General features: G+C 46.7%; 204 protein-coding genes, 4 pseudogenes and 2 riboswitches (1 of these 210 running past the window's edge). Of the genes and pseudogenes, 55 read left to right on the top strand and 153 right to left on the bottom strand.

What is annotated here, in order from left to right; genetic code table 11:
- Positions 1-62: 62 nt before the first annotated feature.
- From JNUCC22_RS04175 to JNUCC22_RS04085, 19 genes are all read right to left on the bottom strand, one after another.
- Positions 63-920 (bottom strand): catechol 2,3-dioxygenase, encoded by an 858-nt coding sequence (locus JNUCC22_RS04175; protein WP_150941078.1) that lies wholly within the window; start codon positions 918-920, stop codon positions 63-65.
- A gap of 16 nt (positions 921-936) precedes the next feature.
- A complete protein-coding gene (locus JNUCC22_RS04170) occupies positions 937-1,341 on the bottom strand; it encodes a DoxX family oxidoreductase CatD (RefSeq protein WP_012117101.1) in 405 nt (134 codons plus the stop codon).
- 167 nt (positions 1,342-1,508) lie between these two features.
- Positions 1,509-3,326, bottom strand: a complete 1,818-nt coding sequence (locus JNUCC22_RS04165) for an ABC transporter ATP-binding protein (RefSeq protein ID WP_063095979.1) — start codon at positions 3,324-3,326, stop codon at positions 1,509-1,511.
- Positions 3,307-5,040 carry an ABC transporter ATP-binding protein gene (locus tag JNUCC22_RS04160; RefSeq protein WP_108654885.1) on the bottom strand — a complete coding sequence of 578 codons (1,734 nt, stop codon included), beginning with the start codon at positions 5,038-5,040 and terminating at the stop codon, positions 3,307-3,309. The genes JNUCC22_RS04165 and JNUCC22_RS04160 overlap by 20 nt, the downstream gene beginning before the upstream one ends.
- A gap of 295 nt (positions 5,041-5,335) precedes the next feature.
- On the bottom strand, positions 5,336-7,663 hold the full coding sequence (locus tag JNUCC22_RS04155; RefSeq protein ID WP_012117098.1) for a peptidase G2 autoproteolytic cleavage domain-containing protein: 2,328 nt from the start codon (positions 7,661-7,663) through the stop codon (positions 5,336-5,338).
- 187 nt (positions 7,664-7,850) lie between these two features.
- A complete protein-coding gene (locus JNUCC22_RS04150; protein WP_108654886.1) occupies positions 7,851-9,437 on the bottom strand; it encodes an alpha-glucoside-specific PTS transporter subunit IIBC in 1,587 nt (528 codons plus the stop codon).
- Positions 9,438-9,453: 16 nt separating this feature from the next.
- Positions 9,454-10,215: a MurR/RpiR family transcriptional regulator gene (locus JNUCC22_RS04145; RefSeq protein ID WP_007408530.1), complete on the bottom strand. Its 762-nt coding sequence runs from the start codon at positions 10,213-10,215 to the stop codon at positions 9,454-9,456.
- Between the two features lie 68 nt (positions 10,216-10,283).
- A complete protein-coding gene (glvA, locus tag JNUCC22_RS04140) occupies positions 10,284-11,633 on the bottom strand; it encodes a maltose-6'-phosphate glucosidase (protein ID WP_007610111.1) in 1,350 nt (449 codons plus the stop codon).
- Between the two features lie 170 nt (positions 11,634-11,803).
- A complete protein-coding gene (locus tag JNUCC22_RS04135; RefSeq protein ID WP_003155535.1) occupies positions 11,804-11,986 on the bottom strand; it encodes an H-type small acid-soluble spore protein in 183 nt (60 codons plus the stop codon).
- Positions 11,987-12,051: 65 nt separating this feature from the next.
- Positions 12,052-13,860 carry a sigma-54-dependent Fis family transcriptional regulator gene (locus JNUCC22_RS04130; RefSeq protein WP_216062152.1) on the bottom strand — a complete coding sequence of 603 codons (1,809 nt, stop codon included), beginning with the start codon at positions 13,858-13,860 and terminating at the stop codon, positions 12,052-12,054.
- A 106-nt stretch (positions 13,861-13,966) separates the two neighbouring features.
- On the bottom strand, positions 13,967-15,346 hold the full coding sequence (lpdA, locus tag JNUCC22_RS04125; RefSeq protein ID WP_136396208.1) for a dihydrolipoyl dehydrogenase: 1,380 nt from the start codon (positions 15,344-15,346) through the stop codon (positions 13,967-13,969).
- Between the two features lie 14 nt (positions 15,347-15,360).
- A complete protein-coding gene (locus tag JNUCC22_RS04120) occupies positions 15,361-16,554 on the bottom strand; it encodes a dihydrolipoamide acetyltransferase family protein (protein ID WP_025284431.1) in 1,194 nt (397 codons plus the stop codon).
- Between the two features lie 14 nt (positions 16,555-16,568).
- Complete coding sequence (gene acoB / locus JNUCC22_RS04115) at positions 16,569-17,597, bottom strand: acetoin:2,6-dichlorophenolindophenol oxidoreductase subunit beta (RefSeq protein ID WP_039252314.1); 1,029 nt, start codon at positions 17,595-17,597, stop codon at positions 16,569-16,571.
- 1 nt (position 17,598) lies between these two features.
- Entirely contained in the window at positions 17,599-18,600 is a 1,002-nt protein-coding gene (gene acoA, locus JNUCC22_RS04110) for an acetoin:2,6-dichlorophenolindophenol oxidoreductase subunit alpha (RefSeq protein ID WP_063095969.1), read from the bottom strand.
- A gap of 275 nt (positions 18,601-18,875) precedes the next feature.
- Positions 18,876-19,355, bottom strand: a complete 480-nt coding sequence (locus JNUCC22_RS04105; protein ID WP_216062151.1) for a DUF6884 domain-containing protein — start codon at positions 19,353-19,355, stop codon at positions 18,876-18,878.
- Between the two features lie 158 nt (positions 19,356-19,513).
- On the bottom strand, positions 19,514-20,497 hold the full coding sequence (locus JNUCC22_RS04100) for a tRNA dihydrouridine synthase (protein WP_216062318.1): 984 nt from the start codon (positions 20,495-20,497) through the stop codon (positions 19,514-19,516).
- Positions 20,498-21,468: 971 nt separating this feature from the next.
- The gene (locus JNUCC22_RS04095) at positions 21,469-21,768 is read right to left on the bottom strand and encodes a YfzA family protein (protein WP_216062150.1); all 300 of its coding nucleotides are present in this window, start codon (positions 21,766-21,768) and stop codon (positions 21,469-21,471) included.
- A 697-nt stretch (positions 21,769-22,465) separates the two neighbouring features.
- Complete coding sequence (gene rlmD, locus JNUCC22_RS04090; protein WP_021493862.1) at positions 22,466-23,866, bottom strand: 23S rRNA (uracil(1939)-C(5))-methyltransferase RlmD; 1,401 nt, start codon at positions 23,864-23,866, stop codon at positions 22,466-22,468.
- Positions 23,867-23,999: 133 nt separating this feature from the next.
- The gene (locus JNUCC22_RS04085) at positions 24,000-24,863 is read right to left on the bottom strand and encodes a DNA-3-methyladenine glycosylase family protein (RefSeq protein WP_015239403.1); all 864 of its coding nucleotides are present in this window, start codon (positions 24,861-24,863) and stop codon (positions 24,000-24,002) included.
- Positions 24,864-24,969: 106 nt separating this feature from the next.
- On the opposite strand from JNUCC22_RS04085, the gene corA reads away from it, so the two are divergent.
- The 3 genes from corA (at position 24,970) to JNUCC22_RS04070 (ending at position 27,551) form a co-directional block, all read left to right on the top strand.
- On the top strand, positions 24,970-25,929 hold the full coding sequence (gene corA, locus JNUCC22_RS04080) for a magnesium/cobalt transporter CorA (protein ID WP_007408518.1): 960 nt from the start codon (positions 24,970-24,972) through the stop codon (positions 25,927-25,929).
- A 63-nt stretch (positions 25,930-25,992) separates the two neighbouring features.
- Positions 25,993-26,640 (top strand): hypothetical protein, encoded by a 648-nt coding sequence (locus tag JNUCC22_RS04075; protein WP_015239402.1) that lies wholly within the window; start codon positions 25,993-25,995, stop codon positions 26,638-26,640.
- 50 nt (positions 26,641-26,690) lie between these two features.
- Positions 26,691-27,551 (top strand): NAD(P)-dependent oxidoreductase, encoded by an 861-nt coding sequence (locus JNUCC22_RS04070; protein ID WP_216062149.1) that lies wholly within the window; start codon positions 26,691-26,693, stop codon positions 27,549-27,551.
- Between the two features lie 34 nt (positions 27,552-27,585).
- Here the strand turns inward: JNUCC22_RS04070 and pdaA are convergent, their stop codons facing one another.
- Together pdaA and JNUCC22_RS04060 are read right to left on the bottom strand one after the other, a co-directional pair.
- A complete protein-coding gene (gene pdaA / locus JNUCC22_RS04065) occupies positions 27,586-28,377 on the bottom strand; it encodes a delta-lactam-biosynthetic de-N-acetylase (protein WP_003155556.1) in 792 nt (263 codons plus the stop codon).
- A 100-nt stretch (positions 28,378-28,477) separates the two neighbouring features.
- Entirely contained in the window at positions 28,478-28,663 is a 186-nt protein-coding gene (locus JNUCC22_RS04060; RefSeq protein ID WP_003155558.1) for an SE1561 family protein, read from the bottom strand.
- Positions 28,664-28,809: 146 nt separating this feature from the next.
- On the opposite strand from JNUCC22_RS04060, the gene yfkAB reads away from it, so the two are divergent.
- Positions 28,810-29,931, top strand: coding sequence for a radical SAM/CxCxxxxC motif protein YfkAB (gene yfkAB, locus JNUCC22_RS04055; RefSeq protein WP_014417201.1), 1,122 nt, complete (start codon positions 28,810-28,812; stop codon positions 29,929-29,931).
- Between the two features lie 6 nt (positions 29,932-29,937).
- Positions 29,938-30,771, top strand: a complete 834-nt coding sequence (locus tag JNUCC22_RS04050) for a mechanosensitive ion channel family protein (RefSeq protein ID WP_007408513.1) — start codon at positions 29,938-29,940, stop codon at positions 30,769-30,771.
- 29 nt (positions 30,772-30,800) lie between these two features.
- On the opposite strand, the gene JNUCC22_RS04045 is transcribed toward JNUCC22_RS04050, so the two are convergent.
- Entirely contained in the window at positions 30,801-31,595 is a 795-nt protein-coding gene (locus JNUCC22_RS04045; RefSeq protein WP_094031586.1) for a YfkD famly protein, read from the bottom strand.
- Positions 31,596-31,665: 70 nt separating this feature from the next.
- Entirely contained in the window at positions 31,666-32,721 is a 1,056-nt protein-coding gene (gene cax / locus JNUCC22_RS04040; protein WP_007408511.1) for a calcium/proton exchanger, read from the bottom strand.
- A gap of 158 nt (positions 32,722-32,879) precedes the next feature.
- Between cax and JNUCC22_RS04035 the strand changes: the two genes are divergently transcribed.
- A complete protein-coding gene (locus JNUCC22_RS04035) occupies positions 32,880-34,058 on the top strand; it encodes an MFS transporter (protein WP_025284425.1) in 1,179 nt (392 codons plus the stop codon).
- Positions 34,059-34,093: 35 nt separating this feature from the next.
- Here the strand turns inward: JNUCC22_RS04035 and JNUCC22_RS04030 are convergent, their stop codons facing one another.
- Genes JNUCC22_RS04030 through JNUCC22_RS04015 form a run of 4 tightly spaced genes read right to left on the bottom strand, consistent with a single transcriptional unit; the run spans position 34,094 to position 35,910 of the window.
- Complete coding sequence (locus JNUCC22_RS04030; protein WP_017419116.1) at positions 34,094-34,237, bottom strand: hypothetical protein; 144 nt, start codon at positions 34,235-34,237, stop codon at positions 34,094-34,096.
- Positions 34,238-34,245: 8 nt separating this feature from the next.
- Positions 34,246-35,085 (bottom strand): YihY family inner membrane protein, encoded by an 840-nt coding sequence (locus JNUCC22_RS04025; protein WP_007408509.1) that lies wholly within the window; start codon positions 35,083-35,085, stop codon positions 34,246-34,248.
- Positions 35,086-35,096: 11 nt separating this feature from the next.
- A complete protein-coding gene (locus JNUCC22_RS04020; protein ID WP_216062148.1) occupies positions 35,097-35,423 on the bottom strand; it encodes a hypothetical protein in 327 nt (108 codons plus the stop codon).
- A 13-nt stretch (positions 35,424-35,436) separates the two neighbouring features.
- Positions 35,437-35,910 carry a low molecular weight protein-tyrosine-phosphatase gene (locus JNUCC22_RS04015; RefSeq protein ID WP_012117078.1) on the bottom strand — a complete coding sequence of 158 codons (474 nt, stop codon included), beginning with the start codon at positions 35,908-35,910 and terminating at the stop codon, positions 35,437-35,439.
- A gap of 155 nt (positions 35,911-36,065) precedes the next feature.
- On the opposite strand from JNUCC22_RS04015, the gene JNUCC22_RS04010 reads away from it, so the two are divergent.
- The 5 genes from JNUCC22_RS04010 (at position 36,066) to JNUCC22_RS03990 (ending at position 40,716) form a co-directional block, all read left to right on the top strand.
- On the top strand, positions 36,066-36,281 hold the full coding sequence (locus JNUCC22_RS04010; protein WP_003155571.1) for a DUF1128 domain-containing protein: 216 nt from the start codon (positions 36,066-36,068) through the stop codon (positions 36,279-36,281).
- 336 nt (positions 36,282-36,617) lie between these two features.
- Entirely contained in the window at positions 36,618-37,811 is a 1,194-nt protein-coding gene (locus tag JNUCC22_RS04005; RefSeq protein WP_216062147.1) for an MFS transporter, read from the top strand.
- A gap of 26 nt (positions 37,812-37,837) precedes the next feature.
- Positions 37,838-38,599: a type I 3-dehydroquinate dehydratase gene (gene aroD, locus JNUCC22_RS04000; protein WP_039062774.1), complete on the top strand. Its 762-nt coding sequence runs from the start codon at positions 37,838-37,840 to the stop codon at positions 38,597-38,599.
- A 65-nt stretch (positions 38,600-38,664) separates the two neighbouring features.
- Complete coding sequence (locus tag JNUCC22_RS03995) at positions 38,665-39,549, top strand: shikimate dehydrogenase (protein ID WP_007408504.1); 885 nt, start codon at positions 38,665-38,667, stop codon at positions 39,547-39,549.
- A gap of 135 nt (positions 39,550-39,684) precedes the next feature.
- The gene (locus JNUCC22_RS03990; protein ID WP_039062773.1) at positions 39,685-40,716 is read left to right on the top strand and encodes a LacI family DNA-binding transcriptional regulator; all 1,032 of its coding nucleotides are present in this window, start codon (positions 39,685-39,687) and stop codon (positions 40,714-40,716) included.
- Between the two features lie 20 nt (positions 40,717-40,736).
- Here the strand turns inward: JNUCC22_RS03990 and JNUCC22_RS03985 are convergent, their stop codons facing one another.
- Complete coding sequence (locus tag JNUCC22_RS03985) at positions 40,737-41,252, bottom strand: type 1 glutamine amidotransferase domain-containing protein (RefSeq protein WP_003155578.1); 516 nt, start codon at positions 41,250-41,252, stop codon at positions 40,737-40,739.
- A 220-nt stretch (positions 41,253-41,472) separates the two neighbouring features.
- On the opposite strand from JNUCC22_RS03985, the gene JNUCC22_RS03980 reads away from it, so the two are divergent.
- From JNUCC22_RS03980 to JNUCC22_RS03970, 3 genes are all read left to right on the top strand, one after another.
- On the top strand, positions 41,473-45,765 hold the full coding sequence (locus JNUCC22_RS03980) for a multifunctional 2',3'-cyclic-nucleotide 2'-phosphodiesterase/3'-nucleotidase/5'-nucleotidase (RefSeq protein ID WP_099686867.1): 4,293 nt from the start codon (positions 41,473-41,475) through the stop codon (positions 45,763-45,765).
- A 208-nt stretch (positions 45,766-45,973) separates the two neighbouring features.
- Positions 45,974-47,113: a YibE/F family protein gene (locus JNUCC22_RS03975; protein ID WP_032867787.1), complete on the top strand. Its 1,140-nt coding sequence runs from the start codon at positions 45,974-45,976 to the stop codon at positions 47,111-47,113.
- Positions 47,110-47,871, top strand: a complete 762-nt coding sequence (locus JNUCC22_RS03970; protein WP_150941069.1) for a YibE/F family protein — start codon at positions 47,110-47,112, stop codon at positions 47,869-47,871. Before JNUCC22_RS03975 ends, JNUCC22_RS03970 begins: the two co-directional genes overlap by 4 nt.
- 35 nt (positions 47,872-47,906) lie before the next feature.
- Here the strand turns inward: JNUCC22_RS03970 and JNUCC22_RS03965 are convergent, their stop codons facing one another.
- From JNUCC22_RS03965 to treP, 4 genes are all read right to left on the bottom strand, one after another.
- Positions 47,907-48,572, bottom strand: coding sequence for an NAD(P)H-dependent oxidoreductase (locus JNUCC22_RS03965; RefSeq protein ID WP_003155588.1), 666 nt, complete (start codon positions 48,570-48,572; stop codon positions 47,907-47,909).
- A gap of 132 nt (positions 48,573-48,704) precedes the next feature.
- Positions 48,705-49,421: a trehalose operon repressor gene (gene treR / locus JNUCC22_RS03960; RefSeq protein WP_052827177.1), complete on the bottom strand. Its 717-nt coding sequence runs from the start codon at positions 49,419-49,421 to the stop codon at positions 48,705-48,707.
- 21 nt (positions 49,422-49,442) lie between these two features.
- Complete coding sequence (gene treC / locus JNUCC22_RS03955; protein ID WP_216062146.1) at positions 49,443-51,128, bottom strand: alpha,alpha-phosphotrehalase; 1,686 nt, start codon at positions 51,126-51,128, stop codon at positions 49,443-49,445.
- 75 nt (positions 51,129-51,203) lie between these two features.
- A complete protein-coding gene (gene treP, locus JNUCC22_RS03950; RefSeq protein ID WP_106080362.1) occupies positions 51,204-52,619 on the bottom strand; it encodes a PTS system trehalose-specific EIIBC component in 1,416 nt (471 codons plus the stop codon).
- 269 nt (positions 52,620-52,888) lie between these two features.
- Here treP and JNUCC22_RS03945 point away from each other — a divergent pair, with 269 nt between their 5' ends.
- Genes JNUCC22_RS03945 through JNUCC22_RS03935 form a run of 3 tightly spaced genes read left to right on the top strand, consistent with a single transcriptional unit; the run spans position 52,889 to position 53,853 of the window.
- Complete coding sequence (locus JNUCC22_RS03945) at positions 52,889-53,149, top strand: spore germination protein (RefSeq protein ID WP_007408496.1); 261 nt, start codon at positions 52,889-52,891, stop codon at positions 53,147-53,149.
- 14 nt (positions 53,150-53,163) lie between these two features.
- Positions 53,164-53,406 carry a spore germination protein gene (locus tag JNUCC22_RS03940; RefSeq protein WP_003155595.1) on the top strand — a complete coding sequence of 81 codons (243 nt, stop codon included), beginning with the start codon at positions 53,164-53,166 and terminating at the stop codon, positions 53,404-53,406.
- Positions 53,407-53,421: 15 nt separating this feature from the next.
- The gene (locus JNUCC22_RS03935) at positions 53,422-53,853 is read left to right on the top strand and encodes an Hsp20/alpha crystallin family protein (protein ID WP_003155596.1); all 432 of its coding nucleotides are present in this window, start codon (positions 53,422-53,424) and stop codon (positions 53,851-53,853) included.
- 9 nt (positions 53,854-53,862) lie between these two features.
- Here the strand turns inward: JNUCC22_RS03935 and JNUCC22_RS03930 are convergent, their stop codons facing one another.
- The gene (locus JNUCC22_RS03930; RefSeq protein WP_007610033.1) at positions 53,863-54,240 is read right to left on the bottom strand and encodes a DnaJ family domain-containing protein; all 378 of its coding nucleotides are present in this window, start codon (positions 54,238-54,240) and stop codon (positions 53,863-53,865) included.
- 245 nt (positions 54,241-54,485) lie between these two features.
- Between JNUCC22_RS03930 and JNUCC22_RS03925 the strand changes: the two genes are divergently transcribed.
- Positions 54,486-56,423 carry a lipoteichoic acid synthase gene (locus JNUCC22_RS03925; protein WP_216062145.1) on the top strand — a complete coding sequence of 646 codons (1,938 nt, stop codon included), beginning with the start codon at positions 54,486-54,488 and terminating at the stop codon, positions 56,421-56,423.
- A gap of 40 nt (positions 56,424-56,463) precedes the next feature.
- Here JNUCC22_RS03925 and JNUCC22_RS03920 read toward each other — a convergent pair whose 3' ends face one another.
- Positions 56,464-56,907, bottom strand: coding sequence for a YfmQ family protein (locus tag JNUCC22_RS03920; RefSeq protein ID WP_174738241.1), 444 nt, complete (start codon positions 56,905-56,907; stop codon positions 56,464-56,466).
- 126 nt (positions 56,908-57,033) lie between these two features.
- Entirely contained in the window at positions 57,034-58,416 is a 1,383-nt protein-coding gene (nagE, locus tag JNUCC22_RS03915; protein ID WP_012117066.1) for an N-acetylglucosamine-specific PTS transporter subunit IIBC, read from the bottom strand.
- 164 nt (positions 58,417-58,580) lie between these two features.
- Between nagE and map the strand changes: the two genes are divergently transcribed.
- The 4 genes from map (at position 58,581) to JNUCC22_RS03895 (ending at position 60,249) form a co-directional block, all read left to right on the top strand.
- Positions 58,581-59,330 carry a type I methionyl aminopeptidase gene (gene map / locus JNUCC22_RS03910; protein WP_007408490.1) on the top strand — a complete coding sequence of 250 codons (750 nt, stop codon included), beginning with the start codon at positions 58,581-58,583 and terminating at the stop codon, positions 59,328-59,330.
- 56 nt (positions 59,331-59,386) lie between these two features.
- Entirely contained in the window at positions 59,387-59,698 is a 312-nt protein-coding gene (locus JNUCC22_RS03905) for a DUF3243 domain-containing protein (RefSeq protein ID WP_003155607.1), read from the top strand.
- An 82-nt stretch (positions 59,699-59,780) separates the two neighbouring features.
- Positions 59,781-59,936: a hypothetical protein gene (locus tag JNUCC22_RS03900; protein ID WP_007610027.1), complete on the top strand. Its 156-nt coding sequence runs from the start codon at positions 59,781-59,783 to the stop codon at positions 59,934-59,936.
- Positions 59,937-60,114: 178 nt separating this feature from the next.
- Positions 60,115-60,249 carry a YflJ family protein gene (locus JNUCC22_RS03895; RefSeq protein WP_003155609.1) on the top strand — a complete coding sequence of 45 codons (135 nt, stop codon included), beginning with the start codon at positions 60,115-60,117 and terminating at the stop codon, positions 60,247-60,249.
- A 40-nt stretch (positions 60,250-60,289) separates the two neighbouring features.
- Here the strand turns inward: JNUCC22_RS03895 and JNUCC22_RS03890 are convergent, their stop codons facing one another.
- A complete protein-coding gene (locus JNUCC22_RS03890) occupies positions 60,290-60,949 on the bottom strand; it encodes an MOSC domain-containing protein (protein ID WP_015239385.1) in 660 nt (219 codons plus the stop codon).
- 67 nt (positions 60,950-61,016) lie between these two features.
- Here JNUCC22_RS03890 and JNUCC22_RS03885 point away from each other — a divergent pair, with 67 nt between their 5' ends.
- Positions 61,017-61,289, top strand: coding sequence for an acylphosphatase (locus JNUCC22_RS03885; RefSeq protein ID WP_025284412.1), 273 nt, complete (start codon positions 61,017-61,019; stop codon positions 61,287-61,289).
- Here the strand turns inward: JNUCC22_RS03885 and nosA are convergent.
- From nosA to JNUCC22_RS03850, 7 genes are all read right to left on the bottom strand, one after another.
- A complete protein-coding gene (gene nosA, locus JNUCC22_RS03880) occupies positions 61,283-62,374 on the bottom strand; it encodes a nitric oxide synthase (RefSeq protein ID WP_216062144.1) in 1,092 nt (363 codons plus the stop codon). The genes JNUCC22_RS03885 and nosA overlap by 7 nt on opposite strands.
- 123 nt (positions 62,375-62,497) lie before the next feature.
- Positions 62,498-63,292 carry an MBL fold metallo-hydrolase gene (locus JNUCC22_RS03875; protein WP_032867806.1) on the bottom strand — a complete coding sequence of 265 codons (795 nt, stop codon included), beginning with the start codon at positions 63,290-63,292 and terminating at the stop codon, positions 62,498-62,500.
- Between the two features lie 51 nt (positions 63,293-63,343).
- A complete protein-coding gene (locus JNUCC22_RS03870; RefSeq protein WP_150941060.1) occupies positions 63,344-64,642 on the bottom strand; it encodes an Mg(2+)/citrate complex secondary transporter CitM in 1,299 nt (432 codons plus the stop codon).
- Between the two features lie 192 nt (positions 64,643-64,834).
- Positions 64,835-65,797 (bottom strand): tripartite tricarboxylate transporter substrate binding protein, encoded by a 963-nt coding sequence (locus tag JNUCC22_RS03865; protein WP_076425491.1) that lies wholly within the window; start codon positions 65,795-65,797, stop codon positions 64,835-64,837.
- 12 nt (positions 65,798-65,809) lie between these two features.
- Complete coding sequence (locus JNUCC22_RS03860) at positions 65,810-66,490, bottom strand: response regulator (RefSeq protein ID WP_012117060.1); 681 nt, start codon at positions 66,488-66,490, stop codon at positions 65,810-65,812.
- Positions 66,487-68,091: a sensor histidine kinase gene (locus JNUCC22_RS03855; protein WP_216062143.1), complete on the bottom strand. Its 1,605-nt coding sequence runs from the start codon at positions 68,089-68,091 to the stop codon at positions 66,487-66,489. The genes JNUCC22_RS03860 and JNUCC22_RS03855 overlap by 4 nt, the downstream gene beginning before the upstream one ends.
- A 184-nt stretch (positions 68,092-68,275) precedes the next feature.
- Positions 68,276-70,645 (bottom strand): exosporium glycoprotein BclB-related protein, encoded by a 2,370-nt coding sequence (locus tag JNUCC22_RS03850; protein ID WP_252729723.1) that lies wholly within the window; start codon positions 70,643-70,645, stop codon positions 68,276-68,278.
- A 544-nt stretch (positions 70,646-71,189) separates the two neighbouring features.
- On the opposite strand from JNUCC22_RS03850, the gene JNUCC22_RS19480 reads away from it, so the two are divergent.
- A complete protein-coding gene (locus JNUCC22_RS19480; protein WP_252729757.1) occupies positions 71,190-77,951 on the top strand; it encodes a DUF4573 domain-containing protein in 6,762 nt (2,253 codons plus the stop codon).
- Here the strand turns inward: JNUCC22_RS19480 and JNUCC22_RS19475 are convergent.
- From JNUCC22_RS19475 to JNUCC22_RS03825, 5 genes and pseudogenes are all read right to left on the bottom strand, one after another.
- Positions 77,909-78,289: pseudogene (locus JNUCC22_RS19475) on the bottom strand (NTTRR-F1 domain); the annotation flags it as partial. The gene JNUCC22_RS19480 and the pseudogene JNUCC22_RS19475 sit on opposite strands and share 43 nt — an antisense overlap.
- 114 nt (positions 78,290-78,403) lie before the next feature.
- Complete coding sequence (locus JNUCC22_RS03840; protein ID WP_025284405.1) at positions 78,404-79,102, bottom strand: hypothetical protein; 699 nt, start codon at positions 79,100-79,102, stop codon at positions 78,404-78,406.
- A 106-nt stretch (positions 79,103-79,208) separates the two neighbouring features.
- A complete protein-coding gene (locus JNUCC22_RS03835; RefSeq protein WP_007408966.1) occupies positions 79,209-80,645 on the bottom strand; it encodes an anion permease in 1,437 nt (478 codons plus the stop codon).
- A gap of 124 nt (positions 80,646-80,769) precedes the next feature.
- Positions 80,770-82,035 (bottom strand): pectate lyase, encoded by a 1,266-nt coding sequence (locus JNUCC22_RS03830; protein ID WP_216062141.1) that lies wholly within the window; start codon positions 82,033-82,035, stop codon positions 80,770-80,772.
- A gap of 163 nt (positions 82,036-82,198) precedes the next feature.
- Positions 82,199-82,546 carry a YflT domain-containing protein gene (locus JNUCC22_RS03825; protein ID WP_003155650.1) on the bottom strand — a complete coding sequence of 116 codons (348 nt, stop codon included), beginning with the start codon at positions 82,544-82,546 and terminating at the stop codon, positions 82,199-82,201.
- A gap of 190 nt (positions 82,547-82,736) precedes the next feature.
- Between JNUCC22_RS03825 and JNUCC22_RS03820 the strand changes: the two genes are divergently transcribed.
- Positions 82,737-83,087 carry a DUF3212 family protein gene (locus tag JNUCC22_RS03820; protein ID WP_050551736.1) on the top strand — a complete coding sequence of 117 codons (351 nt, stop codon included), beginning with the start codon at positions 82,737-82,739 and terminating at the stop codon, positions 83,085-83,087.
- Between the two features lie 127 nt (positions 83,088-83,214).
- On the top strand, positions 83,215-84,234 hold the full coding sequence (locus tag JNUCC22_RS03815; RefSeq protein ID WP_007408963.1) for an NADP-dependent oxidoreductase: 1,020 nt from the start codon (positions 83,215-83,217) through the stop codon (positions 84,232-84,234).
- Between the two features lie 54 nt (positions 84,235-84,288).
- Here the strand turns inward: JNUCC22_RS03815 and JNUCC22_RS03810 are convergent.
- Both JNUCC22_RS03810 and JNUCC22_RS03805 read right to left on the bottom strand, forming a co-directional pair.
- Positions 84,289-84,734, bottom strand: a pseudogene (locus JNUCC22_RS03810) (N-acetyltransferase family protein).
- Between the two features lie 74 nt (positions 84,735-84,808).
- On the bottom strand, positions 84,809-85,939 hold the full coding sequence (locus JNUCC22_RS03805; RefSeq protein ID WP_072588885.1) for a DEAD/DEAH box helicase: 1,131 nt from the start codon (positions 85,937-85,939) through the stop codon (positions 84,809-84,811).
- 171 nt (positions 85,940-86,110) lie between these two features.
- On the opposite strand from JNUCC22_RS03805, the gene JNUCC22_RS03800 reads away from it, so the two are divergent.
- Positions 86,111-87,667, top strand: coding sequence for an ABC-F family ATP-binding cassette domain-containing protein (locus JNUCC22_RS03800; RefSeq protein ID WP_015239364.1), 1,557 nt, complete (start codon positions 86,111-86,113; stop codon positions 87,665-87,667).
- Between the two features lie 43 nt (positions 87,668-87,710).
- Here JNUCC22_RS03800 and JNUCC22_RS03795 read toward each other — a convergent pair whose 3' ends face one another.
- The 3 genes from JNUCC22_RS03795 to JNUCC22_RS03785 form a co-directional block, all read right to left on the bottom strand.
- A complete protein-coding gene (locus tag JNUCC22_RS03795; protein ID WP_007408959.1) occupies positions 87,711-88,895 on the bottom strand; it encodes an MFS transporter in 1,185 nt (394 codons plus the stop codon).
- A gap of 63 nt (positions 88,896-88,958) precedes the next feature.
- Complete coding sequence (locus JNUCC22_RS03790; RefSeq protein WP_003155658.1) at positions 88,959-89,381, bottom strand: MerR family transcriptional regulator; 423 nt, start codon at positions 89,379-89,381, stop codon at positions 88,959-88,961.
- 189 nt (positions 89,382-89,570) lie between these two features.
- On the bottom strand, positions 89,571-91,460 hold the full coding sequence (locus tag JNUCC22_RS03785; protein ID WP_039062759.1) for an ABC-F family ATP-binding cassette domain-containing protein: 1,890 nt from the start codon (positions 91,458-91,460) through the stop codon (positions 89,571-89,573).
- A gap of 158 nt (positions 91,461-91,618) precedes the next feature.
- On the opposite strand from JNUCC22_RS03785, the gene JNUCC22_RS03780 reads away from it, so the two are divergent.
- Positions 91,619-92,686, top strand: a complete 1,068-nt coding sequence (locus tag JNUCC22_RS03780) for a tetratricopeptide repeat-containing glycosyltransferase family 2 protein (protein WP_216062140.1) — start codon at positions 91,619-91,621, stop codon at positions 92,684-92,686.
- A 46-nt stretch (positions 92,687-92,732) separates the two neighbouring features.
- Here the strand turns inward: JNUCC22_RS03780 and JNUCC22_RS03775 are convergent, their stop codons facing one another.
- From JNUCC22_RS03775 to JNUCC22_RS03765, 3 genes are all read right to left on the bottom strand, one after another.
- Positions 92,733-93,632, bottom strand: a complete 900-nt coding sequence (locus tag JNUCC22_RS03775) for an SDR family oxidoreductase (RefSeq protein WP_020955480.1) — start codon at positions 93,630-93,632, stop codon at positions 92,733-92,735.
- Positions 93,633-93,761: 129 nt separating this feature from the next.
- The gene (locus tag JNUCC22_RS03770) at positions 93,762-94,616 is read right to left on the bottom strand and encodes a methyl-accepting chemotaxis protein (RefSeq protein ID WP_007408955.1); all 855 of its coding nucleotides are present in this window, start codon (positions 94,614-94,616) and stop codon (positions 93,762-93,764) included.
- Between the two features lie 15 nt (positions 94,617-94,631).
- A complete protein-coding gene (locus tag JNUCC22_RS03765) occupies positions 94,632-96,089 on the bottom strand; it encodes a benzaldehyde dehydrogenase (protein WP_007408954.1) in 1,458 nt (485 codons plus the stop codon).
- 245 nt (positions 96,090-96,334) lie between these two features.
- On the opposite strand from JNUCC22_RS03765, the gene JNUCC22_RS03760 reads away from it, so the two are divergent.
- Both JNUCC22_RS03760 and JNUCC22_RS03755 read left to right on the top strand, forming a co-directional pair.
- A complete protein-coding gene (locus JNUCC22_RS03760; RefSeq protein WP_042634952.1) occupies positions 96,335-97,720 on the top strand; it encodes a branched-chain amino acid transporter BcaP in 1,386 nt (461 codons plus the stop codon).
- Positions 97,721-97,837: 117 nt separating this feature from the next.
- Positions 97,838-99,067, top strand: a complete 1,230-nt coding sequence (locus JNUCC22_RS03755; RefSeq protein WP_072588881.1) for an MFS transporter — start codon at positions 97,838-97,840, stop codon at positions 99,065-99,067.
- A 29-nt stretch (positions 99,068-99,096) separates the two neighbouring features.
- On the opposite strand, the gene JNUCC22_RS03750 is transcribed toward JNUCC22_RS03755, so the two are convergent.
- The 12 genes from JNUCC22_RS03750 to JNUCC22_RS03695 all read right to left on the bottom strand — a co-directional run bounded on the left by JNUCC22_RS03750 (position 99,097) and on the right by JNUCC22_RS03695 (position 111,919).
- Complete coding sequence (locus JNUCC22_RS03750; RefSeq protein ID WP_007408951.1) at positions 99,097-100,035, bottom strand: putative nucleotide-diphospho-sugar transferase; 939 nt, start codon at positions 100,033-100,035, stop codon at positions 99,097-99,099.
- A 15-nt stretch (positions 100,036-100,050) separates the two neighbouring features.
- Positions 100,051-101,211 carry a glycosyltransferase family 2 protein gene (locus JNUCC22_RS03745; RefSeq protein WP_007408950.1) on the bottom strand — a complete coding sequence of 387 codons (1,161 nt, stop codon included), beginning with the start codon at positions 101,209-101,211 and terminating at the stop codon, positions 100,051-100,053.
- 28 nt (positions 101,212-101,239) lie between these two features.
- The gene (locus JNUCC22_RS03740) at positions 101,240-102,151 is read right to left on the bottom strand and encodes a putative nucleotide-diphospho-sugar transferase (protein ID WP_039062754.1); all 912 of its coding nucleotides are present in this window, start codon (positions 102,149-102,151) and stop codon (positions 101,240-101,242) included.
- Between the two features lie 24 nt (positions 102,152-102,175).
- Positions 102,176-103,144, bottom strand: coding sequence for a GDP-mannose 4,6-dehydratase (locus JNUCC22_RS03735; RefSeq protein ID WP_012117042.1), 969 nt, complete (start codon positions 103,142-103,144; stop codon positions 102,176-102,178).
- Positions 103,145-103,150: 6 nt separating this feature from the next.
- Positions 103,151-103,915 carry a glucose-1-phosphate cytidylyltransferase gene (locus JNUCC22_RS03730; RefSeq protein WP_216062139.1) on the bottom strand — a complete coding sequence of 255 codons (765 nt, stop codon included), beginning with the start codon at positions 103,913-103,915 and terminating at the stop codon, positions 103,151-103,153.
- A gap of 215 nt (positions 103,916-104,130) precedes the next feature.
- Positions 104,131-106,059, bottom strand: coding sequence for a lipoteichoic acid synthase (locus tag JNUCC22_RS03725; protein ID WP_003155677.1), 1,929 nt, complete (start codon positions 106,057-106,059; stop codon positions 104,131-104,133).
- Between the two features lie 460 nt (positions 106,060-106,519).
- On the bottom strand, positions 106,520-107,326 hold the full coding sequence (locus tag JNUCC22_RS03720) for a class I SAM-dependent methyltransferase (protein WP_108725116.1): 807 nt from the start codon (positions 107,324-107,326) through the stop codon (positions 106,520-106,522).
- 24 nt (positions 107,327-107,350) lie between these two features.
- A complete protein-coding gene (locus tag JNUCC22_RS03715) occupies positions 107,351-108,025 on the bottom strand; it encodes a CPBP family glutamic-type intramembrane protease (RefSeq protein ID WP_237436811.1) in 675 nt (224 codons plus the stop codon).
- The gene (locus JNUCC22_RS03710) at positions 108,025-108,834 is read right to left on the bottom strand and encodes a SagB/ThcOx family dehydrogenase (RefSeq protein ID WP_108725118.1); all 810 of its coding nucleotides are present in this window, start codon (positions 108,832-108,834) and stop codon (positions 108,025-108,027) included. The genes JNUCC22_RS03715 and JNUCC22_RS03710 overlap by 1 nt, the downstream gene beginning before the upstream one ends.
- 26 nt (positions 108,835-108,860) lie before the next feature.
- Positions 108,861-110,207, bottom strand: a complete 1,347-nt coding sequence (locus tag JNUCC22_RS03705; RefSeq protein ID WP_108725119.1) for a YcaO-like family protein — start codon at positions 110,205-110,207, stop codon at positions 108,861-108,863.
- Positions 110,208-110,209: 2 nt separating this feature from the next.
- Positions 110,210-111,202: a TOMM precursor leader peptide-binding protein gene (locus JNUCC22_RS03700; protein WP_144464611.1), complete on the bottom strand. Its 993-nt coding sequence runs from the start codon at positions 111,200-111,202 to the stop codon at positions 110,210-110,212.
- 12 nt (positions 111,203-111,214) lie between these two features.
- Positions 111,215-111,919, bottom strand: coding sequence for a Rossmann-fold NAD(P)-binding domain-containing protein (locus JNUCC22_RS03695; RefSeq protein WP_012117035.1), 705 nt, complete (start codon positions 111,917-111,919; stop codon positions 111,215-111,217).
- Positions 111,920-112,895: 976 nt separating this feature from the next.
- Here JNUCC22_RS03695 and pznA point away from each other — a divergent pair.
- Positions 112,896-113,021: a TOMM peptide plantazolicin gene (pznA, locus tag JNUCC22_RS03690; RefSeq protein ID WP_157662605.1), complete on the top strand. Its 126-nt coding sequence runs from the start codon at positions 112,896-112,898 to the stop codon at positions 113,019-113,021.
- 61 nt (positions 113,022-113,082) lie between these two features.
- Here the strand turns inward: pznA and JNUCC22_RS03685 are convergent, their stop codons facing one another.
- The 6 genes from JNUCC22_RS03685 to JNUCC22_RS03660 all read right to left on the bottom strand — a co-directional run bounded on the left by JNUCC22_RS03685 (position 113,083) and on the right by JNUCC22_RS03660 (position 119,878).
- Positions 113,083-113,805: a pentapeptide repeat-containing protein gene (locus JNUCC22_RS03685; RefSeq protein ID WP_216062138.1), complete on the bottom strand. Its 723-nt coding sequence runs from the start codon at positions 113,803-113,805 to the stop codon at positions 113,083-113,085.
- A 54-nt stretch (positions 113,806-113,859) separates the two neighbouring features.
- On the bottom strand, positions 113,860-114,600 hold the full coding sequence (locus tag JNUCC22_RS03680) for an ABC transporter permease (protein WP_007609959.1): 741 nt from the start codon (positions 114,598-114,600) through the stop codon (positions 113,860-113,862).
- Between the two features lie 14 nt (positions 114,601-114,614).
- Positions 114,615-115,505: an ABC transporter ATP-binding protein gene (locus tag JNUCC22_RS03675; RefSeq protein WP_015239351.1), complete on the bottom strand. Its 891-nt coding sequence runs from the start codon at positions 115,503-115,505 to the stop codon at positions 114,615-114,617.
- Positions 115,506-115,817, bottom strand: coding sequence for a winged helix-turn-helix domain-containing protein (locus JNUCC22_RS03670; RefSeq protein WP_033574963.1), 312 nt, complete (start codon positions 115,815-115,817; stop codon positions 115,506-115,508).
- Positions 115,810-116,403, bottom strand: a complete 594-nt coding sequence (locus JNUCC22_RS03665) for a hypothetical protein (protein ID WP_015416999.1) — start codon at positions 116,401-116,403, stop codon at positions 115,810-115,812. Before JNUCC22_RS03665 ends, JNUCC22_RS03670 begins: the two co-directional genes overlap by 8 nt.
- Before the next feature lie 292 nt (positions 116,404-116,695).
- Entirely contained in the window at positions 116,696-119,878 is a 3,183-nt protein-coding gene (locus JNUCC22_RS03660; protein WP_039062753.1) for a bifunctional cytochrome P450/NADPH--P450 reductase, read from the bottom strand.
- A gap of 164 nt (positions 119,879-120,042) precedes the next feature.
- Here JNUCC22_RS03660 and JNUCC22_RS03655 point away from each other — a divergent pair, with 164 nt between their 5' ends.
- Positions 120,043-121,104 (top strand): DUF3900 domain-containing protein, encoded by a 1,062-nt coding sequence (locus JNUCC22_RS03655; RefSeq protein WP_172614522.1) that lies wholly within the window; start codon positions 120,043-120,045, stop codon positions 121,102-121,104.
- Between the two features lie 68 nt (positions 121,105-121,172).
- Here JNUCC22_RS03655 and JNUCC22_RS03650 read toward each other — a convergent pair whose 3' ends face one another.
- Both JNUCC22_RS03650 and JNUCC22_RS03645 read right to left on the bottom strand, forming a co-directional pair.
- The gene (locus tag JNUCC22_RS03650; RefSeq protein ID WP_216062137.1) at positions 121,173-122,750 is read right to left on the bottom strand and encodes a DUF262 domain-containing protein; all 1,578 of its coding nucleotides are present in this window, start codon (positions 122,748-122,750) and stop codon (positions 121,173-121,175) included.
- Between the two features lie 220 nt (positions 122,751-122,970).
- Positions 122,971-124,092, bottom strand: coding sequence for an FAD-dependent oxidoreductase (locus JNUCC22_RS03645; protein ID WP_043021006.1), 1,122 nt, complete (start codon positions 124,090-124,092; stop codon positions 122,971-122,973).
- Positions 124,093-124,242: 150 nt separating this feature from the next.
- On the opposite strand from JNUCC22_RS03645, the gene JNUCC22_RS03640 reads away from it, so the two are divergent.
- Positions 124,243-124,755 carry a MarR family winged helix-turn-helix transcriptional regulator gene (locus JNUCC22_RS03640; protein ID WP_007408942.1) on the top strand — a complete coding sequence of 171 codons (513 nt, stop codon included), beginning with the start codon at positions 124,243-124,245 and terminating at the stop codon, positions 124,753-124,755.
- Between the two features lie 38 nt (positions 124,756-124,793).
- Here the strand turns inward: JNUCC22_RS03640 and JNUCC22_RS03635 are convergent, their stop codons facing one another.
- The 4 genes from JNUCC22_RS03635 to JNUCC22_RS03620 all read right to left on the bottom strand — a co-directional run bounded on the left by JNUCC22_RS03635 (position 124,794) and on the right by JNUCC22_RS03620 (position 127,215).
- Complete coding sequence (locus JNUCC22_RS03635) at positions 124,794-125,438, bottom strand: Bax inhibitor-1/YccA family protein (protein ID WP_012117028.1); 645 nt, start codon at positions 125,436-125,438, stop codon at positions 124,794-124,796.
- 90 nt (positions 125,439-125,528) lie between these two features.
- Complete coding sequence (locus JNUCC22_RS03630) at positions 125,529-125,831, bottom strand: FMN riboswitch-binding regulator RibR (RefSeq protein ID WP_007408940.1); 303 nt, start codon at positions 125,829-125,831, stop codon at positions 125,529-125,531.
- Between the two features lie 29 nt (positions 125,832-125,860).
- Positions 125,861-126,034, bottom strand: coding sequence for a YezD family protein (locus JNUCC22_RS03625; protein WP_003155693.1), 174 nt, complete (start codon positions 126,032-126,034; stop codon positions 125,861-125,863).
- A 314-nt stretch (positions 126,035-126,348) separates the two neighbouring features.
- Complete coding sequence (locus JNUCC22_RS03620; RefSeq protein ID WP_007408939.1) at positions 126,349-127,215, bottom strand: STAS domain-containing protein; 867 nt, start codon at positions 127,213-127,215, stop codon at positions 126,349-126,351.
- A gap of 161 nt (positions 127,216-127,376) precedes the next feature.
- Between JNUCC22_RS03620 and JNUCC22_RS03615 the strand changes: the two genes are divergently transcribed.
- Both JNUCC22_RS03615 and hmoA read left to right on the top strand, forming a co-directional pair.
- Positions 127,377-127,739, top strand: a complete 363-nt coding sequence (locus JNUCC22_RS03615) for a VOC family protein (protein ID WP_007408938.1) — start codon at positions 127,377-127,379, stop codon at positions 127,737-127,739.
- A gap of 84 nt (positions 127,740-127,823) precedes the next feature.
- Positions 127,824-128,150 carry a heme-degrading oxygenase HmoA gene (gene hmoA / locus JNUCC22_RS03610; protein WP_003155696.1) on the top strand — a complete coding sequence of 109 codons (327 nt, stop codon included), beginning with the start codon at positions 127,824-127,826 and terminating at the stop codon, positions 128,148-128,150.
- 32 nt (positions 128,151-128,182) lie between these two features.
- Here hmoA and JNUCC22_RS03605 read toward each other — a convergent pair whose 3' ends face one another.
- The 8 genes and pseudogenes from JNUCC22_RS03605 to JNUCC22_RS03570 form a co-directional block, all read right to left on the bottom strand.
- On the bottom strand, positions 128,183-128,872 hold the full coding sequence (locus tag JNUCC22_RS03605; RefSeq protein WP_020953931.1) for a YetF domain-containing protein: 690 nt from the start codon (positions 128,870-128,872) through the stop codon (positions 128,183-128,185).
- A gap of 113 nt (positions 128,873-128,985) precedes the next feature.
- Positions 128,986-129,249 (bottom strand): YesK family protein, encoded by a 264-nt coding sequence (locus JNUCC22_RS03600; RefSeq protein WP_039062746.1) that lies wholly within the window; start codon positions 129,247-129,249, stop codon positions 128,986-128,988.
- Positions 129,250-129,293: 44 nt separating this feature from the next.
- Positions 129,294-129,827, bottom strand: coding sequence for a GNAT family N-acetyltransferase (locus JNUCC22_RS03595; RefSeq protein ID WP_007408935.1), 534 nt, complete (start codon positions 129,825-129,827; stop codon positions 129,294-129,296).
- Positions 129,828-129,915: 88 nt separating this feature from the next.
- The gene (gene cotJC, locus JNUCC22_RS03590) at positions 129,916-130,485 is read right to left on the bottom strand and encodes a spore coat protein CotJC (protein WP_003155700.1); all 570 of its coding nucleotides are present in this window, start codon (positions 130,483-130,485) and stop codon (positions 129,916-129,918) included.
- A 14-nt stretch (positions 130,486-130,499) separates the two neighbouring features.
- Positions 130,500-130,763, bottom strand: a complete 264-nt coding sequence (gene cotJB / locus JNUCC22_RS03585; protein WP_007408934.1) for a spore coat protein CotJB — start codon at positions 130,761-130,763, stop codon at positions 130,500-130,502.
- Entirely contained in the window at positions 130,747-130,995 is a 249-nt protein-coding gene (gene cotJA / locus JNUCC22_RS03580; RefSeq protein WP_007408933.1) for a spore coat-associated protein CotJA, read from the bottom strand. Before cotJA ends, cotJB begins: the two co-directional genes overlap by 17 nt.
- Before the next feature lie 284 nt (positions 130,996-131,279).
- Positions 131,280-131,390: pseudogene (locus JNUCC22_RS19470) on the bottom strand (hypothetical protein); the annotation flags it as partial.
- Between the two features lie 179 nt (positions 131,391-131,569).
- Positions 131,570-132,289, bottom strand: a complete 720-nt coding sequence (locus JNUCC22_RS03570; protein WP_003155709.1) for a YebC/PmpR family DNA-binding transcriptional regulator — start codon at positions 132,287-132,289, stop codon at positions 131,570-131,572.
- A gap of 298 nt (positions 132,290-132,587) precedes the next feature.
- On the opposite strand from JNUCC22_RS03570, the gene JNUCC22_RS03565 reads away from it, so the two are divergent.
- The 4 genes and pseudogenes from JNUCC22_RS03565 (at position 132,588) to JNUCC22_RS03550 (ending at position 136,115) form a co-directional block, all read left to right on the top strand.
- On the top strand, positions 132,588-134,591 hold the full coding sequence (locus JNUCC22_RS03565) for a T7SS effector LXG polymorphic toxin (RefSeq protein ID WP_216062136.1): 2,004 nt from the start codon (positions 132,588-132,590) through the stop codon (positions 134,589-134,591).
- Positions 134,592-134,596: 5 nt separating this feature from the next.
- A complete protein-coding gene (locus tag JNUCC22_RS03560; protein WP_216062135.1) occupies positions 134,597-135,067 on the top strand; it encodes an antitoxin YezG family protein in 471 nt (156 codons plus the stop codon).
- Between the two features lie 90 nt (positions 135,068-135,157).
- Positions 135,158-135,603: pseudogene (locus JNUCC22_RS03555) on the top strand (TIGR01741 family protein).
- Between the two features lie 35 nt (positions 135,604-135,638).
- Positions 135,639-136,115: an antitoxin YezG family protein gene (locus JNUCC22_RS03550; protein ID WP_216062134.1), complete on the top strand. Its 477-nt coding sequence runs from the start codon at positions 135,639-135,641 to the stop codon at positions 136,113-136,115.
- A gap of 650 nt (positions 136,116-136,765) precedes the next feature.
- On the opposite strand, the gene JNUCC22_RS03545 is transcribed toward JNUCC22_RS03550, so the two are convergent.
- From JNUCC22_RS03545 to JNUCC22_RS03510, 8 genes are all read right to left on the bottom strand, one after another.
- Positions 136,766-137,932 (bottom strand): MrcB family domain-containing protein, encoded by a 1,167-nt coding sequence (locus tag JNUCC22_RS03545; RefSeq protein WP_216062133.1) that lies wholly within the window; start codon positions 137,930-137,932, stop codon positions 136,766-136,768.
- A gap of 190 nt (positions 137,933-138,122) precedes the next feature.
- Positions 138,123-139,142 carry a hypothetical protein gene (locus tag JNUCC22_RS03540; RefSeq protein WP_216062132.1) on the bottom strand — a complete coding sequence of 340 codons (1,020 nt, stop codon included), beginning with the start codon at positions 139,140-139,142 and terminating at the stop codon, positions 138,123-138,125.
- 145 nt (positions 139,143-139,287) lie between these two features.
- Positions 139,288-142,440 carry a type I restriction endonuclease subunit R gene (locus tag JNUCC22_RS03535; RefSeq protein WP_216062131.1) on the bottom strand — a complete coding sequence of 1,051 codons (3,153 nt, stop codon included), beginning with the start codon at positions 142,438-142,440 and terminating at the stop codon, positions 139,288-139,290.
- A complete protein-coding gene (locus tag JNUCC22_RS03530; RefSeq protein ID WP_216062130.1) occupies positions 142,427-143,653 on the bottom strand; it encodes a restriction endonuclease subunit S in 1,227 nt (408 codons plus the stop codon). The genes JNUCC22_RS03535 and JNUCC22_RS03530 overlap by 14 nt, the downstream gene beginning before the upstream one ends.
- Positions 143,637-145,208: a type I restriction-modification system subunit M gene (locus JNUCC22_RS03525; protein WP_182069644.1), complete on the bottom strand. Its 1,572-nt coding sequence runs from the start codon at positions 145,206-145,208 to the stop codon at positions 143,637-143,639. Before JNUCC22_RS03525 ends, JNUCC22_RS03530 begins: the two co-directional genes overlap by 17 nt.
- 492 nt (positions 145,209-145,700) lie before the next feature.
- Positions 145,701-147,095, bottom strand: a complete 1,395-nt coding sequence (rlmD, locus tag JNUCC22_RS03520; protein ID WP_216062129.1) for a 23S rRNA (uracil(1939)-C(5))-methyltransferase RlmD — start codon at positions 147,093-147,095, stop codon at positions 145,701-145,703.
- Between the two features lie 147 nt (positions 147,096-147,242).
- Positions 147,243-148,154 carry a diacylglycerol kinase gene (locus JNUCC22_RS03515; RefSeq protein ID WP_020955460.1) on the bottom strand — a complete coding sequence of 304 codons (912 nt, stop codon included), beginning with the start codon at positions 148,152-148,154 and terminating at the stop codon, positions 147,243-147,245.
- A gap of 152 nt (positions 148,155-148,306) precedes the next feature.
- Positions 148,307-151,450, bottom strand: coding sequence for an efflux RND transporter permease subunit (locus JNUCC22_RS03510; RefSeq protein ID WP_216062128.1), 3,144 nt, complete (start codon positions 151,448-151,450; stop codon positions 148,307-148,309).
- A gap of 128 nt (positions 151,451-151,578) precedes the next feature.
- Here JNUCC22_RS03510 and JNUCC22_RS03505 point away from each other — a divergent pair, with 128 nt between their 5' ends.
- A complete protein-coding gene (locus JNUCC22_RS03505) occupies positions 151,579-152,427 on the top strand; it encodes a TetR/AcrR family transcriptional regulator (protein ID WP_015239325.1) in 849 nt (282 codons plus the stop codon).
- Between the two features lie 64 nt (positions 152,428-152,491).
- Here the strand turns inward: JNUCC22_RS03505 and gatB are convergent, their stop codons facing one another.
- From gatB to gatC, 3 genes are read right to left on the bottom strand one after another with little or no spacing between them, the layout of a single operon-like run.
- On the bottom strand, positions 152,492-153,922 hold the full coding sequence (gatB, locus tag JNUCC22_RS03500; RefSeq protein ID WP_003155730.1) for an Asp-tRNA(Asn)/Glu-tRNA(Gln) amidotransferase subunit GatB: 1,431 nt from the start codon (positions 153,920-153,922) through the stop codon (positions 152,492-152,494).
- A gap of 13 nt (positions 153,923-153,935) precedes the next feature.
- Positions 153,936-155,393 carry an Asp-tRNA(Asn)/Glu-tRNA(Gln) amidotransferase subunit GatA gene (gene gatA / locus JNUCC22_RS03495; RefSeq protein WP_072588869.1) on the bottom strand — a complete coding sequence of 486 codons (1,458 nt, stop codon included), beginning with the start codon at positions 155,391-155,393 and terminating at the stop codon, positions 153,936-153,938.
- 14 nt (positions 155,394-155,407) lie between these two features.
- Positions 155,408-155,698: an Asp-tRNA(Asn)/Glu-tRNA(Gln) amidotransferase subunit GatC gene (gene gatC, locus JNUCC22_RS03490; protein ID WP_003155732.1), complete on the bottom strand. Its 291-nt coding sequence runs from the start codon at positions 155,696-155,698 to the stop codon at positions 155,408-155,410.
- A 421-nt stretch (positions 155,699-156,119) separates the two neighbouring features.
- Here gatC and putP point away from each other — a divergent pair, with 421 nt between their 5' ends.
- Both putP and JNUCC22_RS03480 read left to right on the top strand, forming a co-directional pair.
- Positions 156,120-157,598, top strand: coding sequence for a sodium/proline symporter PutP (putP, locus tag JNUCC22_RS03485; RefSeq protein WP_072588868.1), 1,479 nt, complete (start codon positions 156,120-156,122; stop codon positions 157,596-157,598).
- A 120-nt stretch (positions 157,599-157,718) separates the two neighbouring features.
- The gene (locus JNUCC22_RS03480) at positions 157,719-158,411 is read left to right on the top strand and encodes an MgtC/SapB family protein (protein ID WP_003155735.1); all 693 of its coding nucleotides are present in this window, start codon (positions 157,719-157,721) and stop codon (positions 158,409-158,411) included.
- Positions 158,412-158,448: 37 nt separating this feature from the next.
- On the opposite strand, the gene JNUCC22_RS03475 is transcribed toward JNUCC22_RS03480, so the two are convergent.
- From JNUCC22_RS03475 to JNUCC22_RS03455, 5 genes are all read right to left on the bottom strand, one after another.
- The gene (locus tag JNUCC22_RS03475) at positions 158,449-159,444 is read right to left on the bottom strand and encodes a phosphotransferase enzyme family protein (RefSeq protein ID WP_072588867.1); all 996 of its coding nucleotides are present in this window, start codon (positions 159,442-159,444) and stop codon (positions 158,449-158,451) included.
- Positions 159,445-159,681: 237 nt separating this feature from the next.
- The gene (locus JNUCC22_RS03470; RefSeq protein WP_015416980.1) at positions 159,682-160,878 is read right to left on the bottom strand and encodes a CamS family sex pheromone protein; all 1,197 of its coding nucleotides are present in this window, start codon (positions 160,876-160,878) and stop codon (positions 159,682-159,684) included.
- A 15-nt stretch (positions 160,879-160,893) separates the two neighbouring features.
- Positions 160,894-162,900 (bottom strand): NAD-dependent DNA ligase LigA, encoded by a 2,007-nt coding sequence (ligA, locus tag JNUCC22_RS03465; protein WP_015239322.1) that lies wholly within the window; start codon positions 162,898-162,900, stop codon positions 160,894-160,896.
- 24 nt (positions 162,901-162,924) lie between these two features.
- Positions 162,925-165,144 (bottom strand): DNA helicase PcrA, encoded by a 2,220-nt coding sequence (gene pcrA, locus JNUCC22_RS03460; protein ID WP_032867578.1) that lies wholly within the window; start codon positions 165,142-165,144, stop codon positions 162,925-162,927.
- 57 nt (positions 165,145-165,201) lie between these two features.
- Positions 165,202-165,891 carry a heptaprenylglyceryl phosphate synthase gene (locus JNUCC22_RS03455; protein ID WP_025284376.1) on the bottom strand — a complete coding sequence of 230 codons (690 nt, stop codon included), beginning with the start codon at positions 165,889-165,891 and terminating at the stop codon, positions 165,202-165,204.
- Between the two features lie 195 nt (positions 165,892-166,086).
- Between JNUCC22_RS03455 and JNUCC22_RS03450 the strand changes: the two genes are divergently transcribed.
- Entirely contained in the window at positions 166,087-167,661 is a 1,575-nt protein-coding gene (locus JNUCC22_RS03450) for an FMN-binding glutamate synthase family protein (RefSeq protein WP_061046490.1), read from the top strand.
- 35 nt (positions 167,662-167,696) lie between these two features.
- Here JNUCC22_RS03450 and JNUCC22_RS03445 read toward each other — a convergent pair whose 3' ends face one another.
- The 3 genes from JNUCC22_RS03445 to JNUCC22_RS03435 are packed head-to-tail and all read right to left on the bottom strand — an operon-like array spanning position 167,697 to position 170,773.
- Positions 167,697-168,008, bottom strand: a complete 312-nt coding sequence (locus tag JNUCC22_RS03445; protein ID WP_003155745.1) for a YerC/YecD family TrpR-related protein — start codon at positions 168,006-168,008, stop codon at positions 167,697-167,699.
- A gap of 2 nt (positions 168,009-168,010) precedes the next feature.
- Positions 168,011-169,006, bottom strand: coding sequence for a DUF3048 domain-containing protein (locus JNUCC22_RS03440; protein ID WP_017419031.1), 996 nt, complete (start codon positions 169,004-169,006; stop codon positions 168,011-168,013).
- Positions 169,007-169,030: 24 nt separating this feature from the next.
- Entirely contained in the window at positions 169,031-170,773 is a 1,743-nt protein-coding gene (locus JNUCC22_RS03435; protein ID WP_032871754.1) for an adenine deaminase, read from the bottom strand.
- Between the two features lie 121 nt (positions 170,774-170,894).
- Between JNUCC22_RS03435 and JNUCC22_RS03430 the strand changes: the two genes are divergently transcribed.
- Positions 170,895-171,125, top strand: coding sequence for a YgaP family membrane protein (locus tag JNUCC22_RS03430; protein WP_039062734.1), 231 nt, complete (start codon positions 170,895-170,897; stop codon positions 171,123-171,125).
- A 174-nt stretch (positions 171,126-171,299) separates the two neighbouring features.
- Here the strand turns inward: JNUCC22_RS03430 and purD are convergent, their stop codons facing one another.
- The 24 genes from purD to JNUCC22_RS03310 all read right to left on the bottom strand — a co-directional run bounded on the left by purD (position 171,300) and on the right by JNUCC22_RS03310 (position 197,399).
- Positions 171,300-172,568, bottom strand: coding sequence for a phosphoribosylamine--glycine ligase (gene purD / locus JNUCC22_RS03425; RefSeq protein WP_216062127.1), 1,269 nt, complete (start codon positions 172,566-172,568; stop codon positions 171,300-171,302).
- A gap of 15 nt (positions 172,569-172,583) precedes the next feature.
- Entirely contained in the window at positions 172,584-174,122 is a 1,539-nt protein-coding gene (purH, locus tag JNUCC22_RS03420; protein WP_124934884.1) for a bifunctional phosphoribosylaminoimidazolecarboxamide formyltransferase/IMP cyclohydrolase, read from the bottom strand.
- Positions 174,119-174,706 (bottom strand): phosphoribosylglycinamide formyltransferase, encoded by a 588-nt coding sequence (gene purN, locus JNUCC22_RS03415; RefSeq protein WP_012116999.1) that lies wholly within the window; start codon positions 174,704-174,706, stop codon positions 174,119-174,121. The genes purH and purN overlap by 4 nt, the downstream gene beginning before the upstream one ends.
- The gene (gene purM / locus JNUCC22_RS03410; RefSeq protein ID WP_216062126.1) at positions 174,703-175,743 is read right to left on the bottom strand and encodes a phosphoribosylformylglycinamidine cyclo-ligase; all 1,041 of its coding nucleotides are present in this window, start codon (positions 175,741-175,743) and stop codon (positions 174,703-174,705) included. The genes purN and purM overlap by 4 nt, the downstream gene beginning before the upstream one ends.
- 91 nt (positions 175,744-175,834) lie before the next feature.
- Positions 175,835-177,265 (bottom strand): amidophosphoribosyltransferase, encoded by a 1,431-nt coding sequence (gene purF / locus JNUCC22_RS03405; RefSeq protein ID WP_007609856.1) that lies wholly within the window; start codon positions 177,263-177,265, stop codon positions 175,835-175,837.
- Entirely contained in the window at positions 177,241-179,469 is a 2,229-nt protein-coding gene (purL, locus tag JNUCC22_RS03400) for a phosphoribosylformylglycinamidine synthase subunit PurL (RefSeq protein ID WP_216062125.1), read from the bottom strand. The genes purF and purL overlap by 25 nt, the downstream gene beginning before the upstream one ends.
- Positions 179,453-180,136, bottom strand: coding sequence for a phosphoribosylformylglycinamidine synthase subunit PurQ (gene purQ / locus JNUCC22_RS03395; protein WP_007408898.1), 684 nt, complete (start codon positions 180,134-180,136; stop codon positions 179,453-179,455). The genes purL and purQ overlap by 17 nt, the downstream gene beginning before the upstream one ends.
- Positions 180,133-180,387 (bottom strand): phosphoribosylformylglycinamidine synthase subunit PurS, encoded by a 255-nt coding sequence (purS, locus tag JNUCC22_RS03390; protein ID WP_003155758.1) that lies wholly within the window; start codon positions 180,385-180,387, stop codon positions 180,133-180,135. Before purS ends, purQ begins: the two co-directional genes overlap by 4 nt.
- Complete coding sequence (gene purC / locus JNUCC22_RS03385; protein ID WP_043021036.1) at positions 180,387-181,106, bottom strand: phosphoribosylaminoimidazolesuccinocarboxamide synthase; 720 nt, start codon at positions 181,104-181,106, stop codon at positions 180,387-180,389. The genes purS and purC overlap by 1 nt, the downstream gene beginning before the upstream one ends.
- 75 nt (positions 181,107-181,181) lie before the next feature.
- Entirely contained in the window at positions 181,182-182,474 is a 1,293-nt protein-coding gene (gene purB / locus JNUCC22_RS03380; protein WP_007408896.1) for an adenylosuccinate lyase, read from the bottom strand.
- Positions 182,474-183,655: a 5-(carboxyamino)imidazole ribonucleotide synthase gene (gene purK, locus JNUCC22_RS03375; protein ID WP_216062124.1), complete on the bottom strand. Its 1,182-nt coding sequence runs from the start codon at positions 183,653-183,655 to the stop codon at positions 182,474-182,476. Before purK ends, purB begins: the two co-directional genes overlap by 1 nt.
- Complete coding sequence (purE, locus tag JNUCC22_RS03370) at positions 183,609-184,097, bottom strand: 5-(carboxyamino)imidazole ribonucleotide mutase (protein WP_007408894.1); 489 nt, start codon at positions 184,095-184,097, stop codon at positions 183,609-183,611. The genes purK and purE overlap by 47 nt, the downstream gene beginning before the upstream one ends.
- A 132-nt stretch (positions 184,098-184,229) precedes the next feature.
- A riboswitch (purine riboswitch) is annotated at positions 184,230-184,331 on the bottom strand.
- Between the two features lie 78 nt (positions 184,332-184,409).
- Positions 184,410-184,607 carry an NETI motif-containing protein gene (locus JNUCC22_RS03365; RefSeq protein ID WP_007609843.1) on the bottom strand — a complete coding sequence of 66 codons (198 nt, stop codon included), beginning with the start codon at positions 184,605-184,607 and terminating at the stop codon, positions 184,410-184,412.
- Complete coding sequence (locus JNUCC22_RS03360) at positions 184,604-185,158, bottom strand: DUF2179 domain-containing protein (RefSeq protein ID WP_014469850.1); 555 nt, start codon at positions 185,156-185,158, stop codon at positions 184,604-184,606. Before JNUCC22_RS03360 ends, JNUCC22_RS03365 begins: the two co-directional genes overlap by 4 nt.
- A gap of 121 nt (positions 185,159-185,279) precedes the next feature.
- Positions 185,280-185,453, bottom strand: coding sequence for a Fur-regulated basic protein FbpA (locus JNUCC22_RS03355; protein ID WP_012116994.1), 174 nt, complete (start codon positions 185,451-185,453; stop codon positions 185,280-185,282).
- A 138-nt stretch (positions 185,454-185,591) separates the two neighbouring features.
- The gene (locus JNUCC22_RS03350) at positions 185,592-186,374 is read right to left on the bottom strand and encodes a hypothetical protein (protein WP_144464641.1); all 783 of its coding nucleotides are present in this window, start codon (positions 186,372-186,374) and stop codon (positions 185,592-185,594) included.
- 197 nt (positions 186,375-186,571) lie between these two features.
- Positions 186,572-187,894: an NCS2 family permease gene (locus tag JNUCC22_RS03345; RefSeq protein WP_061046486.1), complete on the bottom strand. Its 1,323-nt coding sequence runs from the start codon at positions 187,892-187,894 to the stop codon at positions 186,572-186,574.
- A gap of 131 nt (positions 187,895-188,025) precedes the next feature.
- Positions 188,026-188,127: riboswitch (purine riboswitch) on the bottom strand.
- Between the two features lie 123 nt (positions 188,128-188,250).
- Positions 188,251-189,693: a DUF4179 domain-containing protein gene (locus JNUCC22_RS03340; protein ID WP_061046485.1), complete on the bottom strand. Its 1,443-nt coding sequence runs from the start codon at positions 189,691-189,693 to the stop codon at positions 188,251-188,253.
- Complete coding sequence (locus JNUCC22_RS03335; RefSeq protein ID WP_033574951.1) at positions 189,675-190,208, bottom strand: sigma-70 family RNA polymerase sigma factor; 534 nt, start codon at positions 190,206-190,208, stop codon at positions 189,675-189,677. The genes JNUCC22_RS03340 and JNUCC22_RS03335 overlap by 19 nt, the downstream gene beginning before the upstream one ends.
- Before the next feature lie 103 nt (positions 190,209-190,311).
- Positions 190,312-191,853 carry a glutamine-hydrolyzing GMP synthase gene (guaA, locus tag JNUCC22_RS03330; RefSeq protein ID WP_007408887.1) on the bottom strand — a complete coding sequence of 514 codons (1,542 nt, stop codon included), beginning with the start codon at positions 191,851-191,853 and terminating at the stop codon, positions 190,312-190,314.
- A 163-nt stretch (positions 191,854-192,016) separates the two neighbouring features.
- The gene (locus JNUCC22_RS03325) at positions 192,017-194,224 is read right to left on the bottom strand and encodes a DUF4129 domain-containing transglutaminase family protein (RefSeq protein ID WP_216062123.1); all 2,208 of its coding nucleotides are present in this window, start codon (positions 194,222-194,224) and stop codon (positions 192,017-192,019) included.
- An 18-nt stretch (positions 194,225-194,242) separates the two neighbouring features.
- Complete coding sequence (locus JNUCC22_RS03320) at positions 194,243-195,427, bottom strand: DUF58 domain-containing protein (protein WP_088461578.1); 1,185 nt, start codon at positions 195,425-195,427, stop codon at positions 194,243-194,245.
- A complete protein-coding gene (locus JNUCC22_RS03315) occupies positions 195,427-196,389 on the bottom strand; it encodes an AAA family ATPase (protein ID WP_072588860.1) in 963 nt (320 codons plus the stop codon). The genes JNUCC22_RS03320 and JNUCC22_RS03315 overlap by 1 nt, the downstream gene beginning before the upstream one ends.
- Positions 196,390-196,526: 137 nt before the next feature.
- A complete protein-coding gene (locus tag JNUCC22_RS03310) occupies positions 196,527-197,399 on the bottom strand; it encodes a cation diffusion facilitator family transporter (protein ID WP_007609821.1) in 873 nt (290 codons plus the stop codon).
- Positions 197,400-197,784: 385 nt separating this feature from the next.
- On the opposite strand from JNUCC22_RS03310, the gene gabP reads away from it, so the two are divergent.
- The 3 genes from gabP (at position 197,785) to JNUCC22_RS03295 (ending at position 201,233) form a co-directional block, all read left to right on the top strand.
- A complete protein-coding gene (gene gabP, locus JNUCC22_RS03305; RefSeq protein WP_072588859.1) occupies positions 197,785-199,170 on the top strand; it encodes a GABA permease in 1,386 nt (461 codons plus the stop codon).
- A 110-nt stretch (positions 199,171-199,280) separates the two neighbouring features.
- On the top strand, positions 199,281-200,819 hold the full coding sequence (gene cotA, locus JNUCC22_RS03300) for an outer spore coat copper-dependent laccase CotA (protein ID WP_072588858.1): 1,539 nt from the start codon (positions 199,281-199,283) through the stop codon (positions 200,817-200,819).
- A gap of 204 nt (positions 200,820-201,023) precedes the next feature.
- Positions 201,024-201,233: a cold-shock protein gene (locus tag JNUCC22_RS03295; RefSeq protein ID WP_007408879.1), complete on the top strand. Its 210-nt coding sequence runs from the start codon at positions 201,024-201,026 to the stop codon at positions 201,231-201,233.
- Between the two features lie 286 nt (positions 201,234-201,519).
- Here JNUCC22_RS03295 and JNUCC22_RS03290 read toward each other — a convergent pair whose 3' ends face one another.
- On the bottom strand, positions 201,520-202,566 hold the full coding sequence (locus JNUCC22_RS03290) for a TolB family protein (protein WP_072588857.1): 1,047 nt from the start codon (positions 202,564-202,566) through the stop codon (positions 201,520-201,522).
- A gap of 65 nt (positions 202,567-202,631) precedes the next feature.
- Positions 202,632-203,000: a septal ring lytic transglycosylase RlpA family protein gene (locus JNUCC22_RS03285; RefSeq protein ID WP_029326162.1), complete on the bottom strand. Its 369-nt coding sequence runs from the start codon at positions 202,998-203,000 to the stop codon at positions 202,632-202,634.
- 363 nt (positions 203,001-203,363) lie between these two features.
- Between JNUCC22_RS03285 and JNUCC22_RS03280 the strand changes: the two genes are divergently transcribed.
- From JNUCC22_RS03280 to JNUCC22_RS03265, 4 genes are all read left to right on the top strand, one after another.
- A complete protein-coding gene (locus tag JNUCC22_RS03280) occupies positions 203,364-204,404 on the top strand; it encodes a 2,3-butanediol dehydrogenase (RefSeq protein WP_007408876.1) in 1,041 nt (346 codons plus the stop codon).
- Positions 204,405-204,592: 188 nt separating this feature from the next.
- Positions 204,593-205,090 carry an RNA polymerase sigma factor SigV gene (locus JNUCC22_RS03275; RefSeq protein ID WP_003155802.1) on the top strand — a complete coding sequence of 166 codons (498 nt, stop codon included), beginning with the start codon at positions 204,593-204,595 and terminating at the stop codon, positions 205,088-205,090.
- Complete coding sequence (gene rsiV, locus JNUCC22_RS03270; protein ID WP_007609813.1) at positions 205,090-205,950, top strand: anti-sigma-V factor RsiV; 861 nt, start codon at positions 205,090-205,092, stop codon at positions 205,948-205,950. Before JNUCC22_RS03275 ends, rsiV begins: the two co-directional genes overlap by 1 nt.
- Positions 205,951-206,221: 271 nt before the next feature.
- A complete protein-coding gene (locus tag JNUCC22_RS03265) occupies positions 206,222-208,153 on the top strand; it encodes an acyltransferase family protein (RefSeq protein WP_216062122.1) in 1,932 nt (643 codons plus the stop codon).
- A gap of 42 nt (positions 208,154-208,195) precedes the next feature.
- Here the strand turns inward: JNUCC22_RS03265 and JNUCC22_RS03260 are convergent, their stop codons facing one another.
- The 8 genes from JNUCC22_RS03260 to gutB form a co-directional block, all read right to left on the bottom strand.
- Positions 208,196-209,200 carry an SPFH domain-containing protein gene (locus JNUCC22_RS03260; RefSeq protein WP_072588856.1) on the bottom strand — a complete coding sequence of 335 codons (1,005 nt, stop codon included), beginning with the start codon at positions 209,198-209,200 and terminating at the stop codon, positions 208,196-208,198.
- Between the two features lie 26 nt (positions 209,201-209,226).
- Positions 209,227-209,988: a TPM domain-containing protein gene (locus JNUCC22_RS03255; RefSeq protein WP_072588855.1), complete on the bottom strand. Its 762-nt coding sequence runs from the start codon at positions 209,986-209,988 to the stop codon at positions 209,227-209,229.
- Positions 209,988-211,013, bottom strand: coding sequence for a TFIIB-type zinc ribbon-containing protein (locus tag JNUCC22_RS03250; RefSeq protein ID WP_047935395.1), 1,026 nt, complete (start codon positions 211,011-211,013; stop codon positions 209,988-209,990). The genes JNUCC22_RS03255 and JNUCC22_RS03250 overlap by 1 nt, the downstream gene beginning before the upstream one ends.
- Positions 211,014-211,063: 50 nt before the next feature.
- Positions 211,064-211,750, bottom strand: a complete 687-nt coding sequence (locus JNUCC22_RS03245; protein WP_072588854.1) for a PspA/IM30 family protein — start codon at positions 211,748-211,750, stop codon at positions 211,064-211,066.
- Between the two features lie 113 nt (positions 211,751-211,863).
- On the bottom strand, positions 211,864-212,181 hold the full coding sequence (locus JNUCC22_RS03240) for a YjdJ family protein (protein ID WP_012116976.1): 318 nt from the start codon (positions 212,179-212,181) through the stop codon (positions 211,864-211,866).
- A gap of 233 nt (positions 212,182-212,414) precedes the next feature.
- Positions 212,415-213,377, bottom strand: a complete 963-nt coding sequence (locus JNUCC22_RS03235; protein ID WP_072588853.1) for a carbohydrate kinase family protein — start codon at positions 213,375-213,377, stop codon at positions 212,415-212,417.
- A gap of 101 nt (positions 213,378-213,478) precedes the next feature.
- Complete coding sequence (locus JNUCC22_RS03230; protein ID WP_216062121.1) at positions 213,479-214,855, bottom strand: MFS transporter; 1,377 nt, start codon at positions 214,853-214,855, stop codon at positions 213,479-213,481.
- A 73-nt stretch (positions 214,856-214,928) separates the two neighbouring features.
- A complete protein-coding gene (gene gutB, locus JNUCC22_RS03225; protein ID WP_216062120.1) occupies positions 214,929-215,990 on the bottom strand; it encodes a sorbitol dehydrogenase in 1,062 nt (353 codons plus the stop codon).
- Between the two features lie 200 nt (positions 215,991-216,190).
- On the opposite strand from gutB, the gene JNUCC22_RS03220 reads away from it, so the two are divergent.
- Positions 216,191-218,680 (top strand): tetratricopeptide repeat protein, encoded by a 2,490-nt coding sequence (locus JNUCC22_RS03220; RefSeq protein ID WP_216062119.1) that lies wholly within the window; start codon positions 216,191-216,193, stop codon positions 218,678-218,680.
- A gap of 99 nt (positions 218,681-218,779) precedes the next feature.
- Here the strand turns inward: JNUCC22_RS03220 and JNUCC22_RS03215 are convergent, their stop codons facing one another.
- From JNUCC22_RS03215 to groES, 3 genes are all read right to left on the bottom strand, one after another.
- Positions 218,780-219,775, bottom strand: coding sequence for an alpha/beta hydrolase (locus JNUCC22_RS03215; protein WP_216062118.1), 996 nt, complete (start codon positions 219,773-219,775; stop codon positions 218,780-218,782).
- 642 nt (positions 219,776-220,417) lie between these two features.
- Entirely contained in the window at positions 220,418-222,052 is a 1,635-nt protein-coding gene (groL, locus tag JNUCC22_RS03210) for a chaperonin GroEL (protein WP_003155941.1), read from the bottom strand.
- A gap of 41 nt (positions 222,053-222,093) precedes the next feature.
- A complete protein-coding gene (groES, locus tag JNUCC22_RS03205) occupies positions 222,094-222,378 on the bottom strand; it encodes a co-chaperone GroES (RefSeq protein WP_003155970.1) in 285 nt (94 codons plus the stop codon).
- A 236-nt stretch (positions 222,379-222,614) separates the two neighbouring features.
- On the opposite strand from groES, the gene JNUCC22_RS03200 reads away from it, so the two are divergent.
- Both JNUCC22_RS03200 and JNUCC22_RS03195 read left to right on the top strand, forming a co-directional pair.
- Complete coding sequence (locus JNUCC22_RS03200; protein WP_003155972.1) at positions 222,615-223,349, top strand: CPBP family intramembrane glutamic endopeptidase; 735 nt, start codon at positions 222,615-222,617, stop codon at positions 223,347-223,349.
- A complete protein-coding gene (locus tag JNUCC22_RS03195; RefSeq protein ID WP_003155975.1) occupies positions 223,346-223,537 on the top strand; it encodes a YdiK family protein in 192 nt (63 codons plus the stop codon). The genes JNUCC22_RS03200 and JNUCC22_RS03195 overlap by 4 nt, the downstream gene beginning before the upstream one ends.
- A 37-nt stretch (positions 223,538-223,574) precedes the next feature.
- On the opposite strand, the gene tatC is transcribed toward JNUCC22_RS03195, so the two are convergent.
- The 4 genes from tatC to moaC are packed head-to-tail and all read right to left on the bottom strand — an operon-like array spanning position 223,575 to position 225,685.
- A complete protein-coding gene (gene tatC, locus JNUCC22_RS03190) occupies positions 223,575-224,333 on the bottom strand; it encodes a twin-arginine translocase subunit TatC (RefSeq protein WP_007609791.1) in 759 nt (252 codons plus the stop codon).
- A gap of 6 nt (positions 224,334-224,339) precedes the next feature.
- Positions 224,340-224,510 (bottom strand): twin-arginine translocase TatA/TatE family subunit, encoded by a 171-nt coding sequence (locus tag JNUCC22_RS03185; protein WP_003155981.1) that lies wholly within the window; start codon positions 224,508-224,510, stop codon positions 224,340-224,342.
- An 18-nt stretch (positions 224,511-224,528) separates the two neighbouring features.
- Positions 224,529-225,176, bottom strand: a complete 648-nt coding sequence (locus JNUCC22_RS03180; RefSeq protein WP_003155984.1) for a redox-sensing transcriptional repressor Rex — start codon at positions 225,174-225,176, stop codon at positions 224,529-224,531.
- Positions 225,173-225,685 carry a cyclic pyranopterin monophosphate synthase MoaC gene (moaC, locus tag JNUCC22_RS03175; protein WP_039062718.1) on the bottom strand — a complete coding sequence of 171 codons (513 nt, stop codon included), beginning with the start codon at positions 225,683-225,685 and terminating at the stop codon, positions 225,173-225,175. The genes JNUCC22_RS03180 and moaC overlap by 4 nt, the downstream gene beginning before the upstream one ends.
- 139 nt (positions 225,686-225,824) lie before the next feature.
- Between moaC and JNUCC22_RS03170 the strand changes: the two genes are divergently transcribed.
- Positions 225,825-227,753 (top strand): ABC-F family ATP-binding cassette domain-containing protein, encoded by a 1,929-nt coding sequence (locus JNUCC22_RS03170; protein WP_108654902.1) that lies wholly within the window; start codon positions 225,825-225,827, stop codon positions 227,751-227,753.
- Positions 227,754-227,976: 223 nt separating this feature from the next.
- Here JNUCC22_RS03170 and tsaD read toward each other — a convergent pair whose 3' ends face one another.
- The 5 genes in view from tsaD to thiL are tightly spaced (at most 15 nt apart) and all read right to left on the bottom strand, a layout consistent with a single transcriptional unit that may run on beyond the window.
- Complete coding sequence (gene tsaD, locus JNUCC22_RS03165) at positions 227,977-229,017, bottom strand: tRNA (adenosine(37)-N6)-threonylcarbamoyltransferase complex transferase subunit TsaD (RefSeq protein ID WP_007408855.1); 1,041 nt, start codon at positions 229,015-229,017, stop codon at positions 227,977-227,979.
- A complete protein-coding gene (gene rimI, locus JNUCC22_RS03160; protein WP_003155993.1) occupies positions 229,010-229,465 on the bottom strand; it encodes a ribosomal protein S18-alanine N-acetyltransferase in 456 nt (151 codons plus the stop codon). Before rimI ends, tsaD begins: the two co-directional genes overlap by 8 nt.
- A 10-nt stretch (positions 229,466-229,475) precedes the next feature.
- A complete protein-coding gene (tsaB, locus tag JNUCC22_RS03155) occupies positions 229,476-230,165 on the bottom strand; it encodes a tRNA (adenosine(37)-N6)-threonylcarbamoyltransferase complex dimerization subunit type 1 TsaB (RefSeq protein WP_108654903.1) in 690 nt (229 codons plus the stop codon).
- Positions 230,146-230,622 carry a tRNA (adenosine(37)-N6)-threonylcarbamoyltransferase complex ATPase subunit type 1 TsaE gene (gene tsaE / locus JNUCC22_RS03150; RefSeq protein WP_025284346.1) on the bottom strand — a complete coding sequence of 159 codons (477 nt, stop codon included), beginning with the start codon at positions 230,620-230,622 and terminating at the stop codon, positions 230,146-230,148. Before tsaE ends, tsaB begins: the two co-directional genes overlap by 20 nt.
- A gap of 15 nt (positions 230,623-230,637) precedes the next feature.
- Positions 230,638-230,686, bottom strand: the end of a protein-coding gene (thiL, locus tag JNUCC22_RS03145) for a thiamine-phosphate kinase (protein WP_108654904.1). 929 nt of this gene lie beyond the right edge of the window; only the last 49 of its 978 coding nucleotides appear in the window; the start codon falls outside the window, past its right edge — the gene reads right to left on this strand; the stop codon is at positions 230,638-230,640.

The raw sequence follows: 230,686 nt of genomic DNA, 5'->3' as shown, positions 1-230,686 counted from the left end.
CCTTCCCAAGAAAACTTCAGAAAAATAAAAAACCTTGCCGGTTAGACGGCAAGGTTTGTTTCTTACAGTGTAAATGCGATATCCGCCCCTGATACAGGGTCTTTGACGAATACGCCCTCTTCTTTTTCTTCGATCTCAAAGCCGGCATCGGTCAGCGCTTTTGTCACACGTGACAGCTCTTCTTGATGCGGCAGCGCGATGGTGTAATAATCCAGCCCGCTTGCGTTTCCCGGTTTCGGCGGCGCATGTTTTCCGGCCCATATATTCAGACCGATGTGATGGTGATACCCTCCCGCCGAAACAAACAGAGCGGACATGCCCGCGTAATTGCCGACAATGTCAAAACCGAGGATATCGGTGTAAAACGCTTTGGCTTCCTGTAAATCCGTCACATGAAGATGGATGTGACCGATTACGGTTCCTTCTGGGAGACGGCTTTTCCGTTCAGCTCCGGCTTCTTCCAAAAGCCCGTCCACATCGACGGGCGCCGTTTGCATGACATATTTGCCCTCTGCATCCCGGCGCCACGTGCTGCGGGGACGATCGGCGTATATTTCAATACCGTTGCCGTCCGGATCAGACAGGTAAAGAGCCTCACTGACCGCGTGATCCCCCTGACCGAGCGCGATGCCGTTTTCAATCAGCCTGGCCAATGCGATGCCGAGTTCTTTCCGGTCAGGCAGAAGTATCGCGAAATGGTAAAGGCCGGTGACAGACCGCTCCGGCAGAACGACGGCGCTTGGGTTTTCTTCAAGCACCAGCAGGACGCGTTTTCCGTCTGCTGACAGTCTTGCTGAACGATCTGTCTGCGAGATGACTTGAAGGCCGATTACATTCCGGTAAAAGCCGAGCGAGCGTTCCATATTTTTAATGGTCAATTTGACATAACCGATTGCCGTATCTTGATGAATGCCGGTCATTTGAACGCCTTCTTTCTTATGCTGAAAAAGTTTCTCCCTTTTTTGATTTGAAAAGGAGCTGATCCAATGAAAGCAGACGGCTTCCTGAAAGCGCTAAGTGAATTGACGCAACCAGTAAGATGAAATCAAATTCCGATCCGCCCATAAATGGTGAGGAAAGCTTCGCCGTGAAGATGGCGCCGACTAATGTGACGGCAAACAGAACGCCGATAATGCGCGTTGCCAAACCGAAAAAGATCAGAACCCCGCCGACAAGCTCAATCGTCGCGATGACATAGACCATAAAGGCCGGAATCCCGATGCTCTGGAAAAATTGCGCAGTTCCTTCCAACCCTTGAAACTTGGATAAACCGTGAACAAAAAAGATAATACCTGTTACAACCCTTAAAAGCAGTGTTCCTGTTTCGAATGATTTATTCATAAAATCCTCCTTGAAAATTATTATCACTTACTTTATGTAAGCTAGTATATATACATAACTTATTTACGTCAAGTAATTTTGTTACATTTAACGAAAATAACTTAAAAGTACTATTTGCCTTCGCGAAAAAAAGACCTCCGCACTCTGTCGGAGGTCTTTTTCCCTATCTATGATTCCCGGAACTGGCTTTCATATAATTCCCGGTAAAACCCGTTCTGGCTGAGAAGTTCGGCATGGGTTCCTTTTTCAGCCATTTCGCCGTCTTTCAGCACAAGAATCTGATCGGCTTTTTGAATCGTGTTCAGCCTGTGAGCGATGATGACGCTTGTTCTGCCCGTCATTAAACGGCCGAGCGCTTCTTGTATTTTCACTTCGGTCACTGTATCAATGTTGCTCGTCGCTTCATCCAAAATGAGCAGCACCGGGTCCGCCAGCACAGCTCTCGCGATGGAAATGAGCTGTTTTTGTCCTTGGCTGATGCCCGCGCCGTTTTGGGTAAGGACGGTATCGTAGCCTTTCGGGAGCCGTTCGATGAATCCGTGGGCATTGGCGGCTTTTGCGGCTGCCTCCACCTCTTTGTCAGAAGCATCCAGACGGCCGTAACGAATATTTTCCCTGATGGTGCCCTGAAAGAGAAAGGAATCCTGCAGGACAAACCCCATGTTTTTTCTCAGACTGGATCTCGTCAGTTTTTTGATATCCGTTCCGTCAATGAGGATTTTTCCGTTATTCGGCTCGTAAAAACGGGCGATCAGGCTCGTAACGGTTGTTTTACCCGCTCCGGTCGGTCCGACGAAGGCGATTGACTGTCCTTTCGGAACGCTGAAGGACAGGTGTTTTAAGATCAGGCTGTCTTCCTGATAGCCGAAGGAGACATCTCGGAATTCAATCTCTCCCGTTTTGATCGGCTGGTACAGCGCATGCTCTTCATCTTCCCGCTCCTCTTTTTCATCAAGCACGTCAAACACCCGTTCAGCCCCGGCGATGGCCGATAACATCGTATTGAACTGATTAGCTAAATCATTTAAAGGGCGCGTGAACTGCCGCGAATATTCGGCGAATACGACGATGGAACCGATCGAGATCCACCCCTTCAGCGCAAACAGCCCGCCGACCGCCGCTATAATCGTAAAGCTTAAATTGTTTAAAGAGTTCATTACTTTCGGAATGAATCCCGAAATCGTCTGCGCCCAAAACCCCGATGATTGTAACGCCGCGTTTTTTTCTAAAAATTGTTCCATGACGCGGTCTTCCCTCGAATAGGCTTTAATGACCTTCGCCCCTGATATCGACTCTTCAATAAAACCGTTCAGCTCGCCGAGGTTTTTCTGCTGCTGCTTAAACAGCAACCCCGTCCGGTTGGTGATCCATTTAATGCTCAAAAGCATGATCGGAATAATCAAAAGCGTGATCAATGTTAAAAGCGGACTCATGTACAGCATGACGGAGATTGTGCCGACGAATGTAATGACGCTCGACAGCACTTGAATGACGGATGTATTTAAAGTGGAGCTGACATTTTCGATATCATTGGTGACCCGGCTCATTAAGTCCCCGAGCCGCTGTTTATCAAAAAACGGAATCGGCAGCTCATGCAGATGGGTAAACAGCTCGCTCCGCATTTTAAACACGGTGCTTTGCGAGATATTGATCATCCAATAGTTTTGAAACCATAAGGACAATGATTGCACGAGGTAAATCCCAAACAGGATGAACAGCACCCCCGCCAATCCGTCTGTCGTCTGTCCGACGATAAAATGATCAATCGCTTTCCCGATGACGAACGGTCCGAGCAGGCCGAATATGGCGCTTATGACTACCATGATGATCACAAGGGTTAAAAGCCCTTTTTTCTCGGCTACATAAGACCAGATTCTGCGCAGCGTGCCTTTTGTATCTTTTGCTTTCGCGCGTTTTCTGCCGCCTTCATTCGATTTGAGCGGTATTTTCGGATATCGGAAAGGTTTACGAATGTCTTTTTGCATTGTCAGCTCCCTCCTTTCCGAATTGTGATTCATAAATCTGCCGGTACAGATGAGACTGTGCCATCAGCTCTTTGTGCGTGCCTTTGGCCAGCAGTTCGCCGTCTTCAAGCAATAAGATGGTGTCAGCCTTCATCGCAGTCGTTATTTTCTGCGTAATAATCAGTGTCGTGCATTCATAGGATCTGATCGCTTGTAAAAGCTTCGCTTCCGTTTGAAGATCAAGCGCGCTCGTACTGTCATCTAACAGCAGGAGGGACGGCTTTCTGATAAAAGCGCGCGCGATGGAAATCCGCTGCTTCTGCCCGCCTGACAAATTGACGCCCCGCTGTCCCAGCACCGTGTCGTATCCGTTTGACAGCTTCATAATCGTGTCATGGATTTGCGCGTCTTTGGCCGCTTCCATTACTTCATCTAGTGAAGCATCCTCCCGCCCCCAGGCGATATTTTCACGGATGGTGCCCGAAAACAGAAGCACTTCCTGCGGAACATAGCCGATTTCCCTGCGCAGCCCGCAAGCGGAGAATTCACCGATCGGTTTGCCATCTATGAAAATACTGCCCGAATCAGCCGTGTACAGGCGCGGAATCAGCTGAAAAAGCGTTGATTTTCCTGAACCTGTCGCGCCCATAATGGCAACCGTTTCTTTCGGGCTGGCTGAAAAGGACACGTGATGCAGTGCGTCTTTTTCCATGCCCGGATAGCGGAAGGACACTTCGCGAAACTCAATCCCGCCTGCAAGCGCCCGTGCCGGGTCCTGCCCCGTTCCCTCGCCGCCTTCTGTTTCCAGCACCTCGCCGATTCTTTCTCCGGAAGCCTTCGCCCGGGAAAATACCATGATGAGAAAAGGAAGGACGGACAGCGCGCCTGTAATCCGCGTCGCATAGTTAATGACGGAAACGACATCGCCGACCTGCACTCCGCCCTGAGCAATGCTTTTGGCGCCGAACCATAAGATAAACAAAATGCAAATGTTCATCAGCAGCATTAAAATCGGCATCGCCGCTTCCACGAGACGAAACGCGGAGACCGTTTTTTCCATCAGCTTCGTATTCGATTTCAAAAAACGTTTCACTTCGTGGTTTGCACGGAGGAGCGCTTTAATCAGTTTGATCGCCGTCAGGTTTTCCTGCATGATCGTGTTGACCTGATCAAGCCGCTTTTGCACGGACCGAAACAGCGCGCCGCCTCTTTTCAGCACCCACAGCAAAAACAAAAGCAAAATCGGGACCGTGATCAGCAGAAAAAATCCGAGTTTCGCATTGACGGTCAGCGAGAGAATAATGCCGCCCGCGATCATTAACGGCGCACGAAGCATAAACCGGAGACTCATGAAAAGCATATTTTGGACCTGTGTCACATCGTTTGTCAGCCGTGTGATAAACGATGTAGATGAGAATTGCGCAAACGTCGAATAAGAGAAGGATTGAATTTTTTGAAAAAGCCCTTTTCGCGTATCATACGCATAGCTCTGGCTGATGTGGGCGGAGTAGAATGAATTTAAAATTCCCGATGCGAATGAAACAGCGGTCAGTCCGATCATCACGCCGCCCCACAGCCAAACCGTTCCGAGATCCTGCTTTAAAATTCCTTCGTCAATGATTTTCCCGATCAGCAGGGGCTGTAGCAGCTCTACCGCAAGCTCGATGAGCATGAAAAACAGAGCGATTCCCGCCAAAAGAGAATACGGTTTTACATATGATAAAGCCTTTGACATGTGTAAGCCTCCAAATCCTTTGTTCAATATGTATGTATATTTATTTTATTTGTTTGTCTTAAATGAATAAAGGATTAACCCTTGAACCTGCACTTTTATTATGTACTTTGTGTAAAAAAAACGGAAATATCATTGAGGATAAAAATTGTGGGAATGAGGCGTGCAGATATATGGAGACTGTCTTATCTTTTCTTTTTACCAGCTCCTGAACCGGAGCCTTTTATTTTAAAATGACTAGCGGAGCCTTTAAAAGACGTCCGCTAGTCAGATGATCATTCATACCGTGTCATTTCATTTAACGAATAAAAACGAGAGCGACCCCGAATCCTTTATCAGCATCAAACTCATTGATCACTTTCATGACCTGCCAGCGCTGGTTTGGAGCATCAGATTTTGTTGCAATCCCATTATGAGCGTGAATAAAATCTCCCGCTTTCACAGTCTCATCGCATCTGACATATACCTGGCCGATGAGTCCGACAATGTTCCACTCGTCTCTCTCTTCTCTTGAAGCGTAGTCTTCTTCAGGCCGAAAGTCCGGATTTTCCTTTGGCGCCATGACCGTATGGCCATTCGCATCTTTCTGTTCTTCATAAACATAGCCGCCAAATTCATTCTTTACGTATCGTCCCGACCAGTGAAAACTCGACTCACCAAGAATCACTCCGGCGGTCTCGGAAATGACCCCAAGCATGAGGTCACCTTTTTCAGCCGGTCTGATCTTATCACCTTCAAGTGTGACAAGTGTTCCCGTCGGAATCTTTTCCCCTCTCAGGCTTTCAAAATACTCGGCGTAGTCAGAGAATGTCGAGGAACCTGTTACGCCTCCCGTAGCCTTAATTGTTCCTTCTTTTGCGTGAAGCTCAATCTTTCTGTTGGCTGATGACGGAGTGCTGCCGGCACCCCAGCCAAGTGCTACAGAATCTGAATTCGGATTAATTGTATTGTACGAAGAAAGCACTGAAGATTGAGCCGCTCCGGTTGCTCTTCCCCGAACAGAACCAGCCACAAAATTATTATTGCCTGTAGCGTGAGATTCACGGGAGCCAATGACCCCGCTTCCTTTATGTTTGAATAAGAAATAAGGAGTGACTGCTCCTCCAATGTTAAAGTCAGTTTCATAACCTGAAAAATCACAATTGGATACATTAAGATCTGGATCTGAGGAATAAATTCCAACTGTCCCGCTATTATTTTTTGGAGATCTCTGTCCCCAAACATTACTAACAACAGACTCGTACATTCCGCTGCCAAATGCAACTCCTTTTTTTCCGGAGTCAATCAAGGTGACACCATCCACCATTACTTTTCCTACTGAGTTATCCCCGCCGACAATATATAAATCATTGTCTGCAGTCTTAAATCCGCGAATGGTTATATTCTTTAAGCTAATTAAGCGTCCTTTATAAAATACGCTGACTACCGAATTACCCTTATAATCAATTGAACTATCATCACAAACAGCATGGAAATTCACAACACTCACACCATCATATCCGGAGATTTGCAACGCGTTTGGACCCGCCCCTTTGTAAAGATCATTCGGCTTAGGGTTATATGCGATACAATTCGCAAGCTGCACATCATGGGCTGTCGCTGACTGAGGATCGCTTGCTGTGTGGTGACCGATATGGCGAATGCTATATCCAATGGCATTTTCGTATGCGCGACAGTTAACAAGCTGTACTCTCTTCGCAGCCGGTGCATAACCGTGTGCCTTAATCTCAAAGCCTCGGACTCCTCCAATTGAGATACAACTATCAATCATTACGTCTTGAGAGCCGTCATCAATTTCAAAACAGTTCGTGTTAGAAGTTCCATCGTTTAGCCCCATTGGATGATAAGAGAGGCAATGACTGAAAGTCGTGTGTTTCCCAAAGTGACAAGTAAAGTTATCATCCCCGGACCCTGTTGCTTCACAATGTGAAAACGTTACAAAGTTACAGCCGTTGGGCTGATAATAAGTTGGATCATCTTTTTCTCCATGTCTGTTATAGTTCGGGCTTGTAGAATCAAAGCCGTGCAGGCCGGCGTTCTTCGCAAACACATGCTCGACAAAAGAATAGTCAACATTCGCAAAAAGCAAACAGCTTGAAGTGGGGCCTTTCGGAATCTTCCAGCCGGAAGGACGCGTATCCTTGTTCCAATCCAAAGTGAGATGGCCGACGTAAATATTTTCATTACCGTTCGTATAATCACTGTTGGTCAGAACAGAATGGCCGACCGGTGTTTCGTCTAATAATTTAATGACCGTTCTTTTCTTGCCTGCTCCGACAAGCATTGTATTTGACGGAACAAACAATCCCGATGTTCTGAATACACCCGCGGGAACTGTTACGACATAACCTCCGTCGGCCATGGCATCATGAAATGCCTGCGTATCATCCGTTACGCCGTCTCCTTTAGCTCCAAAATCCATAACGTTCCGCTCTGTCACATGTTCAAATCTGTTTTCATACATGTTAAGTCTTTCGTTTAAATTTTCATAAGTTGACGTGCCATTGCTAAGCGCAGCACCGATTTTGCTGTCAATCGCTTCAAAGTTTTGAGCAATGCTTTCAACTTCAATCCCTTCGGCTTTATCGGGTTTGTAAAGTCCTAAGAAAGTCGTATAGTTTGTCATTGCCTTGCCTCCTATTTGTTAATTGCTATTTAAAATACCGCAGAAGTCATTTCGTTTTTTGCACCCCCTCATTTTCACTCCTGCATGTACAGGTGGCAAAGGTATGACAAATTCATACATTTTTTCAAAACATAAAAAGAGCGCCGGATTAACAAGCGCTCTGCACATAGTCTGCTGCTGCAGTATTTTAACCGTTCAATATTTTCTCGACACGCTCCCGCATTTGCGGAACGCCTAATCCGACAATGACCTGAAGCGCCCTGCCTTTTCTGACGACGCCGTGGGCTCCCAGCTCTCTGAAATCGGCGTCACTTTTGACCTTTGATTCATCAGCGACAGTGACGCGGAGACGGGTGGCGCAGTTGGTGACCTCCGTAATATTGTCCTTTCCGCCCAGCGCTTCAATATACAAAGCGGCTGTATCCCGCTGTGTTTCGTCTGCCGCCGCTGTTTCTTTTGAAGCCTGCTTCCGTTCTCTGTACTCCTTTTTCGAATAGAGCTTTGTTTCCTGCCCTTCCTCTTTTTCTCTGCCCGGTGTGGCGATGTTGAATTTGAGAATGAGGAAACGGAAGACGAAAAAGTAAACAGCGGTAAAACACAACCCGATAATGATCTGGTATACATACGTCAAGCCGTGGCTTGACGCCAGCGGGATCCAGTTCAAGGTCGCAGCTTCGATCAAACCGCCTCCCATATTTCCGACGACGCCGGCCATATACATGACGGTTGCCATGGAAGCGGCAAGCAAAGCATGAACCGCAAATAAAAACGGCGAGATAAAAAGGAATGTAAATTCAATCGGCTCTGTAATTCCCGCTACAATGGACGTCAAGGTGACCGGGATCAAAAGGCCGGCGACGATTTTTTTCTTTTCCTTTGAAGCCGTGGCGTAAAAAGCGAGCGCGATTCCCGGAATGCCGAAGATTTTCGAGTTGCCGTGAAGCGCGAAGCCCCCCTGCGGGAACAATTCTTTCAGCGGTTTGACGCTTTGAGAGTATTCCCCGAGATGCTGGGCCCAATAGGTGACGATACCGCCTTCAGCCACAGCCGGACCGTAAACAAACGGCGAGTAAATAAAATGATGCAGGCCGGTCGGAATTAAAATCCGCTCCAGGAACGTGTAAATCCACACGCCGATCGCCCCGGAAGAAACGAGAAAACTTTGCAGCGAGCCGATTCCGGACTGAACCATCGGCCATACGTATGCCACCGCAAGTGAAATCGGTATCATTATGAAGAAAGAAATGATAACGATGTATGAAGATCCTTGAAAAATCCCCAGAAAATCCGGCAGTTTTTTATCAAAATAACGATTGTGCAAATACACGACAATAGATGAAATAAAGATGGCGCCGATAATATTCGTATCAAGCGTTTTGATGCCGGCGATCATCGTCAGCCCGCTCGTTCCGCCGGCTTCCTGATTCATATCGACGTGAAAAGCCCCGCCCCAAACCGTCAGAATCGCATTGATAAAGTAATTGAATGTCAGATAAACTGTAAGCGCTTCCAAACAGGCCCGCGCCTGCGCTTTTTTCGCTAAGGCGACAGGTATGCCGATCGCAAACAGGAGCGGCATTTGATTAAAGACGGTCCAGCCGCCTTGTTCAATGACGTACCAGCATTGATACCAAAGCCCGTCAGGATCAGCCAGCGGCCCCATCAGCGTTTTATTTTTAAACAGCGTGCTCAGACCGACAATAATACCGGAAAATGCAAATAATAAAACAGGCACAAACATCGCGCTGCCGAAGCGCTGGACTTTTTGCATCATTTCACGTGACCTCCCGCTATTTATCAAAATTTTCGAGCTCTTTATAATCAACATATGCACGGAATAACGCTTCGCCCACCAGAAAAAACGGGGCAAATGCGACGATTTCCGTTTTATCGCTTAACGTCACCGGCTTGCTGGTCGCATAAAGATTATACGGCGTCGTTTGCGCCAGTACGTTGTTTTTCAGATTGGTGATTGAAATAAACGGAACTCCCTTTGCGGACAGGGTCCTTACCTGCGGAATTAATTCGGGTGTTTCGCCTGATAAAGAAATAATGATGAATACGTCATCAACCTTAAAATCATCACACATGATATCAAACTCTGTGATGTCCTGAATTAAAATCAAATACTTCCGCCGGGATACAAACATCCGCTGCAGCTCACGGGCGCACACCCTCTGAGCCGTCCCCGATCCGTAAACGAAAATCCGTTTTGCTTCATCTATCAGCCGGCACATCTCCGTCATATCTTTTGACTTCACATATTTTACATTGGCTTCAATATCATCCAGCAGCTTTTCAAACGTCATATTCTCGCCCTCTTCAGGCTGATCCTCCCATTTCAGAAAAACCCGGAATTCACTGTAGCCGCTGAAGCCCAGCTTTTGGGCGAGCCGCAGGATGGAAGACCGAGAGACATTGCAGGCTTTCGCCATATCATTGATACCGAGATGGTAGCACGTATGTTTATGATTCAATATATATTTTAAAATATAAAAATCGTTGTCATTTAATTTCGCGTAATGCTGATTAACCAGTTCTTCAAGACTCATCCCAAAAATCCCCCCGTTTTCTTTCTATTATATAGAATAACAGATAAAGAAAACGGGGAAGATTGTCATCAGGAAATAGGAGACGGACTCACATCAAGCTCAGGCCAGTAGTCCTTATTAGCCTCCATCAGATCTTCAAGAATCAGTCTTGCCACACGGGCATTCGGCACTGTTTTTGACAGGATCAGCGCCTGCCACAGCTTTTGAAATGACCGCTCTTCCCACGCTTCAGCCGTCAGTTTTTCGACAGACACCTGCTGTTCCATCAGGCCTTTTTGAAATTGCGGTATGTTCCCGACTGAGAGCGGTTCCGGTCCGTTTGAGCCTACGAGACAAGGAATCTCAACCATGGCTGATGGATCAAAGTTTGCGATCGCGCCGTTATTTTCAACGATTAACAGCATTCTCTCCCCTGTGTTGTAAGCGATGGCCCGGGCAAGGTCGACGATATAGGAAGCATGATCATCAATTTTAATTTCACTGTTCTCCGACGATTGTTCGCGCGTAATCATATCGCATTGGCTGAAAATGAAAGCTTCCCGCCCTTCCATGACTTCGTTGGCTCTCGTATGGTTCGGGTTTGATTTTTTCACCATATCATCCGGGAATAAGTAATATTGCAGATATGTGTTCGGAAGCGTATCCGGATCAGCCGCCTGTACGTCGCGCGCTTTTTTGAATGTGTCATTCCAGCTTGCTTCAGTCTGTTCGGCCTCCGTCTTCGGAACGTAGCCATATTCACGGACATGCTCTTTCAGCTTCGGCATTAAATCATTGCCATGCCGGTCTGTGATGGACGTCCACCAGCCAAAGTGGTTCAAGCCGTAGTAACGGACGTTCATTTCTTTCCGTGAAGATAATCCGAGGATGTTCGCCATGCGATCCTCAATTCCGACCGGCATGTCGCAGATGTTCAATATTTTTGAATTCGGTCTGAGGCGCCGTGTAGCTTCGGCCACAATCGCCGCCGGATTGGAGTAATTCAGCATCCATGCGTCGGGCGAGTACGTTTCCATATAATCAAGAATCTCCAGAACACCGCCGATAGAGCGCATGCCGTATGCAATTCCGCCCGGCCCGCATGTTTCCTGGCCGACCACGCCGTACTTCAGCGGGATTTGTTCATCGAGCGCGCGCATCGCATATTTTCCGACGCGGATATGCGCCATGACGAAGTCAACATCCGTAAAAGCCGTCTCTGGGTCATCAGTCGCCAGAAATTCAATGTCCGGCGCTTTTTCTTTTATAAATACCTCACACGCACCCGCAATCCGCTCCTGCCTTTCTTTATCATTGTCATAAAGTTTCAGCTTTCTGATCGGAAACTCTTCCAGGTGATTCAAAAGCATTAATACAATTCCGGGGGTAAATGTGCTGCCGCCGCCTGCAATAACGATTGAGAATGATTTGTCTGTCATGTGAAGCCCTCCTCTGATAACGTTTACATTTTATTTATATCATGAGAAGGTCCGATCTGTACCGGGTTTGGAGGAGTTAGATCATTTAATCATTTTTAGTTATTTTTCTCAAAAAGCGGGAAAGTTCCCACAGGTACGAAAAAGGCCTGCTGTCATCAGCAGACCCATTCTCAAAAATGCTCTTGTAAATCAGAAAGCAGCACTTCCTGCTCAAATTGCGGATTTCCGATCGGAAAAATTCTGGCTGTTTCCTTGTCTTCGTTGACATGCTGAATATAAATCGGAACTCCTTCGTACGTCACATACGCCATGGCGGCGGATTCTGAAATGTCTTTCGCACGCTGTGTATTCACGTCTCAAACCTCCTTTAGGCCTCACACATAACGTGTCCGGCAGCCAAGAGAAGTATGCTTGTTTCTTACAATTGTCCGGCGGTGAGTTTGAATTTTTTGAGACGTTTGTAAAACGTGCTCCGCGGGATTCCGGCCATTTTGGCGGCCAGCGTGACATTCCCCTTCGCCGATTCAAGCGCGTTTACGATGATGTTTTTCTGAATGTGCTCCCGGATGGAGACAGGGGGCGCTTCTTCCTGTTCATAAGACTCGGCCGCCTCTTTAAGACCTGACGCTTCAAGCAGGGCTGCGATGGGGCGTTCTGACAGCCGTCCGTCCGGGAACATGACGGAAAGACGTTCAAATACATTAAACAATTCCCTGATATTCCCCGGCCATTTCCGGCTCTTTAATAGGTCTAAAAAGTCATCAGGAAGCTCCCCGCGCCAGCCGCGATTTCGCTGAAATTCAAGGAAGAGGCCGGGAATGTCTTCGGTGCGTTCTCTTAATGGAGGGAGATGGATCGGACAGACGTGAAGCCGGTAAAATAAATCTTCTCTCAGCTTTTTGCATTCGACAAGCTGTCTCAGATCAGCGTGGGTTGCAGTGATGATTCTGATGTCAACGGGAATCTCTTTTGTCCCGCCGACCGGGGTGACTTTCCGTTCCTGCAGCACCCGTAACAGAGCGACCTGCATGGAGTGTGATATTTCTCCGATTTCATCGAGGAAAAGCGTGCCTTTATCGGCTTTTTGCAAAGCGCCGTTATGTCCTTTCCGTTTGGCCCCGGTGAAGGCGCCTTCCGAGTAGCCGAACAGTTCGCTTTCAATCAGCTTTTCGGGGACCGCTCCGCAATTGACGGCGATAAACGGGCCGTTTTTCCTGGAGCTGTTGTTATGAATCGCCCGGGCGGCAACCTCCTTTCCCGTCCCGGTTTCTCCCGTAAGACAAACGGTTGCGTCCGTTCGGGCGACAAGCTCCAGCTGCTGAAGCATATGTCGGGATGACGGGCTTTTGCCTGCCGCACCATGGAATATAAAAGACGGCTTTTCTTCTCGTTTGGATAAATAAACGCATGTGTAGCCGTTCTCCTCCCGCTTCGCCTGCTTGATGTGATAGCCCTGTTCCTCAAGCTCGCGCAGCGTATGTCCGGTAAAATGCTGAACGGGACGGCTTGCGGCGATAACCCGGCTCATGTCATTGCAAAGCACGATCGGATCGTGAGACCGGGTCAGCCCGGCGAACTTGCTGATCATGTCAAGTTCTGTCATTTTGATCTTTAGGGCAAGCTCCCGTTCCGCCGTATAAGCGATGGAGGAGGCAATTCCGAGCATAAACGGCTGAGCGCGGGCGGCGGGGCAGGAAATATCAATGACACCCGCCAGCCGCCCGTCTTCATAACGGATCGGCGCGGCGGAACAGCTCCATTGATGAGAAGCGAGCGAATAATGTTCAGAGCCGTGTATCATGACCGGCTCATTTGTATAAAGAGCCGTCCCGATCGCATTCGTGCCGACGGCCGTTTCCGTCCAGCGGGCGCCTTTTAAGAAATTGATGCGGTTCGCTTCATGAATGGTGCGCGGGTGGCCGTCAACTGAATGGACAACGCCGTCTGAATCAATCAGGAGAACCATCATTTCCATTTCCCGCATCGCCGTTTTCATTCTTTCTGCATACGGCGTTGAGGCCGCTAAAAATAACGCATGCTTTTCGGCCTGTCTTTCTAAATGATCTGCCGGCATTACATTCGGCCCCTTTTCGAGATAAGGGTTAACGTCGGCTTTTTTGCAGCGGTGCCATGAGGCGGCCACCCGCTTCTGAATACGGGATTCATCAAGCACGCCTTCTTTCACAAAACGCTTCCAGGTTTTAAAATCATTCCGAATGACATTCATTGTATTCGCTCCCCCCTGTTCAGACCATCTTTTCATATATTGTAGGGGAAAAATAAAGCGCTTTCAACGAAAAATACCCCTTCTCATCTGAGAAAGGGTATTCCGGTTATACGGAATGCACCGCAAGTCCGGTGACATTCAGCAGGGCTTCCTGAAGCGTTTCTGACAGAGTCGGATGCGCCGCGATAAAGTGCTCCGACATATCAGCCGTCATTTCACCGTTCATCATCATGACCGCCTGACCGATCAATTCCGTCACGTCCGGCCCGATCATTGACACGCCGACGATTTCTCCGAATTCCGGTTCGGCAATGATTTTCATTTTGCCGCCATGCTGATGTTTAATTAACGCTTTTCCGTTAGCAGAAAATGAGCATTCTCCGATTTTCACATCTCCGTATGCCTCTCTCGCCTGTGTTTCCGTCAGCCCGACAGCGGCCATTTCCGGCGATGTATAAATACAGCGGGGCACCGCCCGCATATTGACTTTGCTGTCCTTTCCCGAGGCATGCGCGGCGGCTGTGATTCCTTCATGAATGGCGGCATGCGCGAGCTGCATTCCTCCGGCCGCATCGCCGCACGCATATATATGAGGCACATTGGTCTGCATATGGTCATTGACTTCAATGCCGCGCGGAGAATACCGGATGCCGGCCTGCTCCAGATTCAAGCCATGCAAACGCGGCTTTCTCCCGATTGCAACCAAAACGTGATCAGCCTGAGCCTCAATTTCTTTGCCGTCTTTTGTCCACACGGCTGTTTTCCTTTCTTTGTCAATCCGCTGAAGGGCGGCTTTCATCTGAATATCAGCCCCGCTGTCTCTTAAAGAGTCTTCGAAAACGGCGGCGATTTCCCCGTCTTCTGCCGGGAGCAGCCGCTCAGCCGATTCAATCACCGTCACTTTCGTTTTAAACCGGCTGAATAAAGAGGCAAATTCACAGCCGATCACACCTCCCCCGACAATAAGCAGAGAAGAAGGAATTTGCTGTAAAGAAAGCGCGTCTTTGCTGTCGATCACCCAATCGCCGTCAAATGGGGCAAACGGCAGCTCCGCCGGTTCAGATCCGGATGCAATCAATATCCGATCCGCTTCCAGAATGTCTTTTGCGCCTCCTTCTCCTTCAACAAGCAATGTCTGCTCTGTGAGAAATGAGGCTGTCCCGCTGATGACTTTAATCTGATTTGCTTTCATTAAGTATTGAATTCCCTGCACGAGCTGGCTGACGATTTGCCGTTTGCGCCCCTGCATGCGGGCCCAATTGAGTGTAATGTTTTGCGGCAGTTCGATGCCGAATGTATCTGCGTGCCTGATTTTATCGAGCACATTCGCGCTTTCCAAAAGCGACTTTGTCGGGATGCACCCCTCATTGAGACAAGTGCCTCCGAGCGGCCCTTTGTCGATCAGAACGACTTCTTCTCCCCTCCGCGCGGCAGTCACGGCAGCTGCATATCCGGCAGGCCCGCCGCCGATAATGGCTAGTGTCAATCTCTTCACCCTCTCTATAAAATCAATCCGGCCGGCTCTTCAAGCAGCGCTTTGACCGTTTTCAGGAAGTCCGCAGCCGGTGCGCCGTCACATACTCTGTGATCAAAGGTAAGGCTCAGCGGCAGCATGATGCTTTTGACAAGCTCATCTCCTTTAAACGCAGGCGTTTCATAGCTTGCGCCCACTCCGAGAATACCGGCTTCAGGCGGATTAAGAATCGGGGTGAAATGCTCAATTCCGTAACCCCCGAGATTTGTAATAGAAAATGTCGATCCGTGCAGATCATCTCCGGAAGCATTGCCTTCCCGCGCCCGGCGTGCCGATGTGCTGATGTGATCCGCAAGCTCAAGGAATGAAAGCTTTTCCGCATCCCGAATCACCGGCACGACGAGACCGTTTTCAAGAGAAACCGCCATCCCGAGGTGGACATATGGATAGGTGATGATCCGCTCCTCTTGATAAGAGCTGTTCAGCTCAGGATGCTGTTTCAGCGCAAGCACTGCGGCCCGGGATACGAAATGTGTGACCGTCAGTTTAACACCGCTCCGCTTTTTCACGCTGTCGGCGAGCTGCTGCTGCCATTTCACAAGCTCCGTAATGTCCGCTTTCATCGTCAGCGTCAGCTGGGCGCTGTTTTGCAGGCTTTTGTGCATTCGGTCTGCAATTACTTTTCTCATCGCTGAAGCCGGTTTTTCCTCCGGCTGTGCCGTCTGAACCGAAGACTGCGGTTCAGATTCCGTCTTCATGGCCTTGATGACGTCAGCTTTTACGATTCTGCCTCCGGGCCCCGTCCCGTTCAGCGTATCAACTTTCAACCCGGCTTTCTCCGCCATTTTTCGGGCAACGGGAGATATTTTCACGCGGTGTTTACGCTTTTGCACGGCTTTGGGAGCGGGAATATGTTCAGGTTCAGATTGCGGTTTCCCTGCATTTTCAGGAGCCGGCGCCTCCTTCTCCCGCACTTCTTCGCCGTTTTCCCCGATATAACAGATGGGCGTTCCCGGCGGGACTCCTTCTCCCTCTTTGACTTTAATATGGAGAAGCGTGCCGCTTTCAGGCGCTTCTATTTCCATTTCTATTTTTTCCGAGTTGATGCTGGCGATGCTTTCTCCCTTTTCAACCGGGTCGCCGACTTTTTTATTCCAGACGGATACTTCACCTTTCTTCATCGCCATTCCCAGCTTCGGCATTACTACTTTTACAGCCATTCTATATCCCTCCTTTAATTCATTGCCGGCTCGCCAAGCAATTCAAGCGTGACGCTGACAATTTGGTCTGGTGTCGGCAAATATTGATCTTCAAGCACCGGCGAAAACGGCACTGGTGTATGCGGCGCTGTAATCCGTTTAATCGGCGCATCAAGCAAATCAAAGCCCTTATCGGCGACAATCGCAGCAATATCCGTGGCGATGCTGCAGCGCGGATTGGCTTCGTCAATGATGATCAGCCGGTTTGTTTTTTCTAACGATGTGAAAATCGCTTCCTCATCTAAAGGAGACAGACTCCGGGGATCAAGCACCTCGGCGTCGATGCCTTTCTCAGAAAGCTGCGCAGCCGCTTCAAGCGCAGTATTGACCTGCTTGCCGACCGCAAACAGTGTGATGTCGCTGCCTTCGCGTTTGATATCCGCTTTTCCGAGCGGAATTGTATAATAATCTTCCGGCACCTCGCCCTTCATGTTGTAGGACGTTTTATCTTCAAAAAAGAATACCGGATCATTGTCTTCTATTGCCGAAAGCAGCAAACCTTTGGCGTCATATGGATTGGACGGCACAACCGTCTTCAGACCCGGGATGCTGGTGAACAGGCCATACAGCGCCTGCGAATGCTGAGCGGCTGCCCGGAACCCGGCTCCGTATGTGGTGCGGACGGTGATCGGCACTTGCGCTTTACCGCCGAACATATAGCGGAATTTCGCCCCTTGGTTGATCACTTGGTCAAAGCACGTTCCGATAAAATCGTTAAACATCAGTTCCGCAATCGGTCTCAGCCCCGTGGATGCCGCAGCCATGGCCGCACCCATGTAGCCCGCCTCAGAAATTGGTGTGTCCAGCACCCTGCTTCTGCCGAATTCCTGTACGAGCCCCTTTGTGACCCCCAGTACACCGCCCCATGCTTCATCATCTTGCAAGTGATCGACCGCCGCTCCCCCGGCGACATCTTCACCGATTACAAGCACATTTTCGTCTTTTCTCATCGCAAGCTTCATTGCTTCATTGAGCGCGTCCGACATGCTTATGACTCTCGCCATCTCACATTCCCCCTTTTTCATATGACACGTAGACGTCTGTCAACAGCTCAGACTCTTTCGGATATGGACTCTTTTCGCTGAACGAGACGGCTTTTTCAATCGATTCGCTGACACGCTGTTCGATGTCTGACAGTTTATTTGTATCTGTTTCTTTTAAAAGATAGTTTTTAAAGCCTTGGATGGCATCCTTTTCTTCAAGATGCTCAGTCTTTTCATCCTTTGTTTTATAAGTTTGGGCATCCCCTTCGAAATGGCCGTAGTTTCTGTAAGTCATACATTCAATCAAAGACGGGCCTCCGCCGTTTCTTGCTCTTTCTATCGCTTCCCCGGCTGCCTGATAAACTGCTAAAATATCTTTTCCGTCCACCGTGACCCCCGGCATATTGTAGGCAGCCGCCCGATCGGCGATTGAATCACAGGCTGACGCGTACTCAAATGTCGTGGCTTCGCCGTAGCCGTTGTTTTCGGCGATGAACACGACAGGAAGGTTCCATACTGCCGCTAAGTTCAGCCCTTCATGGAAGGTCCCTTGGTTATTGGCTCCGTCTCCAAAGAAGCAAACGCTTACATTTTTAGTTTGTTTATATTTAGCCGTGAGCGCTGATCCGCATGCGAGCGTAAAGCCGCCCCCGACGATTCCATTTGCGCCTAACATGCCTTTATCAAGATCCGCAATGTGCATAGAACCGCCTTTTCCTTTACACAGTCCGGTCGCTTTTCCGAATATTTCCGCCATCATGCCGTCCAGATCACAACCTTTGGCGATACAATGGCCATGTCCCCTGTGCGTGCTTGTAATGCTGTCGCCATCATCTAAATGAGCGCACACCCCCGCAGCTACCGCTTCTTCACCGGCATACAAATGGACGAATCCGGGAAGCACTCCTTGCGCGAACAGTTCATGCACTTTGTCTTCAAAGCCCCTGATTTCCAGCATCTTTTGGTACATCCACAGCGCTTTCTCCTCAGTTAATGACAAGCCTTCTCGTTTTAACAATTCCATTTTGTGCGCCTCCTTCTATTTAGGGTTCACACTTATAAATGCAAGAAGCATGCCAGCCTTTGAAGCCCGTAAAATGAATGTTTTTATTTTTACAATGGAGACAGTTTGAGACAGGTGTCTCATTTTGTCTCGATCTGTTCCCTTTGTCTCGTTTTAAGGCATACAAAAAAGACCGGGCATCACCCTGTCTTTGACAATGATCGACGTATTTATTTCCTCGGAAATCTTTTATTGCTTCATTCTTCTGCATACAGTCTATCGTGGCGATTGAGTGGTTACACTCTTTTTTTCATATCCACGTGCTTGAGTTCATGCTTTTCTTCAACAGCTCGATTCAGTGCTTGAAGCATGTAGCCAATGCCTTTATACGATGACAAAGGCCAGGTGATATGCTGATGCTCTCCGATGACGGCGTTTAGGACGCTTCGGTATTTTTTCCCGCCAAGCATGACAAGCTCTTCGATGTCGGAAAAGCCTTTTTCATGAAATTGACGGCGCAGCTCGTCCGCTGCCATGATCTCCGGATGACCGGTTCCAAAAGTGACATCGTAATTTCCGGGAACCATATCGTCCGGACGAAGGAATCCGTGCTTCGCCGACAAAATCACCCACTCATCGAAAAATGCTTTCGCATATCGCTCGCACGCCTGATGAAACGGGCTGAGATAAGCGTCTTCCGCCCTTACCGGACCTGTATCTGAATGGACATCCCAAATTTTTTTCTTGCCGCAGGGGATGATGCACAGTCGTTTCATTTTTCTCTCCCCTTTATGATGTATGTCCTATCAATGTACCATGATTCGTTTATTTCTGCATGACGAAACTGGCCATGGATCTGTCTGGGTAAAAACTGCACACAAAAAAAGACCCGGAATTCAAACCGAAATCCGGGCCGGATGAAGAGTTGTTTAGGTCACTCTTGCTCCATCTTATCAAGATACTTTCTCTCAAAGTCATCGAGCAATGCACGCACTTCATCTGTTGACTTTGTATTCATGCATTGATTTCTTAATTCACTTGCTCCACGGAATCCGCGGAGATATATCTTGAAAAAGCGGGGGAGCGGTTTATATGCTCGAGCTTCTGCTTTTGAATATTCATCATGAAGATCCAGATGCAATCTCAAAAGATCAAGCAATTCCTTACTGCTATGCTCTCTCGGCTCCTTTTCAAAGGCAAATGGATTAGTAAAAATGCCTCGTCCAATCATAATCCCGTCAACACCGTATTGTTCAGCGAGTTTCAAGCCGGTTTCCCGGTCAGGAATATCTCCATTGATCGTCAAAAGGGTCTCTGGCGCTATCTCGTCACGAAGTTTCTTAATGGCCGGGATGAGCTCCCAATGCGCATCTACTTTACTCATTTCCGCTCTTGTACGCAGATGAATGGAAAGATTCGCAATGTCTTGTTTCAGTATGTGTGTCAGCCAGCCGCGCCATTCTTCTATATCCGTGTAGCCAAGTCTGGTCTTCACACTTACCGGCAGACCTCCTGCTTTCGCCGCCTGTATTAATTCGGCTGCAACTTCAGGACGGCAAATCAGGCCGCTTCCCTTTCCATTCCCCGCCACATTAGGTACAGGACAGCCCATATTGATATCCAGGCCCTTAAACCCTAATTCCGCCATCCCAATACTCATTTGGCGAAAGTTTTCAGGCTTATCTCCCCATATGTGGGCAACCATCGGCTGTTCATCCTCCGTGAAAGTCAAACGGCCGCGCACACTATCCTTCCCATCCGGGTGACAATAGCTTTCTGAGTTTGTAAACTCTGTGAAAAACACATCAGGTCTGCCTGCTTCACTCACAACATGGCGAAAAACGACATCCGTCACATCTTCCATTGGTGCCAGTACAAAAAATGGCCGCGGTAATTCACGCCAGAAATTATCTGTCATAACAAATCCAAATCCTTTCATGATGGGATACAGCCAAACCTTTATCCCAAAATTAAAAACTGACCATGCTTCTTTTACACTTATAGCATGTGTCAGCACTTCTTATCAAACGATAGTAAATTTTGAACATTTCACTTTTTACACGTTAAAAAGTGAAAAAGCAAACTGAAGTAGAATAGATATGATAGAACACCTTACAACTCCTTAACCATATAATCGGTTCGAAAGAGAAAAAAGTGTGATGAGTATCTACACCTATTTTTTTATTTATATTGTGGTTTATTAATAGTAGCGCTGACCTTCATCTTTCTTAGCGGCCTTACTTTTGCTCTTTTTGGACAAAAAGGATTCCAACCTAAATAGAATATCATATGAGTTCTCCCTATTACCAATGCAAAATAATTGTCCTGTTATCGAAGATAAAATATTTAACGCTGCACCATATCCGTATCTCAATATCATTTACGAAAAAATAATTTGATTAAGCAAATGGGGTTGGGGGTGGTATATCTGGGTACTCAAGAGAATGTAAAAAGTTAACTTGCCGCTTGTGAATCACATGGAGTAAAGAGGATGGGATGGGATGGGAAGAGAAAATAAACTCTTACTTAAAAATTCAATAACTTCAATCTGGACCATTTGAGATTTGCTCATGGTTTAAAATTAACCGACGCAGCAAGTGGCAACCTGACAAAGGTTGCTTTTTCTTTCTGGCTAAAATCAACTGTTCCAATACGTATATGTGCTAAGGGTCGATTGGCTTTCAAGACCCCATATGCTAATCAATTTTTAGTTTTAAAGTTATTACATATAAACACAATATCTGTATAAAAATAAATACACTCAGTAATTTATATAAGGGACCCGTCGGTAATTCTGATCCAGAACCAATAAAATAGACTGCTGACTAAGTGCCGCAGTCTTCATTCATAAGATTAATAAGAAAGTTTCTTTCATCATTAAATAAGGCATCAGAAGTTATTGCTTTTATTTCGAATATCCTTTGTTATACCTGTGATTATTTGTATAACAGTGAAAACCCCCAAGAAAACAGTGACAATATTAAACCATGGATTATCATAGAATGAAAGATATGTTTGAAAGAAATCCAGTTCAACTATGTTTGCTGGGAATCCATTCATTTCTCTATAATTAGGACCCCATCCCGTTAATTCTACAAAATTAAAATAAAGCTGTGAAACTAAAAATGCCAACAACGTTTGAAACCAACTTCTTTTAAATAACGGTCGTTTTTTGTTTACTTTATCCATTTCATTATCCGTTTCCTTTTCTGCAATACTTTTTAGCCAGGTGTCAATCTAACATCATTATATGATGAAGCATGATTGTCGCGATAATTACTTATTAAGGATATAACCATCGCAGGTATTACTGTAATAGTTGTTATCACTTGCGTTTCCGCCTCGGATTTATTTCTTTTTTGTAATAAGGAAAGTAATCGGGGGCCTTTTTTCCTATTTAAGCTTTCATATCATGTATAACAACGAAACATGCTTTTTTAGTGTGTTTGATCTTTTATTCACAGTTGTTGAGGTTCCAATATCTCTCATTCGGTTTCACCTCCTTTTTATCATTTATTACAACTATCGCCAATAGTAGATGTGCCGATGAGTGTCGGGGACTTTATTCTTTAAGAAAGAAGTTTACAAAATATTAACTGAAATTACAAGTATTCACGGAACTTGAACGACTTGTTATTGCTTCTGGTTCACAACAAGATCTTCATATTTTGTCTGTAATGCCGTTTCCAAACGAAAAAAAGAAAGTGTTAATAGAAAGCAGCCTACTTGGCTGTTTTTCACTTGCTTTTCCATACGTTTTTTTCAACTCTTTTTATCAGTTAAATAAAGACAAAAGACAGATAGGACAAGGGCAAAACATGAAAAAACCCGGAAATCGGAATTGTTTAATTTACCGAAATCCAGGTCTGATTACGAATTGTTTATTTTAGTTAGACGATTTTAATACAAGCTTCGCCACGGCTTCCACATGAGCCGTCTGCGGAAACATATCAACAGGCTGAATATATTCGACGCGATAGTCCTTCGACAGCGTCTGCAAGTCTTTCGCCAGTGTGGAAGGATTGCAGGATACGTAGACGAAGCGTTTCGGTTTTACTTTTTTGATGGTATCTAAAAATGTTCTGTCACAGCCGGTTCTCGGCGGGTCGACGATGACCACGTCAGGGCGGAAGCCTTCTTTCGTCCATTTCGGGAGCCAGTGTTCGGCTGTTCCTGTGACATATGCCGCGTTTTTGATGCCGTGTTTTTTGGCGTTTTTCTTCGCATCGTCAATTGATTCTTTAATGACGTCCATGCCGCGGATCTCTTTTGCGCCGTTTGAAACCCACATGCCGATCGTACCGACGCCGCAATACGCGTCTACGACTTTTTCTTTTCCTGTCAGCTGAGCCGCTTGTTTCACTTCGTCATACAGCTTGACCGTCTGCTCAGGGTTGAGCTGGAAGAAGGCGCGGGCGCTCAGTTCAAATGACACGTCGCCGAGCACTTCTTGAATGGCATGGCTTCCGGCCAGCGCTTTTGTTTTGTCACCGAAAATGACGGATGTGCGCGCGCCGTTGACGTTTTGAATAATCGATTTCACTTCCGGCAGACGGTTCTGAATGGCTTTGACGATCTCGTCTTTATTCGGCAGTGTCTCTTTCGCGGTGACAAGCACGACCTGCACTTCGCCTGTTTCAAAACCGACTCTCGTCACGATGGTGCGGACATCGCCTTTTTTGGTCCGTTCGTTATAAACGGATACGTTGTGTTTTTCCAAGATACGGCGGACGATACCCGTTGTTTTGTTTGTCGCCGGATGCTGGACAATGCATTCCTTAATCGGAACGATTTTATGGGAATCAAGTCCGTATAAGCCGGCAATGATGCTGCCGCTTTGCGAGCGTCCGACTTGGAACTGGCTTTTGTTCCGGTAATTCCAAGGGTTGTCCATTCCGATCGTATCTTTAATGTTCATTTCTTCGACATTGAATCTCGTATGACGTTCCAGAGACTGAATGACGATGTCGCGTTTTTCGCGAAGCTGCTGGGTGTATGCCAGATGCTGAAGCTGACAGCCGCCGCACTGGTCATAGACCGGGCATGGCGGCGTGACGCGGTGTTCAGACGGCTTGCGGATTTTTTTGACGCGTGCTTCTGAAAATTTCGGCTGCACATTTGTCGCTTCGGCAACGACTTCTTCACCGGGCAGAGCGCCGGGAACGAAGACAACTTTTTTCTTAAAATAGCCGACGCCCTCTCCGTTAATGCCGAGACGTTTGATGGTCAGCGGAAATGTCTGTCCGATTTTCAATTCGGCAGGCGCCTTTTTTTGATGTTGATTCACGTTTTTTTCTCTCCGTTTCTATATAAAGCCTTCCTCCTGGGAAAACGGCTGATTTGAAATATCACATCTTTTCAGTATAACATGCAGCCGGCGGTTCCTTCATGTTTTTCACTGGAAGTTTCCAAAAATCTCATCATTCAATACTTCTCCACAAATATAAGGACGCATAGCTTAAATACGGCGCCCATTCGCTGCTTACCTGGAGCATCACGTCTTTTGACGGTTTATCCTCAAGGGCGAAGCGGCGTTTGACGGCGTTTTGCAGGCCGATGTCCGCCAAAGGAAACAGATTCGGGCGGCCGAGGCCGAACATGAGGACGTTTTGGACGGTCCACGGGCCGATGCCTCTGATGGTGATCAGCTTTTTCATAATGTCTTCATCCGACAAATGGGTAAGTTCCGCCAGATTGAGCGCTCCTTCTGCAATCATCCGTGAAATGTCAATCGCATATTCCGCTTTTCTCATGCTGAACTGGAGCTCCCGCAAGTCCTGATACTCAAGCCCCGCGATCGTTTTCGGCTCGGGATAGCACCAGACGCCGTCTTTTTGTTCACCGAAGGCATGGACGAACCGTTCCGTTAAAGTAAAAGCGAAGGACAGGTTGAGCTGCTGGTGGATGATGCATTTCATGAGACAGTTGTAGACGTCATATTCCAAGACGAGCGGGGTTCCCGCATGCTCCTCAAAAAGCGCCGACAGATTTGTTTTTGAGAAATGATCAAGCACAGGCTGAAGCGGCTGCTCCCACTGAAAAATGTGTTTGATCCGTTCAATCATCTCCTCGCGGTCCGTTTCTCCGCTGACGAGGAAGACCGGGTCTGCGGCGGTGCCTTCCGCTTGAACCGTGATGACGGACAGTTTGCCGTCCCGTGTTCTGAGCGGCACTTTGATTGATCTTGCATGAAGATCGACCGCATTCAGCGGATCGAGCGACAGCCTTTCAAGGACTTTATCAAAATGATACGGCGGTGTGACCGAAACCGTTTCCTTCCACATATGCTCCACCCCTTTTTGTCCAAGTATATCATGAAGCGGCCGGGCGGCAATTCGTATACTTTTCTTCATAACGCCGCATGATATAATGGCAGGCGGAGGGTTGTTTATGATACATATAACCGCAATCACAACACATAATGAGATATTAGATAATATCCCCCTATCACGTACAGAACAACCGGACATCGCATGGTACTGGATTGATTTTTTCGGCGCTGAGATGCATGAAACCGAGCTGCTGCGTGATTATTTTCACTTTCATCCGCTTGCGATCGAGGATTGCTTTCAGCATATGCAGCGGCCGAAAATCGACCATTATGACGGCTACCGTTTTTATGTGCTCCACGCCTTGAACCCGGACACACTGGAAATGGAAGAGGTGGACATTTTTCAGTCCGACCGTTTCATCGTCAGCTTCCATTTGCACGAATCGCCCGGCGTCTCAAAGGTGAGAGAACGGTTTTTCGCTTCTCCGGGATTAGCCAAAAAAGGGCCCGGGCACATCACTTATATGATTATGGATCAGCTTGTCGATGAATATTTCCCCGTGCTGTACAAAATTGAAGACCGGCTGAATGAAATTGAAGACAGCAGAACACATAAATCTTACGGCACTTTAATGAATGAAGTGTTTGAATTGCGGACTGATCTTTTGAACCTGAGGCGGACGATCATTCCGATGCGCGATTTAATGTACCGGATTTTGAGCCTTGACCATGTAAAAGAAAGCCGTGAAACGAAAGCGTATTTCAGCGATATTTATGACCACCTGTTAAAACTGGCTGAGCTGATCGAGTCAAACCGTGATATGACGTCAGATTTGCGGGACAGCTATGTGACGCTGAATTCAAACCGGATGAACGCCATTATGATGACATTAACCATCGTCTCGACCATTTTTATCCCGCTGACGTTCATCGCGGGGGTTTACGGCATGAATTTCGATAACATGCCTGAGCTTCATTGGAAATACGGGTATTTTATCGTTTTGGGCGTAATGGCCGTTCTTGTGGCCGCCATGCTGTTTTGGTTCGCCCGCAAAGGCTGGTTTAATATTTTCAAGTAAGAACGGCTGCCGGCTGTTCTTTTTTTTGAGAAAACATGATAGTCTGGAAAAAAACGCAAAGAGGTGTGCGCCGTTACCATCCTTTCTCACAAAATCATTTCTTCTGTCCTCCTGGCTTTCAGTGTCATGTCCATTGCCCCGCTGTATAACGGCCGTACGGTGTCTGATTACATCTTTGAGTTACTCGGCTTTTCCTCTTGGCCGGAAGATGGAGCCCATATCTCCGTCATTCCCGGGGTCGTGCTTTACTTTGCGGCGTTAATCTGGTGTGCCGCCGCGTTCAGGCGGACGCTTCCCGCGGCGGGGCTGTTTCTGATCTTTCTCAGTATGGGGGCCGCTTCCGGTATCAGTCCTGCCACCGAATATGCCGTTTTTTCCTTAAAACAGTTCGCGCCCGAAAAAGAGGCTGTCGAGTATTTGAAGCACCGCAGCGAATGCAGTCATCTGGTTGAGCGAAAAAGAGCGGGCATGAGCTGCACGCTTTATATCAATCATTACGGAAAAGGGGAACAAACCATTTCTGTCACCCCGGATTTATCAGAAAACATAAAGGACGTCACATTCAAATCAAAAACGTTCACTGTAAAACCCCGTTCAAAAACAATCATCAAAACCCGATTTACCGGATTTTATAAGGGGAAAGCCGCCTCAGACTCCGGATGGTCTTCAGAACCTGAACTGAAAGTGGCAATCCTGTACACAGCAGATTAACCATTTTGCATGTATAATGGTGGAAAACTTTTCATTGGAGGGACTGTGAAATGAAGATCGCCATCGTCAGACTCGGCAATATGGGCCGCCCCATCGCCGAAAATATCATGAAAGCCGGATACAGTCTGACTGTATATAACCGGACGAAAGAAAAAGCGGCTGACCTGCTGGATAAAGGGGCCGGATATGCCGAAACGCCCCGACAGGCAGCTGAACATGCCGACATCGTGCTGTCCATGCTGTCAGACGATGACGCCGTAACAGACGTAACGTTCGGAGCTTGCGGCATTATTGCAGGGTTATCTGAAAACGGCATTCATATTTCAATGAGCACGATCAGTACGGCGCTGTCAGAACAGCTTTCCGCCGCACATTCGGGCAGAGGGCAGTCCTTTATTGCCGCTCCCGTCCTCGGCCGCCCCGATGCCGCCGAGAAGGCCGAGCTTCGCATCATCACAGCCGGACCGGCGGAAGCGAAGAAAAAGGCCGAACCGCTGCTTAACATCCTGAGTCAGCAAGTATTTGACACTGGTGAAGAAACAAAAACGGCCAATGCCGCGAAAATCAGCGTCAATTTCTTGCTGGTGTCCATGCTTGAGGCGTTATCTGAATCGTTCTTAATGATGGAGAAGTACGGGTTAGAGCAAAAACAATTTTTAGAAATCGCCGGCGCGCTCTTTGGCTCTCCCGTCTATCAAAATTACGGCACGATTATGGCTGAGGAGAAATTTGAGCCGGCCGGTTTCAAAATGTCTTTAGGGCTGAAGGATACCAATCTGGCGCTCGCCGCCGCAGAACAGGTTTCTGCAAAACTCCCTCTTGCCGAACTGGCCAAGAGCCATTTTGAAAGCGGGATCGCACAAGGCTTCGGGGATCTGGATTGGGCCGCTTTGATTAAATGCCTGAAATAACAAAACACCTCTCCATTACCAGGAGAGGTGTTTTCTACAGGCGCGGCAGCTTCATTTCTTTCTCAAACATCAGGTCATCAATGCTTTTAAACGTGTAGCCTTCTTTTTTCAAATCGGTAATGGCATCGTCCAGAGCTTCTGAATTGTCCTTTGAAACGGTGTGGAGAAGGTAGATCGCGCCGGGATGAGCCTGCTTTATCATGTGATCATAGGCGTATTGTTTCCCTTTTTGCTCGTTAACCTTCCAGTCGACAAATGCGACGGACCAGAAAACGGTTTGGTAGCCGAGGCGCTTCGTTTCTTTCAGGACATATTCGCTGAATACGCCGCGCGGCGGACGGAGATACAGGTTGTCCCGCTTTCCGGTAATGTTGTACACAGCTTCCGTGACGGAATCGAGTTCGTCTTGAATCTGATCGCCCGTTTTTGTCGTCAGATCAGGATGATGAAAAGAATGATTGCCGATGATATGGCCTTCCTTTGACATCCGTTTAATCAAATCAGGCTGCTCTTTCACAAAATGACCCGTGACAAAAAAAGTGCCCGTGACGTGATGTTTTTTTAACACATCAAGCACTTTCGGGGTGTACCCATTTTCATATCCGTTATCAAATGTTAAATAGATGGTCTTTTCTTTCGTATTGCCCAAATAAAAGGCATCATATTTTTTGACCAGATTGTCCAGCTGTCTGCCGGCATCCGGCGGCTGATGATTGACGCTGCGTTTAAATCCCCAGTTTATCCGTTCATTCGGCACGGCTTCTGCACTGTTGATGCCTCCCGCAAGTAAAACGGCCATGCAGCAAATTGAACAAAACCATTTCATGACCAGCACTCCTTCTGCATTTTTCCTTATTTTGCAGTAGGCTCTGCTCTTTTATACAGCCGCATTATGGAAAAAGAAAAACCCCGGCATCCGCCGGGGTTTATTCCCAATCCTTTTTAAAGCGTTCGTATTTTGCTTCCAGATCATCAAGCATGCCGATGAGCCGGTCTATATCTTCAACATCCGTTGATTCAGGGTCTAAGGAATCAATGACATTCATAAACATATCGAGTCTGTTCTTCAGGTAATCGAGCTGCTGATCTTTGCTGTTTACTGCATTCCCCATACTTCCACTCCATTCATTTTTTATAATGGTAGCGTATTTTTTGCCGTTTTTCAATGGTTCCGCTACTTGCGATCTTGGCAGATCAGGTCTAAAATTAACAGTTGGCAGACGTTAGTATGCCCCATTTATAAAGGAGTTAGATAGTCATGACACAAAACACAACACTGCGTCCGATCACACCGGAGTACGATCCTTGGGAAGCGTACATGGATGTCGACCAGTATGGAGATATGAAACTGACGAACGTTGAATTCACAACGACGACTTTGTGCAATATGAGATGCGAGCACTGCGCCGTCGGGTACACGCTCCAGCCGAAAGACCCGAATGCGCTGCCGATCGACCTTTTATTAAAGCGGCTTGATGAAATTCCTCTGTTACGCTCTATCAGCATTACGGGCGGCGAACCGATGCTTTCGCTGAAATCGGTAAAGGAATACGTCGTCCCGCTTTTGAAATATGCCCATGAACGCGGCGTGCGCACACAGATCAATTCAAACCTGACGCTTGATATCGGGCGCTACGAACGGATTATTCCTTATTTGGACGTCCTTCACATTTCTCACAACTGGGGAACGGTCGAGGACTTTGCCGACATCGGATTTGCGATGATGGAGAAGAAACCGACATTTGAACAGCGGGCGCGCTATTTTGACAAAATGATTGAAAACAGCCGCACGCTGGTCGAAGCAGGCGTAATGGTTTCAGCGGAAACGATGCTGAACAAACGGACGCTGCCGCATATTGAACATATTCATCGGCAAATTACCGAAGAAATGAAATGCCAGCGGCACGAAGTCCATCCGATGTATCCGAGTGATTTCGCCAGCGCGCTTGAATCACTCAGTCTGAAGGACATGAGACAGGCCATTCATCATCTGCTCGACATTCGCGATGAAGAGACATGGATGCTGTTCGGTACGCTCCCGTTTTACGCATGCAGCCCTGATGAAGAAGACCAGAAGCTCCTCCGCCGCCTGCGGGAAGCGAAAAACGTTACGGTGCGAAACGACCCTGACGGCCGCTCCCGCCTGAATGTCAACATTTTTGACGGAAATATCATTGTCACGGATTTCGGCGATACACCGCCGCTCGGCAATATTAAAACAGACAGCCTTCCCGAAGCATATGACAAGTGGAGACAGACGAAGCTGAGCAAAGAGCTGAACTGCCGCTGCACAAACGTCCGGTGCCTCGGCCCGAACGTCCTTGTCAAAAACAGTTATTATCAGGACACAGATTTTTCATTACGAAAAGCCAGAGGTTAACAAAAGATGGAAACGACAATTACGGACATTTTGAAAAGCAAAGTGGTTGAGATCATCATCGTCGCTCTCGTGCTTTACGCCGGTGTTTTTCTGATCAACCGCTTTGTCCAGGTGTTATTTAAACGCACGGATTTCTTGGAGGAACGGAAAGGGAAAACGATTGAAAGCCTCGTCCGATCCATCACCCAGTATACGGCGACGATCGGTTTTATCTTTTACGTCATTTCTTTATTCGTTCATGATTTCGGCCGAATTTTAGCCGGGGCGGGTGTTGCCGGTATCGTCATCGGTTTCGGCGCCCAGTCGTTAATCAAGGACATATTGGCCGGTGTCTTTTTAATATACGAACGCCAGCTTCATAAAGGTGATTACGTGACGATTAACAATCTGTTCAACGGCACAGTCGAAGAAATCGGACTCCGTTCCCTCCAGATCCGTGAGTGGACCGGCAAGCTGCTTACCATATCTAACGGTGAGGTCAGACAGCTTCAAAACTATAACATTGATTTTATGCGGATTACCGAGTCCGTCGTGATCAGTTACAAGGAAGATCCCGAGCGGGTATATGCCGTGTTAGAAAAAGCCTGCGACATGCTCAATGATGAGCTTCGCGATTCACTGAAGCGGGATGAATTTCTCAATGCGACGGAGCCGTTTCAAGTGCATGGAATCATGAGTCTGAACAAATTGACAAGAGGCATAGAATTTACTGTCAAAGGCATGGTTCAAGACACAGAATACTTCTCGGCGAGCCTTGCGGTGAGACGCGTTCTTGCCCGGGAGCTGTACAACAACAATGTGCAATTGCTTGAGGAAATGTATCACACACAAAAAAGCTGATTCCCGAACCGGAATCAGCTTTTTTTTATTTATCTCGGCTGCGCTGTCATTTGAAAACCGAATGTGACGTGATCCTGCACCGGAATCCAAGCCCCGATTCCTTGCGAAGTCACATTTTTGACGACAAGTTTCCGCTTGCTGCCTTTCAGCACCAAATACACTTCACCGTATGTTACTTTTCCTTTTTCATTAACGGCCGGAGCGTAGGCGTGCAGGTAGCCGAGCCGCTGCGGAGAAATTTTGTAGGTTTGATCGCGTTTTGTGCCTGCGCCGATAACCGTTTCAAACGCGAGCGGCAGTTTTGTTTTCTTCATCGCTTTTTGCATCATCATGCTTTTTACGTCTTCTGCGTTCGGCACCTTCGCTGTAAGCCCGCCTTTGATTTTGTATTGCTGTTCTTGGGCATATGAGATAACCGCGGTTTGCTGCCCGCCCCGGTTATCCGCTCTGTTCGTATTAATTTTTTTATATTCCCAGTTGGCGACCGTTTCGTTCGATTGATAGCCGAGCGCCCATTTCCCGAGAAATATTGTCGCCCGGTATCCGATGGCAAGCGGTGAACCGGAAACCGAGGATTCATTCAGCATCTTTATCAGATGAGGATTTTCGATGTTGATCTCGGATGTATCTAACAATTCCTTCGCCAGTTTGCTCGGCTGAAGCATCGGCTGATCCTGTGAAGCATTCGGATACGTATTTTCCTTTGAAATGCTTACGACAGAGTTGGGAACTTTAAACGGTTTTTTTGCACCGGCAGACGGCGTTGCGAAAAAACTAAAGGATAACAGCAGAATCAGTGTGGCATGAAACAGCTTTCTCATCATATCACTCTTTCTATAGCATTTTCCTTTAGTCTTTTCCTCCGCAATCGTTGTTATCCGCATTTTTTACAGGTTAAAGCAGGAAAAAACCGATCGCCATAATGACATAAGCGGCAAGGAGCGTAGCCCCTTCAAACCAGTTCGAATCACCGTCATTTGAAATCATCGTCATCAAAAGGACGGATGAGATCATCGCGACAAGCTCGGGCAATGTGAATACAAGCGGCATATTGACCGGAAAAAAGATGGAACAGATCACAAGAACCGGAGCCACAAACATGGCGATCTGCAAAGTCGAGCCTACCGCGATTTCAACGGCGACATCCATCTTGTCTTTGTACGCCATAATAATCGCCGACGCATGCTCTGCGGCATTTCCGACGATTGCGACGATAATCACCCCGATAAACAGCTCGCTCCAGCCGAACTGTTCAGCCACCGCATGAAACGTATGGACAAGATTTTCAGATATGTAGGCGACGATAATGGTTGAAATAAATAAGACGGCTGTCGCTCTTTTCCCCGACCACTCAGGCTGCTCCTCTTCTTCCTTTGCCTCCGGCTGATTCGGCTGATAAACACCGCGGTGGGTGACGAGCTTGAAATAAAGAGCTGCCACGTACAAAAGGATCATGATGATGCTGATGCCGACACTCAAATCAAGCTTGTTTTTTTCCCCCATATCCATGGAAAACACTTCGGGAATGACAAAAGCAACGATAATGGCAAAAATCAGCAGGCCTGAATTATGCCGGGCATCATGAATATTGAATTCCTGCCGCTTGTATTTCAAACCGCCGATAAAAAACGACAGTCCCGCGACGAGCAGAAGATTGCCGAGCACCGAACCGGTCAGTGAAGCAAGCACGATGCCCGTCAGCCCTTCTTTTAAGGCGAAAAGCGATATTATCAGCTCTACCGCATTGCCGAACGTGGCATTCAGCAGACCGCCGATCCGCGGTCCCGCGATAATGGCAAGAGATTCAGTCGCTCTCCCCATATAACTTGCAAGCGCAATAATCGTCAAGCAATAAATAATAAACAAAACCGCTGACGGCCAGTGCATCAGGCCACCGATGACTGAAAGCGGCACTCCCGCCGCAGCCGTAAAGAAAAAAATCCGATTCATATCTGCCTGGCTCCTTTTTTCGAATGAGTCTTCTTATATCCTTCTCAAAAACTCCCTCAATTACACTTCCGCGGCAGCCCGAATTGGCATTTTCAGGTTGCCGGACGCAGCAAATCCGTGTACGATCAAGAAAGATACTGAAGAAGGAGAAATACGCGATGTCACGACTGTACTTCTTTATTTTGGTTCTGCTTGTTTCCATCTCCGGATTTTCCCAAGGCATGCTTCTGCCGGTGATCTCCGTCATTTTTGAAACGAACGGGGAATCAGCCGCTATAAACGGACTTCACGCAACCGGCCTTTATATCGGCGTGCTTCTGGCGTCGCCGTTTATGGAGGCCCCGCTGCGCAAGCTCGGATTCAAACCTCTGATGGTCATGGGCGGATTTCTTGTTATCATCAGCTTATTCAGTTTTATTTGGCTTCAATCCATATGGTTATGGTTTTTTCTTCGGCTGCTTATCGGAATCGGGGATCATATGCTGCATTTTTCAACCCAAACGTGGGTGACGTCAAAGTCAACGCCCCGAAACAGAGGAAGAAACATTTCGCTGTACGGACTGTCCTTCGGGCTCGGATTCGCTGTCGGCCCGTTCATGGTCCCTCTTGTGAAAACAAGTCCGTCCCTTCCGTTTATCGTATCCGGCTGTATCAGTCTTGCCGCCTGGCTGTTTGTATTTGTCTTACGTAACGAGTACCCGGCGCAAGGTCCGGATGAAACATCCGGGGACAACAGCGCAAAACGTTTTTACCGCGCCCTTCTTTTCGGCTGGGTCGCTTTTCTCCCGGCTTTCGGGTACGGTTTTTTAGAAACGGCGCTGAACGGAAGCTTTCCCGTGTACGCCCTGCGCTTAGGCATATCCGTCGATGCCGTCGCGCTGATATTGCCCGCTTTTGCCATCGGAAGTATTGTATTCCAGTTCCCTCTCGGTTTATTAAGCGATCGATTCGGGAGAAAACGTGTCCTGCTCGTCATCTTATTAACGGGTGCCCTTTGCTTTTTGACGGCCGGACTGTTTCCGTCGCCTTCTGTCATCGGCTGCTGCTTTTTCACGGCGGGAATGGCGGTCGGCAGTATGTTTTCCCTCGGCATCAGCTATATGAGCGACCTGCTGCCCTCCCATCTGCTGCCGGCGGGCAATCTGCTCTGCGGCATTTCCTTCAGCCTCGGCAGCATGATCGGCCCGGTGGCTGGCGGCTGGTATATGCAGCGGTTTGAAAGCGCCAATTTGTTTTACTTTATTACGGTGATTCTGGTCTGTATTTGGCTTGCGCTCGTCTTCGGGAAAACAAAGCACAGTCCCGCATCCGAATCCCATTCTTTTCCGGCCTCATAAAAAAAGCCGCCTGATCTAAGTCAGGCGGCTTCTTTCTAGTGGTATCCGTTCTGCCCGTTAGCGCTTCCGCTTGTTTTATTCTTCGGGCCGTTTTTGGAGTTTTGTTTATTATGGCTTCCGCCTTTTTTCGTATGCTTGGTCATAATCGATTCCCCTCCGTTTTTCAGCTTGAACGTCATCCGTTCCTCTATAGCTTGCTCCCGCGGTACGGATTTTCATCAGGAAGCTTTTTACGTTTATGTAAAAGCGCGTTGATTTCTCCTCCTAAAATCAGCAGTGTTCCCGTAAGGTAAAACCAGATCATAAGGACGATAATTCCCCCGATGCTCCCGTATGTGGCGCTGTAGTTGGCAAAGGTGCCGACGTAAAATGAGAACAGCATACTGACGATAATCCAGCCGGCTGCCGCAAATACGGCTCCCGGCAGCACAAAACGGAGGGAAAGCCTTTTATTCGGCGCGAAAATGTAAAGCGCGGTAAACACGATTAAAAGGATAAGCGGACTGATACCCCAGCGGACAACCGACCACACCTGCAAAAACAGGCCGGAGGCGCCGATGAAATCTGCGGCAAGCATTCCGATTTCTCTGCCGAACACCGGCAGAAGCAGTGCGATTAAAATCGTAACCACCATCGCGATGGTTAAAAAAATTGAGGTCAGGCGAATGATGATAAATGAGCGGTTTTCCTCGACTTCGTAGGCATGGTTAAATGCTCTGACAATCGCGTTCATACCATTCGAAGCCGACCAGATGACGGCGATAATCCCGAATGACAAAAGTCCGCCGCTGCGCTTGTTCAGCGTTTGCTCCGTTATGGATTTCACCATGGACATGGCGCTGTCGGGCGCGTATTGATCGACCGCCCCGAGCACGTCTTCTGCCGATATGGGAAGATAGGCGGTGAGCGTCAGCATGAAAATCATCAACGGAAACAATGACAGCAGGAAAAAATACGCCAGCTCCGCCGATTTACTTTGTCCTTCATGGAGAGAAAACCTTGCAAACAGCTCCTTTATAAAACTCATGACATCCCACCTCAATGATCGTTTTTCGAAAAATGCTCCTTCGTTTCTTTTAACAGGTCAATGACCTGCGGCGTCGTCTGCTTCAGCTTAGTGATCTGGCCGTTTAAAAAACTCAGATCATCCGATACGGTATTGGCGATGGTCTTCACTTGATCAAGTTTTGCAGATGCCTGCTGTTTCAGCACTTCAGGATGTTTCCGGTAAAATGCCGCACGCTGCCTGCACGCGTCCATGTTCCGGAAACATGCCTCTCTTGTCGGCTTATGTAATAAGGACAGTGCTACGCCGGCGGCAGCGCCGATCAGAATCGCTTTTGCCATGATGCGTGTCTGCTTCATCGGTCAATCCCCCTTATAAATGATGATCTTTCTTTATTGTCTCCAGCAAATGACGGCACCCGGACTCGACCAAAGCGTACACCTCGCTGAAATTCCCGGTATAATACGGATCGGGCACGTCCGCAAGGTCCGACTCCGGTACATAATCAAGCAGCCTTGCAATACGCGGCGCCGCTTTTTTATAACCGGCCATGCTGCGCAGATGTCCGATATTTTCTGCATCCATCGCAATGACGTAATCAAAATCGGTCAGATCAGACTCACGCACCTGCCTCGCCGTGATGCCGCTTGCGCTGATCCCTTTCTTCTTCAGGATCTCCTTTGTCCCTTCATGCGGCGGATTTCCCGCATGCCAGGCGCCGATTCCCGCTGAATCAATGTTAATCTGCCCGTTCAGCCCGTTTTTCTTCACCATATCAGAAAATACCGCCTCTGCCATAGGCGACCGGCAAATATTTCCCAGACAGACAAACAGCACATGTATCATATCGATATCCTCCCTATTCTTTCCCCGCATTTTGAGGATCAAAAACCTTATCATCATCTTAGCAACTTTTCTGCGGCTGTGGAAATAAGCTTTTATTCTAAATGAATTCTGTTAGAATAAAGGGGACGAAAACGGTCATGAAAGGATGCATGAATTTGCCGAGCCAACAAACAGAAACGTTAAACAAAATGATTGAAGACATTTCGCAAAAGCTCAACATGCTCAATGTCGGCGTCATCAGAGCGGAAGATTTCAGTGATGAAAAAATAGAAGATCTTACATACCTTCATCAAATGGTCATGAAAAAAGCATCATTCAGCCCGAGTGAAATGCAGGCCATTGCCGAGGAGCTCGCCTCTCTCAGAAAATAAACCCATGTCAGACCTGCCGAAAAACGGCGGGTCTTTTTTTCATTTAAAAAAGTGAAAAATAAAAGTTCATCGGTTTGACACATATAAAAAGAAGGAGTATAGTAACTGTGAACTTGGTAGAACGATATACTAAAAGAGCGGGCCGCTTATCTTTTTTTATTTAGTAGAACGATATACTAGTTGTGATATCAGCGTTATTCAAGTTTGTCTCTGCAACCGTTTTATCAAACCAGTTTTCAAAGAAAGGCAGTGGTTCAATAAAGGGGAATGGTGCTGTGCTTTTGTTAATTTAAAAATTAATTTAATTCTTTATTAACCGCATTAGGGGATGTCATCATGAAAAACATATACACCAAAATGGCAGCGGGTCTTTATATTAATTATTTCCTGCTGGGCATGATCAATATTATTATCGCATCCAATATGGAGGCATTATCAAAACAGCTTCATACATCCGCAGCCGGGGTCAGCTATTTGGTCTCCGCCATCGGGATCGGGAAGCTGATTTCACTTCTGTTTGCCGGGAAGCTTTCGGATACATTCGGGAGACGGCCGTTTATCGTGTCGGGCGCCTTTCTGTATCTGATTTTCCTAATCGGAATTCCGCTTTCGACAAACTATACGGCCGCGTTTATCTTCGCCATTTTCGCCGGGATCGCCAATTCCTTTTTGGATTCCGGGACATATCCGGCGCTTATTGAAGGATTTCCGAAAAACGCAAGCTCTGCAACCGTGTTAATCAAAGCGTTTGTATCCATCGGCGCGACGGTGCTTCCGTTTTTTATCGCGTTTATTGCGGACAGGCATTTGTTTTACGGCTGGACGTTTTTCGTACCGGGCATTATTTTCTTCCTGAACGGCTTTTTCCTGTTGAAAGTTCCGTTTCCGAATCATAAGCAAAAAGAAGACGGCGGCCGGACGGAAGCCTCTCCGTCTGATGACGCGTTCACATCACAGCCGTCGATATGGCGCGAAGGCCTTGCAATCATTCTGTTAGGCTTTTCATCAACGGCGCTGTTTATGCTCGTTCAAGTATGGCTTCCTAAGTTCGGGCAATCCGTTTTGGGCATGCCTGAGGTGCAGGCCGTCAAATTGTTGAGCTATTACAGCATCGGTGCGCTTGTGTCCGTATTATTGCTGGCCGTGCTGTTAAACAGAGTGATTCAGCCGATTACGGTAATGGTGCTGTACCCTGTGATCGCGGCAATCGCGCTGCTTGCTCTGATTTTCATTCATCAGCCAACCGTATCGGTCATCAGCTCCTTTGTCATCGGACTTTCAACTGCGGGCATTCTGCAATTGGCGATGACGGTTATGGCTGTTTTATTCCCTAAAAATAAAGGTACGATCACATCTTTTGTTAATATAGCATCAAGCTTATCTTTTATTGTCATTCCGCTTGTAACGGGAGCGATCTCCAAAGCGGCCGGCCTGACGCCTGTTTTTCTGCTTGATATCGGAATTGCGGCCGTCAGCGCCCTTCTCGCATTGTTTATCGGAATCCGCTTTAAGCAAGTGATGAAAGCCTGACTATTTTTTAAGGGAGAGGATTTATCATGCAATCTATCACGATCAGAAACACGGTCATCGGCGAAGGGCTTCCGAAGATCATTGTGCCGCTGATGGCGCCCGGAGAGAAAGAACTGCTCGAAGAAATTGAAGCCGTCAACAGGCTTCGCCCGGATATCATTGAGTGGCGGGCGGATGTGTACGAGCACGTTGACAGCCTGGACGCCGTAAAAGGCATGCTTGAAAAGCTGCGGAAAGCCGCAGGCGCAACACCGCTGCTTTTCACATTCAGAACTCATAAAGAAGGCGGAAATAAAGTTATTGATGACCGCTTTTACATTGAATTGCTTAAAACAGCCATCGAAACACAACACATTGACCTTGCAGACGTTGAGTTGTTTACGGGAGAAGCGGAAGTCAAATCAATTGTGAAAACCGCTGAAGACAACGGCGTATATGTCGTCATGTCCAATCATGATTTTCATCAGACACCGAAAAAAGAAGAAATCATTTCCCGGCTGCGGAACATGCAGGCGTACGGCGCGCACATTCCGAAAATCGCGGTGATGCCGCAAAGCACTGAAGATGTTTTCGTCTTATTGGATGCCACTCACACGATGAAAACACAATACGCAGACCGGCCGATCATCACGATGTCAATGGCGGGAACAGGTCTGATCAGCCGCCTGGCCGGCGAAGTCTTCGGCTCAGCGTGCACGTTCGGAGCGGGCAAAGAAGCATCAGCGCCCGGACAAATTCCCGTTGAAGAATTGCGCAGCGTACTCAGCATTTTAAATAAACATATGTAATCAGCGTTTTTCTGCCCTTAAAGCGGGATGAAAAACAAATGAATGGACTAACGGAGGAATACATCATGAAGAAAGATTTAGGACGGATTAACGGAAAAACTCAGCTTATCGGATTATTCGCGACACCGATCGGACACTCTTTATCTCCGGCGATGCACAACCTGGCGTTTAAAAAATTAGGATTGAACTACGCGTACCTCGCGTTTGAAGTCGGCAATGAACAGCTGGAAGATGTGGTAACGGGAATGCGCGCCTTAAACGTCAGAGGCTTCAATGTCTCGATGCCGAACAAGATGAACATTCTCCCTTACCTCGATGAACTCGCGGATTCAGCGAAATTCACCGGCGCGGTGAATACAGTCGTTAATGAAAACGGCAGACTGATCGGACACTCCACTGACGGTATGGGATACGTCCGCAACTTAAAAGAACACGGCATCGATATCACAGGCAAAAAAATGACGCTGGTCGGTTCCGGCGGGGCCGCCACTCCGATAGCGATTCAATCCGCATTGGAAGGCCTCGGAGAAATCTCTATTTTCGCCCGCAATGACGCGTTTTTCGAAAAAGCGGAAGAAAATGTCCGCATCATCAATGAAGAAATGAAGGGATCTTCTTGCAAAGCGAAAGTCTTCCCGCTCGAAGATCAAGATGCGCTGCGTGCTGAAATCGCTTCAAGCGATATTTTCACGAACGGAACGGGTGTCGGCATGAAACCGCTTGAAGGCTTGAGCGTCATTGAAGATACATCCATGCTCCGTCCGGATTTGATTGTGACAGACGTCGTTTACAACCCCGTTACGTCGAAATTGCTTGAACAAGCTCAAGCGGCCGGCTGCAACACCATTAACGGCCTCGGCATGATGCTTTGGCAGGGCGCCATGGCGTTTGAATATTGGACAGGCCGTGAAATGCCTGTTCAGTATATTAAAGAGCAAATGTTTGAATAACCTATTGTGACAGAAGCGCCGAAGGACAATCCGTCTTCCGGCGCTTTGTCATTTTCTCCCCTCTCTCTTTCTTCTCATGCGCCAAAACGCTTATAATGGATGTAACGAATAAAAACCAAGTGAGGAATGCGACGTATGAAACAGCAAAAAAAACGCCGGGTGACATTGCAGCAGGTCGCTGAACATGCCGGCGTCTCAACATCCACCGCTTCATTAATCGTCCGCAATAATCCGCGAATTTCCGAAGCGACCCGTGAGAAAGTGCTGCAATCCATGCGGGAGCTGGGGTACGTATATGATCGGGTCGCCGCGAATTTGCGATCACAGACGTCCACAACGGTCGGATTGATTATTACTGACATTTCCAATACGTTTTTCTCAGAGTTTCTGATCGGCGTTCAGAATACGCTTGAGGAAGTCGGATTAACGGTGCTGTTAGGCACGACATTTGATTCCGTCGCCAAGCAGGAGCAGCTGATCTCGACCATGCTGGAGCACAGGGTCGGCGGATTGATTTTGTGTCCGGTTTCAGGTACGGCTGAGGAAACCCTTTCCCGCCTTGAGCAGCTTGACATTCCGGTCGTGCTCGCCGTCAGGGAGATTGCCGAGGCCGACTGTGATTTTGTCGGAGCCGATTATGAGGAAGGCACCTATAAGGCAGTGCGTCATTTCATTGAGAAAGGCCATCAGGAGATTGCGTTTCTGGGCGGCGTGAAGCACTCATCAACATGGACGAAGCGCATGAAAGGGTTTAAAAAAGCGCTCCGTGAAGCGGATCTGGAAGTAAAAAATGACTATGTTATTGACAGCGCGCCGACCCGCGAAGCAGGCTGTGAAGCCGTGACGGAGCTCCTCCGCCGGTCTGAGCGCCCGACCGCGATATTCTGCTTCAGTGATTTGGTCGCGTTCGGCGTCATGCAAGGGATCAGAAAAGCCGGGCTCATTCCGGGCGAAGATATTGACATTGTCGGCTTTGATAACGTGCCGGAAGCTGAAATTTCTTATCCCCCGCTTACAACCGTTTCTTCCTTTCCGCGGCAGTCGGGAAAAGAAGCGGCTCAATTGCTGCATCATAAAATCACCAATTCCCAGCACAAAAAACAACGCATTATTCTGGCGCCTGAGCTGGTTATCCGGGAATCTTCACAAAAAAAGCGGAACGCCTGATACGGCGCTCCGCTTTTATATTACGCAAGCAGTTTTAATGATTCGCGGTTGAATGCCGGTATGTCATCCGGTGTGCGGCTTGTGACCAGCTGGTTCTGGCAGACGACGACTTCTTCATCCACAACATTCGCGCCCGCGTTTTCCATGTCGATTCGGATTGATGTAAACCCTGTCGCTTTGCGCCCGTCCAATGCTTTCGCGTTAATGAGAAGCTGAGGTCCGTGGCAAATGGCGAACACCGGTTTTTTGTCATCCATAAACGCTTTGGCAAATTGGACGAAACGGTCATCCGCACGCAGCATGTCAGGCGAGAATCCGCCCGGGATCAGCAATGCGTCAAAGTCTTTCGGATTCACATCATCGATGGACGCATCCACTTTCACTTCCGCTTCCCCTTGTTTGCCTTTGACTGTTTTTCCTTTTTCCTGTTCAATTACGGTTAATTCATGACCTGCATCTTTAAAAGCTTTCGCAGGTTCAGTATACTCGACATCCTCAAAATAATCCGTTAATACAACTGCAATTTTTTTACCCATAGTTACTACCTCCTGCTTGATGAAGTCTACATAAATCCATGTACCCCAGCCACACTAACATCAAACATAGGTAACGCGTTTGCCGCTCATCCGTTTTACATAGGTCATTATCCTCATTTTTCATCTTTTTACAAGAATCATCATGAAATCTATATGAACTTTCACAAAATATTCTTACAATGGTACTGCATGACAAAATTTGTTGAAAGGTGGAGAACAGGTGAGAATACAGAAAAGACGATGCAGCGTCAATATGACACTCCGTATTCTGCTGCCCCTAGTTATGATACTTAGTCTAATCCTCCCAACATCACCCATTAAAGCAGAAGAAAACAAATCCTCCAGTGTGAATCTCAGCATTTTAGCCACAACTGACGTTCACGCTAACATGATGGACTACGATTACTACAGCGACAAACCGACAACGGAATTCGGGCTGGCCCGAACGGCTCAGCTTATTGAGAAGCACAGGCGCGAAAACCCGAATACGCTGCTTGTCGATAACGGAGACCTGATTCAGGGGAATCCCCTCGGAGAATACGCCGTAAAATATGAGAAAAATGATATTATTTCAGGCGCAAAGACCCATCCGATCATTGAAGTGATGAACAGTCTGCATTATGACGCAGGAACACTCGGCAATCATGAATTTAATTATGGGCTTGAATTTCTGGACGGGACAATCAAAGGCGCTGATTATCCGATCGTTAACGCCAATGTGAAAACATTAAGCGGCGAAAACCGTTATACGCCTTATGTCATAAAAGACAAAACCGTCACGGATGAAAACGGCGGCAAGCATCAGATAAAAGTCGGCTACATCGGCTTTGTTCCTCCCCAAATCATGACGTGGGATAAGAAAAATCTCGAAGGCCGCGTTCAGGTCGAAGACATTGTGGAATCCGCAAAGAAAACCGTTCCGAAAATGAAAGCTGAAGGAGCCGATATCGTCATCGCCCTCGCCCACAGCGGCATCGAAAAAAAAGCGCAGTCTTCCGGAGCGGAAAACGCCGTTTTTGACCTGGCAACGAAAGTCAGCGGAATTGATGCGATCGTATCCGGCCATCAGCACGGGCTTTTCCCTGATGCCGAATACAAAGGCGCTGATCAATTTGACGTCGATAAAGGCACGATTAACGGCATCCCCGTTGTCATGTCAAGCAGCTGGGGCAAATATGCGGGCGTCATCGACCTCCGGCTTGAAAAAACAGACAGCGCGTGGCATGTGGAAGATGCAAAAGGCAGCATCGAGCCGATTGCCGGCAATGTGACGTCGGAAAACGAAACCGTCGTCAATACCGTCAAAAAAGCGCACGAAGGCACATTGAAATACATCAGAGAACCCGTCGGCCAGACAAAAGCCGATATCAACAGTTTCTTCGCCCAAGTCAAAGATGATCCGTCCATTCAAATCGTAACGGATGCGCAAAAATGGTACGCCGAAAATAAGATGAAGGATACGGAATACAAAGATCTGCCTATCCTCTCGGCGGGCGCCCCGTTTAAAGCCGGCGGGCGGAACGGCTCAAACTACTATACAAACATTTCCGCTGGCGACCTCGCCATCAAAAATATCGGCGATTTGTACCTGTATGACAACACGGTTCAGATCGTCAAGCTGAACGGAAGCGAAGTGAAGGACTGGCTCGAAATGTCCGCAGGGCAATTTAATCAGATCGATCAGGCAAAAGGCGGCAGCCAAGCGCTTTTAAATGACGCCTACCGCTCATACAATTTTGATGTCATTGACGGTGTCACCTATCAGGTCGATGTCACAAAACCGGCGAAATACAACGAAAACGGAACAGTCATTCATCCCGATGCAAGCCGGATCGTCAACCTTTCTTATCAAGGAAAGCCCGTCAGCGCCAAGCAGGAATTTCTGATCGTCACAAATAATTACCGCGCTTCAGGCGGCGGAGGATTCCCTCACTTAAGCAATGATAAAATCGTATACTCTTCTGCCGATGAGAACAGGCAGGTCTTAATGGATTACATCATCCAGCAGAAAACGATTAATCCGCAGGCTGATCATAACTGGTCCATCCTTCCGGTCAAAGGGGCAAACATGACATTTGAATCTTCCTTGGCCGCAAAGCCGTTTGCCGACCGCGCAGATGACGTCGCCTATATCGGTGAATCACAAAACGCGGGCTACGGACAGTACAAGCTCCAATTCAAAGATGATGAACCGGGCACAGATCCGCCGAAAGATGACGCATGGAAACTCACCGTTATGCATACAAACGACACGCACGCCCACCTTGATAACGCGGCGAGGCGGATGACGAAAATCAAAGAAATCAGAAGCGAAACCGACCGCAGCATTTTGCTGGATGCGGGAGACGTTTTCTCAGGCGATCTCTATTTCACAAAGTGGCAGGGGCTGGCTGATTTAAAATTGATGAACAGCATGGGTTACGACGCAATGACTTTCGGAAATCATGAGTTTGATAAAGGCCCGGGTGCTCTCGCCAGCTTCCTGAGCGGGAACGGAAGCGCGGCTGACCCGTCCGGAAAATACAATTTTCAAGCGCCTGACTTTCCGCTCGTCAGCTCAAATGTCGATGTGTCCAAAGAGTCAAAACTCAGACCATTCATGAAAAAAGCAGACACATTTACGGCAGGGAAAAAGAAAAAAGCAGGCATCTATCCATACATTCTGCTTGATGTAAACGGAGAAAAAGTCGCCGTATTCGGCTTAACGACAGAAGATACGTCCGTCACATCAAGCCCGGGAAAAAGCATTGTCTTTCATGATGCCTTCCAATCCGCACAAGATACGGTAAAAGAAATACAGAATAAGGAACATGTCAATAAAATTATCGCCCTGACCCATATCGGGCATCAGCGTGATCTCGATCTTGCCAAAAAGGTAAAAGGCATCGACTTGATCGTCGGCGGACATACGCATACGCTTGTAGATAAAATGGAAGTTGTCAAAAACGAAGAGCCGACCATCGTCGCCCAGGCAAAAGAATATGGCGAATATTTAGGCCGTGTCGATGTCGCATTTGACAAAAACGGCATCGTCCTGCCGGAACAATCCTCTCTTCAGGCGCTGCCAGTGAACGAGCAGACGAAAGAAGACCCGGATCTGAAAAAAGAGCTTGATCCGTTTAAAAAAGAGCTCGTCTCCGTCAAAAATGAAAAAGTCGGCTCAACAAAGGTCGCACTTGACGGCCAGCGCGAGCATGTCCGCTCCAAAGAAACCAATCTCGGAAACTTCATCGCGGACGGCATGCTGCAAAAAGCGAAGGAAGCGGCCGGCGCCCAAATCGCGATCACAAACGGGGGCGGCATCCGCGCGGGCATTGATAAAGGAGACATCACACTCGGCGATGTGCTGAATGTGATGCCGTTCGGCAACACGCTTTACGTCGCGGATTTAACCGGAAAACAGATCAAACAAGCCTTGGAGCAAGGGTTAAGCGGAATTGAGGCTCAAGGCGGCGCCTTCCCTCAAGTTGCCGGTTTAACATACACGTTTACACTGAATAAAAAGCCGGGACACCGCGTTCTTCAAGCTGCGGCCGTACAGGATGACGGCAGCGTAAAGCCGATTTCTGATAAGAAGACATACAGAGTCGCCACCAGTAACTTTGTCGGTGAAGGCGGAGACGGATATTCCGTCTTTAACGAAGCGTCCCATAAAGAAGACCTTGGCTTTGTCGACTATGAGGTCTTCACCGAGCAGCTTGAAAAAGCGGGAAAAGCGGTGGAACCGAAAGTTGACGGCCGCGCGCAGGAAGTGTACCTGCCGACGAAACAAAAAAACGGTTCGTGGACGCTTGAAGATGACAGCGCATTTGCCGCCTATGCCAAAAACGCAAACACGCCGATCGTGTATTACGATAAGAATGACGGCGCCAAAAAGCCGATTGATCTCAGCGTGACCAAAAAACAAATCGGCCTGTTAAAGGACAGAACATCGGATTCTTCCCTTACGATCCTGCATGACAAGTTCAGCATGAAAATGCCGATGGCAAACGCTGCTTCAGCTGATACACAATTCGGCGTGACGCCGAAAGGAAAAGTAAGCGGGGCGCTTTCAAATGTATACGACTTTACAATGAAGCAGAAAAACAAAGACATCAAAACATTTAAAGCGCCGGTAAAGCTCACCCTGCGCATTGAGAATACGAAAAAGGCGAAACAGCCGGGCATTTACCATGTAGACCGGAAAAAGAACGTCTATACAAAAACAGACAACGGTTCGGTTTCAAACGATCTCGTCACGGGCTATACAAATCATTTCAGTGAATACACCATATTAAACGCAAACACGAAGAGCGCACCGCCGACAAGCGGAGATCACGGCTCCGGAAAGCAGCCAAGCGGACAAAAACCGTCATCCGGCCCTGCACAGGACGGGGTATCGCCGGGCGGCCTGCTTCCTGATACGGCCACAACGATGTATTCCATCCTTCTTGCCGGGTTACTCATCAGCGTGCTCGGAACGGCACTGTATCTGCATCAAAGAAGAAAAGCAAAAAAAGTGAACGACGCATAAAAAGACCGCTTTTATCGGGCGGTTCATCCAAAAGCTCTCCTGATCTGGTATCAGGGGAGCTTTTTCTCTTGGTCCCCCTCTGAGTCGACAGCCGTACGGCCGAGTGATAAAATATGAACGTTATTCGCGAAAGACTGCATCCGCATCGTTTAACACTTCACGGCAGGGCCTCTCTTTCATACGGCGCCGCCTGTTTGGAGGACTTTTTTTGAAGATAACAGGACACAAACGAAACCGCATGTCTTACAAGAAAAAGCTGTTTTACGTGATAACAGCGCTCTGTTTTATCAGCTCGCTCATTTTTGTCACTCACAATGCTTCTTTTTATGAGCGGCCGATTGCCAAAGTGACGAAAACAACATTGGAACATCAGTCTGACGTACAGGACATGCATAAAAACAAAGATAAGATTTTCAATCAGACGATCACTGCCAGACTTGAAAACGGCAGTCAGAAAGGACAGCTCATTCATTTGTCCAATCAGTATTCATCATCCGGAGCGAATGATCAGAAATATTCGATTGGCGATGAAGTATTCGTTTCTATTGATAAAGGGAAACCATCAAACAAGGATATATCGGGAAGCATTATAGATAAAAAACGGGATAAACAGCTTTTGCTGATCGCTTGGGTTTTCATTTTCACCTTGCTTATCGTCGGCAAAAAACAAGGCTTCTTTTCGATCGTCAGCCTGATGTTTAACGCCGTTTTACTGTCGTTTGCATTAGATTTGTACAGGAAGCATCCTAATATAGGGTTAATTTTCATCTGCGGTGTCTGTATTCTCATCTTTACTGTCATCTCATTGCTGCTTGTCAGCGGTTTTCACGCGAAAACATATGCCGCCATTGCCGCGACGCTCGCAGGCACTTTCGTTTCCCTGCTGATTACGTATCTGGTGATGCTGGCAACCGGAGAGAAAGGTCTCAGATATGAGGAAATGCAGTATTTAACCCGCCCTTATCACACGGTGTTCATGGCCGGGGTATTTATCGGATCACTGGGAGCGGTCATGGATGTAGCCATTACCATGACGTCATCTGTCTTCGGATTATATGAAGAAAACAACGGTATCTCATTACAAGCTCTCAGACGTTCAGGGATGGAGATCGGAAAAGACATCATGGGGGCGATGACCAATATTCTGTTTTTTGCTTATATAAGCGGCTCTATTCCGATGATGCTTTTGTATCTGAAAAATGATTCCCCGATAGGATTCACTCTTTCTATGAACATTTCCTTGGAAATAGCCAGAGCATTGGCCGGAGGGATCGGAATTGTATTAGCCATACCCGCCAGTCTGTATGCTTCTATCTTTTTTATTAAACGAAAGAAGGCAAGCTCATGAATGTCATCGTAATTCTCGCGGCGATTTTATTTCTATTGATGGTCATCATCGGCGGAAAAAAAGGAGCGAGATCTTTTATTGCGTTATTCTTAAATTTCGGTGTTCTCTTTCTCACCATCATTTTCATGACAGACCCGCATATCAATCCGATTGTTTTAACATTGCTCTCTTCCGCCGTGATTTGCAGCATTACTCTTTTTTATATTAATGGAGGAAACGTCAAAACCGTAACCGCCTTTATTTCTGCAATGCTGACGATTGTACTGCTGCTGTTTTTTATTATGTCTGTAACAAAACATACTTCGATTCAGGGATTCGGTGAAGAAGAATTGGGTGATATCGGCATATTCACACTGTTTGTCGGGGTGGATTTTGTGAAGGTTACCGCAGCCATGATCATCATGGGCACGATTGGGGCGATTACCGATGTCGCGATTTCCATTACTTCACCCATGCAGGAAATTTACAGTCATAATCCGTCCATAAGCAGAAAAGATCTGTACACATTCGGATTAAGCATCGGGAGAGATATTTTAGGAACGAATACGAATACGTTATTCTTTGCTTTTTTCGGCAGCTATTTGGCTTTAATTATCTGGTTTAAAGACTTATCATACTCAGCTGAAAAAATAGTGAACTCAAAAGTATTCAGTGCGGAAGCCGTCACCATTCTTTGTGCCGGAATCGGGATCGGCATCATCATTCCCGTTACGTCCTGGATCACCGCCTGTTTTTTAGCAAAACCAAATAAACATTAAAAGCTGCCGGGACACGCCCGGCAGCTTTTTTTATCTTATACCCACTTTACAACATCTTTTGAGGCAGATCTTGTTTTCGGGCGCGGTTCTCTGACACGGTAGCCGAATGCGGCCATAACAGAGATGTCGAAACTTCCGTTTTCCAGAAGCCCTTCTTCTTCAAGAATCCGGTGAATTTCTTTGTAGTTGAAGCCTTCTACAGGGCAGGAGTCGATTCCGATCTGCGCAGCGGCTGTCATCATATTGCCGAGGGCGATGTAAGTCTGTTTGGATGCCCAGTCAAACAGCGCGCGATCTGATTCTAGCAGATTGAAATCATTTTTCTGAAAGTCTTCCGTTTTGCTGATATAGCCTTCATACATATCTTCCGGCATTTTTTTGACTTCCCGCAAGTGGTTTTTGACATAGTCGGCGTCAAAACGGATATCCTTTGCCGTCCGGGCAAGCAGAAGTACGAAATGGCTTGCGGTCGGCAGCTGCTTTTGCGCGCCCCATGTGAACTCGCGGAGTTTTTCACGAAGCTCCGGATTTTGAACGACGACAAATTTCCAAGGCTCCAAACCGAGTGAGCTTGGGGATAATCTTCCCGTTTCTAAAATGAATTCAAAATCGCTTTCTGAAATTTTTTTCTCAGGATCAAATTCCTTTGTGGCGTGTCTGAATTGATACGCTTCGATGATCTGCTGTTTTTTATCTGACATTCATGATCTCTCCTTTTCAATCGTTATGTACTATTGTAGCCATTATTTTTGAAAGTACCAGTACGCACATTTTTGTTGGATAGTATTCATTTTGATACTGACAAAAAAACGGGCTGCCGCGGCAGTCCGTTTTTATTTTTCTCTTCTCGCAAAGTCGACGAAACGGAATTTATCGAGCCTGTGCCGGCTTTCCGTGTACTGAAAGAGGCTGGTATCCTCCAAAAAGACGCGGTTTTTCACGACCGCCATATGGCTGAATCCGCTGAGATCCAAATACTTCCGGTCCTCTTCCCCCGCCGGCTCCACGACAATTTCCTTTTGCGCGTAGCTGATGGACAAGCCGAGCTCTCCTTCGAGATACTCATAGATCGAATCTTCACAAATCGCCTTCGTCAATAGAGGCACATGTTTTTTCACAAAGTAATCCTTGTCCAAAATAATATGTTCTCCGTCAATCCGTCTTGATCTGACGACTTCCCACACCTTTTCATCCGCTTCTGTACCAAGCTCTTTTGCGGCTTCTGAGGGAGGCAGGATCAGCCCGAGACGGTGAACCGTCGTTCTCGTCTCTTTTCCGAGCGTTTCCGAAAGCTCTTTGAAGCTGATCAGGCCTGAGACGGGAAAACGCATTTTTTCTCTGTCTAATATGACGGAGCCTTTGCCTTTGATTTTCTGGATGTAGCCGTTTTGCGCCAGCATATTGAGCGCTTTGCGGACGGTTTCTCGTGATGTGCCGTATTGATCGCACAAATCATTTTCAGACGGAAGAACGTCTTCAGCCTTCCGCTGGCCGCTTTCGATCTGCCGCACCATATCTTTATAGATTGTGATGTATTTATTCACTTTCATTTGACCACCCAGATTAGTGTATCACGCTTTTGTCAGATGATAAACGATCGATTCATACGGACGGAGCGTCAATCGTTCCGGCCGCCCTTCCCTCGGTTCATCATTCGTCAGCAGCACCGTAAACCGCCAGCCGTCCGTGTCTTTAAGCGGAACCGTAAAGTCCGCTTCTTTCCCGTAGAAGTTGTTGATGCACAGCAGTTTTTCATCCTTGCCGTGTCTGACGTACGCCAGAACCGCCGGATCGTCTCCAGCAAGCAGCTCAAACGTTCCTTCAGTCACGATGTCATATTCCTTTCTGAGCTTGATGAGCTTCTGATAATGATAGAAAATTGAATCCGGGTCCCGCAAAGCCGCTTCCGCGTTAATGTCCCGATAATCATCCGCCGCCGGAATCCAAGGCGTGCCCGTCGTGAAACCGCCGTGCGGCCCGCTGTTCCACTGAATGGGGGTTCTTGCATTGTCTCTTGATTTCTCTTTTAAAATGGTGATAATGTCTTTTTCGGGCACGCCTTCTTCCTTCATCTTTTTGTAAATGTTCAATGATTCGACATCGCGGTATGAGCCGATGTCATCGAACTTCGGATTGCCCATGCCGATCTCCTCACCTTGATAAATGTAAGGCGTGCCCTGCATCATATGAATGGCCGCCGCCAGCATTTTGGCTGATTTCGTCCGGTACACGCCGTCGTCTCCGTATCTGGATACGGCCCGCGGCTGGTCATGGTTGCACCAGAATAATGCGTTCCAGCCTCCGCCTTTTTGCATCTCCGTCTGCCAAAACGCTAAAATCCGTTTCAGCTTCAGAAAATCAAACGGAGCGAGCGCCCATTTTTCACCATTCGGATAATCCACTTTTAAATGGTGAAAGTTAAAAGTCATATCGAGTTCTTTATTCTCAGGGTTTGTGTACCGGATGCAGTGGTCCGCCGTTGTCGAGGACATTTCACCGACCGTCATGCTGTCATATTTCGAAAACACTTCCCGGTTCATCTCATGGAGAAATTCGTGCACGCGCGGCCCGTCCGTATAATAAGGGCGCCCGTCACGCCCATCTTTGGCATCAGGAAACGATTGGTCTTTAGAAATGAGGTTGATCACATCCAGCCGGAAGCCGTCGATCCCTTTCCGGAACCAAAAATGCATCATGTCGTAAACCTGTTTTCTCATCTCTTCATTTTCCCAGTTCAAATCGGCCTGCGACACATCAAATAAATGCAGGTAGTGCTGGCCTGACGCCGGGTCGAGCTCCCAAGCGGAACCGCCGAATTTTGATTCCCAGTTGTTCGGCGCCCGGCCGTCTTCCTTTCCGTCTTTCCAAATGTAAAAATCCCGATACGGACTGTCGGGTGACGAGACCGCTTCTTTGAACCACCGATGCTCGACTGATGTATGGTTTACGACAAGATCCATGACGACCTTGATTCTTCTTTTGTGCGCTTCATCGACAAGGCGTTCAAAATCCTCCATCGTTCCGTATTCTTCATAAATGGTGCAATAATCGCGAATGTCATAACCGTTGTCATTCTGCGGCGAATCGTAAATCGGCGTAAGCCAAATGACATCAATCAAAAGCTTCTGCAAATAATCAAGCTTCTCGATAATACCGTTCAGATCACCGATCCCGTTTCCCGTCGTATCATTAAAGCTCTTCGGATAAATTTGATATACCGCTGCCTTTTTCCACCATGGTGTGCTGTCTGTTTTCATTTTTCTTCACCGCCTGTAATGTTTTGAATTGAAAGGGAAAAGGGACAGCCTGATAGAAGGCGCCCCGCAGGTTTTTTATTTTTGCCGTTTCAGCCGCGCATACCCGTATGTTCCCGCAAACGGGAGAATCAGCACGATCAGCATTCCGATCGCAAACGGACCCCAGTACCGGCTCATAATGGAGAAGATCCCCGGCACGCCGCCGACTCCGACCGAGCTTGCGAGAACGCCTTTGACGGAGATGAACATCCCCGCGATTCCCGAGCTGATCATGGCAATCACAAACGGAAATTTGTAACGCAGATTCACGCCGAAAATCGCCGGCTCGGTAATGCCCAAATATGCGGAAATGCCGGCCGTCAGTGAAAGCCCCCGCTGTTTTTTATCTTTTGTGATCAGCATCATGGCCAAAGCTGCCGACCCTTGAGCGATATTTGACAATGCGAGCATCGGCCATAAAAATGTGCCGCCGAGCTTTGATCCGATTAATTGAAGATCGACCGCGAGAAACGTATGGTGCATCCCCGTGATCACAAGCGCCGAATACAGCCCTCCGTACAGCAGGCCTCCGATGGCGGAGAATTGTCCGAAAACGGCAATCAATCCCGCCGTCAGCGCGTTACCGATCGCAAAGGTAATCGGACCGATGATGACAAAGGATAGAAAACCGATGACCAAAAGCGTCACCGGCGCGACGACCAACAGCTGAATGCCCTCCGGCGTCCGTTTCGTCAAAAAGAGCTCAAGCTTGGCAAGTAAATAAGACGCCAGCAGAATCGGGAGCACCTGACCTTGATATCCGACTTTCTGCACCTCAAGGCCGAACAGGTTCCACACCGGAATATCGCCGCTCTGCTCGGCGGCCCCGTAGCCCCATGCGTTTAACAGATCAGGATGCACCAGCATCAGCCCGAGCACGATACCCAAGAGCGGGCTTCCTCCGAACCGCTTCACTGCCGACCAGCCGATTAAAGCCGGCAGAAAAGCGAAGGCCGTCCCCGCGATCAGATTAATCATATTGGCGAGATCCGCCCATTGCGGATACACTTGGACAATCGATTTGGCGCTGTAGAAAATGCCTTCCGCCGTTAAGATGTTGTTCAGACCCATTAACAGCCCGGCCGTGACGATCGCCGGCAAGAGCGGAATAAAGATGTCCGCAAGCGTTTTCACAGCACGCTGTAAAGGATTCATTTTTTGCGCCGCCGCCTTCTTCACGTCATCCTTGGACGCTTCACCCATCCCCGTTTCCTTCACTAATTCCGCATATACTTTGTTGACCGTCCCCTGCCCGATCACGACTTGAAACTGCCCGTTTACCGCAAAAGATCCTTTGACAATGTCTATTGCATCAAGCATTTTTTGGTTTACTTTGGTTTCATCTATTAATGCAAACCGCAAACGCGTCACACAATGAGTCGCCGCCTCAATATTTTCGATTCCGCCGACAGCTTCAGCGATCTGCCGCGCAGCCCGGTTAAACTCACCCATGCCATCCCCTCCGTAACCGTTTTCATTTTGTCTTACAAACTTGTATATACATGTTTATGACTCTATTGTAATGATGTATATACATGTCGTCAATCTATTTTTATAGCGCTTTCATCACAAATATACTGCGAAAGACCCTGAAACAAAAAAAGCCCCGCCGGAACCGGGCCTTGACTTCTTGTTTATCGGGAACATGTCCGGGCGGAATTCACAACAGGAGCACAAAAAGCATACAGTACTGTACAACTAAGTTAAAGAGGTGTGAAGAGATGCCATCCACTGTTATCAACCTGTACTATTTGAAGATTAACAGTATTTCTGGCAACGGATCTATTACGATTGGGGAAGCGGCATACAACAGTCCCACCACAAATAACAAATCACAAGGACTGAACTCTTCATTCGGCGATACGTCACCTATAGAATCGATGATGGAGAACTTGTTAAATGATCCTGATGTCAACGACCAGACAGCCATCGGAACCGCAGATACCGCAAATATTACGCCGGTGCCGCCCATTATAGATTAAAGGGGTTTTTATGAATGCCTTACCAAATTAACGTCGTCAATATAAAAGTAAACGGAGCAACGCAAAACGGAAACGTCGATATCGGTCAGACCGTACAAAACAGCCACACCGCCAACAGCAAATTTGTCGGCGCGAACTTTTCTTTAGGGGATTTTTCGCCGGCCGCCGGATGTTTGAATTCGGGCCATCTTGACCCTGACGTGAGCGATCAGGATCAGATCGCCAACCCGTCAATGCCGATCGCAAATCAAATATAGGGAGGTTCTGCTGAAGTGGATATCGAAAAAATGAGAAAGTGGCTTGAGATTACGAACGAGCACAAGCCCAGCGACTTTTGGACCAATGTCCTGAAACGGAAATCTCCCGAAGATTTTTTCTCCTTACAAAAAAACACCCTGACTTATGATATTTATCAGGATGAACAGCACACATTCGTCATTGTGGAAATGCCCGGCGTTTACGAAGAAGAATTGACATTGAGGCTGCTGTCAAGAACACGGCTGCATATCAGAGGAAACATCACACCCCTTTTTCCAAAGAACATGGGCGTCTGCCAAAACCGGTATTACGGGGAAATCGATGAGACGATTGAGCTTCCTGAACCGGCTGAGCCCCACCTGTTACAGGCGCAGTGCGTAAACGGCCTGCTCCACATTTCCTATCCGCGCCTTATGGAGCACATTCCTTTTCAGAAAAAAATCTAAAGAGCCGGCTTACGGGCGGCCCAGCCGTCTGTACACTTTCTCCTTATAATGAGAAGATGCGGGTTTTGAGAACATGGCTTTCTCCTCCGTCAGTTTGTCGAGTCTGACTTGTTTTTCCGTCCGTTTGTTCCGCAAGTGATCCCGCTCCTGTTCATTGCGGCACTTGGCGATCAAATAATCGAGCGTCATCAGCTCTTTCTTCAGCGCGCCCTCATCCTCGGCGATCCCGGCATTTTTTAATATGCGGTAGCCCATTCTGAGCGACTCCGGAAGATGTGCGGCATCGTCTTTCGGCAGGGGCTTTCCCATTCCTTTGATGCCGGCGAACTCTCCATCCTTAATGGCGCGCTTGATTTTATCTTCAGCCACGATATGGGCAATATCCATCACTGTTCACCTCTTTTTTCAATAGAACCGGGTATGATTAAACGGAAACACAAAGCCCAGTTTGTGCCATTTATATGTTTTAAAGCTGTCATTCAACAGATCAACCCCCGTTGCGACAGCGTTTTTCGCCCTTTTTCCGATGAGCCTTTTCCACCTTTTCTATTTGCTGGTTTCATGGTATATTGATTACGTTCGTTTTTTCTATCGTTCCGTGTAAACCGTGATCGGAAAAAAGGAGTGTAACAATGAAAACATTTATAAAAGAAAGAGGACTTGCCTTCTTCTTGATAGCGGTCGTGTTATTGTGGGTGAAAACATATGTCGCTTATATTTTAAACTTTAACCTCGGCATAGACAACACGATCCAGAAAATATTGCTTTTTGTGAATCCGCTGAGCTCCAGCTTGTTCTTTCTTGGATTTGGGCTTCTTTTCAAGAAAAAATTACAGCAGACAGCCATTATTGTGATTCATTTTTTATTGTCTTTTTTGCTTTTTGCAAACATCGTCTATTATAGATTCTTTAATGATTTCATTACCATCCCGGTCATGATGCAGGCAAAGACAAACGGCGGCCAGCTCGGAGACAGCGCGTTCTCGTTAATGAGATGGACAGACGCCTTCTACTTCCTGGATACCGTCATTTTGATTATTTTGGCCCTTAAGATGAAAAAAACGGCTGAAAAACCGGCGAAGAAATCATTCAGAATCGTTTTGGCTTCCGCCGTGCTTGTGTTCCTGATCAACCTCGCCGTCGCGGAATCCGACCGTCCCGAGCTTTTGACACGCTCATTTGACCGAAATTATCTGGTGAAATACTTGGGCACGTACAACTTTACGATTTACGATGCCGTGCAGAATGTGAAATCAAACAGCCAGCGCGCGCTTGCCGATTCAAGCGATGTAACGGATGTGGAAAACTATATGAAGGCCAACTACGACGTGCCGAATAACGTCTACTTCGGAAAAGCCGAAGGAAAAAACGTCATCTACGTCTCATTAGAGTCTCTGCAATCCTTTATCATTGATTACAAAATTAACGGCAAGGAAGTGACGCCGTTTTTAAACAAACTGGCGCACGATAATCAAACATTCTACTTTGATAACTTTTTCCACCAAACGGGACAAGGTAAAACATCTGATGCGGAATTTATGATGGAGAACTCTCTGTACCCGCTTTCGCAAGGTTCGGTTTTCGTCAATAAAGCGCAAAACACGCTGCAGTCCGTTCCTGCGATCTTAAAAGGCAAAAAGTACACGTCTGCCGCTTTCCACGGAAATACGCAGACTTTCTGGAACCGTAACGAAATGTACAAATCGGAAGGCATCGATAAGTTTTTCGATTCCGCTTATTATGACATGAGCGAAGAAAATACGAAAAACTACGGCATGAAAGACAAACCGTATTTCAAAGAATCCATGCCGCTCTTAAAGAGCCTGCCGCAGCCGTTCTATACGAAGTTCATTACGCTGTCCAACCACTTCCCGTTCGGAATGGATAAAGAAGACACGGACTTCCCGGCGGGAGACTTTGGCGATTCAGTCGTCAATAATTACTTCCAGTCCGCGAACTATCTGGATGAATCAATTGAACAGTTCTTTCATGACCTGAAAAAAGACGGCCTGTACGATAAGTCGATTATCGTGATGTACGGAGACCACTACGGCATCTCCGAAAACCACAATAAAGCGATGGCGAAAGTGCTCGGCAAAGATGAGATCACTGAATACGACAATGCCCAGCTTCAGCGGGTGCCGCTCTTTATCCACGCTCCCGGCGTGAAAGGCGGCCGCAATCATAAATTTGCCGGTGAAGTCGATGTCGCGCCGACCGTTCTTCATCTGCTCGGCGTCGATACGAAAGATTATCTCATGTCAGGTTCTGATATCTTATCAAAAGAGCACAGAGAAGTCATTCCGTTCCGTAACGGAGACTTCATCTCGCCGAACTATACGAAAGTGTCCGGCAAGTATTACGATACGAAAACCGGAAGACTTTTAGATGATTCAGAAGTCGACAAAAAAGAAGACTCTCTCGTCAAGACTGAGCTTGAAATGTCTGATAAGATCATCAACGGCGATCTGCTTCGTTTCTATCAGCCGAAAGGCTTCAAGAAAGTGGATCCGTCACAATTCGATTATACGAAGCGTGAAGAATCCTCAGCAGACGATCAAAAAGAATAAACAAAAGCCAGATCATTGATATGATCTGGCTTTTTTATGTTCAGCTCCCGGCGGCGGCCATAGTGCGCTTTTGCAGGCTGTCGGAAAGAACTGAATAAGCGACGACTTTCTTTTTCTGCTGCTTGACGACATCTACATGATCTTCGTAGCTGTATACAAACACCGTCACATCTTTTTTTCCTTTTCTCGTCTTAATGACAAGCGGATCGGCTCCGTTTTGCGGATGAAGATAACGCTCTTCATCCCCTGGGTATATATAATGCCGTTCGATAAACACGGCTTCGTTAAAATCATCAATCACCCGGCGTTTGTCTTCGCCTTCCAGACGTTTTCCGCCGAGGGAAACGGCAGCGGACGCGTCACTGAGCTTTGAATGGGTTTCAAACTTGCGGAGGATCCATTCCACCGCTCCGGTAGGAAGGCATGTCAGCACAATCTTAATCAGGCTTATGACAACAATTGAAACAACTGCAATCCATGTCACCTTACATCATCTCCATACTTGTTCTACATGAATCTTAACATAGAAGAAAACGTTGTTTTTTGTACATTATGTGAAACTTGATATATGTTCAAAAAAAATCCGGATCACATAGGTGATCCGGATTTATCAAGTCTGCTTCTGATCGTCAAGGCGGACGGCTTCTCTCAGCTCTTCCGCGACAAATTCGACGTTCGGCCCGATAATGACCTGTGCCGTTTTATTCCCCGTTTTGATAACCCCTTTTGCTCCCGCTTTTTTAAGCGCCGCCTCATTAATGAGAGACGTATCCTGCACGGTCAGCCTGAGGCGGGTCGCACAGTGATCAATCGTTTCGAGGTTTTGCCTGCCGCCGAGCCCCTTGAGCATGGCATGTTCTTCGACGGAACCGGCCGTATCTTCACTAAGCACTTCTTCCTCTTCCTCATCATCTTCCCGTCCCGGCGTTTTCAAGTTTAACGTTTTGATGAGCATATAGAAGACGACAAAATAGATCACTGCATAACAAAGCCCGACAACGAGCAGCAAAAGCGGTTTTTCGGCAATGCCGTAGCTGAGGAGATAATCGATCGCCCCCGCCGAGAATGAAAAACCTGACCTGATTCCGAGAACATTCACGATAAATAAAGAGAACCCGGTTAATATAGCATGAACCCCGTATAAAAGCGGTGATAAAAACATAAATGCAAATTCAATCGGCTCTGTAATTCCGGTAATAAATGCCGTCAGCGCGAGACCGATCATCATCCCGGCCGTCGCTTTGCGCTTGCTTGGCTTAGCCGCGGCAATCATTGCCAGACATGCGGCAGGAAGCCCGAACATCATAATCGGGAAGAATCCCGTCATATAAGTTCCCGCCGTCGGATCCTTCGCAAAGAAGCGGGCCAGATCTCCCGTTTTTCCGTGAAAATCGCCAAATTGGAACCAAAAAATATTATTCAGCACATGATGAAGACCGAACGGAATCAAAAGCCGGTTAAAAATCCCGTAAATCCCGGCGCCGATTCCGCCAAGCCCGATCATCCATTCACCGAAGGAGGTAATCACCGACTGAATCGGCGGCCACACAAATCCGAAGATCCCCGCCAAAATAATGGTAATCAGCGCCGTTACAATCGGAACGAGCCTGCGCCCGCTGAAAAAACCGAGATATTCGGGCAGCTTCGTATCCTTAAAGCGATTATACGTGTATCCCGCAATTAACCCCGCGATAATTCCTCCGAAAACGGCCATATTATTTGTCGAATTGATTGATTTTACAGCCGCGTCCAGCATGATATAAGAAATTGCTCCCGACAGAGCGGCGGCCCCGTTGCTGTCTTTGGAAATCCCGATCGCGATTCCGATCGCGAAAATCAGCGGCAGATGATCAAATACCGCGGTTCCCGCCGCGTAAATGAACGGAATATTTAATAAGTCCTCTCTGCCGATGGCCAAAATAATACCAACGGCGGGCAGAACGGCAATCGGAAGCATAAATGATTTTCCGAGTTTTTGCAAAAATTGAAGCATTTTACCCATCCCCCTTCTTTTTTCTTAAATATACCACATAAGTTATCTAGTGATCTATACCAATTTTCCTTCATTTATTCACATAAGGCTTGTTGGTTTTCTATTTATAAACCAGTTGTGGTAAGCTTGAATCAGATGATTAAAAATAGAAAGCGGGAATGACAATGATTGTAACGAACGATCAAGAATTAGAAGGCCTTAAAAAAATCGGCAGAATCGTCGCGCTGGCGCGTGAAGAAATGAAGAAAAAAGCCGAGCCCGGCATGAGCACGAAAGATCTTGACCTGATCGGAAAGGCGGTGCTTGACGAGCACGGAGCCGCTTCCGCTCCGGAGAAGGAATACGATTTCCCGGGCGTGACATGTATCAGCGTAAATGACGAAGTCGCTCACGGCATTCCGAGCGCCTCTAAAATCTTAAAAGCCGGAGACCTTGTAAATATCGATATTTCGGCGGAGTTCGGCGGTTTTTATTCCGATACGGGAATTTCATTTGTACTCGGAGAAGGCGATGAACGTCTGCAAAAGCTTTGTAACTGCGCAGCATCCGCATTTCAGAAAGGATTGGATCAGGCAAAAGCCGGCAAACGCCAAAACCAGATCGGCAGAGCCGTCTACCATGAAGCCCGCTCCAACGGATTTACCGTCATTAAAACGCTGACGGGCCACGGAATCGGCAGAAACCTCCATGAAGCGCCGAACCACATCATGAATTACTACGATCCGTTTGATAACGCGCTGTTTAAAAACGGAACCGTGATCGCGCTTGAGCCGTTTATTTCCACGAAAGCGGAAACGATTGTTGAAGCGGGAGACGGCTGGACGTTTAAAACGCCGGATAAAAGCCTTGTCGCCCAAGTGGAACATACCATCGTGATCACAAAAGACAAACCGATTATTTTAACTGCATTGTAATGTTTCATCTCCCTTCCAAACAGGTATACAACAACTAACCCGAAGGAGGGAGACGCATGAAAAAAGATAAAGAAAAAATCAAAATCGAAAACGAAATACACGCCATGCACGGCGTAACGAAACAGCAGATTTTAGAGGATTTCGAGGAATTTAAGGCGTACCTTCACCAGAAAATTTCCGCCGGAAAAAAACTGGGTCTGGATGACAGCAAAATCATCAAAAGCGCCGCCATCCTCGGGGACTATCTCGCCAAACACGAGGAGCCCCGCAATGCGGAAGAAAAACTCTTACAAGAACTGTGGGACATTGCGGATGACAATGAAAAACAGCATTTGGCCCAGCTTCTCGTCAAACTTGCCGGACACTGATACAGTGCCCGGCTTTTTTATGCTCCGTTATAAGAGTTGTGCTACACTGGACATATGTCTGTGAAAGGAGCCATTTTTCAACATGTGGTTTATTATCTTCGGGTTTATTTTCTTTATTGAAAGCATCATTCTCACCGTTTACGGAGTGAAGAAAAAGAAGGGGATGCTGGTTTATTTCGGCGTCGTTTTCGGAATCATGACACTCGGAACGGTGCTGTTAAAATTAACCGGCCATTAAGCATGAAAAGACCGCCCTTTACATATATATGTAAGAAAGCTTTACATCTCTGAATCGAAAGTCTCAGTTTTTGCGTTATCCCTTTTCAGCGTCTTTTTATAGATGTTACAATGCCAAAAGTTTGGCAAAAACTGAAGAAACCTCCCCAGCGGGAGAACGGAGAAAGGAGTTTTCTGACATGCATTATGGCAGTAAAGGCTGGTATGTAGAAGAGTTAAAGAAAAAAGGAATTACCCACTATGAAGGAAGAAAGCTTCAAAGCTTCAAAAAGTACTTCCTTGCCAATCTGCTGGAAACAAAAAAACAAGCATAACGTAAATCAGCCGTGCTGTCAGTGCAGCACGGCTTTTTTTCTATACATTAGTGAGCCTGTCTCTTTTTTTAAGGAAGGACTCCCTCCAGCTTTCTGACAGCGCTTCTTCCCGCAGTATTTCTTCAATCGCTGACAGATTGCCGGAATCACGATATTTCACTTCATTCGCATACCAGACGGAAATGCTTTCTTTTCCTCTCGACAGACGCTTGAGGACGGGACGCGGATCGACATATCCTTCTTCAAGCACCCTGAAATAAAAGCCGGTAAATCCCGTCTGCTGTACACGGAGCACCATATCTTTGATGCCATATTTGAGCGCGAGTTTGACGCAGGGCTGGCGCGGCTGGCTTACTTGAACGACGGCTTCCCCCAGCTGAAAGACGTCTCCGATCCACACGTCTTGTTCGGCAAGTCCTTTGACCGTTACATTCTCCCCGAACGCGGCGGCGGGAAGTTTTCTCGCGAGCGTTGTTTCCCAATATGAATAATGCTCGGCGGGATACACGCACACCGCTTTATCGGGACCTCCGTGATGCTTCAGATCAGCCTGCCCGTCCCCGTCAAAATGGGTTTTATACAGCATGACGGGAGAATCTGCGGGCCGCTTTATGATGCCGGAATTGATTTGTCTGCCGGCAAATTCATGAATTGCGGGCTTTCCGAGATTGATAGATAAGACAGAATAGTCTTGCGTCACCTCGTTCACATCCTTTGCGAAATCTCATATCTTTCCTTTATCATAGTAAGAAAAAGGTGGTTTTTCCATGCTTCAATATCATATGATTGCAGACGGCCGGGTTCAGGGCGTAGGTTTTCGCTACTTCGTCCAGATGGAAGCCGACAGACATAAGGTAGCCGGCTGGGTAAAAAACCGTGATGACGGCCGGGTGGAAATCCTTGCCGAAGGTCCTGAAGAGTCGTTAAAACAATTTGCCGAAGCAGTCAGAAAAGGCAGCCCCTTCTCAAATGTCACCGGCATAACCATCGAAGAATCACACCGTCTGAAAGGGTACCGCACTTTTACCATCAGTTACTGATAAGGCTTGTCCTGATAATAATAATTCGGCTTCACAATCGTATTGTCATATGATTTATGGAAAATGTGGGTGGAAGCCGGCGAGATCGGCGGAATCAGCCAGGTCCAGTCGCCCGTCAGCTTTCTGCCCGCGTCTTGTTCCTGTTCTTCAAAGCGCTTAAATTGATTCGCCGCCGTATGGTGATCGACAATGCTGACACCGTGTTTTTTGTATGAATAGAGCACTGCCTTATTCAGTTCCACCAGCACCTGATCTTTCCACAGGTCGGTATTCAGGCTGGCGGAAATCCCCATAACCGAAGCGGCTTTTTTGAGCATATCATACCGTTTTTCGTCAGCAAGGTTCCTTGCGCCGATTTCGGTTCCCATATACCATCCGTTAAAAGGCGCCGCGTTGTACGACAGCCCGCCGATTTCAAGCCTCATATCGGCGATAATCGGAACCCCGTACCATCTGAGATTTAAATCGGCAAACTCTTCAATATCCGGATGGGTGATCGGCACTTCTTTCACGAGCGTCTGAGGCAGGTCATACCAGACCGGCTGCCCGTCCCCTTTCATCCGGAAAAGCAGCGGCAGAATATCAAAATCGGTCCGCTTCCCGCGCCAGCCGAGTTTTTCGCAGACAGCCGTCAGCTCATATGATGCCGGATCACCGACTCTTCCTTTTTCAGTCTCATATCCCGCATAGCGGATGAGCTGGTGATTCCAGATCTCCACTTGTTTTTCCCCATTCTTCTCAGGAGGGAAAATCGTAATCGTCGGTTTAATTTTTCCGCCGTTCGTGGCGATTTCAATATGTTCAAATAATGCGTCGCGCACCTCTTCTTTCGTTTTCACACCGCGCCGGTCAATGACGTTCAGCGATTGCCAGAACAGACGCCCGATACAGCGGTTGCTGTTGCGCCACGCCATTTTCGCCCCGTGTTCAAGCTCTTCCGCCGTATGGACGTAACTCCCCGTCCGATCTATCTCATCTTTTATCGCGTGCAGACGCGCGTTGATTTGCGATTCCATTCCGAGTTCCTGATAGCAGACATCAATAAAATCCTTCGCCTCATCCCAAAGTATTTCCGTATGTTTCAAAAAACTCTCTCCTTCAATTTACATCTGTTTCCCATTGTATCGTTTTTAGGTGTGAACACAATGGTTTTTTTGTATCATACTGGAAACTGCAAAGAAAAAACACCTGTGATGTTCGCAGGTGTTTTACAAAACGGAATGCAGTTTTTCAGCCAGTGTAAGCAAATCCTCACGGTAGTTTTTTCCCGTCATCGGAATTCCGTGACCCGTCAAAAGCGCTTCCGGCTCCAGTTCGGCCAATTTCTCAACGGATGCGGCCGCCGTCTGCGTATCCGCTGTAAAATAGGCGGGCGGCCCGTGAAGCTCTTGCTTTTGAATGACAACGTCCGCAAGCGATTCCTGTTCCACAGTGATCACGGCATCACCGGCAAGCAGAACGCGGTCTTTATCCCGGAATAATGAAATATGGCCGGGGGTGTGACCGGGCGTATGCACCCATTTCCATTCTTCAAGAAACGGAACGGTACCGTCTGAAGGCAGTGCCTGAACGGACGGAATGCGGATCGTATGGCGCGGAAACAGCGGTGACAGCTTTGCGACAAGCCCTTTTTTCGCATCGGGCCTGGCAGGCGGATAATCCGCTTTCCCCGTGACGTACGGGAGCTCCTTTTCATGAATGTAAACCGGCACATCCCAAAGCTCAAGCAGCTCTTCAATCGCACCGACATGATCAAAATGACCGTGTGTCAAAATGACCGCCTTCAGCTGATACCCCTCTTTAAACCGGCGTTTCATTTCTTCTGTTATCATCTCCGCCGATTGCGGCATTCCCGCGTCAACCAGAATGATTTCCCGCGGAGCTGAGGGATTTTCGATAAAGTAAACATTCGCAATCTGCACGGTCAGTCCGTAAACGCCGTCCGCCGCTTTAAAACCGGCCCCGCTTCTCACTGAAAAAAGCGGCATAAACGGATCACTCATCATGGCACCTCCTCTGATGCCTTTAGTGTGCGACGAACCGGGTGTTTTATGTTAAAAAATCGTGATTGCGCCGATGATGAGCGCAAAGGCCGTCATGACGATAACGGCAAGCACCGCCCATTTCATCGCAAATTTCTGGTGTTCATCAATCGTGACCCCGGCAAGCCCGACTAATAAATGCGTCGACGGCACGAGCGGGCTTAACATATGAATCGGCTGGCCGATGATCGAAGCGCGGGCGATTTCCACCTTATCTACACCGTACGCCACGGCGGTCTCGGACAAAATGGGCAGAACGCCGTAAAAATAGGCGTCATTGGGCATCAGAAACGTAAAGATACCGCTCGTTAAGGCAACAATCGCCGGAATAAATCCCCCCATCTGTTCCGGAATAAGCGATACGAGGGAAATGGCCATCTCATCAACCATCTTCGTCCCCGTTAAAATTCCGGTAAACACGCCTGCGGCAAAAATCATCGAACCGATCGCAAGCACATTGCTCGAATGGGCTGAAATACGCTCCCTTTGATCGTTAAGCTTCGGATAGTTGACAATCAGCGCGATACAAAACGCAATGATGAACAGCACGGTTAAATTCACTTTTCCTGACACTAAAAATCCCACTAAAGAAAGCGTTAACAACAAATTGAACCACCACAGTTTCGGCCGCCTCCATTCATCTTCCGCAGACGCAGCCGTTTCATTTGTATGGGACGGCTGCTTTAATTCGATCACCCCGAGCCGTTTCCTTTCCATCCTTCCGAGTACATAAGCGACCACAATCATACACACCATTCCGCTGGCAATGACAGGCAGCATCGGCCCCGTCAGCTCTGCCGGGTCAACGCCGAGCGCACTCGCCGCACGCGGCGTCGCGCCGCCCCATGGTATCGTGTTCATGATACCCATGCCGACACCGGCGATTCCCGCTAAAATAATCGGACGGATTCCGAGCATGATATACAAAGGCAGCATTGCGCTTGTCGTAATCATATACGTCGTCGAGCCGTCTCCGTCCAGTGCGACAAGCATGGTTAAAACGGCTGTTCCGACTACAATTTTGAGCGGGTCGCCTTTAACCAGCTTTAAAATACGCGACACCATCGGATCAAATAAACCGGTATCAATCATAATGCCGAAATAAAGAATCGCAAACATAATCATGACTGCAATCGGCGCCACCTGTTCAATCCCGGAAATCATCATCTCGCCGACCCGGTTAAAAGAAAACCCGGCAAACAGCGCAAACACGATCGGCGTTAATACGAGCGCCGTTAACACTGAAAGCCGTTTTGTCATAATCAGTACCATAAAAACAAGCATCATAAGAAAGCCTAAGATTGCTAACACAGTATGTCCCCCTTATCATGAATACGCTTACATTTTAAAGGCCCGATCCCCTTTATCCGCCTTTTTGCTATCTTATGAGAATTGGATATTGAAGTAAATATTTTGGATTTTAAAGATTTTTAATTTTTTATAACCTTTTCGTTCATTTTGTTCATTTATAAATAAAAAGCCTCCCGCAAATATGCGGAAGGCTTATTTTTCGCTGCTCATCATCTCTTTATAAAACTCGGTCTGCTCTTCTAAAAAGCGTTTTGCGCCGCTGCTGTTTTTATAAAAGCTCTCCCAATCCCGTTTTTTCAACATTTGCTTCCACTCCGCGGATGAGGTAATCTGTTTCAAAGCCTGATCCCAATAGGCGATCTCGCCTTCGGTCATGTCTTTCGGCCCCATGATGCCTCTCCAGTGCGCAAAGACAAACGGCACCCCCTGCTCTTTCCATGTCGGCACATCGCTGAAGCCGGAGAGCCTTTTGTCCGACGTAACGGCCGCCAATGTGATTTTCCCTTTCCGATAGGCGTCTCTCGCTTCTGAAATGGTCATTGAAGCGGCGTCTATCTCGTGGCTGATAAGAGCTTCAATGACTTCATTGCTGCTCCCGTATTGAAAAAAGCGGATATCAAACGGAGAAATTTCGGCCATTTCCGCCGCTCTCGCAAAGGAGAGCTGGTCATCATTTCCGAGGCCGGGCGCAAATCCGATTTTTATGCCGCCCGGATGTGCTTTAATATCGCCGAGCAGCTGCTTTCCGCTTTTTATCTTTGAATCCTTCGGAAGAGCGACGGTCTGCCACTCTTTTGCGATAATGGCCAAAGGCGTAAAATCAGCTGCCTTCAGCCGGCTTTGTCCCAAAATTTCATTGCTTAACAGCAGGCTTGAATTCATACTGATGACATCCGTTTTTCGTTCGTTTACATATTTCCAGCCGCTGTCTCCGCCTCCGCCGGGTTTATAGACGATCTTTACGGGCCGGCCTAATATTTGCTTCCGCTCTATTACCGATTGCAAAGCTTTTGCCGTTACGTCCCAGCCCCCTTGAGGCGCTGCCGGGACGACAATTTCAACCGGCCCTTCGGCTGAACGGATGCCCGCCATCTGCCGTCCGTCAAAAGAAACCAGCGCCGCCAGCATGACAAGAAGCACTCCCAACCGCTTCATTTCTCCCATCCCTTATTCATGTGCTAAATAATATTTCCGTTCCGGCCTGCCGATAATGCCGTACTCTAATTCAGCGAGCGCTTCTTCCTGAGAAACGAGAAACTCGGCGTAGCGCCGCGCCGTTGTTCTGGAGGCGCCCATTTTTTCGCCCAGTTCTTCGGCCGTCATCCCTTTTTGGGCTTCCCTGAGCGCGTTTTTGATTTTTTGAAGTGTAATCGAATTAATCCCGGTCGGCAGATCATTGAGCTGTTTTTGTTCTTTCTGACCGCTTCCGAAAAACATGTCGATAACGGACTGGCTCAGCTCCGGCTGTGAGTGCAGCCATTCTCTTTTTTCCCGGTACTGCAAAAGCACTTCTGTAAATTTATGTGCCGACACCGGCTTTATAACATAGTGGGAAACGCCTGACCTGAGCGCTTCCTGCAGCAGTCTTGTTTCGGCAGAAGCCGTAATAATGATGATATCAACGGAAGGAAAACGGCCTCGGATAAGGGGAAGCAGATCTGTTCCCAGCTCATCCGGCATATAAATATCCAAAAGCAGCAGATCAGGCTGCCGTTTCTCAAGCAGCGATATGGTGTCTTTGGCATTGATTGCTTTACCGATGACATTGAATCCATCCAGATGTTCGATAAATTTTTCGTGAATTTGCGCTATTCGAAAGTCGTCCTCTGCAATCGCGATGTTAATCACACCGATTCCCCCTTTGGCGTTTCTTTCGGTATAAACACCGTAAATACGGCACCGCCGCTCTTTTGCTGCGAAATCTCTATCGATCCCTGCAATTCACTGGCGGCTTCTTTCAGATTGGCTAAGCCGTATCCTCTCCTCGTCCCCTTTGAAGAGTAGCCCTTTTCAAATATGGTTTCTGTTTTTTCCTGAGGCACGCCGTCTCCTGAATCCGCCACTTCGATGACGATATCCCTGCCGATATCGGTCATAAAAAAGGCGACCTCTTTTTTCTCTTTTTCGGCGACGGCTTCGAAAGCGTTATCAATAAGATTTCCGATGATCGTAATGAGCTGAGATGAACCCACATGCTCCGGCAGCGATTCTAAAAAGCTGTTTTCATCTATTGAAAGCTTCACTTTCTTCTCAGACGCCTTTCCCATTTTTCCTAATAGTATGGCCTGAACCCGCTGTGAATGAATGTTTTGAAAGAGGATTTCGTGCTGTTCATTCTGGATGGCGTACTCTTCTTTTATCAGTTCAATGGCTTCATTATATTCTCCCAGCTCTAACAGACCGAGTATCGCGTAAAGCTTATTCGAGAATTCATGCGTTTGCGCCCGGAGATCCTCCGAGTATTTTTTCATTTCAGTCAGCTTGTTAATCAGTTTCTTGAGCTCTGTTTTCTCCCGGAAGCTGATCACCGCTCCGTATACTTGTCCGGTCTGCTTCATTTCTTTCACGTTTAAGATAAATACTTTATTTCCGGCACGCACCTCCACGTTCGGCGGTAATTCTCCCCCTGCCAACACCGGCATGAGATTTGCGCCCGGCATGATTTCTTTTATATGCCTTCCGATCATCGGTTCCGGCAGATTCAGCATATCAGCCGCAGATAAATTCATCATGGTTACCGCGCCTTCTTTGTTTACGGCGATAATCCCTTCTTTAATCGCAAGGAGCATCGCATTGCGCTCCCTGTACAGCGCTGCAATTTCATGCGGTTCAAGGCCGAGTGTATCTTTACGGATGCTTTTTGCGAGCGCCGCCGCTCCCCCGATGCCGATAAGAAACACCAAACATGCAAAATAGCCTAAATGCCGCAGATGCGCTTTCATATCTTTTTCTATCTCATCTTGTAAAAACTCGACTGTCACCGTTCCGACGACTTCGTTATGATTTTTTTCCTCCAAAATAACCGGGGCGCTCCCCCGGACAGCCTTCATTCCGTCGGAAACCGGTGACCCGCCGAACATGATGGTTTTATTTTGCAGATTTTGATTTTCTTTCGGAATACTGCTTCGGGCCGAATGAAATGCAACATGCCCTTTTTGATCAGTGATGTAGACGGCGTGCGCGCCTGCCTGTTCTTTCATTTGTTCAATGACATCTAACTTTGTAAAAGCCTCTTGATCCGCAAGCCGGAACGCCTCTTTTACAGGAGGCATGTATGAAATGGTTTTTGCCGTTTGCACCGCCAGCTGTTCAGCCTGCTTCTGCCCTTCCTTTAATTGCTGAAAGGCAAATATAACCGTGAGCGTTCCGATGACAAGTATTAATAAAGCCGTAATTAATCCGGCGATTTTCATTTGCAGAGAGACATAAAACCGCTTCGCTTCCAACACAGCACCAGCCGTCCTTTCCTCCTAAAATCATACCATTTTTTAAATCTTCATTTCTCATTTTTGAGAATTTTCGTGATCTTTTTCTCTTGTGGCTTACCAAAAAGGTGATGATAGATATATATTTACTTTTACACAATTGATATAACACATAAAAAAGACTGACCGAAGTCAGTCTGGCAATCTATCAGGAAATCGTAACTCCCGCGCTTGCATATCCCGCCACTGTATTAATAAGCGAAAGGCCTGTCGCAGTGGCGGAGAATACCATTAACAGCCGGGTTTGAGGAGTTACCGCAATGTTCAGCCCTGTCGTGATTCCGTTGCTGATGCTGCCGATTGACAATATGCCGGTGAGGGGAGGAGCTAAAGTGACGGATGCTCCGGGGATCGGCGTGAACGTATTGTTCGGCACTGTGGAACTGTATAATTGTGCGGTTATCGTAACAGTCGAGCCGACAAGCGACAATGCTGCGGTTGTACTGAAATAAGCGGCAATTGATGTAATGGTTCCGCTTCTCGGAGCAGAAAAAGCAAAGTTCAGCAGAGTTCCTCCGGCTCCTGTAAGATCAATTGCGCCTCCCCCTCCGACATTGACGCCCGTCACAGAATTGCCGAACCCGACAAGGCTCACCGTTCCGATTAATCCGCCGGCAATGGTCGTCACGGCAGTTGGGAGACCTGAAGCAAAAGGAATGATTGCGCCTGCTCCTGTTGCGCCGGTTATTCCGGTTGTTCCCGTTACCCCAGTTGCACCTGTGGCTCCCGTTACTCCGGTTGCACCCGTTATTCCGGTAGATCCAGTATCTCCGGTTGCTCCGGTCGAGCCTGTTACTCCGGTCGCTCCTGTTACTCCGGTGGCTCCTGTTACTCCAGTTGATCCCGTTACTCCGGTTACTCCGGTTACTCCTGTTACTCCGGTCGCTCCGGTTACTCCGGTTACTCCGGTGGCTCCCGTTATTCCTGTCGCTCCTGTTGCTCCGGTTATTCCAGTGGCTCCGGTGATCCCGGTTGCTCCTGTTGCTCCGGTTACTCCGGTTGCTCCAGTTACTCCCGTGGCTCCCGTTACCCCGGTGGCTCCGGTTGCTCCTGTTGCCCCGGTGGCGCCGGTGAGCCCGGTTACTCCCGTTATCCCGGTTGCTCCGGTTACTCCTGTTGCCCCGGTGGCTCCCGTTATCCCAGCTGCGCCGGTTACTCCGGTTGAGCCTGTTACTCCCGTTGCTCCCGTTATTCCGGTCGATCCAGTAGCTCCGGTTACCCCGGTTGCTCCTGTTACTCCCGTTCCCCCGGTTGCTCCGGTTATTCCGGTGGCGCCGGTTACTCCGGTTGAGCCTGTTACTCCGGTTGTTCCCGTTACTCCAGTTGCGCCGGTTGCTCCCGTTATCCCAGTGGCTCCCGTATCCCCGGTTACCCCCGTTGCTCCGGTTGCTCCCGTTATCCCAGTGGCTCCCGTATCCCCGGTTACCCCCGTTACTCCTGTTGAGCCTGTTACTCCGGTGGCGCCTGTTACCCCGGTGGCGCCTGTTACCCCGGTGGCGCCCGTTATTCCGGTCGCTCCTGTTACTCCCGTTACCCCGGTGGCCCCGGTAATCCCGGTTGCTCCAGTTACTCCAGTATCCCCGGTTACACCGGTAGCACCTGTTACTCCGGTGAGCCCGGTTGCTCCTGTTAACCCTGTTGCTCCCGTTACACCAGTGGCTCCTGTTACTCCGGTTGAGCCGGTTACTCCGGTTGCTCCCGTTACCCCGGTCGCTCCAGTATCTCCGGTTACTCCGGTCGCTCCCATTATTCCAGTTGCGCCGGTTACTCCGGTCGCTCCCGTTATCCCAGTTGCGCCGGTTACTCCGGTCGCTCCCGTTATCCCAGTTGCGCCGGTTACTCCGGTTGCTCCTAATACCCCAGTTGCCCCCGTTACCCCGGTGGCGCCGGTGATCCCAGTTGCGCCGGTTACTCCGGTTGTTCCCGTTACCCCAGTTGCACCTGTTACTCCGGTCGCTCCGGTTACTCCAGTGGCGCCGGTTACTCCGGTTGCTCCAGTATCCCCGGTCGCTCCCGTTACCCCGGTGGCACCGGTTATTCCAGTCGCGCCGGTTGCTCCGGTCGAGCCTGTTACTCCCGTTGCTCCCGTTACTCCCGTGGCGCCGGTTGCTCCAGTCGCGCCGGGATCTCCAGTGACGCCGGTTACCCCAGTCGCTCCGGTATTCCCGGTCGAGCCCGTTGCTCCAGTGAATCCCGTTGCTCCAGTAAACCCCGTTGCTCCAGTCAGCCCTGTTGCTCCGGTCAGCCCCGTTGCTCCGGTCAGCCCCGTTGCTCCGGTCAGCCCCGTTGCTCCGGTGAATCCTCTTACATGAAAATGATTTGGATGACAGCATGGACACCATCTTTCATGACAGCAAGAAGTTTTGCAACAGAATTCTTCACAGCAATGGGCCCGATTTTGATAACTGCGCCTTTGATTTCTTCTTTTATGTTGAAAATGACAGCAACACTCATTACTATTCCGGCAGTCGTAATCCCAAGAGTCGTATCTGTTATACCAAGTATCTCCTTTTCTCATTACACCACCTCTATTTGCATAATATTTCCACAAGAAAAAAAGGTGTGGCAAAATCCCACTTCTATTGGGCAAATTTTTAAATGTTCTTTAAGGCTGCATCATGCAGCATTTACAGAAAAAAAGACCTAACTTTGCATAAGTCAGGTCTTTCATCTTTAAAATATCAGACTGCTGTTGTCATTAGGTTGTCGGGAAACGAATGCTGTTAAAATCGATATTGAGAGCTGTCGCTGTTGTTATATTATTCGCAGTTGTGAAAATAACTCTCAGCTGGTACGTATTTGTTCCTGCGGTCGGTGCTGTATCCACTGTTGTATCAGCAATCGAAAAACTATCCGTAGCTGCGAGAGTACTGGTTCGCGACAGAGTTCTTGTATGAATTTGCACTGCTCCCCTATATAATCTCACTTCATAAACAAAGTTTGAATTGGCTGCAGTTGTTAACGCGACACTGAGTGCATAATCAAGCTTTACATTCTGCAAAGCATTAACCGGGACTGCCAGCGTAGCAACGGGAACTTCTGTATTTAACGGCGGATAAACAGTGAGCGGCCCGTTGGTTCTTGTGAAGAGCAAGGTTGGTGTACTGCCTGTGGCGCCGGTTGGTCCGGTTGGGCCCGTTACTCCAGTTGGGCCAGTCACCCCGGTTACTCCGGTTGATCCCGTTACTCCTGTTACTCCAGTTACTCCTGTTACTCCTGTTACTCCGGTTGATCCCGTTACTCCAGTTGGGCCAGTCACCCCGGTTACTCCGGTTGATCCCGTTACTCCTGTTACTCCAGTTGGGCCAGTCACCCCGGTTACTCCGGTTGATCCCGTTACTCCTGTTACTCCGGTTGCTCCTGTTACTCCGGTTGAACCAGTTACTCCGGTTGATCCCGTTACTCCCGTTGCTCCTGTTACTCCGGTTGCACCCGTTATTCCCGTTGCTCCCGTTACTCCGGTTGCTCCTGTTACTCCCGTTGCTCCTGTTACTCCGGTTGCTCCAGTTGCTCCAGTCACACCCGTTGCTCCAGTCACACCCGTTGCTCCAGTCACACCCGTTGGACCGGTTGGGCCTGTTACTCCGGTCGATCCGGTTGAGCCTGTTGGACCTGTTACTCCGGTTGCACCCGTTACTCCTGTTACTCCAGTTGCTCCAGTCACACCCGTTGCTCCAGTCACACCCGTTGGACCGGTTGGGCCTGTTACTCCCGTTGCTCCAGTTAGTCCTGTTACACCAGTTGGACCCGTTTCTCCGGTTGAACCTGTTACTCCTGTTGCGCCTGTTGATCCCGTTACTCCTGTGGCTCCTGTTGGACCTGTGATTCCTGTTGGGCCAGTTTCTCCAGTCGCCCCTGTTACTCCTGTTGGACCCGTTTCTCCGGTTGAACCTGTTACTCCTGTTGCGCCAGTCGCTCCGGTTATCCCCGTTGCCCCAGTCACTCCAGTTGCACCTGTTGATCCCGTTACCCCAGTGGCTCCTGTTGGACCCGTGATTCCTGTTGGGCCAGTTTCTCCAGTCGCCCCTGTTACTCCTGTTGGACCCGTTTCTCCGGTTGAACCTGTTACTCCTGTTGCGCCAGTCGCTCCGGTTATCCCCGTTGCCCCAGTCACTCCAGTGGCTCCTGTTGATCCCGTTACTCCTGTGGCTCCAGTCACACCCGTTGAACCGGTTTCTCCTGTTGAGCCAGTAACCCCTGTTGATCCAGTCACGCCGGTTACTCCAGTTGAGCCCGTTGCTCCGGTTTCTCCTGTTGGTCCAGTCACACCGGTTGGGCCCGTCGCGCCTGTTGCTCCGGTTATCCCCGTTGCTCCAGTCACTCCAGTTGCACCGGTTTCTCCCGTTGTCCCAGTTACTCCGGTTGATCCCGTGGTTCCGGTTTCTCCTGTTACACCTGTTGGACCGGTTGGACCGGTTGGACCGGTCGATCCGGTTATTCCAGTTGAACCAGTTACTCCCGTGGCTCCGGTTGGTCCCGTGGCTCCGGTTGGTCCCGTTTCTCCCGTTGAACCTGTTACTCCAGTTGGGCCGGTTGCTCCGGTTGCTCCTGTTACTCCAGTTGAGCCCGTTGCGCCAGTTGCTCCTGTTACTCCAGTTGAGCCCGTTGCGCCAGTCGATCCTGTCGATCCAGTTGGACCTGTTACACCAGTTGAGCCCGTGACCCCAGTTGGGCCGGTTGCTCCGGTTGAACCTGTTGAGCCGGTTGCTCCTGTTATTCCTGTTGACCCTGTTACACCGGTCGCTCCGGTTTCTCCGGTTGACCCAGTCACTCCTGTTGCACCAGTTACTCCAGTAGCTCCAGTATCCCCGGTCGAGCCAGTTGGACCTGTTATACCGGTCGCGCCGGTTATCCCCGTTGCTCCGGTTGGGCCGGTTGCTCCTGTTATCCCCGTTGCTCCAGTTGGGCCGGTTGTTCCCGTACCCCCGGTTATACCAGTTACCCCAGTCGCTCCGGTTGAACCAGTCACTCCCGTTACACCAGTTGACCCTGTTGCTCCGGTTTCTCCCGTTGAGCCAGTCGGTCCGGTTATTCCTGTTGACCCAGTTACACCGGTCGCTCCAGTTACTCCAGTTGAGCCCGTTGCGCCGGTTTCTCCTGTTGAGCCAGTAATCCCTGTTGGTCCAGTCACACCGGTTGGGCCCGTCGCGCCTGTTGCTCCGGTTAACCCCGTTGCTCCAGTCACTCCAGTTGCACCGGTTTCTCCCGTTGTCCCAGTTACTCCGGTTGATCCCGTGGTTCCGGTTTCTCCTGTTACACCTGTTGGGCCGGTTAGACCGGTTGGACCGGTCGATCCGGTTATTCCAGTTGAACCAGTTACTCCCGTGGCTCCTGTTACTCCCGTGGCTCCGGTTGGTCCCGTTTCTCCAGTTGGGCCGGTTTCTCCGGTCGAACCTGTTACACCTGTTGGACCTGTTACTCCAGTCGAGCCGGTTGTTCCTGTTACTCCGGTTGGACCGGTCGCTCCAGTTACCCCCGTTGCCCCAGTTGCTCCGGTTGGGCCAGTCGCTCCGGTTTCTCCTGTCGCCCCTGTTACTCCGGTTGGGCCGGTTTCTCCAGTAGCTCCGGTATCCCCGGTCGAGCCAGTTTCTCCGGTTGCTCCTGTCACTCCCGTTGAACCAGTTGAGCCTGTTGATCCGGTTACACCAGTTACCCCAGTCGATCCTGTTGCTCCGGTTTCTCCTGTTATTCCCGTTGCGCCGGTCGCCCCGGATGCACCCGTTGCGCCGGTTGAGCCGGTTTCTCCCGTTGCTCCAGTCACACCCGTTGGACCGGTTGCGCCAGTCGATCCAGTTGCACCGGTTTCTCCTGTTGAGCCAGTCGCGCCAGTTGGACCCGTTACTCCGGTTGCGCCGGTTGAGCCAGTTGAGCCTGTTTCTCCAGTTGCACCGGTTGAGCCAGTTGGGCCTGTCGATCCCGTTGGACCGGTCTCTCCCGTTGGGCCGATTTCTCCAGTTACCCCCGTTGCCCCTGTTGCGCCGGTTTCTCCAGTCGCCCCTGTTACTCCAGTTGAGCCCGTGGTTCCGGTTGCTCCTGTTGATCCTGTTAAACCTGTTGGCCCTGTTGCGCCGGTTGGACCTGTCGATCCTGTGGCGCCTGTTTCTCCAGTTAATCCCGTCGCACCAGTTGAGCCGGTTACTCCCGTTACCCCAGTCGCTCCTGTCGATCCCGTTACACCAGTTAGACCCGTTACTCCGGTGGGGCCGGTTGCTCCCGTTGAGCCTGTCGGTCCGGTTGAACCAATTGCTCCGGTCGCTCCTGTTGAACCTGTTATTCCGGTTGAGCCGGTTGGACCGGCCTCTCCCGTTGGCCCGGTCGCTCCTGTCGATCCTGTTGCACCGGTTACTCCTGTTGCGCCTGTTGCTCCTGTTATCCCCGTTGCTCCAGTCACACCCGTTGCTCCAGTTGCTCCGGTTTCTCCTGTTACACCTGTTGGGCCGGTTGCCCCAGTAACTCCAGTTGCACCAGTAACTCCAGTTGCACCGGTTTCTCCAGTCGGTCCTGTTGATCCCGTTACTCCCGTTGCCCCAGTTACTCCGGTTGAGCCCGTGGTTCCGGTTTCTCCTGTTGATCCTGTTGCGCCGGTTTCTCCGGTTGAACCTGTTGCTCCCGTTGCTCCAGTTGGTCCTGTTACACCAGTTATTCCCGTTACTCCAGTTGGACCAGTTGCTCCGGTTGAACCTGTTACCCCTGTTGCGCCAGTCGCTCCGGTTATCCCCGTTGACCCAGTCACTCCCGTTACACCGGTTGGGCCGGTTGAGCCTGTCGATCCCGTTGCACCGGTTGAGCCTGTTACTCCTGTTGCTCCGGTTACTCCCGTCGCCCCGGTTGTTCCTGTTGAGCCAGTTTCTCCGGTTGAGCCTGTTGCTCCTGTTGAACCAGTTGGGCCTGTTATTCCTGTTGCTCCGGTTTCTCCCGTTGCTCCGGTTGAGCCGGTTTCTCCTGTTGAGCCAGTCGCTCCGGTTATCCCCGTTGACCCTGTCGCTCCTGTTGAACCGGTTGCACCTGTTACTCCTGTTGGGCCGGTTTCTCCCGTTGAGCCAGTCGGTCCGGTTGAACCAATTGCTCCTGTCGCTCCAGTTGCACCTGTTATCCCGGTTGAGCCCGTGACCCCAGTTGCACCGGTTGAGCCAGTTAGTCCTGTTACACCAGTTATTCCCGTTACACCAGTTGGACCAGTTGCTCCGGTTGCGCCAGTCGCTCCTGTTATCCCCGTTGGCCCAGTTGATCCCGTTACTCCGGTTGCGCCGGTTTCTCCAGTAGCTCCGGTATCCCCGGTCGAGCCAGTTGCTCCGGTTGAACCTGTTATCCCCGTTGCCCCAGTCACTCCAGTTGCACCTGTTGATCCGGTTGCTCCCGTTGAGCCCGTTGAGCCCGTTGAGCCGGTTGGGCCTGTCGATCCTGTTGCACCCGTTTCTCCGGTTGGTCCGGTTGAGCCTGTTGGGCCGATTTCTCCCGTTACACCGGTTGCGCCGGTTTCTCCCGTTGCCCCAGTTTCTCCTGTTGGGCCAGTTTCTCCCATTGCCCCGGTTACTCCTGTTGCTCCAGTTACACCGGTTATTCCTGTTGACCCTGTTACACCAGTCGCTCCGGTTTCTCCGGTTGAACCTGTTGATCCGGTTGGACCGGTTTCTCCCGTTGAGCCGATTTCTCCAGTTACCCCCGTTGCCCCGGTTGGGCCGGTTGATCCTGTTACACCTGTTGCTCCAGTCACTCCGGTTGAGCCAGTCACTCCGGTTGAGCCAGTCGCTCCTGTTATCCCCGTCGCACCGGTTTCTCCTGTCGCTCCCGTGACCCCAGTCGGGCCAGTCACACCAGTTGCTCCGGTTGGGCCGGTTGATCCTGTTACACCGTTTTCTCCGGTTGAACCAGTTGAACCTGTCGACCCTGTTGGCCCGGTTGGACCTGTTATTCCGGTTGCCCCAGTTACACCAGTCGCTCCTGTTACTCCAGTTGGGCCGGTTGGACCGGTTACTCCTGTTGCCCCAGTTACACCAGTCGCTCCTGTTACTCCAGTTGGGCCGGTTGGACCGGTTACTCCTGTTGGACCCGTTACTCCGGTTGAGCCGGTTTCTCCCGTTGAGCCAGTTGAGCCAGTCGCGCCGGTTGAACCTGTTACTCCTGTGGATCCCGTTACTCCTGCTGGGCCGGTTTCTCCCGTTGCCCCAGTTACTCCTGTTGGGCCAGTTACTCCCGTTACTCCGGTTACTCCTCTTGCTCCCGTTGCTCCCGTTGCTCCGGTCGATCCGGTTGGGCCTGTTATTCCTGTTGCTCCGGTTTCTCCGGTCGCCCCAGTTACTCCCGTTGCTCCAGTCACACCCGTTGCACCGGTTGGGCCGGTTGGGCCTGTTACTCCTGTTACTCCAGTTGATCCCGTTGCGCCAGTCGCTCCGGTTGAACCGGTTACACCAGTTGCGCCTGTTGAGCCGGTTGCTCCAGTTACCCCCGTTGATCCTGTTGAGCCCGTTGCACCAGTCGTTCCGGTTACTCCGGTTCCACCTGTTGCGCCTGTTGAGCCGGTTATTCCAGTTATACCAGTTGATCCCGTTGGACCTGTTTCCCCAGTTACACCTGTTGGGCCGGTTGGGCCGGTTTCTCCAGTTATACCTGTCGCCCCAGTTTCCCCTGTTATTCCGGTTGTACCTGTCACTCCCGTTGGTCCAGTCTCCCCCGTTGGACCGGTCGAGCCTGTTATTCCGGTCGCTCCTGTTGTTCCCGTTCTCCCGGTTACACCCGTGACCCCAGTCGATCCTGTCGATCCCGTTACTCCTGCTGGGCCGGTTACTCCCGTCGCACCGGTTTCTCCTGTTGCTCCAGTCACTCCGGTTGAGCCAGTAGCTCCGGTATCCCCGGTCGAGCCAGTTACTCCGGTTGCCCCAGTCACTCCAGTTGCACCTGTTGATCCCGTTACTCCGGTTTCTCCTGTCGATCCTGTTGCTCCTGTTATTCCGGTGGGGCCTGTTGATCCCGTTGCGCCTGTTATTCCTGTTGACCCGCTTACTCCGGTTGCACCTGTTACACCAGTCACTCCTGTTGAACCGGTTTCTCCTGTTACACCCGTTGGACCTGTTCCCCCGGTTGCGCCTGTTTCTCCAGTTAATCCCGTCGCACCAGTTGAGCCGGTTGCGCCTGTCGGTCCGGTTGTTCCCGTTCCCCCGGTTACACCCGTTACCCCAGTCGCTCCTGTCGATCCAGTTGGACCCGTTACTCCGGTGGGGCCTGTTGATCCCGTTGCGCCTCTTATTCCTGTTGACCCGCTTACTCCGGTTGGACCAGTTACACCAGTCGCTCCTGTTGGACCGGTCAAGCCAGTTGTTCCTGTTACTCCAGTCACTCCGGTTGAGCCCGTAGTTCCGGTTGCTCCCGTTGCACCAGTCACTCCGGTCGCTCCTCTTGCTCCAGTCACTCCGGTTGAGCCAGTGGTTCCGGTTGCTCCTCTTGCTCCTGTTACACCAGTCGAGCCGGTAGCTCCAGTTACTCCCGTCGCCCCTGTTACTCCGGTTGAGCCAGTCATTCCAGTCGACCCAGTCGCTCCTCTTGCTCCAGTCACTCCAGTTGAGCCCGTGGTTCCGGTTGCTCCTCTTGCTCCTGTTACACCAGTCGAGCCGGTAGCTCCAGTTACTCCGGTTACTCCGGTCGCTCCTCTTGCTCCGGTCACTCCAGTGGGGCCCGTCACTCCTGTGGGACCTGTAATTCCCGTTACGCCAGGTTCACCCCCGGTTTGCGCCAATGAAACGTCGTCTATTAAAACCGTGCCGGAAGAAACTTTACTTAATACAATGACGGCAGAGGCCGCGCCAGAAGGCACACTGCTTGTTTTATAGATTTCAGACCATGTGTGAAAGAGCACGTTCGGCAAATTTCCGGGTGTAATATTTTCTTGAATGGAACTGATTTGTTCACCTGCTGCGCTGACATAGATGATCTGGAGAGTTACTTGGGGACTTGGCTCATTTCCGAGCGTTGCGAGTGATACGAATAGAGTCACTGACTTGGCTGAAATTGGAACGATTTGACTGAGGTAAGCATATGGCTGAGCTCCAATAAATTGCGCAGAATATCTCCCTGAATGTGCAAACAAACTGTTAATCTGGGTATTTGCCGAACTCCACCCCGCTAATGTGCCGGTTTCAAAGCTTCCGTTTATAATCGGATTATTCATTCAATCTTTTTCCCTCTCCTTCCCGTTGTTGACCGTCTTACTTATTAAGACAGCATATTAATACGGGCTGTGTTTTGACAATCTAAATAAAAAAGGTGATTTCTTTTCATCACCTTAATCCGATCCTTGAATGGGGAATCCCGTCGCAATGAGGGAGCGGTTTGCCGCTGCGACTTGTGTTACGTAATTCGAAGAAAGGACGGATAAATAGAGCTGGTACGCGGCTGTTTCATCCGCCTTCATTTCGTCGATGTACGTAAAAGGAATTCCTATGATTTGTCCGCCTGAAGAAAAGAGGTTCCGCTCTTGTCTCTGTGTTTGTATCGATACGCCATTTCTTTGCAGATCGACAGCTAAGACCAATGAGAAATGAGACGCGAGCGGATCTAATTCCACATTTACTTGTATGACGGCATCCGTTTTCACCAATTGATCTGTCGGCGCGGCTATCACTGCGCTTAACACGTTTATCGGTGTTCCTTCTAACGGAATCATCATCTGGTCTGCTGTATTTTGAAAAGCTACCGCAGGAACCGCTCCCGGCGGCCCCTCAGGCCCCGGGGGACCGGGCGGACCCGCCTCCCCTTGCGGACCGCGGGAGCCGGCGGGTCCTCTTTTGCCTTCGGGACCTCGCAGCCCGGGTACGCACAAGGCAGATCGATTTTCATCTGAAGACGGAAACCGTTTTTCTGTCCCTGTTTCCGGCCTTTCATGTTCACATGGTAATTGTTCATACCGGCGTTTCATATGTCTGCTCATATATTTGTAAGGTTTCTGTTTCAATATCATGTATTGATTACGGCCGCTGCTCATATTATCACCCCGGCCATATTCTATTCGTACTGGAGTCATCATGTGCAGGCCCTTCCCCTTCCTTACAGAAATAAAAAAAAGGCAGACCTGAGTCTGCCTTTTTCTTCTACCATAACCCTAATACTTTCCACCATAATCCGCCGATCACAAGCCATGTCACAATATGGACGATTGACAGGATAAAGCCGATGGACCACCATTTGCTTTGCGATATATAACCCGCTCCGAAAAAGACCGGAGCCGCTCCTGAGCCGTAATGCGTTGTCGAACCGAAAAGGTTGCTGAAAAACGCCAGGCTGAGCGCCGCCAACAGCGGCGGAGCGCCTGCAGCCACGATGACGGCGAGAAATGCCGCATACATGGCGCTGATATGCGCGGTTGCGCTCGCAAAGAAGTAATGCGTGTAATAATACACGACAATCAGAATCATAAATGCCACAATCCATGAAAAACCGGAAACAGAAGATTTCATCATATTGCTGAACCAAGACACCATGCCGAGCTCATTCAGGAAATTCGCCAGCATCACAAGCGCCGCGAACCAAGTCAGCGTATCCCATGCACCTTGTTCCTTTTTGATGTCCTCCCATGTTAATACCTGTGACAAAAGCAAAACGGATAATCCGATCAGGGCCGTCGTCGTTGCGTCAATATTTAAGCTTCCTCCGAAAATCCACAGCGCAAGCACCAATAAAAAGACGATGACCATGGAGAGTTCGGATTTTTTAAACGGACCCATTTCTTTCAATTTTTCCGTTGCGATTTTAGCCGCATCCGGTGTTTCTTTAATTTCCGGCGGATACAGCTTATAAATGACGAGCGGCGTAATGATTAAGCTCGCCAATCCCGGTACAATGGCCGCGATTGCCCAGCTTGTCCATGTGATGTCCACCCCTGCGACATCGTGGGCCAGCTTGGCGATCAGCGGGTTCGCCGCCATTGCCGTCAAAAACATCGCAGACGTAATCAAGTTTCCTTGAAAACCGGTTTTTAATAAGAAAGCGCCGATTTTCCGCTCTGTTCCGTCTGCCGGCGTTGATCCGAAAGTTTCGGATAATGATCTGATAATAGGAAAAATAATGCCGCCCGCCCGTGCCGTGTTGCTCGGAATGGCAGGTGATAAAATTAAATCACTGAAAAGCAGTGAATAAGAAAGGCCGAGTGTTTTCTTCCCGAACCGTTGTACGAATACGTAAGAAATCCTGGCGCCGAGCCCGGTTTTGATGAAACCCCGGGAAATAAAAAAGGCGATGACAATCAGCCAGATTGTCTTGTTTCCAAATCCGCTTAACGTATTTTCAATAGATAGCGTTCCCGTTAACGCGGTGACTGCCAATGCAAAAATTGCAATTGCGCCCATTGGCAAGGGCTTGGAGATAAAGCCGATAATTGTTGCGACAAAAATAGCGAACAAATGCCATGCTTTAGGTTCAAGTCCGGACGGCGCGGGAATAAACCAAATGATTAATCCCACAGCAACAGTAATAAGCAAAGGAATGATTTTTACTGCCTGCTGTTTTTTTGCGTCTTTTTCTGAAGCCATTACAGGTCTCCTCCTATTTTGTTGTCTTCCATCCCCTATCCCATTTTACTACTTAACTAAGTTAATAAACGTTTTTGTTAATTAAAAAACACAAAGGAATATTTTCCTTTGTGTTTCTTGTTTCTTATTTTAATATGCCCGACCCGGCTTTAGATATAACATCTGATTTTACATTTGATGATGAGCCGATGGAACCGTGCAATGACGGTGTCCAGCCGACGGACTGACTTAATCTGTTGGCGGCTGACGCGTTAATGGCGGCGCCGTTTAAAAGAGTGCCGTCTTCATGAAGCGCTTTTCCGCCGCTGAAGACGCTGATGACTTTATCAGCAGCCAGCCCCGGTACTTCAAAGACATTATTCTGGGCATATATTTTTGACGCGTGGCCCGCGCCCCACGCATAGCTGAACGGGTATGCGGCGCTTTTAGAGCCTGCGTAAAAATTATTATAAATATGAACCTGCCCGTACCGGACCCGCGGTGCGCGCTGGACGATGTTCTGGTAATAGTTATGGTGAATGGTCACCTTCAGTTTTCCTTCATCCGACGTCTTACTGTCGCTGTTTCCGATGACGGAGCCTTTGTCATGGTCATGATATTTATTATAGGACAATGTAATATAATTCGCCCCGTTGGCTATATCCGTCTGGCCGTCATGGTGCTGATATTTTCTCCCGTAATAGTAGGGAAAACCGCTGTCGGGATTCGATCCGTCATTAAAGGTGCAATGATCGATCCAGATGTGCGTCGCGCCGTTAATGGTGATATTGTCATATTCCGAGTTCCAGTTGCCGCTGCTGCCGTCCGTCGGGTCCCATTGCGGAAAATAGTCGTAAGCGTCTTGAAATTCAATGTTGCGGATGATGACATTGTCGACGCCGTTCTTAATATTAAAATTCCCGCCTGTCACTTTGGCATTTGAACCCGAGCCGATGATCGTCGTATTTGAAGGAATGTCAACCACGACCCGTGCCTTCTGGTTTTTTTGCGATCGCTGTCTGGCGTTTTCCTGGGTGCCTGACGGCGCTTTTTTTCCCCATTTGTCCGGGTCGTACGCCTTCAGATAGGCGTTCGGATCATATGCCGGATCTTTATAATCATTAAAGCCGAGCGTTTTATTGCGGTCGTCCGTATTCATATTGATTGTGCCTTGTATGTAAATAATCTTCGGTGTGCTGTTGGCGCTTCCCCCTAATGCAGAAACGAGCTGCTGTCTGTTTGATACGGTGTATACATTCGATGAAGAGGCTTTCGCGCCGCCGATTGTCCCGCCGGAAGCGGCTCCCCAGCCGTCATTTGTTCCTAACGTCTGCCGTCCCAGATCAGCGGCATAGACGTCCGCAGGGATCATACATAAACAAACCGCCAGCATAAATAACATTTTTTTCATGAATTGTGCTCCTCCTGTTTCTTTGTTCCAATTTATTACAATCGAATTGTATCAAATCAGTTGAGAAACAGCACCGAAAATGTACAGAATGTGCCTTTCGGTTTTATTGCGGAAACCGCAAAAAAATCCCAAGGGACCGAAAACCCCTTGGGATCTGTTCAGCTTACGCCCATGATTTTACTTTTTCGTTATCCGTGACAAACAGAAGAACTTTTCCTTCATCTAAGCGCTTTTCAAATTGTGATGCTTCCTCTTCCGAAAAGCCGATTTCGTGAATTTTGTTGCGGAGCTCGTCGCCTTTTTTATTAAACATATTGCCGACTGCGTGTTTAATGCCCGTTTCTTTCGCTCCGATGGTATTGACATCAGTATTATCGGCCAGGCGGTCCGTTCTGTCGTCATCATGAGAAAGCACATATACGTCTTCTTTTGCGACACCCAATTGCTGAAGCTCTTTTACGTCCTGCATCAGTTTTTGATCATTTGTATATTCTCTTACTACCGGTTTCATTGATAAGTCCTCCCTTTTGTTTTGTATATTGGATGTTTACCCGATCAATCAAGGATCAAACAAAAGAAAGAGAGTTCAGTGGGAAAACGGGCAGATTGTCGGTGGATATTTTCTGGCGGGACATGTTACAGTAGAAAAAGCAACTTTTATCAGAAAAATAAAAATCTTCATGAGCCGATTAAGCAGGGAGGTGGTTCCTATTCATTACTTTTCACCGGAACAGCGATTTAACGCTTGGGTTGTCAGTGATTTAGTGAAGCAGGTATTCCGCCGGCATACCCGCTGCCCGGATGGAATAAAAGAGCTTACGGCCTTTGCTGAAGATACTTTTCATATTAATATCGATTTCGTTTTCTCTATCATTATCAATATCGGTGATATCGAATCCGTTCTGCCGACAGAAATTGAAAATAGGCTGAATTCTTATCTGACCGCGCTTCAGCCCGTGATTACCGCTGACATGCTTCATTCTTCAAAAACAAATGCCTATGAATATTTGGAACATGAGAAAAACACCGATGTGTACCGGTTATTCTATTAAATATGCATATAAGGAAAGAAGGGCCCTGGCCCTTCTTTTTTTATGGCCGCTGACGGTTTGATTTTGTAATCGGGAAATGGTTCGTGTTACATTTGGAACAACCACTTATCTTGAAGGAGGATTCAGTATGCCGAATCATCAGCAGCAAATTCAATTGGCAAGACGCCCCAAAGGCGTTCCCGCCCATGACGATTTCCGCTTTGAAACGATTGCCGTGCCCGAACCGAAAGACGGCGAAGTGCTTGTGAAAACAAGTTATGTGTCCGTTGATCCGTACATGCGCGGACGGATGCAAGATACAAAATCATATGTAGAGCCGTTCGCTTTAGATGAAGCCATAACAGGCGGAGTGATTGCCGAGGTTCTGACAGACGGCGATAAGCTGAAAAAAGGAGATGTTGTGATCGGAAATCTCGCATGGCAGGAATATTCAGCCGTCAATGAGTCCGCCCTCCGCAAGTTGGATACGGATATCGCACCCGCCCAGGCGTATCTCGGCATTTTAGGGATGACCGGACTGACCGCTTACTTCGGGCTGCTCGATATCGGCCGTCCGAAAAAAGGCGAAACCGTCGTCGTTTCAGGCGCGGCGGGCGCCGTCGGCTCAACAGTCGGACAGATTGCCAAAATCAAAGGCGCGCGGGTTGTCGGCATCGCCGGATCTGATGAAAAAATCGCGTATTTGAAAGAGGAGCTTCAATTTGATGAAGCCATTAATTACAAAACGGCGGATGATATTCAAAAAGCGCTGGAACAGGCATGTCCTGACGGCGTCGATGTCTATTTTGACAATGTCGGCGGACCGATTTCAGATGCGGTGATAAACCTGCTGAATGAATTCGCCCGCATTCCGGTATGCGGAGCGATCTCATCGTACAATACCGAAAGTGAAGAAGAAGACATGGGCCCCCGCGTCCAGCCGAAGCTGATCAAAACAAAAGCGCTGATGCAGGGATTCATCGTCAGTGATTATGCTGACCGCTTTTCCGAAGGTGCGAAACAATTGGCCGAATGGCTTAAGGATGGAAAGCTTCATTATGAAGAAACGATTACGGAAGGATTCAGCCATATTCCTGACGCGTTCCTCGGCCTGTTTAAAGGAGAAAACAAAGGCAAACAGATCATCAAAGTCAGTGATCTAAGTTAACATGATGATAAAAAAAAGGAGGGCTTTGTCCCCTCCTTTTCTGTTTATTTGGGATCAGCCGCGAAGAATCAAAGTAAGAAAGCCGTCTTCATCAGGCTCCGTATCTTCCAAAGTGAATCCCGCTGCTTGAAAGCAGGCTAAACTGATTTGATTGTCTTTTTCGATGTTTGCCGCCCATTCCCGCACGCTACTAACATCAGGGTCAGTCAGCAGTTTTTGCAAGATCTGTTTTCCGTACCCTTGAAGCTGGTACAAAGGATTGACGATCAATCCGATATACGCCGCTCCTCCACAAACTCTATAGAGACCATGCCTGCCGGACACTCCCCGTCATATGCCATAATGACAGTATCGTCTTCATCTTTATTCAATCGTGCATACCACGCGTCTAATGGCAGCATCGCATCCATTCTCCGTCTGATATTATCGTTCTTAAACCAGTGTTCAAGTATTTTCAGCTCACGTTCCTTCAATATTTGAAATCTGTCTATTGAAACCATCTTCCCGCCCCCGCCTGAACCTTTTCTATTATTTTACAACAAAAAAAAACGAAGGGCTTCCCGCCCTCCGTTTCTTATTTCTCAGATAATTTTCCGCCTGAATAAACGGCCTCTTTCAGCTCGATTCCGAGTGATTTGGCCATTTTTTTCAATTTGGATTCTTCCATCGGCGTGACAAGACTGAGTACGGTTCCTTCTTTACCGGCCCGCCCCGTCCGGCCTGATCTGTGAATGTACCCGTCTTCATTCGGGATGTCCGCGTGAATGACGTACGGAAGATCATCGATATCGAGTCCGCGCGCCGCAATGTCAGTGGCCAGAAGCAGCGGAAATTCTCCCCGTTCAAACGCTGATAATATCTTTGCCCGCTCCATTTTTTTCGCTTCTCCATGCAGAATGCCGAGATCCACGTGGTGATAGGCGAGTTTTTCCGCATAGACGCTTAAATTTCCGATATCTCTGACGAACACGAGCGCCTGCATGCCGTTCAGCCGTGACAGCTTTTGCAATAGCTTTACTTTATCCCGCTGATCGCAGACGAGATATTGATGTGTGACGCGCGCTTTTTCCGCCGTATTCCGCTCCACTTTCAAAACGGCCGGTTCGTGCGCGATGGTATTCAGCACTTGTTCTGTTTCCGGCTGCAGCGTAGCGGAAAAGCTTAAAAGCTGTCGGTCTTTCAGCGTCGTTTTAATGATTTTTTTCATCGTTTCGCGGTGTTCCTGTGTCACGAGCTGATCCGCTTCATCAAGAACGATCGTCTTGACTTCATGCATTTTCAGCTTTTTCGCCTGAATCAATTCGAGCACCCTGCCCGGTGTGCCCGCAATGATATGCGGTTTATTTTTGAGCTTCTCCACCTGCTTTTTCACGTTTGCCCCGCCGATCAAAGACAAAGCGCGAAGATCGGAGCCTTTTTTCCAATCCTGAATCACTTGGAAAATCTGCATCACAAGCTCACGGGACGGTGCTAAAATGATCACTTGCGGATGTTTCTGTTCCGGGTTGATCCGCTCCAGAACCGGAAGCGTGTACGCCAATGTTTTTCCCGTTCCCGTCGGGGATTCGGCAATGACGTCTTTCCCGTCCATAATCACCTGAGCGGCTTTTTCCTGAATGACGGTCGGCTCCTGAAAGCCTGAGGCCTCCCAGTTTTCGGCGATAAATGGTTGTGTATGCTGTAAAAATGGCCATGTTTGGGTCATGTCGTTCTCCTCAATTCTTAAAATCTACTCCATAGTATCTCAAATGCACGCGCCAAACGCAATTTTCTTTTTCCTTCCAAGCCTTTTAACAAACGGTCTCCTCCTTTATAATCATAAATGAGAAAGACACATGATAAAAAAAGCGTGTCTGATAACGATAGAGGTGTAATGATGAGTATTTTATCCGTAAAAGAGTTAAGCCACGGCTTCGGTGACCGTGCGCTTTTTAACAATGTATCGTTCCGTCTTTTAAAAGGGGAGCACGTCGGCTTAATCGGAGCAAACGGCGAAGGTAAATCAACGTTTATGAATATTATTACCGGAAAGCTTGAGCCTGATGAGGGTAAAGTTGAATGGGCGAAAAACGTGCGCGTCGGCTACCTCGATCAGCATACCGTGCTTGAAAAAGGAAAAACGATCCGCGACGTGCTGAAAGATGCGTTCCATTACTTATTTGCGATGGAAGAGGAAATGAATGAGATTTACAACAAAATGGGCGAAGCGGACCCTGATGAGCTTCAGCAGCTGCTTGAAGATGTCGGTGTCATTCAAGACGCCCTGACAAACAATGACTTCTACGTGATTGACAGCAAAGTTGAAGAAATCGCCCGCGGCCTCGGCCTGCAGGATGTCGGACTTGACCGCGACGTCACTGATTTAAGCGGCGGACAGCGGACGAAAGTGCTGCTCGCCAAACTGCTTTTGGAAAAACCGGAAATCCTTCTGTTGGACGAACCGACCAACTACCTTGATGAACAGCATATTGAATGGCTGAAACGCTATTTGCAGGAATATGAAAATGCGTTCATCTTGATTTCTCACGACATTCCGTTTTTAAACAGCGTGATCAATTTGATTTATCATGTGGAAAACCAGGAGCTAACGCGTTATGTCGGTGACTACCATCAGTTTATGGAAGTCTACGAAGTGAAAAAACAGCAGCTCGAAGCCGCCTATAAAAAACAGCAGCAGGAAGTGGCTGAACTGAAAGATTTCGTCGCCCGCAACAAAGCGCGGGTCAGCACGAGAAATATGGCGATGTCCCGCCAGAAAAAGCTTGATAAGATGGATATGATCGAACTGGCGGCCGAAAAACCGAAACCGGAATTCCATTTCAAGCCTGCGAGAACGTCAGGCAAGCTCATTTTTGAAACGAAGGACTTAGTCATCGGCTACGATACTCCGCTGTCACGCCCGCTCAATCTCAGAATGGAGCGCGGGCAGAAAGTCGCCCTGTACGGCGCAAACGGCATCGGGAAGACGACGCTGTTAAAAAGCCTGCTCGGTGAAATCCAGCCGCTGGAAGGCACGGTGGAACGGGGCGAGCATCAATACACGGGCTATTTCGAGCAGGAAGTGAAAGAAACCAATAACAATACGTGCATCGAAGAAGTGTGGAGCGAATTTCCTTCCTTTACCCAGTACGAAATCCGCGCCGCCCTCGCCAAATGCGGACTGACGACCAAACACATTGAAAGCCGCGTCTCCGTTCTCAGCGGAGGAGAAAAAGCGAAGGTCAGACTGTGCAAGCTGATCAATTCAGAAACAAACCTGCTCGTGCTTGACGAACCGACAAACCACCTGGATGTCGATGCGAAAGAAGAGCTGAAACGCGCGCTGAAAGAATACAAAGGCTCCATTCTGCTGATTTCCCACGAACCCGAGTTCTACATGGATATCGCGACGGAAACATGGAATTGTGAATCTTGGACGACGAAAGTGCTGTAAACACAAAAAGGAACTCCCGCCCATGCGGAAGTTCCTTTTTTTCTTAATGTCCGGCTTTTATTCCGGCGAGATGTTTGCGTCCCATGAGAAGGACAAGCATGCCGACAAAAACGACGATCCCGCCTACTGTATATGGAGTGCTTGCGGTGAAGTGTTCTGACAGCATTCCCGCAATCCACGGAGCGAGCGCACCGCCGATAAAACGGACTGAGCTGTAGGCTGAAGACGCGATTGAACGTTCAACCGGCGCAGAACCCATCACAGCGGTTGTCATGATCGTATTCACCATACCGAGAACAGCACCGGCGACAACGATACACGTAATGATCAACGTCTGATGGTCAGTCCAGATCCCCATGACGATGAGAATGACCGCAAAGGCGATAAAGAGAACGACGAGCGAACCCACTGTTCCCAGCGCTTTGTGCACGAGCGGCGCCGTAAAGACTGACGTAATTGCCAGCAATAACCCCCAGCCGAAGAAGACGTATCCAAGGCCGTGTTCATCTAAATCCAGCACGAACGGAGAATAAGCAAGCAAAATAAAAAATCCAAAGTTGTATAAGAATGCAGATACTGCCATTGTCAAAAGGCCTTTATATTTGAGTGCCTTCATCGCATCAAACACACCGACGCGTTTCGCCGGTTTCGGCAGCTTCGGCAGCATGAGTGAAATCGCGCAAAGCGCTATGAACATAAGGACAGACACTCCGAAGAACGGAGCGCGCCATGAGATGCTGCCAAGCTCTCCGCCTGCAAGCGGCCCGACAGAAATTCCCAGTCCAAGCGCGGCCTCATACAAAATAATGGCTTTGGCGCTGCCGCCGACAGATACCCCGACAATGACGGCAAGCGCGGTTGAAATAAAGAGAGCATTCCCAAGCCCCCAGCCGCCGCGATAGCCGACAAGCTGAGCGATTGAACTTGAGCTTCCGCCGAGGGCGGCAAACACGATGATAAAAATAAGTCCGAGAAGCAGCGTCCATTTTGCGCCGATCCGGCTTGAAATCGCGCCGGAGAAAAACATCATAAAACCGGTAACGAGCAAATAACTTGTAAATAACAGAGATACTTCACTAGGTGAAGCATGTAATTGTGCGGCGATCGCCGGAAGAATCGGATCGACAAGACCGATTCCCATAAAGGAAATAACACAGGCAAACGCAACCGCCCAAACGGCTTTCGGCTGGCTGAATAAGCCTGTTTTCTGTTGTGATGATGTATCCATTTGACCAGACCTCCTGTTTCATCCATTAAAAGAAACGCTATATCCATAGCGTTTACAGCAAAATCATTCGATTGATTGAATGGCGCGGTCAGCTTTTTCTTTCATTCCGTTAAGGCGCGTTTTAAAATGCTGAAATGTGCTGATCTTCTCATCAATCATCTCAAGCTGGTGGTTCAAAGCGTGCTGAATCTCTTCCAGCTTTTCTTTCCGTTCCTTCGGATCCAGTGACAACAAGTACCCCTCTTTGTTTAATTCCAGCTGACGGCTCATCTCCATAAACTGCTGAAGCTCCTGAAGGGAAAAACCGAGCACTTCTTTTGTGCTGGTTACTTTTTCGAGCTCCTCCATATCATCTTCAGAGTAAAGCCGGACGCCGCCTTCTGTCCGTTTAGGAGCAGGAATCAAACCAATCTCCTCGTAAAAACGAATGGTTCGTTTTGTCAATCCGCTTCGCTTGGCAACTTGATCAATCTTCATCCATTCCAAGGTGAATCCCCCTCTTGTCGTATCTGTTTCTATTATACACCATTTGAACCTTAACGTAAACGTTAACTTTTTATGCTGATAAACTTTGCTTGGACAAAACGTTTGTCTTTAAAGCGCCGGGAGACATCTGTGTAAGATAAAAAAGCCGGAATGACCCGCCATCTTTCTCGGGGGCCGTACCGGCTTTTCTTAATTCTCAAGTTCTTCAATCATCAGTGACAATTCGGTCCAGCGCTCCATCGCCGCTTCAAGCTCTTCAGCCGTTTTTGCCTGTTCGGCCATCAGTTCTTGAATCTTTCCGAAATCACTTCCCGCTTCAGCGATTTCCGCTTCCAGACGCTGATGCTTTTCTTCAAGGCCGGCGATTTTGTCTTCGATGCCGTCCCATTCGATCTGATCCTTATATGAAAGCTTTTTGCGCTTTTTCTTCGGCTCTTCCTCCGCCTTTTTCTCTTCGGCCGGCTGTTTTACCGCCGTCTTCTTCGCTTTTGCGTGTTCCATGTATTCACTGTACGAACCTTGGAAACGGGAAATGACACCGTGTCCTTCAAATACGATCAGGCGGTCAATGACGCGGTCAAGGAAATAGCGGTCATGGGATACGGTGATGACGACGCCCGGGAACTGTTCGATATAATCTTCGAGCACGCTTAATGTTTCCGTGTCCAGATCATTGGTCGGCTCATCTAAAAACAGCACATTCGGTTCCTGCATCAGTACATTCAGCAAGTACAGACGGCGCTTTTCCCCGCCCGACAGCTTTCTGATATATGTCTGCTGCATCGGACGCGGGAACAGAAAACGCTCAAGCATTTGTTCCGCGGTGATGACATCGCCTTCCGCCGTTTTGACGATTTCAGCCGTCTCTTTTATATATTCAATGACTTTCATATCACCGTTCATTTCGCTGTGGTCCTGGGTGTAGTAGCCGATCCGGACCGTCTGCCCGATGGTGATACTGCCGCTGTCAGGCTGAATTCTGCCGGCGAGGCTGTTTAAAAGTGTCGTTTTCCCGATTCCGTTCGGCCCGATGATGCCGATTCGTTCCCCCGGGATGACAAGCTCATTAAACCGGCTGATCAGCGCTTGGCCGTTATAGGTAATGGCGACGTTATCGGCTTCGATCACCTGTTTTCCGAGACGGTGGGAACCGATCGCGAAATCGAGTGATCCGGAGACTGCCGGCCCTTTTTGCTCTTTGAGCGCCTCCGCTCTGTCCACTCTCGCTTTTTGTTTCGTCGAGCGCGCTTTCGCCCCTCTTCTGAGCCACGCCAATTCGCGGCGCAGGAGGTTTTGACGTTTTGTTTCTTTCTGCTCCGCCAGCGCTTCCCGTTCGGCCCGTTTTTCCAGGAATACTTCATAGTTTCCTTTATACGTATAAAGGCTGCCTCTCTCAAGCTCGTAAATTCTGTTCGTCACCCTGTTCAGAAAATATCTGTCGTGCGTGACAAGCATAACGGCGCCCGGATATTGCGATAAGTAGCCTTCCAGCCATTCAATCGTTTCATTGTCCAAGTGGTTTGTCGGTTCATCCAAAATGAGCAGGTCAGCCGGCTGGATGACGTTTTTCGCAATCGCGACGCGCTTTCTCTGGCCGCCGGACAGCTCGCTGACATCCTTCATCAGATCGGTGACGCCAAGTTTGGTTAAAACCGTTTTGGCTAACGTATTCGCCTCCCACGCATCATTCGCGTCCATTCGGGCCTGCGCATCAAGCAGCTGTTTCTGGCGCTGGTCATTTTCCGGTTCTTCATTCAGCGCCTGAAGCGCTTTTTCGTATTCTCTCATCGTTCTCATGACGGCTGATCCGCCGGAATAAATATGCTCAAGTACGGTTTGTCCGGCCGGAAGCTCAGGGTCCTGATGCAAAAACTCAATATGCACGCTTCCTGAAGCCGTAATCTCGCCTTCCTCCGTTGATTCAAGGCCGGAAATGGTTTTCAGAAGCGTAGACTTCCCCGTTCCGTTCGGGCCGATTAAACCGATTCTTTCATTCTCTTCAATATGAAAGGAGATATGGTCGAATAATGTCTTATCTCCGTATGTTTTATAAAGGTTTTCCGCTTTTATGATGCTCATGGTCCCTATCAATCCTCACGTAAGTTCATGTGTTCATTTTAAATCAGGCGCTGGAATAAAACTAGTAAAAGGACAGACAAATTTCTTGGAAGAGATCATTTTGTCCGAAGAATGTTTCCGCCTCTCCTTTTATACACTGGAGGGGAAGAGGTGATGACATGATCAGCGTCAGTTTGTGCGTTATCGTGAAAAATGAAGAGGAAGTGCTTGCGGGCTGTCTTGATTCCGTTAAAGACATTGCGGATGAAATTGTGATTGCTGATACGGGCTCGACCGACCGGACGAAAGAAATCGCGGCCCGTTATACGGATAAGATTTATGATTTTGAATGGATCGATCACTTTGCGGCCGCCCGTAACTTTGTGTTTTCGAAAGCAGAAATGGATTATATTCTGTGGCTGGACGCCGACGATATATTGACGGAAAAGGACCGTGAAAAGCTGATTGAACTGAAGGCGTCGCTTTCAAAAGAGGTGGACGCGGTATCCATGTATTATCACGTCGGCTTTGATGCTCGGGGAGAGGTCAGCTTCAGATACCGCCGCAACCGACTCGTCAAGCGTGAAAAAGGGTTCCGCTGGATCGGAGCCGTGCATGAGTATCTTGAAGTATACGGAAACATCATAGAAACCGATATTGCCGTCACACACCGGAAATCCGAGAAAAAGCACTCGCCTCCCTCAGACCGCAACTTGAAGATTTATGAGAAAATGGCGGAAAACAGTGAAACGATGACACCGCGCGATTTGTTTTACTTCGCGAATGAATTAAAGGATCACGGCCAGTATCAGCGCGCCATCACGTATTATCACCATTTTCTTTCCACAAAACAGTGCTGGATCGAAGACGAGATCAGAACGTGCCAATATCTATCCGATTGCTACAGGGCGGTCGGCCATGAAGAGGCCGCCATGACGTCTCTCTTAAAATCATTTCTGATCGATTGTCCGCGTCCGGAGTTCTGCTGCAGGCTCGGCGACTATTTTGCGGAGAAACGGCAATACCGGCAGGGCGTGTTTTGGTATGAACTCGCCCTATCCGCCAAAAGCAGTGATGCAGGCTTTACCCTGCTCGAATATTCCACCTGGTATCCCCATCTGCAGCTCTGCGTCTGCCACTGGCAGCTCGGCGACAGAGAAAAAGCGAAGATTCATAACGACAAAGCCGCCTCCTATCATCCGTCACATCCGAGTGTCCTGTATAATCAAAACGTGCTCGGCACATAACATCGAAAAAAAGAGCTGCCCCGTATGAAGGGCAGCTCCTTATTGATTACGCTGTCGGAATTCCTCCGCTTACACTGTAAATTTGGGATGTCACATAACTCGATTCTTCTGAGGCCAAAAAGACATAAATCCCTGCTAGCTCCGCCGGCTGTCCGGCGCGCTTTAATGGAACGGCCGGTGTTTCCTTACCGAATTTCGGAATGTTTTCACCGGGCTGTCCTCCCGAAATCTGCAGAGGCGTCCAGATCGGCCCCGGCGCTACCGAGTTGACTCTGATTCCTTTATTCGCCAGCTGTTTTCCTAAGCCGACGGTAAAACCGATAATGGCATGTTTCGTCGCGGCATAATCCAACAGCATCGGGCTTGGATTATACCCTTCTACGGACGTTGTCGTGATAATAGACGCGCCTTCCGGCAGATACGGAAGCGCGGCTTTGACGAGCCAATACAGCGAGAATACGTTGACTTCAAATGTTTGATAGATTTGTTCTGTAGTAAGATCGCTGATATCATCCACTGCCTGCTGTTTGCCGGCGACAAGAGCGAGCGTGTCAAGACCGCCAAGCTCTTGATACGCTTTTTCCGCCAATTCTCCGCTAAACGCTTCATCGCTTAAATCTCCCGGCAGCAGAACGGCTTTTCTTCCCTCTTTTTCAATTAACGCTTTCACTTCTTCAGCATCCGGCTGTTCCTCAGGCAGATAGTTAATCGCCACATCCGCCCCTTCCCGGGCATAAGCAATCGCGGCGGCCCGGCCGATACCTGAATCGCCGCCGGTGACGAGGGCTTTTCTTCCCTTCAGCTTGCCGGCTCCTTTATAGCTTGTTTCACCGCAATCCGGCACAGGCTTCATCTCTTTCTGCAAACCGGGCGGTTCTTGATATTGTTTTGGAAATTCATCATGATCATATTTCGTCAGCGGGTTGTGCAGATTTGCATCAGACATACAAGACTCTCCTTTATCATGGGTGATGTATTCGTATGTGTACCCCTTTAGCATGACGGATCAAACGTGTAAGTGCAGTTTCCGATTGATAAAAGGAAAACAAAAAAGGAGCCCGTAAGCTCCCTTTTTTTATGACTCTCCGAGTACGTTTTCAGCCATTTTCGCTAAATGCTGGGCGCTTCCCGAAATTTCCTGCATCGTGGCAGAAATTTGTTCAACCGCCGCCGCTTGGCCGTTTGTGTTCTGGTTGATGGATTCAATAGAGTCCTCCAGCCCTTTCAGCAGGCTGTGGATTTTTTTCGTAATCTGGTCAATTTGGCCGACGTTGTCTTTTGAATGAGTGGCAAGCTTGCGGATCTCATCCGCCACCACGGAAAAGCCCTTGCCGGATTCTCCTGCTCTCGCGGCTTCAATGGCCGCATTCAAACCGAGCAGATTGCTTTGATCCGAGATGCCCTTGACAGTGACGGAAATGTCGGCGATTTCTCCCGCGCTTTCACTGACTTGTTTCGCCTGAGCGGAAATTCCGGTCATCTGTGCTGAGAAACCGCTGATGGATTCTGAGATATCCGCGATGGCCGAAGCGGTCTGTTCCACGACGGCGGACAGGCTTTCAGCGACATCATGAAGCTTGGCTGATTTTTCAAGGCTCGTGCCGAGACCGACGCCGCCGATGACTTTTCCGTTTTCATCGTGAAGCGGAATCGCTCTGGCGATCAGCGGAAATCCGAAGAGCTCTTTCGGCACCATGCTTGTCTTCTTCTGATTCATGCGGATCGCATCTGTAATGATGTCCCCTTTTTGCAGCGGGTCTCCCGGCTTTACGTTAAGAGAAAACGTTTTAGCCGGAATATTCACGATTAATTTTTCTGTATCATAAATTCCGATGGTGATGTCATCTTGGATCAGGCTGTTTAAAAAAGGCGCAACTTTGACAAATGCGTCAAGCAGGCTGTGCGTTTGCTGCTCCGTCTGTATACTCATTTCTTTCACTCCTTCTTAATATGGGAATTGCCGTTTTTCATGCTGAACCGAAATCCATTTCAGCGTGGTGAATTCTTCAAGGCTCCATTCGCCGTTCAGCCTGCCGAGACCTGATTGCTTCTCGCCGCCGAACGCGACGTTCGGTTCATCATTAATGGTCGTATCGTTGACGTGAATCATGCCGGTTTCGATCCGCTTAGCAAACTCAACGCCGCGCTCAACGTTTGCCGTATGCACGGCTCCGCTTAAACCGAACGGTGTCGCGTTTGCGATGCTTACCGCTTCATCCTCCGTTTCAAATGGCATGATGCAGACGGCCGGTCCGAACAGCTCCTCCTTCGCAATGCTCATCTCAGGTTTCACATCTTTTAAAATGACGGGCTCAGCGACCGTTCCGCTGAATCGGCCGGACAGCACCGGAACCGCTCCCTCTTCTATCGCTTTTTCGACAGACCGTCTCAGACCTTCCGCCTGTCTCTCATTGATTAAAGGGCCGATAACCGTATCAGGGTCCATCGGATCGCCGACTTTCAGCGATGACACTTTCGCTTCGTAAAGCTCTGTAAATTTGTCATATACAGATGTGTGAACGAGCACGCGGTTCGCCGACATACAGATCTGGCCTTGATGCGTAAACCGGCTGAATACGGCCGCATTGACGGCGTATTCAAGATCAGCATCCTCAAGCACGATCAGCGCGCTGTTTCCGCCAAGCTCCAACAGCGGTTTTTTAAAGTGTTTGACCGCAAGCTGTCCGATATAGCTGCCCACTCCGGTTGAGCCTGTAAATGAGATTATCCGCGGGACGGGATGCTCAACAAAGCTGTCGCCGATCTCCCCGATATCCGTCACGATAACATTCAGCAGCCCGTCCGGTACGCCGGCCGCTTCAAAAATTTTCGCGATAAGCGTTCCGCCGCAGATCGGCGTTTCTTCATGAGGCTTCAGCACGACGCCGTTCCCCGCGCCGAGTGCCGGCGCAACAGATTTCATCGAAAGGAAAAACGGGAAATTAAACGGGCTGATCACCCCCACGACTCCGGCGGGTATTCTGTACAGCCTGTTTTCTTTTCCGTCAATCGTGGACGGGAGAATTTTCCCTTCCATCCGCACCGGAAATGTTGCGGCTTCTTTTATCATATTTTTGACAAGTCCGATTTCAAACTCAGCCTTCAGCCGTGTTCCGCCAAGCTCCTCCATGATTAAGTAAATAATCGCTTCTTCGTGCTCTTCAATGAAAGAAACGGCTTTTTCCAAAATGGCCCGCTTTTTAAAAGGGTTTACTTTGTCCCATTCTTGTTTCGCAAGAGCCGCGGCGCGATATGCCGCATCCACGTCATCAGACGTCGCTTTTTGGAATGAGGTGATGACTTTTTGAGTATAAGGATTTCTGTTTTCCAATACGTTCCGGCTGCTCCCATCCCTCCATCGGCCGCCGATAAACTGCTTATTTAGTTCTTCATATTGAAACATGTAAAACATCTCCCTTTCACCGAAACTTGAAATTAGTTGATGAGTCATCTTTTGTATCGGTCTTAAGGTGAGAAAATTGAACTATTTCACAATAAAATTCCCGTTCCTTCCGTGCATCGACGCTTTTTAGCTTTGTCCTTTTAAAGTGGAAAATTCTTTAATTGACTGCGAGAAATTTCGACAATATAATACAAACGTCAGTGTATATAATGATAAGAATATTATGAATTTTCAGGAGGACCCATATGTCTTTACTATTTCGGAAAAAGCCGCTGGCCGACTTAAAGGCCCAGAGCAAACAGACCAGCCTGTCCCGCTCGTTAAGCGCTTTTGACTTGGTTTTGCTCGGAATCGGCTGTGTTGTCGGCACGGGGATTTTTGTGATTACCGGGACTGTGGCCGCGACAGGCGCAGGACCGGCTTTGATTCTGTCGTTTGTGCTCGCGGGCCTTGCCTGCGCGCTCGCCGCGTTTTGTTATGCGGAATTTTCTTCATCCATTCCGATTTCAGGCAGCGTATATACGTATTCATATGTCACTCTCGGGGAGTGTCTCGCGTTTTTAATCGGATGGGACTTAATGCTTGAATATGTCATCGCGCTCGCCGCCGTCGCAACCGGCTGGTCATCCTATTTCCAGTCGCTTCTTGCGGGCTTCGGGCTGCATCTTCCGGAGGCGCTGACCGCCGCACCCGGCAGCAAAACGGGTGCCGTGTTCAACCTGCCGGCCGTTATCATTATTTTGGTCATTACCGCGATTGTTTCAAGAGGCGTGAAAGAAAGCACCCGCTTTAACAATGTCATTGTATTGATGAAAATTGCGATCATTCTGCTGTTTATCATCGTCGGTTTCGGCTACGTGAAACCGGAAAACTGGTCGCCGTTTATGCCGTTCGGAATGAAAGGCGTCATCACGAGCGCCGCGACCGTTTTCTTCGCGTATCTCGGATTTGATGCCGTGTCAAACGCGTCGGAAGAAGTGAAAAACCCGCAGAAATCAATGCCGTTCGGAATCATCGGCGCGCTTGCCATCTGCACCGTCCTTTACATTACGGTATCGCTCGTCCTGACGGGAATGCTTTCGTACACCAAGCTGAATGTCGGGGATCCGGTATCTTTCGCGCTCCAATTTGTCGGCCAGAACAAGATAGCAGGCATTATTTCCGTCGGCGCGATTATCGGGATTACAACGGTCATGCTCGCTCTGCTTTACGCTCAGGTGCGCCTGACATTTGCGATGAGCAGAGACGGCCTTTTGCCCCGCATGTTTTCCAAGGTTCACCCGCGTTTTAAAACACCGTTTCAAAACACATGGGTGACGGGGATCGTTGCCGCCGGGATCGCGGGTTTTATTGATCTGGGAACCCTGGCTCATCTCGTCAACATGGGAACCTTGGCGGCCTTTACGGTCATTGCGATCGCCGTCATCGTTTTAAGAAAGAAACATCCGGAGATCAAATCTTCCTTCCGTGTTCCTTTCGTGCCTTTTGTGCCGATCATCAGCGCATGCTTATGCCTGTATCTCGCAAGCAGCCTGCCGGGCGTGACATGGCTCGCCTTTGTCATCTGGATCGCCGCCGGGATCGTCGTTTATATGATGTATTCGAGAAAACACAGTTTGTTAAATAAATAAAAAGGGAGGCTCTTTTTTCTGTTTGAGAAAGAAGAGCCTTTTTTGCACTTGATAATTCATTCACCTTATGAATAATATGGTGTATGCTTCGTTTACATAAAAAGGAGGAGAATCACTTTGGCAATTGCCGCCCCGCTTAAAGAAAAACCTGTCCATTGTCCCGAGACAACCATGTATTCTATTTTGTTCATTATCGGGATCTGTCATCTGCTGAACGATTCACTGCAAGCGGTGATTCCGGCGATGTTTCCGATTTTGGAACGTTCCATGAATCTTACATTTACGCAGCTCGGAATTATCGCCTTTACGCTGAATATGGTGTCTTCCGTGATGCAGCCCGTCATCGGCTGGTATACGGATAAACGCCCGATGCCGTATGCCTTGCCGCTCGGACTCACCGCAAGCATGCTCGGCATTTTAGGTCTCGCGTTCGCCCCGTCTTTTCTGACGATTTTATGCTGTGTCTTTTTTATCGGCCTTGGCTCCGCCGTCTTTCATCCTGAAGGATCGCGTGTCGCCTACATGGCCGCCGGCGAAAAGCGCGGCTTGGCGCAATCGATTTACCAAGTCGGAGGGAATACCGGCCAGGCGATGGCGCCCTTGATTACCGCGCTGATTCTCGTTCCGCTCGGTCAATTCGGCTCTGTCTGGTTTACGCTAGTCGCCGCAATCGCTGTTCTGTTTCTCATTTATATCGCCAAATGGTATAAAGGCCGCCTTATTCATTTGCGGGCCGTAAGTAAAAAATCACCGGCCTCCGCTGTGCAGACCGTGATTACAAAACCGATTATTCTCGCCCTTATCATGATTATCTTCTTAATTTTCGCGCGCTCCTGGTATGTGAGCGCGATCGGCAACTTTTATACGTTCTATGCGATGAATGCCTATCATGTCAGCATTCAGCAGGCACAGAGCTACATCTTCGTCTTTTTATTTTTCGGAGCTGTCGGAACGTTTCTCGGCGGGCCGCTTGCAGACCGTTTCGGAAAGCGGAACGTCATCATCGTTTCGATGATAGCATCGGCTCCATTGACGATTTTCCTTCCGTTTGCGGGACCTGTCATCGCCTATGGCGTACTGGCGCTGATCGGTGTTGTTCTGATGTCCAGCTTCTCCGTGACTGTTGTCTACGCGCAGGAGCTTGTTCCAGGCAAAATCGGAACGATGTCAGGGCTTACGGTCGGGCTCGCCTTCGGAATGGGCGCGATCGGAGCCGTTGCGCTCGGAGCTCTTATTGATTCAGCGGGATTGACGCCGACCATGACAGCCGTCGCCTTTCTGCCCGTTTTAGGTCTGCTCGCCTTTGTCCTGCCGAGCGACAAAACATTAAAAGAATGGCATTCATAAAAACAATCCCTGCCGAAAAGGCAGGGATTTTATGTTTCAACCGTATAAAAATGAGTGTCAGGAACCGCATACTTCGGAATAAACCCGTCTCTGAAATCAGGAAACGCTTTTTGAATTTCATCAATCCATTTTTTTACGTTTTTGATGTACGGCACGTAAATCATATTGACTGTCGCCTCGTCATCAATGTGATAGTACCAGCACAGATTGAATTCGTTCTCCGTGACGAGCGTAAAGCCTGAAAAATGATAAAAAATCAGCGGGGTGTCATTGACATATACAGCCCCGCCGCGCAGGCTGACGTCATATTGCTCAATATTCCACAGCGCCGCATTCGCGCCGATCGACTCCGTGACATGAACGTCTTCAAACTGCGCGGGCCACTTTTCAACATACCTTTGATCACCGTATGTCTTTTTTTCTTCATTCATCTCCACCGTACAATAGGAGATGCAATCCTGCCTCCACTGCCAGACCGCCCGATACGCTTCCCCGGTATTCCGCGCGCCGACAAACCCGGTGTTGTACTGCCCTGTCAGCTTGTAATAAGACGCAAACCGTTCTGAATTGCGGTGATCCGTCAGAAAAAGGGAAGCATCCGGCTTTTCCGCAAACAGCTCGCCCGCATCTGAGAAGAAAAAGAGATCGGTGTCCAAGTGGGCAAAATATTCAGCTTCATCATACTCCGTCATCACATGGAACAGAAATGCCGGCTTCAGCGTCCAGCAATATTCATGAAACGTCCGGCCGCCCTTTGCTTCAAGCAGCTCCGGGTCCTCCATTTCATGGAGCTGAACCGCCGTGATATGTTCCCACGGCACCTGCTGAAGCAGTTCGTACGCTTTCTGATCGACACACAGCACATACAGATGAAAATCCCGGCAATGCTCATGGAGAGAATGAATCATCGGCATCAGTTTAAAGATATGCGTTCTGGAAACAATGGTTGAAAAATGATATTTACTCACCATATCACATCCAATTTATTTAAGATCCACATGCAGTAAATCAGCAGCCAGCGCTTTGAACGCCCTTGCAAAGTGCGTGACGCCCAGCTTTTTTTCCGCTTTTGCCAAAAGCTTTCCGACCTCCGGCAGATTGAAGCTGTTCGCCGTGATCCGCGGGCTTTTCGTCTTCCAGTCCGGGTCGAGGTTGCGGTCTTTAACCGCGTGCAGCAGCTCGAGAAAAATGTGCAGCAGGCTTTCATATTTCTCATAATCAAGCAGCACTTCGATGTCTGCCATCATGCTGTTGGTTAACTCCGCGTCAAACGGGCCGTTAAACGCGAGGTGCACGTCAAGCGAATGAATGTCATTGTACTTGTCGCACATGTACGCGATATTCGCCCTGATATCATCAACGGAAGCGCAGTTGCTCGGATGCTCCTGATGGACGCTCATGATATCGCGCCGCAGCTGAAATCTCATTCCCGACTGATGAAGCCTGATGCCGAGATCATAATCTTCAAAGCCGTATCTGACAATGCCTTCATCAAACAGCCCGAGATCTGCCACGTGCTGTCTCTTGACTGACGAATTGTTCGTAATGAAAAAACGCCACGGCAGACGGTAGCCGTTCAAATCATCTCCGTATTTTTCCAAAATACTTTTCAGCACACGGATAAAGTCGGTATCTAAATCAAAGCATTGGTCAAGAAAACTTCCGTCTCTGATATCACTTTCATCAAGGAGCGGCTCTTTATCGCCCGGCAGCTCTTCATACAGTTCGGCGAGTTTCTCTTTATGCTCTTTTTCAAAACGGTCATAATAAAAGCTGTAAATCCGCTTCCAGAACATACCGCATACGACAAGATCGTCCCGGTTCTCATGAGCCTTGATATGCTTCGCCACCAAATCCTTTTCGGCAAGCATGTCGCTGTCATGGAAGATCAAAATATCGCCTCGGGCATTGCGGACCGCCTGATTCCGGCCGTAAGCGATCCCTCTGTTTTCTTTAATTCTCACAAAAATCAGCGGAAAATTCGCGCTGAATGATTCAAGCATGGATAAGGTTCCGTCTTCCGAACCGTTGTCAGCCACAATCACTTCGAACGGCTCTGTGCATTCCTGTTCATTCAGGGACAGCAGGCTGTTATAAAGCCGCTCCTTGGAATTATATGCGGGAACAATGACGCTTGCCTTCACTTTTCGTTCACTTCCTGTATATGATCATTTATTTGTTATCATCCTCAGATGCAAAGCCGCTGAACTCCGGGCAGACGGCGCTGACCGTCCCGATCACCCGCTTCAGAATGTCCTGATAAAGCTGATGGACAAACGGCAGGTCGGTCCGGTCCGTCTCATGAATCTGCCGAATGTCGCCGGCTGTAACGATCCGGTATCCGCTGAAATGATAGAAAATCAGCGGACTTCCGTCTTCGAGCACAAGACGCCCGTCCTTCCATGAAAACGTGTGGCGGCCGTAATTCCAATGGCCGATATTCACGCCGGGCGTGGTGATGTCACACACATTCGGGAACAGGCCGGACATGTAATCCAAGTAGCCTTGATCTCCGAATTTTCCTTCGCCCGGCGCATTTTTGCATTCTTCCAGGCAGCGTTCTTTCCACCATCTGAGACAATCTGTGCCGGCACTGTCGGTTTTGAAGCTGAGAAAACCGGAATTATACCGGCCTAAAAGACGCTGCAGCATGTCGATTTCCTGTTTTCCAAATGAGGGAATGACGATATCGCCCCGTGACAGAAGCACCGAACAATCCGGCTGATTGTCAAAAATCGCGCGCGGATCAGCGAAGAAAAACAAATCGGCATCAATGTACGTGACACGCTCTAATTCCGGATGTCCGTCCAGCACGAATTCGAGAAATACCGGCTTCACCGTCCAGCAGTATTCGCTCTGATCCCTCGTCCGCTTCAGTTCAAGGAGCTCCTCATTTTCCAGTGCGGACACCTGAATCAAGGTGACATTATCCTGCCGCATTGCCTGAAGCACGTCATAGGTGTCTTGGTCCATACACAAAGTAAAAATGGGGGCGTCCGCCTGAATCGCTTTCAATGAGCCGAACAAAGCGATAGCCTGATACAGCCTTCCTTTTGATAAAACTGTGCAATATGCGCTTGTCACGTCTTTCTCTCACCTCTGTTTCTGTTACTTTTGAAAAAAGGCTTTATACCATTCGATCGTTTTTTCCAATCCTTCATCAATGGTATGCGCGGGCGTCCAATTCAGAAGCTTCCTCGCCTTTTCCGCCGATAAATATTGGTGCTTGATTTCATGGCTTCCCTGGTTGAGCACTTTCGGCTTGAGGTCACTGTCCATGGCCTTAAGAATTTTTTCTACAAGCTCCAGCACCGTCAGCTGAATCTCATTGCTGAAGTTGAACGCTTCTCCCGCAAGATTGAGCTCCTCCATCTTTTCCGCCAGCAAAAGGTATGCCTCGACCGCATCCTCGATGTAAAAATAATCACGGATAAATGTGCCGTCGCTGCGGATTTCCGGCGCTTCACCGTTCAGCACGAGCTGAATCGTCTGCGGAATAATCCGGTTAAAGTTCAAATCTCCGCCGCCGTACAAGTTGCCGCAGCGCGTAATACAGACCGGAAGTCCGTACGTATTAAAATATGTGTGGCTTAACAAATCGGCACAGCTTTTTGATACGTCATACGGATGTTTGCCCTGAAGAGGCATGTTTTCATCGTACGGCAGTGTCGGCTGGTCGCCGTACGCTTTATCACTGGACGCGACGATCACCCGCTTGATGAGCGGATGCCTGCGGCACGCTTCAAGGATGTTCCATGTGCCGAGAATATTGGCTTCAAATGTGGAAATCGGATTGCGGTTTGCGACGCCGACGATCGCCTGAGCGGCTAAATGAAAGACCGTGTCAATTTCATATTCGCCCAGCGCCCGCTCAATCACATCCAGATCTTCAAGCGCGCCCTGCACGATATTCATTTGCTTCACTTGTTCTCCCTGATACAGGTTCGACTTGGGCACAGTGTCACGGACAAGTCCCGTCACATTGGCCCCCTGATCGATCAGTTCCTTCACCAAACAGCTTCCTAAAAGACCTGTACATCCCGTCACAAACACATTTTTATTTTTCCAGAAACTCAAACTTAATCACCATACCTTCCATACATGTTGTCCCCGGTCCCACATCTTGTTGATTTCCAGCAGGTTTTTATACGTATCGATCGCCGTCCAGAAACCGTAATGCCGGTATACCGCCAATTCGCCGTCCTTCGCCAGCTCCTTCAGCGGTTCTTCTTCAAACATGACATCCCTGTCTTTCGGCAGATAATCAAATACCTTCGGGCTGAGCACGAAAAATCCGCCGTTGATGATGCCGTCACTTGAGGTTTTTTCAGAAAAGCTTTTCGCCATACCGTCTTCAACCGTCAGCGTTCCGAATTGCGAGGTCTTTTCTATACCGGTGACGGTCACCGCAGCCCCTTTTGATTGATGACAGCTGATCAGATGAAACAGGTTGATGTTGGCCAGTCCGTCCCCGTACGTCATAAGAAAGGTTTCATCACCGATGATGTCCTTCGCCTGTAAAAGCCGCCCCGCTGTCTGCGTGTGTTCCCCCGTGTCTAAAAAAGTGATTTTCCACGGCTCGGATTTTCCCAATATCCGCACTTCTCCGGTAGAGCTGTCCAGCGTCATGCTGTGATTCTTCCAGTCATAATCTAAGAAATATTCCTTAATCATCTCTCCTTTGAAACCAAGAAGCAGGATAAATTCGTTCACGCCATAGTATTGATAGAGTTTCATAATATGCCATAGAATCGGTTTGCCGCCTATCATGGCGAGCGGTTTGGGACGTTCATTGGTGATTTCGCTCATTCTCGTTCCTTTTCCGCCGCAGAGAATGACTGCTTTCATCTCTACCCCTCTTCTCTGTGAATATTGGATTCGAAACCGCCCGTATAAGAGAAACCAACCCGATAATTTGTCCGATTCTCTATCACCGGTTTCAAAATCTACTGTAAGATATGAGAGATTGGCGCCCTTTGTGACCAAAAGCTCTCTCTTTTTTCAGATTGGTGAAGATACACACAAAAAAAGAGCCTTACGGAAATTCCGTAAGGCTCTTTCTATTATTTATTATCCTGATTCAGCTTTTCTTTGCCGTAATGATATTTAGACGGATCAACCGGCGTAAAGTCGCTCAATTTGTGGAATCTGAGCAAGTCTTTGTACATCACGCTGTCAGACAGCTTCAGCTGCTCTGTGACTCTGGCTTTCAGGTTTTTCGTTTCCTGATTGCCTTTCAGTTCTTTTCCTGTCTTCGTATCGTATACGACATTGGAGATGGAAGTATATTTCGGCGTGACGTAATCTCCGTTACGGAACGTCACCGTATCATCATGGTCTTTCGAGAAGAGATCGGTGCCGAAATTAATATATTTCTTAGAATCGATGCCTTCCAAGTGAAGGATCGTCGGCACAACGTCCATTTCACCGCCGTACGTATGGTTCACCCCGCCTTTTTTGCCGGGGATGCGAAGCATAAGCGGCACACGCTGATTCTGCGCGTTTTGATAAGGCGTAATTTCTTTGCCGAGAATTTCTTTCATCGCGCGGTTATGGTTTTCAGAGATTCCGTAATGGTCTCCGTAAAGCATAATCACCGAGTTGTCATATAAACCGGATGACTTCAGATCTTTAAAGAACTGTTCAAGCGCCTCGTCGAGATAACGCGCCGTCTGGAAATAGTCATCTACAGTCGCGTCGCCCGTTTTCGCTTTTTCGATCGTTGCGTCTTTTTCATCAAGCGTAAACGGATAATGGTTCGTCAGCGTGAGCAAATGCGCGTAGAACGGCTGTTTCAGCGATTGAAGCTTCGGAATGGATTCTTTGAAGAATGGTTTATCCTTCAGTCCCATATTGACAAGGTTGTCATCAGACATATCGTATGTGCTGGCGTCAAAGAATTTATCGTAGCCGATATGTTTGTAAATCTGGTCACGGTTCCAGAATGATTTGTAGTCACCGTGTAAAACGGCGCTTGTATAGCCCTCACTTTGGTCAAGGATGGCAGGAAGCGATTGATACGTGTTTTCCCCTTTTGTCACGAAGGCTGACCCTTCAGGCAGTCCGAACAGGCTGTTATCCATCATCAGCTCGGCGTCAGATGTTTTACCTTGGCCCGTTTGGTGGAAAAAGTTATCAAAGTACGTCATGTCCTCTCCGCCGCGGGCGAGTTTATTCAGGAACGGCGTGACTTCTTTTCCGTCAAGTTTGTAGTTGATCAAAAACGATTGGAAGCTCTCCAGGTGAATCTTAATAATGTTTTTGCCTTTGGCCTTGCCGAAATACTCGGCGTTCGGCTTCGCATAATGCGACGATGTGTAGTTTTCAACGCTCGTCAGGTCATCGCTGCTGGCATATGCCCGCTGTGATTCCGTCTGCGCCGTCTGTACGCCGTCATAAATCGTGTAATTATAAAGGCCTAAGTATTTTACAATGTAATTGCGGTCAAACGTTCTTGTCAGCAGCTCCGGGCGGTCCTCTTCGGCAATCGCCAGGTTCACGAAGAACAAAACAATACCCGTCACGATAATTAATGACGTATACCGTTTTTTCAGCTTGAATTCCTTCAGCTCACGTCTCCACACCAGAAGCGCGATTAAAATAATAATATCAACAAAGTATAAAATATCATGGCCGGACATAATGCTGAAGATGCCGTCTCCCATATTTCCCACATTACCGGATTGCTTTAAGTTCGGGAATGTCAAGAAATCATCGAAGAATCGATAGAATAGGATATTTGCATACAAAATAAACGTCATGATGAAATCAATAATCACCATGATAATCGCTGATTTGCGGCCTTTCGCAAACAATGCCAGTCCTAAAAAGAAAATGGCGCTTGAGAACGGATTGATCACAAGCAGAAACTGCTGCGTCGGACCCTTCACCCCAAGGTTGAATTCAGCATGATAGGCTAAATACGTTTTGGCCCAAAACAAAATAATAGCCAGTACAAAAAAACTAAGTCTGTAAGAAAATAATTTCTTCATGGCAACCTCTACTTTCCTAAACACTTTAAATCTGTATTCTTACTTTTTGCTTCAATTCCTGCTTTCCGAGCAAAACGAAAGCATCACACAGCCCCATAAACACACCATTTAAAAAAACGATATATTTATCATTCGTGTCATGCCCATTGAACATCTTATCCCGCCAGCCATTAGACGCAGGATATCCGTTCTTCGTTTCACATTTTTTTCTGGCATTAAAAGGTACCGTATCAGACCGGGTCTGAAAATAGGAGATACCAAATATAAGAATAACACAAACTTCTAAAAACGAAAAATGAATATCAAAGACAGCCGCCCAACAGGCGGGCTGAAGTTATTGTATGCAAAGGGGCTGAAGGTTTTTTTTGCTGATGTAAAAAAAGGACTGGAGTCATCCAGTCCTTTACCTGTCAAATTATCGCTTAGACCCTAAAGATATACAAAAATGCTTTCTTCACGTTTACCTTTTGTTTTTTATAATCCAACCATGCAGCAGAGCTGGCATTTGTGACTGCTTAAACTGTTCTCCAACACTGGTCCTTAACGCGTCTTGCAAATTTCTGTTTCTCATTAGCGAAAAAAATTGTGAACTGGTTTCATCAAACCCGCCAATAAAGGAATTACCCACCTGAAATGACACCCCATGTTGTTCTTTGGTCACAACATGCAGCAGCTGTTTAAATTCTTCCAGTGTTAAAGAAGCACGGTATTGATCTTTTAAATAGGCTTCTTCCTCACGAGATTGCGCTGTGTTAAGGCCCTCTCCCAAACTGTTCCTGTCCAAGTCTACAATATAGATACATGATTGATCTGATAATAGATGGATGAGTGTATTTACAATAGCAATAGGATTCTTAAAGAGTCCAAAACATAGATGTATGAATATAATGTCTTGCTTCTTAGACACATATTGCATAATATTTTCTGCATTTGAACATATAAAAGATGCATTAATACCGAGTTTTTTTGCTGAAGAAATTGCTTGGGCAGAGGAATCAATACCTGTCAGTTCGATCTTTTGAAACCGACTGTTCAAATATTGAATTACTTGCCCCTGTCCGCAACCAATATCTAATACAGAATACGGCTCTCTATTAAATTTACTGGAGTAAAACGACAGAAATGTTTCAATTGAAATACTTCTAATGGATGAGGTTTCCCTCTCATCATACCGAAAGCTCACTTTACTTTTCTCAGGATGAGAAAACCATGTTTGTGCTTGAATTCTGTTGGCTTCTGACTCTCTGACAATTGTTTCAATTTCCATATAACTGTGACACCTCCAAAGAGTTTACCACTCTGCTTGAGACATTGTCGGCGAAGATGTATTTATTTTCCTTTTGCTGACAGGACGAAAATACTGGATAGTTAAATTATGCACAATATGGAATGCAGCTACTGATAAAAAATCAAATTGTGCAGCTATTACAGCTATTACAGTAAATACAGTCATATAGGGGGCTGACTTTACACCACCAAGGGGAATATGGAGCAGTAAGAATCCTATCGAGCTAATACACGTACACAATAAGACAGAATCAAAGAAGTATAGTTTAAATAGAAAAGGAATACAAATTCTCCATATTAATTCCTCTGAAACTGCGCATAAAGGCAGGAAAATCAATGTATCAAGTTTATTTACTTTTCTTTTAACAAATACAACAGATTTGTTTTTACGCTTCCAGATAACATAAGGAAAAAAGAAACCTAGGGCACTAAATAATAAAACACCGTACGCATTATTGCTATGTATTAAAAAAAAGTTATCATCTAATAAGAAGATGCTGCAACACATAATTCCACCAAAAACGGTGATAATATCATAACTGCGCTGCGGTGTTATATGACGAGTCAGTTTATATTCCTTAGTTCTATGCTTGATTTGATACATAACTGTTAGCTTTGAAACATAGGGACCCATCAAATGAATCAGGATCCCTATAAAGATGCATACCCTTAACTCCATCATGTTCCTGCAACTAAAGTATATATAGGTGCATCGTCTACTCCATTATGGCCACCAATAAGATCCATGAGCTCATCATCTATAAACCCTCCGTATGGACGGCTCTGGATACATTGGGCTGTGGCCAATAAAATCATATTCTGCATCAGATGACCCGCTTCAATAAATATAAATCGATATGAACGATGGCCATATTTAAACCTTGACCTCCAAAAGCTAGCCGATATGATTACAGCGAAAGAAAAGTCCTTTACAGCTTCTTCTTGTAACATTATTCTTCCGAAATCCTCTTCAGAGTACTCACCTAGATGAACTAGGCCCTTTCGATAAGGATCAAAGTGATATAGACCTTTTTCCAAAGAATCCACCTTGTTGCTAACAACGTACAGATCCAACGGATAAAGAGCTCCGCCAGAAGGAATAGGGCGTCTAGGACCTTCAGGGCGCTCTATTAATCCATAACTACCCTGCAGAATGGTAGAAAGCTGTGATAATGTTGTACTACCACCGTTAAACTGTTCGATACTTCTCCTATTTCGAATAACTTCATCTAATGATACACTTGTCCTCAATGGGGAAGGTAATGTAATCAATGGCAAGTCATCAAATCGTTTACCTGCATGAGTAGCGATCTTCTGTAATGTTGCAGATCTCATTAGGCCTGCTACTCCTGGCGCGTCCCACGCCATAGAGCTTCGATAAACTTTCGAAGCCTCAAACCAGTTCTCAGAAGGATCATCAAATCTTAGTTTTTCATTGCCATAGACTACATCAACCAAATTAGTGGCATGCCTTTCAATCTCTTTCATTTCGTTAACCCCTTTCACCTTAGTATTTATGGGAATGGATGAGGTACTGGATTAAGTGTTTCGATTGTAAACGGCTCTGGTACTAACCCTAAATCGTAAGAATGTCGTAATATACGTTCTCCACCCAACATTCTTCCCCTGTAAAGGACATCTATAGGTTTAAACCCTGGAATGATGGACTTTACTACATAAGCTCCGGCATCTTTTATATCAGGACTTGTTAAATCAAATGTAGCCACTTTGAAACCTTTTTCATATAGGTGATCATTTAGACTATTCCAAAGTACATCAGGAGAACTATCATCGAATGACTTAAATTGGTTAACATCAACTAAAGTGCTGTTACTTGTAAGGAAATCAGCTTCCTTGACGATATCGGTTCCTGCGTAAAGCTTGATATGGTCCTCAAAACTATTGATATCCCTATTAAAATCCGCATTCACTAATGCGTTACCTAAACGTTGTTCCGTCTTGACCCAAGTTCTTGTATACATCCCTTCAATTGCTGCCTTTTCACAAGCCCTTTCTATTGAATAGGAGGAGGCGGCTCCAATTGCAAAAGGGGCTAAATTCGTATGAGGATTTCTGACAACTGCTAGCACAGAAGGAATACCTGAAAATACAGTCATATCAACTAAGTGCAGCCGCAATGATGTTGGTTTAATATATCTTTCATAAAAGCGTTTTAATCTCGGAGAAGAATTCACATCAATCTGGGGCAAGCTCAGCTTGTTATACCAGGTAAGCATAAAAGCATCCCGTTCAATCGTTTCAAATAAACCTGAAATTGCTGCTTCTACAAAGGTAATTCCGCAAGCAAGACCGTTACTTGTAGCATGACCTATATTAGTGTCCCCAGGCCATTCCGTATGATTGGCGATATGGATTAGTTGCCCTGGGGTCCATACCTCCTCATTTGTTTTCGCATATGTCCCTTTTCTCCACCACAGCTTAGTATTTTCATCCCAAACTTCATGAGGAAATATAGGATCTTTGAATTGAGTTGGAGCGTACAATTCCCAATCTTTATATCCAATGAAACGCTTATTCTCCTTCTCTAATTCCTTTTGTGATCCAAAACATACAACATCGGAATCAAATGGAAGATAAGCTGCACTATATCTTTCCACCGTTTCCCCAATAGCAGCTAGTCTTGCCGCAGCCGCATTATCCGATCCGCCTCCATTATAAGAATTAGAGGGGACTCCGAATAAAATTTTACTGTCTGTCCCATGAGCACCGTACGAGTGTCCCCAAACGTCATCTACATCGCGTAATTTCCGATACTCTCTTCTCACTATACCTACATATGGATCAGCAAGACTATCAAGGACTTTCCATGAATCTTCTAATGTCGTCCATTTACTCACCATAATTATTTGGGCACCTCGCCGTGATACCATACTTGAGGAAATCCTGTGTCAGCGGCAGGAGAACACTTTTGGCATCTCGGTACTCTATATACACGATGATTATCAACCGAAACTCCCCTGTCATCCAAATTGACAGTTATAAAACCACCTGGAACGGCGCTTGGTGCATAGTCTCTTAGTGTAATCCACTCTGTGACAAGATTATTCGCTATTCCTGCCTGTACCAAATGAACTGGCTGATTATATACCGGTTGTTTCGCAGCGTTGACTGGCTTGACCTTCATCAATTCTGAACGAAATACCTCATCTGAAAAGTTTGCTGATTTACGTAAGTTATAACAATGGAGACATGCAGACTTGTGCGGGATGAAAAATGGACCAACCCAAGCTGTCTGACCATCGTATGGAATAACACACAACCAAGGGACATGATCTTCTAATGATTGATCATTTACTTGTTCTAACAGCGGGTCCAAATGTGAAGCTGCTACAGCAATACGTATCGAAGGCTTCCCATTATCCGGTTTTTCTTTCCAATCTATGTTTAATCCTGTTTCCTGCAAGCTATTAGTAAGGGTTATTGCTAGGTTATTTTCCCCATGTGCTACAACTTCCACTATGCTTGTCTTTAATCTATGTAAGATCTGGTTGACTTCCACTTGCCCCCCTGCCCTCTCATATGCCAAAAAAGCAGTCATGTCAAAATTAGAAGTAGATTGTATACACAATCCGTTCGTCACCAGGAAATCGAAGACGTTTCTTAACTGTTCTTTCTCTAAGTTGAACCTTTGGTGCAGTTCTTCAATTGAGACTCCATTCTCACATACAAGATATTCTGAAATTGCCTCAAAGAATTCAACGATTCCTTCTCCATCAACTTTTGTAATGGATTGTGCTTTAAAGCTTAACAGGCTTCCTTCCAATTCTCCCAAAGTAATATGAGGAGATAATTTGAACCTTACAACCGTTTGAATAGATTGAGTTTGTTGAGACATCTGTATTCCTCCTTAATTAATTTGTTTATTTTCAAATAATTGAGCTGCATTTGGCGGATGCCCAATTATCTGTTCCAGAATATTAGTAGTTGGTTCTAATCGGTCATCGGAAGACAGTATCTGATATTCTACCAACCATTCTATTAGATCCAGTGGCATGTTATTTTGCATCAGCATCCTAATCGCTTCCTCTTTATTTTTACATTGTAAATCTATCTGCATCTCCAAATCTTGTTCAAATATATCTTTAAGTCTTTCCATACTAATAACTTCCGCTCCGGTTAGGTCAAAGGCTTTCCCTGCGCGAACATTTACATCTTTTTTTGAGATTAAGCATGCAGATGCAACATCTTGAGTGGAAATCCAATTTACGCCTACCGGAGAAAAAGCAGTGAGCAGTATTCCTGTGGCTGCTGCCCATCCTCTGTACAACTCGATTCCGATATCCAAAGGGGATGTTCTGTATAAAATACTTTTTTTATATTTTTGTAGTAACTCTGTTTCCACGTAACCCAATTCATCATTCAAATTATATCTCCGGTTTGAAAGTATGATTGTTTCTGCATCCAAGTCAAAAGAGTTGATGAAAGAATCACTTTCGTACTTTATTGATCCGCCTAAATCTACAATCTGCAATGGATAATCATGGAGCTCAGCCGCCTTATCCTCCAATATTTGTTTCAGGGGTTCCCTAACTCCCATGTAGTGAATTTTCACGTCCAATACCTCCTAATCAATAATCTCACTCGATCAATCTCATGATTTGTCATCAGAAAGATAAGCAAAAAGTTAATATAACCAATTAATACTTAATATGGAAATTATAAATTTGATAATCACCGTAAATAAATGTCTTAACAAAAGATGGTTGAACCATAACAGTTAGGACAGTGCAGCAGCAAATAGAAAACAGCATACAAGATTAAGTTAGTTAGGATCAGAAGTTAAATACCTTTCTTAAAAGTAAACAAAGGATGGTGTCTTGAGAAAAACAAATAAGTTAATAACGTATTACTTCCTCCTACTTTAGATCGCCAGGGGCAGCCTGGTTCATCTCTCTGCGACAAAATAATACAGGGAGTTACGAATACACAAATATCATTAAATCAGTTATTGATTTTGTAATACTATCTGAAGAAGCTTCGAAGAATGCTGAGGTAATACAAAGAAGAGTAAATCTTTCGTAGGTGACACCAGAATCATTACAATACCAATGGGGTACAAGAAACCCTTAGTAAATTTAAGCTTTATTCTAAGCAGTCGGGCAGTCATCCCTTTTGTCCAACAGACAAAGCTCAAGCTTCCTTGAAGTTTGACATTTCCTGTTAAGAATCCACCCAAAGCCCCGATCAGCCTATGCGATTCGCCTGAATTGGCTTAGCTTTAACTTCAAACAACGTTTCCTTTTTCCTAACAAGTTGGGTTATTCCGCTTAAAAAATAGTATTTATTCCCATAACCCTATTAAAACACATACTTTCCCTCTGATCAAATATAAAATTCAGAATTATTAATTTCATTTTTAACTAAATTTAGAGTGATTCAGCTTCTTAAACCAAATTGCTCATTATAAATCCATTATCTATATCACAAAAAAATACATATTTGGGTTGACAATATTGTCCATATAAATCACAATATGGTACATATCGGTAAATTCTTTGTCGATAAATTTTATGGAGGAGGTAACAATTATGACTCAAATTAAAGTGCCAACTGCTCTTATTGCAAGTGTACACGGAGAAGGTCAACATTTATTCGAGCCAATGGCTGCACGCTGTACCTGTACCACAATCATCTCTAGTTCATCTACGTTTTAACCTCTAAGACAAATAGACCAATAAGATGATTCTTATTGGTCTATGCTTCTTTATATTAAATTTAAATTAATTCTACTGAATGTAATGAAGTCCCCTCTTCTTGCAGTATACGGTATGTTGTTTTATCCATTTTGCCTCCTGTAATTTTAACGTTTGCAATATCACAAGATTCAAACCGAATATTAATTAGATTGCAGTTCGTAAAGGATACTTTCTTTAGATAGCAGTTCTTGAAGAACGTATGCAGGATGGAGGTATCTGTAAAATTGACTTTTGGCAGGTGACAACCGATATAAAGCATATACTCAAGTTTACATGTGTCATAATTTGACTGGCTGAGATCACTTTTTTTAAATGTCGATTCTATGATGGCGGAGTCTTTACATGAGAAATTCTTGAAGTAGCAGTTTTTGAAGACAGAGTGTTCGACATCGATATTCTGAAGAGTTGCACTTTTAAAGTCACTGAGATAGTACTCGGCATTTACCGGCTCAAAATCCTCCGTTTTTTGCAAATTCTTATTTATAAACGTCTTTTTTTTGAGTTTTAATACATTGGATTTATCTATATTCAGGTCACTGGTATCGACCGCCAAGCTTTTGGATTCTATTTCGCGTATAAGCAACTTCTCAATATCCAGCTTTGTCATACCCTCTGCTTCCAAGCTAATACTTCTATCATGAAGCTTAGTTAAAAGCTCCGTTTTTTTTCTGCTCAGTAACGAATTTCTTTCGTACTTTTTAAATAGAGCCTCGACATACAGTTTTAGTTTTTCACTTATCATTTCCCGCTCTCCTTTTAGTCCCAGCTGCGTTTTAATGACCCATTCTTCAGCGGTCTAGTTTCTTGCCATTTTAATGTAATGACGGTATCCAATTAGAGAAACTATAAATCCCAGTATTGTATAGCTCAGTACAACAAGGGTTACCCATATTAGACTTTCTCCTCCCGATATCGTCGAGACCGATTGAATTAACCCTTGATGCGCCCAGTACTGCGGAAAGAGCATTCCAATAGTTTGAAGATAGCTTGGTAATTGATCATAAGGGGTCCATAAACCGCATACAACAGCGGTACCTAATGCAATCACATTTGTCATGACCAAACCGGTATTTTCAGTCTTTGCAAAGACTGAAATGGCAACTCCCCAGGATGTAACTAGTAAAGATATCAACACAACAACCCACATATACGCCGGAAAATTATTAATTTCAATATCATACAGAAATATTCCCAGAACGGACAGGAGAAGAATTTGCATAAAAGTTATGACTAAAAAAGGGATACTTTTTCCTAAGAAGAAGTTATAAGGCTTTAAAGGGGTACTTGCCAGTCTTGATACAATTCCTTTTTCCCGATCCTTTACAAAACTTATAACGATGGAGATAATAATGAATGTAGAAAAGAATACGCTCATACCGGTTACAGATTGTGAAGCTACTAAAGTTTTGTTTGTACTGTCTGTCGTAAATAGCTCAATCAGCAATATGATGGACACAATAGGTAATATAATCGTCCAAAAAAACAGAGACTTATCCTTTAACTGTTTTAGCGTTTCAATTTGAGCGAGCGGTAACATGATAAATTCCCCCTTTATTCTTCATCACGCAAATCAGTGCCGGTAAGTTTAAAGAATACATCTTCTAATTTTGGCTTATATAAAAACAACTGATGAGGCACAATATTGTTTTCCTTACTGACGCTAATTAAGCGCTCCATGGTTTCTAAAGGTTTTTTGGTTTTTATTATCAGCCCTGAATTAACGACTGAAAACTCAAAACCATGGCTCTTTATTAATTCATGAGACAATGAGGAGTTAAACATAATAGATGATTCTTCATGTCGTTTAAGCAGTTCATTTATTTCTCCTTCATCGATAATCTGCCCTCTGTCGATAAAAGCTACATAGTCACAAAGAGTTTCAATCTCTTCCATGTAATGGCTCACATAAATAATGGTTTTACCGGCTTTTTTGAGTCGATTTACGATGTTAAAAATGTAGCGGCGTGATTGCGGATCCACGCCTACCGTCGGCTCATCTAGAATAATTAAGTCTGGATCGTGCATTAGTGCACACCCGATATTTAAACGGCGCTTCATTCCTCCGGAAAAGTTCTCCACAACGTCGTTTGTCCTTTCTGACAACCCGATATCTTCTAACAGTTTTTTTGTTGTTTGCTTTAGTTTTAAGCCATTCAGTCCATGCACCTTTCCGAAAAATTCCATGTTGGTCTTTGCGGTTAATTTTTCTTCAAGGCTGATATCCTGTGGAACATAACCCAATCTGCCATTTTCATTACCGACAAATTCAACCTTACCGTCATATTCCCGGATGATGCGTGAGATGATCTTAATTAAGGTAGATTTGCCGGATCCGTTCGGTCCAACAAGTCCATAGCAGACTCCTTTCGGAATTGTTAAAGCCACATTGTCCAAAGCCAGAGTCGTGCCATAGCGCTTACTTATATGTTCAACTTGCAGCATTTACACCATTCCCCCACTGTTATTTATTTTAAATATGGATTCAATTGTATTAATGTACTCCTTGTAGGCTGCTTTCCCTTCTTTCGTAATCTGAACAATAGTCTTCGGCTTTTTGGATACGAACTTCTTGGTTAGTTCTATATAAGCTGCATCTTCTAACTTTTTCAGATGCGAACCTAAATTCCCATCTGTGATGTCTAATGACTTTTTCAGGAAAGTAAAATTACATTGATCATAAGTCATCAGTAAACTCATAATTCCCAACCGTACTTTGGCATGTATTAAATCATTGATATTGTTAACATTACTCATTTCCTTGCCCTTTTCTTTTCAAAATCATTCCTGTAAGTAATAGGCTGCCTCCGCCAATAAATGCAAAAACAATATTCATTGCCTCAGGAAATAAACAGAATGTAAGCATACCGAGTATGCTCAGCCAAAATCCCATAATAAAAATCTCTTTTGTTAACACGATGCCTAAGAATATGTACATAATAGACACCATTAACACAATCAAAAACGATAGAAATTCTCCTGTTCGCGGCAATAATCCCATTAAAATCAGGAAAACAAAAATGCATACCATTAATATGAATCCAATCCATGCATATTTTAATTGATTCTTTAAGAAAGTGGGCATGGGATCAAATTGTTTCTGCTTAAGATATGTCTTCAAAGTCAGTATCCACCCTAATACTGCCAGTATTAACCAGACACAAGCAAGGACTACAGAAGGTACCTTACATAAAGAAACGGAGTACGCAATAATCCATATACAGCCCCAAATAATGAAATATGGACTGGTTTGCCTTGAGTACTCAGTCTTGTAGTTCGTCAAGACCTTGATATGAGATAAGTTTTCAGCTATCTCTGATTCTCGAAAATTCTGATTTGACATAAGACAGGCTCCTCTTTTTACAAAGTACTTTGTGAAACAGAGTATATTCTAATTCCATATATTTGTAAAGAGGTTTTATCCAAAATAGGCGCAACTATTTAGTCTTGGAAACAGCAGATGGGACTCTTGGCGCTGATATCCTTCCACCACTGTGAGACATCCTTATCTTGTTATAAGATCTCACAACAAAGCCTTCAGATTGCTGACAAACCGAATGTATATCGATTGGAAAGCAATTCATTTTCTTGAAGGAAAAAGGACTGGAGTCATCCAGTCCTTTTCATCAAATCGGTCAAATCCCCGCCCAAACATCTTTTGCGTAAATGCCTTTTGTCTGGAGGTCCAAAAGCCATTCTTGCGCTTGCCGTTCGTCTGTTTCGTGGACCGACTGATACGCTTTTTGCAGCGTTGCCTCTACATCGGGCGCCATTTTGCTGCCGTCGCCGCATACGTAGAGGTGCCCTCCCCGGCCGAGGATGGAAATTAAAGCGCCGGCGTCTTTCGCCATTAAGTGCTGCACATACGTTTTCGGTACGCCTTCTTTGCGGGAGAAAGCCGTATGAAGCGTCACGATTCCGTCTTTTTCATAAGCTTCAAGCTCGTCACGGTAAATAAAATCATGATCGTTTCTGCATCCGAAATACAGATGAGCCTCCCCCAGCTCTTTTCCTTCTTTTTTTAACGCCGCGCGGGCTTGCAGAAATCCGCGGAACGGGGCGACTCCTGTGCCGGGACCGACCATAATAATCGGTTTTTCCGGATCTTCCGGCAGCCGGAATCGTGTTTCCGGAGTGCGGACAAACATCACGATACCATCCTCAGGGCCGCGGTCCGCTAAATAATTCGAAGCGACTCCGCGATACTCACCCAAACCGCTCCGGGCGGGGCCGCGAACGACGCCGACGGTAATTGAAGCCTGCCCGGGATGTTTCCGGGGCGAACTTGAAATCGAATAATACCGCGGCTTCAACGGGCGCAAAAGCTCCAGAAATCGCTCAAACGGAAGTTCACACGCTTCATATTTTTCAAGGAGATCGAGCATCGAGACGCGCGATGTTAAGATTTGCTCCTGATAGACGCCCTCCTCAAGAAAATCTTCCAATTCCCGTTTGTGCGGCGGGCAGACCGTATAAGCGGCCATTTCCCGGATTTGAGCCCTTGATGCCGCTTCCTGCAATTCGACACAGCTGCTCAGAAGATCATGCAGCCTGACCGGCCGATCGAGCGGGAGATGAGCCGCGCTCTGTCCGCTGGCTGTCAGCAGCACTTGATCATTCCCGTTCAGATTGAACCGGCGGAGAACACGGCTGACCTGCTCTTTGCTGTTTACCGGCAGCACGCCGAGATGATCCCCTTCATGATAGGCAGCCTCTTTCGGCAGAGTGATTTCGATATGCCTTGTGCTCCGGCCGCTTTCCGGCGCCTGAAGTTCCCTGTTTTCCGCAACGGATGCGTAAACCGCTTCATACGTCTGTGCCAAAGGAGACCCGCCAAGCCCGCTGACAAATTGAAGACCCAGCGCACTTCGCTCTTTTTCGGCATTTTCATTCAGCTTGAGACCGAATGCCTTCATGGCGTCCGTCCACATGCTTTTTTTCCATTCATCAAGCTTTCCTTCAAAATCGCCGCTGACGTCCCCCTCGCCTCGGGAGGAAAAGCGTTCCGCCCCTTTTTCGGCAAGCTTCTCATCAATAAGCCTCGGTACAGCCTGATATGTCGCCGCCCAGTTATGATCACCGCAGCCGAAGACGGCATATCGGACGCCTTCCAGTTCCCCGGGTTTGACTTCTTCAAGCCATTGAACGAATTGTCCCGCGTTGCTCGGAGGCTTTCCGTTATAAGAGGACGTAATGATCAAGAGAGCTCCTTCTTTCGGCAGTTTTCCGATCCGGTCATTTAAAGGCGCCGTTTCAGTCCGGACGCCGTGCATCCCGGCAGTATCGGCAAGCTCCCGCGCCACGCCTTCTGCGGTTCCCGTATCTGATCCGTACAGAATCAGAAGCGGTCGGTTATCAAGCCCGATAATGGATGCGCCTTTTGTTTCCCGTTTTTCTTTTTCGACGTCTTCCGCCGCTTTTTCAGCCGCCAGGAGAGCAGCCGCAACGGCTTCTTTGTTTCTCGGCCGCACCCGGATATGAAAGTCGCCGGGCTTGATCGTCAGTGTCTGTTTAATATCGAGCTCATAATCGGTGTGATCGATAAAGGTAAAATGCTGCAGAATCATCCCCAGAACAAGAGTTGCTTCATGCAGGGCGAACTGCATACCGATACACGCCCTCTGACCGTTTCCGAACGGCTTATACGCATGGTGAGGCACTTGATCAGGATGTTCAAACCGCTCCGGATAAAATTCCTCCGCATTGTCTCCCCACGCGTCTTTATCACGGTGAAGCTGGGGAATTAAGACGGAAATTCTGTCTTTCGGCGTGATCGGATATTTCCCGCCGATCACCGTATCCTCTTTCGCATAAAGGCTGAACGCAGGCGCGGTCGGCCATAAACGCAATGACTCCTGCAAAATCATTCGGATATAAGTCAGATCCAGCACTTGTTTATATGAAGGAACGGGATCGGTCAAAACCCGATCGGCTTCTTCATAGGCTTTTTCCAAAACACGGGGATGTTTCAGCAGAAAGTAGATGGCAAAGGAAAGCAGGCCGCTTGTCGTTTCATGGCCGGCAATTAAAAACGTGATGATTTGAAACCGGATATTTTCATCATCAAGTTTTTCGCCCGTTTCCGGGTCTTCCACATTCAGCATTCTGGCCAGCAGATCCTTTTCATCCCGGCCGCCTGACCGGCGCTCTGCGATAATACTGTCTACTAACGAAAACATCGCCTGAATGTCATGATGAAATTGGCGCTTCGTCCTGATCATAAGCTTATCCTGAACATCAAGGCGCTGCATTTGGTGCATCGCTTCATCAAGGGCGCGCACCATGCTGTTGATAAACGGATGAGGCGTTTCCCTATAATAGCTGTTAAACCGATAGTTAAAGCCGCAAAGCCCGATCGTATCGAGCGTCAGGCGGGTCATATCAGCAGGCACATCAACGGCCTCATCCGGGTTGAGCCTAGCCCATTTTTGAATCAGCTGCACCGCGATATCAGTCATCATCGAATGATAATCTTTCATCGCGCGCTGGCTGAAGGTCGGCATCAGAATATTATGCGCCTTTCGCCAGTTAGGCTCATGCGTCCAGCTTGTAAACAGCCCGTCACCGGAAAACGCCCGGACTTTCTCCAAAGCTCCTTCGATGCTTTTATCGAACCGTTCTTCATCACAAACCTCTTTCACCAGTTCATGGCCGGACACGACGATAATGGCGCCCGCCGGCGTATGCAGCTGAAAAATAGGCCCCTGCTCGTTTGCCAGTTTGATAAGCGACATTGTAGGCTTGTCTTTATCAAGCAAAGGAAGATTGCCGAGCGGGCCGAATGTCTTCGGCTGCGGAATCGGACCTGTTTCCTTCATGAATAACACCCTTTCTAACACGTTGATGCGTTCCTTCCAACTACGGTGCCCTTTTCACCGGCCGATTATCCGCCGTCACGGATCAATCATCGGATTGACGATCGATAACGGTTTTTTCTATACTGGAGAGGCTTGTTAAATACAGAAATAAGGTGAGTTCACATATGGATTTTGAAATCAAGTTTTTATCGTTTTATGTCATTCAAGTGGAAGGAAAAGATGAACAGGCAAACAAGCAGTTCAAACATTTCCAGACCCTTGACACGGAAGAATTTGAAGAAAGCGAGCTGAAGGATTTTCTTGACGGGGAATTGAAGAAAATCGTCAAACGGAAAGCCGAACGGCATCCGCAATCCGAGCAAGTCCCAACAAAAATCGGCCATTTTATCACGGAGCCGGGCCATGAGCTTGATTCAAATCCGAATTACAACCTTTTCAACCGCGCCAGACTTGCGGATACGAAGGAAGCATTTATCGAAGCAAGCGAGCAGTTCGTCCGCACTTACCTTGACACGAGCGCCGTGCGCGGCGGTGTTTTTATCGTGGCATCGGCCGTTCCGCGCAAGTATTTTGAAGACAAATTCGTCTTTATGATGAAATGCGATTTCGAGCCGAAGGTCGCCCGCATCTCAGACGCCTCGTCTCTCATTAAAAAGGTCGAAATGGCCATCACGACAAAAAACATGAAAAGCATTCAATATCCGTATATGCCGGAAGAAGGCATGACGGAAGAGCATGAGCTGAAAATCCACCAGGCCTCGCACGCCCGTTATTTCGAAGATTTTCTCAAATTTGTCGAATACGGCGAATCGATGCCGGAAATCATGAAAAACCAAGTCATGAACATGGTGCAGGAACACGTGTATGAAACTTTTGAAGAAAACAGCGAAGAGCTTCAGCAGTTTGAGCACGACATTGAAATTTGGGAAGCGAGTGAAAAGCGGGAAATTCAGGAGCGCCTCGACACCCATCAAGTCATCGAGGCATCCGCGCAGATCATTGAACACACGCCGGAAGCCGAGCTGAAAATGAAAGTCGGAGAAACAGAGATTAAAGGATTACTGGCTGATTTCGGCGAATCCATCCATCTCGCAAAAGTGAACGGGCGCTATGTCGCGCTCATTGAGGCGGAGACGATCTCGTTTGAAAAAGGCAGTTCGCCGGTGGAGTTTCACAAGCCTGAGGGGCTGCATGAGGTGATTGAGCGGATAACAAAAGACTCTTGAAAACAGAGACTTTTAAAAAATAAAAAGTAGAGTGCTATATAAAGCATTCTACTTTTATAAATTGATATTTATCTGGTTAATTCTTTGACATAATCCGTTAAAATTTTAGCACGTAGTCTTATGAATTGGTCATAATCTAAATCAAACATATTCTTTGGACATAAATGGGACGTTAAAATATCTTGAAGGCGATCCGCTGGTAATAAATCCTTGTATGAATGAGGTGACTTATCTTTAATTTTTTGATTATCTGCATTGTTAAGAAAACAAAGGTTTGCTAAAACATTAATTTCTTTATTATTCTTACCTGAATTTTTTAAGAAATTTTTAGGAAATATGTGATGAAACTCGGTTCTACTAGTATTTTTCAACACTCTTCTTAAATCAACTTTTGCTCCAGATATAAATGATGAAGGTTTTTTACTTGCTAACGCAATTATGTAAGTTTTTGTGTTTACAGAGCCTAAATTAAATTGATTTTCGTTAAAAAAGCTTTCATACACTTCACATTCAAACCCTGATATTTTTCTATTCTCATCTTTTCTTAATTCATCCATTGCTAATAGATCCTGTTTGTGTTTCTGTGTGACACCACTTGAATATCGACGGGAGAAACACGATCTCCAGAACCACCTTAACAATTCACGTCTTTGCTTATCACTATATAGATTACCATTTTTTTTATCCGACGCAAAGAACCTTGTTAGACTAACAATCATTGAAGTATATGGCATTATTTTTATTGATTCAATATTTAATTCCCTTTGTAGAAAATCGATTGTACCTTTTATTCCATTTTTTATTTTTTCAAAATTCTTTCTAACTTCTTCCCCATTTAAAGACATTATAGAAAGAGGCGAAGCTTCTCCTAAGATCACTCCACTACAACACCTTAACAGAAGGTCTTTGTCTTCCGAAATCTCTCCAAATCCAAATTCATCGAGATCATCGACTAACTTTTCTATCTCTTCTTGCAGATCAAACTCTGAACTCCATGTCCACGCCGTTAATAATTGGAATGTATTTAACTCCGTTCCTGCTCTATTTATTCTTTCGAATACAATAGCTACCTTACCTTTGTCCTCAGTTTCAATCTCTTGAACAGGAAGCATTACCTCTTTAAATTTTTCTTGAACTTTGTCAATGACTTCTAAATAATCTAAGTTTATTTCTGCTGTGGCCTTTCGGTATTTGACAGAATCGAACATTGCATTCATTGGAAAATGTTTATTTAGATCAACTTCTTCTGGTGCAAGGGGGATAAAAAGACTTTCCTGAATGTTTTCATCCGCTGTGTAATCAAAATAAATATCAGACCAATTATGATTCTGTTTTGTAGGTTCAATCAGACTTTGAAAAACTGTAAATAATGATGTTAAACGTTGCTGTCCATCTAACACATATTTAATTGGATAATCTTTTTCAGGTTCTGGAAGAATAAAGTTCCCAAAATCCTTCTCAATCTTTAATTTTTCACTCGTTTTCCAAAGAAATATATTACCAATAGGAATACCTTTATATAAACTGTCTAATAGAAAAGCAACTTGTTCTGATGTCCAAACATAGTCCCGTTGAAAAGAGGGAATTCTTATTTCTCCTGATACTACTTTATTTATTACATTTCTAATAGAGATAGGTTCAGCCATTTTATCCTCTCATTCCCATAAATACTCATTAAAGAGCATTTAATATATAATAATTTCCATATAAATTATTTCCATTTACACATAAATTATTATATATTAAATACTAAGGGTATTTCAAGACTTTATTAACATTAACAAAGTCATAAATATATTAAAGATACGGAATAAATCTGAACAAGACTGACAAAAGTCCAGACGCCATGTTCTGGACTTTCTTTATTTAATAAGGCTCTTTGAGCAATCGATAGCATGCACCGATGATGTCTTGGACTCCGGGCGTTCCCTTTATCTCGCGGCGGACGATTTCAGATGATAGATTCTGCACCTGTAATGCCCGCTCCGCCCGTCTTTCGAAGTATGCTTGACATGCAGTTTCATGGTTTTCGTGTTTTTGCAGTTCTTCACTAAGCACAATCGCGTCTTCAATCGCCATCGCCGCTCCCTGCGCCAATGTCGGCGCTCCTGCATGGACGGCATCCCCGCCCAGAACGACGCGGCCTCTGTGCCACGGTTCTTTGACCGCCATCTGCTCAATCTTATGAAACAAAACGGGATATTCCTTTGACATATTCTCTGTCACAAACTTCACTCCCGGAATTCCGCGCAGCAAGTCTTTCACCCGTTCAAAACGCGTGTCCTCGTCATCCCTGAAGTCAGCGTCATACGGCCGGATGATAAATACGTATCCTGTTTTTTCAGAGAGCGGCACGACTCCGACCTGCGTCTGCCCTTTTTTATACATCAGTGTCGAATCATGAAATATCGGCTCGGGAAAAGAAATGTAAAATCTGTGCGCTCCCATGCCGAGATACTCTGTTTTCACTTCTCTTTGCAGCATTTGATCGCGGACAGCGGAGCGGATGCCGTCAAAGCCGGCGAGGATGTCAGCCGTCATCGCGGTTCCGTCTGCACAATGCACCGTTATTTCATCTGCCGTTTCTTCGTAAGACACGACTTTTTTACCGGGCAGAATCGTGACCCCCGCCGCTTCAGCATGCTTTTTGAGGATATCGTTTAACGTTTGCCGCAATATATTATTCCGCCCCGGCAATGAATCATCTAAAAACGCCTCACTCACTTTAAACTGCAGCGTTCCGTTTTCATCATGCTGCTTCAGCCATTCCGTTTGAAAGCCGTGTTGACAGCATTCATCATACACACCGATTTCCCGAAGCACCCGCAGCGCATTTTGAGGCTGGAGAATGCCCGCTCCGCTTTTTCGCATGTCGGACGCCGCCTCGCAAAGGGTCACTTCAAAACCCGCTCTGCCGAGAGAAATCGCTGCGGACAGGCCGCCGATCCCTCCGCCCGCTATGATGATCTTTTTCACTTCATGGTTCATCACGATACCGCCTTCTCTATTTATTTATCACTTATTAACTATTAGCCACCTTACTATATAGGCTGAAAAACTGTCAATCTTTATAAGTTGCCTTTTGAATCCGGCAAGCTTATACTTTGAATCACTAAAATGGTACGAAGGCTTACAAAAATGGAGTTGAGACATTTGCCGGATTACTCGCAGATTGCCGGACGCGCTGAGATTTACGCCGATATGGATGCTGAATCATTGAAAACATTTTTGACGTTATTTGATATGTCTAAAAAAATGAATCAGGTCATGGAGCATTATTTCTCAAGTCACGGATTGTCCGAAGGGAAATTCAAAATTTTAATGTTTCTGTTTGACGCACCCGGACACAGCCTGAGTCCGACAGAGCTGGCGAAAAAATCCAACGTCACCAAAGCGACCATCACCGGATTGATCGACGGACTCGCACGGGACGGCTTTGTAAACCGCAGCCGGCATACCGGCGACAGACGAAAAATCAGCATCGAACTCACAAAAGAAGGAAAAGAAAAGCTGATGCTGTTTCTTCCCGGCCACTTCTCCAACATTTCAGGAGTCATGGAAAGCTTCACCGCTGAACAAAAAGCGGAATTGACAAAAATGCTTGAAGTATTATTTGATAAGCTTCTGCTGTTTTCCGGCGGCAGAACATAAAAAGGCGCCCCTCTCAGCAGGGCGCCTTTTTCGCGCGGTTAATCATCACTGTTTAAAATTCCGAAAAACCGTAGCAGGTTGATAAACAGGTTAATAAAGTCGATATAAAGCGTCAATGCCATCAAAGGAATCAGGTCAGCCGTGATGTCCCGGTGCTTGATCTGGTTCAGATCGTATAAGATGTACATTGAAAACACAATCGTCCCGATGACGGAATACGCCATCATGGCGGCGGAATTCAGCGGGCTGAAAATATTAAAGATCCCCACTGCGAGAAGCGCGATGACAGCGACAAGCAAGAAGGACCATAAAAACGACAAGTCCTTTTTCGTCTTAGCGCCGATCGTGCCGAGCACCGCAAAAATCACAAACGATGAACCGAATGCCTCCAATACGACATAGGCCCCCGCTGCGGACGCATAATGGCTGATAATCGGAAACAGCGTCATTCCGGAAATGAAAGCGAATGAAAAGACAAACACATATCCGACGGCTTTTTTTCGGCGCAGCCAAAATGCGGCGATGATCATGACGACCTCTAAGATCGACAGCGGCAGCATCAATGCCGGCGGAATGAACTGACCCGTATACAGGCCGATTGTCGCAACTAACAGTGTAAACACAAATACCGTTATAATGCGCTGCATAATAGATTGTTTGCTCTCATAAGCAGCAGTTTGCATGTCAAAAGTCCTCCCAAAAAATGATCGTGATAGGTCTATTATAAATAAAATGGGAGAAATTTGCATGATTTTAAGAAGATTTTAAGGATGTCAGGCCTGACGTTTTGCTGCGCATTCCTGCATATCCATGAAATCATGCAGTTTTTTCGTCAAGCCGCCGTGCCCGAATCGGATATTCCCCTTCTGCCCCGGCGTTTTCGCGAAATCGAGAAATGCCAGCACATAAAGACGCCTGACGGGAATCGGAATGACGCCCGCATCATAAAACCAGCCGTCAATTGTATTGAGCACGCCTTTGTTAATGCCGTATTGCTTCGTGCACCAATGCAGAAAGCGCACTTCGGGCAGGTGCAGATACCGGCTCTCCCGGAAAGGAACAGTTGAATGCTTCATATGTACCGCCTCCTGTCATTGGCTGTTTTTTAAGATTGTTTTACTTCTTTGCTCTTCAGGGAAAATCGATATTTCTCCACCTTATCAATTTGTGTCACTTGGGAATTATGAACCGTAATCTGAACTGTCCCGAAATCGAGCGTTTCCAGCGCGCTGATAATCTTTTCGATCACATGCGGATCTACGTTTCCTTTGGACGTCATCATGCTCCCCCTTTATGTCTGGCCGTTCGTCTTTTGACAATGAGTGTTTTAATTCATACTATTCTGATAAGAAATATATAATTATACTATTATGTTTTCATTCAGAAATCAATAACATTTACACAATTTTTGGATATGTTTTCTTTGCGAAAACTTTCACTTCCTTCGCTTTGATATAAACCGTGTCATCCCGAAATCGACTCCCAAGGCGTCATATTGCTCTTTTTAAGAACGCAATCTTCACGTTCCGACATATTTACGTTGTTTTCCGCTGACAAAAAAAGCGCCCCGCCTCTGGCCGGAGCACCTTTTTACTATGCTTTTGCTTCCTCGATCACACATGTGACGCCCATGCTGGCGAGCGCCTGCTCCAGGGAGCCGTAAGTTTGATACTCTGAAAAATCAAGCCCCAATTGGATAGAAGTCTGTGCCACATCAGGCCGAATGCCGGAAAACACGGTTCTGATGCCGAGGAGAAATAACGTTTTCGACAGCATATACAATTGCTGCGCCACCATCGTATCGACAATGGGCACACCGGACAGATCAATCACAAGGTTTGTGATCCGTTTGGCGACACAGTTTTCCGGCACCGACTCCAAAATCACGCGTGCCCGTCTCGTATCAATCGAGCCGATGAGCGGCAGAGTGCCGATCGTATCCGCGATCAAAATAACCGGACAGCTCAATTCGGAAATAAGCTCCTGCTGAGATGACAGCCTCGCGATCATTAATTTCTGAAACTGTTCAGTAAAATCCGTCATCAGCTGATCAAACGAGCCGTTGACAAGGTGATTCCAGCGGCGGGCATCCTCGTTTGTTACGATGTCCTGATGCTCATCCATAAAACGGGTGACCGCCTCCCAAAAGACGGTTCTTGAATTGCCGATCGCCTCAACGACCTCATGAACCTCCGCGTCTTGCTCCACTCTGCTTTTCGCTACCTGTGCGGCCCATTTTTCTTTGTTATGCTGAAAAACGGCCGGATCCTCCAAAAAAGCGCTTGCGATGACCGTGTTTGTAAAGGTATGCTGCTCGATCAGCAGCCGTTTCATTTCCTCACTTAATTGATCCGCAGAATAAAAACGCCCTCTCAGCTTCCGTCTCAGCTTGAGCCATTTTTCCGTCAGCTCTGCCGAATGTGTAATAATATAATCATGAAGTAATTGGTCTTTGTTCACTGCCGTCTCCTCTTTCAAGAATATGTACTTTTGTCTAAATTATAAATCGGAATCGCCGATCGTACTAGAGAAATTAAAAAAAGCCTGCACATTAAAGCTTTTGATTGCTTTTTTCGGCAGGAGGATACACTATAAAAGAAATGAAACAGGAGGTCAGTATGATGATCAAAAAAATCGCGACAGTCGCCGTATACACTGATGATCAGCAAAAAGCGAAAACATTCTGGACGGAAAAAGCGGGGTTTGAAACCGTCGCCGAGCATCCGATGGGCCCGGGCGCCTTCTGGCTTGAGGTAGCGCCCAAAGGGGCCGCCACTCATTTGGTTATTTATCCGAAATCGATGATGAAAGGGGCCGAGCATATGAAGGCTTCTATCGTATTTGAGTGTGAAGATGTCTTTGCCGCATACGAACAGATGAAAAAGAACGGCATCACCTTTTTAGATGAACCGAAACAAATGGAATGGGGCAGCTTCGTGCAATTTAAAGATGAGGATGGTCATGTCTTTCTCCTGAAATCGTAATCCGTCATGCACCTTAATTGACTTTGAGAATCATTTTCATTTAAAATGTTGGATAAAGCGTGAAAATGATTGGAGAGCTGCCAGATGTTTGTGCAAATCAGAAAAATGACCGTAAAAGAAGGACATGCCGACAAAGTAATCGAACGCTTCAGTTCAGAAGGCGTGATTGAAAAGCAGGAAGGTTTGATAGACGTAACGGTCCTGGAAAAAAAAGTCCGCCGCGGTGATGAAGAAGTCGTCGTGTTAATCCGCTGGGAGTCTGAAGACCATTGGAAACAATGGGAAAAAAGCGAAGACCACATCGCGGCCCACAAAGCAAACCAAGGCAAGCCGAAACCTGATTATATGCTTGGGACGGATGTCGGTATGTATCATGTCAGAGCCGTTAAAACAGGCGTACACGAAAAATAATAAAGAGCATTTGCCCCAGGGCAATGCTCTTTTTATTTTTTCTCCTCATACGGCAGGACAAACAGCGGTTTATCGGGCTTCCATTCCGCATACAGCACATCCTCCGTTTTTTTGATGTTCAGCTTTTTCAGCTCCTGATTCAGCTGCTTTTCTTCCAGCCCGGCTTCTTTCAGATTTTCATACAGCACTTCGCCGTCAATAATCAGCGTGACCGGCAAAGAGACCTGCTTCGGCTTTATTTGCATGTCGCCGTTTTTCGTCGTGTCATATTGAAATTTCGGCAGGACACTGACCATCCCGTTTGTTTCTAAAATCGCGTACTCCGCTTCCTGTATGGAAAAGCAATTCGCCTGTCTGAGAAGGCTTTGCAATTGATTAATGTCCAGCTTATTCTTTTTCAGCACATCATATTTCAGTTTTCCTTTATGTATGATAATACTCGGCTCGCCTTCCAACAGCTTTCTGGAGCTTTTTACTTTCTGCGTAATCAGTTCGATGAGATAAATTAAAACCCCCCATAACAGAGAGGCAAAAATGATTTCAAAAATCCTGACGCCTTTATCATACACCGCATTTCCGACCAGTTCGCCGAGGATGAGCGCGGAAATAAAATCAAACGGCGTAATTTGCGAGAATTGAGTTTTTCCAAGCAATTTTAAAATCACAAATAAAATACCCAAACCGCATACTAACTCCCAAGCCACTGTAAGTAAATGTCCCATATTCGCACCTTCTTCTTAAAAGTCATTACCATTATGGACATTCGCCTGTTTTCTATACAGCGGCCGGCAACACACAAAAAAACGCAGCCGAGGCCGCGTTTTTTCACTTCTGCTTACTGTTTTTGATTCGATCTGACGACCCGTAAGCACACCTCAGCGGCATAACCGGCAGCCGCTCCGGAACCCGCAAACATCGCGGCAAGCCCCAAGCCCATTCCTTCCCAGCCGCCGACACCGAAAATGCTGTAAACAACCGTACCGAAAGCAGTCAGGCCCAGCACCGCCAAAGGGCACTCAGGCCACATCTTTTTCGGCCATTTCTTGCGGAGCACAGCCGATACGGCAAAGTTAAGACAAAATGCGGCCAGACAGATCAGAAAAAAAACCCCATGTCTTTTGCACCTCCGTCATGAGTAGCTTTTTATTTGCTCACCTTTTTTTCAAACAAATGATAACCCGGCGCGGGTCCTTTTGATTCGTACCCCATTCCGCTGTAAAACGACTGAAGCGCCTTGTTTTCGGACACGCAATCGAGCCGGATTTTCGTTTTTCCCGGACAAGACACACCCGTCTCCGCCCAAGTCATGATTGTCCGGCCGAGCCCCGCCCCTGCAAACCGCCTGTTAATCGCCAGCCGGTGGAGATATACGGACTCCTCATGTCCTTCATCGCCCCAAAGACGTCTGTCCCACCCGCTTGCTTCGGGAAGCAGCATGACGACGCCGGCCAGCTCTTCATTCTGCCTGAATAAAAAAACATACCCTTGGGCGATCGCCTCCCGCATATTGTGGGTATCTTCCCCTTGCAGAAGGCCGCTCCACTGGTTCGACCCTTTATCGCGAAGCCATTCTGCCGCTTGCACGAGCAGATCCATGACCTCTTTTGCATCATCTTTCCGGGCGGAGGTGACCCGGAATGCCCCCGCCTTCTCCTCCGTAATCGTAAAAGGTGTCATAAAATCCTCCTGTAATCAGAATATTCGACACCTTCATTATAGACCAAACGCAGAAAGGAAAAAAACAGCCGTCGTGTTTGAGGGCCGTTTAAAAAATTTTCTTCTTATCACGTTCTTCTTTTAAAATCTCAACCGCTTCCCTGAAACGCATAGAGTGGACGATTTCACGCTCACGCAGAAAACGGAGTGAATCATTCAGGTCAGGATCATCGGAAATATCAATAATCCATTGATACGTCGCTCTCGCCTTTTCTTCAGCCGCAATATCCTCATATAAATCAGCGATCGGATCTCCCTTCGCCTGTATGTAAGACGCTGTGAACGGAACTCCGGCCGCATTGTGATAAAACAGCGCGCTGTCATGGTTGACGTAATGATCACTGAGCCCTGCATCACGCAGCTGCTCCGGGGTCGCATCTTTTGTCAGCTTATAAATCATCGTCGCAATCATTTCTAAATGCGCAAACTCCTCCGTGCCGATATCCGTCAGCAGGCCGATCACCTTGTCAGGAATCGTGTAGCGCTGGTTTAAGTACCGGAGCGCTGCGGCCAATTCGCCGTCCGCCCCGCCGTATTGTTCAATGAGAAACTTAGCCAGCATCGGGTTGCATGTACTGACTTTAACCGGATACTGCAGCTTTTTTTCATATACCCACATTTACAGATCCCTCCTTATACTTGCCATGGCCAAGGACCGCGGCCCCAGTCCCATTGAGCGCCGACCTGACTCACGCCGAATTGCAGAAGCGGTCCGTACTCAGGCTCAAACCGCTTTCTCAGCTGTCTTGAGTACCGGGAATATTCATGAAACTGCTGAAGCGCGAGACGGTCATGGGGATGCGTATCCAGATAAAGCGTCAGCTCCACCAAGACAAAGTCCGCCGCCTGAATTTGCTCCAGCAGCCGATAATATTCATCATCAATCTTTTTCGCCATATTCGATTCCCCCCCGATAAGGATTATCATAGAAATCGTAAAGATCCTTCCAAAGGGTCCCTTTTCTCAATGCCTCCATCGGAGAAAACTGCTCTAAGTGATACGGCTGAAACCGCATATAAAGATGCGGCGGCGTTCTGAAGTATTTTCTCCCGATCGGCGGGCAGGGATCAAACCGGCTGTGGAAGGGTTTATAGGATTTGACCGGTGTAAACGGCTGATTTTCTTTCATTACGATCCTCCTTTCCTAAACACATGACCTTAATAGGTATGAATCCGTATCGGCATTTATGCCCTGTAAGAAAATAAAAAAGCCCGTTAAAAACGGACACAAAAAAACACTCTTGCTGTTCCAAGAGTGCTTTTCCCGAATGGTCAGATATATTGGCTGTCCCGATGATGATGATGATGATAGAACGGGTAGCCGCCGTAGCCGCCATAGCCGCCAAAACCGTACCCCGGATATCCTCCGTAGCCTCCGTAGCCTCCGTAGCCGCCAAAACCGTACCCCGGGTAGCCATAGCCGCCGCCGAAACCGTATCCCGGATATCCTCCGTAGCCGCCGTAGCCACCGTAGCCTCCGTAGCCGCCATAGCCGCCGCCGTAAATCGGTCTTCTTTCATTCATGATTTATCGCTCCTTCACATAGGTTACAGTCCAGTTTATGACATGCGGAAGGAAACGTATGGGCATCCGCCCAGTTTTGGCGAAATAATCAATAATTGCTTACGGAGAAATACGATACAGGCCGACCGCATAAGCAAAATAAAAAGGCCGGAACTTATGCCGCCCCGGCCTTTTTGTCTTTATTCGCCTAAATCTACATTGTGATAAACCTGCTGTACGTCTTCGAGGTCTTCCAGCACATCGATCAGCTTTTCAAATTGAGCTTTCGCATCTTCCGGGAGCTCGACTTCATTTTGCGCAAGCATCGTCAGCTCCGCAACCGTGAACTCTTCAACGCCGGCATTTTTGAATGCCTCCTGTACGGCATGGAATTGATCAGGCTCGGCATACACGATAACACTGTCATCCTCTTCTAAAATATCGCGCACGTCCACATCAGCTTCCATCAGCAATTCCAGCGCTTCATCCGCCGTCTTGCCTTCAACGCCGATAACGGCGGTCGCATCAAACATGTAAGCGACAGACCCGCTCACACCCATATTTCCGCCGTTTTTCCCGAATGCGGCGCGCACTTCAGGCGCCGTGCGGTTTACATTATTCGTTAACGCATCAACGATGATCATTGAACCGTTCGGCCCGAAACCTTCGTAACGCAGCTCGTCAAAGTTCTCCTCCGCGCCGCCTTTCGCCTTTTCAATCGCTCGCTCAATAATATTTTTCGGCACACTGTACGTCTTCGCGCGCTCAAGCACCACTTTTAACGCCTGGTTCGATTCCGGATCTGGCTCGCCTTGTTTTGCCGCCACATAAATCTCACGGCCGAACTTCGCGTAAATCCGGCTCGTATTTGCGTCCTTTGATGCTTTCTTTTCTTTAATGTTGTTCCACTTACGGCCCATTTTGTTCCACTCTCTTTCACGAATTGAATCTGTATGATAAATACTCTGCTTCTATTATACCTCAGCGGTTGGGTTGTTTCGAGTGTAAGACATTAGAAAAAACAGGCACGCTTAAAATCACCGGAGCGCAGTAAGCCGAATTTGAGGGTTATTGTACAAAACATAAAAAGCCTCCCTTCATACAGGAAGGAAGTCGCAAGCCAAAAGATTCATTTTATTCTTATTACCTATTTCCTACACTGTATATCCTGACTCACGTGGTAAAATTTTGATATCGAACAAAAGAAAGGATATGGTCATGAAAGTTTTCGAAGCAACCACCCTCCTCGCCGCCGCCAAACAGCGCGCGGGTGAATACAAAAAACTGCGCGGCCAGATGGTCAATCTGAAAAAAGCGTTTCAAGGCATGGCTGATCTCGGTGACAATGATTTCTCAGGCCGAGGCGCAAATAATATCAAAGCTTTTTTCAAGGACCAAGCAGGCGTCACAGACAGCTGGCTTGATCTGATCGACATGAAAATCGCATTTCTCACAAGCCTTCCCGGCAAGGTCGAAGACGCCGGACTTTCCAATTCGCATGTGGAAGAATCATTTCTGGAGCATGAGCTCACCCACGCCCTCAGTAAATCAAAGGCCATTATGGAAGGACAAAAAAAGGACATGCGCTCCATCCTCGGAGAGATCGATGACATTATCTCGCTCGAATTGTTTTCAACCGAAAGCACAGAACAGAAGCTTTCTTCAGCTGACAAAAAAAGAAGCGAAACGATACATAAACTCGGCAAGCTTGATCACGATCTAACGAAGGAATACGCAGAAACCGAAGCGAACGAACAGTTCATCCAAGCTGACTTCCAACAGCTCCAAAACGCCACAGGTAAAGGAAAAAACGCCACGCCGCTTCACTACAACGCAAAAGCGTACCGTGAAAGTGATATTCATAAGAAAAAAGGCGATATCGCAAGACATTCGGATGCTTATTTGAAGATGAAGAAAGAGGAAGCGAAAGAACGAGAGATTGAAAAACTGAAAGAAAGACTGAAAAACTACGATTATGCGAATGCCGATGAATTCTACTCAATGGCCAAAACAATCGGCTATAAAAACCTGACAAAAGAACAGCAGCGCTACTTCACTCAAATTGAAAACACGCGTGAACTTACAGACGGTTTCAAAGGCGTTGCCGTCGGCCTTTATGATTCCGGAAAAGACGCGGTCACAGGCCTATGGGATATGGTCACAGATCCGGGCGGAACGGTTGAAGCCATTACAGGAGCGGTGGCTCACCCGATCAAAACGTATGAAGCGATTTCAGCGGCAATCGAAGAATCGTACCAAAAAGACATGGTGAATGGCGACACCTACTCAAGAGCAAGATGGGTGTCATATGCGGTCGGCACTGTTGTGGCGTCAGTTATCGGCACAAAAGGCGTCGGCGCTGTCTCAAAAACTGGCACAGCCGCCAAAGTGACAACCAAAGTCAAAACAGCAGCAAGCAAATCCGCCACAGCTCAAAAAGCGATAACGGTCTCAAAACAAACCGTTGACCACATCAAACAAAAAGTAAACACAGGCATGGAAGTATCAAAAAAACGTGTCAAAACCAAGTTAAATCAAATCGGAGATCTCACCCTGGCTGATATTCTCCCGTATCATCCGCGTCACGACTTAGTGCCGGCGGGCGTTCCTTACAACGCAGTCAACGGGGTCACACTTAAAGAAGGACTTCAGAAATTCGCCAAGGTCATCCTGCCGAAACCGTACGGAACCTCCGCAAGCGGCAGACGGACACCGGCACCGCATGTACCGCCGGTAACGGTCAAATACGGCGAGCATTTTGCGAAATGGACCAGAAAGAAAGTATTGAAGCCGAATGTCATCTACAAAACAAAAGAAGGCTACACGTACACCACTGACAACTATGGTAGAATTACAAGTGTCAAAGCAGACTTGCAGCTGGGAGAAGCAAAACGCAACCAATATGCGCAGTCTAAAGCAGGTAAACCAGACCGTCTGACAGATGACGACGGAGGCCACCTAATCGCTACTCAATTCAAGGGCTCAGGCCAATTCGACAATATCGTGCCGATGAACTCTCAGATTAATAGGAGCGGCGGCAGATGGTATGAAATGGAGCAAGAATGGGCAAAGGCTCTTAAAGAAGAACCACCTAAAAGAGTTAATGTTAACATAGAATCTCTATATAAAGGTGACTCTTTAAGACCTACAAAATTCATAATCGAATATACGATTGGCAATAAAACAAAATTCGTGACAATAAAAAACCAAGCTGGAGGTTAAACCTATTGGAAACTGAGAAAATGGGACAGTTATATCAACAAATAGCAGAACAGCTTAATGAAATGATTCCATCTGAATGGACAAAAATCATTCTTTATGCGGAAATATTAGATGATTCATCAGAAGTTTTCTTTTTCTTCAATACACCACAAAGTGAAGAGAATATCTATTCTCATGATATACCGAAACAATTCGATGTTAGTAAAAAAATATACGTGAGTTTATTAATTGAACTTCAAGAGTTATTCGAGGAGTTAAGAGAAGAATTTAAAGTAAACAACCAAGATATTTGGACCAATTTAACGCTCAAACTAGAGAATACTGGAAAATTCTCAATAGACTACGATTATACCGATGTCATCGCCTCAAACTTAAACGGTACTCAACGGCAAGTAGTATGGGAATATAAAAATTTAGGGATTTTGCCTGAAGATGAGGATGATAAACAGTTCGTAATAAACTACTTCGGTCTATAAATCAATAATAGCTCAGCACTTCTTTGCTGGGCTATTTTTTATACTGGGATTTCTCGACGATTGAAGGTGAAAAGGTTGAAAACTAAAAAAATGCAAGATCTGTACCAGATTATTTGTGATAAATTAAATGACATCATACCTTGTGAATGGACAAAAATATATCTTTATGCAGAAGTATTAGCTAACTCTACCATGGTTCTCTTTCACTTCAAGACACCAGAAAAATGTCAACTGATTTATTCGCAAGATATACCAGTCCGATACAGTGTAAGTAAAGATATCTTCAAAACTTTATTAAGAGAAATCCGTGAACTTTTTGAGGAATTACGAGCTGAGCACAAAAATAATAATGATCAGGTTTGGACGAACCTTACATTGACATTGGAGAGCAACGATCAATTCCAACTTGATTATAATGATGATGATATTTTGGCATCTGAGCTTTGATGGGTATCAAAGAATTGCATTATGGGAGTACAAAACTCTTGGAATTTTGCCTGAAGACGAGGTTTTTAATTAGCCACCTAAATCTATAAATTTGATATAGTTCTTAAAAAAACTGGAGGTTAGCATGGAAACAGAAAAAATGAGTGAATTATATCAACAGATAGCAGAAGGCATTAACGAAATCATTCCTTCTGAATGGGAAAAAGTCATTCTTTATGCAGAAATACTCGACGATTCTTCTGAAGTTTTCTTTTATTTCAATACTCCATATAATGAAGATTTGATATATTCTCATAATATCCCTGAACACTATCATGTCAGTGAGGAGATTTATGAGGAGCTACTATTTGACTTGCATGACTTATTCGAGGAATTACGAGATGAATTTAAAGAAAACAATCAAGATATATGGACTAATCTAACACTTAGTCTGGGGATAAGCGGAGAATTTTCGATAGATTATAATTATGAAGACGTTATTCAATCTCCATATACCATCACTCAAAGACAAACAATCTGGACTTATAAAAATGTAGGAATTTATCCTAAGAGTAAACCTTTAAAATCCTTTTTAAAACAATATCTAAGTTCTCAAAATTGATATCCCACTCCTTTTTCTGGAGGTGAATTTTTGAAACAATGATCCTTAAAAGAAGAGTTTTAATCATAAATAAACAGTTGTAATAATTTAACTACATTATTTAGGAAGCGCTTGCGTGAGAGTGTTATATAACCTCAATTTGAGAACTATGGTACCGCAAACCAATGCTGCTATTCTTTTATATAATTTTGAATATATTGAGGGGACAAAGAAAAATAAACGCAAAAAACAATACAATTTATTGGTTCAGTAACCTTTTGTTTGAGTAAAATTTAAAATAGAAAACGATTTCTAAATAAATTGAGTAAAATAGGAAATTTATCAATAAAGATACTATTTTATATTCCTCCAGCCCTAATAAATAACTCTGAGCCCTCTTAATTGTGGGCTTTAAATTTATCTCATCTCACTTTATAAAGGGGCACCATCTTGGCAGTAAGAAAAAATTAATTTAACAATTGGATCAATAAAATGTAATCAAAAGAACCCTACTCCAGTAATGAAAAACATAATGAACAGTTTTCAAAGTTAGTTCTTACATAGCATTGCCGAGTGTCAATTATGCCCTTAAAACCATTGAGAGCAATAAAAGATCTGTTATAATCAATAATTAGAGGATTAATTACTTTCAGAAAAAAATACAAATGATATCACTCGCTTATCATTAGACAGCCGTACATCTCTTTAAGATCTGAAAAGGTGATTTCTATACCTATACGTTTCAATTGATCCTTACGCTGATCAAACAATTTTTTTAAAAGTGTTTCTTTATCTTCATCTCTCCCTAAATGTATAAGACGATGACAAAGTGGACATAAACTTACCATGTTCTCTAGTTGATCTAAGTCATATTGGAATTCACCTTGCTTAGATATGGGCACAAGATGATGACATTCAACAAAAGGCTTATTGGTAGATTTAGAGATAAATGTTTTATGGGAGTCTTCAATTTCGCAAGTGTAATTTGAAAGCATCATAGCCATTGAGGCTAGGCTTGCATTCCTTGTCCACTGCTTTTGTCCACCTTTATTATAAATTGGTTCTGGACGTACTTTTTTTTGATTTACTTCATATGTCTTTTTTACACTCTCAGATATAATAAAATGCTGAACTGCTAGCTGATATTCTTCTTCATTAGTCGTATCATCTGTAAACAACCCGTCTTCCTGTAATAAAATGAAATCATTGAACTGTTCTATTGATCTCTTTCCAATCAGTCCTTCTATTTCTTTATATGTAATCAACAAATTTTGTAAATCGGTTATGAATTCTTCCTTACTAGGTATATTGCTCACATCATAATATCGTCCACATATATGTCCTAGTTCATATCCTCTAGCAAGATCACCATTACCCTTTAAATCAATATTTAAAAGATTCATGTTTCTAGATATAGTATTTAATTTTCCTCTAATTATAGAAGCTGTTTTTTTTATTTTTTCCTTCCCTAGCTTTGTTCCATATTTATCTTTAAAATATGTCCAACCTTGATTCAAACTAACATAAAAGCCACTGCCATCAGCATTAAACAAGTATACAATATAGTACCCTCTTGTGGCTGAAATCGTTAATTTCTTAATAAAGACAGAAATCCATGGGATCTCAGCCCATCTACCTTGTCCTACCGAACCTACTATATGATAAATTTTTTGATCCAATTCAGCGTCTTTAAAAAAAGACTCCTTTATCTTATGACGAACAAGGGTCCCTAAAGGATGGTCTTTAAACCTCTCTCTTTTAGCTTTATGATATTCTGTTATTACCTTAACCATTTTTTCTTGTATGGTTGATTTCGTATCATCTAAAACTTTAGCCATTATTTCAAACACCTCTATATATAAATGAGATACCTAAAAGCTTTAATAAACGCATTAAGATTGTCATGTATCGCCCTCAACATCTATATTTTTCCATTCCGAGGTCGAAGCTAAATATATCGTTACACTCAAGGCACAATAAAAGTTTCATTTATATACCATTTGTTTCAGCTTGTCTTCGCAAATTATTTTAATTTGATTCATACCAATGATACTCGTCTAAATATTTATTCTTAGTTGGAAAACCGGAACAAATTAAATCTGACAATTTCTTGGATTGTTCAGATTCACCTAATGTGTATTTGCACATATGTATTAATTTTTCTTTTTCAATTGGTAATTCATTTACCTTTAATTCCTCAAATAAATTAAACAATTCACCAATTACCCCAAGTATTATAGCTGTTTCACTAGTATAAATTAGATTTGATTGATTTTTAATATATTCTCTTTGGAAGTAACCCTTAAAATTATCCAATTCCAAATTAAAGTCCAACTGTCTATAACCTTCAAAAGAATAATTCTCAAGGTTTCTTTCTTCGGTAAGATGCTGAGGGTAGCTATAGGTCAACTCTGTAACACCGATTTTTTTTGTATCTATATCCGAATACTTGTTCCAAACATGACCATGTGAACCACCGCTACCTAAATCTTTAGTAATTATCAGCTTACCTTCATTTAAAGATGGATTGATATTGATTTCTATACCGTACCTTGCATAACTAGCCACAAAACTGCCATTCTTCCTTATATTACTTTGATAACCATTTTTATTTACTAGCTTATAGATATCTTCAACGAAATTTTTACTACTCCCGGTAACTATATATCTAGATTTTCCTGTTAAAGCTATAATACTGTTAGCTAAATAGAATTTTGCATAATACGCAGTAATTTCAATCCAATGCTGTAATCCGCCGTCATAAAGCTTTAATGCACATAAATAATTATAAAAAGCCTTGTAAAAGTTAAATAACGATTCATGTAACAATAACGCCTTAAAAAATTCTAAATCTTCCTGTACTAATTTAACTTCAACCTGATTATTATTAATAGAGTTTTTAAATATGTCTTTGTTTTCAGGATATATTTTTTTAATAAAAAGGGGAACATTCCACTCGCTAGGTCTAGGAGGTATTCCTCTTATAGATAAACTTTTAGTCTTATAATCCGTTTCTTTATAAAATTCAATCAAACTTTTTCTATCCATACTTTCCCCCTTAAACACCTTATACTTTGGTTTATTTCTGTACATACTTAAAATAAGTTGTTAGTGCAACTTGTAAGTCTGACAGGGATGAGATGCACAAACATCTCTTCATTTGATTTTGTAAATATAGTGGGTACGTCTATGGTTACGCCCTATACTTCTTAAAATTCTCTGCCTGTTCAAATATCTCTTTAAAAATCTCATCTTTAGGAACAGGAGGGTAATCGTTTTCAGCAAGCGTTAAAATAAGATCGACTTTTAGCTCTGCCTTAATATCATCTCTACTTGACCAGTCTGTATATCTTGCTTTATCCGCGATGATAGACTTTATTTCTTGTGATAGCTTAATAAGTTTGCCGTGCGGGTATTCAAATTCATGTTTCTCCGATATTGCTTTGAGAATATCGTAGAAAGCCTTCTCCTCATAATCAATTCCTAAATCCTTGAAAGAATCCCGCTCGTTCATTAGTTCTCCAAACAAATCCGCAAATTGTTCTGCAACTTCATCCAAAACATCACTTTGCAAAGCTTGGAAGTCTTTTCTTTCATTATATTGTTCAACCAATTTTTTGAATCTTTTTGAAAAGTCGACACCCTGAATTTTATTGGTTTTTTTAAATTCCTCAATTGCTTTTGACAGTAGTTTTTGTAGAAGCTTAATTTTAGTGTTTGGTAGTTTGATTTTATTAATCTTAGCTAAGTATTCGTCACTAAATAAATCCGCATTATTTTTCGGATCATTTTTATCAAGCTTAAATACTTCTTCCACTCCTTCACTTATTAAAGCTTCTTCCATCATCTGCCTTACTTTTTCATTCATTTGAGCAGTATCCGGAGCATCACCTTTTGTTAGTTTATGGATGATGGACCTTATAGCTAGGTAATAGTGAATATAATCTCTTTCCATTTGGCTTATATCTTCACTAGACACACATAAATTGTAGGCAGAGCGAAGTTTCTTCGTTATGGCCATAAAACGTTTTTCTAATTGCTCCGTTTGTTGTACAAATTCTGCTGCTTGATTTAAGCATTGTAATTGTTGCAATGGAGTTCCGTGAAAATATGCAGTATTATCAAATTTATAAAAGATTTTTGCTAATAAATCTAGCTGATCCTTTACAATGACAACTGCCTTATCGATACCATTAAAATTTTCCCCCTCTACAACACCATATTTTTTCATCGCTACATTTAAATTGCTCTTTATTCCAAAATAATCGACAACTAATCCAGTTTCTTTACCTTCATAAACTCTGTTTACTCGTGAAATAGTCTGAATCAGGGTGTGCTGCTGAATTGGTTTATCAATATATATGGTATCTAGTGATGGTACATCAAATCCTGTTAGCCACATATCAACAACGATGGCTATTTTGAAGTTTGATTTTTCATTTTTGAATTGCCTATCTAACTCTTTACGATATTCTTTCGTACCTAACAGGTCATAAAGTTCTTTACTATCATCTTTAGTACGAGTCATGACCATTTTAATTTTTTCCATTGATTTAATTTCTTTTTTTTCTTTATCAGTAAGCTCAACACCTTCGTCACAGACTCTAACTTCTGCCCACTCTGGACGCAGTGCAATAATTTCTTTATACAAGTCATAAGCAATATGTCGGTTGGCAGCTACAAACATTGCCTTACCTTTTATTGTTGCACCTTCTTCAATTCTCTTTTCATAATGCTCTACAAAATCTTCAGCCACTAATTTTAACCGTTTAGGATCACCAAGAATAACTTCCATTTGGGTTACTGCTCTTTTACTTTCATCAATCTGATACTCATTAGCTCCAGCAGTTTCGCACACTTTATAGTATTCTTCGATTTCATGCAATTTTGTTTCATTGAGATTTACTTTAGCAGCTCTTCCCTCATAAACAATCCGTACAGTTATTTCATCGTATACAGCTTCAATCATTGTGTATGCATCTTCTACTTCCCCAAATACATCTATAGTTGCATCCACCGGTGTACCAGTAAAACCAATATAAGTTGCATTAGGCAGAGATTTGTGCAAATGCTTGGCAAAACCATATTTTTTCTCGACACCATCTTTAGTGATTTTTATTTTTTGGTCAAGATTTGTTTGCGAACGATGTGCTTCGTCCGAAATACAAATTACATTGTTTCTATCTGTCAGCAGATCAACATTTTCATTAAACTTTTGAATAGTAGTTAAAAATACGCCACCACTTTTTCTATTTTGTAGGTATGACTTTAAATCTTCCCGACTTTCCACACTTATTACTTGGTCATCGCCTATAAAATACTTAGCATTTGTGAATTGTCCTGCAAGTTGATCATCTAAATCTGTTCTATCTGATATCAAGACAACAGTAGGGCTTTGTAGGTCTTTATCTCTCATTAAAAGTCTTGTAAGATATAGCATGGTATAACTCTTGCCTGAACCTGTTGCTCCAAAATACGTACCACCCTTACCTGAACCTTGCGGCCGCATATTTCTTTTAATGCTTTTTAATAATTTTGTTGCGGCATAATATTGTGGATAACGAGGAACAATTTTTTCTTTTTTGCTGCTTGTATCAGGGAAATAAATGAAGTGACGTACCACTTCTAGGAAACGTTTTTGGTTAAATAGACCCTTCACCATTGAATAAAGTGAATCAATGCCATCCTTTTCAAACGATTCCTTACCTTCTATTTTTCGCCATGTATAAAAGAAATCATAGGGAGCAAATAACGAACCAGCCTTATTATTTACTCCATCACTAATAACACAAAATGTATTATACTTAAAAAGCTCAGGGATATCCCTCTGGTAACGAACAGTCAGTTGTGTATAGGCATTTTTTATAGTCGTATTTTCTTTGATAGCACTTTTGAACTCTATCACTACTAAAGGTAAGCCATTTACATAAACAATTGCATCTGGAATACACTTTTTAAACCCTTGTATCTCTAGTTGATTTACTATTCTAAATAGATTATTGTCGATATTATTAGGAGCAAAATCTATTAATTGAATAAATAAATCCTTTTTACTTCGGTCTTCTCGTTTTAGAATAAAACCATCTGAAATCATTTTGATAATAGCTTTGTTACTTTCGTATAAATTCGATGCAGGTAATACTTCCATCTGTCGCATGATATTGTCAATCTCATTCGGCGTAATGTTATCATCTGAGTAGCGATTAAGTAAAAATGCTTTTAAATCATCGCGTAGAAGTACATCACTTATTTCCTTCTGAATGCCCGTTCCGCTTTGGTGTGAATAGCTTTCACTTTCAAAAAGTTCTATTACGGCTTGCTCTAAGGACTTTTCAGAGAATTTCAATGTTCTTCCCCCTCGTCGTGGCAAGTTTAGATAAAAGCAGCTTTACAGTTGAGCTTAATAACTTATTTAGTTCAACTTTAAGATAAATTGCGTTATATAAACCCCTTACTATATCTTGAAAACTATTTTCGATATCTTTAGGTGGATGCACTACATTTTGCTCCGCAAAATCTTTTACTATCAATGCATTAAAAACCGCTCCACTTGCTTGTTTTTTTAAACTTCTAATTGTAGCAATAGTTAATTGGTGGATATAATACTGATTATCCCCCATCAGTGCATAACAACTTTGATTCATTGTCATTTCAGTCCCAGCTAAAGCTATAGCTCCAACTGTCCCTCTAGCTGTAACAAAAACGGTGTTTTTGGGATATAATTTTGTACTGCTATTTCGTAATCCCAGTTTAGATACAGATTTTTCTGTCTCAAGGCAATAATAACTTTCGGAAACATCTCCCGGAGTAAAAAATGGAATACCACCATTCCAATAAGTATCAATAGTTGTATCTGGTGTACCCCCACCACCCACTTTTACAACATCCGTGAATGATTTTACTTCCCAACCCTTCGGTATCTCAGTGTTTAATATTGGATTAAATTTCATTTTTCCACCACTAGATTTATAAAGATTACCCAATTGATTTGGAAATTCAAAGTCAATAAACCATTGCTTATAGATAGTCTGTACGGTTTCTTCTAATTTTTGAATGAAAAGATTATTCACCTTTATTCTATCTAATAATATTTTGTGCTTATTTATAATTTCCTTTTGCTCATCAATGGAAGGAACCGGGAGTTGCATATTACAAAAATCTTCCCACTCAATACTACCTCTAACACCACCTATAGCATAAAAACAAGCTTCTCTGTCAAACTCACTTCTACTAAACCACATCATTAAATACTCCGGTAAAATCATCTCAGTATCTACAACTTCAAAAACAGGATAGGCAGCAGATATGATAGCTTCATCATAATCCTGTAGTAATGCAACTGGCATTTTTTTATCTCGCCTTACTTGCATGGTGCTACAAGCAAACTGTTTTTTTCTTATAATCTTATAGTTTTTAAAATCTGTTCCAATTGTATTTGCAACTGATGGAATGAATTCTTTTGTAATACTTAGTCCTAAAAGGGTTGTTACATTAAGATTAACATTCCTTTCATCAACTAACCGAATGCAATCACCAATCCTCTTATAATTCGATTTCATAACCTAACTCCTTAAAAACTTTTAATAAATCCTTTTTAGAGTCTTCTTCAGCTTTAAGCAGGTCAACAAATTCACTTTGTATTAGTTTCATCTTCTCATCAAAGTCAATATCCTCGTCACGATTAGCAAACTCAATGTATTTACTTGGCACTAATGAGAAATCTTTATTTACAACCTCTTCAAATGTTGCGCTGTAACTGAATTCCGGGATATTTTGATATTTAGTTTCATAATCAGTTTGTTGCCAGTTATGATATATGTTTGTAACCTTTGTAATATCATCTTCCGAAAACTGAGTATATTTTTTTTCAAATGGGACACCCATTTCTCGCAAATCCATAAATAATACTTCTTTTTCTCTGTTACGATACTTTTTTAAACTTCCATTTTGGTCAATAGTACGAGCCTTTTTGTTTTTATTCAGGATCCAAAGCGTAACACTTATGTTAGTGGTATAAAACATATTTTGCGGTAATACAATGATAGATTCGACTAGATCATTTTCAATCAATTTCTTACGTATTTTATATTCATCGCCACCACCGCTTAATGCACCATTCGCCAATAGAAACCCGGCTACACCATTCTCAGATAGTTTAGAAACAATATTGAGAATCCAAGCATAGTTAGCATTACCTCTAGGTGGTACTTCGTAACCTGCCCAACGCGGATCATCTGTTAACTCATTCTCAGCTCTCCATTGTTTCTGATTAAACGGAGGATTTGCCATAATAAAATCAGCCTTCAAATCTTTATGTTGGTCATTAAAGAAAGTATCAGCAGCAGTCTCTCCAAGATTAGCCGAAATTCCTCTTATAGCTAGGTTCATCTTTGCCAGCTTGTAGGTTGTAGTTGTATACTCCTGTCCGTAAATCGATATATCTTTCTTATTTCCCTGATGTGATTCAATAAATTTTACTGATTGAACAAACATACCCCCTGATCCACAAGCGGGGTCATAAATTTTACCTTTATATGGTTCGAGCATTTCTGCAATAAGATTTACTATGCTTTTTGGAGTATAAAATTCTCCTTTTCCTTTTCCTTCTGCCAATGCAAACTTACTTAGGAAATACTCATAAATCCTTCCTACAATGTCTTGCTGCTTATCTTTGATAGTGTTTATGTTGTTTATTGTATCTATTAAGGATGCTAGTTTACTTACATCAAGGTTTAAACGGGAATAATAATTATCAGGTAACGCGCCTTTTAATGCCGGATTATTTTTCTCTACAGTAAAAAGAGCGGTATCGATTTTTAATGCAATATCTTCTTGCTTGGCGTTCTCTACTAAGTAACTCCATCTCGAAATTTCAGATAGATAAAATACATTTTTCATGGTGTAAAACTCAACCATATCAACATATTTTTCTTTACCCTCATCTAATAACTCCGCTTTTCGTTCTTCAAATTTATCACTAGCAAATTTCAAAAAGATTAATCCTAAAACAACGTGTTTATATTCTGAAGCCTCAACGGATCCGCGTAATTTATTGGCGGAATCCCATAATGTTTCCTCCATACTCTTTTCTTTTGTATCTTTCTTTTTAGCCATTAAAATAGCCCCCAATTCTCTTTATCATATCTCATTAATTATAAGGATGAAATGATTATTTAAATTTCATGGAATTTCACCCCTTATATTTCTATATCTATTATACCGTTTTAAAATCACTTATAAAGGACCTATAACCTATAATCTTGAAGTAGTCAGCTCACAAACCTAACACATGAGCTGACGCTGATAAAAATTAATCTAGACCCTCAATTACATTTCCGATTCCCATTTTGTTTAAGCACTCAACTTGCCTTGCTTTAATATTTCTTTTGCTTGTTAGATTAAACCGTTATATTTCTGTTCAGCATTTCTAACACCCTGAACAATCTCCATTTGCTCTTGAAGATTAACATCAGGAAACTCGATATCCTCAATATCACTTGTAGTCAAAACTTTTACTGTACCGCCTTTGATATAAAAGAAGACGGTACACCGGTGATTAATTACCGATTTGCCGCCCCAACATTTGAATAAAAGCAGGTTTTTCCCTTATCGGGAGCCTGCTTCATTTTTTAAAATCATCTGCGATACTACCTCCACATGATTCGTATGCGGGAACATATCCACCGGCTGCACTTCGAGCGTCTGATACCCGCCATCCTCAAGCACCCGCAGGTCTCTTGCAAGCGTTCCTGGATTGCAGGACACGTACACCACCCGCTTCGGTTTCATGTCGATGATTGTCCGCAGGAGGGCTTCGTCGCAGCCTTTTCTTGGCGGGTCGACGACGAGGGTGTCGGCCGTGATGCCTTCTTCGTACCATTTCGGAATGACTGTTTCCGCTTCTCCGACGGCGAATTCTGCGTTTTTGATGCCATTCAGCTCAGCGTTGCGTTTTGCATCCTCGATGGCTTCCGGCACGATTTCGACGCCGTACACTTTTTTCGCCTGCTTCGCCAGAAATAGAGAAATCGTCCCGATGCCGCAGTAGGCGTCGATGACGGTTTCTTCCTCTTGCAGCTCCGCGTACTCAAGCGCTTTGTCGTAGAGCACTTTTGTCTGTTCCGGGTTGACCTGATAGAACGATCTGGCGGAGATGGCGAATTTGACGTCTCCGATGAGGTCGTAGATGTATTCTTCGCCCCAGATGACGTTTGTTTCGTTCCCAAAGATCACGTTTGTTTTGTTTGGGTTGATGTTCTGCACGATGGATTTCACATGTGGGAATTGCGCCGTAATGTCTTCGATGATCTTCGCTTTGTGCGGAAAGTCGTTTGTTCTTGTGATGAAGACGATCATCATTTCGCCTGTGACGACGCCGTATCTGACCATAATGTGACGGAGCCAGCCTTTGTGGCGTTCTTCGTTGTAAGCTTTGACACCGTATGCTGCGCAGATGTCTTTGACGGCTTGGACGGCTTCGTCATTTTTGGATTGCTGGATCAGACAGGCGCTCATGTCGATGATGTCATGGCTTCTTTGCTGATAGAATCCGGCGACGAGTCCGCCTTCTCTTTCTCCTACCGGCACCTGCGCTTTGTTTCTGTAGTTCCACGGATCTTCCATGCCGAGCGTCGGGTGCACGGTGACTTTTGAGAGGTCCAGCTTGCCGATCCGTTCTAAGACGTCTTTGACTTGTTTCTGTTTAAACAAAAGCTGGCCTTCATAGGTCATGTGCTGAAGCTGGCAGCCGCCGCATTGTTTGTAGATCGGGCACGGGGCATCCGTTCTGTGCGGGCTTACTTCCTTCAGCTCGATTAAGCGGCCGAAAGCGAAGCCTTTTTTGACGCGTGTCACTTTGATTTGCGCTTTTTCCTCAGGCAGGGCGTTCGGCACGAAGATCGGGAAGCCCTGAACCTTTGCGACGCCCGCTCCTTCGTGCGTCAAATCCTCAAATATCACATCATAGTATTCATTTTTTTCTATCGGGGGTTTCATTTTCATCTATAATCACCTCTAGTTTTACCAATAGCCTTGTTTCAGCGTGCTGGCAAACCTTCAAATTCAATGTCAGCCTTCAAAGGTTTCCGATCACGCTGAAAAGATGACAAAATCCTAAAACGAATACTGTTTTAGGATTTTGTCCGCGTATTAATCATCCAGCTGTTCCGCTTTCTCCTTCGGCATGATGACGTGAATATGCCGGTACAAATTCACGAATTCACCCGGCAGCATGCCGCCGTATTCGCCGTCCAGGTTCAGCTGCATCTTTTCTGATACATTGACTTTCACACGGTTCGCTTTTGTGTAAATAATGTGCTGATCGTTAATATGATCGCCTCTGAGCGCCATGCTCGCGACTCTGATAAACTCCGCGAGATTGGCTTTTTTCAAAATAATCAAATCAAACATGCCGTCATTCAGGCTGGAATCAGGGGCCAGTTTCTCGAATCCGCCGACCGAGTTGGTCAGCGTCACTAAAAACAGCATAATTTCGCCTTGAAACAGCTTGCCGTCATATTCAATCTCGACTTCTGTCGGTCGAAGTGAAGGCAGCATTTCCATTCCCTTTAAATAATAAGCAAGCTGGCCGAGCATCGTTTTCAGTTTGCTTGGCACATCATACGTCAGCTCCGTCAGACGGCCTCCGCCGGCGATGTTGATAAAATACTGACCGTTCACCTGTCCGATGTCGATCGGGCGGGCTACGCCGTTAATGACGGTATCAGCGGCATTCAGTATATTCTCTCTCGGAATGCCCAGCGCTCTGGCGAAGTCATTTGTCGTGCCGACCGGAATGATGCCGAGTGTCGGGCGTTTGTCTAACGGTGCAAGGCCGTTGACGACTTCATTAATCGTTCCGTCTCCGCCGGCTGCGATAATCAGGTCAAACTCCCGCAAAGCGGCTTCTTTTGCGGCGTGGGTGGCATCCCCCGCGCATGTGGTGGCATGGGTGGAGGTTTCATAACCGGCTTGTTCAAATTTTTGCAGGACCTGGGCAAGATTTTTCTTAAAAAGCTCCCGTCCTGAAGTCGGATTGTATATTATGCGTGCACGTTTCATTATCTCATCATCCTACTTAAGAGTATCCGATCCATTATTAACACTAACAACCTTTAATTATACTATGACTTGAGAAAATCGCAACAATATGTACAGGAATTGCCAGAAGAAAAAAGGGCCCGGCTCCGTTTAAGGAGCCAAGGCCCGCTGTCTTACTCTTCTTCCGTTCCAGGTTTTTTCTTACGGAATTTCGCTAATACTTCATATACGATCGGCACAATCAGCAGGGTAAGCAGAGTCGAACTGATTAAACCGCCGATAACAGTGACACCGAGTCCTTTAGAAATGACCTGGCTTCCGCCTTCGAAGCCCAATGCCAATGGAAGCAGGGCGCCGATTGTCGCGATCGCCGTCATCAGAATCGGACGCAATCTCGTAGAGCCGGCTTCCAGGAGCGCTTCTCTCGTCGATAAGCCTTCCGCTTCTTTATGGATGACGCGGTCAATTAAGACAATCGCGTTTGTGACGACGATTCCGATCAGCATCAGCATACCGATCATGGCATTCAGACTGATCGTCTCTCCGGATACATACAGTCCGGCTAATGCGCCGATGACTGTAAACGGAAGCGAGAACAGAATCGCAAACGGCGCTAATGCTCCGCCGAACGTGATCACAAGAACGAGGTATACGATGGCGATTGCGGCAAGCATTGCTAAGCCGAGTTTCGTAAAGGAATCAGCAATATCCGCTGATACACCGCCGGTATCAATCGATACATTGTCCGGGTGATCCAGTTTGTCAACTTTCTTTTGAACGGCTGATGACACCTTCGTGACGTTGTCAGAAGTGACGGTTGCCGTTACGTCAGCGTACACTTTGCCGTCGCGTTTGGAAATGGTATCGGATGTCGTGCCGTTTTTCACTTTCGCCACATCGCCGATTTTTACTTCTTGGCCTGCAGGCGATGTGATGGTTTTATCCTCTAATTCTTTTACACTCTTATACTGGTCTTTTTCTGTTTTGATGTTCACATCAAGCTCTTTGCCGTCCTTTTTCACCGTTGTCAAAGGAGACTGTGACGTTTGGGACATCAGGGCTTGGGAGATTTGCGAAGCCGTCAGGCCCTGCTTGCTGAGTTTCTCCTGGTCAGCGACGAACGTGTACTCATCATATGTGCTGGAAAGGCCTGAGTTGACGTCTTTCAGATCTTTCTGCTTTTTCATGATGCCTTCGATGTCTTTGACCGTGCCTTTAATATCAGACTCTGAATCTCCGTACACATAGTACGTTAATTCGTTGTTGTTGCCTGACGAACTGAAATTTTGTGATTTCCATTCGCCGCGGCTGGATGTTTTTTTGATTTCTTTTAAGACATTGTCTTTTTCTTTGTCAAAATCAGGCGTGTCATCCTCGTATTTCACGTAGAACAATGCGCCGTTTGAGCTCCCGCCGAGCGGACTTTGCGAGCCTAAAGAATACTGAACGGTATCGACATGTTTGCGTTTAAGCAGCATGTCTTCCGCTTTTTGCGCAGCTTTTTCAGCTTCGCTTTTCGTTTCGCCCGGTTCAGGCGTGTATGTGAGCTGCATCGTTTTGTCCGCTTGCGCAGGCAGGTAGCTCGCGCCGATCAGAGGTACGAGGAACAAACTGCCGACAAGCATCAGAACCGCGATGATAGATGTAATCCATTTATGTCTTAATGACCAATGCAGCACTTTTTTATAGAAATTGGCCAATCTGCCCGGCTTATGCTCTTTCGCTTTAACAGGCGCGCCTGTGAGCGATTTTTTGAATAAGCTGTGCGCAAGCATCGGCACCAGTGTGATCGAAATCAACAGTGATGCGGCAAGCGCGAAGACGATTGTTAATGCAAACGGCATAAACAGTTCGCCGATCTGTCCGCCGACCATGGCAAGCGGCAGGAATACAGCAATGGTTACGATCGTTGATGACATGATCGGTTTAAACATTTCTTTCGTCGCTTCACGCACCAATTGCTTCCCGCGTAAAGGTTCATCTTTCAGCCTCATGCGGCGGTAAATGTTTTCGATCACGACAATCGAGTCGTCGACTACCCGTCCGATGGCGACCGTCATCGCACCGAGCGTCATTATGTTCAATGTGACATCAAGCTGATTCAGCACAAGAAGCGCAATCAGCAGTGACAGCGGGATGGAAACGATAGAAATCATCGTTGATTTAATATCTCTTAAGAATAAGAGAATGATCACGACCGCAAAAATCGCGCCGAAAATCGCTTTGCTTAACATCGTATCCACCGACTCTGTAATCGGCTCTGCCATATCAAGAGTCGAGCTGTACTTGAACCCTTTATGGTCTTTTTTGTATTGATTCAGTTCATCTTTAATCGCATCGGCCACTTCTACCGTGTTGGCGTCATTGGCTTTTACGATATTAATTCCGATGCTGTCCTTTCCGTTCGTGCGGGAAATGGATTCAGCTTTTTTCACATCTTTAATGTCGGCAATGTCAGAAAGCTTGACTGTCGGCACCCCTGCTGACGCGCTTTGCTGTGCCTGCTGCATAGCCTGAGCGTCCGCCGCAGACGCCGCACCGACTCCGCCCGCTTGACCTTGAGCGGCAGAAGAAGATGTGACCGGAATTCTCATATCTTTCAGATCTTTAATTGACGTAATATCTCCGTTAACGACAACTGATTTTTCTTTGTTGCCGAATGTGTACAATCCAAGCGGCGTATTGACGTCAGAGCCTTGGATCACTTTCTTGACGGTATCTTCATCAAGTCCGTACTCTTTCATTTTTTTGTCTTTGAAAGAGAATTCCACCTGCTCTTCCTGCTGTCCGGAAACTTGCACAGACGCAACGCCCTGAATGCCTTCAAGCTTAGGAACGAGAGTGTTTTCCACATTTTTGGTCAGGTCTTCAAGCGAGCTTTTGCCGCTTGTCACACTGAGCGTCAAAATCGGGAAAGAGTTGAGGCTGTAACGGGAAATGTCAGGTTTTTTCGCGTCGTCAGGAAGGCTGACACTGTCCAGCGCTTCAGCGACTTCGGTTTTCGCCTTGTCCATATCCTTGTTGTAATCATATTCAATCATAACCGATGAGACGTTTTCAGAGGATGTGGACGTTACGACGCTCACTCCTTCTAAATTCTGGACCGCCTGCTCGATCGGTTTTGTCACGTCATCCGCAACTTGACTCGGAGCAGCTCCGGGATAAGTCGTATTTACTGAAAGGTAAGGCATGTTGACGTCCGGTATGGATTCCTGCTTCATATTCATACCGGCATACAGCCCTGCTACAGTAACGATAATCGTCATCAGCCAAACTGCGAATTTGTTCTTCAGTACAAAGTTAATAATGTGGTTCATCATGTCCTCCGTTAATTTTTATTGACTGACTGGTCATTCTATATAATACTAAACGGTATAACTCAACATCGTCAACTAATAAGGCAGTAAATTTTTCTAAATTTTTCAGGATTAAGGGGAAGCACGTCATGAACGAAAAAAAAGAGAAAATCATAAAAACAGGCATCCATTTATTTGCCAAAAAAGGGTTTTCTTCAACAACCATTCAGGAAATCGCCGGCGAATGCGGAATTTCAAAAGGGGCCTTCTATCTCCATTTCAAATCAAAAGAAGACCTTTTGCTGTCAGCATGTGAGTATTACATCGGCATGTCTATGGAAGAAATAAAGAAAATCAAAACAGAACATCAGCATAAACCGCCTAAGGACGTATTCCGAAAACAAATCGCATATCAATTCCAGGAATTTATGGAACACAAGGACTTTATCATTCTCTTGCTGAGCGAAAAGGTCATTCCTGAAAATCAAAAGGTCAAACAGTATTTTCATGAGGCCAATATTCAATTTAACATGCTGTATCGGGATGCGTTGCTCTCCGTTTACGGAGATGCCGTCACACCGTTTTTAGCGGATGCGTCCGTTATGGCGCAAGGAATTGTGAGCTCCTATATTCATTTCTTGATTTTTAATGAACATACGGCATTCCGGACGGAAAACGTGGCGGCCTTTCTGATTGCCAGAATCGATGATCTGATTACGGGACTGATAAGAGACAATCCCGATCCGCTGCTGCCTGAGGATATCTTCACTCAGCCCGCGGCGGACAGAGAAAGACTGCTTGCGGATATTCAAAATATAAAAGCACAGCAGGGGCTGCCTGAGGACGTCCTCGTATCGCTTGAAGTCATTGAAGAGGAATGCGCAAAGGTAGAGCCGCGAAAACCGATTATTAAAGGAATGCTGTCCAACTTGGCAGGCAGCGGAAATGAGCAGATTGAAACGCTGCGGGCTTCCATTGAAACCTATTTCATCTTATAAAAAAAAGAGACCGGCGCTTACCGGTCTCCGTGTCAGCAGCGCCCTTAGAGGCGGCTGCTTTTTTTTATCGTTTTTTGATTTCTTCAAGTAAGATTTTGTTGACCATCGGCGGGTTGGCCTGTCCTTTGGAGGCTTTCATAATCTGCCCGACAAGGAAGCCGATCGCGCGGTCTTTTCCGTTTTTGAAGTCTTCAATTGACTGCGGGTTGCTGTCAAGCGCATCTGTTACCAGCTTCAGAAGCACGCTTTCGTCAGAAATCTGCACGAGGCCTTTTTCTTTGACGATTTTTTCTGCGTCGCCGCCTTTTTCAATTAATTCTTTAAAGACTTTCTTCGCGATTTTGGACGAGATGGTTCCTTTTTCAATCAGCTTAATCATGCCGGCAAGGCCTTCAGGAGTCAGTGCGACATCCTCAAGCTCTTTTTGTTCGGCGTTCAGGTAAGCTGAGACTTCACCCATCAGCCAGTTTGATGCCTGCTTGGCTTCTGCGCCTTTATTGACCGTTTCTTCGAAGAAGTCAGCCATTTCTTTCGTCAGCGTCAGAACCATTGCGTCATAAGCCGGCAGGCCGAGCTCTTCGATATAACGCTTGCGGCGCTCATCCGGAAGCTCAGGAATGGTTGCTCTTACGCGTTCTTTCCATTCGTCATCAATGTAGAGCTCGACAAGGTCAGGCTCAGGGAAATAACGATAGTCGTCCGAACCTTCTTTGACACGCATCAAAATGGTTTTTTTCGTCGCTTCATCGTAGCGGCGCGTCTCCTGCTGAATGACTCCGCCTGACAGAAGCACCTGCTCTTGGCGTTTTTCTTCATGCTCAAGGCCTTTTTGCACGAATGCGAAAGAGTTGAGGTTTTTCAGCTCCGTTTTTGTGCCGAATTTCTCCTGGCCGATCGGACGGAGGGAAATGTTGGCGTCACAGCGCAGTGAACCTTCTTCCATTTTACAGTCGGAAACACCTGTGTATTGGATAATTGATTTCAGCTTTTCGAGATATGCGTAAGCTTCCTCCGGTGTGCGGATATCCGGCTCAGATACAATCTCGACAAGCGGCGTGCCCTGGCGGTTGAAGTCAACGAGGGAATAGCCGTCGCCCGTATGCGTCAGTTTTCCCGCATCTTCTTCAAGGTGAAGACGGGTAATGCCGATTTTTTTCGTTTTTCCGCCGACTTCGATTTCGATCCAGCCGTTTTCGCCGATCGGCTTGTCAAATTGAGAAATTTGATATGCCTTCGGGTTGTCGGGATAGAAATAGTTTTTCCGGTCAAACTTCGTATCCGTTGCGATTTCGCAGTTCAAAGCCATTGCGGCTTTCATCGCGAATTCGACCGCTTCTTTGTTCAAAACGGGCAGCACGCCGGGATAGCCGAGGTCGATGACGCTCGTTTGGGTATTCGCTTCCGCGCCGAATGGCGTCGGTGAGCTTGAGAAAATTTTAGATTTTGTTTTTAATTCCACATGGACTTCAAGTCCGATTACCGTTTCAAAGTTCACTTCATTTCACCCCTTACAGTTCAGGTTTCGCTTTATGATGATCTGTTGCCTGCTCAAAAGCATGAGCGACGCGGTATACAGTGCCTTCATCGAAGTGTTTTCCGATGATTTGCAGTCCGAGCGGCAGTCCGTCCGCAAATCCGCACGGCACGCTGATTCCCGGCACACCCGCGAGGTTGACAGGGATCGTTAAAATATCGTTGGCGTACATTGTGAGCGGATCGCTGGTTTTTTCGCCGATTTTGAATGCCGGTGTCGGCGTTGTCGGTCCGACGATGACATCGTATTTCTCAAATACATCTTCAAAATCTTTCTTAATAAGCGTGCGCACTTTTTGCGCTTTTTTGTAATACGCGTCATAGTAGCCGGAGCTGAGCGCGAAGGTGCCGAGCATGATGCGGCGCTTCACTTCATTGCCGAAGCCTTCAGAGCGTGTCTGTTTATAAAGGTCGATCAGGTTGTCCGCATTGTCTGAGCGGTAGCCGTAGCGGATGCCGTCAAAGCGCGCAAGGTTTGCAGACGCTTCGGAAGAAGACAGCAGATAATACGTCGCAAGCGCGTATTTGCTGTGCGGCAGAGATACTTCTTCCCATGTCGCTCCGAGGTCTTCAAGCACTTTTAAAGCGGCTAAAACCGATTCTTTCGCTTCTTTGCCGACGCCTTCTCCGAGATATTCTTTCGGTACGGCGATTCTTAAGCCTTTAATATCGCCAGTTAATGAAGAAAGAAAGTCCGGCACTTCGACATTGGCGCTCGTAGAGTCCATTTTGTCCGGGCCTGAAATCGCCTGAAGAAGGAATGCGTTATCTTCTACGGTTCTTGTGATCGGTCCGATCTGGTCCAGTGAAGACGCAAAAGCGACCAAACCGTAACGTGACACGCGTCCGTATGTAGGCTTTAATCCGACGACGCCGCAGAAAGAAGCCGGCTGGCGGATGGAGCCGCCCGTATCAGATCCGAGTGAAAACGGCACTTCGCCCGCGGCAACCGCAGCTGCGGAACCGCCGCTTGATCCGCCGGGAACCGTATCGAGATTCCAAGGGTTTTTCGTCGCTTTGTAGGCGGAGTTTTCAGTAGAAGAACCCATCGCGAACTCGTCCATATTCAGCTTTCCGATCGTTACGGCTTCAGCGGCTTGAAGGCGCTCCACAACCGTCGCATCGTAAATCGGATCGAAGTTTTCGAGGATTTTGCTTGAGCATGTTGTGCGAAGCCCTTTGGTCACGATGTTGTCTTTGACGCCGATCGGCATTCCGAAGAGAAGACCGTGTTCAGACTGTCCGTCAACCGCTTCGTCAAGTTCTTTCGCGTAAGCGCGGGCTCTTTCTTCATCAAGCTGTAAAAACGCCTGCACCTTATCATCCACGGATGCGATCCGTTTGTAAGATTCATCAACAAGATCGGAAATCTTGATTTCTTTTTTATGTATCATTTGTTTCAGTTCTGTGATTTTGTGATCAAATAATGACATACTGTCTCCCTCCTTTAATCCAGAATAGATGGCACACGGACATAGCCGTCTTTATGATCGGGAGCATTTTTCATGACATCCTCGACCGGAAGGCCTTTACCCGCTTCATCTTCTCTCATTACGTTTTTCATTTTCAGCACGTGTGTTGTCGGTTCCACGTTATCCGTGTCCACTTCATTAAGCTCCTCGGCAAACGAGATGATGCTGTCAAGCTGTTCTGTAAACATTTCAGCTTCTTCATCCGTAATGGCGAGTCTCGCCAAATGAGCGACATGCTTTACTTCTTCTATAGAAATTCGTGACATAAGATCCACCTCCGCATAATTCTCCGTTTCGTCATATAATACTGATCATATCAAAAACGAGCCCTCTAAAGCAACAAAACGCCGCCTTCTGAGGCATGATGAAACCCTCTCTATTTTATCCTAAATCGGGGAGAAAGAGAAACGAATTATATGTCAGAAAATTTTTACTTTTATAATTTATTGGTAGCGTTTTCATCTCTAAGCTGTTCTATGTTGGCGGGGATTTTTTCCTTGAGCGGGCCAGGTTTCGAGAGTTGATTGATCGGGGATACTTTGTTAGGTTTAGTAACCATAGCCAGCACTAAATCATGCGATCCGCATGGAATGATGACTAAAGGCTGGATCGCCGGCGCATATTCCGGCACTACTAATCTACAGAGGTGATGCAACATTTACATGAAAGAAGAGAGGGTCCAAAAACGTGAGTATTGAACTAATTATATCTCTTGGCATTTACTTTGCTGCCATGCTGTTAATCGGCTGGTACGCATTCAGGAAGACAACGAATATTAATGATTACATGCTGGGCGGAAGAGGACTCGGCCCGTTCGTAACGGCGCTGTCCGCAGGTGCGGCCGATATGAGCGCATGGATGCTGATGGGAGTTCCCGGCGCAATGTTCGCAACGGGGTTATCGACCTTATGGCTGGCGCTCGGTTTGACGATCGGCGCGTATTCAAATTATCTGCTGCTTGCTCCGAGGCTGCGAGCTTACACGGAAGTTGCGGATGATGCGATTACGATTCCCGATTTTTTCGATAAACGGTTCCGCCACTCGTCATCATTGCTGAAAATTGTTTCCGCCGTGATTATTATGATCTTTTTCACACTGTACACATCGTCCGGGATGGTATCCGGAGGCAGGTTATTTGAATCGGCATTCGGCGCCGACTACAAATTCGGTTTGTTTTTAACGGCCGGTGTTGTTGTGCTTTACACGCTGTTTGGCGGTTTCCTCGCTGTCAGTCTGACTGACTTTGTGCAGGGAGCGATCATGTTTGCGGCATTAGTGCTTGTGCCGATCGTTGCTTTTACCCAGCTCGGGAGCGTTTCAACGACGATTGATTCGATCAACGCCGTTAACCCGAAACTATTGGATATCTTTAAAGGCGCGAGCGTCATTAGCATTATTTCTTATTTGGCATGGGGACTCGGCTATTACGGCCAGCCTCATATCATCGTACGATTTATGGCGATTAAAGAAGTGAAAGATTTAAAACCCGCCCGCAGAATCGGGATGAGCTGGATGGCCATTTCAGTTGTCGGTTCATTGCTTACCGGGATTATCGGGGTTGCGTATTCTCATCACTTCGGAGTCTCCGTAAAAGATCCGGAAACGATTTTCATTATTTTTTCTAAAATCTTGTTCCATCCGCTGATTACGGGCTTCTTGCTGTCCGCGATTTTAGCGGCGATCATGAGTTCCATTTCCTCACAGCTTCTCGTAACAGCAAGCGCCATTACGGAAGATTTATACCGCGCCTTTTTCAGACGGGAAGCGAGCGATAAAGAATTGGTCATGACCGGACGCCTGTCGGTATTGATCGTGGCCGTTATCGCCATTTTGCTTTCCATGAATCCGAACAGCACCATTCTTGATCTGGTCGGATATGCGTGGGCAGGCTTCGGTTCGGCTATCGGCCCGGCGCTCTTGCTCAGTCTGTACTGGAAACGGATGAATGAATGGGGAGCGCTTGCGGCGATGATTACCGGGGCCGCGGCCGTTTTAATCTGGATCACGACAGGGCTTGCCGCTTCAATCGGCGTATACGAAATCATTCCGGGGTTCTTCCTCAGTCTGATTGCCGGTATTGCCGTCAGCCTGCTGACCAAAAAACCGGCCGATGCTTCTTATCAGCTGTTCAGCCGGATGGAAGCTCTTTTGAAAAACAAGAAATAGACAAAAAGCCGTCAGATTTTATCCCTGACGGCTTTTTTCTTCCGCACTTGTCCTGCTATAAATACTGTGAGAAAATCATATCAATTTATTATAAGAAAAATTGCGGAGGTGCTGTGCAAATTGAGCTGGCCTATCGAACCAGACATTTTATTAAAGCTGGGCATTGCCACGCTGATCGGCATGATCATCGGTCTTGAACGCGAGCTGAAAAACAAACCGCTCGGACTGAAAACCTGTATCGTCATCGCCGTCAGCTCCTGTATGCTGACGATCGTCAGCATTAATGCGGCATATCATTTCCCAAAATATTACCGAATCATGATGGATCCGCTCCGCCTTCCCGCCCAAATCATTTCCGGCGTCGGTTTTATTGGCGCGGGCGTGATCCTGCGTAAAAGCAATGACGTCATATCCGGCCTGACGACATCGGCCATCATCTGGGGCGCAGCCGGGCTCGGTCTGGCTACAGGCGCCGGCTTTTATAAAGAGGCGTTCGCAAGCCTCTTGTTTATCCTGATCAGCGTCGAATTTCTTCCGTGGCTGATCAGAAAAATCGGTCCCAACCGCTTGAAGGAAAAAGATATCCGCGTGAGAATGTCTCTTTCCGATAAAGACAAAATGACCGAGATTTTAAAGGAAATGAAAAGCAAACAGCTCCGCATTCACTCCGTCCGGATTGATGATCTGGGCGAAAAAGAATTTCCGATTATGGAAGTGAAAGTCAGTGTTCATAAAAACCGCTACACCACTGACGTCTATTATGATATTAAAGAAATTCAAGGTGTCGTCGGAGTGAAGTGTGATACGCTATAAAAAAACGCCGGGCTGGATTCAGCCGGCGTTTTTCTATTTATACGAATGCAGAAAAGTTATACTCCGTAATCGGGGTTTCATTTTCGATATCGCGCCTGAAGGTTTTCAGCATCTCAAGTTCCTCGTCCCCGAGTGAATTGAGGTCAAACGCCTGATGCAATAATCCGTAGATCAGCATATGACGCAGCCGGAGGAAATCCGGGATGTGTTCAAGCCAGGCGAGATCAAGGTCATTTTCTTCCCTGTAGCCTTTCATAAAGTGAGTCATGAATTCACCCGTAAACGCGGCCTTGTCTTCATACGGGATGACCGGATACCACAACATGTTGTACAGCAGAATACTGATATCATTCACAAACCAATTGTAGCCGATATCATCAAAATCAAATGCAGTGATTTTTCCGTTGTCCCAATTGAAATTGCCGTGGTGCAGATCGGCGTGCACAAGGCCGTAGTTTTCAGGGTTCTTCGGCAAACGGCGCAGTTTTTCCATTAGAGCATCCGCCCGCTCAAATACGAGATGCTGATCTGCAGGCACGTATTTTCTCAGCTTCAGCTGCTCCTCTTCATCCCATTCCTGCCTTTTATATGCCGGATCGCTCAGACGGTAGCTTTTCGTCAGCCGGTGCATGTTCCCCGTGTACTTTCCAAGCTCGTAAAACAGGGTTCCGTTCCAGTCTGATTCCTCCACTTTGCGTCCGGGCGCTTTTTCATAGACTCTTACTAAAAACGCTCCGCCTTTTCCATCCGGCACTTCTTCGACATCTTTGCCATTTAATGAAGGAATCGGCTTTGCTGCTGAAAGCCCTCCCTTTGCCAGATGATGAAGCCATTCCATTTCTCCGAGAATATATTCCGGTGTTCTTCTGATCGTATGCGTAATTTTTAAAATATAAGGTTCGTTATCTTTCACAATTTCATATACGTAGTTCTCTGCGTCCGCAATAAATTGAAACTTGGTAAAGCCGTATATTTCACCTGCTTCAGCGAGAACCTTATCTTCCTCAAAAATCGCTTTAATATCTTTATGCATGCTGATTCACCCTTTTCATAACGTTTGTAGGCGGTGTGTGTACTCAGCAAATGTCATTCATCAACATTCCTGCCCTTCTTCTTTCACAGCAGATTAGTAACATCCGCTTAGAATGAAATGTGTTTTCCTGTTAATTCCTAATTATACAAATATCTTAACATACCTCATTTCCTCGCTCCAACGATATCACAATAAAAAAAACCCTTGCTCATACAGAAATGAACAAGGGCATCTTGGTTAATCGTAAATATGGACGGTCGGTTCTTTGTCACCCGCATTGCGGACGATCAGCGCTTCCTGCCCGTCAGACGAGGTAATGTTAATTTCGACATCAACTGAGCCTTTTGAATAATAATCCATCAGCTCACCTGTTAAGTATTGGGTAAAGGCGATGACTTCGCTTTTCCCGTAAAATTGCATCGGGATTTCAATCTTCATTTTTCTCATTTCATCGTTTTCGTACATTGCCGTTCCGACGACTCCGGTGTAATTCGGGAAGTAGCTGTCGATGGCGTTTTTGAAGCGTTTAAATACTTCGGAATCATCAGGGTATTTCTTTGCCGTGTCTGTATCCGCCGGATAGAAGACGTACTTTTCTTTGACATCATCCCAGTTTGAAATGGTGGATGAGCCGGCTTTGACTTCAGTTTTTGCAATGTAATTCCCCGGTACGATTGATGTTTTCGGCGCTTGTTTATAAAGGGCGACGGTAATCGGCACATTTTTCAGGTTATCCATTTTCCGAAGGCGGTTAACGACTTCCTGGGCGATTTCTTCACCGTGGCTGCGGATCGTTTTGTCACTGAGCTCCACTTCCTGCTGCGGATCACCTGTGTTTTCACGGTAATAGTATACAGAGTTGAGAGCGAGACCGATCATGATACCGCCAAGCTGGATGGAATTTTTATCTTTTCTTACTAAGTAATCCTGCTCAAGCATGGACGCTAAGTAAATCGGGCTGTTTTCATTTTTCTCTTTTGCCGATCCCGAGCTTGGCAGCACGGGGTTTAAGCCGAGATTCTGGAAATTGGCGTCTGCCTTTTTTGCCTTTTTCAGATCACTGCCCTCTTTTTTGCGGTCAAGCCAGCTGAGTACCGTGTCCTCATCTAAATACTGGCCTTCCTGATACAAATAGTCATCCGTCGGGAACGTGTCTTGAGCGAGCCGCATCAGACCCGTCTCGAATTCATCGATGTCCAGCCTCGTGTTCAGCCGGTCCGCGGTCAGGCCGCGCGCTTTTCCGGCCTTAAACGGAAGCACCATTTTATAGTAGGAATCAGAGATATTATATTTCGGTATGATCGCTTTTTCAGAAGACTTTGCCGTTTTCTGCGTGATCTCTTCCTCTTTGTTCCCCCCGAAACTCGGCGAACAGGCCGACAGCATGAGTACTGCCGCCGTTGCCGTCGCCGCCAATGCCAACATCTTTTTCAATAGAAAACACTCCTCTTATTTCTTTAGCTCTCCCAATAGCTGTGCTTCATTCCATACTTCAATGTTTAATTCCTGCGCTTTTGTCAGCTTGCTTCCGGCCGCTTCTCCGGCAATCAGCAAGTCTGTTTTTTTGCTGACAGATCCCGTCAGCTTTCCGCCGAGCGCTTCAATCTGCGCCTTGGCTTCATTTCTGGACAGCTCTTCAAGCTTTCCGGTTAACACGATGGTTTTGCCGGCAAAATAAGAGTCACTGTCCTCCGCTTTTACTTTTTTCGGGCCTTTGTAGAGTGTGTTCACACCGAGTTCCTCAAGTTCATTCAATAGCTCAAGCATTTCTTCTTTGCGGAAATAGGTGATAACGGCATCGGCCATCTTTTCGCCGATTTCATCTACCGCAAGCAGCTCTTCTTCCGTAGCTTGTTTCAGATTTTCCAGGCTTTCAAAATGCATGGCGAGTGTTTTGGCCGCTTTTGAGCCGATAAAACGGATGCCGAGACCGAACAGCAGGCGTTCCAGCGAATTCTCTTTCGACTTTTGGATGGAGCTGATCAGATTGTCAGTTGATTTTTCCCCCATCCGCTCAAGCCGGATGACCTGCTCTTTCGTCAGCTTATACAAATCAGCGACATTACGGACGAGATGTTCACGGAAAAGCTGTGTGATGACACGTTCTCCGAGTCCGTCAATATTCATCGCGTTGCGTGAGACAAAGTGAATCAGGCCTTCTCTGATCTGCGCCGGACATTCCGGATTGATGCAGCGCAGCGCGACTTCTCCTTCAATGCGGACAAGTTCGCTTTCGCACTCAGGGCAGCTGGTCGGCATATTGAATTCTTTTTCTTCCCCGGTCCGCTGTTCGATTAAGACATTGACGACCTCAGGGATGATGTCGCCCGCTTTTTTGACGACCACTTTATCGAGAATGCGGATATCCTTCTCTTTAATTAAATCTTCGTTATGAAGGGATGCTCTTGAGACCGTCGTTCCCGCTACTTTTACCGGTTCCAGAACGGCGGTCGGCGTAATCACGCCCGTTCTTCCGACATTCAGTTCGATATCGAGCAGTTTTGTCACGACCTCTTCCGCCGGGAATTTATAAGCAATCGCCCAGCGCGGGCTTTTTGCCGTATACCCGAGCTCTTCCTGCTGGTCGAGCGAGTCGACTTTGATGACGATCCCGTCAATTTCATACGGGAGATCGGCCCGCTTCGCCTGCAGCTCTTCGATCATTTCAATGACTTCATCTATCGTGGCGCATTTTTTCCGTTCCTGGTTTGTTTTAAAACCGAGCTCATCCAGAAAATCCAGGCCCTGACTCTGTGTTTCCACACCCATCTCGTCAAGCTCCGCTATACTGTAGACGAAGATGTCAAGATTTCGTTTCGCTGCAATTTTCGGATCGAGCTGTCTGAGTGAGCCCGCAGCCGCGTTCCGGGGATTGGCGAACGGCTCCTCTTCATGTTTCAGCCGTTCTTCATTGAGCGCTTCAAATGACTGTTTCGGCATGTACGCCTCTCCGCGCACTTCTATGGAAAGATTCCGTTTCATTTTCAGCGGAATGTTGCGGATCGTTTTTAAGTTTTCCGTGATATCTTCGCCCGTCGTTCCGTCTCCTCTTGTCGCGCCTCTGACGAAATAGCCGTCTTCATAACGGAGAGAAACAGCAAGACCGTCTATTTTCAGCTCCACATTATAAGCGACGCCGTCACCGACAGCCTGACGGACCCGGCGGTCAAAATCGCGGAGATCATCATCGTTAAATGCGTTGCCGAGACTGAGCATCGGCGTGCCGTGCTGCACCTTTTGAAACGATTCAAGCACCGCTCCCCCGACCCGCTGTGTGGGCGAATCAGGCGTTCTGAGTTCCGGGTGCTCTTCCTCTATGGCAATCAGCTCCTGAATCAGTCTGTCGTACTCGGAATCCGGCACGCTCGGTTCATCTAAGGTGTAATATTCATAACTGTACTGATCGATGGTGCGGCGCAATTCTTCTGCCCGGTGTTTCGCTGTTTCTTTGTCCATCATGTTCTTCCTTTCCTCTTCAGGTTACTGCTTTTCAATCGGCGCAAAAGCGGCAAGCAGACGCTTCACGCCGACTGGGCTCGGGAATGCGATATCAAGCTCGGTGCTTTCGCCTTCTCCTTTTACGCTGACAACCGTTCCGGTGCCCCATTTTTTATGGCCCGCTTTATCGCCGACCGCCCAGCTGAGCGAGTCGCCGCCTGTTTTGTTCGCATAGGAAACGGGACGGGATACGGGCCCGCGTTTTTGCTGCACTTTTCTTCCCGGCTGCATGCGGGGTGTTTTCTTCTCATTTAGGTTCTCCAATAAATCGCCAGGTATTTCCCTGATAAAGCGGGATTCCGGATTCATATTGGTGCGGCCGAATAAGGTGCGCATTTTGGCATTCGTTAAATACAGTTCTTCTTCCGCCCTCGTAATGCCTACATATGCGAGCCTGCGTTCTTCTTCCATCTCGGCTTCTTCCATCAGGGAGCGGCTGTGCGGGAACACGCCTTCTTCCATGCCCATTAAGAACACGACAGGAAATTCAAGCCCCTTAGCGGCGTGCAGTGTCATTAAAGTGACGGCATCCTTTCCGCCTGATTCCTCTTCCTTCTGGTCGAGCTGGTCAATATCCGCAATCAGCGCCAAATCAGTCAGAAACGCGACGAGAGACTTGTCTTCGCTTTTTTGTTCGAAGTTTTTCGTCACGGAAAGAAACTCGTCGATATTTTCAAGGCGGCTTTGGGCTTCGATTGATTTTTCGGCCTTCAGCATTTCTCTGTATTCCGTTTTCTCGAGAATTTCTTCCGTGAGTTCCGTAATGGACAGGTAATCCTGCATGTTCGTCAGATTTTCAATCATCGCGCCAAAGCCGTCAAGCGCGTTTGCCGCTTTCGCGCTGACGCCGATGAAATCAACCTGTTTGATCGCCTGGAACATTGACATTCCGTTCATCGCCGCATATGAAGCGATTTTTTCTAGCGAAGTTGCGCCGACGCCCCGCTTCGGCACATTGACGATCCGCGTAAAACTGATGTCGTCGTCCGGGTTTGACACAAGGCGCAGGTATGCGAGAATGTCTTTAATTTCTTTCCTGTCGTAGAACTTGGTTCCGCCGACGATATTGTAGTTCAGTCCGGATTTTAAAAGGGTTTCCTCAATGACGCGCGACTGGGCGTTTGTCCGGTATAAAATCGCGATATCGGAAAGCTTCCGCCGGCCCGAGCTGTGCAGCTCATAAATTTTGCCCGCGACGAATTGGCCTTCGCCGAATTCATTGTCGCCGCTGTAATAAGAAAGCTTGATGCCTTCGTCATTTTCCGTCCACAGGTTTTTCGGCTTGCGGTTTGAGTTGTTTTTGATCACTTCGTTAGCCGCCTGCAGAATCCGCTTTGTTGAGCGGTAATTTTGCTCGAGCAAAATCACGTTTGCGCTCGGATAATCTTTTTCAAAGGAAAGGATATTCGCGATATCCGCCCCGCGCCATCTGTAAATGGACTGGTCGGAGTCACCGACGACGCAGATATTTTCAAGACGGGCCGCAAGCTGCTTCACAAGCAGGTATTGCGCCCTGTTCGTATCCTGATACTCGTCTACGTGAATGTACTGGAATTTGCGCTGATAAAACTCAAGCACTTCCGGCACACGCTCGAAAAGCTTAATCGTTGTCATGATTAAATCATCAAAATCAAGCGATTGGTTTTTCAGCAGTTTTTTCTGATAATCGGTATACACGTCACTCGTGACCTGATCGTAGTAGCCGCCGGCCGATTTTGCGAATTCCTCAGGTTCGATCAGCTCGTTTTTTGCGCTGCTGATGGAGCCTAAAATACTTCTCGGATCAAACTTTTTCGGATCGATATTCCGCTCTTTCAGAATCCCTTTAATAACGGAAAGCTGATCAGCCGTATCAAGAATGGAGAAATTTCGGTTGATGCCGATTCTGTCAATATCCCTGCGCAGAATCCGCACGCACATGCTGTGGAAGGTGGATATCCAGATTTCATCCGCGCCGGGTCCGAGAATGCTCTCTACCCGCTCCTTCATTTCTCTGGCGGCTTTATTTGTAAATGTAATCGCCAGAATGTTCCATGGCGCCACGTGTTTTTCCGCCATTAAGTATGCGATTCTGTGCGTCAGCACACGTGTTTTTCCGCTTCCCGCGCCCGCCATCAGAAGCAGCGGACCGTCCGTCGTCTTGACCGCTTCCTGCTGAACGGGATTTAATCCGCTTAATAATTGATTGCTAATGTAATTCATATCCGTTCACCGCCTATCAAACATATGTTCTATCATAAATCAATTTCGTCCGCTTGGCTACTTTGTCTTTACAGCCGCCACCGTTTTAAGCGCCTGATCAAAATCTTCATATACGGCATTTCCGACAACGATGACATCGGCATGACGGCCGAACCGTTCCGCCGTTTCCGCGTCTTTAATGCCGCCTCCGTAAAACAGGACGGACTTGTCCAGCACAGCCTTCGTTTTCTCCACCGTTTCTATGTCCGCCAGCATCCCGCTGTATTCCAGATAAAAAATCGGGAGATGAAGCAAATGCTCCGCAACCCGCGCATAGGCGAGAATATCTTCTGTTTCTATATGTGTATCCGCCTCCGTCAAAGCGGCCGCCTTACAATCAGGGTTGACGATGCAGTAGCCCTCCGTCACGATTTCCTCCATTGACATGAGCTCTCCGTATTCTTTCATCGCCTGATGATGCATGCCGACAATCCAGTCCGCCTTTTTGCTGTTGAGCACACTCGGAATGAAATAAAGATCAAACCCGGGCACAATGGAATCAATCGTCGACACCTCAAGTACGCACGGCACTAAAAACCGCCGCACCTTTGACATCAGTCTCAGCACATTGTCCTCGGTGATATTGTCGCTTCCTCCGATCACAATGGCGTCAGTCCCTGATTCACAAAGCTGTTCCAGCTGTTCATCCGGTAAATCTTTATTCGGATCGAGTTTAAAAACATGCTTCCACTCGTTAACATCGTACATGCGTTTTCGTTCCTCCATTCGTTTCTTGCCATTTAAACATTATAACAAATTCGTTTGGCCCGGAAAAACGGAAAAAGACGTCATTCACCTGATTCACAAAAAAAGATTGCGCTCCGCCGGACGGGAAACGGCTATGTTTGAAAACAGACAATATGTGGAATGTCAAAGAGAAAAAAGACAAGGAGTCTGATCTCAATGGAACAAGCCATTATCGTACTGATTTGTATATTGATTTTTATTATTTTAGTTCCCGCCGCATTGTTTCTCTGGATATACATAAGAGACGAAAAGCAGGAAGAACATTCAGTGCTGCGCAATTATCCCGCAGCGGGAAAACTGCGCTATATATTTGAAAAAATCGGACCTGAGCTGCGGCAGTATTTATTCAGCAATGATAACGAAGAACAGCCGTTTTCCCGGAGAGAATATGAACAGACGGTCATGTCCGGAAAGTATAAGAGCAGAATGATGGGCTTCGGCTCAGAACGGGATTTCAATCAGCCGGGCTATTATATCCGTAACGCCCTCTTCCCGAAACAAAGGGAGGAGCTGCGCGCAGATCAGACGCCGAAGATCGACACGATGGTATACAAGATTGACAAAGACAACCTGCTGAAACGCAGCGAACACCGCGAAAAAGCAAAAGCGGACCCTTATTACCTGCATCCGGACGATGTGCAAGTGATCGGCCGCGATACATGCAAGAAGCCGTTTTATGTGAAAGGGTTAATCGGACAATCAGCGATGAGCTACGGCTCACTTGGCGACCGGGCAATCACCGCCCTGTCAAAAGGGCTGCACCAGGCCGGCGGCACATGGATGAATACAGGCGAAGGCGGCCTGTCTGAGTATCACCTGAAAGGCGGCGCGGATATTATCTGCCAAATCGGCCCCGGGCTGTTCGGCGTGCGCACTGAAGATGGAGAATTTTCATGGGAAGAATTTAAGAAAAAAAGCCGCCTCGAGCAGATTAAAGCCTTTGAATTAAAGCTTGCGCAAGGGGCGAAAGCAAGAGGCGGGCATATTGACGGTTCAAAGGTGACCGAAGAAATTGCCGCCATCAGAAATGTGCAGCCCGGACAATCCATTGACAGCCCAAACCGCTTCAACGAGTTCTCAAATGTTCCGGACATGCTTGATTTCATTGAGAAATTAAGGACTGTCGGTGAAAAACCGGTCGGTATCAAAATTGTCCCGGGCAGCCGCAAAGACCTTGAAGACCTTATTTCCTGTATGAGTTCATCAGGCAAACTTCCCGACTTTATTACGATTGACGGCAGTGAAGGGGGAACGGGAGCTTCTTTCCATGAGCTGGCGGATTCCGTCGGCCTGCCGATTCTGACCGGCCTCCCCCTTGTTGACGGCCTTTTGAAGACATACGGGATAAGAGATAAGCTGAAAATTTTCGCATCCGGAAAGCTGCTCACTCCGGATAAGATTGCCGTTGCCCTCGCGTTAGGCGCGGATTTTGTCAATATTGCCCGGGGAATGATGTTTTCAGTCGGCTGTATCCGCGCTCAAGTATGCCACACCAATCATTGTCCTGTCGGAGTGGCGACAACCGATCCAAAACTTCAGCGCGCGCTCAGTATCGAAGATAAACAGCACCGCGTCTGCAACTACGTGCTCTCGTTGCGTGAAGGGCTGTTTCACCTCGCCGCGGCGGCGGGCATCAGCTCACCGATTCATTTTTCAGCTGAACACATCGTATACCGGGAGGAAGACGGAAGCCTGAGGGAACTTCCCGGCCTTTTGAATCAGCACGCATAAAAAAAACCGCCTGCCGTCATCGGCAGAGCGGTTTTTTACGTAGCTGAGGAGGATTCTCCTTTGTTTACACGGTCAAGCGCCATTTCATAGGCGTCGTTACCGTAATTTAAGCATCTCTTCACCCGGGAAATCGTCGCTGTGGAAGCACCCGTTTCGCTTTCTATTTTGTGATACGTATTTCCTTCGCGGAGCATTCTCGCCACTTCCAAACGCTGCGCCAGCGATTGGATTTCATTAATCGTACAAAGATCGTCAAAGAAACGATAGCATTCCTCCAGATCTTTCAGCGATAAAATAGATAAAAATAACTGGTCCAGTTCTTTTCCGCGTAATTTATCGATTTGCATCGTCAAACACCTTCTCCTTTACTAATGGAAGCTGCATCGAGATCAGGCACGATATTAATCCATGTCTTTCCTGGCACAAACGGAAGAATCTCACCGCCTTTTACGGGCAGAATACGGCCGTCTTTATATTCCCAGTCTGACTCCATAACATCGCCGTGCTGAAGCAGGAGGCCCTTCCCCCCTGACTGAATATCGATGGCCCGCCTTCCATCTTTGTCTGTCATGCGATGGCCGGCTTCAACAATAAAAATGTTGTGCATGGCTAAAGGCTTTCCGGTCTCCCGGTCTGTCGCTTTCACACCATCAGAGCTTCTTGTATAAGCATCAGCTTTTTTATCATAATCGTATTCGACAAGATTTGTAATGTTTTGTGTTCCATAATCTATCCGAATATTGTAGGTTTCATTTCCTGGTTTTGCATCTGATGTCTGAAATGGGAGCGGTTCTGTTTTTCCGTTCAGCTTGTATCCTTTTTGTTCCGCCGCCTTCCTGATATTGTCATACGACGTGTAGGAATTGTGGGGCGGCTTGCTGAAATCGGCTCTCCAAAACAGGCTTCCGTCAAAATCCAAACCGTTTATATAATCGTAAGCTCCGGACTCCAGCTGCTTTTTTGCGCCGGGACTCCAGCCATGATGGACAAATATGCTGTTAAACCCGCTGCTGAGCGTGACAAAATATTCCCTCGCGCTCCGCACAGGCCCGACCGTTTCCGGCATCTCACTTTGAAAAATCGCGAGAAACCGCGTAATCCGGCCCTCCGCGAGCGCTTCGATGACAACATCCGCCTTTGACAGCCCGGATTGGGGCCTCGCCTTCGGATGATTGTTCACTGCGACTGCAATCGGACGGCGTTCTGCAAGCTTCTGCTCAGTTTTCAGCCCCGTTAAAGGAGCTTCCGCTTCTTTCGGCTGCACCTGATCGGCATTGTTCTGCCGGCAGGCGGCAAGCAGCAAAAACGCAAAACAAAGCATACAAACGGTTTTCCATCTTTTCATATGTCGGCTCCCTGCTTTTATATTTTAACGCATTATCGATGGAAAGAGTACAGTTTTTTTCATCACGTCGAATATTCCTCTCGGCGTAATGCGGATATAAGGCAGGTGTGTGCTCTGCAAAAAGAGCAGCGTATAGATCGGATCGCAGAATCGGTAGCCCCGCTCCTCCAGCAACATCCTCAGTTTTTGCTCTTTCTCAAGCACTTCTTCATACTTCTCCGCAGATGCAGAACCGTTTAAGGCGAGGGGAATCTCATGCAGAATCTTCCCGTTTTCGGCAAGCACGATTCCGCCGCCGATTTCTTTCATCCGTGAGAAAGCGAGCAGGATATCTTCCTTATTTTTTCCGGCAGCGATAATATCTCCGGTTGTCGTGTAGGAACTGACAAAACCCTGCACCCGATCGGCAAAACCTTTCAGCATTGTATTGACCCGCCATTTTCCATGCTTATCGAGAAGCGTGAGATAGCATTCATCATGATCAAAAGAAAGCTGGTCAACAGAATTATCAATCGCAATCATATACGGCTCCATAATGACCGCGTTGCGCATTATCACACCCATCGGCATTGAAAACTGTAAATCATCCATCGTCATATCATATGAAAGCTCAAGAGGGACAAGACCGCCCTTTTTCCAATCCGTTTCTGTAAACGCATTCATATTTCGGCCGTCTTCCCTCAGCAGGATGCCTTTGGAGATCACCGTGACCGGGTCCGGATTCATCGGGTCATCAAGAATATTCAATGAAGCAAGCCGGCCCGGACCGACCACACCGAGAAAGTCGTCCATCTGATAATACTTCGCGATATTAAAGGAGGCCATATTATAGGCATCGATCGCCGGAACTCCTTCCTCCAAAGCGATTTTGATTAATTCATTCGTCATGCCGCCTTTATAAAAATGCGGCGTTGCTCCATCCGTCGTGTAAAAGAAATGATCATAATGCCGGAAGCCTTTTTGATGGAGATCCTGCAAAATCGTTCTCAAATCAGGGCGGATGGATGAATGTCTGAGCGAAACATAGTAGCCCAATTCAAGCCGTCTCATCACCTCGCCGCCATTCATCGCCTCGTGGTCGGAATCAGCCCCGAACAGTTTCATCTTCGTCAGTGTTTTTTCAGAGGCTCCGGGAAAATGCCCTTCTATCCGCTTGCGCAGTTTTTTTGTCGCCTGCATGCAATGAAGCATCAGGTCATCGCCGTCCATGAGGCGCGGCCATCCGGTCAATTCTCCGCCTTGAATGACATCCGGGTGCTCAATCCATTGCTTTCGGACATCAAAAGAAAGAAGCTGATCCTCATTCAGCACTTCAGTCTGCAGATCATATCTGGACCACCAGAAATATTGCACCGGCTGTTTTTTCAGTTCCTCCAATATAGTAAGCGCTTTCTTTTTACCGCTGTGCAAAAGAAAAAACAAGTTATCATTAACAAACGTCGTTGTTCCGAATTGAGACACATATTCGGCGAGCGTTTGGGGATTATATATTTGAAAAGGATGTGTATGCGGTTCAATGTAACCTGGCACAATGTATTTTCCTTCACAATTTATGGTATGAATGTGCTCTGCTGCATCAGGAAGCTCATCACCAACATATACAATTCGGTCTCCGTAAATCCAGACATTCTTTTTCAGCCATTGTTTTAAAAAAGGATTTAATACGAGAGCATCCCGTAAAAGTAGCGTTGGAAGCAGCTTTGAGTCTACAACATCCGCCTGTGATCTGATGTCTTTATTTTTCCAGTTAAAGGTACGTTCGGACATTCACATACTCTCCTTCGCTTATATTAGACCCATCGTATCACATCCGCACAATTATCGCACGGCTAAAACGTTACAAATTATTGAAGATGAATGAAAAACTTTTTCTAAGGGAGCTGAAATGATGAAACCGAATATCAGTTTATTAAATGCCGTTCTGCGCATCACTTGCGGCCTCACCATTTTGTCTGCTGCTTCAGCGAAATACACGAGAAAACCTTGGTGCAAGATGCATCTCTTCTGTATGATGATGGGCGCGATGAAAGCGGCGTCCGGCATCCTCCGCTTCTGTCCGGTGACATATATGTTCCAAACCGGAATGAATCAGGATGACAGCCATCAGCAAGAAAAATAACAAGCCGTTTCGGCTTGTTATTTAATTTCTCCTGTCCCGCGAGTCTGAGAAGAATCCGTCTATACGCCGGAAGACTTCATCGATGACTGCGTGTCACACGGCAAGCCGACAGTCTAGGTCGTCCTCAGCTTACGTAAAAAACCCCGCATCTTACATAACGCGGGGTTTTCCTCTTTATCGCTGCGATGCTTTCAGCGCACGGGCGCCGATATCGCTTCTGTAAAACAGTCCGGGTTTTGCCAGCCCTGAAACGGCGCTGTACACTTTATCCCTCGCCGCTTCAAATGTCTCAGCAAATGCCGTGACATTGGCGACCCGGCCGCCGTTTGTAACAAATTGTCCGCCGTCTTTTTTCGTTCCGGCATGAAAAACAGCGATCCCGTCTTCAGCGGACGTCAAACTGCCGATCGGAGTGCCTTTCGCATAGCCTTCCGGATAGCCTTCAGAAGCCAGCACAACGCTGACGGCGGCCGTATCCCTCCACCTTAGGTCAACATCCTTCTCATGCAGAAGATCTAGGAGCACCTGAATGAGGTCAGATTCCATTCTCGGCACGACAACCTGTGTTTCCGGATCTCCGAAGCGCGCGTTGAATTCAATGACTTTTGATCCGTTTCCCGTCAGAATCAGCCCCGCGTACAGCACGCCCGTGAAGGAACGTCCCTCTTTTACCATTGCTTTTGCCGCCGGCTTCACAATCGTTTCGACTGCGCTTCTGACGATATCATCGGAAATGTGCGGCACCGGTGAGTAGGCGCCCATTCCGCCCGTATTCGGCCCTTTGTCTCCATCGAAGGCGCGTTTATGATCTTGAGCGATGACCATCGGATAGACGGTCTCCCCTTTTACAAACGCCATTAAAGAAAATTCTTCGCCGGCGAGGAACTCTTCAATGACCACAGATGCGCTCGCCTCCCCGAATTTCTCATCCTCAAGAAAATCGTGCAGGCATTCAATCGCTTCTTCTTCCGTCATCGCGACCGTGACACCTTTTCCGGCGGCAAGCCCGTCCGCTTTAATGACAATCGGCGCACCTTTTTGCTGCACATATGCTTTCGCCTCTTCAAATGAAGTAAACGTCTCATACTCCGCCGTCGGAATGCCGTATTTTTTCATTAAATCCTTGGCAAACTGTTTGCTTCCTTCAATGATAGCCGCTTTTTCAGACGGTCCGAAAACAAGCAGTCCGGCTTTTTCAAACTCGTCCGCTATCCCTTCAATCAGAGGAACTTCGGGGCCGATAATCGTCAGCCCGACATGATGTTCTTTCGCAAACGCAATGAGTGCGGCATGATCGCTTTCTTCAATGTTGACCAGCGTCGCGCAGTCTGCCATACCGTCATTTCCGGGCGCGGCGTACACCGTGTCAACAAGCGGGCTTTGCGCCGCTTTCCAAGCCAATGTATGCTCTCTGCCGCCTTTTCCGATAATCAATACATTCACGCTTCGTTCCCCCTCTTAATGTTTGAAATGTCTGATGCCGGTGAATACCATGGCGATCCCGTATTCATCCGCTTTTTTAATCGAATCTTCATCGCGGACCGATCCGCCTGGCTGGATAATCGCCGTGACGCCCGCTTTTGCGGCTTCTTCGACTGTATCCGGCATCGGGAAAAACGCGTCTGATCCGAGCGCGCTGCCTTTTGCTTTTTCTCCGGCCTGCTCAATGGCGATTTTAGCTGAACCGACGCGATTCATCTGTCCCGCTCCCACACCGACCGTCATATGGTCTTTTGCAAGAACGATCGCGTTGGATTTCACATGTTTGACGACTTTCCAAGCCAGCTTCAAATCTTCCCATTCCTGCTCGCTCGGCTCTCTTTTTGTCGGGATGCTGATGTCGGCGTCATCAAATCCATGGACGTCTAAATCTTGAATCAAAAGACCGCCCTGTACGGATGTCAGCTGTTTTTCTTTCTTCCCTGATGCGGACACGTCAAGCGTGAGCAGACGAAGGTTTTTCTTCGCCGTCAGTACGTTCAGCGCTTCTTCACTGAAAGAAGGGGCGATAATGATTTCTAAAAAGATGCCGTGAAGGGCTTCAGCCGTTGCCTGATCAACTTCACGGTTCAGCGCGATGATGCCGCCGAAAATGGAGGTTTTATCAGCTTCATACGCTTTATTGAATGCTTCCTCAATTGAAGCTCCCGTACCGACTCCGCACGGGTTCATATGTTTAACGGCAACAGCTGCGGGTTCTGTAAATTCCCGGACGATTTGAACGGCCGCATCTGCGTCCTTAATATTGTTGTAAGAAAGCTCTTTGCCGTGAAGCTGTTTTGCCGCCGCGATGGAACCGGAGACGGGAAGTGCGCTTTGATAGAAAACAGCCTCTTGGTGAGGGTTTTCACCGTAGCGGAGCGATTGTTTTTTCTCAAATGTAACGGTGAATTGCTCAGAGTCTTTCTCACCGGCCTCGCGTGTTAAGTAATCAGCGATTAATGCGTCGTATGCCGCGGTATGGCGGAATACTTTGGCCGCAAGCTCGCGTTTTCTTTTAAGCGAAACGCCGCCGTGTTCTTTAATCTCATTGAGCACGGAGCTGTAATCGGCCGGATCTGTGATGACCGTCACATCCTGATGGTTTTTCGATGCGGCGCGCAGCATGCCGGGACCGCCGATATCAATGTTTTCTATCGCTTCATCGTATGTTACGTCTTCTTTCGAAATCGTTTCTTTAAACGGGTAAAGGTTGACGACCACAAGGTCAATGGGGGCAATGCCATGCTCATTGATCTGCGCCATATGCTCTTCATTGTCTCTTACGGCAAGCAGTCCGCCGTGAATATTAGGATGGAGCGTTTTTAACCGTCCGTCCATAATTTCAGGAAATCCGGTCACTTCTGAAATGCCGATGACATCCACACCGTTTTCCTGAAGAAGTTTTTTTGTTCCTCCGGTCGAAATGACTTCGACGCCGAGCTCTGTCAGTTCCTTTACGAAAGGTACGAGATTTGTTTTATCAGAAACACTGATTAGTGCGCGTTTGATTGTCATGCCTTTTCACCTCTGTTATTTAGTCCCAGCAGCTGTTTCACAACGCTCGGATACCATTTGTGCTCAAGCTCGTGTATTGTATGCTCTATGTTTTCAAGCGTATCGTTTTCCTGTATTTCGAATGCTTTTTGCGCGATAATCGGTCCGGTGTCCATGCCTTCGTCGACGTAATGAACGGTAATGCCCGCCACTTTCACACCGGCCCGATACGCCTGTCCGACAGCGTCAATCCCGGGGAATGCCGGAAGAAGCGAGGGATGTATATTAATAATGCGGCCCCCGTATGCTTCAAGCAGCGTATCTCCAATCAGTCTCATATAGCCGGCGAGAACGATTAATTCCGCCCCGTGCAGGCGCAGCTGTTCAATAACGGCCCGTTCAAAGGCCGCTTTGTTTTCAAAAGATGACGGTTCAAAGGCGAATGACGGAATGTGTAAAGCCTCCGCCCTTTCCACCGCCTTTGCCTGAGGCTTATCCGTCACGAGAAGCGAGAGCTCCGCATCCCACTTCTCTTCTCTCATGCGTTTGGCAATGGCCTCGAAGTTCGATCCGTTTCCTGAAGCAAATACCGCAAACTTTTTCATGAAAGAGCCGCACCGCCGAAAGAAATGCCTTCGCCCCGCTTGACCCGGCCGATCAAATAAGCCTTCTCGCCCTGAGCTTCAAGCGTGTCGATAACGTCTGTCAAGTCCTCTTCTTTAACGGCAAGGACAAAACCGATGCCCATATTAAAGACATTGAACATTTCTTCTTCTTTCAGCTTGCCGTGCTCCTGCAGAAACGGAAAAATCGGCGGGATCGGCCATGATCCGTGATCAATTTCCGCGCTCAATCCGTCCGGCAGCATCCGCGGAATGTTCTCGATGAATCCTCCGCCTGTCACATGCGCCATGCCGTCCACCTTACCGCTTTTCACCGCCTTGAGCACCGGCTTCACATATATTCTCGTCGGTTCCAGCAATTCTTCTCCGAGAGGACGCGCAAACGGTTCATAGACAGTATCCAAATCAAGTCCGCCGTCATCAAGAAGCACTTTTCTCACAAGGGAAAACCCGTTGCTGTGAAGGCCGCTTGAAGTAAGTCCGATTAAGAGATGTCCCTCTTCGATATTTTCACCGGTGACGATTTCGTCTTTTTCCGCGACGCCGACTGAAAAGCCCGCAATATCGTATTCATCAGCCGTATACAGCCCCGGCATTTCCGCCGTCTCACCGCCGATAAGCGCTGATCCTGACTGCTCGCATCCGTCCGCCACGCCCTGAACGATCTGCTCAATTTTTACCGGATCGGCCTTGCCGACCGCTAAATAATCAAGGAAAAACAGCGGCTCCGCTCCTTGGGCAAGCACATCATTTACACACATCGCGACCGCATCGACGCCGATCGTGTCATGCTTATCCATTGAAAATGCGAGTTTCAATTTGGTGCCGACACCGTCTGTTCCGGAAATTAAAACAGGCTTTTGATACGGAAGCTCTGACAGATCAAACATTCCGCCAAAACCGCCCAGGCTTCCCATAACGCCGAGCCTTTTCGTGCGCTCCACGTGTTTTTTCATTCGTTTGACGGCTTCGTATCCGGCTTCGATGTCAACTCCGGCATTTTTATAAGCATCAGACATCCCTATCACTCCTTGTCAATTCGTTTCTCCTTAAAAGGCAGAAAGAGAAAGGCAGCCTGAATTCCCGCTGCCTTTATGTCATTTTCACATTTTATTTTGTCAGCACCGCTTCTTTTACGTGAGGAAGCACTGTATCCTGATAAATTTCCGTCGGATATTTGCCCGTAAAACAAGCGAGGCATTGTCCGCAATTGGTGTCTTCAAATTTTCGGCCGACTCCTTTTAACAATCCGTCTACACTTAAGAAAGAAAGCGTGTCAGCACCGATGATCTGGCGGATTTCTTCCACGGAATGAGAAGAAGCGATCAGCTCCTCATGGGTTGATGTGTCGATGCCGTAGAAGCACGGATGAGCGATCGGCGGTGAACTGATCTTGACGTGCACCTCTGTCGCTCCCGCTTCTCTGAGCATTGTGACAATCCGGCGGCTTGTCGTCCCGCGCACGATGGAATCATCAACCATGACGACCCGTTTTCCTTCGACAACACCGCGGACGGCGGACAGCTTCATTCTCACGCCTTGCTCACGGAGAGCCTGTGACGGCTGGATAAACGTTCTGCCGACATAACGGTTTTTAATGAGACCGAGTTCGTACGGGATGCCCGTTGCCTCGGCATAGCCGATGGCCGCAGAAATACTGGAATCAGGCACGCCTGTGACGACATCCGCTTCAACCGCGGACTCCTGGGCAAGCATTTTTCCGAGGTTTTTCCGGGCGCTGTGCACGTTAATGCCGTCGATATTGCTGTCAGGTCTTGAGAAATAAATGTACTCCATGCTGCAGATGGAACGGTTGATATTCATGGAGAAACGCTCTGATTTCATGCCTTCATCATTGATGATCAGCATTTCGCCCGGCTCTACCTCGCGAAGGTATGTCGCGCCGACCACATCGAATGCGCATGTTTCTGATGCGACGACGTAAGCATCGCCCATCATGCCGATTGACAGCGGTCTGAGTCCGTTCGGGTCAAGCGCTACGATCATTTCTGTTTCAGTCATGATTAAAAAGGCATAAGCGCCTTTCAGCATAGATAGCGAATTTTTGATTTGATCCTTCAGCGAAAAGTGGCCGCTGCGTTTAATCAGGTGAGCCAGCACTTCCGTATCGGAGGAAGTCTGAAAGATGCTCCCTTGGTTTTCAAGCTGCTGCTTCAACTGTGTGGCGTTGACCAAGTTGCCGTTATGGGCGAGCGCGAGGCTGCCGTTGTTTTGCGAACGGAACAGGAGCGGCTGGACATTTTCATATCCGCCTCCGCCTGCCGTCGCATAACGGACGTGCCCGATCGCGCCTTTTCCCTTCACTTTGCTCAGTTCGCCGTTTTGAAAAACCTCGGTAATAAGCCCCTGTCCTTTATGCGCCGTCAGTTTTTCACCGTCAGTTGCGACAATTCCCGCGCCTTCCTGTCCTCTGTGCTGGAGGCTGTGGAGGCCGTAATACGTGATCTGCGGAGCTTCTTCATGTCCCCAGATGCCAAACACACCGCATTCTTCATTCAGGCCTTTGATTTCAGCAAGCATGGAATAGCTCCTTTCCACGCGCGCTCAAGTTCTTTCGTTTGCGCGTGAACCAATTGTTGTCCGTCCTGGTTTTGAATCGCCAGAATTCCGTCAGCCGTTACCTCACCGATATGAACCGCATCGGCCACAGCCGCTTCAAACGCCGCTTGGTGTTCTTTTTTCACTGAAACGACGAAGCGGGATTGAGATTCAGAGAATAATAATGCCGCTTCCCCTGCAACAGTTACGTTGGCGCCAAGGTTTTCCGTCGTCATGACGCTTTCTGCAACCGCTACGCCTAAGCCGCCTTCTGATACGTCATGCGCTGATTGAACGAAGCCTTTTTTAATCGCGTCAAGCAATTCTTTTTGGCGTGACCGCTCTATATCAAGATCGATTTGCGGCGCTTTGCCGTAAATGCGGCCTTCTGTCATTTTTTGCAGTTCGCTTCCGGCAAACTCAGGTTTTGTTTCGCCGATCACGTATACAAGATCCCCCGCTTGTTTGAAATGCTGTGTCGTAATATGAGCGGTATCTTCAATTAAGCCGACCATGCCGATAACAGGCGTCGGGTAGATCGCCGTTCCGTTCGATTCATTATAAAGTGATACGTTACCGCCGATGACGGGAGTGCTGAGAACATTGCACGCCTCGCTGATGCCGTCGGCCGCTTTTTCGATCTGCCAGAAAATTTCAGGTTTTTCCGGGTTTCCGAAATTCAGATTATCCGTGACCGCAAGCGGTTCGGCGCCGGAGCATACGATGTTGCGCGCTGCTTCGGCAACTGCGATTTTCCCGCCTTCTTCTGGATCAAGATATAAATAACGGGCGTTGCAATCCGTCGTCATCGCCAGCGCTTTTTTCGTGCCGCGGATTCTGAGCACTCCCGCGTCAGAGCCCGGAGCGACCACCGTATTTGTGCGCACCATGTAGTCATATTGATCGTACACCCACTCTTTGCTGGCGATTGTCGGCTGCTGCAGCAGGGCAAAAAGCGTCTCTGTCGCATCTTTTACTTCAGGCGCGGGAACTTCCGTTTCCTGAAACTCGCGGTAGTACGCGGGTTCTGCTGACGGCTTGTGGTATACAGGTGCTTCTTCCGCCAGCGCGTCGACCGGAAGCTCGCAAACAACCTCTCCGTTATGGCGGAGGCGGAGCATTTTATCATCCGTAACATGACCTACGGAAACCGCTTCAAGATCATATTTATCAAAAATATCGACAATTTCCTGTTCACGTCCGCGTTCAATGACGAGAAGCATGCGTTCCTGAGACTCGGAAAGCATCATTTCGTAAGCGGTCATACCTGTTTCCCGCTGCGGAATGAGATCAAGGTTCATTTCAATGCCTGAGCCGGCTTTGCTTGCCATTTCAGCACTCGAACTTGTCAGACCGGCCGCCCCCATATCCTGAATGCCGACTAAGGCGTCGCATTGGATGACTTCAAGGCATGCTTCCAGGAGAAGTTTTTCCATGAAAGGATCGCCGACCTGCACCGCGGAACGTTTTTCTTCAGATGAATCTGACATTTCTTCTGATGCGAAAGTAGCGCCGTGTATGCCGTCGCGGCCCGTTTTAGCGCCGACGTACATGACCGTATTGCCGACACCTTTCGCCTGGCCTTTTTTAATATCTTTATGATCAATTAAGCCGACGCACATTGCATTGACAAGCGGATTGCCCTCATAGCTTGCGTCAAACTGCACTTCTCCGCCGACCGTCGGAATTCCGATACAGTTTCCGTATCCCGCGATTCCCGCCACTACTTCTTCAAACAAGTACTTCACACGAGGTGAAGTGAGCTCACCAAATCGAAGAGAGTTTAATACAGCTATCGGACGGGCGCCCATTGAGAAAACGTCACGGATGATGCCGCCCACTCCCGTCGCAGCACCTTGGTATGGCTCAATCGCTGACGGATGGTTATGAGATTCAATTTTGAACACGACCGCCTGATTGTCACCGATGTCAACGATTCCCGCGCCTTCTCCGGGACCCTGCAGCACGCGTTCGCCGCTAGTCGGGAATTTGCGTAAAACCGGTTTTGAGTTTTTATAGCTGCAGTGCTCTGACCACATGACGGAAAAAATCCCGATTTCCGTGTAGTTCGGCAATCTTCCGATAATAGATTCAATGAGTGCGAACTCGTCATCACTGACACCCATTTGCTGATAGAGTTTCTCTTCGTTTATTTGTTCTTTACTTGGTTCAAGCAGTAGCGACATGAGTTTCCCTCCAATTTTTCACGATAGACCGGAACAATGTAAGACCGTCTGCGCTGCCGAGCAGTTCATCGACTGCGCGCTCAGGGTGAGGCATCATGCCTAATACGTTGCCTTTCTCATTCACGACGCCGGCAATGCCGCTGACGCTTCCGTTAATATCGCCGCCGTATGTGAAGGCGATTTGATTGTTTTCTTTTAATCTTTCAAGCGTTTCGTCATCACAGTAGAAATTGCCTTCGCCGTGGGCAACCGGAATCGTAATCGATTGTCCTTTTTCATAGGAAGATGTGAATAACGTGCCGCCGTTCTGCACGATTAATTCAACCGGGCGGCAGATGAACTTTAAATCTTTGTTGCGTCTCATCGCGCCGGGCAGAAGTCCGAGCTCCTGCAGAATCTGGAATCCGTTGCAGACGCCGAGAACCGGTTTTCCTTCGGCAGCCGCTTTTTTCACAGCCGGCATGATGTTTGCGAATCTGGCGATGGCGCCGCATCTCAAGTAGTCGCCGTATGAAAACCCGCCGGGGATGAGCACGCCGTCAAATCCGTCAAGGCTTGTTTCCTCGTGCCAGACATACTCGACTTCTTCGCCGAGTTCGTCTTTTACGGCGTGGAACATATCAATATCACAGTTGGAGCCGGGTAACACAATCACCGCAAATTTCACTGTGCGACAACCTCCTCAACTTCATATCGGTAGTCTTCAATGACTGTATTGGCAAGAAGCTTTTCACACATTTCTTTCACGAGCGCGTCAAGATCGCGGTCAGATTTTTCAATCGTCAGCTCCATGTATTTTCCGATGCGCACATCCTGCACTTCATTGTAGGTCATGCTGTGCAATGCATGCTGCACCGCGCTTCCTTGAGGATCGAGCACACTTTCTTTTAAGCTGACATAAACTTTCACTTTATACATTATGAAATGCCTCCCAGTCTTTTAAAAATCTCTTCATATGCGTCGGTTAAGCTTCCCAGGTTCCGTCTGAACAAATCTTTATCGAGCTTTTCGTTTGTGTCTTTGTCCCACAGACGGCACGTGTCAGGAGAAATTTCATCCGCTAAAAGAACCCGTCCCTCTGCGTCTAAGCCGAATTCCAGCTTAAAATCTATTAATCTGACGCCGCAGTCTTCAAAAATATGCTGCAGCTCTTGATTCACCTGTTTTGTAATCGATTTGATCGTTTCCACCTGCTCAGGAGCCGCCGCTTTTAAAAGCCAGATATGATCTTCTGTGATGAGCGGATCGCCCAGTGCGTCATCTTTATAGTAAAATTCGATAATCGGCTGCGGAAGCTTAGTTCCTTCCGGGATGCCGAGACGTTTCGACATGCTTCCGGCGGCAACGTTTCTGACCACGACTTCAAGCGGAATGATGCTCACTTTTTTGATAAGCTGCTCTGATTCTGAAACACGCTCCACAAAGTGGTTGTCAATTCCTTTGGCGTGCAGATGTTTGAAAATCAGGCTTGAAATTTCATTGTTCAGACGGCCCTTTCCGCTGATCTCCGCTTTTTTCTCACCGTTAAAGGCTGTTGCGGAATCCTTGTAGACCACGCGGAGAATCTGTTCGTCTTCAGTTTGATAAATCCGTTTCGCTTTTCCTTCATAAAGAAGATTATTGTTCACAATATTCACGGAAGGCCTCCTAACCCGAATGTTGGGAATATTCAATCTATGGCGGCTGAAGAAGCCGCCTCCGGCTGGCTTCTTCTATAAACCTAAACGCTCAAAGATCAAGTCGACGTTTTTCAAATGATAATTGTAGTCAAAGCAATCGGCAATCTGTTCCGGTGTGAGACGGGACGTGATTTTTTCCTCCGCTTCGACAAGCTGGCGGAACGGCACTTGTTTTTCCCACGCTTCCATTGCTTTCGGCTGAACCGTGTCATATGCTTCTTCACGAGGCAGACCCGTGTCGATTAAAGCAAGCAGCACGCGCTGAGAATAGATCAAACCGAGTGTGCGGTCCATGTTGCGTTTCATATTTTCCGGGAATACCGTTAAGTTTTTGACGATATTGCTGAATCGGTTCAGCATGTAATTCAGCGCGATTGTCGCGTCAGGAAGAATGATGCGCTCAGCTGATGAATGAGAAATATCACGCTCATGCCATAACGGTACATTTTCGTATGCCGTCAGCATATACCCGCGGATCACGCGCGCCATGCCCGTCATATTTTCCGACCCGATCGGATTCCGCTTATGAGGCATAGCCGATGAGCCTTTTTGTCCTTTTGCAAAAAACTCTTCCACTTCACGTGTTTCACTCTTTTGCAGACCGCGGATTTCCACTGCGAATTTTTCAATGCTCGTCGCGATCAAAGCCAGTGCCGCCATGTAATCCGCATGTCGGTCGCGCTGTAATGTCTGAGTGGAAATCGGCGCCGCTTTCAGGCCGAGTTTTTCACAGACATACTGCTCTACGAACGGATCAATATTCGCATATGTGCCGACCGCGCCGGAAAGCTTCCCGACCTCGATCCCTTCTTTTGCCTGCTTGAAACGTTCAAGGTTGCGTTTCATTTCTTCATGCCAAAGCGCGAGTTTCAGGCCGAATGTCGTCGGTTCCGCGTGTACGCCGTGCGTGCGGCCCATCATGACCGTGTATTTATGTTCTTTCGCTTTTTCTTTTATAATGTCAACAAATCTCTCAATGTCCTTGAGCAAGATCTCATTCGCCTGTTTTAATAGATAGGAAAGAGCGGTATCCACGACATCTGTTGACGTCAGGCCGTAGTGAACCCATTTTCTTTCTTCACCTAATGATTCTGAAACCGCACGGGTGAATGCAACGACGTCATGGCGCGTATCCTGCTCGATTTCCAAAATGCGGTTGATATCGAAAGACGCGTTTTCGCGCATGACTTTGACGTCTTCTTTCGGAATGACGCCAAGCTCAGCCCAGGCTTCACAGGCTAAAATCTCGACTTCCAGCCATGCCTGGTATCTGTTTTCGTCCGTCCAGATCGCGGACATTTCAGGTCTTGAATAACGTTCGATCATTATGCTCGTCCTCCGTCTCTTTTCATCCATATGTTCGTGATGTCCTGAATCCATGTTTCATCAGGCTTCCGCAAAAATGTCATATGCCCCATTTTGCGGCCTTTTTTAATCTCATGTTTTCCGTACAGGTACAGTTTGGCTTCCTTTAAAAGCTCCGTATGCTCCTCCGCAATCTTCACTTCATCACCGAGCAGATTCACCATCATTCCCGGTTTGAGAAGATCGGTTCTGCCGAGAGGAAGTCCGCAGACCGCTCTGATGTGCTGTTCGAATTGGCTCGTTTCACAAAGGTCGAGCGTATAATGCCCTGAATTGTGAGGACGCGGCGCCAGTTCATTAATCAAAAGGTCTCCGTCTTCCGTGACGAACATTTCCACCGCAAGGGGCCCGACAAGTTCCAATTTCTCCGCGAGCTGAACGGCAAGCGCCTCTGCCCGCTTTTGAACCGTTTCCTCCGCTCTCGCGGGTACGATGCTTTGGAACAGAATATTATTTTTGTGGATATTTTCAGCAGCCGGAAAGGTTGAAATCTCCCCGTGCACCGATCTCGTCACGATAACGGAAAGCTCCATCCGGAACGATACCCAGCTTTCAAGTATGCACGTGCCGTTTTCTAACAGCGCAGCCGCTTCATCTGTCTGTCCTTCTTCCTTAATGACAAATTGGCCTTTGCCGTCATATCCGCCGCGGCATGTTTTCAGCACCGCCGGGAGCCCCAGTGCCTGAACGGCTTCCTCAAGCTCCCGTCCGCTGTTTACGATCCGATAAGGAGCGACTTGACAGCCTGCTGACTGGATCGCCTTTTTTTCCGTTTCCCTGTTTTGGGTGATGAGCAGCAGCTCGCTTCCCTGGGGAAGATATGCATGTTCTTTGAGCCAGTTGAGCGCCTCGTAATCGATATTTTCAAATTCGTAGGTAATGATGTCACTGACTCCGGCCAATTTTTGAATCGCTTCACGGTCATTGTACTGGGCGGTAATCTCAATATCGGCGATCTGTCCGCATGGCGAGTCTTTCACGGGATCGACGACAGCGACTTTATAGCCCATCTGTTTTGCGGCGACAGCCATCATTTTTCCGAGCTGTCCGCCTCCGATAATGCCGATGACGGCGCCGGGATAAATCGTTTTTTTATCAGACAAGCTGATCACTGCTTTCCAGCACCGTTTGTTTTGTCGCATTTCTTCTCGCCTCTAGTTTATCCGCAATGGCATCGTCAAATGCCGACAAAATTTGCGCGGCTAACAGACCCGCGTTCACTGCGCCCGCTTTCCCGATCGCAGTCGTCGCGACCGGCACGCCGCCTGGCATCTGTACGATAGACAGAAGAGAATCAAGCCCGTTAAGCGATTTTGTCTGAACCGGTACGCCGATCACCGGCAGCGTCGTTTTGGCCGCCGTCATTCCCGGCAGATGCGCCGCTCCTCCGGCTCCGGCAATAATGACTTTTAAGCCCCTGTCTCTGGCGCTTTCTGCATATTCAAACATCAAATCAGGCGTCCGGTGCGCGGATACTACCTGTTTTTCATAAGGAATGTGAAGTTCGTCAAGTATGTCGCATGCATGTTTCATTGTCTCCCAATCGGAGGTGCTTCCCATGATGATTCCTGCTAGCGGCTGCATTCTGTTCCCACCTTCTCATGCTTTGTTTTTCAGAAAAAAAAGCCCGGCTTATATTGCAACTATGAGGAAGCAATACAAACCGGGCATGGCGCGCGTATCGTCAGTCGTTCGCTTCTGCGATATCCATGTCAGCTGTTTATCACTTTCCTGCATAGTCCGGCCGTTTACGGCAGCCGGGTAGAAACTTATGGGCCATATTCCCAAGATTATATGAGGTCGTGTTTTGATTTCATGTTTATCTTAACAACGGACTTGGATAATGTCAACGACATTATCGAACGATATAAAAATTCTTTCTTTTAATGTTCGTGTTTAGATCAATTTCCCTTCAAATACGATTTTTTTCCCGCAAGGAACGACTTGAATTGATCCATTTTCTTTCTTTTCTGTAAAGATCGGCTCTTCCATCCGCCGGACGGGCATATAACCCTCTTCCTTCATTAAAGTGAGAATGGTGTCAATCGTTTCATCTTCCGTTACTTCAAACCGTTTCTTTTTTGGCTTTGTCATTCCTTAATTCTCCTCTTCTTCACTGCTTTCACCCAGAATCCGCCGTGGATCGTTTTCGGCTCAAAGGCGATGATAAACGCTTTTTCATCAAGCGTTTTAATCGTATCATAAAGCTGAAGCTCATATTTGCGCGGCGTCAGAATCTGCATGGCGGTCCGGTCTCCTTCAAGTCCGCCCGCAACCCAGCTTGTAACCCCGTATCCTTTTTCCCGGAGCTGTTTCGGCAGGTCCAGATCGAGCTCCTTCGTAATGACGTTGACTGTAATATAGCCGAGCGCCAGTTTTTCCTCAATTTTCATTCCCACTATGACGCCGAGGCCGTAGCCGAGCGCATAGGCAATGACGTTTTGAATTTGATTCAGATTGCCAAGCACGAGACTCAGGCCGGTCACATACACAAGGATTTCAATCGTACTGATGCCTGCGGCGAAATAGCGCTGTCCCTTTAATGTCAGAATCATCCTGATCGTAAAGAAAGAGACATATATAATGTTAATGATGAGAATAATGAGAACCATACCTATACTGTTGGATAAAATCGTCTGCATCATTGATTCCCCCTCCTCTGATAATTTGAAAAGCCAATCTTTCAATTAAGGATAGTTTACCCTCTTTTGATCATTTTCAAAAGAAAAAAAAGCCCGCCCCGCAAGGCAGACTTTCAAGCTCTTATCAGTGAAGCTCGGCTTTTTTCAATCGTTTGACGGCTTCATATTCCTTTTCAAGCTCACTCAGCGTGTATCCGGACAGTTCCTGAACATGGTTTTGGTAAAACCCTGAGCGGATCAGCTTTGTCCTCAGGTGCTGTTTTTTCCGATTAATGGCTTCTCGCAACAATGGGGCCATCTTCATCATCCCTTTCCGAATCATAAAGAGTAGTGCCGCTTTCGAATTGCTGTTGCTCTCATCATATCTCGGCCGGGTCTTCAAAACAACACGCTTTATTAGAAAAATTTGTAAACATTGTGAAAGACAAATTTCGACTTATAAAGGGATCAGCGAAGCAGTAAAGTACTCTGAAATGAGCGGCCATGTCACAGCCGTAAAAATGAGCATGATGATGACCGCCGCGGAAATACAGTACATCACATCAGCCGCAGGCTTTTCAGCCGATTTGTAAAGAATCTGCACAAACTGCACCATCGCCGAGGCGGCCAGAAACAAGGTCAGCGCCGTAAACACCACGGTGATGACTGGCAGATTCAATATCGCGAAAATCATCCACACGATAGAGCAGGCGACAGCCGGAACCAAAAGCGATCCGACCCCCGCGGCCGCATCCCGCATCGTAATTTTCTGTTTCATCATATAACGTGATACAAGCCAGACCGCGCCGGCCGCAGCGGCAAAAAAGACGAGCGTATACACGAGAACGACGGTAAAGCCGTCAAAAAACGTATGATGCCGCTCCCCGTATCCGAGAGGCCTTTGCTGGCTTGCCCTCAGCTGAAACCAATTTCCGATTGAGAAAAAGATACTGAATACAAGCATTGAAATAAGAGCATATTTAAAGCGGGAAAAGCCGTCTTCCCCAACGACCTTCACCGGTGATGTCAAAATGCGCAGCGCGAAACGGCAATAACGTTTGACCGCGGCCCATGCAGAAGCGAGTTTTTCCGTAAAAGCCGGAGCCGGGCGCCGTTCCTTTTCTTTTTTCTTTTGCTTTTGATAACGTCCCGCATTTCTGGACATTCTCGACAGCGGTTCTTCATCAGTTCCCTGATGCTGTTTTTCTTCTTCCAACGTTTCTTTTCTTTCTTCCGTCATGTCAGCAACTCCTATCAAAAAAATACGGCGGAATTTGTTAAACAAGAAAATAAAACACTTATATAAGGTACCGAAGCGTCCTCAAACAGTCAAGCGGTTTTCTTCACCCGGACACCCACATGACGTTTTATAGTATGTATTGGTTTTACGGAATAGGACAAAAACAAAAAACCGGCTGTCCTCAGCCGGTTTTTCCGTTATTTCAAGAAGATGAAATACAGGATAAAGATGACGAACAGCCCGTACATAATCGGGTGAACGCTTTTTCCTTTTCCTTTGCAGATCATTGTAATCGGGTAGAATATAAAACCGATCGCAATCCCCGTCGCAATGCTGTACGTCAGCGGCATCATAATCATCGTTAAGAATGCCGGCACAGCCACCTCGAATTTATCCCAGGCGATCTTACCGAGCGGCGCCACCATCAGCGCGCCGACAATAATTAAAGCTGGAGCCGTCACATTCGTGGTGACAACTGACAGAAGCGGCGAGAAAAACATCGCCAGCAAAAAGAGAATGCCCGTCACAACAGCCGCGAAGCCGGAGCGCGCCCCCGCCGCAACGCCTGAGCTGGATTCAACATAAGAAGTCGTTGTAGACGTACCGAGTACGGCTCCGATAACGATTGATGTTGAATCCGCCAGAAGCGCTCTTCCCGCACGCGGAAGTTTGTTTTCCTTCATCAATCCGGCCTGTGTCGCTACAGCTACCAGCGTACCGGCCGTATCGAAAAACCCGACGAACAAGAAAGTTAAAATGACAATCAGCATTTGGACGGAGAAGATATCCGGAAGATGCATCCACGCCTGTCCGAAAGTCGGCGCAAGACTCGGCACGCTGCCGACAATGTGCGTCGGAACCGGAATCAGTCCGCAGACCATGCCGGCAACCGCCGTCAGAAGCATTCCGATAAATACGCCGCCGTTTACGCGAAGCACCATCAGAATGACCGTCACAATAACACCGAAAACCGTCAGCAGTACAGGACCGCTGTGAATATTGCCGATAGACACCAAAGTCGATGAGTTTGCTTCAATAATGCCCGAACCCTGCAAACCGACAAATGTGATAAACAAACCGATACCCGCGCCGACCGCTAATTTCAGCTCAGGCGGAATCGCATTAATGATTTTTTCCCGCAATCCCGTCAGCGAAAGCGCCACGAAGATAATTCCGGAAATCAAGACGCCGGAAAGCGCAGCCTGCCATGAAATCCCCATGCCGAGGACGACAGAGAAAGCAAAAAACGCATTTAATCCCATACCCGGCGCAATCGCGATCGGATACTTTGCAATGAGCCCCATTAAAATACAGCCGGCCGCAGACGCCAAGGCTGTAGCGGTGAACACCGCGCCCTGATCAATTTTTAATGTTTCGGGAAATCCTTTCACACCGTTTAAAGACAATGTCAGCGGATTGACGAACAGAATGTACGCCATTGACAAAAAGGTCGTTAAACCGCCGATGATTTCATTACGATAGCTTGTCCCCAGCTCATCAAACTGAAAAAATTGCTTCAAGCCAATTGCCTCCTTCATTCTCTCCCATTTATTCTGCCCGTTATCCGCCAAATAAAAAACGCCCCAAATACATTTGGGACGCTTGACTACATACGTTCAGTCTGAATAAATAAGAATGGATTATTTATATCAAACGATTGAGATTGATCCGTAGTCAAGCCATTTACGGTAGCTTGGTAGAAACTTGCGGGCCATATCCCCGCCATTATACGATATCTGCATATTTGATTTCTGAGTCTATTGTATCAATTCAATTTTGAAAACTCAATAAAAAAAACGAACAATCCCGTTAAAAAAATTTGGTTTATTCGTTAATTGACCAAAAATGGAAGACGGCAAAAGCCGCCTTCCTGACATCATTTTCCGTCCGCAGGCCGGACCGGCACCGAGAATGTGATCCCCTTGTCATCCGCCAGCAAGTTCATAACCGTTTGATTGACGTACAAAGCGTATGAATCGAATGAAAAATCGCGCAACGAATAGTCTTTATTGGATGAATCATCCAATTCAAAAACGGATTCCATTTCACCCGTTTTAAGATTCATGACTTTCGCCTTATTCCCTTTCAGATAATAGCCTTTTTCATACTCATCAACTGATGGCCAGGTTTTCATTTTTTTCGTATTGCCGAGACCGATTGACTCACCGACATTGATCAGCTGATCTTTATCCGCTTTGCTGTAATTAATTCCTGTGAATTGATAATCGACGATCACCCGTCTGCCTTGCTGTTTGATCTTTTTGATGGTAATGCCGACATGATGATGTTTCGTTTCATAACTGACGGGCAGTTTTGTTTTCAGAGGCACGATTTCTCCCGGCTCTGATTCTGATTTTAAATTACCCGTTATGAAAAGTGTTTTCGCTTTCGGGTCTATCGGTTTGCTGAATTGAGTTTGGCCGCGTATTCTTTTCCCGCCTCCGGGAAGATTCTTTCTGCCGCCAAGTTCAATATTCGACATCGTCATTTCATAATGGTTTCCTGCATCATCCGTTGCTTCGTCAATCGAGATGGCATCATTTTTAGCTGCATCTAGAAAGTCGATAGAATACAGGAGAGCCGATCCCATCGTTCCGTTCTCCGCCCGGATATCGAAAAAGCGGTATAATCCGTGATTTACATTCACAGCTTTCGTTCCTTCAAGAGAAACGGACTTTTGTTTTTTGATCGGAAGTGTAAAGCGCCAGTTTCCGGGGATATCCTTGATTTGTGTAATGACAAGCGGAAGCTTATCACCGTCTTTCAGCTTTGAGCCGTCCGTGAACAGGCGAAGCTGCCCAGCGTACCGCCCGTCTTTCATTTTTTTCATATCACTGCTGTCATAATCCTCTGCTAACATATTCCGTGGATCTTTATAATCAACTTGAAAAGAGATGCTCTCCTCATCTGATTTCAAATTGTCAACGGTAAAATTGTAAACGAGCTGTCCGCTGTCGTAATACACACTTTTCACTGTCACCGTAATCCCGCGTGATTCCGCTTTCTCATTCAGTTTTGTCACCAAATTGCTTTTAAACAGCGCAGAACCTGCCTTATCCTGAAACAGACTGTAAATTTGTCCGGCAACAGGAATGTTTCCCATAGCCGTATTAACGGAGGGCATGAATAAACCTGAGGACAGATACAGAATAAACAAAGCAGCAGCAACCGCGAGTCCGTTTATCACTTTTCGTCCCCATCTCCGTCTGACGGCGCCTTCTTTTCCGGCACGGACAGCGGCGCTGTGTATCACGTTTTTCAATTCAGCTTTCGGCACGTCAATGTCCTGATACAATTGCTTCATTTGATGCTTTTCCATATATGTTTATCCTCCTTTTCCAGCTCCTGCTTCAATGCTTTTCTCGCCCTGTGGAGATGCGTTTTTACAGTGCCTTCCGCCATACCGGTCTGTTCAGCGATCATAGCAATCGAGAAATCTTGAAAATAATAAAGCTGAATGGTCAGCTGTATATGTTCGTCAAGGGTTTCCAGGGCATTCCGAAGATCTATGTATTCTTCAATGTTCTTATTCTCCGCGCGCGTATCGTGTTGCGGCTCAAACGGAATGACGTCTCCGTGCTTTTTCCTCATCGCAAAAATCGTATGAAGCAAAATCCGGATCAGCCACGTTTTAAAATATTTCGGCTCCTTCAGCTGCGCGATATGCAGAAAAGCCTTGTAAACCGTTTCCTGCACTGCGTCCAGCGTATCTTCCTTGTGATGCAAATAGAGATAAGCTGTTTTATATAAAGTCTCCTGATGAGCTGTGATCAGTTTTTCAAAGGCTGCGGCATCACCTTTTTTCGCCTTTTTGATCAATCGTTCTTCCTTCACCTTATCCACCTCCTATGCTGTTAGATATGAATCAGGGCAAAACGGTTTCAAAAAGATGAAAAAAAACGCCTCTTTTTTAAAAGAGACGTTTTTTTATCTTCATTTATTCCCACTCAATCGTTGCAGGCGGCTTGCTCGTAATGTCATACACGACGCGGTTGATGTGTTTCACTTCATTGACGATCCGTGTCGAAATCACTTCAAGCACATCCCAAGGGATACGCGCCCAGTCAGATGTCATGCCGTCAATTGATGTTACGGCACGGATACCGATTGTGTAATCATACGTTCTCGCATCTCCCATGACGCCGACGCTGCGGATGTCAGGAAGAACCGTGAAGTACTGCCAGATGTCGCGCTCAAGGCCGTGGTTCGCCACTTCTTCACGCAGAATCGCGTCTGATTCACGAACGATCTCAAGTTTTTCTTCCGTTACTTCGCCGAGTACGCGGATGCCAAGTCCAGGGCCCGGGAACGGCTGACGCCATACGATATCATCCGGAAGGCCGAGCTCTGTGCCAAGCGCGCGCACTTCGTCTTTGAAAAGGGTGTTCAGCGGCTCGATCAGTTCAAACTGCATATCTTCAGGAAGTCCGCCGACATTGTGATGCGATTTGATCGTTTGCGCCGTTGCAGTACCGCTCTCGATAATATCCGTGTAAAGCGTTCCTTGCGCTAGATAATCGATGCCTTTAAGCTTGTCCGCTTCATCATCAAATACGTAAATGAATTCGTTGCCGATGATTTTGCGTTTTTGCTCAGGATCAGAAACACCTTTCAGCTTGTTTAAGAATCTGTCTTTCGCATCAACTTTAATGACATTCATATTAAAGCCTTCGCTGAACGTTTTCATGACGCCTTCCGCTTCGCCTTTACGAAGCAGGCCGTGATCGACGAAAATACAAGTCAGCTGGTCGCCGATCGCTTTATGAATTAAAGCAGCCACAACAGAGGAATCAACACCGCCGCTTAGCGCGCAAAGAACCTGCTTGTCTCCGACTGTTTCACGGATTTTTTGCATTTCGATTTCGATAAAGTTTTCCATTGACCATTTGCCTTCACAATCGCAAACGCCGAATACAAAGTTTTTCAGAAGATCATTGCCGTATTCAGAGTGGCGCACTTCCGGGTGGAACTGAACGCCGTACCAATTCTTGTCCGCTTTGCTCATCGCTGAATTCGGACAGTGATGGCTTGTTGCGTCAACAGTGAAGCCTTCTGGAACTTCTACAACCAAATCGCCGTGGCTCATCCAGACAACTTGTTCTTCCGGAAGATCTTTGAACAAGTCAGGAGTTCCTTGAATCTGAATGTTGGCTTTTCCGTATTCGCGCTGGCTTGCCGCCTCGACTTTTCCTCCGAGATAATGAGTCATCAGCTGCATGCCGTAGCAGATGCCTAATACAGGAATATCGAGTTCAAAGATTTTTTCGTCACAGCGGAAAGATCCTTCATCATATACACTGTTCGGTCCGCCTGAAAGGATAATTCCTTTTGGATTCATTTCTTTGATTTCCTCAGCTGTCAACGTATGGGGGTGCAGCTCGCTATATACGCCAAATTCACGGATCCGGCGGGTAATCAGCTGGTTATACTGACTGCCGAAATCAAGAACAAGAATCATTTCATTCACTAACTTCGTCATGGTTGTCACCTAATCTCCTCTAAGTTTTTGACACAGAAAAAACGGAGGACAAACGTTCAGCCCTCTGTCGCGCAAGACTTGTCCGGAAGCCCGGCTTTTTAACGCTCCCGGGCTCCCATTTAACATTCATTTATTCTAACAACAGGACGATATGCGGTCAAGACTATCTTGTTTTAATTATATTTTCCCACAACTGTCCCGATTCATTCCAAAGCTCCGCTGCATTATCCCTGCGGTATAAGGCCCGCTCATAGAGCAGCGTCAGCTCGGACATGTCGTTTGTATGGTACGCCTCGTCAATCCTCGCGGCAAAATCGCGCAGTGTTTCTCCGTCTCCCCTGCTGAATCCTTTTCGTTTCAGCTGGCGGAGCAGCGCGGCATATGCGTCGAAAAAGACGTCTTCATCCGTACGCCGCTTCAATCTGGCTGCTGTAACGTGCGGAATCCAGCGCGCCCGGAGCACCCAGGCGAGTGCCGCCGCGGCTGAAATCACGATGACGATGGCTGCATACGGCCATAGCTGTGCCGCGGTTTTGTTGCGGATCACAGGCTGCGGTGCCGCGCTGTGATCCCGCTTTTTCGGCTTTTCCTCTTTTTCCGGCTTTGTTTCCTGACGCTGCTTGTCAGACGGTTCATCCGAATTTCCCGCTGAGCCTCCGCTGTCTTTTGCCGCCGTATGATTTTGCTCTGACGTAAACTCCGTCGGATTGGTGAAGCCTTTTGTCGGCTCAAACGTCACCCAGCCCTGATCGGGAAAATACACTTCTACCCACGAATGGGCGTTGTTGTTTGTGACTTCATAAATGTGGCCGTTATGGTCGCCTGCCCCTTTATATTCGCCGGATGTATAGCCCTTAACCCAACGGGCGGGGATTCCCGCAGAGCGGAGCAGCACGGCCATTGCCGATGAAAAGTTATCACAATATCCTCTTTTCGTTTCAAACAGAAATTGATCGACATAATCCTGATTGTGCTCCGGAACCGCGACATCCTGTGTATTATACGAAAATGCGGAAGATCCGAGATAATCCTCGATCGCCTTCGCTTTATCGAACATATTATGGTGATCCCGCGTCAGTCTGTCCGCAAGCTGTCTCACTCTTTTCGGAAGGCTGTCGGGGACCTGTAAATACCGGTCATTGAATTGATTCTGCTCACGGTATCGTTTCACTTTCACTTTTCTGAGATCATTCAGCTTAAAGACGGGCGCCTGAAAAGTCACCGTGTACCGTCCCATATTGCGGATGTTGCCCACTTGTTCACTGACCGGCGTAATTTGCTCGGTGTTTCCGTTCATTTCAAGCTGAATCGAGTGCTTCGGTTTAATATTGGAGACGCCGATCGGATACATGACGTGATTATAGAGATAATTCTCATCAATGGACACCTGTGCCGTATACCGTCTCGTCTGCACACTCCGGTCAAACCATATATCTTCCACGTTGCCGCTGTTCAGTTTATAGGACATGCCCTGATCGGTCTCCACCCAGCCTTTCCCCGTGTATGTATCCTTCGTTTCCACCCGGAAGTACGCCCGTTCTTTTCCCTTCCATGTAAAAACCGGCGTATCATCCTGCTGAAAAGGGCCGCCCAATGTTTCATCATGATTGCCGTAGCCGATTTTGCTTTCGGCGGCGGGCACTTCTTTGTGGTTTGTTATTTTTTTAAGAAACGGCACGGGGTCCGGCCAGTTCGGGTCTGATTTCGGAGCCGCCAGACCGAACACGACGGAAGCGCAGATAAACAGCATCAGCGGCAGAAACCATTTGAGTATCAATCTTTTTTTAAACGCTATGTGTTCCGTAAGCCGGATGCGCTCCATATACAAAAGCCCCATCATCAAAAAGCCGATAAAGACGATCCGGATGACGGCGTACGCGGCATCATAAGGAGTAAACGTATCAAGCACGGTGATATACGCCACCGTCATGATAAAAAAGAATAATATTTTCCGCTGATAGATCACCCAGTAATGCAGCAAATACACGAGCAGCCATAAAAGCACAAAAAACAGCAATGTGCGGAATGACGGATTCATATCATTCCATCTTCCGGTCCCGATGTGGCGGGCATTTTGCATCACGTCCCGCAAAAAAGAAACGAGCCATTCCGGCTGAAAAACCGAACCTTTATAAAACAGGATGTGAATACTGATCAACGTAAACAGAATGCAGGACGGCACGGTGACGTACCACCTCATCCGGAAGAATGACAGCAGAAATGCCAAACCGATAAAAACGATGAAAAAACCGGTATGTTTTGTATCTGTAAAATTGTGCAGCGGCCTGAGCCATTCCCATAACAATAAAAAAGCGAGAAAATAAAACAGCAGCAGACTCAGCCTGCTTCCCTGGTTCTCGTCATGCGGCATGGCGCGCCACCTCTCTTTCTAAACAACATGGGACACCCGTTTGTCCCTGATCATTTGCACCTTAATATTTTTTTGAGCGAAGATGAGAGCGAGTTTCCGTTCTTTCTCCGAAAGCGCGGCATTCGTTTCTTTCGCCAAAAACACCGTCATGTCAGCACGGCCGGGCTCAGCCTGTTTGAGAAGGTCTTCTGTAAGACTGCCCGTCACGACGGCAATGGAAGCTTTGCGGACGCGCGGATCCGCCAGCTCTTTTCCTAAACGCCCGCCCGCATCGGCTTCTTCCGATTCTGAAGCTGATGCCAGGTAACGCAGCATCTTTCTGAAATGCCGGTCTCCCTCCCGGACGGGAAATACGGTCCGGTCGCTCCCCAATGAAATAAATCCTGCGGGAGAGCCCTTCACAAGCGCCGTGTAAAGCAGGGATGCCGAAGCTGATACCGCGGCTTCAAACGATGGGGACGGCCTGCAGTCCAAAAGGAGAATCATATTCACACTCTGCAGCGGGTCAAATTCCTTCGTCATCAGCTCATTTCGCCGCGCCGATGTTTTCCAGTCAAGTGCGGAAAACCGGTCGCCCGGCTGATAATTTCTGACGCTCGCAGCCATTGCGGAGCGGTGTACCTGAAACGGAGCGCCGGCAGCCGCACCCTCTTCCCCGGAGGCAGCCTGCGGCTTATAGTGAACAGACCCGTACGCCGGGAAAACCAGAACCGTATCCGTAACGGAAAACGACGCCGTCTTGTCCAAAAGCCCGAGAACATCTCCCGTCCGCACTCTTATCGTATGTAAATGATGCTCTCCGCGCGGCACCTGCGGCAGCTCATATTGTAACGTCAGCTTCCTTTGAAACCACGGAAACACAAGCTGTTTCGCACTGCGCCTCTCGCCAAGCGTTTCCGGCATCACATCTTCAATGACCATATATGTCAGCGGAAACGGCAGGCGCCTCGCCAGCCTGATGGTGACAGACAGCCTGTCGCCTGAGGTTAACTGGGCGGAGGACACGTCACGCGTCACCTGAAACGCCCGCAGCGGGTACACAGCGACCAGCCCGGCGTAAACGGTAAACGGCAAAAACGCATAAAATAAAAACCAGCTCACAAATCCGCCCTGAAACATGGCATAAGAAAAGACAGCCGCCGTCAGTACGGCCAACATAAGCAGCTTCCATCCATATAGAAGCCAATGCATCTTCTTTCTCATTAGCGGACCGACATCCTTTGGACGGGGACTTTTTCCGTTTGCATGATGTCTTCTATAACCGCTTCCGGCGTCACATCGTTAAATTTCGCCTCGGCGGTCAGGATCATTCTGTGCGGCAGCGTATACGGAGCCAAATACTGGACGTCATCAGGAATGACGTAATCGCGGTCATGAAGCAGCGCGTACGCCTGCGCGGCTTTCATTAATGAGATTGAACCGCGCGGACTTACGCCCAGATGTACGGACGGATGCCGGCGGGTATGCTGAGTAATGCCGACGATATACGCTTTTATTCCATCATCCACCCGCACCTGCTCCAGTTTTTGCTGAAGGCTGATAAACTGTTCTTTAGAAATGACGGGCACGATTGTTTCAAGCGGATTGCGCCCTTCCTGCAAAGACAGAACCCGAAGCTCTTCCTCGGCAGTCGGATAGCCCATGCGCAGCTTAAATAAAAACCGGTCAAGCTGGGCTTCGGGAAGCGGATACGTTCCTTCATATTCAACCGGGTTTTGTGTGGCCATGACGAAAAACGGCTCAGCCAGCCGCATTGTCTTTCCGTCAATCGTGACATTCCCTTCCTCCATTGCCTCAAGCAGAGAAGACTGCGTTTTCGGAGAGGTTCTGTTAATTTCATCAGCCAGCACGATATTCCCCATGATCGGTCCAGGGCGGTATTCAAATTCCATCGTTTTCGTATTATAAATAGAGACACCCGTCACATCTGACGGCAGAAGATCCGGCGTGAACTGAATCCTCTTAAAGTCAGCTCCGATCAGTTTGGCCAAAGCGCGGACCATCATCGTTTTTCCGACTCCCGGCACGTCTTCCAGCAGCACATGCCCTTTTGCGAGAATGGCGGCCAGACTGAGTATGGCGATATCCCGTTTTCCTATGATGATGTTTTCAATATGCTCAACGGCTTTCTCCAGCAGCGGATGCAGCTCTTCTTTATAAGCCATTCTTCTCCTCCTAGTCATCTCTCAAATTTCAATTATCGTAACCTAACTTTACCACAAAATATAAACAGTATAAAAAAACGTTTCCAGCGAATTGTTTCCAGCCCTAAAAGGAAAAAGCTCCCTTTAGAAAGGAAGCTTTATTTCAGCTGGAGAGGCTCCATATGAACGTGTGAACGGTCAATGGCATGTTCCTCTTTCATCTTGCGTTCTACCTCATTTGCGATCTCATGACTCTCTTTAATGTTCAGATCTGACGGCACTTCAATGACGACATCAATATGAACGGAGCTGCCCAGATATCTCGCTTTAATATCTTTTAAACGGCTGACGCCCGCAATCTGTTCAATCGTCTTTTTATAGTCAGAAATATGTTTGACATCAAAACCGTCAGTCAGCGAATGAGAGGATTCCTTAAAAATATCCCACGCGGTTTTGCAGATGATCAATCCGATGATAAACGCGGTAACCGTATCCACCCAAGCCAAATGGAACTGTGAAGCAAAAATTCCGATAAACGTGCCGATACTGACGAGCGCATCTGATTTATTATCAGCGGCCGCAGCTGAAAGGGCCTGGCTGTTTACCTTTTTGGCAAGCCCTTTCGTATAGCGGCAGACCATCAGCATCACGACGGCGCTCCCCGCGGCCGTCCAGGCGGCTATCATATCCGGTGTTTCCTCTTTAACGGAAAAAATAGATTGCGCGGCGCTGAACAGCACTTGCATTCCGACAAGCATCATAATAATGGACGCGATGAGGGACGCGACGGTCTCCGCCCGAAAATGGCCGTAAGGATGATCTTCGTCAGGAGGTTTCTGAGAGATGCGCAAACCGATGAAAACAGCTGCAGATGCCACGATATCAGTCGTATTATTTAAACCGTCGGCCTGAAGCGCTTCTGAGTGAAACAAATAACCGATCACAAGCTTCACAGCCGACAATGCCGCATATGCGCCAATACTGACAATCGCTCCGGTTTCGCCTTTTTTCAATTCATGATATCTCTCCACTTAAAATCCTCCTTCCCGTTCAATTTTTCCTTCACTATCATACAAAGCGAAGACACAGTGGGTCTATAGAAACATGATTCACTTTCCACAGAAAAATAGTAAGATAGAACATTTATGCGCTCAGGAAACTTACTTTTATTCACGAAACCCCTCTCATCCCAATCGTACCAAGGCTTCTTGCCATCCTGTTTTCATGGAATTATTTTCAAACCCATTAAAACACAAAAATAACGGAAAATTGTTTCTTTTCCTTCCGGCACCTTCTGCTGTACGGACGAGAAAAAATGTCATATTTTCTTACATCATTTTCAACTGTCTGTGGCATTTATGATAGAATAATACTTGTCGGAATATTCAGCATAAACAAACCAAAAGGAGGCAAAGAATGAATCAGCCTAACTCTTTATCAAAGGGATTAAAAACCCGGCATATGACTATGATTTCAATTGCCGGCGTGATCGGCGCCGGATTATTTGTCGGAAGCGGATCCGTCATTCATTCCACCGGACCCGGAGCGATTGTCTCCTACGCATTAGCAGGACTATTAGTGATTTTTATTATGAGAATGCTGGGGGAAATGTCCTCCGTCAACCCGACAAGCGGTTCGTTTTCACAGTACGCGCATGACGCCATCGGTCCTTGGGCCGGTTTTACGATCGGATGGCTGTATTGGTTTTTCTGGGTCATCGTCATTGCCATTGAAGCCATTGCAGGCGCCGGAATCATACAGTACTGGTTCCCGGGCATTCCGTTATGGCTGACGAGTCTGCTTCTGACCGTGCTGTTAACACTGACGAATATTTATTCAGTTAAATCGTTCGGCGAATTTGAATACTGGCTTTCCTTAGTGAAGGTAGCGACGATCGTTGTCTTCTTAATCGCGGGATTTGTGTTCATTTTCGGAATCGTCCCCGGCAGCAAACCGGTCGGGCTGGAAAATCTGGCGGGCAGCGGCGGATTTTTCCCTAAAGGTCCAAGTTCCGTTCTGCTCGGCATTGTCGTTGTCATTTTTTCTTTCATGGGATCTGAAATCGTCGCAATCGCAGCGGGAGAAACGTCAAATCCGGTCGAATCCGTCACAAAGGCGACCCGCTCAGTCGTTTGGCGGATCATTATTTTTTACGTCGGTTCCATTGCGGTTGTGGTCACACTGCTGCCATGGGATTCAGCCAATATTTTGGAAAGCCCCTTCGTTGCCGTTTTGAGCCATATCGGGGTTCCCGCAGCCGCTCAAATCATGAATTTCATCGTCCTGACAGCCGTTCTGTCCTGCCTGAACTCCGGGCTTTATACGACGTCACGGATGCTGTATTCACTGGCAGAGCGAAATGAAGCGCCGCGGCGTTTTATGAAACTGAGTAAAAGAGGCGTACCGGTTCAAGCCATTATCGCCGGCACCTTTTTCTCCTATATTGCCGTTGTTATGAACTACTTTTCTCCCGACTCCGTATTTTTGTTCCTGGTCAATTCATCAGGGGCGATCGCACTGCTCGTCTATCTCGTCATCGCCGTCTCACATCTGAGAATGAGAAAGAAAATCGAACGGACAAACCCTGAATCTCTTAAAATCAAAATGTGGTTCTATCCGTACTTAACCTACCTGACGATCATCGCCATTTGCGCCATCTTGTTATCTATGCTGTTTATCAGTTCAATGCGGTCTGAATTTCTGCTGACAGGATTTATTACTCTGCTGGTACTTGCCTCATATGTATTCCGCAAAAAACAAAAACCGAAAGAGAGCGCTTCCGAAAGCCGGGTTGCGCAATAACCGCAAACACCCCCCCCTCAAAAAAGGGCGGGTGTTTTTTTAACCAACCTGTTCAAGGCAGCATTAACTGTAGTACAGGATTTCAATAATTGATAAGGACAGGATGAAAAATGGCACTAGAAAAATTTGCAGATGAACTGCCGATCATCGAAACACTCCAGCCGCAGAAGAAATCAGACGGCAGCACGTATTATGAAGTCACCATGAAGGAATGCTTTCACAAGCTGCACCGCGATCTCCCGCCGACCCGGCTGTGGGGGTATAACGGTTTATTTCCCGGCCCGACGATCGACGTGAACCAAGATGAGAACGTCTATATTAAATGGATGAATGACCTTCCGGATAAGCATTTTCTGCCTGTGGATCATACCATTCACCATTCAGAAAGCGGCCATCAGGAACCCGATGTCAAAACCGTCGTCCATTTACACGGAGGAGCAACCCCGCCGGACAGCGACGGCTACCCGGAAGCATGGTTCACAAAGGATTTTAAGGAAACGGGTCCTTATTTTGAGAAAGAGGTATACCATTATCCAAACAAACAGCGCGGGGCTCTGTTATGGTATCACGATCACGCCATGGCGATTACGAGGCTCAATGTGTACGCCGGGCTTGCCGGGATGTACATCATCCGCGAGCGAAAAGAAAAGCAGCTGAAGCTTCCCTCCGGAGAGTACGACGTACCGCTTATGATTTTGGACCGCACGTTAAATGACGACGGTTCCTTGTCTTATCCGAGCGGACCTGCTAACCCTTCCGAAACGCTGCCCGATCCTTCCATCGTCCCGTTTTTTTGCGGAAATACCATTCTCGTTAATGGTAAAGCGTGGCCGTATATGGAAGTTGAACCGCGGACATATCGTTTCCGCATCCTTAATGCCTCCAATACAAGAACATTTTCTCTCTCGCTCAATAACGGCGGCAAGTTTATCCAAATCGGTTCTGACGGCGGACTGCTTCCCCGCTCTGTCAAAACACAATCTATCAGCTTAGCCCCGGCAGAGCGGTATGATGTGCTCATCGATTTCTCCGCCTTTGACGGAGAACATATCATTTTAACGAACGGCACCGGCTGCGGGGGCGACGTCGATCCGGATACAGACGCCAATGTGATGCAATTCCGCGTCACAAAACCGCTGAAGGGAGAAGACACAAGCCGGAAGCCTAAATATCTTTCAACAATGCCTAATGTGACATCAAAGAGAATACACAATATCAGGACGCTTAAACTCACAAATACGCAAGACAAATACGGCCGGCCCGTTTTGACGCTGAATAACAAGCGATGGCATGATCCTGTGACAGAAGCGCCGAAGCTCGGCACAACGGAAATCTGGTCGATTATCAATCCAATGGGGGGAACCCATCCGATACACCTGCACCTTGTTTCCTTCCAAATCCTTGACCGGCGTCCTTTTGACTTAGAGCGTTATAACAAATTCGGCGACATTGTGTATACAGGCCCCGCCGTCCCGCCTCCTCCAAGTGAAAAAGGCTGGAAAGACACCGTGCAGGCGCACTCGGGAGAGGTCATCAGAATCGCGGCGACTTTCGCTCCTTACAGCGGACGCTACGTATGGCACTGTCATATTTTAGAGCACGAAGATTACGACATGATGAGACCGATGGACGTCACGGATAAGCAGTAAACAAATATCACCCCTTTTAGAGAAGGGGCTTTTTTATTTATCCAAAAAGAAAAAATAAGAAGACACTTATTTGCATATACTGTAATAACAGGAAGACGATGCACCCTCATTGGAAATCTGGATAGAAAAAGGAATTAGGAGATTAGGGAAAAGTATGAGACAATGAAGGAGTGCACGAAAATTCATAAGGGAAGAAGTGACTTTATGTCTTACTACAACAAACGTAATCAGGAACCGCTGCCTAAAGAAGATGTCAGTACGTGGGAATGCACAAAAGAGGACTGTATCGGCTGGAGCAGAAAGAATTTTGCCGGCAGTGATACCCCGACTTGCCCCCTTTGCGGCAGTAAAATGATCGACGGCGTCCGTTCGTTGGTAAATCTCCAAAACAATAATCAAACGGCATCAAGTTAGACCTCCCTTTTACGAGTCTCAACATAGAGAAGGCCTCCATGTCTCATGAGAGGCCTTTGCGTTATCATGTCCTTTTATGATGCAAAGGAGCAATGAACATGAAAAACGATCGGCAGCAGAAAGATCTGAAGGAAATGGCAAAACGGCGGAAAATGAACCGTGCCGCACAGTCATTCATCGAAACGCTTCATTTTGCCGTTCCGATTCTCCGTTTTTCAAATGGCTCGCCTCAGCCGCAGCCAGCTTTGTTCATTAAAAAACACCCAGCGGGCGCTGAGTGTTTTTTTCATGATTGGATGACGGAAAAACTGTTGATAATGCCGTTGTCATTTCCCCAGACTTTTTCGCATTTTTTCGTATCCAAATGATAAGCATAAATGGTCCGGACCTTCGCATTCCGCCCCGTTTCATCCTTCAGACGCTTAGCGCCTTTTGCTTCCGCCATGAAATAAATGATGCTGCCGTCTTTAGAAAACTGAGGCTGGGCATCAATCAGCGGAGTGAAGTCCTTCCCGTTTGAGATAATCGTTTCATCTTTTTTCGTTTTGACATTCATCAGACGGATGGACGCTTTTTGTTCCGTCCCTTTTTGGGTATAAGATGTAAAGACAAGGTTCTTTCCGTCCGGTGACACCGCCACGTCGCTGATAAACTGCTCAAGGTTTGTCAGATCCTGAAGATGTTCGCCCGCTCCTGCTGCAAACCGGATATTCGTCGGTTCAGGGTCAATCCCCTTCTCATTTGCCTCATCCGTTTTTTGATAATCCTCTTTCACGGAATAATGCAGAAGCGCAAAATCGTTTTGGCTGCGGTTATAAAAGAAGCTGCTCACACTGTCGTCTTTCTCATCGGCGGCGGGATACAGATTTTCATAACGTTTCGTTTTCAAATCAAAAGATGCGAGACGGAAAATATCTTCATCCGCTTTTCCGAGACGGAAATAAATGTGCGTCAAATCCTTTGATAAAAACAGACTGTCAGCGCTTGCCGTTCCTTTATAAAGCACCGTCTTCTTTTTCGTCTTCAGATCAAGCTTATGCAGACGCATCTCATTTTGGTCATTATTCCCGACAAAATAGAGCACCTGATGGGCGTCATCCAGCGCAAACGCCGGATATGCCGAAAGCTTTTCCTCGTACAGCACGCGGCCGTCCTCGTAATATTTCGTCATCAGATCTTTGTCTGTAATGGAAACAAGCAGCTTGTCATGGCCGCCGGAGACAACGGCTTTTCCGCCGCCGTCGCTTTTTCCTTTAATCAGTAAAACGGACGCGATGACCGCCGCCGCCAAAACGGCGGCCAGCAACACCCAGATCCATCGTTTCTTCTTCATTATCAATCTCTCCGTCAATCAGAAAAAGCAAGAATCAGTGTCCTTGCTTTTTAAGATGGTCTATTTTAATAGCTGTAGTGTCCGGATACTTTTCCTTTGCTTAACGGATATCCGAGCGCTTTGAACGCTTTCGGGCTGACATCCAATACGGCATTCGGCATACGGCCTACATCATTTTTGTATACGGTGATAACCTTTTTCGGTTTTGCTTTTGCATAAGCTCTGATTTTCGTTCCGTTTCTCGGAACGTCAAATCCTAATTTTGTCGCGCAATCCCAGTGTCCCAGTTTTTTACCGGACGATCCTTTTTTACCGACTCCATTATACCATGTAATATTTCCGTTCACTTTTTTAGCACTTGCATCAGAAGAGTAACTGATCGCTCCCAGCGTGCTTCCTGCTAAAATCAATAAGGCTAAGAATAACTTCTTCAAGCTTTCGTCCTCCTGATTCTTTATTCTAGGCAAAATTATACACTAAGAAGACGATTATAATATTTCAATCACTTTACATGTTCATTACAACGTGATGAGACATGCACACAACGAAGACACAATTCCCCGTTCTATATAATTCCATGGTAAATTATACTACAAAATTTAATTCATTAGCGTTATAATATTCATAGAGTATTTCTGCATTCAATATGGACTTTTTATAAGGCCTATTGATAGTTGCATAATATGATATTTTTTGAGAAATCAGGCTTTAGGAAGCAAGCACTTTATTCCTTTTAACCGTGGTTCATATTGATCATGTACCTATACTCGTTTCAATCAGACTAGGAGTGATAATCAATGAAAGCGGCAAGATGGCACAATCAAAAAGACATTCGAATCGAAAACATTGATGAACCTAAAGCAGAACCGGGTAAAGTCAAAATTAAAGTCAAATGGTGCGGGATTTGCGGAAGCGACCTTCATGAATATTTGGGAGGCCCGATCTTTATTCCGGTCGGCAAACCTCATCCGTTAACAAACGAAATGGCGCCCGTCACGATGGGCCACGAATTCTCAGGAGAAGTCGTGGAAGTGGGCGAAGGCGTCAAAAATTACAGCGTCGGCGACCGTGTCGTCGTAGAACCGATTTTTGCCACACACGGACATCAGGGAGCCTATAACCTTGATGAACAAATGGGATTCTTAGGCTTAGCCGGAGGCGGCGGCGGATTTTCTGAATATGTATCCGTTGACGAAGAATTGCTGTTTAAGCTTCCTGAAGAGCTTTCTTACGAACAGGGCGCGCTTGTTGAGCCGTCAGCGGTAGCGCTTTACGCCGTCCGCCAAAGCAAATTAAAAGCGGGCGACAAGGCGGCAGTTTTTGGCTGCGGACCGATCGGGCTGCTTGTGATTGAAGCCCTGAAAGCGGCCGGCGCCACAGATATTTACGCGGTTGAACTTTCACCGGAACGTCAGGAAAAAGCGAAAGAACTCGGCGCTATCATCATTGATCCGTCAAAAACGGACGATGTCGTTGAAGAAATCGCTAAACGCACAAACGGCGGCGTTGATGTTTCTTATGAAGTAACAGGCGTTCCTGTCGTTCTCCGCCAGGCGATCCAGTCAACAAACATTGCCGGTGAAACGGTTATCGTCAGCATCTGGGAAAAAGGAGCGGAAATTCATCCGAACGATATCGTCATCAAAGAACGGACCGTAAAAGGCATTATCGGATACCGTGACATCTTCCCTTCCGTTCTTGCACTGATGAAAGAGGGCTACTTCTCAGCAGATAAGCTCGTCACGAAAAAAATCGTGCTCGACGATCTGATTGAAGAAGGCTTCGGCGCTTTAATCAAAGAGAAAAACCAAGTGAAAATCTTAGTCAAACCGAACTAAACCGTTCAGCTGAATATCAGACACATCCGAAAAAGAGCCGTTCCGGCTCTTTTTTTCATCTCTTCGTCTTTCCTTCCTTTTCCTTTTAAAAATGATCCCCTCTGCGCAAACTATTTTTCACCCTGTCCCGTCTATCCTTAGGCAGCAGCCTATGATACGTATTTTTAAAAAAGGAGCCCTTTGAAGCAATGAAGAACGAAACAGCCAAAGCGTCGCTTGTGACGTGCATAACTGAGCGCAAGGAAGACTTTTACCGGCTTGCGTACAGTTACGTAAAGAACAAGGATGACGCGTTAGATATTGTTCAGGAATCAATTCAAAAAGCGCTGACATCGGTCGAATCCGTCAAAAACCCCGATGTGATCAAAAGCTGGTTTTATAAAATTTTAGTGCGCACGGCCATTGATTTTCTCCGCAAACAGAAAAAACTGAAAGTGATGGACGATGAAACGATCGAGTTTTTAAGCCGCGGAAAGGAAGATCACTACAAAGACACGGACCTTCATGAAGCGCTTGATGACCTGCCGCATCAATATAAAACCATTATCATTCTGCGTTTCTTTGAAGACCTGAAATTAGAAGAAATCGCGGACATCACGGGGGAAAACATCAACACCGTCAAAACACGCCTTTACAGGGGGCTGAAGCTCATGCGCATTCAGCTGACAAAGGAGGATCTTTCTTAATGGAAAAGAGATTAGAACAATTAAGAGAAGAGTATAAAAGTGTGCCCATTCCTAAGGAACTGGACAGCATTGTCGAAAAAGCCCTTCAGCAGAAACCGAAGAAAAAACGAATCGTGATGTGGCCGACATCCGCGGCAGTCGCTGCGGCCGTCTTATTTACCGCCGTTGTCAATATCAACCCGGATGCCGCACAAGCCATGTCTAAAATCCCCGTCATCGGCAAAGTCGTCCAGGCCATCACATTCACGGAGATGAAGGAAGAAAAGAACCAATCAAGCATTGATGTGAAAACGCCCGCTCTGTCCGGACTTTCCGATCATAAACTCGAAGACAGCATCAACCGGCATTATATGAAAGAAAGCAAAGAGCTGTATCAGGAATTTATGAAGGCGACCTCAAAAAGCAAAAAAGGCCACCTCAGTATTTACAGCGATTATGAAACCGTTACTGACACAGCGGATTTGATCTCAATCCGCCGTGATATCGAAAAAACACAAGCTTCATCTTATACGCAAAGCCGTTACATCACGATTGATAAAAAGAATGAGGCCGTGCTTACGTTAAAGAGCTTATTTAAAGATGACCGTTATATTAAAGTCATCAGCCAAAATATTAAAGAACAAATGAAAAAACAGATGAAAGAAGATCCGAATAAAATATACTGGGTCGAAGATGATGATATGACGGAGCCTTTTAAAGCCATCCGCGCCGACCAGAATTTTTATATTACAGATAAGCACAAACTTGTTATTTCATTTGATGAATACGAAGCGGCACCCGGATATATGGGCGTTACAGAGTTTACAATACCGACCTCCGTCATCTCTAAGCTGCTTGTCGGAGACCGCTATATCAGATAAAGAAAGAAAAAAATCCATGATATCCGCAGATCATGGATTTTTTCTTTCGTCCCGCAACAGCCAAGATGCATAAGGGACCCTTTTCATATAACAGACGCCGGACAGGGGCTGAAAAGTTTAAGAAAATCACAGCATTTCATTCATTTTTTCTGAAACAAAATCCCCTTCCGAATGCGTCTAATTAACGGAACAAATGGAAGACTGTACAGAAATCTGCCATAGCCATCCGCAAAACAGCGAGAATTTCCGCACACATTATTGGAGGAATACCATGTCAGACAAGTCACTGCATCACCGCTATATTCCCGGACTGGATGGACTTCGCGCCTTTGCCGTCCTCGCAGTTATCGCATATCATCTGAATTTTAACTGGGCCGACGGCGGTTTCATCGGTGTTGATATCTTTTTTGTTTTATCGGGGTATTTAATTACATCTATTATATTGCCTGCCCAAGGCAATGCCATCACCCTTGATTTGCGTGATTTTTGGGTACGCCGGATCAGACGGCTTCTGCCGGCGGCTTATCTCATGATTATCACGACGGTCATTTGGGTCGTATTGTTTAACAGCGAGCTCCTGCATACCGTACGCGGAGATGCGGTCTCCTCACTTTTTTACATAAGCAATTGGTGTTTTATCTTTCATCAACTTTCTTATTTCGACAGCTTCGGCTCCCCTTCGCCATTAAAAAACCTTTGGTCGCTGGCGATTGAAGAACAGTTTTATATCATATGGCCCTTCCTGCTGCTTGCGGGAATGTACATATGTAAAACACGGGCCCGGCTTGCGGCCGCGGTCATGTTCCTCGCGTTATGTTCGGCAGTCGTAATGAGTATGATGTATGTGCCCGGCGGAGATCCGAGCCGCGTTTATTACGGCACGGATACCCGCTCATTTGAATTGCTGATCGGCTGCGCTTTAGCTTTAGTGTGGCCGATGAAACGATTATCTTCCAAACGGCTGCCGAGCAGCATGAAACACCTGCTTCACGGGACGGAGCTTGCCGCTTTTGCCGCGCTGCTGCTTTGCGTCTTTTACACGGATGAATATGAACCCTTCCTGTACAAGGGCGGCATGCTTTTGATCAGCATCACCGCAGCGGTTCTTGTCGCATGTTTATGCCATCCGAGCAGCTTTTTGGGACATGTTCTTTCATGGAAGCCGCTTCGCTGGATCGGAACGAGATCATACGGAATCTATCTTTGGCATTACCCGGTTATCGTACTGAGCACACCCGTGCAGGAAATCGGAAATCCGGTTTATTGGCACTGCGCCGTCAGAATCGGCGCCACTTTCATTCTTGCCGAGCTATCTTACCATTTCATTGAACAGCCGATCCGCACTGCGGGCTTCCGGCCATTTTTACGCCGCGTGTTTCTGAACCGCTTTCTGGAATGGAAGACGTCCTCTGTCATCAGCAGAATGTCGCTCGGCCTTATTCTTGCCGCCATTCTCGTATTTGCGGGCGGGCTGTCAGGAATAGCCGAGGAAAAAAAACAGCCGCAATGGACGTACGCGCAAAATGATCAGCAAGAAACCGCCGCCTCTTCGCACAAGACGGCCGATCACGATCAACCGGCAAAAGAAGATGACAGCAAGAAAAAACACAGCGGCGAAAAAACAGACACCGCGTCAGACAAAAACAAGAAAGAACCAACAGACAAATCAAATACAAAGAAAAACGAAGAGAAAAAGGAACGGTCATCTCAAAAAACGGCTGATCCAAAACAAACACAGCCTCAGCAAGACGTGCTGGCCATCGGTGACTCGGTGATGCTGGACATAGCGTCATACCTGCGGCAGTCCCTCCCTCATGTCACCATCGACGGAAAGGTAGGAAGACAAGTCTCTCAAGCACTCCAGCTCACTTCGGAATATGCGTCATTTAATCAGCCGAACAAAGCGGTCATCATCGAGTTAGGGACGAACGGCTATTTCACAAACAGCCAAATTGAATCACTGATCAGCTCCTTTTCAAAAGCCGATATCTATCTTGTCAACACACGTGTGCCGCGGCAGTGGGAAAGCAAAGTAAACGAGTCATTGCGCCGGCAGGCCGAGTCACGGAAAAATGTGACGCTTGTCGATTGGCACGCAAAAGCATTGCAGCACCCTGAATATTTCACACCGGACGGCGTCCATCTCATACCTGAGGGATCAAAAGCGCTGACATCCCTCATCGTTCAAACAATGAAATCATGACAAAAAAAAGAGGCCCAAAAAAGGCCTCTTTTTCGTATATCGTCACGCAAGTTTCTGTCCGCAATTCGGACAAAAATTCGCGCCTTCCGTTTTCGTTCCGCAGTTCGGACAGAATTTCGGCTTAGCCGCTCCTTCCGAGCCGTTTGCCGGTGCCGTCCCCTGATCCTGCTGACTTTGATCTTGCTGCGGCTGGTTCTGCTGATTTTGGTTCATTCGGTTCATCATTTGATTTGCCACATTCATTCCCATCATCATGCCCGCCATGTCTGAGGCGGCGCCGCTTCCGTTCATTTTGCCGGATGACATTCCGTCCGTCATGGAAATCTGCTGATAGCGGTTCACATCGCCCACCATACCGTAAGAAGCATTTTTCGTAATCATATCCTGAACTTCCTGCGGATAGTTAAAGCTCATAATATTGAAGCCCGTAATCGACATGCCGTCTCCGATCAGCTGCATATCAAGATCTTCTTGAATCCCTTTTCCGATTTCAAAGGAATTCGACTGCAGATTGAACATGTCTTTTCCTTCTCTGGTGATCCATTTCATCAAAAGCTGATCGAGAATAGACGTAATCCGGATTTTAATGTCCTCCACTAAATAGCTGTCTTTGACACCCGCAATCTTATCAATCAATCCGATGTAGTCAATGACCTTGAAGTTAAATGTGCCGTTTGCGCGGATCGGCATACCGCCCGGCATACCTGCCGCCGGAATGTTGATGGCGTTTTTTGTGCCCCACTTCACGGTGAACTCCTTCGTATTCACAAACAGCACTTCAGCCCGCATGCCGCTGTTAAAGCCAAACTTAAACCCTTTTAGTGTAGATAGAAACGGAATGATTTCTGATTCGATATCATAATCGCCGTCATCACGGAAAATCCCTTCAATTTTCCCGTTGTATAAAAAGATGGCATCCTGCCCCGGCCGGATGATCAGACGGCTGCCTTTTTTAATTTCACGGTTGTTCCATTTATAGAAAACCATGTCGTCTCTGAATTCTTCCCATTCCACCACATTTGCTAACTGATTTCTGAAAAAACCCATGTATGCTCAAATCCTTTACATATAATTTAAAAACTACCCTTGCTTCCGCTGTAACTCGTGCCGCCCCTCGTGACTCCGCCGTCATTGTCATTATCTTTATCAGGCTTTTTTTCTCTTGTAACGTCGGTTCGGATATATGTGTCGTGCTGGCTCAGCACTTCAGACGTATCGTGATCCATATACGTGCTGCCGGTGACGGTGACCTTGCCGCCGGAATTGTACACCATCACAGTGACGGCGATTCCGGCCGCGGCTGCGGCAATAATGAGCTGAAACCACCATGTGAGCAGCAGATTGTCAGACTTGTCGTCCGGGCTTTTCCCCATATCTTTATAAGCCAACTTGATGTAGGTCTGAAACGCCTTTTCATAATGGCCTGCGGAAATATCTGACGAGATTGTATTTCTGATCGTATTCAGCCGGCTGTTATTCAAATACGTCTCCGCCTTTTTATATCCGGAGATAAATACTTCCCGATTTTTCATATCAATGGTCAAAATCGCCGTGCTTCCGCTAAAATGACTGTCATAAAAATCACCGGCGTACTGCTCGATGTCCTTACCGCCCGTTCCGTTTGCGGTCAGAATGATAAAATCGGTATGGCGCTTTGCCCCGAGCTTCCCGGCCAATTCCTCAAGTTTCTTCGTTTCATCCTTCGTTAATAAATGAGCATTGTCATAAACATATTGCTTCTGTTCCGCGGCAGACGCCGATGTATGTAAACCAAAAGACAGCATCAGAAAAAGGACGAAGCAGAAGAGACACGCTTTTTTTATCGATACTTTCATCAAAAACCGCCTCCTATCATAAGTGAGACGAGTCTTAATGCTAAAAACGCACCGGCGGTTATGCCGCCGAACCACGCGGCCACTTTTCCGGCACTGATCGGCGGTTTGCCGACAACCTTGCCCGTCTGCCCGTTCATCGCAAAAATGTGTTCAGCCCGCTCATAGTCGTAGCTGACCATCCAGACCGGAAGCAGTACGTAAAAGCTGCTGATTTTATCGGTCTGAATCTGCTCATCCGTAATGTCAGCCGTCGTATATCCGGAGAAGGTGGATCTGATATAAGAATCAATATAATGGCTGATTTTATCCTTCGCCCGCGGAAAGAGATCGTCATCGGTATAATTGTACTTTTCCGCTATATATCCCGCTAAATAGGCAGTATTAAACTCCTTCAGCTCACTGTATGAGTAAGGCTCCAATTTGTCCATTAATTCATCATTCATTTTTTCTGAAGCGTCGACCGGAATTTTGAGATAATCAAGATTGATATCGCGGTACGCGTTGTAATATTCGGTCTCCGTCACCCGGTATTCTCCATCTTCATAGTGATGCACTCTCGTACAAACGGCATTGACCTGAACCTTGCTGTTTAAATCAAACATCCAAAACGGCACGTACATGCCCGTTATGCTCTTCACCCGATCGGCAGACATAAATCCTTTCGGTGTCAGCCGGCCGTTTCGGCACCACTTTTTAAAAGCGCTCATGGCTTCTTCTTTACTGATCGTAAAAGGAATCACCATCGAAGGCGCGAGATTTCCCGATAATCGGTCGGCGAGAACGGCGGCTCCTCCGCAAAACCCGCACGTCGTGGCCGTCGTTTCCGCCTCAGTCATTAATACCGCGCCGCAATTCTCACAGCGGTACTCGTTCGCCTCATTTTCTGAAAATCTCGTCGTTATATACTCTTTTGGCAGGCTCTCAATCTGATCCTGCCGCCCGCAGCTATGACATGTCAGCATGCCGGATGAACTGTCAAAGACCATATCATCGCCGCAGTTCGGGCATTTATAAGAAATGATCATTCTGTTTCTCTCACTTTCTCTTTATATCGGACAAAGCTGCAGCCCGCTGTCTATTGATCTTTACTGAAAAGCATTTTCTGCTTGAGCGCCGCCAATTCATCATCGACACTGCTTTGATTGCTGTCATATTTAGCCGTCAGATCGTCAATATCGTCTTTCGGAGACGCGTTCAGCTCAGCCATCGCATTGGCATGATCAAGCGCTTGGTTGACCTTGTCTTCCATTCTGCCGAAAGCTGTCATCGATTGGCCCGCATTTGACACAGAGGACCCCAATTTGTTCATTCTCTCCTGCGTCTTTGCCACAGACCACTTCGCTTTGATGGCATTTCGGCGCGACTCAAGCTCTCCGATATCAGCGACAAGCTTGTCATGCATTTTGCGCATTTGAGACGCGTTGGAAAAAGCGAGCTGATAAGCCGTCTGCAGCTCAGTCAGTCTTGATTCAACAGCCGCTTTCCTTTCCAAAAACGTCCGCGCATCGGCTTCATTGCCGGCCTGCAACGCTTTCATCGCATAACTTTCCATCTTTTCGGCATCAGCCTGGCATTCTGTTAACGCTCTTTTCGCCCGCTGTTCCTCAGCCATGACAGAAGCCGTCTCCGCTTTCACTTTTCCTAAATCACTGTTCAGATTCCGCAAATATTGATCAACCATTTTTTCAGGGTTTTCAGCTTTGTCCAGCAGCGCATTGATATTGCTTGACATGATGTCTTTAAATCTTCCTAAAATACTCATTTTTCATTTTCCTCCCAAAATTAAATAGTAACAAGTTCATAGTTATCTATACTGTTTTTTTCGAAAAAAGTTTCATTTTCTCATAAATTTATGTATTTTATATGAAAATAGTCTCATTCAGCCCATTTGTGCCGGCGGAAATTCTTTACGACCAGATACAGTGAGAACAAAAAATAAATAAAAAGCCCGATCATCAACCCGCTCACTAACGGATAATGCTTCGCCGCATACACAAAGAAATCCAGCTGCGAAATCTGTTCCGGACTTGTAATCGTATCCGTCCCATTCAAAAGCTTTGAAAATTTCGCCGTATCATTCCAATCAAACGAATCAGAAACAAGCTCACTCCCCTGGTACCAATTGACAGCGGCGAGACAAAGAAAACAAAAAACAGAAAACGCGCATTGCACAATAAGAAAAACATGTTTCATGAAAAACATTCCTCCGCGGTTCAATATCATAGAACGTCACACTGTACATGACGGCAGCAGCAGAAACTTGGTTTTACTCAGAACTGATAAAAACGTGATTGTATGTACTTCACATCGGTTCAATTTACTGGATGCCTTTCTAAAGTATACCTTATATCGAAAAGGGTTTCAGGCCTAAATAAAAGAGGATGCTTCCCGAAGTCCGATGACTTTCAAGAAGCATCCTCCATATTTTACAGTGATACTTCAACCTCTTTTAAACTCGGCAAAGCATCGATCGCACCGATTTTGGTGCACACGAGCGCCCCCACCTTATTGGCAAATGAGACAATATCACGCAGCTTCGCAAAATCATCGGCTGCCGTCTGAATCTCATCGGTGCGTGCCAGCTGATACAGCGCCGCGCCGACAAACGCATCCCCCGCTCCCGTTGAGTCTATTGATGTCACCGGAATGCTCGGAATGATGTCAATATCCTTCCCATTTGAAAGAAGGGTCCCGCTTTTCCCGAGTGTCACCGCCACAATACCGGCCCCGAGCTCATGAAGAACCGCAACACCTTCTTTATGATCCTTCGCACCGCTGATGATCTCAAGCTCTTCGTCACTGACTTTCACAAAATCACTTACGGCAACGGCTTTTTTTGCGGTGTTTATAAACTCTGAAACTCTTCCTTTCCATAAATCCTCACGGTAGTTAGGATCGAAGGAAATAAACTGTCCATTATCTTTCGCAATCGACATCAGCCGTAAATAGGCTGAGCAAAACGGATCAGATAACAATGCTGTCGCTGATCCGAAATGAACGATTTTCGCATCGTTTACCTTTTCCAGATCAATATCATCCAGCGTAAACAAAGCGTCCGCTCCTCTGTTAAACACAAAGTCGCGCTCCCCATTTTGTTTTAATGAAACAAACGCAAGCGTTGTAGGCGCTTTCTCATCCATGACGAGCATAGAGGTATCGACATGTGCGGCGTCCAATGTCTGCTTCAGAAAATACCCGAACGGATCTTTGCCTGTTTTTCCGCTGAAAGCCGCGTCTCCGCCCAGCTTAGCAATGGCTGCCGACACATTCGCCGGTGCGCCGCCGGCACTTTTTAAGAAATTACGCCCTTCCGTCAAATCAACATCCACATCGGTACAAAAGAAATCAATTAACAATTCTCCAATACAAATAACAGATTGGCTTCCCACATTATCACACTCATTTATCAATTCTCGATTATAGTTTCAGTATAGTGCTTTCTGTCATAAATACAACCGTTTACATAGAATATTTTAAATTTTACGTATACTTATCTGGCAGCCCTTTGCTCCAGATCAGACATCATCTGCTGATATTTTTTTTCAGTTAAAGGATAAAAAGAAATAAGAATAATAGACAGCAGAATGAACAATCCCGGAATGAGCGCATTCATATTTTTAATCGCATTCAATGACGAGGCCGTCTGATCGGTATTCGCGGCATATCCGGCGATTCCGAGATAAACGGCCGAAAATGACCCGGCTAACGCAACTCCGAGCTTATTGATGAAACTCATGCTCGAGATCACCACGCCATCAGCCCGGACTCCGGTTTTCCATTCCGCATAATCGACACAATCGGCAACCATTCCCCAAGCAAGCGTATTTAAAGGCGTCGTGAAAAATCCCGAAACGAAAAGCCAAAAGAAAATAAGCGGCAGCGAAGAATACGATGTAAACTGAAGGCCCGCATAAGAAATCAGCGATAGCGCCGCCGTGATGATCATAACCTGCTTCCGGCCCCGCTTCTCAGAAAAGAAAGGAATAAACAGATTGCTGATCAGCGCTGCGCCGAAAAACAACACGGTTCCTAAAAACACAAATTCCTTATGGCTGACGTTATACGTAAAATAGTACACCATCGTACTGAGCTTAATGTTAAACCCAATCGCAAACGCCAAAAATGCAGAAACCAAAATGAGCAAAGGCTTGTTTCGGAACAAAACAGACAACGTCTTTTTCACTCCTTGTTTTTTTCTTTTTTCAGGCTGAATCCGTTCCCGCACAGTAAAGAAGCTGAACAGATTCAATGCGATGCTCACCGCCGCATAGATGAGCGCCGTCATCTGAAATCCAAACGCCTGATCTTTCCCGCCGATGGCGTCCGCAAGCGGTGTCGCACAGGAAATCGATAACAGAATTCCGATATAAACCAAAATCATCCGGGTCGTCGTCAGAACCGTCCGTTCCTCCACGGAATTCGTCATCCGCCCCGTTAAGCTGTTGACCGGAATCGTCTGCATGCTGAAGGACATCCCAAGCAGAATATAAGTGATGTACGCATAAACCATATTCCCCGTTTCGCCGAAATGAGGGGTCGTGAAGCATAAGAACGTAAATAGCGCAAAAGGAAACGCCACCCACAAAAGATACGGCCTTGCCTTTCCCCATCTTGTATTCGTCTTGTCTAAAATCACGCCCATAATCGGGTCAAAAATAGCGTCCAGCACCCTTACGATAAGAAACAAAGCTGCGATGACCGCAGGCTTAATGCCGCCGACATCTGTATAGTAGAATAATAAGTATGCGTTTACAAACTGAAAGATAATATTGTACGACATATCGCCGAATCCGTAGCCGATCCGTTCCATCCAGGACAGGCCGCGATATTTCGTCTTTACTGCCGCTGCTTTTTCTGTTTCAATCATTATTTCCCACCCCAAGAATCCGTTTTCATTTTTGATAGGCAAGAGGGAGAATGCAAAGATCCTCCCCGTTCACTCAGCGATTTGGATACACCATCACTTTTAAGCATTCATTTTTGTATTGAAAGGCCCGTTCCATCGCCTCTTGCGTCTTCTCCAGCGGATATTGGTCCGTTATAAGGTGCTTCGTGTCCACTATGCCGGAAGCGAGAAATTCAATTCCCTTCGGATACGTATTCGCATAACGGAAGATTCCGTATATATCAATCTCGTTATCTGCAATAAACGGCACATTGAGCGGAATCTCGTTCTGAGAAGGCAAACCGACAATCGCCAGTTTTCCGCCCCGGCGCACGGAAGCCAGTGCGGATTGCAATGCCGCCGGATTCCCCGCTGTTTCCCAGGCAGCATCAACGCCTCTGCCATTCGTGATCGTTTTGATTTCTTCACCGGCATCCTGTTCCCGGACATTGATGACATGAGTCGCTCCCATTTTTTTCGCAGCTTCTAACCGCAGCGGCTCCAAGTCGGTCACAATGATTGTGCCTGCCCCGTATGCTTTAGCTGCCGCAACGGCCATCAGCCCCACAGGACCCATGCCCATGATCGCAACCGTGGAACCGGGCTGAAGCTTCGTTCTCGCGGCCGCATGAATGCCGACAGAAAACGGTTCGATCAAAGCCGCATCTTCATAGGAAAGTGAATCCGGAATCGAAAAAACAAAGTCCTGGCGCATTTTGATATATTGGACAAACGCGCCGTCAACCGGCGGTGTCGCCAAAAACTGTACATCCGGGCAAAGATTATAACGCCCTTCTTTGCACGCTTCACAGCGCCCGCATGTGACACCGGGTTCGACGGCGACCCGGTCTCCTATTTTAAATTGATCGACAGACGATCCGACGGCGGCAATTTCTCCCGCGCATTCATGACCGAGGATAAATGGTTTTTCCACTACATAATTGCCTATTCTGCCATTTGTATAGTAATGCAGATCAGATCCGCAAATTCCGACAGCCATCACCTTAATCAACACTTCATCATGATTGATGTCAGGCACGGGCAATGTTTCGATTTTGATTTCTCTCGTGTTGTGCATAACCGCCGCTTTCATGTTTTGAGGCACTGTGTGAGTCATTTGGCAAAATCCTTTCTCTGCTTTGAAATGTAAGTGCATACATTTTTGTTTTCTCTATTACTGCCCCTATTTTATCTGCTTTTCAAGACGTACAACAGCCTTTCCTGCTGTATAAAAGGACAGCCGCACTGTACTTTTTATTTTTTCATATACAAAAAACACTGAATTGATAAAATAGTACTAATAGGAGGTGCAGGCTAATGGCTGAACTTGAAAACCGGGCACAATTTGCAGAACTGCTGGCACCTGCCGTCAAATCGCTGAAACATCATCCTGATTTCAAAATTAAAAGGACAAAGAACGTAAAATCCGGACAGTCTTATATAGATCAAATCGCACTCCGATTAGGCGTTTCCTCTAACACGATCAAAAGCTGGATCGGACAGATGGGCGCAAACTACATTCCCGGACGAATTGACGACGGAAAGCTGTTCGGCATGATCTGGATCATTATAGAAAAGACTGATATGGATCCTGAATGGCTGACCGGCCTTCTGGAAACCACCACCATTCCCGTCATCAAACCCGCATTGCCCGTTTGGACGGCGTCTTGTCTAAAAAAAGCAAAAGTGCTCCAAAAAGACGGATCATTCGGAGCGCCGAGTGATGAAGATGTTGAAAAAGCAGTAAAGCGGCTGTTTCATGACAGACCCGGCCATGAAACGAATGCGCTTACAGAACAGCCCGTCACGCATAACTTACCGTCACGCCGGACCGGGAACTTTATCGGACGCGGCTTTGATATGGAAGCAATCCGGCAATGGATGCTGTCTCCGTCACAGGTCTGTTTAATCACAGGCTGGGCCGGCATGGGGAAAACAACGATTGCTCTTGAAGCAGCCTACCTTTGTGCCGGCGGTTCACCAGATTGGCCGGCATTCAACAGCATCATCTGGATCAGCGCTGACTGGAAAGGATTGAGCTTCAGCGATTTTTTAAACACGATCGCCTATCAGCTCGGACGCACCGAACAAATCGACAAATCAATCAACGAAAAACGGTTCGTCGTCCGCAATGCATTAGCCGCTCATTCAAATGAAACACCGGTATTGCTGATCGTTGACTGCATTGATACAGCGGAACGTGACATTCACGAATTTATCATCGGCCTTCCGCAAGGTGTAAAAGTTCTCCTTACGGCACGGGAAAACGTAAAACAGACATACCGGGACGGCCTCGGGGAACTGGCGGCCATCCAGCTGAGCGGCCTTGAACAAACGGATGCCCTTGAATTTTTCCATCAAGAAGTGCACCGCTGTCTGCAAACATGCAACCTCCCGCAAAAACGGGAAAAGCTGGAGCAGCTGTTGCGGCTATCGCCTGACCTTAAGAATGAATTCGTCTCGGCAGCCGCCGGCAACCCGAAGGCCATGGCACTGAGCATTGCATACATGTCAGACGACGACATCCCCGCTCCCCAGCTCATTCAAGAACTTAAACAAGCGGGCTACTCATTATTGGAATTGTTTGAGGTTCTCTTTGGCCGCACATGGGACAGATGTCATGAAGACACACGAAAACTATGGCAGACACTTTGCTTTTTCGCTAAGCCCCCTGATGAAAAAAGCTTGGCTCAAGCGGCCGGATTAGACGTTCGGCGGTTTCATTACGCCATTGAGCAAATGCGGTCATATGCTTTAATACAGCCGGAACGAAGCGAAGGAAGAATTCAATACGCAGCCCATCAAACCGTTGTCGCTTACGGAGAACAGCACTTATCCGAAAATCACGAATTTGCAAAAGAAGCCTGCAGCCGCTGGGCGCATTATTATATTGATTATGCGGATACCCATTTAAAACGGGAACAGCCCAATTCTGTCTATTGGAGCTACTTGTTGGGACGGAACTTAGCGCAAATGAAAAAGGAATGGCCGAACATCCTAAAGGTCATCGAATGGTCGAGCGAAACCGGACAACATGACATCCTGATCAAGCTCATCATCCGCATCAGCCATTTTCTTAGCAGAATCAACCTGCCCCTGCGAATCGAATACGGATTAAAAGCTGCCGATGCCGCCCGTCAATCAGGCGAACACACGCGGGAAGCTTACTTTCGGATCGACACGGCAGGCTGGGCGCTGATGGAAGTCAACGATTCAGACAGAGCTCTCAGGCAAATAGAAGCCGGCCTGAAGATACTCGAACAATCAGGCGCGCCGGATCACGACGACTTGAAAGTATGGGGAACCGCCCTGCAATCGAGGCTGCTGTTAAAAATCGGAGAACCGAAAAAAGCGGCAGCAATGCTGGACGGCATCAAAGATCAGCCCGTCTCCCCCATTATCCGGCACAGGGTTCTTCTGGTCCGCGGCGACCTGAGTTTCGCCCGCTCTCACTACGAAGAAGCCATCACATTATACGAAGCGGCAAACACAACCAGCGCCGCATACGGCGGCGAAAAAACAATAGAAGCCTATTTCAACCTGGGCATGGCTTACGTAAAGTGTGATCAGCTCGAAAAAGCGGAAAAAGCCTTTGAGCAGATGCTCTATGACAAACACAACGCCAATCAAGTTGAGTTGATCTATTACTATTACGGAATGGCACAGCTCTTGTATCGTAAAGGAGAAAATAAGAAAGCGATGGAATCGAATCAGAAGGCGATTCGTTTGATTGATTCGTGGGAGCCTGGGATTGGGATTCGGGGTGAGGTGGAGCAGCTGGAAAAGATGATTAAAGAAAACGACTAGTACGCATAGTAGTTCTGTCAGCAATCTCACTCAGTTTCTTCATTATAAATAGGAAAGGCCAATTGAAGTCGCAGTTGGCCTTTCGTTTCTTATTAAGGTCTACAAATGTATTGAACCAGGTTTTCCCGTATGTATTCTTTCTCGTATAAAGGAAAGCGTATCATTTGCCAGCTTATTATGGCAAAGAACAATGCCTGAATGACCACAATTGTAGACGTATCTTGTGGGTTTCCCCCAACTTTCCCATAAATAATCTGCATCTTTTAAGTCAATATATTGATCATGTTTAGCAGAAATCAACAGAATGTTGTCTTTTTTTACTTTCGGCAAGGTTTGACTAGGATCTGTGATATTCCAATATTTTATTAAATCTTCATAGGTCACACCATTTTGTTCTAATTCTTCTCTTATGTATTTACCTGGGATCGTGTTCCATATCGAATAAGAAAGGCGATTGGCATAAAAGATGGATAAGACTACATCAATTTGAGATTCTAGGGTAGCAATTAGATTAGTGACCCATCCCCCTAAGCTTACTCCCACTATGATAACAGGGCCTTTTTTATTTGCTTTTATCCAGTGAATTAACGCCCGTAAATCTACAATGGCCTGTCTTGTCGACTCAATTGTACGATTAATATTTGCACTAATCATCAACTCGCCACTATACAGTGAATTTTCCGGTTCTCTTTCAAAATGGTATGGAAGAGAATAATAATACATGTTCCATCCTAAATCGTTCATTATACGATTATGAAATATTTTTTTGATCCTATTGTACGAATCCATGCGCCAGCCGTGTACAAAGATGACATTGGGTGGCTCTATATCATTTTCATTTAAAAAAATCTCCCCTTTTAAAGTATCATTAACAGGATTTCCAGATTGAATTAAGGATTCATAACTAAATGTTCCAACTCTATAAAATTTTTTAGATTCATTCAAATCAATTGAAACATCAGCTATATTTGCACTGTAAAATTCCTCTCTATCATCTGCATTAGCTGTAAAAGCAGACGAAAAATGTGTATCTTTGCTTCTTTTTCTATGTAAATCATATAAAGCCAAACGATCTATAATTCCTGAAAAATGCACTTTTAAGTCCTCCTTGATAGAGTTGATAATTGGATTGTCTGTCTCCATAGAGTTGGGACGGATTTCATCAAGAATCTAACTCCATCGACAGTGAATTTTTGGGATCGGATATCATTATTCTGTTGCTTTAACATAAAAGACTAGTTTCTAAAAAGGAAAACATCGTCGTTTAGTAGCTAAAAAAAGCAACACAAATAGACATTTCCGTCTAAGAGAGTTGGTGACACTGTTTATTTAGATAACTGTAGCTTTTTTTGTCGTATGAGAGGTTCTGTCTGCAATAGAGAGATATATAACAGAGGTTTTGACAAATAATTTTCATACCCTTTTTATTATCATAACAGAAATGCAGTTTACTGAAGTTATCGTAAGGCGTTTGTTAAAGAAGACGTAAACAGGAACCTGAGCCGGTGGAATTTTGTATTTTGGTCAATTGAATAGTTCATATCGGGATTATCAAAACTATTGAAAAATCGATATAGAATAGTGCTGAAAAAATCAAACTACAAAAGACAAAAAAGAAGCTTCTCACAAGTTCGGTGAACTCATGAGAAGCCTCGAAAAGTTAAATGGCATCAAGAGGGCATTAAAAATGACGTCCGTTGCCGACAAACCCTTGTAAATCAAGGTTTTTTTGTCGCTTTACATCATTCCGCCCATACCGCCCATGCCGCCCATGTCAGGCATTCCTGCGCCGCCGGCGTTTTCTTCCGGTTTGTCAGCGACAACGGCTTCAGTTGTTAAGAGCATTGCTGCTACAGAAGCTGCGTTTTGCAGAGCAGAACGTGTCACTTTTGTCGGGTCAACGATACCTTTTTCGATCATGTTTACCCATTCGCCGGTTGCAGCATTGAAGCCTACGCCGATTTTTTCGTTTTTCAGGCGCTCAACGATGACAGATCCTTCAAGACCTGCATTGTGCGCGATTTGACGGATCGGCTCTTCAAGCGCGCGAAGCACGATGTTGATACCTGTTTGCGCATCGCCTTCAGCTTCAACTGCAGCGACTTTGTTGTATACGTTGACAAGCGCTGTACCACCGCCGGATACGATGCCTTCTTCAACAGCTGCGCGAGTTGAGTTGAGGGCGTCTTCGATGCGAAGTTTACGCTCTTTCAGCTCAGTTTCAGTCGCAGCGCCGACTTTGATGACAGCTACGCCGCCTGCAAGTTTCGCAAGACGCTCTTGTAATTTTTCTCTGTCGAATTCAGAAGTTGTTTCTTCCACTTGAGCGCGGATTTGGTTGACGCGTGCAGCGATTTTTTCAGTGTCGCCTGCGCCTTCTACGATTGTTGTGTTTTCTTTCGTTACCACAACTTTAGAAGCGCGTCCCAATTGTCCGATTTCAGTAGATTTCAGGTCAAGGCCTAAGTCTTCTGTGATCACTTCTCCGCCTGTAAGAACAGAGATGTCTTCAAGCATTGCTTTACGGCGGTCACCGAAGCCAGGAGCTTTAACGGCTACAGCGTTGAATGTGCCGCGAAGTTTGTTGACAACGAGTGTAGCAAGAGCTTCACCTTCAACATCTTCAGCGATCAGAAGCAATGGTTTGCCTTGCTGTACAACTTGCTCAAGCACAGGAAGGATTTCTTGAATGTTTGTGATTTTTTTGTCTGTGATTAAGATGTAAGGATTGTCAAGAACCGCTTCCATCTTATCAGAGTCAGTCACCATGTAAGGAGACGCATATCCGCGGTCGAATTGCATACCTTCAACAACTTCAAGCTCAGTTGTGAATCCTTTAGACTCTTCGATTGTGATGACGCCGTCGTTTCCTACGCGCTCCATTGCTTCAGCGATAAGGCTTCCGACTTCCTCATCAGCAGCAGAGATCGCAGCAACCTGAGCGATAGACTCTTTGCCTTCGATCGGCTTAGAAATTTCTTTTAAGTTTTCGATTGCTACAGTCACGGCTTGTTCCATACCTTTACGCACGCCGACAGGGTTAGCCCCCGCAGTTACGTTTTTAAGGCCTTCGCGGATCATAGCCTGCGCAAGTACAGTCGCAGTCGTCGTACCGTCACCGGCAACGTCGTTTGTTTTGCTGGCTACTTCAGCTACAAGCTTCGCACCCATGTTTTCAAACGCATCTTCAAGTTCAATTTCTTTTGCGATTGTCACACCGTCATTTGTAATTAATGGAGAACCGAATTTTTTCTCCAGAACCACGTTGCGTCCTTTTGGCCCTAAAGTTACTTTTACAGCGTCAGCAAGCGCATCGACACCGCGAAGCATAGCGCGGCGTGCTTCTTCACTAAACTTAATATCTTTTGCCATGTTAACGAAACCTCCTCGAATTTTTAAAAATATTTATTTGCTTAGCCGATAACAGCTAAAATGTCGCTTTCACGTAAGATTAAGTATTCAGTACCTTCGTATTTCACTTCAGTACCGGCGTATTTTGAGAAGATAATGCGGTCGCCCTCTTTTACTTCTAAAGCAACGCGCTCTCCGCTTTCCAACACGCGACCTGAACCGGCTGCCACGATTTTGCCTTCTTGCGGCTTTTCTTTTGCAGAATCCGGTAATACGATTCCGCTGGCAGTTTTTTCTTCAGATTCTACGAGTTCAATGACAACGCGATCACCTAATGGCTTTAACAATGTAATAACCTCCTCAATAGTATGAATATGTAATTTTAGCACTCAGCTCTAAAGAGTGCTAACACAGTTATTATAATAAAGAATCTCACTTCCAATTTCAAGTCATAAGAATAAAAAATTTTCACGCTTACATGATTCTCTCTTACACTGATTTTCTCCTTTTTTCACGTCAAGTTCACTTGTGTTACAATAAGAACAAATAAGTTGATTTTATAGGATAAAGGAGTACATATCATTTGAGAAAACAGTATTGGTATATCATTTTGACATATGTTATCATGCAGCTTTCCGCATTGATCGGCATTCCTTTAATGTACAAATTCGGCTATGCGGGCGGGCACCCTACGAATGCGAATCTCACCATGGCTCAGGGGATTTATTCCGTCGTAAGCTTTTTTATCTGCCTGATTATCGTTCTCTTGATTTTGAGAACCGCGCCGAAGCAGACATTAAGAAACGGGAAGAAAGCATCCGCCGGCATGTCCGTTCTCTGGGCAGTCGCGGGAATATGGCTCGCTTTATTTTCTCAGGGAATCGCCGGGATGATTGAGCAGTATGTCTTTCATGTGGGCAGCGGTTCCGAAAACACCAAAGCCATTCTCAACATTATTAAAGCCATGCCGCTCATGATTATCGTTTCTTCTATCGTCGGGCCGATTCTTGAAGAAATCATTTTCCGGAAGATCATCTTCGGTGTATTATATGAAAAAACGAATTTCTTTATCGCCGGACTGATCAGTTCCGTCATTTTCGGCATTGTGCATCAAGACCTCACGCACCTGCTGCTGTATACGGCCATGGGCTTTACCTTTGCGTTCTTGTATGTGCAGACGAAACGGATTATTGTGCCGATATTCGCCCATGTCATGATGAATACCATTGTCGTGGTCATGCAGCTCGGCCCCGCCCAAAAATATATTGAACAGCATAGTGAGCAAATGCAATTAATTATTGGAGGATTGTTTGTATGAGAAACCCAATGACTTGGGGCTTGATTTATTTCGCAGTCGGCTGTATCTTTACGTATTTGGCCGCAAGCTCTCCGGGAAGCATGTGGTCTTTTTATTCCATACTGCTGATGGTTTTCGCCGCTTATAATATCAGCATCTCGTTTAAAATGTTCGCCTTCTCATTTAAAGTGAAAAAAAATCAAAAATAAAAGAAAAGCCATTTCTCATCATTGAGAAATGGCTTTTTTATGCTGATACGTCCTGATCGGATTCACTGCCGGTCTGCCTTTTCCGATACGCCGCTTTTGAAATCAGGATACTGATCTCGTATAAAATGCAAAGCGGAATGGTAATCATCAAGTGAGACAGCAGCTCAGGCGGCGCAATCATCGCGGCGATCACAAGCAGCACAAAATACGCGTACTTCCTGATCTTTGATAAAAACCTCGGCGTGATAACACCGAGTCTCGTTAAAAACATGATCAGCACCGGCATCTGAAACAGCAGTCCGAACGGAATCGTCAGCTGCAGCAGAAAATGAAAGTACTCGGTAATCCCGATCACCTGGTTGACATCGAGGTCATTCGAGACCCGCTTCATAAAATCAACGACCAGCGGAAATAAAATATAATAAGAAAACGACACACCGCCGACAAACAGCACGATCGAAATCGGAATATAGCTGAGTGTTACTTTGCGCTCCTTCTCATACAGACCCGGGCTGACAAACGCCCAAATCTGATAGAGAATAATCGGCGAAGTCAAAATGATGCCGATGATAAACGCGAACTGCAAAAAGATAAACAGCGGATCCGTCAGGTTAAAAGCATTAAGGGTGAGCTCTTTTACTTCATCGGCTTTTTGAAGATACACAATGATAGGTTTTGCCAGAAAAAAGCCGGCAATAAAGAAAACCGTAAAGGATAACGCCACAATCAGCAATCGTTTCCGAAGTTCGGCAATATGCTCCACAAGCGTCATTTGATTCACTCTCATACGCGTCATCCTATCTTACTGTTCTTCTTTCTTTTTTTCCTCTTCTTCACCGGCTAATCCCTTAGTAGCGTTCTTAAATTCACGAAGCGTGTCCCCCGCTGCTTTTCCTAATTCGGGAAGCTTCTTCGGACCGAAAATAATCACCGCCACCACACCGATAACCGCCAGGCTTCCAGGACCGATCATGTGCAGCTCCTCCTTTCGCTATTCAATTTCTTCCAAAACAGAATAATGCTTCAAGAAATAAACCAATGATTGAAGCTCTACAGCTAAATCTATATGATGAATTCGAATGTGATCCGGCACATTCAAACGGGCCGGCGTAAAGTTAAGGATTCCCTTGATTCCGAGCGACACGAGCCGGTCGGTGATTGACTGGGCGGCAACCGCCGGAACGGTAAGAATCGCCACGGGTTCATCTTTAATGTGAAGCTCTAAATCATTAAGATCAAAGACAGGCACACCGCCTACCTCAGTTCCTATTTTACTCTGATTCACATCAAAAGCCATAGATATTTTTGTGTTATTATTTTTTGTGAAATTATAGTGAAGAAACGCCGTCCCTAAATTCCCGACACCGATCAAAATGACGTTCGTCGTTTCATCCTGATCCAGTGTTTTTCTGAAAAATGACAGCAGGTAATCCACATTATAGCCGTATCCTTTTTTGCCGAGCGCCCCGAAATAGGAAAAATCCCGGCGGATCGTGGCCGAATCGACTTTTACCGCGTCGCTCAGTTCAGCTGATGAAACACGCTGCTTTCCTGACGCGTGTAAATTCTTTAAAAAGCGATAATAAAGCGGCAGCCGTTTTGCCGTCGCCTGTGGAATTTTTGATTGATCCTTGTTCATGATTGGTCCTCCACTTTATACTCAGATGCATCTCTTTTAAAATCACCGTTTTTGCCTCCTGTTTTTTCCATGAGGCAGGTCGGGCCGATGACCATTCCTTTATCCAGCGCCTTGCACATATCATAAACGGTCAAAGCGCAGACTGAAGCGGAAGTTAGCGCTTCCATTTCCACACCTGTACTCCCTTTCGTTTTTACGCTTGCCTGTATATGAAGAACGGCTTCGGAATCCTTTTCCTCCCAGCTGAATGAAATGTCGACGCTGCTTAAAGAAAGCGGGTGGCACATCGGGATAATCGCTGACGTCTGTTTTGCGGCCATAATTCCGGCCACCTGTGCGACAGCCAGCACGTCTCCTTTTCCGATCTCGCGGTTTTTGATTCTGCTGTACACGTCATGCTTCATGTGTACGCTGGATATCGCAGCGGCAGTACGGACTGTTGAAGATTTATCGCTTATATCCACCATGCGGGCACGGCCTTCTTCATTAAAATGAGAAAATCCATTCATATTTAAACTCTCCTTACTTCTGATCATACACTATTTTCTCCCTGATGTCTTATCCTATAATGTTCCAATTCTGATGTATTGTTTGCTGACAGCAGGTTGATAAGCTACACTTAACTTATTATAACAGAGGTGAAATAATATGATGATCTTACAAATTAATCAGCTATCCAAATCTTTTGGCGCTGATCCTATTTTAAACAATATAAAGCTTGAAGTCAGATCTCGGGATCGCATCGCCATAGTAGGCAGAAACGGAGCCGGCAAATCAACTCTCCTTAAAATTATCGCAGGTCACCTTTCATATGAAAAGGGTGAATTAATCAAACCGAAAGAATTAACGATGGGATATCTCGCCCAGCACACAGGCTTGGAATCCCAGCTTACCATAAAAGAAGAACTGCTGAGCGTTTTTGATTTCCTGAAAGCAATGGAAAAAGAGATGCGCTCTATTGAAGAAAAGATGGCCACGGCCGCCCCCGCGGAGCTTGAGACGCTGATGAAAACCTATGACAGGCTTCAGCAGGATTTCAAGGATAAAGGCGGCTATCAATATGAAGCGGATGTCCGATCTATCCTTCACGGCCTCGGCTTCGGAAAATTTGACGATACCGTGAAAGTGCAAAGCCTGAGCGGCGGTCAGAAAACAAGGCTTGCGCTCGGAAAGCTGCTGCTGACCCAGCCTGATCTGCTTATTCTGGATGAACCGACGAACCATCTCGACATCGATACGCTTACATGGCTTGAGCATTATTTACAGGGATATTCAGGCGCCATTCTGATCGTCTCCCACGACAGATACTTTCTTGATAAAGTCGTCAGCCAAGTGTACGAGGTCTCACGGACAGAAAGTAAAAAATATCTCGGCAACTACAGCGCCTATTTAGAACAAAAAGCTGAGCAGTATGAGAAAGACCTGAAGCTGTATGAAAAACAGCAGGACGAAATCGCCAAGCTTCAAGATTTTGTCGACCGCAATCTGGCCAGAGCTTCTACAACGAAAAGAGCCCAAAGCAGACGAAAACAGCTTGAACGGATGGACGTCATGGCAAAGCCGCTCGGGGATGAAAAATCAGCCGCCTTCCGTTTTGACATTACAAAACAGAGCGGAAACGACGTCCTGCGCGTACAGGATGTTTCCATCAGCTATGACGGCCAGCCGCCGCTCTTGAAAAACCTGACCTTCGGCATTACAAGAGGCGAAAGCGCCGCCCTCGTCGGACCGAACGGAATCGGCAAATCAACCTTGCTGAAAACCATTATGAACACGCTCAGCCCGGAATCCGGGTCGATCACGTACGGTTCCAATGTCACAATCGGCTATTACGATCAGGAGCAGGCTGAACTGACCTCGTCCAAACGCGTGCTGGACGAGCTGTGGGATGAATATCCGGACATGCCGGAAAAAGAGATCAGGACATGCCTCGGCAACTTCCTGTTCAGCGGAGACGATGTCCTGAAACCTGTCCGTTCTCTAAGCGGCGGTGAGAAAGCAAGAGTCGCGCTTGCAAAGCTGATGCTGCAAAAAGCAAACTTTCTCATCCTTGATGAACCGACAAACCACCTTGATCTGGACAGTAAAGAAGTGCTGGAAAACGCCCTGATCGACTACCCGGGAACACTGTTATTTGTATCGCATGACCGCTACTTTATTAACAGGATCGCCACAAGAGTGCTGGAGCTGTCACCTGATCATGCAGAAGAATATTTGGGAGACTATGACTATTACACCGAGAAAAAAGCCCAGCAGCTGGAACTGGAAGAAATGAAGCGGCAGGAAAAGGAGCAGGCTCAGCCTGCCGGCAAGGTTAAACAGGATACGAAAAGAACTTACGAGGAAGAAAAAGAATGGAAGAAGAAAGAACGGCAGCGCCTGAGACGCATTGAAGAAATTGAAACAGCCGTCTCATCCGCCGAAGAGAAAATCAGCGCCAATGAGGAGCTTCTGTGCGATCCTGACGTGTATCAGGATCATGAAAAGGTACAGACCATTCACGCGGAGAATGAAGCTCTGAATCAAGAGCTCGAAAACTTATTAGCAGAATGGGAGGAACTCTCCTCAGAAGAATAGAAAAAGTCAAGCACCTCTTTAAGGGGTGCTTTTTTATCCACAGCTATCCTCCTTGTCAGCCATGTAAGTAAGCGTGTTATACACACTATCCACAAAATTTTCTGACTTTATCCACTTTACTAACAACTTATAGCCTCTTATCCAGCCTGGATTTCTGGATATATTCACAATCCTGTGGATATGTTAGAATTATCTGTTAATAAGTAAAAAAAAGCCTCACGTTTTACAACGTGAGACGATCAAAGGATGTTAATTCCAAGCCGGGCTGTCCGTTCATATCATATGAGCCCCGAATCCCCTTTTCAAAAGCAACGGTTCCGGCAGCCGCAATCATCGCTGCATTGTCCGTGCATAAAGAAAGCGGCGGGATGATAAGCTCGGGATCTCCCGAATGACTGAATTCCTGCTGCAGTGCGGCTCTCAGCCCTTTGTTAGCGGCTACGCCCCCTGCCAGCAGCACTTGTTTAACCCCGTATTCTTTCGCGGCCTTAGAGGTTTTTGCCGTCAGTACATCAATGACACTCTGCTGAAAGCTTGCGGCAAGATCCTCCGGAGGAATCACCTCATTTTTTTGCGAGGCGTTATGAAGCGTGTTAATCACGGCTGACTTCAGGCCGCTGAAGCTGAAATTGTAAGACCCTTCTTCCAGCCACGCACGCGGAAGCGGAATGGAATCCGTTCCAACAGCAGCCAGCTTATCAATCTGCGGCCCTCCCGGATAAGGAAGCCCCATCGTTCTTGCCACTTTGTCGTAAGCTTCGCCTGCGGCATCATCCAGCGTTTCACCGATAACCTCGAATGAACCGTGCTCTTTCATATAAACCAATTCCGTATGTCCGCCTGACACAACCAAAGCAAGCGCCGGGAATTGAAGCTCTCCTATCAGCCTGTTTGCATAAATATGGCCCGCGATGTGATGGACGCCGACTAACGGTATTTGATGGGCAAAGCTTAACGCCTTTGCCGCATTGACTCCGATTAACAGGGCTCCGACAAGTCCGGGTCCTTCCGTTACGGCAATCGCATCAAGATCATCAAAGCCCATCTCCGCTTTTGAAAGAGCTTCCTCAATCACAAGGGTAATCTGCTCCACATGATGTCTGGACGCTATTTCAGGCACGACCCCGCCGAAACGTTTATGGCTTTCAATTTGAGAAGCGACAACGTTTGAAATAATTTCATTCCCGTTTTTTACGACTGAGGCCGCTGTTTCATCACAGCTTGTTTCGATTCCTAATACATAAATATCTTGTTTTTCACTCATGTAATGTCACCCACATTAATAACGCATCTTCTCCGTTATCTGTATAGTATTGTTTTCTGATTCCTCCGGCCTGAAGACCGAATTTTTTATATAAGGATTGGGCGGGATGATTTGAGACCCTGACTTCGAGAGAGAGCCTTCTTGCCTTTTTTTCTCTGCACAATTCTATCGCAGAGCGAAACAGCGCTTCTCCCAATGATTGGCCCCGATATTCCGGCTTAATGGCTATGTTCGTAATCTGCGCGTCATCTATAATAATCCAGATTCCGCAATACCCCGCCAGACAGCCGTCCTTTTCAATGACAAGGTAGTGGGCATACGGATTTTCCAAAAGCTCATGATAAAATGAATCCTTCGTCCACGGAGAAGTAAAGGATGCTGTTTCAATTTCATAAATTTGATCAATATCTTCCGGACGCATGCTTCGAATCGCCGTTTTCGTTTTCATCCCTATCACCCTATTTTTGAGATTCCATCCATTTCGCTTCAGCCTCTGCCAGACGCAAATAATCCGGAACAAGGCTGTGGACATCCGCATCCTCTTTTTCCAAGCCTAAAAACGCCAGCTCTGACGGCCGCGGATTATGCTGTGCAGCCGGTCCAATCACTGCTTGAGATGTCAATTCATGCAGAATGGTTTCTTCATGAATGGCTGTATCGTGTCCTAAAAATAAAACCGGAGACGCTTTTTCTTTCAGCATGCCGAGCCAATCAGTCAAAAGGACATTCTGATCTGGAAGAACGGATTGTAATCGGCCGTCCTGATATTCATAAAGTCCCGTATATACCTGTCCGCGCCGGGCATCAAATAACGGGCAGATCAGTCCTCGAAAGTGCCGTCCGTTAGCCGCCAGCACCTCCAGACTCGAGACAGCGGAAACCGGAAGCTTCAGCGACCATGCCAATGTTTTTGCCAGCGTCACGCCGATTCTGACACCTGTGTACGATCCCGGTCCTTTCGCCACCGCTATTTTCGTAAGGTCCTGCGGTGTTAGGCCGCAATCCTTCAGCAATGAATTGACAGCAGGCATGGCCCGCACGGAATGATTCTTTTTTAAATATGTAATATACTCCGCCATCACCGTTTTGTCACGAACGAGCGCGGCACCCAGTGTGTAATTTGACGTATCAATTGCCAGTATTGTCATGTTTATTTATCTCCTCACAAAGCGTTTCATACCGTGTTCCGCAAGCCGTAAAGGTAATGTCCCTTGCCTCATCACCGGCTCTTGTGATGACGATCTGCAGCCGTTCAGCAGGCAGCTGATCCTGAATTAAATGAGCCCATTCAATTAAACAGACGCCTTGTCCCTCAAAATATTCTTCAAGCCCTAAGTCTTCGCTTTCATCCTCCATACGATACACATCCATATGATATAGAGGAAGCGAACCGTCATGGTATTCTTTTATAATTGTAAAAGTCGGGCTGTTTACCACTTTCGTGATTCCCAGTCCTTCGGCAAAACCCTTTGTAAAAGTCGTTTTTCCCGCGCCTAAGTCGCCTTCCAGTGTCAAAATGTCTCCCGGCTTTGCCAAAGAAGCGGCAAGCTTGGCTACGGCTTTCGTTTCTTCGGGGTTTTTCGTTCTCCATTGTAATGTCTTCAAAGTGAGTCACCCGTCTTATTTAAAATGATTGTATCCTTTTTTCTCAAGGACGATTTGTCTCTGA

Origin of the sequence: Bacillus sp. JNUCC-22, from assembly GCF_018861275.1 — a bacterium.
In the GTDB taxonomy this organism is placed as follows: domain Bacteria; phylum Bacillota; class Bacilli; order Bacillales; family Bacillaceae; genus Bacillus; species Bacillus velezensis.
The sequence above is the reverse complement of the archived record's forward strand: the minus strand, read 5'-3'. Positions and strand labels throughout refer to the sequence as shown.

Excerpts from the sequence above, each read along its gene's own strand:
- gabP (WP_072588859.1), top strand. The coding sequence starts at position 197,785 with ATGAATCAGCCTAACTCTTTATCAAAGGGATTAAAAACCCGGCATATG.
- treC (WP_216062146.1), bottom strand. The coding sequence starts at position 51,128 with ATGAAAACAGACAGCACACCATGGTGGAAAAAGGCAGCGGTATATCAA.
- rlmD (WP_216062129.1), bottom strand. The coding sequence starts at position 147,095 with ATGAAAATGAAACCCCCGATAGAAAAAAATGAATACTATGATGTGATA.
- JNUCC22_RS03725 (WP_003155677.1), bottom strand. The coding sequence starts at position 106,059 with ATGAAGAAATTATTTTCTTACAGACTTAGTTTTTTTGTACTGGCTATT.
- guaA (WP_007408887.1), bottom strand. The coding sequence starts at position 191,853 with ATGACGAAGTTAGTGAATGAAATGATTCTTGTTCTTGATTTCGGCAGT.
- JNUCC22_RS03705 (WP_108725119.1), bottom strand. The coding sequence starts at position 110,207 with ATGGTGAGTAAATGGACGACATTAGAAGATTCATGGAAAGTCCTTGAT.
- JNUCC22_RS03565 (WP_216062136.1), top strand. The coding sequence starts at position 132,588 with ATGAAAGTTTTCGAAGCAACCACCCTCCTCGCCGCCGCCAAACAGCGC.
- JNUCC22_RS03515 (WP_020955460.1), bottom strand. The coding sequence starts at position 148,154 with ATGAAACGTGCACGCATAATATACAATCCGACTTCAGGACGGGAGCTT.
- map (WP_007408490.1), top strand. The coding sequence starts at position 58,581 with ATGATTGTAACGAACGATCAAGAATTAGAAGGCCTTAAAAAAATCGGC.
- acoA (WP_063095969.1), bottom strand. The coding sequence starts at position 18,600 with ATGGAATTGTTAAAACGAGAAGGCTTGTCATTAACTGAGGAGAAAGCG.
- pznA (WP_157662605.1), top strand. The coding sequence starts at position 112,896 with ATGACTCAAATTAAAGTGCCAACTGCTCTTATTGCAAGTGTACACGGA.
- JNUCC22_RS03510 (WP_216062128.1), bottom strand. The coding sequence starts at position 151,450 with ATGAACCACATTATTAACTTTGTACTGAAGAACAAATTCGCAGTTTGG.
- JNUCC22_RS03815 (WP_007408963.1), top strand. The coding sequence starts at position 83,215 with ATGCCGAATCATCAGCAGCAAATTCAATTGGCAAGACGCCCCAAAGGC.
- JNUCC22_RS03325 (WP_216062123.1), bottom strand. The coding sequence starts at position 194,224 with ATGCCGCATGACGAGAACCAGGGAAGCAGGCTGAGTCTGCTGCTGTTT.
- JNUCC22_RS03220 (WP_216062119.1), top strand. The coding sequence starts at position 216,191 with ATGGCTGAACTTGAAAACCGGGCACAATTTGCAGAACTGCTGGCACCT.
- JNUCC22_RS03660 (WP_039062753.1), bottom strand. The coding sequence starts at position 119,878 with ATGAAGGAAACAGGTCCGATTCCGCAGCCGAAGACATTCGGCCCGCTC.
- purK (WP_216062124.1), bottom strand. The coding sequence starts at position 183,655 with ATGCGACAAAACAAACGGTGCTGGAAAGCAGTGATCAGCTTGTCTGAT.
- JNUCC22_RS03240 (WP_012116976.1), bottom strand. The coding sequence starts at position 212,181 with ATGAAACATGTTTTTCTTATTGTGCAATGCGCGTTTTCTGTTTTTTGT.
- JNUCC22_RS03265 (WP_216062122.1), top strand. The coding sequence starts at position 206,222 with ATGTCAGACAAGTCACTGCATCACCGCTATATTCCCGGACTGGATGGA.
- purL (WP_216062125.1), bottom strand. The coding sequence starts at position 179,469 with ATGTCGCTACTGCTTGAACCAAGTAAAGAACAAATAAACGAAGAGAAA.
- purN (WP_012116999.1), bottom strand. The coding sequence starts at position 174,706 with ATGAAAAAGTTTGCGGTATTTGCTTCAGGAAACGGATCGAACTTCGAG.
- JNUCC22_RS03900 (WP_007610027.1), top strand. The coding sequence starts at position 59,781 with ATGTGGTTTATTATCTTCGGGTTTATTTTCTTTATTGAAAGCATCATT.
- corA (WP_007408518.1), top strand. The coding sequence starts at position 24,970 with ATGATACATATAACCGCAATCACAACACATAATGAGATATTAGATAAT.
- JNUCC22_RS03965 (WP_003155588.1), bottom strand. The coding sequence starts at position 48,572 with ATGTCAGATAAAAAACAGCAGATCATCGAAGCGTATCAATTCAGACAC.
- JNUCC22_RS04145 (WP_007408530.1), bottom strand. The coding sequence starts at position 10,215 with ATGAGTCTTGAAGAACTGGTTAATCAGCATTACGCGAAATTAAATGAC.
- gutB (WP_216062120.1), bottom strand. The coding sequence starts at position 215,990 with ATGACTCACACAGTGCCTCAAAACATGAAAGCGGCGGTTATGCACAAC.
- JNUCC22_RS03260 (WP_072588856.1), bottom strand. The coding sequence starts at position 209,200 with ATGGGTTTTTTCAGAAATCAGTTAGCAAATGTGGTGGAATGGGAAGAA.
- JNUCC22_RS03875 (WP_032867806.1), bottom strand. The coding sequence starts at position 63,292 with ATGAGTGATCCGTTTATGCCGCTTTTTTCAGTGAGAAGCGGGGCCGGT.
- JNUCC22_RS03570 (WP_003155709.1), bottom strand. The coding sequence starts at position 132,289 with ATGGGCCGTAAGTGGAACAACATTAAAGAAAAGAAAGCATCAAAGGAC.
- JNUCC22_RS03360 (WP_014469850.1), bottom strand. The coding sequence starts at position 185,158 with ATGATGCAGACGATTTTATCCAACAGTATAGGTATGGTTCTCATTATT.
- JNUCC22_RS03665 (WP_015416999.1), bottom strand. The coding sequence starts at position 116,403 with ATGTCAAATCAGAATTTTCGAGAATCAGAGATAGCTGAAAACTTATCT.
- JNUCC22_RS03895 (WP_003155609.1), top strand. The coding sequence starts at position 60,115 with ATGCATTATGGCAGTAAAGGCTGGTATGTAGAAGAGTTAAAGAAAAAA.
- tatC (WP_007609791.1), bottom strand. The coding sequence starts at position 224,333 with ATGACGCGTATGAGAGTGAATCAAATGACGCTTGTGGAGCATATTGCC.
- JNUCC22_RS03670 (WP_033574963.1), bottom strand. The coding sequence starts at position 115,817 with ATGAGTAATGTTAACAATATCAATGATTTAATACATGCCAAAGTACGG.
- JNUCC22_RS04095 (WP_216062150.1), bottom strand. The coding sequence starts at position 21,768 with ATGGATAAAGTAAACAAAAAACGACCGTTATTTAAAAGAAGTTGGTTT.
- JNUCC22_RS03730 (WP_216062139.1), bottom strand. The coding sequence starts at position 103,915 with ATGAAAGCAGTCATTCTCTGCGGCGGAAAAGGAACGAGAATGAGCGAA.
- JNUCC22_RS03245 (WP_072588854.1), bottom strand. The coding sequence starts at position 211,750 with ATGAGTATTTTAGGAAGATTTAAAGACATCATGTCAAGCAATATCAAT.
- pcrA (WP_032867578.1), bottom strand. The coding sequence starts at position 165,144 with ATGAATTACATTAGCAATCAATTATTAAGCGGATTAAATCCCGTTCAG.
- cax (WP_007408511.1), bottom strand. The coding sequence starts at position 32,721 with ATGAATCGGATTTTTTTCTTTACGGCTGCGGCGGGAGTGCCGCTTTCA.
- JNUCC22_RS03770 (WP_007408955.1), bottom strand. The coding sequence starts at position 94,616 with ATGAGTATACAGACGGAGCAGCAAACGCACAGCCTGCTTGACGCATTT.
- JNUCC22_RS03640 (WP_007408942.1), top strand. The coding sequence starts at position 124,243 with ATGGAGTTGAGACATTTGCCGGATTACTCGCAGATTGCCGGACGCGCT.
- JNUCC22_RS04025 (WP_007408509.1), bottom strand. The coding sequence starts at position 35,085 with ATGAGTTTTATAAAGGAGCTGTTTGCAAGGTTTTCTCTCCATGAAGGA.
- JNUCC22_RS03475 (WP_072588867.1), bottom strand. The coding sequence starts at position 159,444 with ATGCATAAAGATATTAAAGCGATTTTTGAGGAAGATAAGGTTCTCGCT.
- JNUCC22_RS03785 (WP_039062759.1), bottom strand. The coding sequence starts at position 91,460 with ATGAGCATCATAAAAGCGGAAAACCTTTATAAAACATACGGAGATAAG.
- gatA (WP_072588869.1), bottom strand. The coding sequence starts at position 155,393 with ATGTCATTATTTGATCACAAAATCACAGAACTGAAACAAATGATACAT.
- JNUCC22_RS03295 (WP_007408879.1), top strand. The coding sequence starts at position 201,024 with ATGTCTTACTACAACAAACGTAATCAGGAACCGCTGCCTAAAGAAGAT.
- JNUCC22_RS03840 (WP_025284405.1), bottom strand. The coding sequence starts at position 79,102 with ATGAGCAGCGGCCGTAATCAATACATGATATTGAAACAGAAACCTTAC.
- JNUCC22_RS04155 (WP_012117098.1), bottom strand. The coding sequence starts at position 7,663 with ATGACAAACTATACGACTTTCTTAGGACTTTACAAACCCGATAAAGCC.
- purE (WP_007408894.1), bottom strand. The coding sequence starts at position 184,097 with ATGCAGCCGCTAGCAGGAATCATCATGGGAAGCACCTCCGATTGGGAG.
- JNUCC22_RS03800 (WP_015239364.1), top strand. The coding sequence starts at position 86,111 with ATGAGTATTTTATCCGTAAAAGAGTTAAGCCACGGCTTCGGTGACCGT.
- JNUCC22_RS03985 (WP_003155578.1), bottom strand. The coding sequence starts at position 41,252 with ATGGGTAAAAAAATTGCAGTTGTATTAACGGATTATTTTGAGGATGTC.
- JNUCC22_RS04005 (WP_216062147.1), top strand. The coding sequence starts at position 36,618 with ATGAAAAACATATACACCAAAATGGCAGCGGGTCTTTATATTAATTAT.
- JNUCC22_RS03775 (WP_020955480.1), bottom strand. The coding sequence starts at position 93,632 with ATGTCTGATGCAAATCTGCACAACCCGCTGACGAAATATGATCATGAT.
- treR (WP_052827177.1), bottom strand. The coding sequence starts at position 49,421 with ATGAAAGTGAATAAATACATCACAATCTATAAAGATATGGTGCGGCAG.
- JNUCC22_RS03710 (WP_108725118.1), bottom strand. The coding sequence starts at position 108,834 with ATGAAAGAGATTGAAAGGCATGCCACTAATTTGGTTGATGTAGTCTAT.
- JNUCC22_RS03685 (WP_216062138.1), bottom strand. The coding sequence starts at position 113,805 with ATGATAAGTGAAAAACTAAAACTGTATGTCGAGGCTCTATTTAAAAAG.
- JNUCC22_RS03655 (WP_172614522.1), top strand. The coding sequence starts at position 120,043 with ATGGATTTTGAAATCAAGTTTTTATCGTTTTATGTCATTCAAGTGGAA.
- purM (WP_216062126.1), bottom strand. The coding sequence starts at position 175,743 with ATGTCTGATGCTTATAAAAATGCCGGAGTTGACATCGAAGCCGGATAC.
- JNUCC22_RS03805 (WP_072588885.1), bottom strand. The coding sequence starts at position 85,939 with ATGACCCAAACATGGCCATTTTTACAGCATACACAACCATTTATCGCC.
- rimI (WP_003155993.1), bottom strand. The coding sequence starts at position 229,465 with ATGAAAACGAAAACGGCGATTCGAAGCATGCGTCCGGAAGATATTGAT.
- JNUCC22_RS03365 (WP_007609843.1), bottom strand. The coding sequence starts at position 184,607 with ATGACAAAGCCAAAAAAGAAACGGTTTGAAGTAACGGAAGATGAAACG.
- JNUCC22_RS03255 (WP_072588855.1), bottom strand. The coding sequence starts at position 209,988 with ATGAAAGTATCGATAAAAAAAGCGTGTCTCTTCTGCTTCGTCCTTTTT.
- JNUCC22_RS03850 (WP_252729723.1), bottom strand. The coding sequence starts at position 70,645 with ATGAGAAAAGGAGATACTTGGTATAACAGATACGACTCTTGGGATTAC.
- glvA (WP_007610111.1), bottom strand. The coding sequence starts at position 11,633 with ATGACAGACAAATCATTCTCAATCGTTATTGCAGGCGGCGGCAGCACA.
- yfkAB (WP_014417201.1), top strand. The coding sequence starts at position 28,810 with ATGACACAAAACACAACACTGCGTCCGATCACACCGGAGTACGATCCT.
- acoB (WP_039252314.1), bottom strand. The coding sequence starts at position 17,597 with ATGGCGAGAGTCATAAGCATGTCGGACGCGCTCAATGAAGCAATGAAG.
- rsiV (WP_007609813.1), top strand. The coding sequence starts at position 205,090 with ATGGAAAAGAGATTAGAACAATTAAGAGAAGAGTATAAAAGTGTGCCC.
- JNUCC22_RS04165 (WP_063095979.1), bottom strand. The coding sequence starts at position 3,326 with ATGCAAAAAGACATTCGTAAACCTTTCCGATATCCGAAAATACCGCTC.
- JNUCC22_RS03835 (WP_007408966.1), bottom strand. The coding sequence starts at position 80,645 with ATGGCTTCAGAAAAAGACGCAAAAAAACAGCAGGCAGTAAAAATCATT.
- treP (WP_106080362.1), bottom strand. The coding sequence starts at position 52,619 with ATGGGTGAGTTTAACCGGGCTGCGCGGCAGATCGCTGAAGCTGTCGGC.
- JNUCC22_RS03440 (WP_017419031.1), bottom strand. The coding sequence starts at position 169,006 with ATGAAAAGATGGAAAACCGTTTGTATGCTTTGTTTTGCGTTTTTGCTG.
- cotA (WP_072588858.1), top strand. The coding sequence starts at position 199,281 with ATGGCACTAGAAAAATTTGCAGATGAACTGCCGATCATCGAAACACTC.
- JNUCC22_RS03195 (WP_003155975.1), top strand. The coding sequence starts at position 223,346 with ATGAGAAACCCAATGACTTGGGGCTTGATTTATTTCGCAGTCGGCTGT.
- JNUCC22_RS03825 (WP_003155650.1), bottom strand. The coding sequence starts at position 82,546 with ATGAAACCGGTAGTAAGAGAATATACAAATGATCAAAAACTGATGCAG.
- JNUCC22_RS03275 (WP_003155802.1), top strand. The coding sequence starts at position 204,593 with ATGAAGAACGAAACAGCCAAAGCGTCGCTTGTGACGTGCATAACTGAG.
- purS (WP_003155758.1), bottom strand. The coding sequence starts at position 180,387 with ATGTATAAAGTGAAAGTTTATGTCAGCTTAAAAGAAAGTGTGCTCGAT.
- JNUCC22_RS03605 (WP_020953931.1), bottom strand. The coding sequence starts at position 128,872 with ATGGGACATTTACTTACAGTGGCTTGGGAGTTAGTATGCGGTTTGGGT.
- JNUCC22_RS03250 (WP_047935395.1), bottom strand. The coding sequence starts at position 211,013 with ATGATCATTTCTTATAAATGCCCGAACTGCGGCGATGATATGGTCTTT.
- JNUCC22_RS03595 (WP_007408935.1), bottom strand. The coding sequence starts at position 129,827 with ATGACACCTTTTACGATTACGGAGGAGAAGGCGGGGGCATTCCGGGTC.
- cotJA (WP_007408933.1), bottom strand. The coding sequence starts at position 130,995 with ATGAAAGAAAATCAGCCGTTTACACCGGTCAAATCCTATAAACCCTTC.
- moaC (WP_039062718.1), bottom strand. The coding sequence starts at position 225,685 with ATGAATGGATTTTCTCATTTTAATGAAGAAGGCCGTGCCCGCATGGTG.
- JNUCC22_RS03925 (WP_216062145.1), top strand. The coding sequence starts at position 54,486 with ATGAAAACATTTATAAAAGAAAGAGGACTTGCCTTCTTCTTGATAGCG.
- JNUCC22_RS04020 (WP_216062148.1), bottom strand. The coding sequence starts at position 35,423 with ATGAAGCAGACACGCATCATGGCAAAAGCGATTCTGATCGGCGCTGCC.
- JNUCC22_RS04120 (WP_025284431.1), bottom strand. The coding sequence starts at position 16,554 with ATGGCTGTAAAAGTAGTAATGCCGAAGCTGGGAATGGCGATGAAGAAA.
- JNUCC22_RS03280 (WP_007408876.1), top strand. The coding sequence starts at position 203,364 with ATGAAAGCGGCAAGATGGCACAATCAAAAAGACATTCGAATCGAAAAC.
- JNUCC22_RS03180 (WP_003155984.1), bottom strand. The coding sequence starts at position 225,176 with ATGAACAAGGATCAATCAAAAATTCCACAGGCGACGGCAAAACGGCTG.
- JNUCC22_RS04070 (WP_216062149.1), top strand. The coding sequence starts at position 26,691 with ATGAAGATCGCCATCGTCAGACTCGGCAATATGGGCCGCCCCATCGCC.
- JNUCC22_RS03525 (WP_182069644.1), bottom strand. The coding sequence starts at position 145,208 with ATGGCTAAAAAGAAAGATACAAAAGAAAAGAGTATGGAGGAAACATTA.
- purF (WP_007609856.1), bottom strand. The coding sequence starts at position 177,265 with ATGCTTGCTGAAATCAAAGGCCTGAATGAAGAATGCGGTGTGTTTGGC.
- JNUCC22_RS04035 (WP_025284425.1), top strand. The coding sequence starts at position 32,880 with ATGTCACGACTGTACTTCTTTATTTTGGTTCTGCTTGTTTCCATCTCC.
- JNUCC22_RS03445 (WP_003155745.1), bottom strand. The coding sequence starts at position 168,008 with ATGCAAATCGATAAATTACGCGGAAAAGAACTGGACCAGTTATTTTTA.
- JNUCC22_RS03430 (WP_039062734.1), top strand. The coding sequence starts at position 170,895 with ATGAAACCGAATATCAGTTTATTAAATGCCGTTCTGCGCATCACTTGC.
- JNUCC22_RS04050 (WP_007408513.1), top strand. The coding sequence starts at position 29,938 with ATGGAAACGACAATTACGGACATTTTGAAAAGCAAAGTGGTTGAGATC.
- JNUCC22_RS03650 (WP_216062137.1), bottom strand. The coding sequence starts at position 122,750 with ATGGCTGAACCTATCTCTATTAGAAATGTAATAAATAAAGTAGTATCA.
- JNUCC22_RS04160 (WP_108654885.1), bottom strand. The coding sequence starts at position 5,040 with ATGTCAAAGGCTTTATCATATGTAAAACCGTATTCTCTTTTGGCGGGA.
- JNUCC22_RS04105 (WP_216062151.1), bottom strand. The coding sequence starts at position 19,355 with ATGAAACGACTGTGCATCATCCCCTGCGGCAAGAAAAAAATTTGGGAT.
- JNUCC22_RS03505 (WP_015239325.1), top strand. The coding sequence starts at position 151,579 with ATGAACGAAAAAAAAGAGAAAATCATAAAAACAGGCATCCATTTATTT.
- JNUCC22_RS03680 (WP_007609959.1), bottom strand. The coding sequence starts at position 114,600 with ATGTTACCGCTCGCTCAAATTGAAACGCTAAAACAGTTAAAGGATAAG.
- JNUCC22_RS03630 (WP_007408940.1), bottom strand. The coding sequence starts at position 125,831 with ATGAAGCATTCAACTGTTCCTTTCCGGGAGAGCCGGTATCTGCACCTG.
- JNUCC22_RS03720 (WP_108725116.1), bottom strand. The coding sequence starts at position 107,326 with ATGGAAATTGAAACAATTGTCAGAGAGTCAGAAGCCAACAGAATTCAA.
- JNUCC22_RS04130 (WP_216062152.1), bottom strand. The coding sequence starts at position 13,860 with ATGAATGTCATTCGGAATGATTTTAAAACCTGGAAGCGTTTTGTGAAA.
- JNUCC22_RS03645 (WP_043021006.1), bottom strand. The coding sequence starts at position 124,092 with ATGAACCATGAAGTGAAAAAGATCATCATAGCGGGCGGAGGGATCGGC.
- JNUCC22_RS03995 (WP_007408504.1), top strand. The coding sequence starts at position 38,665 with ATGAAGAAAGATTTAGGACGGATTAACGGAAAAACTCAGCTTATCGGA.
- JNUCC22_RS03940 (WP_003155595.1), top strand. The coding sequence starts at position 53,164 with ATGCCTTACCAAATTAACGTCGTCAATATAAAAGTAAACGGAGCAACG.
- JNUCC22_RS03675 (WP_015239351.1), bottom strand. The coding sequence starts at position 115,505 with ATGCTGCAAGTTGAACATATAAGTAAGCGCTATGGCACGACTCTGGCT.
- JNUCC22_RS03355 (WP_012116994.1), bottom strand. The coding sequence starts at position 185,453 with ATGGCCCCATTGTTGCGAGAAGCCATTAATCGGAAAAAACAGCACCTG.
- JNUCC22_RS03830 (WP_216062141.1), bottom strand. The coding sequence starts at position 82,035 with ATGAAAAAAATGTTATTTATGCTGGCGGTTTGTTTATGTATGATCCCT.
- JNUCC22_RS03970 (WP_150941069.1), top strand. The coding sequence starts at position 47,110 with ATGAATGTCATCGTAATTCTCGCGGCGATTTTATTTCTATTGATGGTC.
- JNUCC22_RS03340 (WP_061046485.1), bottom strand. The coding sequence starts at position 189,693 with ATGGAAAAGCATCAAATGAAGCAATTGTATCAGGACATTGACGTGCCG.
- aroD (WP_039062774.1), top strand. The coding sequence starts at position 37,838 with ATGCAATCTATCACGATCAGAAACACGGTCATCGGCGAAGGGCTTCCG.
- JNUCC22_RS04150 (WP_108654886.1), bottom strand. The coding sequence starts at position 9,437 with ATGATGCAAAAAGTCCAGCGCTTCGGCAGCGCGATGTTTGTGCCTGTT.
- JNUCC22_RS03930 (WP_007610033.1), bottom strand. The coding sequence starts at position 54,240 with ATGGATATTGCCCATATCGTGGCTGAAGATAAAATCAAGCGCGCCATT.
- groL (WP_003155941.1), bottom strand. The coding sequence starts at position 222,052 with ATGGCAAAAGATATTAAGTTTAGTGAAGAAGCACGCCGCGCTATGCTT.
- JNUCC22_RS03885 (WP_025284412.1), top strand. The coding sequence starts at position 61,017 with ATGCTTCAATATCATATGATTGCAGACGGCCGGGTTCAGGGCGTAGGT.
- JNUCC22_RS03290 (WP_072588857.1), bottom strand. The coding sequence starts at position 202,566 with ATGAAGAAGAAACGATGGATCTGGGTGTTGCTGGCCGCCGTTTTGGCG.
- JNUCC22_RS03905 (WP_003155607.1), top strand. The coding sequence starts at position 59,387 with ATGAAAAAAGATAAAGAAAAAATCAAAATCGAAAACGAAATACACGCC.
- JNUCC22_RS03795 (WP_007408959.1), bottom strand. The coding sequence starts at position 88,895 with ATGGATACATCATCACAACAGAAAACAGGCTTATTCAGCCAGCCGAAA.
- JNUCC22_RS03715 (WP_237436811.1), bottom strand. The coding sequence starts at position 108,025 with ATGGAGTTAAGGGTATGCATCTTTATAGGGATCCTGATTCATTTGATG.
- nagE (WP_012117066.1), bottom strand. The coding sequence starts at position 58,416 with ATGCTTCAATTTTTGCAAAAACTCGGAAAATCATTTATGCTTCCGATT.
- tsaD (WP_007408855.1), bottom strand. The coding sequence starts at position 229,017 with ATGAGTGAAAAACAAGATATTTATGTATTAGGAATCGAAACAAGCTGT.
- JNUCC22_RS03765 (WP_007408954.1), bottom strand. The coding sequence starts at position 96,089 with ATGTTTCAATATGAAGAACTAAATAAGCAGTTTATCGGCGGCCGATGG.
- JNUCC22_RS03530 (WP_216062130.1), bottom strand. The coding sequence starts at position 143,653 with ATGAAATCGAATTATAAGAGGATTGGTGATTGCATTCGGTTAGTTGAT.
- JNUCC22_RS04100 (WP_216062318.1), bottom strand. The coding sequence starts at position 20,497 with ATGACAGATAATTTCTGGCGTGAATTACCGCGGCCATTTTTTGTACTG.
- JNUCC22_RS03315 (WP_072588860.1), bottom strand. The coding sequence starts at position 196,389 with ATGGCTTATAAAGAAGAGCTGCATCCGCTGCTGGAGAAAGCCGTTGAG.
- JNUCC22_RS03540 (WP_216062132.1), bottom strand. The coding sequence starts at position 139,142 with ATGGATAGAAAAAGTTTGATTGAATTTTATAAAGAAACGGATTATAAG.
- JNUCC22_RS03185 (WP_003155981.1), bottom strand. The coding sequence starts at position 224,510 with ATGATCGGTCCTGGAAGCCTGGCGGTTATCGGTGTGGTGGCGGTGATT.
- JNUCC22_RS03320 (WP_088461578.1), bottom strand. The coding sequence starts at position 195,427 with ATGAGAAAGAAGATGCATTGGCTTCTATATGGATGGAAGCTGCTTATG.
- gatC (WP_003155732.1), bottom strand. The coding sequence starts at position 155,698 with ATGTCACGAATTTCTATAGAAGAAGTAAAGCATGTCGCTCATTTGGCG.
- JNUCC22_RS04015 (WP_012117078.1), bottom strand. The coding sequence starts at position 35,910 with ATGATACATGTGCTGTTTGTCTGTCTGGGAAATATTTGCCGGTCGCCT.
- JNUCC22_RS03615 (WP_007408938.1), top strand. The coding sequence starts at position 127,377 with ATGATCAAAAAAATCGCGACAGTCGCCGTATACACTGATGATCAGCAA.
- pdaA (WP_003155556.1), bottom strand. The coding sequence starts at position 28,377 with ATGAAATGGTTTTGTTCAATTTGCTGCATGGCCGTTTTACTTGCGGGA.
- cotJB (WP_007408934.1), bottom strand. The coding sequence starts at position 130,763 with ATGGCGAAAAAGATTGATGATGAATATTATCGGCTGCTGGAGCAAATT.
- JNUCC22_RS04175 (WP_150941078.1), bottom strand. The coding sequence starts at position 920 with ATGACCGGCATTCATCAAGATACGGCAATCGGTTATGTCAAATTGACC.
- JNUCC22_RS03545 (WP_216062133.1), bottom strand. The coding sequence starts at position 137,932 with ATGGCTAAAGTTTTAGATGATACGAAATCAACCATACAAGAAAAAATG.
- purH (WP_124934884.1), bottom strand. The coding sequence starts at position 174,122 with ATGACAATCAAACGCGCACTAATCAGTGTTTCTGATAAAACAAATCTC.
- JNUCC22_RS03230 (WP_216062121.1), bottom strand. The coding sequence starts at position 214,855 with ATGATTGAAACAGAAAAAGCAGCGGCAGTAAAGACGAAATATCGCGGC.
- JNUCC22_RS04030 (WP_017419116.1), bottom strand. The coding sequence starts at position 34,237 with ATGACGTTCAAGCTGAAAAACGGAGGGGAATCGATTATGACCAAGCAT.
- tsaB (WP_108654903.1), bottom strand. The coding sequence starts at position 230,165 with ATGACAATACTGGCAATTGATACGTCAAATTACACACTGGGTGCCGCG.
- JNUCC22_RS03700 (WP_144464611.1), bottom strand. The coding sequence starts at position 111,202 with ATGTCTCAACAAACTCAATCTATTCAAACGGTTGTAAGGTTCAAATTA.
- ligA (WP_015239322.1), bottom strand. The coding sequence starts at position 162,900 with ATGGACAAAGAAACAGCGAAACACCGGGCAGAAGAATTGCGCCGCACC.
- JNUCC22_RS03945 (WP_007408496.1), top strand. The coding sequence starts at position 52,889 with ATGCCATCCACTGTTATCAACCTGTACTATTTGAAGATTAACAGTATT.
- JNUCC22_RS03760 (WP_042634952.1), top strand. The coding sequence starts at position 96,335 with ATGTCTTTACTATTTCGGAAAAAGCCGCTGGCCGACTTAAAGGCCCAG.
- JNUCC22_RS03990 (WP_039062773.1), top strand. The coding sequence starts at position 39,685 with ATGAAACAGCAAAAAAAACGCCGGGTGACATTGCAGCAGGTCGCTGAA.
- JNUCC22_RS04045 (WP_094031586.1), bottom strand. The coding sequence starts at position 31,595 with ATGATGAGAAAGCTGTTTCATGCCACACTGATTCTGCTGTTATCCTTT.
- hmoA (WP_003155696.1), top strand. The coding sequence starts at position 127,824 with ATGTTTGTGCAAATCAGAAAAATGACCGTAAAAGAAGGACATGCCGAC.
- JNUCC22_RS03450 (WP_061046490.1), top strand. The coding sequence starts at position 166,087 with ATGGAACAAGCCATTATCGTACTGATTTGTATATTGATTTTTATTATT.
- JNUCC22_RS03350 (WP_144464641.1), bottom strand. The coding sequence starts at position 186,374 with ATGACGGAAGAAAGAAAAGAAACGTTGGAAGAAGAAAAACAGCATCAG.
- JNUCC22_RS04060 (WP_003155558.1), bottom strand. The coding sequence starts at position 28,663 with ATGGGGAATGCAGTAAACAGCAAAGATCAGCAGCTCGATTACCTGAAG.
- purB (WP_007408896.1), bottom strand. The coding sequence starts at position 182,474 with ATGATCGAACGTTATTCAAGACCTGAAATGTCCGCGATCTGGACGGAC.
- JNUCC22_RS04170 (WP_012117101.1), bottom strand. The coding sequence starts at position 1,341 with ATGAATAAATCATTCGAAACAGGAACACTGCTTTTAAGGGTTGTAACA.
- JNUCC22_RS04085 (WP_015239403.1), bottom strand. The coding sequence starts at position 24,863 with ATGTGGAAGGAAACGGTTTCGGTCACACCGCCGTATCATTTTGATAAA.
- JNUCC22_RS03435 (WP_032871754.1), bottom strand. The coding sequence starts at position 170,773 with ATGTCCGAACGTACCTTTAACTGGAAAAATAAAGACATCAGATCACAG.
- cotJC (WP_003155700.1), bottom strand. The coding sequence starts at position 130,485 with ATGTGGGTATATGAAAAAAAGCTGCAGTATCCGGTTAAAGTCAGTACA.
- JNUCC22_RS03455 (WP_025284376.1), bottom strand. The coding sequence starts at position 165,891 with ATGTACGATGTTAACGAGTGGAAGCATGTTTTTAAACTCGATCCGAAT.
- JNUCC22_RS03865 (WP_076425491.1), bottom strand. The coding sequence starts at position 65,797 with ATGAAGCGGTTGGGAGTGCTTCTTGTCATGCTGGCGGCGCTGGTTTCT.
- JNUCC22_RS03780 (WP_216062140.1), top strand. The coding sequence starts at position 91,619 with ATGATCAGCGTCAGTTTGTGCGTTATCGTGAAAAATGAAGAGGAAGTG.
- JNUCC22_RS03635 (WP_012117028.1), bottom strand. The coding sequence starts at position 125,438 with ATGCAAACTGCTGCTTATGAGAGCAAACAATCTATTATGCAGCGCATT.
- JNUCC22_RS03625 (WP_003155693.1), bottom strand. The coding sequence starts at position 126,034 with ATGACGTCCAAAGGAAACGTAGATCCGCATGTGATCGAAAAGATTATC.
- JNUCC22_RS03170 (WP_108654902.1), top strand. The coding sequence starts at position 225,825 with ATGATGATCTTACAAATTAATCAGCTATCCAAATCTTTTGGCGCTGAT.
- JNUCC22_RS03550 (WP_216062134.1), top strand. The coding sequence starts at position 135,639 with ATGGAAACAGAAAAAATGAGTGAATTATATCAACAGATAGCAGAAGGC.